Annotated in this window: 160 protein-coding genes, 4 tRNA genes and 1 pseudogene (1 of these 165 cut by a window edge); 95 read left to right on the top strand and 70 right to left on the bottom strand. The window is 47.0% G+C overall.

What is annotated here, in order from left to right:
- The 5 genes from K384_RS03835 to K384_RS03855 all read left to right on the top strand — a co-directional run.
- Positions 1–429: the 3' end of a transketolase family protein gene (locus tag K384_RS03835; RefSeq protein ID WP_038029615.1), read on the top strand. 528 nt of this gene lie to the left of the window's left edge; only the last 429 of its 957 coding nucleotides appear in the window; its start codon lies beyond the left edge, outside the window; its stop codon occupies positions 427–429.
- Between the two features lie 107 nt (positions 430–536).
- Positions 537–1076, top strand: coding sequence for an RNA polymerase sigma factor (locus K384_RS03840; protein ID WP_038029617.1), 540 nt, complete (start codon positions 537–539; stop codon positions 1074–1076).
- 65 nt (positions 1077–1141) lie between these two features.
- A complete protein-coding gene (locus K384_RS03845) occupies positions 1142–1591 on the top strand; it encodes a hypothetical protein (protein WP_038029619.1) in 450 nt (149 codons plus the stop codon).
- A 24-nt stretch (positions 1592–1615) separates the two neighbouring features.
- Complete coding sequence (locus K384_RS03850; protein WP_038029622.1) at positions 1616–2077, top strand: hypothetical protein; 462 nt, start codon at positions 1616–1618, stop codon at positions 2075–2077.
- 48 nt (positions 2078–2125) lie between these two features.
- Positions 2126–2335, top strand: a complete 210-nt coding sequence (locus tag K384_RS03855) for a hypothetical protein (protein ID WP_038029624.1) — start codon at positions 2126–2128, stop codon at positions 2333–2335.
- Between the two features lie 116 nt (positions 2336–2451).
- Here the strand turns inward: K384_RS03855 and K384_RS03860 are convergent, their stop codons facing one another.
- Positions 2452–3162, bottom strand: a complete 711-nt coding sequence (locus tag K384_RS03860; protein ID WP_038029626.1) for a YceI family protein — start codon at positions 3160–3162, stop codon at positions 2452–2454.
- Between the two features lie 245 nt (positions 3163–3407).
- Between K384_RS03860 and K384_RS03870 the strand changes: the two genes are divergently transcribed.
- The 7 genes from K384_RS03870 to K384_RS03900 are packed head-to-tail and all read left to right on the top strand — an operon-like array spanning position 3408 to position 11989.
- Entirely contained in the window at positions 3408–4544 is a 1137-nt protein-coding gene (locus K384_RS03870) for a sensor histidine kinase (RefSeq protein ID WP_051633098.1), read from the top strand.
- Between the two features lie 22 nt (positions 4545–4566).
- Positions 4567–5757 (top strand): hybrid sensor histidine kinase/response regulator, encoded by a 1191-nt coding sequence (locus tag K384_RS03875; RefSeq protein ID WP_038029630.1) that lies wholly within the window; start codon positions 4567–4569, stop codon positions 5755–5757.
- Entirely contained in the window at positions 5754–6791 is a 1038-nt protein-coding gene (locus K384_RS03880) for a response regulator (protein ID WP_038029632.1), read from the top strand. The genes K384_RS03875 and K384_RS03880 overlap by 4 nt, the downstream gene beginning before the upstream one ends.
- A 23-nt stretch (positions 6792–6814) precedes the next feature.
- A complete protein-coding gene (locus K384_RS03885; protein WP_038029635.1) occupies positions 6815–7501 on the top strand; it encodes a nitroreductase family protein in 687 nt (228 codons plus the stop codon).
- A gap of 44 nt (positions 7502–7545) precedes the next feature.
- The gene (scpA, locus tag K384_RS03890) at positions 7546–9702 is read left to right on the top strand and encodes a methylmalonyl-CoA mutase (protein ID WP_038029637.1); all 2157 of its coding nucleotides are present in this window, start codon (positions 7546–7548) and stop codon (positions 9700–9702) included.
- A complete protein-coding gene (locus tag K384_RS03895; protein WP_157630043.1) occupies positions 9683–10630 on the top strand; it encodes a hypothetical protein in 948 nt (315 codons plus the stop codon). The genes scpA and K384_RS03895 overlap by 20 nt, the downstream gene beginning before the upstream one ends.
- 54 nt (positions 10631–10684) lie before the next feature.
- Positions 10685–11989 (top strand): NupC/NupG family nucleoside CNT transporter, encoded by a 1305-nt coding sequence (locus tag K384_RS03900; RefSeq protein ID WP_038029641.1) that lies wholly within the window; start codon positions 10685–10687, stop codon positions 11987–11989.
- A 495-nt stretch (positions 11990–12484) separates the two neighbouring features.
- On the opposite strand, the gene K384_RS03905 is transcribed toward K384_RS03900, so the two are convergent.
- The gene (locus K384_RS03905; RefSeq protein WP_038029642.1) at positions 12485–13120 is read right to left on the bottom strand and encodes an LbetaH domain-containing protein; all 636 of its coding nucleotides are present in this window, start codon (positions 13118–13120) and stop codon (positions 12485–12487) included.
- Positions 13121–13145: 25 nt separating this feature from the next.
- Positions 13146–14786, bottom strand: a complete 1641-nt coding sequence (locus K384_RS03910; protein ID WP_157630044.1) for a hypothetical protein — start codon at positions 14784–14786, stop codon at positions 13146–13148.
- Positions 14787–15210: 424 nt separating this feature from the next.
- Here K384_RS03910 and K384_RS03915 point away from each other — a divergent pair, with 424 nt between their 5' ends.
- The 6 genes from K384_RS03915 to K384_RS03940 all read left to right on the top strand — a co-directional run bounded on the left by K384_RS03915 (position 15211) and on the right by K384_RS03940 (position 20550).
- Positions 15211–16182 carry a hypothetical protein gene (locus K384_RS03915; RefSeq protein ID WP_038029644.1) on the top strand — a complete coding sequence of 324 codons (972 nt, stop codon included), beginning with the start codon at positions 15211–15213 and terminating at the stop codon, positions 16180–16182.
- A 152-nt stretch (positions 16183–16334) separates the two neighbouring features.
- On the top strand, positions 16335–16739 hold the full coding sequence (locus tag K384_RS03920) for a hypothetical protein (protein ID WP_157630045.1): 405 nt from the start codon (positions 16335–16337) through the stop codon (positions 16737–16739).
- Entirely contained in the window at positions 16736–17845 is a 1110-nt protein-coding gene (locus K384_RS03925; RefSeq protein ID WP_157630046.1) for a hypothetical protein, read from the top strand. The genes K384_RS03920 and K384_RS03925 overlap by 4 nt, the downstream gene beginning before the upstream one ends.
- Before the next feature lie 65 nt (positions 17846–17910).
- Positions 17911–18801: a sterol desaturase family protein gene (locus tag K384_RS03930; RefSeq protein WP_051633100.1), complete on the top strand. Its 891-nt coding sequence runs from the start codon at positions 17911–17913 to the stop codon at positions 18799–18801.
- A 166-nt stretch (positions 18802–18967) separates the two neighbouring features.
- Positions 18968–19801, top strand: a complete 834-nt coding sequence (locus K384_RS03935; RefSeq protein ID WP_038029649.1) for an ion transporter — start codon at positions 18968–18970, stop codon at positions 19799–19801.
- A gap of 47 nt (positions 19802–19848) precedes the next feature.
- Positions 19849–20550, top strand: coding sequence for a DUF2490 domain-containing protein (locus tag K384_RS03940; RefSeq protein WP_038029652.1), 702 nt, complete (start codon positions 19849–19851; stop codon positions 20548–20550).
- 233 nt (positions 20551–20783) lie between these two features.
- Here K384_RS03940 and K384_RS13970 read toward each other — a convergent pair whose 3' ends face one another.
- The 5 genes from K384_RS13970 to argS all read right to left on the bottom strand — a co-directional run bounded on the left by K384_RS13970 (position 20784) and on the right by argS (position 24788).
- Entirely contained in the window at positions 20784–20918 is a 135-nt protein-coding gene (locus K384_RS13970) for a hypothetical protein (RefSeq protein WP_262509236.1), read from the bottom strand.
- A gap of 112 nt (positions 20919–21030) precedes the next feature.
- The gene (locus K384_RS03945; protein WP_038029655.1) at positions 21031–21366 is read right to left on the bottom strand and encodes a YbjQ family protein; all 336 of its coding nucleotides are present in this window, start codon (positions 21364–21366) and stop codon (positions 21031–21033) included.
- A gap of 20 nt (positions 21367–21386) precedes the next feature.
- Positions 21387–22301 carry a 1,4-dihydroxy-2-naphthoate octaprenyltransferase gene (gene menA, locus K384_RS03950; protein ID WP_038029657.1) on the bottom strand — a complete coding sequence of 305 codons (915 nt, stop codon included), beginning with the start codon at positions 22299–22301 and terminating at the stop codon, positions 21387–21389.
- A 102-nt stretch (positions 22302–22403) separates the two neighbouring features.
- On the bottom strand, positions 22404–22979 hold the full coding sequence (locus K384_RS03955) for a glutathione peroxidase (protein WP_038029658.1): 576 nt from the start codon (positions 22977–22979) through the stop codon (positions 22404–22406).
- A gap of 12 nt (positions 22980–22991) precedes the next feature.
- On the bottom strand, positions 22992–24788 hold the full coding sequence (gene argS, locus K384_RS03960; protein WP_038029661.1) for an arginine--tRNA ligase: 1797 nt from the start codon (positions 24786–24788) through the stop codon (positions 22992–22994).
- Between the two features lie 162 nt (positions 24789–24950).
- Between argS and K384_RS03965 the strand changes: the two genes are divergently transcribed.
- A complete protein-coding gene (locus tag K384_RS03965; protein WP_169737611.1) occupies positions 24951–25520 on the top strand; it encodes a GNAT family N-acetyltransferase in 570 nt (189 codons plus the stop codon).
- Here K384_RS03965 and K384_RS03970 read toward each other — a convergent pair.
- Positions 25509–25739, bottom strand: coding sequence for a hypothetical protein (locus tag K384_RS03970; protein ID WP_157630048.1), 231 nt, complete (start codon positions 25737–25739; stop codon positions 25509–25511). The two genes, K384_RS03965 and K384_RS03970, sit on opposite strands and share 12 nt — an antisense overlap.
- 173 nt (positions 25740–25912) lie before the next feature.
- Here K384_RS03970 and K384_RS03975 point away from each other — a divergent pair, with 173 nt between their 5' ends.
- The 3 genes from K384_RS03975 (at position 25913) to K384_RS03980 (ending at position 28898) form a co-directional block, all read left to right on the top strand.
- Positions 25913–27886 carry a sodium-dependent transporter gene (locus K384_RS03975; protein WP_084147112.1) on the top strand — a complete coding sequence of 658 codons (1974 nt, stop codon included), beginning with the start codon at positions 25913–25915 and terminating at the stop codon, positions 27884–27886.
- A gap of 12 nt (positions 27887–27898) precedes the next feature.
- Positions 27899–28042, top strand: coding sequence for a hypothetical protein (locus tag K384_RS13810; protein WP_169737612.1), 144 nt, complete (start codon positions 27899–27901; stop codon positions 28040–28042).
- A gap of 79 nt (positions 28043–28121) precedes the next feature.
- Positions 28122–28898, top strand: a complete 777-nt coding sequence (locus K384_RS03980; RefSeq protein ID WP_038029666.1) for a patatin-like phospholipase family protein — start codon at positions 28122–28124, stop codon at positions 28896–28898.
- On the opposite strand, the gene K384_RS03985 is transcribed toward K384_RS03980, so the two are convergent.
- The gene (locus K384_RS03985; protein ID WP_084147129.1) at positions 28887–30935 is read right to left on the bottom strand and encodes a M3 family metallopeptidase; all 2049 of its coding nucleotides are present in this window, start codon (positions 30933–30935) and stop codon (positions 28887–28889) included. The two genes, K384_RS03980 and K384_RS03985, sit on opposite strands and share 12 nt — an antisense overlap.
- Positions 30936–31086: 151 nt before the next feature.
- Between K384_RS03985 and K384_RS03990 the strand changes: the two genes are divergently transcribed.
- Positions 31087–32007, top strand: a complete 921-nt coding sequence (locus K384_RS03990) for a DUF5655 domain-containing protein (protein WP_038029668.1) — start codon at positions 31087–31089, stop codon at positions 32005–32007.
- A gap of 115 nt (positions 32008–32122) precedes the next feature.
- On the opposite strand, the gene sdaAA is transcribed toward K384_RS03990, so the two are convergent.
- From sdaAA to K384_RS04005, 3 genes are all read right to left on the bottom strand, one after another.
- Positions 32123–33037 carry an L-serine ammonia-lyase, iron-sulfur-dependent, subunit alpha gene (sdaAA, locus tag K384_RS03995; RefSeq protein WP_038029670.1) on the bottom strand — a complete coding sequence of 305 codons (915 nt, stop codon included), beginning with the start codon at positions 33035–33037 and terminating at the stop codon, positions 32123–32125.
- A 63-nt stretch (positions 33038–33100) separates the two neighbouring features.
- Positions 33101–34762: a M1 family metallopeptidase gene (locus K384_RS04000; RefSeq protein WP_051633101.1), complete on the bottom strand. Its 1662-nt coding sequence runs from the start codon at positions 34760–34762 to the stop codon at positions 33101–33103.
- Between the two features lie 34 nt (positions 34763–34796).
- On the bottom strand, positions 34797–35564 hold the full coding sequence (locus K384_RS04005) for a class I SAM-dependent methyltransferase (protein ID WP_038029672.1): 768 nt from the start codon (positions 35562–35564) through the stop codon (positions 34797–34799).
- Between K384_RS04005 and prmC the strand changes: the two genes are divergently transcribed.
- The 12 genes from prmC (at position 35530) to arsB (ending at position 48442) form a co-directional block, all read left to right on the top strand.
- Positions 35530–36501, top strand: a complete 972-nt coding sequence (gene prmC / locus K384_RS04010; protein ID WP_084147113.1) for a peptide chain release factor N(5)-glutamine methyltransferase — start codon at positions 35530–35532, stop codon at positions 36499–36501. The two genes, K384_RS04005 and prmC, sit on opposite strands and share 35 nt — an antisense overlap.
- Before the next feature lie 68 nt (positions 36502–36569).
- Complete coding sequence (locus K384_RS04015; protein WP_038029674.1) at positions 36570–37826, top strand: U32 family peptidase; 1257 nt, start codon at positions 36570–36572, stop codon at positions 37824–37826.
- Between the two features lie 6 nt (positions 37827–37832).
- Positions 37833–38069 (top strand): ferredoxin, encoded by a 237-nt coding sequence (locus K384_RS04020; protein ID WP_038029676.1) that lies wholly within the window; start codon positions 37833–37835, stop codon positions 38067–38069.
- Positions 38070–38293: 224 nt separating this feature from the next.
- Positions 38294–38671, top strand: a complete 378-nt coding sequence (locus K384_RS13925; RefSeq protein ID WP_245605276.1) for a hypothetical protein — start codon at positions 38294–38296, stop codon at positions 38669–38671.
- Positions 38568–41114 (top strand): zinc-dependent metalloprotease, encoded by a 2547-nt coding sequence (locus K384_RS04025; RefSeq protein ID WP_394330438.1) that lies wholly within the window; start codon positions 38568–38570, stop codon positions 41112–41114. Before K384_RS13925 ends, K384_RS04025 begins: the two co-directional genes overlap by 104 nt.
- Before the next feature lie 157 nt (positions 41115–41271).
- Positions 41272–42147 carry a hypothetical protein gene (locus tag K384_RS04030; protein WP_157630049.1) on the top strand — a complete coding sequence of 292 codons (876 nt, stop codon included), beginning with the start codon at positions 41272–41274 and terminating at the stop codon, positions 42145–42147.
- Between the two features lie 4 nt (positions 42148–42151).
- Entirely contained in the window at positions 42152–43576 is a 1425-nt protein-coding gene (locus K384_RS04035) for a B12-binding domain-containing radical SAM protein (protein ID WP_051633102.1), read from the top strand.
- A 28-nt stretch (positions 43577–43604) separates the two neighbouring features.
- Positions 43605–44405, top strand: a complete 801-nt coding sequence (locus K384_RS04040) for a class I SAM-dependent methyltransferase (RefSeq protein ID WP_038029682.1) — start codon at positions 43605–43607, stop codon at positions 44403–44405.
- On the top strand, positions 44297–45523 hold the full coding sequence (locus K384_RS04045) for a glycosyltransferase family 4 protein (RefSeq protein WP_084147114.1): 1227 nt from the start codon (positions 44297–44299) through the stop codon (positions 45521–45523). The genes K384_RS04040 and K384_RS04045 overlap by 109 nt, the downstream gene beginning before the upstream one ends.
- Before the next feature lie 12 nt (positions 45524–45535).
- Complete coding sequence (locus tag K384_RS04050) at positions 45536–46567, top strand: glycosyltransferase family 9 protein (protein WP_169737613.1); 1032 nt, start codon at positions 45536–45538, stop codon at positions 46565–46567.
- Positions 46548–47315 carry a class I SAM-dependent methyltransferase gene (locus K384_RS04055; protein ID WP_051633103.1) on the top strand — a complete coding sequence of 256 codons (768 nt, stop codon included), beginning with the start codon at positions 46548–46550 and terminating at the stop codon, positions 47313–47315. The genes K384_RS04050 and K384_RS04055 overlap by 20 nt, the downstream gene beginning before the upstream one ends.
- Before the next feature lie 74 nt (positions 47316–47389).
- On the top strand, positions 47390–48442 hold the full coding sequence (gene arsB / locus K384_RS04060; protein WP_038029688.1) for an ACR3 family arsenite efflux transporter: 1053 nt from the start codon (positions 47390–47392) through the stop codon (positions 48440–48442).
- A gap of 51 nt (positions 48443–48493) precedes the next feature.
- On the opposite strand, the gene K384_RS04065 is transcribed toward arsB, so the two are convergent.
- A complete protein-coding gene (locus tag K384_RS04065; protein WP_245605277.1) occupies positions 48494–49582 on the bottom strand; it encodes an iron-containing alcohol dehydrogenase family protein in 1089 nt (362 codons plus the stop codon).
- A gap of 113 nt (positions 49583–49695) precedes the next feature.
- Between K384_RS04065 and bcp the strand changes: the two genes are divergently transcribed.
- The 4 genes from bcp to K384_RS04080 all read left to right on the top strand — a co-directional run bounded on the left by bcp (position 49696) and on the right by K384_RS04080 (position 53865).
- The gene (bcp, locus tag K384_RS04070; RefSeq protein ID WP_038029691.1) at positions 49696–50157 is read left to right on the top strand and encodes a thioredoxin-dependent thiol peroxidase; all 462 of its coding nucleotides are present in this window, start codon (positions 49696–49698) and stop codon (positions 50155–50157) included.
- Positions 50158–50540: 383 nt separating this feature from the next.
- Positions 50541–52790 (top strand): T9SS type A sorting domain-containing protein, encoded by a 2250-nt coding sequence (locus K384_RS04075; protein ID WP_169737614.1) that lies wholly within the window; start codon positions 50541–50543, stop codon positions 52788–52790.
- Between the two features lie 6 nt (positions 52791–52796).
- Positions 52797–52991 carry a hypothetical protein gene (locus tag K384_RS13815; RefSeq protein WP_169737608.1) on the top strand — a complete coding sequence of 65 codons (195 nt, stop codon included), beginning with the start codon at positions 52797–52799 and terminating at the stop codon, positions 52989–52991.
- A complete protein-coding gene (locus K384_RS04080) occupies positions 52981–53865 on the top strand; it encodes a 1-aminocyclopropane-1-carboxylate deaminase/D-cysteine desulfhydrase (RefSeq protein ID WP_245605278.1) in 885 nt (294 codons plus the stop codon). The genes K384_RS13815 and K384_RS04080 overlap by 11 nt, the downstream gene beginning before the upstream one ends.
- 6 nt (positions 53866–53871) lie before the next feature.
- Here the strand turns inward: K384_RS04080 and K384_RS04085 are convergent, their stop codons facing one another.
- On the bottom strand, positions 53872–54282 hold the full coding sequence (locus K384_RS04085; protein ID WP_038029695.1) for an OsmC family protein: 411 nt from the start codon (positions 54280–54282) through the stop codon (positions 53872–53874).
- Between the two features lie 251 nt (positions 54283–54533).
- Here K384_RS04085 and K384_RS04090 point away from each other — a divergent pair, with 251 nt between their 5' ends.
- The 5 genes from K384_RS04090 (at position 54534) to K384_RS13930 (ending at position 59383) form a co-directional block, all read left to right on the top strand.
- On the top strand, positions 54534–55346 hold the full coding sequence (locus K384_RS04090; protein WP_038029697.1) for a sulfite exporter TauE/SafE family protein: 813 nt from the start codon (positions 54534–54536) through the stop codon (positions 55344–55346).
- Between the two features lie 93 nt (positions 55347–55439).
- Positions 55440–56864, top strand: coding sequence for an MBL fold metallo-hydrolase (locus tag K384_RS04095; protein WP_038029700.1), 1425 nt, complete (start codon positions 55440–55442; stop codon positions 56862–56864).
- Between the two features lie 90 nt (positions 56865–56954).
- Positions 56955–58364, top strand: coding sequence for an MBL fold metallo-hydrolase (locus K384_RS04100; protein ID WP_038029703.1), 1410 nt, complete (start codon positions 56955–56957; stop codon positions 58362–58364).
- A 55-nt stretch (positions 58365–58419) separates the two neighbouring features.
- Positions 58420–58752 (top strand): rhodanese-like domain-containing protein, encoded by a 333-nt coding sequence (locus tag K384_RS04105; RefSeq protein ID WP_038029705.1) that lies wholly within the window; start codon positions 58420–58422, stop codon positions 58750–58752.
- A 211-nt stretch (positions 58753–58963) separates the two neighbouring features.
- Positions 58964–59383 carry a rhodanese-like domain-containing protein gene (locus K384_RS13930; RefSeq protein WP_245605279.1) on the top strand — a complete coding sequence of 140 codons (420 nt, stop codon included), beginning with the start codon at positions 58964–58966 and terminating at the stop codon, positions 59381–59383.
- Here the strand turns inward: K384_RS13930 and folE are convergent.
- The 3 genes from folE to K384_RS04125 all read right to left on the bottom strand — a co-directional run bounded on the left by folE (position 59370) and on the right by K384_RS04125 (position 61095).
- Positions 59370–60068: a GTP cyclohydrolase I FolE gene (folE, locus tag K384_RS04115; protein WP_038029707.1), complete on the bottom strand. Its 699-nt coding sequence runs from the start codon at positions 60066–60068 to the stop codon at positions 59370–59372. The genes K384_RS13930 and folE overlap by 14 nt on opposite strands.
- Positions 60031–60438: a 6-pyruvoyl trahydropterin synthase family protein gene (locus K384_RS04120; RefSeq protein ID WP_038029885.1), complete on the bottom strand. Its 408-nt coding sequence runs from the start codon at positions 60436–60438 to the stop codon at positions 60031–60033. Before K384_RS04120 ends, folE begins: the two co-directional genes overlap by 38 nt.
- 144 nt (positions 60439–60582) lie before the next feature.
- Complete coding sequence (locus K384_RS04125) at positions 60583–61095, bottom strand: metallophosphoesterase family protein (RefSeq protein WP_038029887.1); 513 nt, start codon at positions 61093–61095, stop codon at positions 60583–60585.
- 64 nt (positions 61096–61159) lie between these two features.
- Between K384_RS04125 and K384_RS04130 the strand changes: the two genes are divergently transcribed.
- From K384_RS04130 to K384_RS04140, 3 genes are all read left to right on the top strand, one after another.
- A complete protein-coding gene (locus K384_RS04130) occupies positions 61160–61468 on the top strand; it encodes a hypothetical protein (protein WP_157630051.1) in 309 nt (102 codons plus the stop codon).
- Positions 61469–61544: 76 nt separating this feature from the next.
- The gene (gene lpdA, locus K384_RS04135) at positions 61545–62945 is read left to right on the top strand and encodes a dihydrolipoyl dehydrogenase (RefSeq protein WP_038029711.1); all 1401 of its coding nucleotides are present in this window, start codon (positions 61545–61547) and stop codon (positions 62943–62945) included.
- A 15-nt stretch (positions 62946–62960) separates the two neighbouring features.
- A complete protein-coding gene (locus K384_RS04140; RefSeq protein ID WP_038029712.1) occupies positions 62961–63617 on the top strand; it encodes a 4'-phosphopantetheinyl transferase family protein in 657 nt (218 codons plus the stop codon).
- Here K384_RS04140 and K384_RS04145 read toward each other — a convergent pair.
- Positions 63596–64396, bottom strand: a complete 801-nt coding sequence (locus tag K384_RS04145; RefSeq protein ID WP_038029713.1) for a TrmH family RNA methyltransferase — start codon at positions 64394–64396, stop codon at positions 63596–63598. The two genes, K384_RS04140 and K384_RS04145, sit on opposite strands and share 22 nt — an antisense overlap.
- Positions 64397–64491: 95 nt before the next feature.
- On the opposite strand from K384_RS04145, the gene K384_RS13275 reads away from it, so the two are divergent.
- Together K384_RS13275 and K384_RS04155 are read left to right on the top strand one after the other, a co-directional pair.
- Positions 64492–66495 (top strand): GAF domain-containing protein, encoded by a 2004-nt coding sequence (locus K384_RS13275; protein WP_051633104.1) that lies wholly within the window; start codon positions 64492–64494, stop codon positions 66493–66495.
- Positions 66496–66507: 12 nt separating this feature from the next.
- Positions 66508–67275, top strand: a complete 768-nt coding sequence (locus K384_RS04155; RefSeq protein ID WP_038029715.1) for a DUF4197 domain-containing protein — start codon at positions 66508–66510, stop codon at positions 67273–67275.
- Between the two features lie 79 nt (positions 67276–67354).
- Here K384_RS04155 and K384_RS13280 read toward each other — a convergent pair whose 3' ends face one another.
- Together K384_RS13280 and K384_RS04165 are read right to left on the bottom strand one after the other, a co-directional pair.
- Positions 67355–68284: a head GIN domain-containing protein gene (locus K384_RS13280; protein ID WP_051633105.1), complete on the bottom strand. Its 930-nt coding sequence runs from the start codon at positions 68282–68284 to the stop codon at positions 67355–67357.
- 192 nt (positions 68285–68476) lie between these two features.
- Positions 68477–69169, bottom strand: coding sequence for a head GIN domain-containing protein (locus tag K384_RS04165; RefSeq protein WP_038029716.1), 693 nt, complete (start codon positions 69167–69169; stop codon positions 68477–68479).
- Between the two features lie 160 nt (positions 69170–69329).
- Here K384_RS04165 and K384_RS04170 point away from each other — a divergent pair, with 160 nt between their 5' ends.
- From K384_RS04170 to K384_RS04180, 3 genes are all read left to right on the top strand, one after another.
- Entirely contained in the window at positions 69330–70382 is a 1053-nt protein-coding gene (locus K384_RS04170) for a DNA/RNA non-specific endonuclease (RefSeq protein ID WP_051633106.1), read from the top strand.
- 82 nt (positions 70383–70464) lie between these two features.
- A complete protein-coding gene (locus tag K384_RS04175; RefSeq protein WP_038029717.1) occupies positions 70465–70908 on the top strand; it encodes a hypothetical protein in 444 nt (147 codons plus the stop codon).
- A 125-nt stretch (positions 70909–71033) separates the two neighbouring features.
- Positions 71034–71366, top strand: a complete 333-nt coding sequence (locus K384_RS04180; protein WP_038029718.1) for a winged helix-turn-helix domain-containing protein — start codon at positions 71034–71036, stop codon at positions 71364–71366.
- On the opposite strand, the gene K384_RS04185 is transcribed toward K384_RS04180, so the two are convergent.
- Positions 71329–71886, bottom strand: coding sequence for a YqgE/AlgH family protein (locus K384_RS04185; RefSeq protein WP_038029896.1), 558 nt, complete (start codon positions 71884–71886; stop codon positions 71329–71331). The two genes, K384_RS04180 and K384_RS04185, sit on opposite strands and share 38 nt — an antisense overlap.
- Before the next feature lie 108 nt (positions 71887–71994).
- On the opposite strand from K384_RS04185, the gene K384_RS04190 reads away from it, so the two are divergent.
- Entirely contained in the window at positions 71995–75276 is a 3282-nt protein-coding gene (locus K384_RS04190) for a DUF7948 domain-containing protein (RefSeq protein WP_051633107.1), read from the top strand.
- Positions 75277–75330: 54 nt separating this feature from the next.
- Here K384_RS04190 and K384_RS04195 read toward each other — a convergent pair whose 3' ends face one another.
- From K384_RS04195 to K384_RS13285, 6 genes are all read right to left on the bottom strand, one after another.
- Complete coding sequence (locus tag K384_RS04195; RefSeq protein ID WP_038029719.1) at positions 75331–75999, bottom strand: hypothetical protein; 669 nt, start codon at positions 75997–75999, stop codon at positions 75331–75333.
- 25 nt (positions 76000–76024) lie between these two features.
- Positions 76025–78250 (bottom strand): polyphosphate kinase 1, encoded by a 2226-nt coding sequence (ppk1, locus tag K384_RS04200; protein WP_084147119.1) that lies wholly within the window; start codon positions 78248–78250, stop codon positions 76025–76027.
- Positions 78244–78843, bottom strand: coding sequence for a ClpP family protease (locus K384_RS04205; RefSeq protein ID WP_038029722.1), 600 nt, complete (start codon positions 78841–78843; stop codon positions 78244–78246). Before K384_RS04205 ends, ppk1 begins: the two co-directional genes overlap by 7 nt.
- 203 nt (positions 78844–79046) lie before the next feature.
- Positions 79047–80306, bottom strand: a complete 1260-nt coding sequence (locus K384_RS04210; RefSeq protein WP_038029724.1) for a Glu/Leu/Phe/Val dehydrogenase dimerization domain-containing protein — start codon at positions 80304–80306, stop codon at positions 79047–79049.
- A gap of 151 nt (positions 80307–80457) precedes the next feature.
- A complete protein-coding gene (locus tag K384_RS04215; protein ID WP_157630052.1) occupies positions 80458–80775 on the bottom strand; it encodes a hypothetical protein in 318 nt (105 codons plus the stop codon).
- Positions 80776–80780: 5 nt separating this feature from the next.
- The gene (locus K384_RS13285; RefSeq protein WP_051633108.1) at positions 80781–81470 is read right to left on the bottom strand and encodes an NUDIX hydrolase; all 690 of its coding nucleotides are present in this window, start codon (positions 81468–81470) and stop codon (positions 80781–80783) included.
- 127 nt (positions 81471–81597) lie between these two features.
- Here K384_RS13285 and K384_RS04225 point away from each other — a divergent pair, with 127 nt between their 5' ends.
- Positions 81598–82437, top strand: a complete 840-nt coding sequence (locus K384_RS04225) for an SDR family oxidoreductase (protein ID WP_038029729.1) — start codon at positions 81598–81600, stop codon at positions 82435–82437.
- Here K384_RS04225 and thrC read toward each other — a convergent pair.
- Positions 82427–83554 (bottom strand): threonine synthase, encoded by a 1128-nt coding sequence (gene thrC / locus K384_RS04230; protein WP_038029730.1) that lies wholly within the window; start codon positions 83552–83554, stop codon positions 82427–82429. The two genes, K384_RS04225 and thrC, sit on opposite strands and share 11 nt — an antisense overlap.
- 170 nt (positions 83555–83724) lie before the next feature.
- Here thrC and K384_RS04235 point away from each other — a divergent pair, with 170 nt between their 5' ends.
- Positions 83725–84480, top strand: a complete 756-nt coding sequence (locus K384_RS04235) for a hypothetical protein (protein ID WP_051633109.1) — start codon at positions 83725–83727, stop codon at positions 84478–84480.
- Between the two features lie 71 nt (positions 84481–84551).
- The gene (gene lipA / locus K384_RS04240) at positions 84552–85424 is read left to right on the top strand and encodes a lipoyl synthase (RefSeq protein ID WP_038029732.1); all 873 of its coding nucleotides are present in this window, start codon (positions 84552–84554) and stop codon (positions 85422–85424) included.
- 206 nt (positions 85425–85630) lie between these two features.
- On the opposite strand, the gene K384_RS04245 is transcribed toward lipA, so the two are convergent.
- Positions 85631–86062 (bottom strand): hypothetical protein, encoded by a 432-nt coding sequence (locus K384_RS04245; protein ID WP_038029733.1) that lies wholly within the window; start codon positions 86060–86062, stop codon positions 85631–85633.
- A 2-nt stretch (positions 86063–86064) separates the two neighbouring features.
- Positions 86065–88770 (bottom strand): two-component regulator propeller domain-containing protein, encoded by a 2706-nt coding sequence (locus K384_RS04250; protein ID WP_157630053.1) that lies wholly within the window; start codon positions 88768–88770, stop codon positions 86065–86067.
- A 133-nt stretch (positions 88771–88903) separates the two neighbouring features.
- Between K384_RS04250 and K384_RS04255 the strand changes: the two genes are divergently transcribed.
- On the top strand, positions 88904–91339 hold the full coding sequence (locus K384_RS04255) for a TonB-dependent receptor (protein WP_038029736.1): 2436 nt from the start codon (positions 88904–88906) through the stop codon (positions 91337–91339).
- 534 nt (positions 91340–91873) lie between these two features.
- A complete protein-coding gene (locus tag K384_RS04260) occupies positions 91874–93319 on the top strand; it encodes an RtcB family protein (protein ID WP_051633110.1) in 1446 nt (481 codons plus the stop codon).
- Between the two features lie 60 nt (positions 93320–93379).
- Here the strand turns inward: K384_RS04260 and K384_RS04265 are convergent, their stop codons facing one another.
- Positions 93380–94282, bottom strand: a complete 903-nt coding sequence (locus tag K384_RS04265; protein WP_038029738.1) for a histone deacetylase family protein — start codon at positions 94280–94282, stop codon at positions 93380–93382.
- Positions 94283–94449: 167 nt separating this feature from the next.
- Between K384_RS04265 and K384_RS04270 the strand changes: the two genes are divergently transcribed.
- From K384_RS04270 to K384_RS04295, 7 genes are all read left to right on the top strand, one after another.
- On the top strand, positions 94450–94950 hold the full coding sequence (locus tag K384_RS04270) for a hypothetical protein (protein ID WP_038029740.1): 501 nt from the start codon (positions 94450–94452) through the stop codon (positions 94948–94950).
- A 165-nt stretch (positions 94951–95115) separates the two neighbouring features.
- Complete coding sequence (ccoN, locus tag K384_RS04275; protein ID WP_038029743.1) at positions 95116–97257, top strand: cytochrome-c oxidase, cbb3-type subunit I; 2142 nt, start codon at positions 95116–95118, stop codon at positions 97255–97257.
- 42 nt (positions 97258–97299) lie between these two features.
- Positions 97300–97470: a cytochrome C oxidase Cbb3 gene (locus K384_RS13560; RefSeq protein ID WP_071837441.1), complete on the top strand. Its 171-nt coding sequence runs from the start codon at positions 97300–97302 to the stop codon at positions 97468–97470.
- Between the two features lie 37 nt (positions 97471–97507).
- The gene (locus K384_RS04280) at positions 97508–98278 is read left to right on the top strand and encodes a cbb3-type cytochrome c oxidase N-terminal domain-containing protein (RefSeq protein ID WP_038029746.1); all 771 of its coding nucleotides are present in this window, start codon (positions 97508–97510) and stop codon (positions 98276–98278) included.
- A 70-nt stretch (positions 98279–98348) separates the two neighbouring features.
- Positions 98349–99773 (top strand): cytochrome c oxidase accessory protein CcoG, encoded by a 1425-nt coding sequence (gene ccoG / locus K384_RS04285; protein ID WP_038029748.1) that lies wholly within the window; start codon positions 98349–98351, stop codon positions 99771–99773.
- Positions 99774–99798: 25 nt separating this feature from the next.
- Positions 99799–100236, top strand: coding sequence for a FixH family protein (locus K384_RS04290; RefSeq protein WP_051633111.1), 438 nt, complete (start codon positions 99799–99801; stop codon positions 100234–100236).
- A gap of 4 nt (positions 100237–100240) precedes the next feature.
- The gene (locus K384_RS04295) at positions 100241–100912 is read left to right on the top strand and encodes a sulfite exporter TauE/SafE family protein (protein WP_038029750.1); all 672 of its coding nucleotides are present in this window, start codon (positions 100241–100243) and stop codon (positions 100910–100912) included.
- Between the two features lie 83 nt (positions 100913–100995).
- Here K384_RS04295 and K384_RS04300 read toward each other — a convergent pair.
- The 4 genes from K384_RS04300 to pdxH form a co-directional block, all read right to left on the bottom strand.
- Positions 100996–101067: transfer RNA gene (locus K384_RS04300), tRNA-Arg, on the bottom strand.
- A 54-nt stretch (positions 101068–101121) separates the two neighbouring features.
- Positions 101122–102213, bottom strand: a complete 1092-nt coding sequence (locus K384_RS04305; protein ID WP_038029753.1) for a calcium/sodium antiporter — start codon at positions 102211–102213, stop codon at positions 101122–101124.
- Positions 102214–102287: 74 nt separating this feature from the next.
- Positions 102288–103487, bottom strand: a complete 1200-nt coding sequence (locus K384_RS04310) for an aspartate aminotransferase family protein (protein WP_038029755.1) — start codon at positions 103485–103487, stop codon at positions 102288–102290.
- A 91-nt stretch (positions 103488–103578) separates the two neighbouring features.
- Positions 103579–104223 carry a pyridoxamine 5'-phosphate oxidase gene (gene pdxH, locus K384_RS04315; protein ID WP_038029758.1) on the bottom strand — a complete coding sequence of 215 codons (645 nt, stop codon included), beginning with the start codon at positions 104221–104223 and terminating at the stop codon, positions 103579–103581.
- 77 nt (positions 104224–104300) lie between these two features.
- On the opposite strand from pdxH, the gene K384_RS04320 reads away from it, so the two are divergent.
- Positions 104301–106187: a DUF349 domain-containing protein gene (locus tag K384_RS04320; RefSeq protein WP_051633113.1), complete on the top strand. Its 1887-nt coding sequence runs from the start codon at positions 104301–104303 to the stop codon at positions 106185–106187.
- Between the two features lie 72 nt (positions 106188–106259).
- Here the strand turns inward: K384_RS04320 and K384_RS04325 are convergent, their stop codons facing one another.
- Positions 106260–106964 carry a hypothetical protein gene (locus K384_RS04325; protein WP_038029760.1) on the bottom strand — a complete coding sequence of 235 codons (705 nt, stop codon included), beginning with the start codon at positions 106962–106964 and terminating at the stop codon, positions 106260–106262.
- An 89-nt stretch (positions 106965–107053) separates the two neighbouring features.
- On the opposite strand from K384_RS04325, the gene K384_RS04330 reads away from it, so the two are divergent.
- From K384_RS04330 to K384_RS04345, 4 genes are all read left to right on the top strand, one after another.
- Positions 107054–107878, top strand: a complete 825-nt coding sequence (locus K384_RS04330) for a mechanosensitive ion channel family protein (protein WP_051633114.1) — start codon at positions 107054–107056, stop codon at positions 107876–107878.
- A 52-nt stretch (positions 107879–107930) separates the two neighbouring features.
- On the top strand, positions 107931–108287 hold the full coding sequence (locus K384_RS04335; RefSeq protein ID WP_157630054.1) for a hypothetical protein: 357 nt from the start codon (positions 107931–107933) through the stop codon (positions 108285–108287).
- Between the two features lie 108 nt (positions 108288–108395).
- Positions 108396–110900 carry a DNA gyrase subunit A gene (gene gyrA, locus K384_RS04340; RefSeq protein WP_038029763.1) on the top strand — a complete coding sequence of 835 codons (2505 nt, stop codon included), beginning with the start codon at positions 108396–108398 and terminating at the stop codon, positions 110898–110900.
- A 24-nt stretch (positions 110901–110924) separates the two neighbouring features.
- Positions 110925–111980, top strand: a complete 1056-nt coding sequence (locus K384_RS04345; RefSeq protein WP_038029765.1) for a tetratricopeptide repeat protein — start codon at positions 110925–110927, stop codon at positions 111978–111980.
- 77 nt (positions 111981–112057) lie between these two features.
- On the opposite strand, the gene K384_RS04350 is transcribed toward K384_RS04345, so the two are convergent.
- The 3 genes from K384_RS04350 to K384_RS04360 are packed head-to-tail and all read right to left on the bottom strand — an operon-like array spanning position 112058 to position 114804.
- Positions 112058–113236 carry a thiolase family protein gene (locus tag K384_RS04350; RefSeq protein WP_038029767.1) on the bottom strand — a complete coding sequence of 393 codons (1179 nt, stop codon included), beginning with the start codon at positions 113234–113236 and terminating at the stop codon, positions 112058–112060.
- A 33-nt stretch (positions 113237–113269) separates the two neighbouring features.
- Entirely contained in the window at positions 113270–113836 is a 567-nt protein-coding gene (locus tag K384_RS04355; RefSeq protein ID WP_038029769.1) for a hypothetical protein, read from the bottom strand.
- Positions 113833–114804 (bottom strand): VWA domain-containing protein, encoded by a 972-nt coding sequence (locus K384_RS04360; protein ID WP_038029771.1) that lies wholly within the window; start codon positions 114802–114804, stop codon positions 113833–113835. Before K384_RS04360 ends, K384_RS04355 begins: the two co-directional genes overlap by 4 nt.
- A gap of 178 nt (positions 114805–114982) precedes the next feature.
- Here K384_RS04360 and K384_RS04365 point away from each other — a divergent pair.
- The 3 genes from K384_RS04365 to K384_RS04375 all read left to right on the top strand — a co-directional run bounded on the left by K384_RS04365 (position 114983) and on the right by K384_RS04375 (position 115259).
- Positions 114983–115072: transfer RNA gene (locus K384_RS04365), tRNA-Ser, on the top strand.
- Between the two features lie 9 nt (positions 115073–115081).
- Positions 115082–115156 (top strand) — tRNA-Pro (locus K384_RS04370).
- A 29-nt stretch (positions 115157–115185) separates the two neighbouring features.
- Positions 115186–115259: transfer RNA gene (locus K384_RS04375), tRNA-Arg, on the top strand.
- Positions 115260–115377: 118 nt separating this feature from the next.
- Here K384_RS04375 and K384_RS04380 read toward each other — a convergent pair.
- From K384_RS04380 to K384_RS13725, 10 genes are all read right to left on the bottom strand, one after another.
- Positions 115378–116670, bottom strand: a complete 1293-nt coding sequence (locus K384_RS04380) for a citrate synthase (RefSeq protein ID WP_038029773.1) — start codon at positions 116668–116670, stop codon at positions 115378–115380.
- Positions 116671–116816: 146 nt separating this feature from the next.
- The gene (locus tag K384_RS04385; protein ID WP_038029775.1) at positions 116817–117518 is read right to left on the bottom strand and encodes a DUF3307 domain-containing protein; all 702 of its coding nucleotides are present in this window, start codon (positions 117516–117518) and stop codon (positions 116817–116819) included.
- Entirely contained in the window at positions 117500–118117 is a 618-nt protein-coding gene (locus tag K384_RS04390; protein WP_051633115.1) for a MarR family transcriptional regulator, read from the bottom strand. Before K384_RS04390 ends, K384_RS04385 begins: the two co-directional genes overlap by 19 nt.
- Positions 118118–118189: 72 nt before the next feature.
- Positions 118190–119584: a tRNA uridine-5-carboxymethylaminomethyl(34) synthesis GTPase MnmE gene (gene mnmE, locus K384_RS04395; RefSeq protein WP_038029778.1), complete on the bottom strand. Its 1395-nt coding sequence runs from the start codon at positions 119582–119584 to the stop codon at positions 118190–118192.
- A complete protein-coding gene (locus K384_RS04400; RefSeq protein WP_084147123.1) occupies positions 119568–120440 on the bottom strand; it encodes a metal ABC transporter permease in 873 nt (290 codons plus the stop codon). Before K384_RS04400 ends, mnmE begins: the two co-directional genes overlap by 17 nt.
- Entirely contained in the window at positions 120437–121693 is a 1257-nt protein-coding gene (locus K384_RS04405; protein WP_084147124.1) for a metal ABC transporter permease, read from the bottom strand. Before K384_RS04405 ends, K384_RS04400 begins: the two co-directional genes overlap by 4 nt.
- The gene (locus K384_RS04410; RefSeq protein ID WP_038029782.1) at positions 121690–122460 is read right to left on the bottom strand and encodes a metal ABC transporter ATP-binding protein; all 771 of its coding nucleotides are present in this window, start codon (positions 122458–122460) and stop codon (positions 121690–121692) included. Before K384_RS04410 ends, K384_RS04405 begins: the two co-directional genes overlap by 4 nt.
- Before the next feature lie 3 nt (positions 122461–122463).
- Positions 122464–123399 carry a metal ABC transporter solute-binding protein, Zn/Mn family gene (locus tag K384_RS04415; protein ID WP_038029784.1) on the bottom strand — a complete coding sequence of 312 codons (936 nt, stop codon included), beginning with the start codon at positions 123397–123399 and terminating at the stop codon, positions 122464–122466.
- Positions 123383–124051 carry a metal-dependent transcriptional regulator gene (locus tag K384_RS04420; RefSeq protein WP_038029787.1) on the bottom strand — a complete coding sequence of 223 codons (669 nt, stop codon included), beginning with the start codon at positions 124049–124051 and terminating at the stop codon, positions 123383–123385. Before K384_RS04420 ends, K384_RS04415 begins: the two co-directional genes overlap by 17 nt.
- Positions 124052–124165: 114 nt before the next feature.
- Positions 124166–124408 carry a hypothetical protein gene (locus K384_RS13725; RefSeq protein WP_157630055.1) on the bottom strand — a complete coding sequence of 81 codons (243 nt, stop codon included), beginning with the start codon at positions 124406–124408 and terminating at the stop codon, positions 124166–124168.
- A 113-nt stretch (positions 124409–124521) separates the two neighbouring features.
- Between K384_RS13725 and K384_RS04425 the strand changes: the two genes are divergently transcribed.
- Together K384_RS04425 and K384_RS04430 are read left to right on the top strand one after the other, a co-directional pair.
- Positions 124522–125340: a 2,3,4,5-tetrahydropyridine-2,6-dicarboxylate N-succinyltransferase gene (locus K384_RS04425; protein ID WP_038029791.1), complete on the top strand. Its 819-nt coding sequence runs from the start codon at positions 124522–124524 to the stop codon at positions 125338–125340.
- Positions 125341–125526: 186 nt separating this feature from the next.
- The gene (locus K384_RS04430; protein WP_038029793.1) at positions 125527–126618 is read left to right on the top strand and encodes an OmpA/MotB family protein; all 1092 of its coding nucleotides are present in this window, start codon (positions 125527–125529) and stop codon (positions 126616–126618) included.
- A 98-nt stretch (positions 126619–126716) separates the two neighbouring features.
- On the opposite strand, the gene K384_RS04435 is transcribed toward K384_RS04430, so the two are convergent.
- The gene (locus K384_RS04435; protein WP_038029927.1) at positions 126717–127604 is read right to left on the bottom strand and encodes a 3-hydroxybutyryl-CoA dehydrogenase; all 888 of its coding nucleotides are present in this window, start codon (positions 127602–127604) and stop codon (positions 126717–126719) included.
- Between the two features lie 204 nt (positions 127605–127808).
- Here K384_RS04435 and K384_RS04440 point away from each other — a divergent pair, with 204 nt between their 5' ends.
- The 6 genes from K384_RS04440 to K384_RS04465 all read left to right on the top strand — a co-directional run bounded on the left by K384_RS04440 (position 127809) and on the right by K384_RS04465 (position 132763).
- Positions 127809–128204, top strand: a complete 396-nt coding sequence (locus tag K384_RS04440) for a helix-turn-helix domain-containing protein (protein ID WP_038029795.1) — start codon at positions 127809–127811, stop codon at positions 128202–128204.
- A 172-nt stretch (positions 128205–128376) separates the two neighbouring features.
- The gene (locus K384_RS04445; RefSeq protein ID WP_169737615.1) at positions 128377–129600 is read left to right on the top strand and encodes a toxin-antitoxin system YwqK family antitoxin; all 1224 of its coding nucleotides are present in this window, start codon (positions 128377–128379) and stop codon (positions 129598–129600) included.
- 68 nt (positions 129601–129668) lie between these two features.
- A complete protein-coding gene (locus K384_RS04450) occupies positions 129669–130634 on the top strand; it encodes a phosphoribosylaminoimidazolesuccinocarboxamide synthase (protein WP_038029799.1) in 966 nt (321 codons plus the stop codon).
- A 14-nt stretch (positions 130635–130648) separates the two neighbouring features.
- Positions 130649–131041: an STAS domain-containing protein gene (locus K384_RS04455; RefSeq protein WP_038029801.1), complete on the top strand. Its 393-nt coding sequence runs from the start codon at positions 130649–130651 to the stop codon at positions 131039–131041.
- A complete protein-coding gene (locus K384_RS04460) occupies positions 131041–131982 on the top strand; it encodes a ribonuclease Z (protein WP_038029803.1) in 942 nt (313 codons plus the stop codon). Before K384_RS04455 ends, K384_RS04460 begins: the two co-directional genes overlap by 1 nt.
- The gene (locus tag K384_RS04465; protein ID WP_038029804.1) at positions 131975–132763 is read left to right on the top strand and encodes a queuosine precursor transporter; all 789 of its coding nucleotides are present in this window, start codon (positions 131975–131977) and stop codon (positions 132761–132763) included. Before K384_RS04460 ends, K384_RS04465 begins: the two co-directional genes overlap by 8 nt.
- Here the strand turns inward: K384_RS04465 and K384_RS04470 are convergent.
- Positions 132744–133514 carry a TrmH family RNA methyltransferase gene (locus K384_RS04470; protein ID WP_038029808.1) on the bottom strand — a complete coding sequence of 257 codons (771 nt, stop codon included), beginning with the start codon at positions 133512–133514 and terminating at the stop codon, positions 132744–132746. The genes K384_RS04465 and K384_RS04470 overlap by 20 nt on opposite strands.
- 30 nt (positions 133515–133544) lie before the next feature.
- Between K384_RS04470 and tamL the strand changes: the two genes are divergently transcribed.
- Positions 133545–136034: a translocation and assembly module lipoprotein TamL gene (tamL, locus tag K384_RS04475; RefSeq protein WP_038029810.1), complete on the top strand. Its 2490-nt coding sequence runs from the start codon at positions 133545–133547 to the stop codon at positions 136032–136034.
- 33 nt (positions 136035–136067) lie between these two features.
- Complete coding sequence (gene hemF, locus K384_RS04480) at positions 136068–136979, top strand: oxygen-dependent coproporphyrinogen oxidase (RefSeq protein ID WP_038029812.1); 912 nt, start codon at positions 136068–136070, stop codon at positions 136977–136979.
- A gap of 29 nt (positions 136980–137008) precedes the next feature.
- Here hemF and K384_RS04485 read toward each other — a convergent pair whose 3' ends face one another.
- Positions 137009–137596, bottom strand: coding sequence for a riboflavin synthase (locus K384_RS04485; RefSeq protein WP_038029814.1), 588 nt, complete (start codon positions 137594–137596; stop codon positions 137009–137011).
- A gap of 87 nt (positions 137597–137683) precedes the next feature.
- Between K384_RS04485 and K384_RS04490 the strand changes: the two genes are divergently transcribed.
- The 3 genes from K384_RS04490 to K384_RS04500 are packed head-to-tail and all read left to right on the top strand — an operon-like array spanning position 137684 to position 139353.
- Positions 137684–138343, top strand: a complete 660-nt coding sequence (locus K384_RS04490; protein ID WP_211245218.1) for a protein-L-isoaspartate(D-aspartate) O-methyltransferase — start codon at positions 137684–137686, stop codon at positions 138341–138343.
- A gap of 7 nt (positions 138344–138350) precedes the next feature.
- Positions 138351–138890, top strand: a complete 540-nt coding sequence (locus K384_RS04495) for an acyl-CoA thioesterase (protein WP_038029817.1) — start codon at positions 138351–138353, stop codon at positions 138888–138890.
- 1 nt (position 138891) lies between these two features.
- A complete protein-coding gene (locus K384_RS04500; protein ID WP_038029820.1) occupies positions 138892–139353 on the top strand; it encodes a hypothetical protein in 462 nt (153 codons plus the stop codon).
- A gap of 2 nt (positions 139354–139355) precedes the next feature.
- Here K384_RS04500 and K384_RS13935 read toward each other — a convergent pair whose 3' ends face one another.
- The 3 genes from K384_RS13935 to alaS are packed head-to-tail and all read right to left on the bottom strand — an operon-like array spanning position 139356 to position 144669.
- Positions 139356–140519 (bottom strand): peroxiredoxin family protein, encoded by a 1164-nt coding sequence (locus K384_RS13935; protein ID WP_051633116.1) that lies wholly within the window; start codon positions 140517–140519, stop codon positions 139356–139358.
- A gap of 28 nt (positions 140520–140547) precedes the next feature.
- A complete protein-coding gene (gene gatB / locus K384_RS04510; RefSeq protein ID WP_374758336.1) occupies positions 140548–142014 on the bottom strand; it encodes an Asp-tRNA(Asn)/Glu-tRNA(Gln) amidotransferase subunit GatB in 1467 nt (488 codons plus the stop codon).
- Positions 142015–142032: 18 nt separating this feature from the next.
- Positions 142033–144669, bottom strand: coding sequence for an alanine--tRNA ligase (alaS, locus tag K384_RS04515; protein WP_038029822.1), 2637 nt, complete (start codon positions 144667–144669; stop codon positions 142033–142035).
- Between the two features lie 202 nt (positions 144670–144871).
- Here alaS and K384_RS04520 point away from each other — a divergent pair, with 202 nt between their 5' ends.
- From K384_RS04520 to K384_RS14000, 7 genes are all read left to right on the top strand, one after another.
- Entirely contained in the window at positions 144872–145849 is a 978-nt protein-coding gene (locus K384_RS04520) for a peptidoglycan DD-metalloendopeptidase family protein (RefSeq protein WP_038029825.1), read from the top strand.
- An 11-nt stretch (positions 145850–145860) separates the two neighbouring features.
- Positions 145861–147201 carry an APC family permease gene (locus K384_RS04525; protein WP_038029827.1) on the top strand — a complete coding sequence of 447 codons (1341 nt, stop codon included), beginning with the start codon at positions 145861–145863 and terminating at the stop codon, positions 147199–147201.
- The gene (locus K384_RS04530; protein ID WP_038029830.1) at positions 147198–148367 is read left to right on the top strand and encodes a hypothetical protein; all 1170 of its coding nucleotides are present in this window, start codon (positions 147198–147200) and stop codon (positions 148365–148367) included. Before K384_RS04525 ends, K384_RS04530 begins: the two co-directional genes overlap by 4 nt.
- Positions 148368–148512: 145 nt before the next feature.
- Entirely contained in the window at positions 148513–148884 is a 372-nt protein-coding gene (locus K384_RS04535) for a MerR family transcriptional regulator (RefSeq protein ID WP_051633117.1), read from the top strand.
- On the top strand, positions 148871–150016 hold the full coding sequence (gene dprA, locus K384_RS04540) for a DNA-processing protein DprA (RefSeq protein ID WP_051633118.1): 1146 nt from the start codon (positions 148871–148873) through the stop codon (positions 150014–150016). Before K384_RS04535 ends, dprA begins: the two co-directional genes overlap by 14 nt.
- 43 nt (positions 150017–150059) lie before the next feature.
- Positions 150060–151121: an alkaline phosphatase gene (locus K384_RS04545; RefSeq protein WP_038029833.1), complete on the top strand. Its 1062-nt coding sequence runs from the start codon at positions 150060–150062 to the stop codon at positions 151119–151121.
- A 98-nt stretch (positions 151122–151219) separates the two neighbouring features.
- Entirely contained in the window at positions 151220–152017 is a 798-nt protein-coding gene (locus tag K384_RS14000) for a DnaJ domain-containing protein (RefSeq protein ID WP_038029836.1), read from the top strand.
- On the opposite strand, the gene K384_RS04555 is transcribed toward K384_RS14000, so the two are convergent.
- From K384_RS04555 to K384_RS04570, 4 genes are all read right to left on the bottom strand, one after another.
- Entirely contained in the window at positions 152014–152403 is a 390-nt protein-coding gene (locus K384_RS04555) for a DUF1987 domain-containing protein (RefSeq protein ID WP_038029838.1), read from the bottom strand. The genes K384_RS14000 and K384_RS04555 overlap by 4 nt on opposite strands.
- A gap of 14 nt (positions 152404–152417) precedes the next feature.
- Positions 152418–153002, bottom strand: coding sequence for a SiaB family protein kinase (locus K384_RS04560; protein WP_038029840.1), 585 nt, complete (start codon positions 153000–153002; stop codon positions 152418–152420).
- Positions 153003–153078: 76 nt separating this feature from the next.
- On the bottom strand, positions 153079–153822 hold the full coding sequence (locus tag K384_RS04565) for a (Fe-S)-binding protein (protein ID WP_038029842.1): 744 nt from the start codon (positions 153820–153822) through the stop codon (positions 153079–153081).
- 37 nt (positions 153823–153859) lie between these two features.
- The gene (locus K384_RS04570) at positions 153860–154705 is read right to left on the bottom strand and encodes a hydroxymethylglutaryl-CoA lyase (RefSeq protein ID WP_038029844.1); all 846 of its coding nucleotides are present in this window, start codon (positions 154703–154705) and stop codon (positions 153860–153862) included.
- A 168-nt stretch (positions 154706–154873) separates the two neighbouring features.
- Between K384_RS04570 and K384_RS13570 the strand changes: the two are divergent.
- Positions 154874–154954: pseudogene (locus K384_RS13570) on the top strand (30S ribosomal protein THX); the annotation flags it as partial.
- A gap of 45 nt (positions 154955–154999) precedes the next feature.
- Here the strand turns inward: K384_RS13570 and K384_RS04575 are convergent.
- On the bottom strand, positions 155000–155203 hold the full coding sequence (locus K384_RS04575; RefSeq protein WP_038029846.1) for a hypothetical protein: 204 nt from the start codon (positions 155201–155203) through the stop codon (positions 155000–155002).
- A gap of 62 nt (positions 155204–155265) precedes the next feature.
- Between K384_RS04575 and K384_RS04580 the strand changes: the two genes are divergently transcribed.
- Positions 155266–158595, top strand: coding sequence for a DEAD/DEAH box helicase (locus K384_RS04580; protein WP_038029847.1), 3330 nt, complete (start codon positions 155266–155268; stop codon positions 158593–158595).
- Between the two features lie 76 nt (positions 158596–158671).
- On the opposite strand, the gene K384_RS04585 is transcribed toward K384_RS04580, so the two are convergent.
- From K384_RS04585 to K384_RS13825, 9 genes are all read right to left on the bottom strand, one after another.
- Positions 158672–161485: a M43 family zinc metalloprotease gene (locus tag K384_RS04585; RefSeq protein ID WP_157630056.1), complete on the bottom strand. Its 2814-nt coding sequence runs from the start codon at positions 161483–161485 to the stop codon at positions 158672–158674.
- A gap of 585 nt (positions 161486–162070) precedes the next feature.
- Positions 162071–163363: a methylmalonyl-CoA mutase family protein gene (locus K384_RS04590; protein ID WP_038029849.1), complete on the bottom strand. Its 1293-nt coding sequence runs from the start codon at positions 163361–163363 to the stop codon at positions 162071–162073.
- A 12-nt stretch (positions 163364–163375) separates the two neighbouring features.
- Positions 163376–164335 (bottom strand): tryptophan 2,3-dioxygenase family protein, encoded by a 960-nt coding sequence (locus tag K384_RS04595; protein ID WP_038029851.1) that lies wholly within the window; start codon positions 164333–164335, stop codon positions 163376–163378.
- Between the two features lie 163 nt (positions 164336–164498).
- Entirely contained in the window at positions 164499–164930 is a 432-nt protein-coding gene (locus tag K384_RS04600) for a DUF2147 domain-containing protein (protein ID WP_038029853.1), read from the bottom strand.
- A gap of 93 nt (positions 164931–165023) precedes the next feature.
- On the bottom strand, positions 165024–167597 hold the full coding sequence (locus K384_RS04605; RefSeq protein ID WP_038029854.1) for a TonB-dependent receptor: 2574 nt from the start codon (positions 167595–167597) through the stop codon (positions 165024–165026).
- Between the two features lie 546 nt (positions 167598–168143).
- A complete protein-coding gene (locus tag K384_RS04610) occupies positions 168144–168554 on the bottom strand; it encodes a hypothetical protein (protein WP_038029855.1) in 411 nt (136 codons plus the stop codon).
- 90 nt (positions 168555–168644) lie between these two features.
- Complete coding sequence (locus K384_RS04615) at positions 168645–169073, bottom strand: hypothetical protein (RefSeq protein ID WP_038029856.1); 429 nt, start codon at positions 169071–169073, stop codon at positions 168645–168647.
- A gap of 17 nt (positions 169074–169090) precedes the next feature.
- Positions 169091–171406 (bottom strand): phospholipase D-like domain-containing protein, encoded by a 2316-nt coding sequence (locus K384_RS13295; protein WP_169737616.1) that lies wholly within the window; start codon positions 171404–171406, stop codon positions 169091–169093.
- A gap of 74 nt (positions 171407–171480) precedes the next feature.
- A partial coding sequence (locus tag K384_RS13825; RefSeq protein ID WP_211245219.1) for a choice-of-anchor J domain-containing protein occupies positions 171481–173907 on the bottom strand: 2427 nt, incomplete at its 5' end.

The raw sequence follows: 173907 nt of genomic DNA on the forward strand, positions 1-173907 counted from the left end.
ATCCCCGAAGACATGCCTTTTGTTATAGGAAAAGCGCTGCATTTGCTGCCCGGTACCGACCTGACCATTTTTGCTACTGGCCACATGGTCTGGAAATCAATAGAAGCCGCAGAGCAGCTGGCAAAAGAGGGCATATCCGCAGAAGTTATCAATATACACACCATTAAGCCCCTGGATGAAGAGGCGGTGCTGGATGCCGTCAGCAAGACACGGGCGGTGGTCACTGCCGAAGAGCACCAACGCAATGGCGGATTGGGTGACAGCATTGCGCAGCTGCTGGCACGCAGGCTGCCGGCACCTATGGAGATGGTAGCTGTCAACGACTCATTCGGTGAAAGCGGCAAGCCCGAAGAGCTCATGGAAAAATATGGTCTTTCGACCCGCCATGTGGTGGAAGCAGCCAAGCGCGTACTTGAAAGAAAAAAATAAATTTGTTCATGCCTCTTAAACCTTTGCCGCCCGGCAGGGTCTAATAAGCAAGATGAAAAAGACCTGTAGTCACAGGTCTTTTTTTGCCTTGAAGTAACCGTGCTTATATGGAAGATAAGGAGCTTTTAGCACTGATAAAAAAAGAAGAGAGCCGGCAATATGGGTTTCAGCTGTTGGTGCGCAAATATCAAAAGCAAGTATATCATCATATCAGGCGGATGGTCATCAGCCACGAAGATGCCGACGACCTGACGCAAGAAACCTTCGTGAAGGTATGGCAAAACATAGATAAGTTCAGGGAAGACGCCAAACTTTACACCTGGATTTACCGCATTGCCACCAATGAAACGCTGCGTTTTCTGGACAAAAAAAAGCGCCGTTGGGGCTTGCCCCTGGTCAATGTGGAAGAGCAGCTCGAGAAACTGGTGGACAACGGCCCTTACATCAGTGGCGATGAAATCAGTCGTAAACTCCAGAAAGCTATGCTTCGACTGCCTGAAAAGCAACGGCTTGTCTTTCAAATGAAGTATTTCGACGACATGAAATATGACGAAATAGCCGAAGTGCTGGGTACCACGGTGGGCAATTTGAAGGCGGCTTATCACTGGGCTGTCAAGAAAATAGAGGCATCTTTAAAGGAAGATTAAACCTTACATGTGCAAAAGGTGTCTAATAAACTGAAAAAGAGAAGTACTTTAAAAACAGAAAGAGGATGAGTTGGTATGAAGAAGGCAAAAAAAACCTCTTTGAAGTGCCGGAAGGTTACTTCGATGAGCTGCCGCAGCGCATACAACGCAGGATAGAGGCAAAAAAGAAAGGACGCCCATGGTATGCAAGGCTGCAAGGGGTATTGATGCAGCCACGTTGGGCAGTGTCGGTATCGGTGGCGGTGCTGGCCGCTTTGGTCTTTTGGTTCTCGCCCAACAGCACCAAGCATGAGCGCATGATTCAGAACATAGATGACCAAATATTGATAGAATATTTGTCTCATGAGGTGCCTTCGTCGCGCTTGATTGAAGAAGTGCCCGAAGATGAATGGGAGGAAATTATGGGTGAGCTGGAGATAGAACAAGAAACATGGAAATACGACGGGCAGCTACCGGCCGAAGAGCACAAACCAACGACCTATGATTCCATAGAGTCATCGACCCGGCAGTTGTAAAAAACTTACTAAAATCAGTAGGCTATGTATCGACTTTTGAATGCTTGTATCCTTATCATATCTGTCTTTTGCTGGCTGTTGGCAGGCATAAACACCCCCGCGCATGCCCAAGGACCCGGCGGAGGCCGTTGGCAGCAAATTGTGGAAGCACGCAAGGAGTTTATCAAATCACGCATACGCTTGCGCCCCGAACAAGAAGAGCGCTTTTGGAAAGACTATGAGGAATACATGCGGGCACGCCAACAGCTGCTCGTGGAGCGCCGGCGCCTGAAGCCGGAAAGTGTGAGCCGTACGGCATCCGATGCCGAGTTATATGCCTTCATAGAGCAGCATATGGCACTCAAGAAAAGGGAAATAGAGCTGGAAGAGCAATATTATCGCCGCTTCAAGTCTTATTTGACAGCCGAGCAGCTGTTTGAGCTGCACAAGACCGAGCAAGAGTTTGTCCGCTGGTTGTTGGAAGAGTTGCGCGAGCGCCGGCGGTGAGTCCAAAAATACCTCTCACCTTTTCTTTTGTAATGGAGCAGTTGTCATATGTGGCAGCTGCTTTTTTGTTGGGCTGCCACAGTAGTTGCCTTTGGCTTATTGTTGAGAAATTCGACTTATAAAGGCAGTCTGTACTATCAACAAGTGTACGAATGGGCGCTGTCCATGCCGGAAAGTTTTATGGAGAAAGATAAAAGAGAGCGGGAAGGCTTGGTAAAGGCAGCACGGGCGCTTTCAAAACAGCAGCAAATGCAGTAGGAAATAGCCGTGAGAACTTCCGTCCGAAAAAACAAACCTTCTGCAGAGACTTTTTAGCTTTCTGCAGAAGGTACTTTGTGTGCGTAGGGCAATGCCCAACGCCAAACAACTGACGCTTATTGCTTGTTGGCTTTAAGTGTAATACTTAAGTTGATTTCGGGATTGATGATTTTATCTTCTATGGTTTGGTCTTTGCCGTAGTTTATGTTCCAATCGTAGCGGTTGATGTTGAATTTAGCTACGGCTTCCACGCCATCGTCGGTAACGGTAATTTTGGCAGGGAAGCTCACGCCTTTGGTTACTCCTTTGATGGTCAAGTTGCCGCTTACTTCGTGGGTGGGGTCGGCAATGCTAAAGTTGGGATCTACCTCGCCACGCTCTTTGGTGTTGTCCCATGCTTTGATTTCGGTGATTTCAAAGGAGGCTTCCGGGTAGGTCTCTACCTCAAAAAAATCGGCACTTTTCAGATGGCCGGTCAGCTTTTGGTTTTCTTCGCTGCCTTCGGGCAGGTCGGTTACTGTCAGGCTGTTCATGTCTACCACGAACTTGCCGCCTACTACTTCGTTGCCTTTTACATGCAGCTCACCACTTTTGAGTTTGAGAAAACCTTCGTGGCGGCTTCCTATTTTTTTGCTGCCAATCCAATCGATCCGGCTGTTTTCCAAATCTACGGCATAGGTAACAGCCTGTGCCTCTTCTTGGGCTTGTTCTTCGGTCTTGGCTTGTGCTTCGCCGGTTTCGGCTTTGTCACTTTCAGGAGTGCTTTCGCAGCTGAACAATAAGCCGCTTATGGCTACAATGCTAAGTGCATAAAATAACTTTTTCATCGCTTATTTTATTTTTAGGTTTACAATGCAAATATATAGTGCTTAAATGAAAAAACAAAATCAATGTACCAACATTGAATTGTTGTTTGGCTTTGTGTTTATTTTGCTGTCTTTTTCTTCTCCGGCTTATGCCTGCTTTAATTTACCAAAAGAAAAACGTTATATTCCCTGCCTGCTTGTAAAAAGAATGCTACTTTTATGTAATTTTTTACTGCGACCCGGAAAATAAAAAAACACTTTTGCGCATGTCTTCTTACTACGACGACCAAAGCCAGGAAGAATTATTGACCCGCTTACAGATGATTATAGAAAGTGCGGTAGATGGTATTGTTACTATTGACGAGCATGGTATTATCGAAACGTTTAACCACTCGGCGAGTCGCATCTTTGGTTACGAACCCGGCGAAGTCATAGGCAAGAACATCAGCATTTTGATGCCGGAACCTTATCGTTCGGCACATGACGAGTATATTGCGCGTTATTTGCGCACGGGCGAAAAACGCATCATCGGTATTGGGCGCGAAGTGTTGGGGCAGCGCAAAGATGGCAGCATTTTCCCCTTTTTTCTGAGTGTGGGAGAAGGCATGGTGAATGGGCGCCGTATCTTTACCGGCATTGTACGTGACATGAGCGAACAGAAGGCAGCCGAGCAAAAGGTGCGGGAATATGCCAAAGCTTTGGAGCGAAGCAATCAGGAGTTGGAAAGCTTTGCCTACATCGTATCACATGATTTGCAAGAACCACTGCGCAAAATACAGGCTTTTGGTGAACGCATATTGAAGAAAGAAGCGGACAGGCTCTCAGAACAAGGGCGCAATTACCTGGAACGCATGTTGAATGCCGGTGAGCGCATGCAGCGTTTAATTGAAGACCTGCTGCTGTTTTCGAGAATTACCACACGCCGCCAGCCTTATGAAACACTCTCTCTTGACGAAGTGATGGCAGAAGTGCTTACAGACCTGGAATGGCAAATAGAACAGCGCCGGGCGGCAGTCGAAATAGAAGGTGGGCAGCTTTCTTTTGAGGCAAGCAGGCGCCAGATGCATCAGCTGTTTTTGAACTTATTGAGCAACGCATTGAAATTTCAAAAAGAAGGCGTGCCGCCACATGTACGTGTCCGGGCTGCTTACTGCGAGCAGGAAGGAAAAGAGTGGATAAAAATAGAAGTAAGCGACAATGGCATAGGCTTCGATGAACAGTTTGCCGATAAAATCTTTGTCATCTTTCGCCGCTTGCACCATGACCATGAGGGAACAGGCATTGGTTTGGCTATTTGTAAAAAAATTGTAGAGCAGCATGGGGGGCGCATCGAAGCACGTGCCCGGGAAGGCGAAGGGGCTACTTTTGTCATACACCTGCCACGGAAACAACCTTCTGCATAAGTCGAAAACAACCACATTTGATATGATAGAGCAACAAATAAGCATATTATTGATTGATGATGACGAAGAAGATTACTTGATTCTGCGGGATGTGGTGGAAGACATCCCTTTTCGCGGCACGCGCTACACCGTGGAATGGACGCCCGACATCAAGCAGGCATGGGAAGCCGTAAAAAGTGGCAGCTATGACGTGTATTTGGTCGATTACCTTTTGGGCGTACACGATGGCCTTACCTTCATTCGCAAAGCCGTGGAAGAAGGCTGTATTCAGCCCCTGATATTGCTTACCGGGCAGAATGACCCGTCCATAGACGAGCAAGCCATGTTGGCCGGTGCAGCTGACTACTTGGTGAAAGGGCGCTTCGATGCCGACCAACTCGAGCGCGCCGTGCGCTATTCAATGCAGCATGCCAAAAACCTGTATGAAATCAAGCTGCTGAACGAATACCTCGAAAAGCGGGTAGAAGAGCGCACCCGGCAGCTGCGGGAAGCTTACCAGCAGGTAAAACAGGCGTTGGAAAAAGAAAAAGAACTGAACGAGCTGAAATCCCGTTTTGTAGCCATGGCTTCGCACGAGTTCCGCACCCCTTTGAGTGCCATCTTGTCTTCGGCTTCATTGATTGCCCGCTACGACAAAACCGAGCAGCAGCCGCAGCGTCTTAAACATGTGCAACGTATCCAAAAGTCGGTGCAAAGTCTCAATGCCATTCTCAATGAGTTTCTCTCTTTAAGTAAAATAGAAGAAGGCAAAGAGAGCGTACAGCCCAAATCGATAGACATCGTGGCCTTGGTTGCTGACTTGCGTGAAGAGCTGACCCCTTTATGTAAAGAAAACCAGCATATCGTCTGCAAAATGCCCGGCGATACTTTAGCTTGGACACAAGACGAGCGCATATTGAAAAACATCTTAACCAACTTGCTAAGCAACGCCTTGAAGTATTCCGAAAAAGACGTTGAGCTGCAAGTGCAAGTGGACGCGGCAGGCGAAAAGCTGCGCATCGAAGTAAGGGATTACGGCATTGGCATTCCACAGGAAGAGCAGAAATATGTGTTTAGCCGCTTTTTCCGGGCAGGCAATGCATCCAACGTATCGGGCACCGGTTTAGGTTTACACATCGTAAAAAAATATGTAGATTTGATTGGCGGCGATATAGCCTTTCAAAGCCGCGAAAACGAAGGAACCGTATTTTATTTAACCATTCCACGTCTATGAGCAAAAAAATACTCGTAATAGAAGACCACGAAGATATTCGCGAGAATATCATAGAAATCCTTTCGCTCTCGGGCTATGAAGCCGAAGGCGCACGCAACGGAAAAGAAGGCTTGGAAAAAGCCCAAAGTCTGTTGCCCGACTTGATTATTTGCGACATCATGATGCCGGAGCTCGATGGTTACAGTGTCCTGAAAATACTGGCACAAAAACCGGAGACCGCTTCCATTCCTTTCATTTTTCTTACAGCCAAAACCGAGCGCAGCGACATACGCAAGGGCATGAGCCTGGGCGCAGACGACTACTTGACCAAACCTTTCGAAGAAAGTGAGCTGCTCGAAGCCGTGGAAGCCCGCTTCCGCAAGCAAGAAATCCTGCAGAAGCACTATGCCAATACGGCCGAAGGCATGAAAAATTTCGCGCAAGATGCCAAACAATGGATAGACCTGCTGCGTCCCGAAGAATATAAAACCAAAACCTATAAGAAAAAGGAGACCATTTATTGGGAAGGTGAAGTCGCTCATTTTGTGTATTTGGTAGAAGAAGGGGAGGTGAAGACCTTCCGCGTTAATCCGGAAGGCAAAGAATTGATTACGGCCGTTTACAAGCCCGGCGATTTCTTCGGATACCTGGACGTGATGGCCGGCGACAAACACAACGACACAGCCGAAGCCCTGCAAGATACGGAACTGCTGCTCATCCCCAAAGAAGATTTTGTGCACCTCATATCCGGCAACCCGGCCGTGGCAGTGCGCATGGTAAAAATGTTGGCCGGCGCAGTGAAAGAAAAGGAAGAAAACCTGCTTCAGATGGCATACGATTCGGTGCGCCGGCGTGTAGCCAAAGCCTTGGTGAAGCTGGCAGAAGACGACTTCAATGCCGAAGTGCATCTTTCCCGCGAAGAGCTTGCCAATATTGTAGGCATTGCCAAAGAAACCCTGATACGCACACTCTCCGACCTGAAGTCAGAAGGAATGATTGAAGTGAACGGCAACACAATCCGTGTGGTAGAGCCGGAACAACTGCTGCGCATATAACCCATGCTTAACCAAATATAATCATGACCGAACGAAAGCAAATAGGAGGGCACTGGTTTGTTCGCTATGAAAAAGAGACTTACCCGCAAGAGGAGATGCTCCGGCGGGCAAAAGAGTTTTTCGAGTGGGCAAACCGCCGCCGCACCGTGCGCGACTTCTCCGATAAACCGGTGCCACGTGAAGTAATTGAATACGCCATACGCACGGCATCCACAGCCCCGTCGGGCGCCAACAAGCAGCCGTGGACCTTCTGCGTGGTAGAGAACCCCGCCCTGAAAAAAGCCATCCGTGAGGCAGCAGAGCGCGAAGAGTATGAAAACTACCATGGACGCATGAGTGAAACCTGGCTTAGGGATTTGGCACACCTCGGAACCGACTGGCACAAGCCTTTTTTAGAAACTGCTCCCTATTTAATAGTGGTGTTTAAACGTGTGTATGAACTGGATGACGAGGGCGTAAAGCGCCAAAATTACTACGTGGCCGAGTCGGCAGGATTGGCCTGTGGCATGCTGCTCATGGCATTGCATCATGCCGGTTTGGTGGCACTGACCCACACACCAAGCCCCATGAACTTTCTGAGCAAGCTATTGGAGCGCCCCGACAATGAGCGCCCTTTCTTGCTGATTCCCGTGGGCTACCCTGCCGATGAAACCTATGTGCCCGACATCAAGCGCAAATCCTTAGACCAAATTTGTGTTTGGTACTCTTAGAAGGATAAATTGTATCTTTGTCCGAAAACGAATAGCCGACCGTTATGGAGCGTATTTTATCTGATGAAGCCTGGAACTGGGATTTCTTGAATGAAGAAACTGTTTCTTCACCTTCAGCCGAAGCATGGAAAACAGCCGAAGGCATCCATATAAAATCGGTTTATGCACTTGCCGACATAGAAGGGCTGCCCACGCGGCACTTCATTGCAGGGGCGCCGCCCTATTTGCGCGGTCCTTATCCAAGCATGTATGTGCAACGTCCATGGACCATCCGTCAATATGCGGGCTTCTCTACTGCCGAGGAGTCGAATGCTTTTTACCGGCGCAACCTGGCTGCCGGGCAAAAAGGATTATCGGTGGCTTTTGACCTGGCCACCCACCGGGGCTATGACTCAGACCACCCCCGTGTGGTAGGCGATGTGGGCAAAGCCGGCGTGGCCATAGATACCGTCGAAGACATGAAAATACTTTTCGACGGCATCCCCCTGGACCAAATGTCGGTATCGATGACCATGAATGGGGCGGTGTTGCCCGTGATGGCATTCTACATTGTGGCGGCTGAGGAACAGGGCGTAAGCCAAGACAAGTTGTCGGGCACCATACAAAACGACATCTTGAAAGAATTCATGGTGCGCAATACCTACATCTACCCGCCGGCTGAAAGCATGCGCATCATAGGCGACATTTTTGCCTATACGGCAAAGTATATGCCCAAATTCAACTCCATCAGTATCAGTGGCTATCATATGCAAGAAGCCGGTGCCACTGCCGACCTCGAGCTGGCTTATACCCTGGCCGACGGCTTGGAATATATACGCACCGGTTTGAAAGCAGGCTTGGACATCGACGACTTCGCGCCGCGTCTGTCTTTCTTCTGGGCCATTGGCATGAACCATTTCATGGAGATAGCCAAAATGCGCGCGGCGCGTTTGCTGTGGGCAACCATCGTCAAGCAGTTCAATCCCAAGAATCCCAAATCAATGGCTTTGCGCACACACTGCCAAACGTCGGGGTGGAGCCTGACCGCCCAAGACCCTTTCAACAACGTGGCGCGCACCTGCATCGAAGCATTGGCGGCTGCCTTGGGGCATACGCAGTCGTTGCATACCAACTCGCTCGACGAAGCCATTGCCCTGCCTACCGACTTTTCGGCACGCATCGCCCGCAATACGCAATTGTTGCTTCAATTGGAAACGGACATCACCCGCACCGTGGACCCCTTGGGCGGCAGCTACTACATAGAAGCCCTGACCATGGAACTATGCCGCCGGGCATGGGAGCATATCCGCGAAATAGAAGAGCTGGGCGGTATGACCAAAGCCATGGAAACCGGCTTGCCCAAAATGCGTATCGAAGAAGCCGCTGCCAAAAAGCAGGCACGCATCGACGCAGGCAAAGACATTATTTTGGGCGTCAATAAGTTTAGAGTAGAAGACGAGCCCGATATCGATATTCTGGAAGTGGACAATACTGCCGTGCGTCAAAAACAAATCGAGCGCATCCGCCGCGTGAAAGCGAGCCGTGACGAAAAAGCCGTGCAACAAGCCCTCGAAGCGCTCACACGCTGTGCACAAACAGGCGAAGGCAACCTGCTGGAGTTGGCAGTAGAAGCCGCCCGCCGCCGTGCTACCTTAGGCGAAATATCCTATGCCCTGGAAAAAGTATTTGGGCGCTACAAAGCCATGATACGCTCTATTTCGGGTGTCTATGCCGCCGAAGTGTCTGACGATGAGCACTTCCGGGCAGCGCAAGAAATGGCCGACCGTTTTGCCGAGCTGGAAGGGCGACGCCCCCGCATCATGATTGCCAAAATGGGACAGGACGGGCACGACCGCGGCGCCAAAGTCATCGCTACGAGCTTTGCCGACTTAGGCTTCGACGTGGACGTGGGACCGCTCTTCCAAACTCCGGAAGAAGTGGCACGGCAAGCCGCCGAAAACGATGTGCATGTGGTGGGCGTGTCGAGTCTTGCCGGTGGACACAAAACCCTCGTCCCTCAGTTGATTGAAGAACTCAAGAAAATAGGACGCGAAGACATATTGGTGGTAGTGGGCGGTGTGATACCACCCCAAGATTTCGACTTTTTGTACAAAGCCGGTGCTACTGCCGTCTTCGGACCGGGCACCATCATTGCCGTGGCAGCACAACGCATCTTACAGGCGCTACTGGCAAACATAGAACGTGAGCAAGCCGATGCATGATTTGCTTACGATGCTTAAAGAGTATAAGTCCCACATCTTGTGGCTTAGCGGCGGCATGGTAGGGCTTATGCTCTTTATTATGGCAATGGTTTATGGGGAGCATATCTTTTCGCCGCCCCCGCGTGTGATTGACAGGCCGCGTGCACAGCAGCTGGCACTCGTAAAACAATGGATACGCTGCCGTTGTACCACCGTGGCCATGTATGAGCAACGCAACGACACCTTGCAGGAGGACTATCTCTTGGGCTATGATGCACAAGGGCGTTTGCGTGCCCACAATCGTCATATTTTTTTTGACTACGACTCTTTAAACCGCTTCTCTGCTTTTTACATCTACCATGACGACGAAGGCTACATCGGCCGCCGCGTAACCTTTCGTTATTTGCCGGCAACGGCTGTTGTGCCCTTTACACAAATTGAGGCAAGCATTTACAAAATAGTCAATGAGCAAATAAGCAAGGTGGGCTATACCGTAGTGTGGCCCTTTCCGATAGAGCAGGCTGCCTGGTACGAACTGCTGCCTCCCGCAGAGCCCCTTACACAACTGCCCAAAAAGCAGGCAGAGAACATATGGCTTATGATGAAAGAAAAAAAGTCTGTGTATTGGGTTTTTGATGCACAAAACCGCCTGATGGAGGAAATAGAAGTAGATCCTTATTTGCCCACCACTTACTCTTTGAGCCGCCGCCGCTTCCGGTATGATACCAAAGGTTTGCTGATTGAAAAAATACAGATCGACTCAATCATTAATCAATACAAAAACCTACGCAAATTGACAGGAAAGCAGTTGTTTCGCTACACTTACGATGCGGAAGGGCGCCCGCTGCGTTATGAAGAATTGCTCTGGAACGGTGTGGAGTGGGTGCCGCAGATGCGCAGGGAATGTACATACCACCCGCCGGACATACACGCCCCTTTGTCTGAATAATTAGCAATTTTCAAAGGCAAATTGTAGTTTTGTGCGCTGCGAAATAACGAACTCATGGAATATATTAGAGGACTTATTGGTATTACCGTACTTTTGGCATTGGCCGTTCCTTTTTCTAAAGACCGTAAAGCCATCAATTGGCGCCTGGTAATCATAGGTGTTTTGCTGCAAGTATTTTTTGCTTTCATGATTTTGAGGGTTGAATGGGTGGCTTTGATATTTAAATCCGTTAGTGAAGCCTTTGTTACCTTCCTGAATTTTTCTTTAAAAGGTGCCGAATTTATTTTTGGTGACTTGGCAAAAAATAGCGACAGCGTGCCCGGCACCCGGCATTCATTAGGTTTTATCTTCGCTTTTCAAGTGCTGCCTACCATCATCTTCTTTTCTACGGTTTCGGCAGCACTTTATTATTTAGGGATCTTGCAAAAAATAGTCTATGCCATTGCCTGGGTGATGAAGCGTACCATGGGGCTTTCCGGTCCTGAAAGCTTGGCCGCTGCCGGTAATATTTTTTTAGGACAAACCGAAGCGCCTTTGCTGGTCAAGCCTTTTGTGGAAAAAATGACCATGTCGGAGCTTATGTGTTTGATGACCGGTGGCATGGCTACCATCGCCGGGGGCGTGCTGGGCGCTTATGTCTCTTTTCTGGGGGGCGAAAATCCCGCCGAGCAGGCGCGCTTTGCTGCTCATTTGCTCAGTGCTTCCATCATGAGTGCGCCGGCTGCCATTGTCATGGCAAAGATATTGTACCCGGAGCTGGAGCCTGAAAAAGTTAATCAAAAGCTGGAAGTATCTAAAGAAAGCATAGGGGTGAACCTTATCGATGCCATGTCGAACGGTGCTGCCGACGGGCTCAAATTGGCGCTGAATGTGGGCGGCATGCTCCTTGCCTTCATTGCCGTGATTGCCCTGCTCAATGCCGGTTTGGGTAAAATTGGGGTTTGGTTGGGCGTAAACGAAGCCATTGCACAATCTACCGGGCAGTTGTTTCAGGGGCTTTCATTAGAGTATATTTTGGGACAAATAGGGCGCCCCCTTGCTTTCATTATGGGGGTTGACTGGAACGAGTCCTTGCTGGTGGGCAGTCTTATAGGTCAGAAAACGGCTATCAATGAGTTTGTAGCCTATGCCGAACTGGCAGCCGTAAAAGACAAACTGAGCGAGCACGCCTTGCTTATTGCCACCTATGCCCTGTGCGGTTTTTCGAATTTCAGTTCTATTGCCATTCAAATTGGTGGCATAGGAGGAATGGCCCCTGCGCGTCAGAGCGACCTGTCCCGCTTGGGCATGCGTGCCCTTTTGGGTGCCAGCTTGGCTTGTTTTATGACCGCTACCATTGCCGGTGCCGTTGCCGGTTAGGGGTGGGGAAGGCTTGCAACGAAGGGCTTCCGCTGCCCGCGGACCATGCCATGCCTCACAAAGAGAAAGGCTTCACCGAGTCAAACTTCTCTCTTGTCCTTTCGAACGGAGCGCACTTGATTTGAGAAATCTTTTCTCAAATCAAGTGCGTTTTTTGTCATGCCGAGCGAAACGAAGTGCAGCGAGACATCTCTTCAAGCCAAACAGCAAGACACAGAAGAGATTTCTCGCTTGCGCTCGAAATGACAAGGGGAGGATGCACGAAAGAGCCAAGGAAGGCTTGAAGGGGGAGAATAAGGAGTGCTCAAAAAGTAAATAAAACTTCAAAGGGCTAAAAACTTTACAACTGTCCTTTTGAATGGATCGCAAGCGGAGTGAGAATCCTTTTAAGGGGCATCCTTTCATACCACACTTTGGCATGAGACGAATGCCCCGCTTTATTTGAAACCACCGGAAATCAAACGTTCAGGCGTGCGACCTGCTGCCAAGCCGCCTCTACTTCACTTCTTGTGCCGGGTTGCCAAACACCATGCTTCCTTCTTTTACATCGCGCAACACCACACTGCCCGGTGCTATTTGTGCGCCTTGTCCTATTTTTACTTTTGGGGCAATGACGGCCCCCGCTCCTATGTAAGCCTCGGAGGCAACCTCTGCATGATGCCCTATCACCGCACCGGCGCCTACTTCCACGTGGTCGTGCAGCTGCGCATGATGGTCAATAATTGCCCCCGAATGAATGACGTTGTAGCTGCCCATTTTGGCAAAGGTATTGAGTATGGCACCGGCAGCCACCAAATTGCCATAGCCCAGTTCCAAGGGGCTGCTCAGCACCGCCAAACGGTGAATGGCGTTGACAGGCACCACTTTGCGCCGTTCGCGCAGCATCTCGATGCGCACCTTGCGTTTAGCCAAATCGTCTTCTGCCACAAAAGCTTCGCATTTGGGTCCGATGAGCTTCAGAAAACCATGGTCATCGGGATGCCCCATTACGGCTACATAGTTGATTTCGGTGTTGTGCAGGCTTTTGTCTTCATCCAAAAAGCAATACACCACAATATCGTTGCTGTTGAAGACATCGAGTGCCAGGCTGCCCAAGTTGCCGGCACCAAATATAATTACGGGATTGTCCATAGCGTCTTTTTTGCAGGCAAAGGTCTTAATTTTTCTCATAGACTGCAAAGAATGCATTGACATACACCAAACGACCGGCGGCGGCCATTGGGGCATTTGACCGGGGTAGAATAAGATAAGAAGCGCGAGTAGGGCAGGGAGGCTTTTGAGGAGGGTAGCCGGCTTGCCAATCCTTTTGCCCTGTATATTTCTTGTAAAGCAGTGTGGTATATATCCAGTCGTCGTGGGTCTCAACGCAGCCGGCTTGCCGGGGAATTGCTTCAATGGCTTTATTCAAAGCGAAATAGCTCTGCCATCTGTCACTAAATGAAAGCGCATAATCTGATTGAAGCCACAGGGCTGCTGCCGCGCAGACAACCACGAGACCGGTACCATGTCTGTGCGTACCACTTGCTGTCCGTCCAAGCATCCACCAGAAAGGCAAGGCAAGAAACAGCCATATGCGGGCGGGTGGCTGTAGTCCTTGTACGGCAGTCACTATCCAGGGTATGATGAGGAGGCAAAAAATTGCTTTGTCTTCTTTTGTAAAAGAAATAACTTTGAATTTCAATGAAAGTGTGTATGTAATCAATACCCCCCCAAAAAGCATCAGCATGAAGGGATTGCCAAAAAGAAAAAGCATCACAGACCATAGATAAGCAGGAAACCACCGGAACCATTCCGCCCTTGTCATGGAGGCAATAAATGGCGACTGCCAAAAAAGCCAGCCTTGTGTCAACACGAAGGGGGCATACAGCAAGGTTGTGAAGAAAATCACTTGCAGGTGCATCCAAATGAGCCACCTCCGGCGGAATCCATAGCCCCATGCGCAAGCAGCTGCCAGAGCCAGCCATGCATACAAGTGGGTCGGCAAGGTATAAAAAGCCAAGCAGTTGACACAGACAAAAAAACGGCGGGCAAGTATCGAATGCCCGAGTGCAGGCAGCAGGCGCAAGGCAAACGCCACCCAAAAACCATGTAAAATATAAGCGCGCCCCAAGCCGGCATATACCATCACGCCCTCTATCCCATGAAAAGCTACCAGCAGCAAAGCAGCAATGGGAGGCGATAGTTTCCACCGGCGCAGCGCCGTGTCTGTCAATAACATGCCCAGGGCAACAACAGCCAGCAGGGAGGGAAGCTTAACAGCCCAGAAAGCAGGCAGGAATTTGTCGAGCAAAGCCGCGCATAAATTATAGAACACATGATGGTTGGGACCGGGATAATAGGTAAGACACACAAGCACTCCCCGCCGGATAAGGTGTACATACCCAAAAGCTTCGTCTATATGAGGCAGAGGAAAACGCGCGATTTCGAAAGCATACCATATGCCCGTAAATAGAGGCAAAAGCAGTACTATTGCGCGGGCTTGAAGTGAATTCTTGTAAAAATCCAATATACTTTGAGATTCAATGTGTAAGCTGCGTGCCAATTCCTTGCTTTTCCGGCAGACATAGGGCAGTATGCCAAACAGAAGGGAAGTGCCCACAGCTATGATGACTCGTGCAGTATGCCACCGCCAAGGCGGAAATAGCTCTTGCAGCTTTTGGCTCTGTGTATGCGACAGGGCATAATGTTCAGAAAGCCATGCTATCAGCTGTTCATAAGAACAGCTTTGAAGCAGCACCCAAGTGAAGATAAAAAGGAGTCCCGCGCCGTACAGGCTTTTGATGGATAGCTTCTGCATAGGCATTTATTTACGATGCAAGATAGGAAATTGAAGGAAGCGATTGCGCCCGAAAATATACGCTGCTTCTTGCTGTATTTATTAAATAAAGCATGTCATTCGAACGAGCGAAGCGAGTGAGTTCAAATCCAACCATATCACAATAAAAGCAAAAGAAGAGGTTGCCCGCTTGCGCTCAGAGGAGACAAGGGGGCGTTTTAAAGAGAACAAGAGGCAGAAACAAGCAAGAAGGCAAGATGAAATAGGTGATTTTTTAAAAAAAAATCACTTGCGTGATAGTATTATTATTGTTATTATTTTATTACTAAACCATCAAGCTGCGAACGCAGGGCATGCGATGTCGGCTAAGTATGCTTTCCGGAGTTCGAAGCTTGCGCCATTGACGTCGTCTAAACCACATTTCACTCCAAAAAAAGATAAAATCATGAAACAGCTACATGTTCAAATTAAGTTGTGGTGCTTGCTGCTGTGCTTGTTGCCGGTAGCATGTCACAATCCGGAGGTGAATGCCCCGGAGGAGCAATTTCAACAGCTGGATGAGACCGCAGATGTGCCCTTTAGTGGCGATGTTCTTTTCGTGCCGGAGGGAAGCCGCCTGGAGCAACGCGCTGCCGAAGACTTCGTGCGTTTTGAGTTGCCGGAAGGCTACGCTTTTGTAGGAAAAGATGAAAGAGGGGAGCCTTTTTTGATAGTAGAGCCTGTGGGTGTAATATGCACCTGTTTGGATGGTGGAGGTGGTTGTAGCCCCGTTAGGAGAGGGAGTAACTTTGACTGCTTAATGACTACTTGTGGGAACTGTAGGAAAGAGGCATATAGACTTTCGGGTGAAGGGAAGCAAAAATTTGAACTCTTGGGAGTCGTTTACAAAGGGAAGGCGGAAGAAGCGCTTTCATTATTTGGAGACAAAGAGCCGCCTGTCCTGCGAATTGTTTCTGTGGGCGCGGATGAGCAAGCTGCCCGGCAGCTTTCGTTCATGGAAGGCTTTGCTTTGGTTTCTGCCGGTCTTTTGGAGCAGGACAAGCTTATTCCCGCGCCTTTCCACAAAGAATATCTCGATTTGCCGGGCGTGCGGGCTGCTGTGAACGAATGGGCAGAGAATCTGAAAACTGCCGGATGGAATGAAGAGATGCAAAAACACTTTGCCGCTACAGGAGAGCTGCCCAAAGGATTTGTTTTGGTAAAAGCTGCCATTTATGGCATACCGGTTGCTTTGGTAACCCCACAAGGCAATGACCTTAACCGCTGGGCACTACTGAAGAGGGCCGCGGGAGTAGTGGAAATAGAAGGAGGGGTGAAGTGCTCGTGTTTGAAAGGAGGAAGTGTATGCCCGAAGAACAGTATGCTTGGAGTGGTTTACTGTGACGCGAGCAATTGCAAAAGCTGCAAGATGGAATAAGAAGCAAGTCTTTTAGCGGGGTAGCATTTGCCGGAAGAAGCCACCGTGCTTTCTTCCGGCTTTTTTTATGACGCGCTTGCCGCTATTCATACGCCTTTCTTTCCCTTTACACGATTTTCACTAATTTGCCTTTATCCCAATGTTTTTGCGATATGCGTGCTTTGCTACCCAAGAAACGATGGTTTTTCTGGATGCTTTACTTCCTGCCTTTTGTATTGATGCGGGATGTATATCCCTTTTTTCGTTTTTCGATGTTTGCCACGCCCGTGTCGCGGGCGGCTTATACCGAGCGCTACGAATGGTATGTTCGGCAAAGCCGGGCGGAAAAGTGGCAGCTGCTTGCCCCCGAAGTCATCGGCTTGGATGAAGCCCTTTTTTATTACCGTGCAAGGAGGGCCAACATCACAAAGCAGGGTAGTGCCTTCTTGGCAATACTTATGGAAGTGTATCGTCAAAAGAGAGAAGCGCTGCCGGCAGCAAGCTTGCTGGTAGAAAAGCGCTTTAAACAGGGGCAATATCTCGATTCGCTGGTGGTGGCTCAATGGACAAGACCATGAAAAGCAGATACCTGAAGAGTACCTTATGGGGTTTGGCGGCTTTGCTTGCTTTGTGGGCTATGTACGGATGGTGGCTGCGCCCGCAGGTGAAGGCATTTTTATGGACAGGCGAAGAAAACATGGTGTCCCGCTTGGTGGCTGTTTTCTATCCTCGCTTTGCCATAGAGCGCCACCGTTTCGATGCCTCGTATTTTCTTTTCCTGGCAGACCAAATGGTGTTGCGTGCAACTGTGATGCTGCTGAGCCTGGGCGCGTGGTTGCTGTGGCAAAGCAGCAGGCGGGTGCGTGCCGTGGCGGTCCTTCCTGTGGCTACTCATGAGTATTTTTTGCGTTATTTCGCTTTGGTCTTGCTGATATATACCTATGATTGGTGCTATTCTTTCTACAAGCTGTCATTTTTTACGGACTTTTTCGAGCCTTTGTGGCTTATTCGTCCGCTGCCCGGCTTTTCTTTGCCTTGGCTGTGGACGCTGTGGACAGTGATGGTGCTGGCTGCCTTGCGTTGCTTGTGGCTGGGCAGGGGGGCATTGCTGCCTGCGTTGCTGTTTGTGGTGTTGCAAGCCTATTTGTACAGTTTTGGCAAAATGGATCATACTTTTGCCCCCTTTACCTATGTGTGTTTGCTGATGCCTTGGTGGGAAAGGCAGGGGCGTATATGGCGCAAGGAAGGGCGCTCGTTTGGCAGTGCGGAAGTGCTGCAGTGGGTACGTGTGGCCATTGCGCTTTGCTATGTGCAGGCGGGTATGGAGAAGCTACTGCTGGGGGGGAGTGCCTGGTGGAATGCCGGCCACTTGCGTACTTTTTTGCTGGTGCACGGGCAAGCCGCAGGACGTGCTTTGGCAGCTTCGCCTGATTCGCTTCTCGAGGCTGCTTCCTTGCTTGTGTTGCTGTGGCAGCTGGCGTTTGTGGGCATATTGCACCGCAAGGGACGCTACTTTTTTGCCATCACAGGTTTTTTATTTCATCTTGCCAATTATTTGTTTTTGGGAGTTGGCTGGTGGCTGCATACGTATGTGTGGTGTTATCCTTTCTTTTTTGACAGCTTGTCAGTTGTGGAACGGCTTGCACGATTTTTGAAAGCAAAGACTTATAGACAAAAACAATGACCTGCATCAATAGCAGATGATTTTTTTCTCTTAGATTTGCTACGAATCAAAAAACAGGGGAGCTCATGGAAAGTCTTTTTTGGCATATTTTGGACGGCGGCATGGCAAAGACCATAGCGGCTATTTCGTACATCGTACTGATAACCATAGAGATTGTTATTGCAGTTCGCAAGAACCTGAAACTATATAGCACCCGGGATACTTTCAACAACCTGATGCTGGGGGCTATTACCTCTGTCGTAAAAATTTTTATTAAAGGGGTTACGCTCGCTTTCTTTGGTTACTTGCATCAACAATATGCGCTGTTCGATATCCCCGCCAATGCATGGTGGAGTATTTTACTTTTATTTTTACTCAACGATTTGACTTTTTACTGGTACCACCGTTTAGGGCACGAAAGCCGTTTCTTCTGGGCTACGCATGTGGCGCACCATTCATCACAGCTGTTCAATTTTTCTACTGCCATCCGTGGCAACTTCATTCATTTCTTCTACCGCTTTTTCTTCTGGGCGCCTTTGGCTATTCTGGGCTTCGACCCGCTGATGATTGTGCTGATTGATGAAATTGGCTTTTATTACCAAATGTTCATACATACCAAAACCATTGGCAAGCTGCATCCCGTGATTGAGTTCATTTTCAACACGCCTTCGCATCACCGGGTGCACCATGGCAGCAACCCGGCGTACATAGACAAGAACTATGGCGCAGTGCTTATTATCTGGGACCGTCTGTTTGGCACCTTCGCCGAAGAAAAAGAGGAAGTGCGCTACGGCTTGACCAAAAATCTGACTAAACAAAATGTGCCTACCATCTTATTGCATGAATTCCAAGCTATTGCACAAGACGTGGCTCATGCGCCCGACTGGAAAAGCAAGTGGCGTTATGTATTTGGGCACCCGGGCTGGCGCCATGATCAGGAAAATACACAAAAGGCAGAATATGCCAATTCCAATTAGGGGTAGCCGTTGTTTTTGAGCACATAAGGATAAAAGGCGGCGAGGACATGACGTTCGTCGCTTTTTTTATTATTTGCGCTTTGTAGTGAGCCTATTTTTTTTGCTTCTTGCGGTGACCTTTCCATGTTTTGTTGTCCATAAGTTCGACTGAAAAGGAGCATCTCATATGGTTGCAAAGTACTACTCTCAAAAAGAAGGCTTACAGGGCTGGCGCAAGCGTTGGCATGAAATCATTTTCGAAGCCGAAACACCGGAGGGGCGCCTGTTTGATGTGTGGTTGCTGGTAGCCATCTTGTTGAGTATTGTGCTTGTGATGCTGGAGAGCGTGCGCGAAATCAACGAGCAGTACGGCGAGTGGCTGCGCTATGGCGAGTGGTTCTTTACCTTGTTGTTTACGCTTGAATACATCGCCCGGCTGCTGACCGTGCGTAGTCCGTGGCGCTATGCCGTCAGTCCCCTGGGCATCATTGACCTTCTGTCTATACTGCCTACTTACATGAGTTTGTTGTTTGCGGGCACACAGTATTTTATGGTGATACGTGTACTGCGTCTGTTGCGTGTTTTTCGCATTCTTAAGTTGGCTCATTATGTGCACGAAGCGCGGGTGTTGGGCACTGCCTTGCAGGCAAGCCGTGAAAAAATAATTGTTTTCTTGATGGCCGTGCTTAGCTTGGTTATTATTCTGGGTACCATCATGTATTGGGTGGAAGGACCTGAAAATGGCTTTACCAGCATACCGCGCAGCATTTACTGGGCTATAGTGACACTCACCACCGTGGGTTATGGCGACATAGCGCCCGCAACACCTTTGGGGCAATTCATCTCTTCTTTGGTCATGATTCTTGGCTATGGAATTTTGGCGGTGCCCACAGGCATTGTTACTTCGGAACTGACGCATGTTAAAGTAAAAGACATTTCGACCCGGGCATGCGATAACTGCGGCGCCGAAGGGCACGACAACGATGCCGTTTTTTGCAAATACTGTGGTGGCAAATTGTGATTTGTGATAAAGCAAACCTCACTTCCAATCAAAAAATATCAATAATTATGAAACAAAATGTATTGAAAAACACTTTTTTACTCTTTTTTGCCTGTCTGACTGTGACACAAGCACAGGTAAAAGAGCGGCAAAACGGCTGGCTTATGGCTTTCGGGCGCTATGCGCTGAATGAACACTGGGACCTGCACGCCGAAACACAGTTGCGCTATTATGAAATAGTCGGCTATCCTTTTCAGCACTTGTTTCGTGGTGAGTTGTTGCGTAAGGTGAATGACAATTTGACCATAGACGCGGGATATACTTATATCGAAGAATTTCCCTACGACGAAGTGGGAGCGCCGGAAAAGAGCTTCGAGCATAACATGTTTGAAGACATTTTCTTTGCCCACCCTCTGGGAGCGCTGAAAGCCATACACCGCTACCGTATAGAGCAACGTTGGACGCACAGAATATCCGATATAAACGCTTCTTTTTCCAACCGCTTTCGCTATGCTTTGACGTTGCAATATCCTTTGCCGAAAAGCAAGTGGTTTTTCAGCGTTATGGATGAAATTTTCATCCACACCTTTAAGGGCGGGGACTTGTTCAACCAAAACTGGACTTGGGCAGGTATTGGGCGCAAAATGAGTGAGCACTTAACCGTAGAGGCGGGCTACCTCAATCAGTATATATCCATGCCTTGGCGCAACGACTTTACGGCTGCCAGCAACCACACAATACGCATGGTGCTCGCCTATCGTATCAAATAATCAATTAATACAATGTGACCGGTGCAGGTATTTCATAAAAAGACGCTTGCGCCGGTTTTTTGCTTGTCGAAACAATGAAGGGAGTGGCTTTGAAACCGGGAGAAAAGTGTTGTCTGAAAGGCGGTTTTTGCTTGTTTTTCTATTGAAACAGCCGGAAGCGAGAAGGAAAGAGGGACTCTTTATTTAATAAAAAAGCTCTCTTGCAAAAGCAGAGAGCTGTAATACGACATCCATTAACTTAACCATGCTGCCAGCAAAAGCATCAACAGCAGGATGGCCATCAGCAAAGGACGGTCTTTTTTCTTGGCTTTGCCCCAAACAACCGGATCCAAGCTGTATTTGTAACGTTTTTCATATAGTGTCTTCATAGCCACCTCCTCTTTTTTGTTATCCCTCTGTTAATTTTGTGTTAAATTAATGTTAAGTGTAATTACGAATGTAAGCAATAATACGTAAAAATGCAACAAAGGATACAAAAAATTAGTTTACCATTTTTACGGCATAGCCACTGACTTTGTATCCATAGTACTGCGTATTGACAAAGAGCGTATAATCTACGTCTATGACTGCATCGGCGCCCAGTTTGCGGGCTTTTTCTGCCAGCTGATAAATCAGTATTTCCTTTTCGGTCATATTATAGCCTTTGGGCATTTGCCCGTATTTTTCCAGCAGGTCTTCCCTTAGCCCCCTGTTACCGGTATTGGGGCGGGTGTCGCTTAGCTCAACAAGCTCAATAATACGGTAAGGTTCGGTGAGTGTTTCGCCCTTGTAATGCACAGGGATAGGATAGGGGGCTTGTTGTCGTATGGGCAGCATACAGCCGGGAAGCCAAAGTATTAGCCCCAGAATGCACCAACGGTAAACAACAAGGCGCAAAGAAAGGTGCTGAGGGCGAGTTGCTTGAGAAAGGGATCCAAGTGGGAAGGTTCCGGTGTGTTCCATACTTTTTTTAAATGAATGATGAATAAAGGATAAGTCAGCAAAAATATAAACTGTTGTGGAGATTCCGGCAGCATGACTGCCGAAAGCAACATACCCAGCATGCCGCCCACAATGAGAAAAGCGTGGTAACGGCGCGCTGCCGCGTAGCCCATGCGCACGGGCAGCGAATATTTGCCGGCCAGGCGGTCGCTTTCCATATCGCGCATGTTGTTAAGATTCAGTACGCCCACCGACCAAAAGCCGATGGCCGCCGCTGCCCCCCATATGACGCCATGCAGGCGGCCGGTAAACAAAAAATAAGTGCCGCCTACGGCAATGAGTCCGAAAAAAAGCCATACGCTCAAATCGCCCAGCCCTAAGTAACCATAAGGGCGTTTGCCCATGGTGTAGTTGATGGCCGCTATTATGGCAAGCAGTCCTATGCCCAGAAGGGTAAAGAAAGCGCGGTAATTGGGATTTGTGCCGCTAAAAAAAGCCAGATAGAGCAAATAGATGCCACTGCCGAAGGCTGCCAAGCCGGTAAGTATGACTGCCCGCCACATGGCCCGCCGGCTGATGGCACCACTTTGCACGGCTCTTTGGGGCCCCCGGCGGTGCGAAGAGTCGGCACCGTGTTGGCTGTCGCCCAAGTCATTGGCAAAATTGGAAAGCACCTGCAGGAGCAGGGCGGTAAGTAATGCCCAAATGAAGATATCGGAGCGAAAAGCGCCCATCCGGGCAGCCAGTGCACTGCCCGTAAGAATGCCGGCAGAAGCAAGAGGAAGGGTGCGCAGACGGGCAGCATATAACCAAGAACGCCACTGTTTCATGAAGGGAAGTGTTTTTTGTTTACGACAATAAAAAAAACAACAGAGGCACAAAGATAAGCCTGTGCCTCTGTTGTATGCAAGGTGAGGAAAAACAGAGTTTTTTTATTCACCTATAGCTGCCAGCACTTCTTCATCCATAGGATTGACCGCCGAACCGAAGAACTTTACCAGCTCGCCATTTTCGTTGATGAGGTATTTGCAGAAGTTCCAGGTAGGCTCTTGGTCATTCCAGCCGTTTTCCTCTTTGTGCGTCAGCCAGTAATAGACGGGGTGTTGCCCTTCGCCTTTCTTTACATTTACTTTCGAAAACATCTGAAAAGTAACGCCATAGTTTTTTTGGCAGAAGGCAGCGATTTCTTCTTCACTGCCCGGCTCTTGCCCGCCGAATTGGTTGCAGGGAAAGCCCAACACCACCACCTTATCGCCATATTTTTCGTGGAAAGCCTGCAGGTCTTCATACTGCGACGTATAGCCACATTTCGAGGCGGTATTTACGATAAGCACCTTTTTGCCTTTCAGCTGCGAAAACTTAAAAGGCTTGCCGTCGATGGTAGTGGCTTCTAAATCATAAAAAGAGCTTTTGGCTTGTGTCATAGCTTCTTGTGGTTTGGATTTGATGGTGGTGGCGCCCCAGCAGGCTGCCAAGAACACCAATAAAAGACTGAGTATTTTTCCCATAGTTGTGTTGTTTTACATGCGTTCGGGCACTTCTATACCTAATAACTGCATTCCCTTGCGAATGGTTTGGGCTGTGGCTTGAGAAATTGCCAAACGGAAGCTTGCCGCCTCGCTTGTTTCTGCTTTAAGAATAGAATGGTGTGCATAGAAAGAATTATAAAGGCGGGTGAGCTCGTAAATATATTGTGCCAATACCGAAGGCGCATAAGTGCGTGCCGCTTCATCCAGCTTTTCGGGAAACTGTGTCAAGGTAAACACCAGCTGCTCTTCCTGTTCGCTTAAAGCATGATTTTCAGGGAAGGCAGCTTTGATTTGGCTTTCCCCGGCTTTGCGAAGCACCGAACAGATGCGGGCGTGGGTGTACTGTATGAAAGGCGCTGCATCGCCTTCAAAGTCAATAGATTCTTGCGGGTTGAAGAGCATGCGTTTTTTGGGGTCCACACGCACAAGGAAATACTTCAAAGCGCCCAGACCAATGATTTCGTAGAGTTTGTTCAGCTCATCGGGCGTGAAGCTGTCGAGCATATCGCTGTTTTTGAGCTTCTCTTCGGTGATTTGGCGGGCAATGTCAATCACTTCTGCCACCAGGTCGTCGGCATCTACAACCGTGCCTTCGCGCGATTTCATCTTGCCGGAGGGCAAATCAACCATGCCATAAGACAAATGGAAGAGGCCGTCGGCATAGGGCCGCCCCAAGCGCTTCAAAATGGCAAAGAGCACTTTGAAATGGTAATCCTGCTCGTTGCCTACCACATAAATCATGCGTTGCATGTGGTGCTCTTGGTAGCGTTTTTCGGCAGTGCCCAGGTCTTGAGTAATATAGACGGAGGTGCCGTCGCCACGAAGCAATAATTTCTGGTCCAATCCTTCATCGGAGAGGTCAACCCATACCGAGCCGTCTTCTTTTTTGAAGAAGATACCTTTTTGCAGCCCTTCTTCTACAATGTCTTTGCCCAGCAGGTAGGTGTCTGACTCATAATAAACCGAATCGAAGCTGACACCTATTTTGCGGTAGGTTTCGTCGAAGCCATCGAGCACCCACCGGTTCATCTTTTCCCAGAGGGCGCGCACTTCGGGGTTGCCGGCTTCCCATTGGCGCAGCATCTCTTGTGCTTCCTTCATCAAAGGCGCTTCTTTTTCGGCTTCTTCCTTGCTCATGCCTTGTTCCATGAGCGCTTTGACCTGCTCGCGGTAGTGTCTTTCAAACACCACATAATAATGCCCTACCAGGTGGTCGCCTTTGATGCCGCTGCTTTCGGGCGTTTCGCCCTTGCCAAAGCGTTGGTAGGCAAGCATGGACTTGCATATATGAATGCCGCGGTCGTTGATGATTTGTGTTTTGTGCACGTCGTAGCCGTTGGCTTCGAGTATGGTAGCCATGGAGTAGCCCAAGAAGTTGTTGCGCAAGTGCCCCAGGTGCAAAGGCTTGTTGGTGTTGGGCGAAGAGTATTCTACCACCACCTTCTCTTGTTTGCTGTGGCGGGTATTGTTGGGGAAGGCTTCCAGCCAGCGGCTGTAATCGGCCAAGGCATGGACAAACACCTCGTTGCTCAGCTCTATGTTCAAAAAGCCCTTGACTACATTGAATGCACGCACGAGCGGGCTATTGCTTTGCAGCCATTCGCCAATGGCTTGGGCTATTTCTTCGGGTTTGCGTCGAAGGGTTTTGGTAAGGGGAAAGGTAACAAAGGTATAAGTACCTTTGAACTCTTTACGCGTAGGTTGCAGACTCACAGCCGCCGTTTCGGTGTCGAACAGCTCGCGAATAGCCGTGCTGATTGCGTTCTCTAATTGTGCTTGTACGTTCATTCTCTTAATTTGCTTTGAGTCTTGTGATACACTTTATTCCGGACAAAATTAGAAAATATGCGTTTGGAATGGATAAAAAACTTGTATTTTTCTACCTTGAAGCCTGCCATATATGGTCAGAATAAAGCAATGAAAAGTATAAAGTATAGAAAGCCCGGAAAAATGAATGAATGGGATATCCTTCCTTTAGAGGCTTGTTTGCACGAACACCAACGGCTAACAAGCTGGCAGCGTCTTTGTGAAGACACCTATCGCGCTACCTACCTGCCGGCATTTCCCGAAGCAGATATTGAAGCATACATTGCCCGCCATTTTCAGGAAGAGGCGCTTTTGCAATGGGCACGTTCAGACAAGCATAAAGGCTGGCTGGCTTGCCATGAAGGCGAGGTGGTGGGCTATGTGTTGCTGCACTTGGGTGTAGCGCCCGGCGGGCAAGACGACCGGCAGCAGGTATGCCTGGATAAATTCTATGTGTCGGTGGCGTACCAGGGGCGTGGCGTGGCCGCCGCTTTATGGCAGCAGGTGCTGGACTATGTAAGGCAGGAGGGCTACAAGCGCTTGTGGTTGATTACATGGCGTGAGAATGGGCGTGCCATCCGTTTTTATGAGAAAGCAGGCTTTCGCATAGCCGGCAGTTATCCTTTCCGTTTGGGTGAGCGCACCTACTGCGATCATTTGATAGTCTTTGAGGTGGAGGAAGCTCGGCAAAATAAACACAGGCTAAGTGGCTGATTTCAAACAACAATATTCTACTTCTTCTACCAAACGCAGCAAGCTTTCCATCTGTTTGCGCAAATATTCGTTGTGCATACGCTGCGCTTTCTGTGCATAGCTTTTTTGCTGTTCTCTTGAAAAAAGGAGCTGGCGAAGCATGAGCGTATCGCAGCGTTCCAACTGCTCTTGATGGAGATAAAGTTGAGCCAAAAGGCGAAAAGCATTCGTCTTTTTCATTTGAAAGAAATTAAGTCTCTTGTTTTCAGTAAAATAAACCATTAAAAACAACTACAAATAAAACATTTTATTTTTCACAAACTAAGAATAAGTAATAAAAATCTTGTTTTCGTTGCCTATCATACTTATCTTTCGACGCTAAAAGTGAAAATGGGTTTAAATCATCAGTGTATATGAGTGATACAACTACTTTGAATAAGCAAGAATCTTGGGGCTCGCGTGTCGGCTTAATTTTGGCGATGGCCGGCAATGCCGTTGGTTTGGGTAACTTTCTGCGCTTTCCGGTGCAGGCAGTGCAAAATGGTGGCGGCGCCTTTATTATCCCCTATATCGTTTGTTTCCTTTTGATGGGCATTCCCATGTTGTGGATTGAATGGGCAACCGGCCGTTTTGGCGGCCGCTATGGCAACCACTCTACGCCCTTCATCCTGGACAAAATGACCAAAAGCAACTTCTGGAAATACTTCGGGGTGTTCGGCATCTTTACCAACATAGGGGTGGCTGCTTATTACTGCTACATTGAGTCGTGGACCATGGCTTATGTGTACCATTCCATCATGCAGACTTTTTCGGCCAAAACACAAGCCGAAGTAGCCGCCTTCTTCAATAGTTATGTCGATGTGGCTTATTCGACCACCGGCATTCCTTTTGAAGCGGTTATTTTTTACATCGTATGTTTGGCGCTGAATACTTACATTCTTTCGCGTGGTTTGAGCGGCGGGGTAGAAAAGGTGGCCAAGATAGGCATGCCCTTGCTGATTCTGTTTGGTGTTTTTCTGGCAGTGCGTGGCCTGACCTTGGGTGATTCGGGTGCCCCTGCCGGCTGTGCAGACTGCAATGCCTATTTGGGGCTGAATTTCTTATGGGAACCTAAGTTTGAATCGATTCTTGACCCGAAGGTGTGGCTGGCAGCCGCCGGGCAAATATTTTTCACCCTCTCGGTAGGAATGGGTACCATTCAGTGCTATGCTTCTTATGTGAAGTCGCGCGATGACATTGCCTTGAATGCCATGTCGGCCGGTTTTATGAACGGCTTCGTGGAGATTGTCTTGGGGGCTTCTATCGTTATCCCCATTGCCGTGGGCTACTTGGGCTTGGACTGGGTGTTGGATAATGCCGGCTTTTCAATGGCATTCCAAACGATGCCCTATTTGTTTGCCCAATGGGGGCCGTTCCTGGCAACCATGGCCGGCGTCATGTGGTTTGGCTTGCTTTTCTTTGCGGGCATCACTTCTTCTTTGGCCATGGGCACCCCTTGGATGGGCTTCATGCGCGACGAATTTAATTGGAGCCGCGAAAAAGCAGCTTGGTCTTTTGGCCTGGTGACCCTTGTCATGGGCTTGCCTACGGTGTTCTTCTATCAGCAAGGAGTATTCGATGAGTATGATTATTGGGCAGGCACCGTGTCTTTGGTGATATTTGCCTTGGCTGAATCGCTTATTTTTGCTTGGTTGTTTGGCATACGTCGTGGCTGGCGTGAAATCAATTTAGGTGCCGATATACAGGTGCCTACTTTCTACAAGCCGGTGTTGAAGTATGTAACCCCTTCACTTTTGCTGGTGGTATTCCTGAGTGCTTTGGTAACGCCGAAGGGAAATGACTGGGAAGCTGCCTTTTCGGGCAAGTGGGAGTTGGACGCAAGCAGCATCATCGGTAAGATTCAGCACAAGGGCATTGTTGCCAATCGCGCTTATTTTTCTGATGTGCTGGAGTCGGAAGTAGAGGGTGTAGTTTTCAATATTGGACGTACGGCACGCCGCAACCGTCATTTGGTAGAAATCGCTCAGCAAAAAACTTTCTATCGCTCACCTGCCGGTGTACGTCTTTATGAAGGGGAAGAAGCAGTAGATAAATCCTTGCTATTCGATTCTTTGGTGGTGGTAAAGGCTTATCGCATTGCCCCGGATAAAGAGCTGCTTGTAAAGGTAGGTGACAAGGTGGAAGTAGGCACGCCCATAGCCAAAGGCGGCTTTGTGAACGATATCTTTTATATAGATATGGCGCGCCTGCTGCTGATGGGGCTGTTTATCGGCATCTGCGTGCTGGTATATGTGGCGACCAAAAAGCGCGAGCGTGAAGGAAAAACCGGGGATGAGATAGTGGACGAGACTTACCCGGGCGATGATTATGATGTTACAAACTCTTAAAAGACACGAGCCATGACAACAAGTGCACTGATTACGATGATTACCGTTCAGGGAACCGTCACCCTGGTGACGGCATACCTCTTCTGGCGGGTATTGACCACCCCGCCGAAGCCGGAGCCGGACTCTTTTGCCGACAACGACGATGTACCGCGTTAAAGCATACATTGGGCTGCCTGCAAGGCAGCCTTTTTTGTATTATTCTTAGTTGTTTTTCTACTTATTTCCGAAAAGGAACATGGCAAAAAAGAAAAAAACACGCATAGGCATTTGCTTGAGTGGTGGCGGAGCACGTGGCATTGCCCATGTGGGAGTGTTGCAGGCTTTGTTTGAGCGAGGCATGGCACCGGAAAGCGTGTCCGGTGCAAGTATGGGGGCTATAGTGGGCGCTTTCTATGCCGCAGGCTACGACCCGGACGACATCAAACGGCTGGTAGATGACACCAGCCTGTTGAATCTTTTTTCTTTTTCGTTGCCGGGCAGTGGCTTGTCAGAGCTGAGCTATCTGCGTAAACTGATGAAGCGCTTTTTGCCCGGGCGTTTTGAGGAGCTGGAGCGTCCTTTCGTCGTGTCGGTCTCGAATTTGAACACAGGACGTGCCGAATTCATATCGGAGGGGAGCTTGCACGAAGCCGTAGAGGCTTCTGCTTCTATCCCTATTTTGTTTAAGCCTGTGAAAATAGGGGATTACTTCTATGTGGATGGCGGTATGCTGAACAACCTGCCTGTGGAGCCCCTGCTCGACGATTGCTTCCCGGTCATAGGGGTGAATGTGAATCCTTTGCAGGTATTGCCCGATGAGTCTTGGACGATGCTTTCGGTAGAGGAGCGCTGCTTCGATTTGATTGTGTGGCAAAACGTACAGGAGAATCTGAGAAAATGCGATGTGGTAATAGAGCCGCCGGGGCTGTCGGAATACAATATCTTTGCCTTTCAAAAAGCCGGCTTCTTTTACGAAGCCGGCTATGAAGCTGCTTTGCGGGTGATGCCCCATTTGCGGGGGTTACTCCAGTAAGCCGGCGCGGCGCAGCAGCGGCTCTACCGATGGTTCATGCCCCCGGAACTCTTTGTACAATTCCATGGGATGACGCGAGCCGCCGGCTGCCAACAGGCGGCGGAAAGCAAGCCCGGTTTGCCTGTCGAAGATGCCTTTTTCCTGGAAGAGGGCAAAAGCATCGGCATCGAGCACCTCTGCCCATTTGTAACTGTAATAGCCGGCAGAATAACCGCCTGAAAATATGTGAGAGAAGGCAGTGCTGATGGCGGTGCCTTCTACCGGTGGCAACAAATCGACCGGGGTGAGCACTTCTCTTTCAAAGTCTTCCAGCTTATCGAACACGGGCGGCTGCTCTACGGCATGCCATGCCATGTCGAGGTAGCCGAAGCCCAGTTGGCGCAGCGTCTGATAACCTTCCATAAACTTGCCCAGCGCTTTGATTTTTTCGACATATTCCATGGGAAGCAGTTCGCCGCTTTCATAATGTTTGGCGAAAAGTGCCAGGCATTCGGCTTCGTAACACCAGTTTTCCATGATTTGCGAAGGCAATTCCACGAAATCCCAGTACACATTGGTGCCGGACAAACTTTCGTAGGTCACGTCGGAAAGCAGGGCATGCAGGGCGTGCCCGAACTCATGGAACAAGGTAGTTACTTCATTAAAGGTAAGCAGCGAGGGTTTGTATTGAGTAGGGCGTGTAAAATTGCACACAATAGACACCAAAGGCGAAATACGCTTGCCGTCTTCTTTGTACTGTTCACGGAAAGTAGTCATCCAGGCACCGCTGCGCTTGCCTTCGCGCGGATGGAAGTCAGTATATAGCAGCCCCAGGTGGGTGCCATCGGCATCCACTACTTCATATACTTCCACTTCTTCATGATACACGGGGATATCGTTTCGTTTTTGAAAGCGGATACCATAGAGACGCCCGGCTACTTCAAAAGCGCCACTAAGCACTTGCGGCAGGGGGAAGTAGGGCTTCAGTAAGTCGTCGTCTATTTCGAAGCGGTATTTTTTCAGTTTTTCGGCATAAAATGAAATATCCCAGCGTTGCAGCTGCCCTTCAAAGCCCAGCGATTCGGCATATTTTTCCAGCTCGCTCATTTGCCGTATGGCTACGGGCTTGGCTTTTTGTGCCAGCTCGTCGAGGAAAGCCTGCACACGGGCGGGATTTTGTGCCATACGCTCTTCCAGCACAAAGTGGGCATGGGTAGGGTAGCCCAGCAATTGGGCGCGCTGCGCACGCAATTCGGCGATGCGGCGTGCTATTTCCACATTGTTGTGTTCGTTGTTACGATAGGCACGCGACGCATAGGCACGGTATAGCTTTTCACGCAGGTCGCGCCGTTCGGCATATTGCATGAAAGGCATAAAGCTGGGTGCCTGCAAGGTGATGACCCATTTGCCGGGCATGTTGCGTTTCTCTGCTTCTTGGCGTGCAGCCTCTACTGCCCATTCGGGCAAGCCTGCCAGTTCTTCTTCCGATTCCAGCACCAAAATAAAATCGTTGGTTTCTTTCAGCACGTTCTCACCGAACTGCACCGATAGGCGGGCTTTTTCTTCGTCTATTTGGCGCAGGGTGGCTTTGTCCGCTTCGGAGAGCAGCGCCCCGTTGCGTACAAACTGGCGATAGGTTTGCGTAAGCAACATTTGCTGCTCGGCAGTAAGTTGGCTTTTGTCGCAGTGTTCCCACACATGGCGTATGCGCGCAAAGAGTTGCTCGTGCAGCATGATGTCGTTGGAATAAGCGGCCAGCAAAGGGCTTGCTTCACGGGCTACGGCCTGCAGAGCATCGTTGGTTTCCGCACTGTTCAGATTAAACAAAATGGAGGCAATGCGGTTCACCTGCTTGCCGGCACGCTCCAGGGCTTCTATGGTGTTGGCAAAATCGGGCGTTGCCGGGTTCTGCGCAATGGCGTCAATTTCTGCTTTGGCTTGCTCTATTGCCTCTTGCAAGGCAGGCAAGTAATGTTCTGTTTGTATGGCAGGAAAATCGGGGGCTGCAAAAGGATGCTCACTTTCAACAAGTAAAGGGTTGTGGATGTCTGTTTTCATAGGGTTTGTTTTTTGCAATCTTTGTAAAGTTGTAATTTTAAAAAGAACCTTTGCTGAAAAGATAACAAAATAAGGTGTAAAAAAGACCACACGCTTTTTAAAAAGCAAACAGTGCTGTTTTTAACCGGCAATTAAATCACGAAAAGTAAGTATGCACATCTATCAAGAACAAAGCGGGCAGTTGGTTGCTATCAAAGAAGTGCCCTTTCAGCTGGAAAAGGAAATTCAGACGCTGACAGAAGCCAACCTAAAGCAGGTTTTTAAGCTCGAACTCGTTAAGTCTGAGTTCAGTATTCAAAATTTCCGTATCGATACTTTGGCTTTCGACAGAGAGACGAGGGCTTTTGTGATTATAGAATACAAACGCGACAAAAATTTCAGTGTCATAGACCAAGGGTATGCTTATTTGGCATTGATGCTAAACAACAAAGCCGACTTTATTCTTGAATACAATGAACAGATGAGTGATGCACTGAAACGCAAGGATGTAGACTGGTCTCAGTCCCGTGTGATTTTTGTGGCACCATCATTTACTGCTTATCAAAAGGAAGCCATTAACTTTAAAGACTTGCCCATAGAACTATGGGAAATCAGGCGGTTTACCAATAACATGGTTCTATATAACCGGGTGCAGGCTTATGGGGCACACGAAAGTATCCAAACCATAAGTAAGCAGAATAAAGAGATGGAGGTGGTAAGCAAGCAGGTAAAAGTGTTTACAGAAGAAGCACTCTTGCTCAAAGCCAATCCAAGTGATGAAATCCGGGAGCTCTACGAAAAGATGAAGAATGCGATTCTAAATCTTGGTGATATTGAAGTAAAGCCCCGTAAGCATTACATTGCCTTTGTGGGGGCAAGCAATATTGTGGATGTGGCTGTGCAACAGAAATCCATAAAAATGTGGTTGAATCTGTCGAAAGGAGAGTTGGACGACCCCAAAGGAATTAGCCGCGATGTGTCTGCCACCGGCCATTGGGGCAATGGGGACTACGAGATTAAAATAACCACCGACGAGGATTTAGAATATATTTTGAGCCTCGTTAAGCAATCCTTAAAAAAGAACGGGAAATAAGTGCTTCCGCATAAGCAAGCTTGACACACGCCATGATGCCAAGCCATTAAGTTATAAAAGCAGAGGAGGGGCAGCCGTTTTTTGCCGCTACCACACCTCTGCTTTTTGCAATGTACTATTGGTTTTCTTGCTGCTCTTCATCATCCAGTATTTCTATATCCTGCACAAGCACCTTTTGAGCGATGGCAAGCCCGGTGGGGGTGGTTGCCAAGCCCCCTTGGGCAGTTTCTTTATAGCGGCTTTCCATGCTTTGCCCTACTTCGCCCATGGCCATCACGCACTCGTCCACGGGCACCACACCACTCATGCCTGCAATAGACAGCTGCGCCGAAGAGTACGCAATGGCAGCCGCACTTGCATTACGTACTACGCAGGGCATCTCTACCAGCCCGGCAATGGGGTCGCATACCAAGCCCAGCATGCACTGTATGGTGATGCCCACGGCATTGAATATCTGTTCGGTGCTACCCCCCAGGGCATACACGATGGCGCCCGCGCCCATGGCGGCGGCCGTGCCTGTTTCGGCCTGGCAGCCGCCCACGGCACCTGCAATGCCCGCTTTCTTTTCGATGATGAGGGCAATGCCTGCCGCCACCAGCATGCTTTCGAGAATCACTTGTTCGGGCAGACGGTGTATCTCTTGCAGGGTATGGAGCACCGCAGGCATGATGCCCGAAGCACCGGCCGTAGGGGCTGCCACAATACGCCCCATACAAGAGTTTACCTCTTTGGCGGCCACGGCACGTGCCACCAGCTTTTGAAACTCGGGCGAAAGTACCGTAATAGGGCTGTTGTACACTTTTTTGCCCCCGTTGTCAATCATGCCCGAGCGGGAGCGCATGTCTTCGGTCAAGCCTGTTTCTATGGCTTCGCACATGACTTGGTAGGCTTTGCGCATGTGCGCCCATATCTCTTCTTCGGTGCGGTTGCGTAGCTCTATTTCGTAGCGCAACACAGGCTCGTATAATTTGCATGCTTGCTTTTGGCAGAATTGAGCCCACTCTTGAAACGAATCGAACTGTATGGTCATAAGGTCATGGCTTAAAGATGAAAGATGCTTCTTTTAACTTAACAACAAAGGGCACGACATAGGTCAATTATCGTAGGTTTCTTTTACGTCCACCAGGAAATGATGGGTGTCGAAAATCAAGTCTTCTTTCTTGACTTGGTGGGGCAAGGGCAGGCTTTGCCATTGGGTGGTTACACGGAGGCGGCGGGTCTCACCGGGCCACGATACCACAAAGGGCATCTCGAAGCCGGGTGCGTCGGCTTTCCAGCGGTAATGGAGCTGCCCGCGCAGTACGCGGTATTCAAACACCGGAATATCGGGATATTCAAGGTATTGTTTAAAAAAGAGCGTATAATCCCCGTTCAGCTGTTGCGAGAAGAAGCGGATAAAGGTGGGGGTGTCAACGGTCTTATAACCGAACTCTTGCAGCACAGCCCGTATGGCGCGGAACCACAGTTTGTCGTTGGCCACCACATGGCGCAGCGTTTGCAGCATCAAAGCGCCCTTGAAATAAATGTCGCCGGGCGGGTCGGCATGCACGCCCCGTGGCGCCAGCATGGGCGCTTGGTTTTGTATAAGCGGGCGGTAACCTGCCAAATAAGCATCGCCGGCATCTTTGCCCCACATGCGTTCCACATACAGGGCTTCGCTGTAGGTGCACCAGCTTTCGTGCAGCCACATGTCGGCGTGGTCGTCGCAGCTCAACAGGTTGCCCCAGTACTCATGCCCCGATTCGTGGATGATGATAAAATCGAAGCGCTCGCCTATATGGGTGGCGGTGCTGAGGCTGTGCCCACGGTAGCCGTTCCGGTAACCGTTGCCATAGGCAATGGCACTCTGGTGCTCCATGCCCAAATAGGGCGACTCTACCAGCTTGTAGCCGTCGCGCCAGAAGGGGTATTTGCCGAAGTATTCTTCATAGCAGCGAAGCATGGGCTTTACTTGTGCGAATTGTTTTTTAGCTTTCTCTTCATTGCCGGGCAATACAAAATAATCCAGCCGGAGGCTTTGCCCGTCGTCGCTGGTGTATTCGTCCTGCCAATGCACATAAGGCGCCACATACAGCGTGACGTTGTAATTGTTGATGGGGTAGGTCACGCGCCAATGAAAACGCACGAAGCCGTCTTGAAGGGTGTCGCTGCCCGCGAACTGCCCGTTGCCCACTGCCCATACACCTTGAGGCACTTCGTAGTGCAGGCGCACGCTGTCCGGCTCGTCCGACAGGTGGTCTTTGTTGGGGTACCATATATGCGCCCCCACACCTTCGCAGGCAACCCCTATCCATGGCTTACCCTGATGGCTTTTCCACACAAAGCCCCCATCCCAAGGGGCATTGCGGGCTTCTTGTGGTTTGCCTTCGTAGTACACCGTAATACTGCTTTGGGTGCCCGCTTTGATACGCTTGGGAAAGCGGATGTACACCGCTTGCGCTTCTCTCTCGAAAGAAAGCGCCTTGCCTTGCCACTCGATGCGCTGGATGGCGAGGTTGGCAGCCAGGTCTATTTGCATTTCTTTGAAAGTGCGGGTAGCGGTGAAATAAATGGTATTGCTGCCGCTGATGCTTTTGCTTTCGGGCATAATACGCAAAGACAAGTCATAATGGTGCACGTCGTAGCAATTGCGCAGGGGCGTGAGGGTGCCCAAAAGGGAGTCGGCACGGCTGTAGCTTTCTTTCTGCGCAAAGCCGGGCAGCGTCGCAAAAAAACAAGTTATGGCAATAAGCATTCGAAAAGGATGCATCTTCATAATCGCACTGGTTTTGACTTTTTCGTGTAAAGAGCTATGGTTTTATGGCAATATACAGAATTTCGTTGGCGGGAAGCGCAAAGCGGCGCACTTCACCGGGCGGCAGTGTTTTTACAAACTCATCTGCCTTTACCCGGAAGCCTGCATTTTCCAAACGTTGAGGGTAGTCGCGCCCATACTGCCGCACATGGTCGCTTTGCCCGTAGTACTTTTCGCGCTCTTCGGGGCTTTGTATAGAGGGGTCCTCGAAGGTGTGTTCCAGTTCGTAGTTGATAGGCACCTGAAGCAGTGCCCAGCCTCCCGGGCGCAAGATACGGTACAACTCGCGCAATGCCTGCTGCTCGTCGTCGATGTGCTCCAGCACGTGATTACAGAACACGATATCGAAGCTGTTGTCTTCAAGGGGCATCTGCCGGATGTCCATCTTGATGTCTGCCCATGGCGATTCAAGGTCGGCGGTGTAATACTCCAGCTGTGGCAGCTGCTTGAAACGCTCTACAAAGCAAGCTTCGGGGGCTATGTGCAATACTTTGTGGGGGGCGGTGAAAAAGTCCGTTTCTCTTTGCAGGTACAGCCACATGAGGCGGTGCCGTTCCAGCGATTGACACTTTGGACAGAGGGCATTTTCACGCATTTGTATTCTGCCATAAGGGAGCATCTTGCGCCATCTGCTTTCGCAAATAGGGCATTCATAGCGCTTGCCCCGGTACCAAAGGCTTACCAAAGGAAAAACAAGAGGAACGGCTTTTTGAAGCCATGGGCGAGGAATGAAGCGTAAACTCCAGCGTATGAGTGCTTTCATGAAAAGAATGATGTTTGAAAAATACAAAGGGTACTTGCAAAGCTACAAAATTGATACCTTTGCCGGAAAAATGCCTGTTAAACCTTATAAAGAATGGGAAGCGCTTTTGCTTGACCGCCTGCGGGCAGTATATGCCCTTCCCGAAGCGCAGGTGGTTGCGCGCTGGTTGCTTGAGAAACGCGCGGGTGCCGCTAATCATCAACGCTTGTTGAATGCCCCCTTGGCGCTGAGCGAAGAGGTGCTTCGGCAGCTGCGGCAAGACGTGGAGCGCCTTTTGCAACATGAGCCGGTGCAGTATGTGTTGGGCGAAGCTTACTTTTACGGCATGCGTTTCGAAGTAAGTCCCGCTGTTTTGATTCCCCGCCGCGAAACCGAAGAGTTGGTGGAATGGGTGCTGCAGTCGGTCGCTTCACAGCAGTCTTTACGGCTGCTTGATATCGGCACCGGCAGCGGGTGCATTGCCATTGCTTTGAAAAAGCACCTGCCCGCTGCCGAGGTGCACGCTTGGGATGTGTCGCCGGAAGCTCTTGCACAAGCCGCACGCAATGCTGTCCTTCACCATGTGGAAATCCGGTTTTCGCACAAGGATATTCTTGTAGAAGCTGCAGCTTCTGCTCATGAGGACCAATGGGGGGTAATTGTGAGCAACCCACCGTATATCCCTCAAAAAGAAAAAGCAGATATGCAGCGCAATGTGACGGACTACGAGCCTGCTACGGCGCTTTTTGTTGACGATAACCGTCCTTTGTTGTTTTATGAGGCTATTGCGCAATATGCCCTGCAGACGCTGGCGCCCGGGGGGCTTTTGTTTCTCGAAATACACGAAGACTACGGCGAAGCCTGCAAACATATGCTTGAGCTGCATGGCTTTGCGGAGGTCGTATTGCGCCACGATATGCAAGGCAAAAACCGCATGATTCGCGCTTACAAACCATAGTGCCCTTGTTGTGCTTTCCTTTATGAATGCGTAAATTTGCATGCTAAAACAAAAACGGATAAGCAATCATGGCTCAAATGGAACTGATGGCGCCGGCGGGAAGCTTCGAGGCTATTGCCTCGGCAGTGAAGGCAGGAGCAAACTCTATTTACTTTGGTATTGAGCAGCTCAACATGCGGGCGCGCTCCAGCATTAATTTCACTTTGGAAGATTTGCCCAAAATCGTAGATATGACCGCCTCGAAAGGCGTGAAATCATATATTACGCTGAATACCATTATTTATGACCACGACCTGCGCCTCATGCGCGAAATCGTAGATGCCTCGAAAGCCGCAGGTGTAAGTGCCATCATCGCATCCGACCATGCGGTGATGAACTACTGCCGCCGCATAGGTATGCCCGTGCATATCTCTACACAAGCCAACATCACCAACATCGAGACCGTAGAGTTTTACTCTGCCTACGCAGACGTGATGGTAATGGCGCGTGAGTTGAGCTTGAAGCAGGTAGCCGACATCGTGCGGGAAATAGAGCGCCGTCAGATAACGGGTCCTTCGGGTGAGCTGGTGCGTGTGGAAATCTTCGGGCATGGTGCTTTGTGTATGGCCGTTTCAGGCAAATGTTATCTCAGTTTGCACTCTCACAATGCTTCGGCCAACCGCGGGGCTTGCATTCAGAACTGCCGCCGCAGCTACATCGTTATCGACAAAGAAGAAGGGCATGAGCTGGAGATAGACAATGAGTATATTATGTCTGCCAAGGACTTGTGCACCATCGATTTCTTGGATAAAATCATTGAAGCGGGGGTGAGCGTGCTTAAAATAGAAGGACGTGGACGCTCTGCCGATTATGTGTATGTAACCACCCGTTGCTACCGCGAGGCCATCGACAGCATTGCCGAGGGAAACTATACGCCCGAAAAAATTGCGGCTTGGAAAGAGCGTTTGGCAACAGTGTATAACCGTGGATTCTGGGACGGCTATTACTTGGGGCGCAAGCTGGGCGAATGGAGTAAAGAATATGGCTCGGCAGCTACCAAGCGCAAAATCTATTTGGGGCGCGGACGCAAATACTTCGACCGCATCGGTGTGGCTGAGTTTGAAATGGAAACGCACAGCCTGCGCGTAGGCGATGAAATCATGATTACGGGACCTACTACCGGTTTTATACAAACCAAAGTGGAGGAGCTTCGTGTAGATGACCGCCCCGTTGAAGAAGTGAAGAAAGGGGATATTTTTTCTGTGAAGGTGCCCGAAAAAGTGCGCCCTTCCGACAAGCTGTATAAGGTGGTAGAGGTGCCGCAAAATGCACAAGCAGAAGCCTAAGATTTGATGAAGAAGAAATATAGAGTCATACAATACCGCCAAAAATGCATCGGCTGCAATGCCTGTGTGGAAGTAGCACCGGAGCGCTGGCGTATGTCCAAAAAAGACGGCAAGTCGGTGTTGCTGGGGGCGCAAGAAAAGAAAGGCATTTTTTCGGTGCTTATCCATGAAGAAGAACTGGAAGCCAACCGTTTGGCTGCCGAATATTGCCCGGTAAATATCATCCGTATTTTGGATACATAGCTGCTGAAATCGCAAGCAAAAAGCTTAACAGCCAAGCTGCTCTTGAATAAAGGGGCTTGGCTTTTTTCGTTATGCCAACCACGCAAGACGTGACAGCCGGACGGATTCCTTTGCTTTTGAAAAGAAGCTGCCGCACTTGCTCGAAGTAGCAAAAAGGAGAGGGGGAAAGAATAAGGAACAATAAGGGGTGCAAGCACTATGCTTATCAAAATAGTCTTTTCACCATGCCGGATGAAACCATTCCTTTTTGTCATGTCGAACGTAGTGAGACATCTCAGCAAGCCAATGTTTTTTTGAAGGGCCGCCTTCGTTTATTCAACAATAAGTCTCAAGCACTACCCTTTGTGCTTTTACTATCTTTTCAATATAAACAGCATCAAGGCCTGATCTTTATAAAATTTTACCACTATCTTGTCGTTACATTTGAAAAGTTTGTTTTAAAAATCAATTTAGGTTATGAAACACATTTGGATACCCTTGGTAGCATGCCTGTTTTTGATGGGGCAGCCCCACACAAGCCATGCACAGCTCTTTGGCAAGAAAAAGAAAGCCAAAACACAACAGCAAAGCACCCCCCAAGAAAAAAAGAAAAAGAGCATTGAAGACATCACGGCCAAATGTACAGCCTACGACGGCCTGTTTAAGCTCTATCAAAACAAAGAAGACGGCACGGTGTATATGCTCATCGAAGCACCTCAGCTGGACAAAGAGTATATTTATTTCAGCCATGTGGTGGACGGTGCCGTGCCCGCCGGCAGCTTCCGCGGCGCTTTTCGTGGCAATGCTATCTTTTCAGTGCGTCGCCACTTCGACCGCATCGAGTTTATCAATAAAAACACTTCTTTCTACTTTGACCCCGCCAATCCTTTGAGCCGCGCCGCACATGCCAACATCAGCGATGCCGTGCTGGTGAGTGTAAAGATAGAAGCCGCCGATGAAAAGCAAGGGCGCTATTTGATAAAGGCAGATGAAGTGTTTTTGGCAGAGCACTTCAATCCTGTCAAACCCAATTATCCGCCCGGATATAAGGGCTTTAAGTTGGGCAACCTGAGCAAAGACAAAACTAAATTCGTAGCTCTGAAGAATTATCCTGCCAATACTGATGTGGTGGTGGAGTATGTGTTCGATAATGCCAACCCTGAAGGGGGGGCAGAAGAACTGGCAGACAGCCGCTTTGTGAGCATTTTCTTTCAGCACACCCTCATAGAGATGCCACAAAACGATTTCGTACCCGTATTGGACGACCCGCGTGTGGGCTATTTCACCACCCAAGTAAACGACATGACCACCACTGAGGCAGTGAACTACCGTGACTTGGTGCACAAATGGCATTTGAAAAAGAAAGACCCCAATGCCGAACTCTCCGAGCCGGTAGAGCCTATTGTCTTTTGGATTGAAAATACCACGCCGTATGAGTTTCGCGACATCATACGCCAAGCCGGCTTGCGCTGGAACGAAGCCTTCGAAAAAGCAGGCTTTAAAAATGCCGTTGAAATACGCGTGCAGCCCGACACCGCCGATTGGGATGCCGGCGACATCCGCTACAACGTCTTGCGCTGGACCTCTTCGCCCACCCCGCCTTTCGGCGGCTATGGCCCCAGCTTCGTAAACCCGCGAACGGGGCAAATATTAGGTGCCGACATCATGCTGGAATTTGTATTCTTTACCAACCGCTTGCGCCAGCAAGAAGCCTTCGACGTGGCCGGCATTAGCCAGTGGTTGCAAAGCAAGGAAGCATGGCTGGAGAAACACCCGCACGCCTGCGAAGCTTCTTATTATATGCATCAGGCAGCCCTGTTTGGCGTAACCACGCTAAGTCTTACCGGCGCCTCGGAGACCGAAATCAAAGAATACGTCGAAAATGCGCTGTATTATCTGGTATTGCATGAAATGGGGCACACCTTGGGCTTGAACCACAACATGAAAGCAAGCCAATTGCATATGCCCGACAAAATACATGATAAGCAACTCACCGAGCAAATAGGCTTGACGGCATCGGTGATGGATTACCCCACTGCCAACCTGGCACTGGACAAAGAAAGACAGGGGCAGTTCTTTACCACCAAGCCCGGTCCTTATGATTTGTGGGCTATTGAGTTTGCCTATGGCAACCTGGAAGAGCCCGAAGCAGAGGCGCAACGCCGTCAGAAGCTGCTGGCCCGCTCTACCGAGCATGAGCTTATGTTTGGCAATGATGCCGACGACATGCGTGCGCCGGGCAGAGGCATAGACCCCCGCGTGATGATTTATGACTTATCGGGCGATGTGGTGACTTATTCCATGCAGCGCTTGGAGCTTTGCCGCCGTTTGTTGAACAACCTGCTGGACCGCTATCGTCAAGCACATGAAAACGAATCTTATCAGCTGTTGCGCAATCAATACTTGATTATCACCACTGAAATGGCGCATGCAGCCAACAACTTGTCGCGCTATGTAGGGGGCGTGTATGTAGAACGTGCTTTCGTGGGGCAGAAGGGGGCTACTCAGCCCTTCAAGCCGGTAGAGCGGGAAAAGCAAAAGCAGGCTATGCGTAATCTGGAGCGTTATGTGTTTGCGCCCGATGCCTTCAATGCCCCTTCTACCTTGTATGCCCACTTGCAAATGCAGCGCCGTGGCTTCAACTTCTTCGGCAACAATGAAGACCCCGAAATCCACACCCGTGTATTGAATATTCAACAAACCGTATTGGCTCACTTGCTGCATAGCAATACCTTGACCCGTATTGTGGACAGTGAGCTTTACGGTAACGACTATTCTTTGGGCGAAATGATGACCGACCTGACCAATGCCATCTTCATGGCAGACCTGAACGGAAAAGTAAACACCTTCCGCCGCAACCTTCAGGTAGAATACGTGAACCGTTTGCTGCAGGTAGCCGGCTTGCACAAAGGACAGCAATACCCGCATGTGGTGCGCGAAATGGCTTTCTATGAGCTACAACGCATCAAAGACTTGATGAAACGCAATGCAGGCACCGATGTGGCAACCAAAGCACACCGCAGCTATTTGGTGTTTTTGATAGAAAAAGCAGAACAAGAAGACTAAAGCAACTGTCCACATTGTATTGCCATTAAGCTACCCGCCTTCTCGGAGGCGGGTTTTTTGTTGCTATGAATCTTTTTTTAGGTTTATCTAAAAAATAATGTTTCAACACTGTTTTAATTGTAAAATTATTTCTATATTCATAAAAAAGCTTTTGCTTATGGCTGCTTCTACGCTATATCAGTGGGTTTTATACTTTCATCATTTTAGGCATCCGCTTTCACTGCGGGAAATACAAACGCTTGCCCGTTCGCTTAATTTGCCGGCAGACAGCTATAAAACCCTTTTGGCAAATGGACTTTGTGAGTTGCGTCACGGTCATATAGCGCTTACAGGAGAAACAGCCATTATAAAAGAACGTCTGCGCACCTATCGTCGAACCCGTCTGTACCGCTGCATTGCTATATGCTGGAGCTTTGTGCTTAAGCAATTACCTTTTGTAAAAGCTGTTTTTGTATCGGGGTCGCTTTCGAAAAATCATGTGAAAGCCGGCGGCGACATCGATTTTTTTGTGATTACCAAGCGAAAACGTCTGTGGGTGGTGTACTTTCTGTTCCGGGTATTGAAGACCATCTGTTGGGGAGGCAGGTCGCGTTTCTTCTGCTATAACTATTTGCTTGATGAAGACCACCTGCAACTACCCGCATGCAACGAATATATAGCGATGGAAGTATGGTCGCTCGTGCCCATGTATGACCCATTCGGTATGTATGGGCGGCTGTGGGAGGCAAACCCGGCTTTAAAAGCATACTTGCTGCCACCGCCTGTTAACAAGCCCTTTTTTAAGAGCAGAAGCCGTTTGCAGCAGCTGTTCGAGTGGCTTCTGCCGGCAAAAGCCATGCAGACATTCAATGATTACTGGTTTCGTCTGATATACAAACGCTGGCAAAAGAAGTATGGACAATGCTTTCATCCTGTCGAAGGCATCGACATCCGGGAGGGGGTTTTTAAAGGACATATGAAGCCTCATTACCGTGATATACATCAGGGGGTACAGGCCGTTTTATGTAAATACAAGGCTTTAAAAACATCTTGATACAATGCGTATTCTTCTCACCAACAGCTACCGTTACCGGGCAGACAAAAAACAATGGAAAGCCAAGCAGTGCTATCCACCCTATGGCACCGCCTGGGCGGCAGCCTTGCTCCGGCAAGAGGGCTATCAGGTGGACTTTCTGGACCACCACTTGCGTAAAGATGCCCGCGACTATACCGATGCGCTTTTTGCTTTGCGTCCCGATGTGGTAATTATTTACGATGATCAATTCAACTACTTGACCAAGATGTGCCTGCAGCACCAACGGACTTTTGCCCTGGAGCTTATACAAACAGCGGCTTCTTTGAATATACCTGCAATTGTTTATAACTCTGATGCACAGGATTTCCCTCTTGAATACCTGCAGGCGGGCGCACACTTCGTATTGAAAGGAGAGGCAGAAGAAACTATAAAAGAACTGTTGAAGGAGTATGCTGCCCATAAGCAGTGGAGCTATGAGGTGCCCGGCTGTGCTTTTTTGAAAGATGGACAGCTACAACTGACCGCCCCACGTCCTCTGATGCGAGATCTGGGAGCACTGCCGCCACCCGATTGGCAGCTGTTGCCCCTGGACGATTACCGTGCGCTTTGGCATAAATATCACGGGTATTTTTCTGTGGGTATTGCCACCACGCGTGGTTGTCCCTATAAATGCAATTGGTGCGCGAAGCCTATTTATGGTAACCGTTACTTTATGCGTCCGCCGGAGCAGGTCGCCGCCGAAATAGCTATGCTCAAACATCAATTGGGGGTGGGGCATTTGTGGATGATGGATGATATTTTTGGGTTGCGTTCCGACTGGCTTGCTGCTTTCCGGAAAGAAATTGAGCGCCTCGACGCGCGCTTGCCCCTGAAAATACAAACCCGGGCAGATTTGCTGTGTGGAAAACAAGCGATGGAAGACCTGCTTGCCGTGGGGCTTCAAGAAGCATGGATAGGTGTAGAAAGTGGCTCACAACGCATTTTAGATGCCATGGACAAAGGCATCACCGTGGAGCAGGTGCAGCAGGCAACACGTAAGCTGAAATCAGCGGGAGTAAAAGTAGGCTGGTTTTTGCAGTTTGGTTATTTGGGAGAAGATGAGGCAGACATTGCCGCCACCTTGCACCTTATTGAAATTTGCATGCCCGACCATATAGGTATTTCGGTGGCTTATCCGTTGCCCGGCACCCTCTTTTATGAAAAAGTGCGCAGCTTACTGAAAGACAAAGACCATTGGCAGGATTCCGACGACTTGGACACAATGTATCAGGCACATTTCCCAAGACCTTTCTATAAGCTCTTGCACCGTTACGTGCATTGTAAGTATCAGTATCTAAAAAGCAAAGATTTTTTGAAGTACAAAGTAAAAAAACCACTGCTTTCTTGGCGCATGCGTTACTACAAAAGGCGAATGGAAGAGCTTGCCTCGCAGGCACTTCCTTTTTAGTCAGATTCCAAGAAATAAATATGTGCTTATGAGTGCTACTGAGGCATTTAGCCGGCAGTCGGTATATTTTGATACACTGGAAGAAAAGCACCGGGTACTGACGTATTTGCGTGCACAGGTGCGTGCGCATGTGCGCCGTTTTATTGAGCCCGGTGATTTTATGTTGGAGCTAAATGCCGGCACCGGGTTGGATGCTCTTTATTGGGTAAAACGGGGCGTAAGGGTGCATGCCACCGATGCCGCCGAAGGTATGCTCAAGCAATTGCATCAAAAAAAAGAGTATAGCTCCGCCGGAAGAATGACGGTTGAATATCTTGACTTTACCCGTATTGAACACCTGCAATACAAGGGATTCAGTTATGTGTTTTCAAACTTTGGCGGTTTGAACTGCACCGCAAACCTGGAGGCCGTCATGGATGGGCTTATGCCTTTTTTGGCAGCAGAGGCCACCATTACTTGGGTTTTGATGCCGCCTTTTTGTTTGCGGGAAGCCTTAAAGCTGTTGCGTGGGCGTTGGCGCTATGCGAGCCGGCGTTGGCGGGGACACACAACGGCACATTTAGAGGGAGTGCATTTTCCTGTGTACTACCATGCCCCGGGCAAAGTGAAGCGTTTGTTTCAATCTTATGGTTTCGAAACAGTGGCGCTTGAAGCCATGAGTCTGCTTTACCCGCTGCCTGAAGAAGAGGAGTGGGCAAAAAAACACCCTCTTTTGACCAGATGGTGCAGCTACTTGGATTCGAAGCTGCGTCATCGGATGCCTTGGGCAGCTTGGGGCGACCACTACATCATTACGGCACGAAGAAAAAAGCAGTACGCATGCGTATAGCGCTCATGCTTTACGGAGGAATAGGCGGAGGATTCATGGCCGAAGGAGTGCCGGTGGTGCAACAGTATGCCCATCGTTTAGGTAAGCACTGTGCTTTGACCGTCTTTTCCATGTTGCGGCCGGCGCAGGCATTTGCCCCTTCAACTTACAGCTTCTTGCATGCCGGAGGGCATGTAGGAGGTTCGGTGAAATGGAGTGCCTTGCGCTTGGCTTACCGTTTTGCACAAGAACACCGCCGGCAACCGTTTGATTTACTGCATGTATTGTGGGGATATCCTGCCGGATTTTGGGGAGCATGGATAGCACGCCTTTTTTCACTGCCTTTCGTTCTTACCTTGCAAGGGGGCGAGGTGGTTTATTTGCCCGAGTACCGGTATGGTGCCTTGGGTAAAAAGCGTGTGGCTACCCGTTTGCAGTATGCATACAAGCAAGCCAAGCGCATCATTTGTTTAAGCTGTTATCAAAAAAACAAATTGCCCGCGCAATGGCATCACAAAGTGCAGGTCTTGCCTTGGGGAGTAGATATCCGCCATTTTGCGTTCAAAGAAAAAAACATAGAGTATCCGCTGCGATTCCTGCATGTAGCCAACCTTCAACCTTTGAAGCGAAGTATAGAAGCGTTACAGTTTTTTGAGTACTTCATCCGTCAGACGCAAATACCGGCCCGTTTGGATATCGTAGGCGATGGAAGTGCTGTACCCTCACTTTGGAAATATGTACAAAATGAGCCGCTACTGTCCCGGTCAGTACACTTTTGGGGACACCTGTCACATAAGAAGTTGCCTGCTTTTTATCAAGAAGCTCATTTCTTTCTTCACCCCTCTGCTTATGAAGCACAGGGTGTGGTACTTGCCGAAGCCATGGCATCGGGCGCGGTGGTGGTAAGTTCTGTCGTAGGAATGGCAGCTGATTTGTTGAATGAACATGCTACCTTTATTCCGTGGGTAACGCATGAAGCGCTTACTCAAACTATTTTGCACATGCTTAATAAACCGCGACTTTACGTAGCTATGCAGCAGGAAGCCCGCAGGCAGATAGAACTGCACTTTGATCAAGGCAAGCACATGGAAAGTATGTTGAAAATATATGAGCAGGTATTGAAGAACACATCGCAGTAAACAATGACTCATGTGCAGGGAAACATAAATAGACATCGCCCTTTAAATGTGTTGGCGATTCGTATGCAAGCCAATGGCGATGTTTGGCTTACCTTGCCGTATTTGAACGCTTTGCGCAAACAACTGCCACAGGGTAGCCGCTTGCATTTTCTTACACGTGCTGAAACAGCCCCCGTGCCTGTGGCAAGTGGTATTTTCGATAAGATATACATACTGAAAGGGGGAAGAAGCACTAAGCGCCAGCGATGGCATGCCTTGTGGCTGAAAAAAAGACTGAAAGGCACAAAGTATGATGTGGTGATAGATTTGCAAAACCATGCCTTGAGCAGGCAAATTGTCCGCTCATTGAAGCCTGCAGTACAGGTGGCTTTTGACAAATACAGCCCTCGCCCCGCAGGCGTACGCACTCAAGCAGCTTTAATAGCTGCCGGTTGGCAGGTGTCGCCTGATTATGATTTCCCCGGCCGGGCATGTTGGCGGCAGGAAGGAGCCGCTTTGCTGCGCGACCATGGTTGGCAGGGCGAGCCTTTGATAGTATTGAATCCTGCGGCTTGCTTTGCCTCCAGGCAGTGGCCTGTGGAGCGCTTCGCAGCTTGGGCAAAGCGCTGGGTGGATGAAATATGCAGTAATGTATGCTTCGTATTGTTGGGTACCAAGCAGGGAGTTGCCCGCCTTCGGCAACTAAAACAACGATTGGGTGATTGTCGCTGCATCGACTTGCTTGGCAAAACAACGGCGGCACAGGCATGGGGTATTTTGTTGAATGTGTCTTTGGTGTTATCGGAAGATTCTGGCTTGATGCACCTGGCTTGGAGTAGTGGGGTGCCTACGGTCGCTTTGCTGGGGGGCACCCGCAGCGATTGGGCGCGTCCTTTGGGGCAGCATACTTTCTGTTTCGACAGTGGAGCGTTCGCATGCCACGATTGTATGTGGACACATTGTGTGTGGCAGCCACCGCCTTTGTGTATGTCAAGTTTCACAGTAGATAAAGTATTGGCACAATGTTATGTCTTATGGGAAAAATATGAACAAAGAACATTTTGATGTATTTCATCGCAAGCCTTTGTTTCAAGATGCAGGCGTGTATCACTGGGACGAACCTACACCGGCGGTTGAGCGCTTTGAGCAGCTGTATGTTGCCCTGCGACGCCAAGAAGGGTGGCTCATGGATGACGAAGCCGTGAGGCAACTGCCGTACTGTGAACAACCGCAGACAAAGGATTTTTGGCGGTGGCGCCGCCGGAGCATGCTTGCATGGCATCGTTATGTGAAGAAAAAAAATCGTGACAAACAGCTTTTTATACTGGATATAGGATGTGGCAACGGTTGGTTATCTTACAGAACTGCTTCCTTGGGGAATGTGGTGGTGCATGCGCAAGATGTAAACCGCAGGGAGCTTACACAGGCGGCGCGGGTTTTTGCACTGCCCAACTTGTATTGGCATTTTGCAACAGGCACCGGACACATACGCCCGGAGAGTTTTGACCTGATACTGTTGGCGGCTTCGGCGCAATATTTTGCCGACCTTCCGGCTTTGATAGAAGAGCTGTTGCCCTTACTAAGAAAAGGCGGAGAGGTGCATTTGCTCGATACTCGTTTCTATAAGGACAGGCAGGCGTGTGCATCGGCATGCCTGCGGACCGCCGGTTACTACCGGGAGATGGGCATGGAGGATATGCAGACTTATTATCACCACCATTGCCTGGAGGATTTGCGCCCCTTTCGTTTTAAAAAGAGGCGCAACCGCCGATGGCGTTCTCATCCCTTAGACTGGCTCTGTATATACAAATGACCACTGTGGTTGCCTATGTTGCGAGAATTTATTAACTATGCAGGCAATCAGTAAATAATAAAAAAACGACAGATATGAGCCGTCCGGCCAAAAAATTAAGCTTTCTCGATCGCTATTTGACCTTATGGATTTTCTTGGCAATGGGAGTGGGTGTGGCTATAGGTTATTTCTTTCCGGCTGTCGCCGGCCACATCGAATCCATGAGCAGCGGAACCACCAATATTCCCCTTGCCATAGGTTTGATATTGATGATGTATCCCCCTTTGGCAAAGGTTGATTATTCTCTGTTGCCACAAGTGTTTCGAAACACACGTTTGTTGGCAATATCCCTGTTGCTCAACTGGGTGGTAGGTCCTTTATTGATGTTTTTCTTGGCGATAGCTTTTCTTCCGGAATATCCCGGATACATGGTGGGATTGATACTTATAGGTTTGGCGCGCTGCATTGCCATGGTGCTGGTCTGGAACGACCTGGCAGACGGCAGCCGTGAATACGGTGCCGGCTTGGTGGCGCTCAACAGCTTGTTTCAGGTGTTTGCTTACAGTTTTTATGCTTGGATTTTTATTACGGTTCTTCCGCCTTTTTTTGGCTTTGAAGGAGCAATTGTCGATATATCCGTAGCGACTATTGCAGAAAGTGTGGCTATCTACTTGGGCATCCCTTTCGTTTTGGGGTGGGCAACGCGCTTCATATTGGTGCGCCGCAAGGGAGAAGAGTGGTACATGAAGCGATTTATACCGGCTATTTCCCCGCTCACGCTCATTGCCTTGCTGTTTACCATCGTATTGATGTTTTCACTGAAAGGGGAGTTGATTGTAGAAATCCCCAAGGACGTTTTGCTTATCGCACTTCCGCTGTTGATTTATTTTGCTCTGATGTTTATTATCGGCTTTGCAATCACTTACCGTTTGGGGGCTTCTTACGACAAAGCCGCATCGGTGGCTTTCACGGCAGCGGGTAATAACTTTGAATTGGCCATAGCTGTGGCTATTGCGGTGTTTGGTTTGAACTCGGAACAGGCTTTTGCCGGCGTGATTGGCCCTCTGGTAGAGGTGCCTGCGCTTATCCTTTTGGTGCGCCTGGCTCATTGGATACGCCGTCGCTATTACCGGCATCAGAATGCTTGAAGAAACAATCCCTCTATAACGAAACAGCCCCTCGAACAAGGGGCTGCTTTTTTACATTCTGCGGTAAATGTCCTTTATTTTTTCAGGCTCTACTTTGTTTTCCCAATCAGGACCTAAGGCGTGCTTCCACATATGCGAAAGGCCAAGGGCTATCTCTGTCATTTTATCTATTTGTGCTTCGGTCCAGTCTTTGGCAAGCCCCTGCGGTATGTCAATACCGTGTTGCTCTACCATCTTTTTGAAGGCTTTCACGCCCTCGGGGTAGTATTCTTCCAACTGGTTGAAACAAATGCAGTTGGCAATGCCATGACGGGTGCCAAACACAAATGACAAGCCGTAAGACAGCGCATGGCAAATGCCTACTTCGGAGTAAGTAAGGCTCAGACCGCCCATTAAAGAAGCCACCATCAGTTTTTCGTCATTGAGCGGGGTTTGTCCGGCATTTTCGCCCAAATATACCTCTTCGCAAAGTTCCATGGCTTTGTAACCGTACGCTTCGCTGAAGGTATTTTTCATATAGCCGGTCATGGCTTCCACACAGTGGATGTAGCAATCCATGCCTGTGTAGAACCACTGATTCTTAGGAACGGTGGCAATCAGGTCGGGGTCCAACACGATTTGATCAAAAACGGTGTAGTCACATTTGATGCCCAGCTTTTTGGTAGGACCGGTCAAGACGGCGGTCATTGACACTTCGGCACCTGTGCCGGAAATGGTCGGCACGCCCACATGGTAAACACCCGGGTTTTTAATCAAATTCAAGCCTTGGTATTGCACCGAAGAGCCTTCGTTGGTCAGCATCAGCGAAAGCGCTTTGGCGATATCCATGGCACTGCCGCCGCCGATACCGACAACGCCGGCGGGCAAGCCGCCTTCTGCCAAGATGCTGTCACGCAGAGCATCTATTTGAGAAGTTTTAGGCTCATCACCGCCGCAATAAATGAATTCTACGCGGTCATTACTCTCTACGGGCAGTTGCTGTGCCAGTGGCTTATCTTTAAAATAGTCATCGACGATAAAGACAAAATAACCGTTATTTTCTTTACGTTTGGGAGCTATGATTTCTCCCAAGCGGGCGAAGCTTCCTCGTCCATAGGCGCATTTGCCTACATTTTTGAAGTTGCGAAACATGTCACTCATGTTGTTCGTTGGGTTAATGAAAGGTTAAATAGAATTTGCTACGTATAGGCAAACTTACAAACTTTCTCTTATATCTTTGCGTCTAAAGTGTAAAATCTAAACCACAAAAAGCGATGTTGAAAGTAGGAGATAAAGCCCCCTTGTTCGAAGCTAAAGACCAAAATGGCAATACGATACGCCTGGAAGACCTTTTGAAGGAAGGCAAAAAAATAGTATTGTATTTTTATCCCAAAGACGATACCCCCGGCTGTACCAAGCAGGCTTGCAACTTGCGCGATCATTATCAAGAATTGCTTGATGCAGGCTATTTAGTGGTGGGCGTAAGTGTAGATGACGAAGCCTCGCATCAAAAGTTTATAGAAAAGTATCAACTGCCTTTCCCCTTGATTGCTGATACCGACCATCAACTGGTAGAAGCCTACGGGGTGTGGAAAGAGAAAAACATGTATGGACGTAAATATTGGGGGACGGCACGCACCACATTCGTGATAAATCCTGACGGTACCATTGAGCGTATCATCAAGCGCCCCAAAACACAAGAGCATGCCGAAGAAATTCTAAAAGGCAGTAAATGATACCCTCCTTTTGGCAGATATGAAAGCCTCCGGTAACATACGTGCCGGGGGCTTTTTCTTTTGGAATAAGAAACCGGCGCGTGCCATGACTTGCCCGGCGCTTGGTTGCACTGCTGTGTAGAAATATGGAGCCCTATTTTGTGCGAAGTATTACATGGTAGTAGGAGGTGTACAAAAAATATTTAAAAAATGAAAATAATAAAGTATTTTGTTGCCGCTTTTTTTGGAATAGGAATGTTATTTGCTTTATTTTGAGTGTATAAACTCGTTTGCTCATGGGACCCTTAATAAAATATCTATCGTGTAATCTTAGTAGAAATAATCTTTTGATTATTCTGATTTTTGCACAAACAACCTTCTGTGTTTGGGCGCAAAACAGAGAGGTGAATACGGATCTGCAGCTGACGTTCATGTGCTACGACGCCGGGGCTGACCGCTTCCTTTGGCGGGTGCGCAACGAAAATACTCAAGATGTGCCTTATACTTGGGTTATCGAAGGCAGCGATTTAAGCGGGAGTGGGGTGGCGGTTCCGGGCGATAACTTCTTCTATACTACTCGAACGGGGGTGGGGTGTGATTTGTTGATTTTGTACGTAAAGGGGAAAGAGCAGGACAAAGGGCGAAAATGTGCCAATACAACACAATTGTGCGAGTCTTCGCCACAAGAATGTCTGGAATGTGGTGAAACGCTGGGTGGCGACGGATTTCCTGAAAGCTGGGTAAAAGCCGAAATTACAGCCAAAGCCTTGGAAGCAAGTGCCTTCACGGAAGACGCTGTTTTCTTTACCGGCAACTCCGTGCGTGGACCGGGTGTAGGGGTAGCCGGGCCGGAGGGCACCGCTCAACGTCTGCAACAAATCAATTACATCCCCGGCTATGGCACCGAAGTACTGCGCTTCCGTTTCTGCCGTGACGAGGGCTTTCGCCACATGAAGGTGACGCTTTCCCATATTTACCGGGAGTACGGCAAAGTAGAGCAAGGTTATTGGATTGCACGTGATGCACAAGGGCAAGAAGTAGGACGTGGATATTTTGCTGCAGAACAGTATCTGGGCAATGGCAATCCCGGCTTTTTAGAGATAGAAGTGCATACTGACGAGCCTTTCTATTACCTTGACTTCCATGCCGGTCCTTACGGTGAGGAGAACATGCGCCAATATGAAGACGCAAGCGACTATTACGTGCGGGAAATAACGCCTTTGTGTCAACCGGAGCCGGAGTGCCTCGATACGCTTGGGGGGACTACACAAGACTGGCGGGCAGCTTCTATAGAGGTGCGTGGCTTGTATGACAGCACTTACCAAAGCATGCCGCCGGAAGCCATCCGCCCGGACTGGCAAAATGTGCCTTTGAGTGGAGGCGTGGGTGTGCCCGGCCCCGTGCAAGGGCAGCAAGCCGAGCGCAGCCGCTTCCATGAAATCAACTATATCGCTGCCGAAGGGCGCTCAGAGTACCTGCGTGTGGATTTCCGGAAGGATTTTCCTTCGGCACAGGTGACACTTTCGCGCTTCTATGGCCATGAGTCGCAAAACAAAGCGGAACGCGCTACCTGGGTGGCTTACCGTCGCGAGGGAAACGCCTTGATAGAAGTGGGGCGGGGCATGGTGCGTGGCGTGGAGCCTTGGTGCTATAATTGTGCAGGCTTGTACACCTTCTACATACAAACCACAGAGCCTTTTTCGGTGTTGGAGTTCTCGGCAGAACCCTACGTGGCAGCATCGAAAGGGGTGCCCGCAGACGATAGTGACTTTTTGGTGCATGAAATCATTCCTTGTGCTACCCCGCCGGACCTATGCCAAGATGAGTGTGTAACAGCTATGCGTGTAGTTGCCTTTGAGCAAGGCAAGCGCAAAAACGGTAGTGCCGTATTGGCAAACAGAAGCCACCCGGAACGCGCCTTGGGTGAACCCGAGCGTTCCGATGCCATGACCAATGCCAATGAGCACAACTTCGTATCACTGGGCTTTGGCGGCAGCCTGACACTGGAGCTTAGCTGCCGTGTGTGCGACAAGGAAGGTTATGATTTAGAACTGTTTGAAACGTCTTTTGGTAATCCGAAACATGAACGTTATCCCGAAAAAGCAGAGTTGTTTGTATCGGCTGATGGTGTTTACTGGGTGAGCTTAGGCGAAACCCAACCCGGTAAAGAAAGACCTGAAAACAGCGACGGAAGCCCGGATGCCAATGGAGCGCGCTTCGATTTGGCAGGAAGCGGACTCAGCTGTGTGAAATATGTGAAAATAGTGGACAGGACTGACCCCAACATCAGCCGCTTCCCACGTAGCGCCGACGGCTTTGACGTGGATGGTATTCGTTGTGCAGCTGAGCGTGGGGACGAGCCCCCGCCGCCTCCGCCCACTTACTACCGCAGTGCAGCTGCTTTTGAAGAAAATGTATTGCAAAGACAAGGAAACCGCTGGGTAGTCAATCTTTACGAAGCTTCTGAACTTCCACTTTCTGAACATACACAGGTGCGAATATATAACAGCGTAGGCCGGCTGGTGTGGCAGGCAGCTTTCGAAGGCGAACAAGCCATGTACTTTGAAATAGACATGCAGCGCATGCAGCCGGGTATTTATATACTGCGCATAGAAACACCCGATATGCAAAAGGCTGTAAAAATTTTGAGATAATATCGAATGGCAAACCAAGCCGGCAAGCCTCATCGCAGAAACTATAGCGGTGAGGCTTGTTTTATTGCCGGAAACATGGCATCTTCAGCAAATCAACCTTTTGAACGCATATCTTATGCCACCTTTGCAAAAAGTCAATTTAGGATTTTTTCCTACGCCTTTGCATCCTTTGAAGCGAATCGTCAAAAATTTGCCTTATGAGCTCTGGATAAAAAGAGACGACCAAACCGGTTTGGCTACAGGCGGCAACAAATGCCGCAAGCTGGAGTACTTGCTGGCAGAAGCATTAGCCCAAGGGGCAGACACCGTGCTTACTGCCGGGGCACAACAGTCGAACCACTGCCGGCAGACGGCGGCCGCTTGTGCTGCCTTAGGATTAGAGTGCCATCTGATGCTGGGGGGCGTGCCCCCCGCCGTAGAAACAGGCAATTTGAAGCTGTCCCGCTTGTTGGGGGCTCACATCCATTTTACCGGGCAGAACCGCAAGGGCGAAGCTTTGCCCGCTTTGTACCGCCGGTTGCAAGATGCCGGCAAGCGTTGTTATGTCATTCCTTACGGTGGCTCCAATGCCCTCGGTGCCTGTGGCTTTGTGGAAGCCATGGCCGAGTTGAAAGAGCAAACGGCGCAACTTGCCTTGTCCTTCGATTACATCTTTTTTGCGAGCAGTTCCGGTGGCACACAAGCCGGCATGATGGTAGGCAGTGCTTTGTACCGTTTGCCGGCGCGCTTGATGCCCGTTCGTATCGACAAAGAGCCCGTAGAAGGTGCCGCCTTACAAAAAAAGGTGAACGATTTGGTGGCGGCTCTTGCCCCTTTGTGGGGCATACAGGCAGATAATATCCCCCCGTGCCCTTTGCTTACCGACTACGATGCTGCCGGTTATGCCGTCTTGACACCACAGGAGCAGAGGCTTATGGAGGAGGTTGCCCGTACCGAAGGAATTTTGCTTGACCCGGTATATACAGCCCGTGCTTTTTATGCCATGTATGACCACATGAAAAAGAAACAGCTGCCGGAAGGCAGCCGTGTGCTTTTTTGGCATACAGGTGGCATTCCTGCCCTGTGGGCTTATTGAATGCGCTTATTCTACATCGTAGAAGAACTGAATATCTTGCTGCAATTCGGCAGACAAGCTCAAAGCTACCGGACAATTACGGGCGGCTTGTTCCAGTTTGGGACGTTCACCGGCAGCTATACTTTTGGGTAGATGCAGGCGTATGCGTATTTCCGCTATACGGCGCGGATTGCTCGCCATCACTTTTTCGGTTTCCCAGTAAGTGCCCGACAAATCAATGCCGTGCCCTTCGGCATAAATACCCATAATGGTAACCATACAGCTGCCCAAAGCCGTTGCCACCAGGTCAGTAGGTGAGAAGGTTTCGCCCTTGCCGTGATTGTCGGTGGGGGCGTCGGTGAGCAGTTCACTGCCCGAAGGTAAATGAACGGAAGCCGTGCGCAGCTGTCCTAAGTACTTGCCTTGTATCTTTGTCATGGTTTTGAACGTTGAGTGAAACTTTGCATGCAAGTATAAGCATTGTCTGGAAATTGTTTTTATGAAAACCCGATGCAAAAAAAGCGAAAGGCTTGAAGTGTCTTACCTCTTTGTGAAACAGCCATATGCAATGAGCAACTGCAAAAATAATGAATAAAATGCCCGGTAGGATTTTTATATATGAAAAAATGTTTATATGTTTGTGTTCGTAAACAATCATTTACCTCATCTTTTAAAAACGAAAAAGTTCTATGCATGAGATTTTAGGCTATCTGTTATCTGTAGTTATGGGCTTCACCTTGGGCTTATTAGGAGGTGGAGGTTCCATCCTGACGGTTCCTATTTTGGTATATGTAATGGGCATTGACCCGGTCATGTCCACGGCTTATTCTCTGTTTGTGGTAGGGCTGACCGCCCTCATTGGGGCATACGGTTATTGGCGCAAGGGGCAGCTTAGTTTGAAAACGGCTGTTGTGTTTGCCATACCGGCCTTTGCTTCGGTGTATGCCACTCGTAAATTTTTGATGCCTGCCATTCCCGATACCATCGCACAAATCGGTACTTTCATTCTGACCAAAGACATTTTGGTGATGGTGGTGTTTGCCGCCATGATGATTTTGGCTGCCGTTTCCATGATTCGTAAGAAAAAAGGCGGAGAGGCAATCGCAGATGAAGAAGCCAATCCGAAATTTAACTACCCCTTAATTTTGACAGAAGGCATAGTAGTAGGTGTATTGACCGGCTTTGTGGGGGCAGGAGGGGGCTTCTTGATTATCCCCGCTTTGGTGGTCTTCGCCCGCTTGCCCATGAAATTGGCGGTGGGTACCTCGCTTCTTATTATAGCCGTAAAATCACTGATTGGTTTTATCGGAGATGTACAAAATTACGGTGATGCCATTGATTGGACCTTCTTGGGGCTCTTCTCTTTGATGGCTATTGCCGGCATCTTGCTTGGAACCTGGGTCAGCAAGTACATCAGCAGTGCCAAATTGAAGCCTGCTTTCGGCTGGTTCGTCTTAGTGATGGGCATAATGATTCTTCTGAAAGAAATGATGAATGCTTAAAGCCGCCCGGAAATGACGAAAGTCATTTTTCATATGAACGAATCTACATATATTTGTGTTGTATCAATGAAACCTTAAAAACGGAGGAAAGCTATGGCAACTATCAAAAAAGAAGGGGTGTATTTTGTAGAACAAATGTACACCAACTGTTTGGCAGAAGCAGCCTACTATATTCAATCAGGCGATGAAGCAGTGGTCATAGATCCACTGCGTGAGCCCGACCCCTACATACAAATGGCACAGAAACACGGGGCTAAAATTAAATATGTGTTTGAAACCCACTTCCATGCCGACTTTGTGTCCGGGCATCTTGACCTTGCCAAAAAAACCGGCGCTACCATCGTGTACGGACCTACCGCTCAACCCAACTTTGAGGCATATATTGCCAAAGATGGAGAGGAGTTTAAGGTAGGAAAGGTTACCATCAAAGCTCTGCACACCCCCGGGCATACCATGGAATCCACGACTTATTTGCTCATCGACGACGAAGGCAAAGAAGTAGCCATCTTCACCGGCGACACCCTCTTTATTGGCGATGTGGGCCGTCCCGATTTGGCAGTAAAAACAGACCTGACAAAAGAAGACCTTGCCGGACATCTGTATGACTCTTTGCGTAACAAAATCATGCCTTTGCCTGATGAGATGATTGTATTTCCGGGGCATGGTGCCGGCTCGGCTTGTGGCAAGCACCTGGCAAAAGAAACCTACGACACTTTGGGCAATCAGAAGCAAACCAACTATGCCCTGCAGCCCATGTCTAAGGAAGAGTTTATCAAGGTGGTAACCGAAGGGCTGTTGCCTCCACCTCAATACTTCCCCAAAAATGCAGTTCTGAACAAAATGGGCTACGAAAGCTACGATGCCGTAGTAGAAAAAGCCTTCACCCCCATGACGGTGGAAGACGTGGAAAAAGCCATCGCCCAAGGTGCCGTGGTGTTGGATGTGCGCACCCCCGATGAGTTCCGCAAAGGGCATATCCCCAGTGCTTTGAACATTGGCTTGGACGGCGGCATGTTTGCCGTGTGGGTAGGTACCATCGTAGAAGACCTCAACACGCCCATTGTACTGATTACACCCGAAAACCGTGAGCGTGAAACCATCACCCGCTTGGCGCGTGTGGGCTACGACCATGTACTGGGCTTCCTGAACGACGGCATGCAGGAGTGGGCACAGGCCGGCAAAGAAATAGCTACTGTCGAGTCGGTAAGTGCCGAAGAATTTGCCCGCCTTTATGAAGAGGGCAAGACCGCTGTGCTGGATGTGCGCCGTCCGGGCGAGTATGCTGCCGGGCATGTAAAAGGCGCCCTGAACTACCCCGTGGACTACCTGCAACAACACCTCGCTGAGCTGGACAAGTCCAAAAAGTACTACATCCACTGTGCCGGGGGCTATCGTTCCATGATTGCCTGCTCTATCCTGAAACGCCACGGCTTTGAACAGGTAGTAGATGTGATGGGCGGCTATAATGCCATTAAGCAAACCAACATTCCCAAGGAGGAAGCAGTAGCAACTGTATAAAAGCACCAAGGGGGCGGGAATCTGCCCGCCCTGTTCCTTATGTATTTTCAGTAAATTTGTTGAACTATAAAATTAAAAACGAGTATCCTCATGATAGTAGAACAGCTTTATACGAAGTGTTTGGCACAAGGTGCCTACTTCATTGAATCCGATGGCGAAGCCGCAGTGATTGACCCACTGCGTGAGCCCATGCCCTATATTGAATTGGCAGAAAAGAGTGGGGCCAAGATTAAATACATCTTTGAAACCCACTTCCATGCCGATTTCGTTTCGGGACATCTCGACCTGGCAAAGCTAACAGGTGCCACTATTGTTTATGGACCGGGTGCTGAAACCAACTATCCTGTGTATGTGGCCAAAGACGGCGAAGAGTTTCAAGTAGGCAAGCTGAAAATCAAGGTGATTCATACGCCCGGACACACCCCTGAATCGACCACTTACCTGCTCTATAACGAAAACGGCGAGCCGCATGCTATCTTTACCGGTGATACCCTCTTCATTGGCGATGTGGGCCGCCCCGACTTGGCCATCCGGAATGGTTTGACCAAAGAAGACCTGGCAGGCATGCTGTATGATTCTCTGCGCAATAAAATCATGCCCTTGCCCGACCACCTGATAGTGTATCCGGCGCATGGTGCCGGCTCGGCTTGTGGCAAGAGTATGTCGAAAGAAACCTACGACACCTTAGGCAATCAGAAAAAAACCAACTGGGCACTGCAGCCTGAATTGACCAAAGAGCAATTCATTAAAGAAGCTACCAACATTCTGCCGCCGCCACAGTATTTTGCCAAGAATGCCATGCTGAATAAAGAAGGCTACAACAGCGTGCTGGAGGTGGTAAAGAAGGCAGAAAATGCTTTAGACCTCGCTGCTTTTGAAAAGCATTTGCAAGAAGGCGCCTTGGTACTCGATGTACGCAGCCCGCAGGAATTTGCCAAAGGACACATCCCCAACTCTTTGAATATAGGGCTGGATGGCATGTTTGCCATTTGGGTGGGCACTATCGTAGAAGACCTGAACACCCCTATTATTCTCATTACGCCCGAAGGACGTGAAGAAGAAACCGTCATTCGCTTGGCACGTGTAGGTTACGACAATGTGATTGGCTATTTGAGCGGGGGCATAGAGCGTTGGAAAGAAGCCGGTAAAGAGCTGGCTCAAGTCGAGTCTATTCCGGCAGAAGATTTCGCCCGCCGTTATGAGGCCGGTAAGCTTGATATTCTTGATGTGCGCAAACCGGGCGAATACACAGCTCAGCATATTCCTGATGCTCAAAATGTGCCTTTAGACTACATTTATCAACATTTGCGCGAATTAGATAAAAACAAGCACTATTATGTGCATTGTGCCGGTGGCTATCGTTCTATGATTGCCTGCTCTATTTTGAAACGTGAGGGTTTTGAGCATATTACCGACATTGCGGGGGGCTTCAATGCCATCAAGAACACTTCGCTGCCTTTGACTCAGGAAATTTGCCCCACAACCGGACAACCTAAGTAACAGACAGAAAAGATTGAATCATATGTTAAACACTTTAAAAACTATTTGGAAAGTCATGACAGGACAAGCTTTTAAAAATATGGCGCCCAAAGAATTCTGGGCAGCCTATGAGCAAGACCCCAATGCTGTGCTAATCGATGTGCGTACCCCTATGGAATACCGTGAAGCACATTTAAAAGGAGCCAAGCTCATCGATATCAACGGAGGTAATTTTGCCGCCGAAATCGAAAAGCTCGACAAAAACAAAGCTTATTATGTGTATTGTCGTAGCGGCGGACGCAGCAGCGCTGCCTGCGGTCTGATGGCAAGCAAGGGCTTCTCTAATCTGGTCAACATGACCGGAGGCATCACCCGTTGGATGGCAGAGGGTATGCCCGTAGAAAAATAAGTCGAAACACATTTTATGAATGAAAGCAGCTCTGCGGAAGCGGGGCTGCTTTTTTTGCTTTGCCAAGACAATGCACATGCACCGGATGCAACTTTTTATCAACCGGGCAAAATGTGACTTTTTGCCCCAAAAAGTAGTTGAGTTTCTTTTTGAAAAGAGCGATATTTAAAAGGTATTATTTCTTATCCACTAAATTGAAAAACTATAGACTATGTTTGCCAACTACTTCAAAGATTTGGGATCCGGGGCTTTTTACGAAGCCTTGCAGCAAGACCCCGAGGCTGTTCTGCTGGATGTACGTACCGAGCATGAGTTCGAGGAAGTGCATTTGGAAGGGGCTTTACTGATGAACATCAACAGCGGGGTTTTTTTGAGCGAAATCGAGACACTCGACCGCAGCAAGCACTACTTATGTGTATTGTGCGGTAGGGGGGCGCAGCAAAGTAGCTTGTGGCATGATGCTGTCGCGTGGTTTCGAACATGTGTACAATTTGTCGGGCGGTTTGGCTGCCTGGATTCAAAAAGGCCTGCCGGTGGTCAAAGCAGAAAAACAAAAGGCATCGGCCGGGTGAACCGGATGCCTTTCGCTGCTTCGCAAGGGGAGCCCTATCTGCGGTTTATTCGCCGGTAGGGCTTAAGTATCTTAAGAACTCTTGTTTGGTTGCCTCATTTTTGAAACGGCCGCCGTAATACGCCGTAACGGTGCTGCTGGCTGTATCTTGCACACCCCGGGCTGCCACACACATATGTTTGGCATCGATAAGCACCGCTACATCTTCGGTATCCAACACAGCCTTCAACTCATTGGCTATTTGCACGGTCATGCGCTCTTGCACTTGTGGGCGGCGGGCATAATATTGTACAATGCGGTTCAATTTCGACAAGCCTATGACTTTGCCCGAAGAAATGTAGGCAACATGGGCTTTGCCCCATATGGGTACAAAATGATGCTCGCAGAAAGAGTAAAAGGTAATGTCTTTTTCTACCAGCATCTCATTGTAGCGGTACTTGTTTTCAAAAAGAGTGATTTCCGGCTTGTTTTTGGGGTTGAGCCCGCTGAATATCTCTTTGACAAACATTTTTGCCACGCGGCGGGGGGTGCCTTTAAGGCTATCGTCGCTCAAATCAAGCCCTAAAACGTGCATAATCTCGCGAAAATGCTTTTCTATCAGCTCCATCTTGAGTTCATCGTCCATTTCAAAAGCATCTTCGCGCAGTGGCGTTTCAAAAGAGCCCGGAATGTGTTCGTCGCCCATATCTTCCATATGCTGGTGTCCGTTAAGCGGGGAATTCAACGAAGTTTCTCTCTGTTTCATACAATTTAACTTTTAATTCATACTCTTGCGGCAGCAAGGCGCGCAATTTTTCCCATATGACTACCGCTATATTTTCGGCAGTAGGATTGAGGTTTCTAAACTCTTCGGTATCTAAATTCAGGTTTTTGTGGTCGAACTTCTTGATAACATGCTCTTGGATTAGTTCGCTTAGCTGCTTCATGTCGTACACGTAGCCGGTAGCCGGGTCTATTTCGCCGGTCACCTCTACAATAAGCTCGTAGTTGTGCCCATGATAATTGGGGTTGTTGCATTTGCCAAAAACCTTTTGGTTGGTGGCCTCGTCCCATGCGGGGTTGTGCAAGCGGTGGGCAGCGTTGAAGCGCTCTTTTCTACATACTTTTACCTTCATGCTCTTGTATTCAATAACGACGATTGTTTTTTGGTGAGTCTGTTTTTCAAAAACAAAAATAATAACACACAAATAAAAAAAAGGTTTTAAGCCCGGAGGCTTGGGTGCCATCCATGACAAAACACCAAAAAAAAGCCGGATGGTTCAAACTGCCGTTGGACGGCCTCGCTTCCCCAACTCAATGACTTCCATTTTTTGGGCTTTTCCTTCTGCAATATAAAGATGTAGCATGGTGCGCATGCTGTGGAATCCATGATGACCGGCAGCCCCCGGGTTCAGGTAAAGCAGCCCCCGGGCGGGGTCGGGAATGACGCGCAAAATATGGCTGTGCCCGCAGACAAACAAATGGGGGCGGTGTGTGTCCAATAAGTTTTTTACCTTTTTGGAGTAGCGCGGAGGAAGGGCACCTATGTGGGTCATGAATACACGCAGCCCCTCTGTTTCGAAATCCAGGTGTTCGGGTAGTACGCGCCGCAGACTTTGGTCATCAATATTGCCATAAACTGCCCGGAGAGGGGCTATCTCTTGTAGCGCCTCGATCACCTGCAGGCTGCCGATGTCGCCGGCATGCCATATTTCATCGCATCCGCGACAATATTCCAAAATGGAGGCGTCGATATGACCGTGTGTATCGGATAAAATTGCTATCTTTTTCATAGAAACTGCAAACGATATAACTGTAAGTGCAACTAAAAACAAGAAACAATAAAATACGGAAACTATGGGAATGTTAGAAAAACACAATCGTGCACGTCGCATGCTTTCGATGAATACCGCTTTGTTTGCTGTTTCATCTCTTGCTTTGGGGGTTGATCTGATTTGGGGCAGTGTGCAAAGTTTGTTTGGGGCAGGTGCCCCCGGCTGGTTGGGCGTAGTCTTGGGCATAGGCTTGTGGGGTGCCTTCGGGCTTACCAACATACGGGGCGCATGGACCGCTTTTGCCCGCAGTGAATACGAAAAATCGCAGCGGAAAGGCATGATTAGCTGGCTGGTACCTCTGGCAATGATTATTATCGATATGTTGTTTTAATGCCGGAAGGTCTTGTTTTTACTTTTGAATTGCTACCTTTGCATTCAAACATCTGACCAATTAAACAACGTTCATTATGCAATACGACGTAACCATTATCGGCTCCGGACCGGGCGGCTATGTGGCTGCCATTCGTTGTGCTCAGCTGGGCATGAAAGTAGCACTGATTGAAAAATACAACACTTTGGGCGGTACTTGCCTGAATGTGGGATGCATACCCTCAAAAGCCCTTTTAGACTCTACCGAGCACTATTACAATGCCACGCATCATTTCGATGCACACGGCATCAAAATAGAAGGCATCAAACTGGACTTGCCCCGCATGATAGAGCGCAAAAACGAGGTGGTGAAGCAGACTTGCGACGGGGTCGTTTATTTGATGAAGAAAAACAAAATCGATGTATATCACGGTTTTGGCAGCTTTGTAGATAAAAACACCGTGGAGGTGGCCAAAGAAGATGGCAGCAAGCAGCAGTTGAAAACTCAAAAAGTGATTATTGCCACCGGCTCGAAACCGGCTTCCATCCCCAGCGTTCCTATTGATAAAAAACGCATCATCACTTCTACCGAAGCATTGAATATTACCGAGCTGCCCAAAAAGATGGTAGTCATCGGTGCCGGTGTGATTGGTTTGGAATTGGGCTCTGTGTTTGCCCGTTTGGGCACCGAAGTGCATATTGTAGAGTACATGGACAGAGCTATTCCCACGATGGACTCTACCATGTCGAAAGAGATAGAGAAAGTTTTAAAAAAGCTGGGTATTCAGTTTTACTTCAAACATAAGGTGTTGGAAGCCAAAGCCACGGCCAAGCAGGTGACCGTGAAAGCCGAAACACCCAAGGGTGATACCATTGAGCTAAAAGCTGATTATTGTTTGGTAGCTATTGGGCGTCGCCCTTATACCGACGGCTTGGGCTTGGAGAAAGTAGGTGTAAAGACCGATGAGCGCGGGCGTGTGGTGGTAAACGAAAAGCTGCAAACCAATGTCGAGAATATCTATGCCATCGGCGATGTGGTACGTGGTCCTATGTTGGCACACAAAGCTTCGGAAGAGGGCGTTTTTGTTGCCGAAGTCATAGCCGGACAAAAGCCTCATTTGAATTATCGCCTCATTCCGGGCGTGGTTTACACCTGGCCCGAAGTGGCTTCGGTAGGCTACACCGAAGAGGAGCTCAAAGAGCAAAACATACCGTACAAGAAAGGACAGTTCCCCTTCCGTGCTTTGGGGCGCGCGCGCGCAAGCATGGACCTCGACGGGCTTGTGAAAGTATTGGCACACAAAGAAACAGATGAAATCTTGGGCGTGCACATCATCGGTGCACGGGCAGCCGATATGATTGCCGAGGCAGTCGTGGCTATGGAATTCCGCGCTTCGGCCGAAGACATTGCCCGCATCTCTCATGCACACCCCACTTACATGGAAGCAGTGAAAGAGGCTTGCTTGGCAGCCACCGAGAACCGCCCTCTGCATATTTAACCAATACGTGAGGTTTTGGAAATTCTTTGGGTACATAAGCCCGCCGAACATATTCAAAGCACATTAATTGGGCTTGCCCGCCTGACTGATGACCTCAGCACGGCGGGCTTGCCTGCTTCAGACCTGCAGTATATCGAAAGCATAGAGCACCCCGTGCGGCGCAGCGAGGCAATTGGCGTGCGCGCCTTGCTGCGCTACTTGCTCGAGGAGCATTGGCACATGCCTTATCCGGGCACTCTGCGCCAAGGGCGCCAGCCCGTCTTGAACGGTTATCCCAATATCGGACTCTCATTCAGCCATGCTTACCCTTATGTGGCGGTGGTGGTATCGTCGCATTTTCAGGAGGTGGGCATCGATGTTGAACGCCTGCGCCCACAGTTGTTGCGCGTAGCCCCCCGCATCTTTGCCGAGCAGGAGCTGTTGTGGGCAGGCAATGACCTCGAAAAGCTAAGTATTTTATGGGCAGCCAAAGAAGCGCTTTTCAAAGCTTATGCCCGCGGCGGCTTGATATACCGCACCGACTTGCTTGTTGAGCCTACGCCAAAAAATAATTTTTTAATTGGTTCTGTACTGAAAGAAGGTGCCCCCCTCTTCATGTTTGAGCTGGGGGTACACCGCTTTTCCGGAAGTCTTTTATGTGTTTGGACCAATCACCGGCTGAATCCCCGTTGACGCTTGGCCTCGAAAGTCATGATGGCACATGCATTGGACACATTCAGCGAATCAATGTAACCACTCATAGGGATAATGATGTTTTGGTCGGCGGCTTGCAGCCACGTTTCGCTGAGTCCGGTGGCTTCGGTTCCAAACACCAGTGCCGAAGGTTGGGTGAAGTCGGCAGTATGGTAGGGAATAGAAGCATTCAAAGCGGCGGTATAAATACGGATACCTTGCTTTTTGAGCCATGCAATCACCTCTTCGCTATGAGCGCATACGGTAGGCACCGTGAATATACACCCTAAGCTGGAACGAATCACATTCGGATTAAACAGGTCTGTTTGCGGGTCACACACAATCACCGCATCCACAGCGGCGGCGTCGGCAGTGCGTAAAATAGCGCCTAAGTTGCCCGGCTTTTCTACTGCTTCAACCACCAACACCAAAGGATTTTCCGGCAATTGCAGGTCGGACAAAGAGCGTTGGGGAGGGGGAGCCGTGGCTACTACCCCCGATTCCGGGCGATAGGCAATCTTTTGCAGGGCTTCTTCGCTGACTTCAAAAATACGCACCTTCTGTTTGTTTAGCGGCAGCGACTCTATCCAACTTTCGGGAGCATAGCGGGGATAAAAAAACAAGCTGTCCGGTTCAATCCCCGCCTGCAGTGCCAAGCTGATTTCTTTTTTTCCTTCTATCAAAATCAAATGGTGCTGCTTGCGGGCGCGGCTTTTGTGTAGCTGGTAAAGCAGCTTGATTTTCGGGTTTTGAGCAGATTGAATCAAAGGGTAGGGCATAGCATTTTTACAATTTTGACAGGCAAGGGTGTAAATTTCGCTTTTTTATTTCGAATTTTGTTCATTATATTAGATTCATGAACCGTTTTGCGTCTATGCAAGAAAAAAATACCATACACACGGCGGGCAGTGATGCTCAACAGAAAAAGCCCAAAAAAAAGCCGGTTTCGTATTACTTTCGTGTTGATTTTGAGACCATTCAGGGGCGCCTTACCGGCGGCTTCCTGTCCATGGCGCTCATCTCTTTTATTTTGATTCAGGGAGCCAACTACCAATGGCGCCGGCAGATAGAAAACCGCAATACACTCTTGTACAAACTCTACCCCTTGGAAACACAGGCTTTGCGTTTGCTCGATGAAGTACGGGAAGCAGAAAACTTATTTGAAAAAGCTTTGCTTTTTGATAATAAGGACTATCTGGAAGAGTTTGAAAAGCGCTGGCAAGAGCGGGTGTTGCCCAATGCCGAAGCCTTGAAAAGCACTGCGGAAGGCATACAAGATGGTGAAATCAAAACGGTGGCCAATAGCATTGCCGATGTGCTGCTTAAGCATATGAAGCAAGAGTATGACCGGGTGCGTGAGATTTATGAGCGTAAGGAGGACCTACAGGGAATTACGAGCATACGCAGCTATTTGCAAGAGGAAGTACAAAACAAAGTAGTGCCTTTAAGCCTTCGCCTTCAAGAGTCGGTGGAGCGTTTGTTGCGAGAAAAGCAAGCATTGGTGGCTGAATACGAATCGGCCTACCGTGCACTTGACCGCTGGCGTCCGTGGATTATTGTTTTTGAGTTTGCCGTTGCCGTTGCCGTTGCCGCTACCATCGGCTCTCTTTTGATTATCAGTATATTGAAACGAATCAGGCTTTTGAAAAGCCAAATATTGACTTTGGCAGAAGGCAATTTGCCCCCACCTTTGCCCGAGAGTAAAGACGAGCTGAATACCCTTATCCGCGCATTGAACCAAGTGGTGGATGGTCTTTCTAAAATCCAAACTTTTGCCCACGAGGTAGGAGGCGGCCGCTTCGATACAGACATATCGGTATTTGAGCGGGAAGGCGACTTGGGACGCTCGCTTGAGGAAATGAAACAGCAGCTGAAGCAGGTATATGAGGAAGAGCAGAGACGTGCATGGGCAAGCGAAGGGTTGGCGCAGTTCTCGCGTATTTTGCGCGAAAACCAAGATAATCTTGAGACTCTTTCGCGCCGTTTTGTTTCCAATTTGTCGCGCTATGCCGAGGTAGAGCAAGTAGGAATTTTCTTGCTTGAAGAAAAAGACCAAGAACGTGTGTTGCAGCTAAAAGCGGCTTTTGCTTACAGCAAGCACAAAGCACTGCGAAAAGAAATTGCCATAGGTGAAGGTTTGGTGGGGCAGGTGTTTCTTGAGGCTAAGCCGCTTCACGTAACCGAACTGCCGGAAGACTACCTGAAGGTGGTGACAGGCATGGGGGCAGCGCCGCCCCGGGAGCTGCTTTTGGTGCCTCTGGTCTATAACGAAGAATGCTTTGGCGTAATAGAAGTGACCTCTTTGCATCACATACCCGGCTATAAAGTGAAATTCATAGAGGAGGTAGCCACTGTGTTGGCTTCTACCGTCTCTTCGGTGCGTGCCGGCGAACGCACCCGCCTGCTGCTTGAAGAGTCACGCCGGAAAACCGAAGAAATCCTCGAGCAGGAGGCTCTTTTGCGCCAAAATGCCGAAGAGTTGCGCGCTGCCCAAGAAGAGCTGGAAAGCCGCTTGAACCGCACCCGCCGTGAGCTGCGTCAGATGCAACTCATTATAGACAGCATTACCGATGTGGTGGTGGTCTATGATGAACGGGGCGGTATTCGTATGGCCAACCGGGCAGTTGAAGACACCTTCGGTTATTTGCAGGGCGACCTTATCAGCAGCAGCATACGCACGCTCATCAATGCCCCCTTGGATGAACTGAAAGAGGTGGAGTATATCACCGGGCGCGATGGTGAGCGCCTGATGCTTTCTAAGTATAAAATATTCAAAGCGACACGCCGCGATGGCATTGAAGTAGAGGTGCAAATGGCCTATCAAGCCATTGATATGGAGCGCGAGCGCTTGTATGTGGCTACGATTCGTCCACTCTAAAAACGCTTCAATATGCAACGAACAGTAATCCATGTTTTCTTAGCCGCTGTATTTTTGGGAGTGAGTGCTTGTGCTACTTTGCAGGGTATCAGTACCCAAATAGACGGCTGGGAGGGAATAGGACAACAGCCGCTTACCGAACGAGAGATAGCCGCCGGCTTGAAAGAAGCCCTCGAAGTGGGTATCTCAAAAGGCGTGGAGCAGCTGATGAAAGAAAATGGTTATTATGGCAACCCTTCCATCAGGATATTGTTGCCCCCCGAAGCCCAAGAGGTGGAGTCGGTGATTGTGCGCCACGTACCACAAGGGCAGGCACTTATCGATAAGGTGGTGTTGAAGATGAACCGTGCGGCTGAAGAAGCAGCCAAGCAAGCCAAGCCCATTTTTGTAGATGCCATCAAGCAAATGACCATCGTAGATGCACGCAATATTTTATTTGGCAAAGCAGATGCAGCTACACAATATTTGCGGGCAAAAACCTATGACCGTTTATTCGAAGCTTATTACCCGCAAATCAGGGAAGCCATGGAAAAAGTGGGGGCACAACAAGCATGGCAGGCACTGGCACAGCCTTACAATCAATTGGCAGCATCGCCCTTGGGTAGTACCGTGGGAGCTTCGAAGACTGTCCCCGAGGACGTATCCCGTTATGTAACGGAGCGGGCACTCTATGGTTTGTTTGTGAAAGTGGCAGAAGAAGAGCTTAAAATACGCGAACAAGCTACTGCCCGTATTACCCCGCTTTTACAAAAAGTGTTTGGCGAATTGGATAAGCGCTGAGGCTACAGGTCCGTTGCAAAACACAAGCCCCGCCCATCTGGGCGGGGCTTGCAGCTTGTTGCCTTCTAAGTAAGGCGTTTTACTCTTTTACTGCCTTGGCAGTACCCGAGCCCAAGCTTTGTATGTTCACATGTTCGGGCTGCCCTTTATAATGAATAGTTCCTGAGCCGGCAATCCGGGCTTCTATGCTGTTGGTGACCATCACTTCGACATCACCGCTGCCCAGTATGTTTATGTCGGCAGAAGCTGCTTGTAAATCGTAGGCTTCGACAATGCCGGAACCTTGCAGGTCTATTTCCAGTACATCGGCACGGCCGTGCAACGTGATTTTACCGCTTCCCATTTGTTCTACACTGATTTTTTCGCAGAGGAGGTTAGCTTCTATTTCGCCGCTTCCTTGGTTTTCGATAAAATAGTTCTTGCCTTTTAACTTGTTTTTAATCAATACACTACCACTGCCCATGACGCTTATGCTGGCAGTAGGGGCTTGTAAATCATAAGCTTCGACAATGCCGGAGCTTTGCAGGTCTATTTTCAGTGCGTTGGTGCGGCCGTGCAACGTGATTTTACCGCTTCCCATTTGTTCTACACTGATTTTTTCGCAGAGGATGTCAGCTTCTATTGCGCCGCTTCCGCGGTTTTCAATAAAACAGTTTTTGCCTTCCAATTTGCTTTCCATCAATACCGCGGCGCTTCCGTTATTGATTACTGCCGTAAGATTGGTAAAAGTGACGGTAATGGTTGTATTGGCATTGTCGCGCCATCGTTGGATGTTACTTTCCCTTTTGATGTACAGTCGATTCCCTTTGACGTAAGTTTTGATTTCTTCCAAAGGAAGCCGGGATTCTATGCGTGCTTCTGTTTTGCTGCCGGCACGCAGTATTACGAGAAAGCTACCATCTACTTCCACTTGTGAAAAAGCAGGTAAGGAGCGGGTAGCAACTTTTTGTGCCCAAACGCCTGCACTCCACAGCATGAGGGCGAACATGAAGCAAAAGTTTCTTTTCATAGGGCAAAGTGGTTTTAATGACTCTGTGAAGCTATTTACAAAATTTAAATATTTTATGAAACGGAAAAAAGAAATAGCCGGGTGGTCACTCTTGAGGGCTTTGTTACGTGTGCCTCACTGCAAAACACAAGCCCCGCCCATCTTTGCCGGGGCGGGGCTTGCGGCTTGTTGCCTTCTAATAAGTAAGGCGTTTTACTCTTTTACTGCCTTGGCAGTACCTGAACCCAAGCTTTGTACTTGTACACGCTCGGGGCGCCCTTTGTAATAAATATCGCCTGAGCCGGTAATTTTGGCGTCTATATTGTCGGTGACTGTTACTTTGGCATCGCCGCTGCCCAGTATGCTTATGTCAGCAGAAGCTGCTTGTAAATCGTAGGCTTCGACGTTGCCGGAGCCGCGCAATTCTATTTCCAGCTTGTCGGTGCCGCCGTGCAATACAATTTCACCGCTTCCTACTTGCTTGATACTAAGCTTTTCGCAAAGGAAGCTGGCTTCTACTTTACCACTTCCTTTATTTTCGATAAAATAGCTTTTGCCTTCTAATTTACTTTCAATCAATACGTCGGAGCTGCCGCTATTGACTACGTCCGTAAGCTTGGTAAAGGTAACGGTAATGGTTGTCTTGGAGTCGTCGCTCAGGCGTTTGAGGCTGGTTTTTCTTTTGATGTACAGGCGGTTGCCTTTAATGTAAATTTTGATGTCGTCCAAAGGAATGCCCCGGGACTCTATGCGCGCTTCTTCTTTGTTACCGGCGCGCAGTATGACAGTGAAATCACCATCTACTTCCACTTGTGAAAAGGTGGTCAAAGTGCGGGTAGCAATTTCTTGTGCCCAAGCACCTGCACTCCACAGCATAAGAACAAGTATTAAGATGTTTTTCTTCATAGGACAAATTGGTTTTAATGTTTTTGCAAAATTATGCACAAATTTCATGCATAAACAAAACGAGCTATTTTTTCATTTCTTGTGTCTAAATTGTAGTTTTACGTATGTCTGCGCCTGTCGCATTTTTTTAGTGAAAAATATAGTTTAAAATCAATACTTTATGAGAAGGAAAAGAAGAAACACCAATGTGCTTCATCAACTGTTGGGGCGTTTGTTGCGTGCGCCCCGTTTTTGGGGGTTCGTTATTATACTGGCAGTCATTCTTTATGTGTTTTTGCCGCATGAAAAAGTAGGTTTATTTTTGCGACCTTTTGCCGGCAGCTCATGGGCAAAAACACTCTACACTGCTAAATACGAATATTTCCCCAATTCGGATACGCCCCCCTTGGCAGATTTGCTGAAGCACACCAAGGCGGTGAGGCAGTCTTCCGACGACGGGCAGGAGCCGGTACCATCTGAACAAGAAACCGAGGTGCCGTCCGCTACCGGCAAAGAGCAAGCGGAAATATGGGTTTTGGATGAAGACTTCGCATTTCCGGCGCCCGTGTCTAACTGTACCGTCGTGCGCCATAAAGCCTTTACGCTTTGCTATGACGAAGCGCATGAGTTGCCCCGTTGGGTGGCTTACCGCTTGGATTATAAAGAGTTGGAGGGTAACCTGGAACGCTTGAATAACTTTTCGCCCGACCCTGCGGTATCTACCGGTACCGCGCACTCTTCCGATTATACACGCAGCGGTTATGACAGGGGGCATTTGGCAGCGGCAGCCGATTTCGAATTTGACAAACAAGCCTATGAGGAAACTTTTCTCATGAGTAACATAGCACCGCAAACGCCGGAGCTCAACCGGGGCATATGGCGGGAATTGGAAGAGCAGTGCCGGCGTTGGGTGCGTCGCGACAAATCGCTCTATATCGTCACAGGACCTATTCTTAGCAAGCGGCCGCGTAAGATAGGAAAACGTACTAAGGTATCGGTGCCCAAAGCCTATTATAAGGTTATTCTGGATATGCGTGAGCCGGAAATAAAAGCCATTGCTTTCATTATGCCCAACAGCAAAAACTTGAAGGATGATTTTATGGACTATGTGGTAAGCATCGACGAGGTGGAAGCGCAAACCGGCTTGGATTTCTTCCCTGAATTGAGTAAGGACCCGGCGCTTGAGCGGGTGTTGGAAGGGGAGGTGCACCCTGAATACTGGCTGAAAAATTAAAAATACTGCATGGAAAAGCAGCTTCAGCCCGTTTATATGCATTTTATTTTTATATTTCAAAAACAATTAAACGCACTCAACTATGTTGGATTTCAATAATGCCATAAGAGAGGTAGCCAAGCGCTTCAATGCCCAAATAAAAGAAATCTCGCCCGGTGTGTATGCGCTCGATATCCCTTTTGTTACCAAAGGTGGAGTGAACCGCTATCAGTTTGTTTATGCATGGATGGTGAAGGGGCGTTCCAAAGGACGTGACTGCTTTTATTTCAACAGCAAGGTGGGCACCTATCATTCGCAGGTGAATTTGAAAAAAATAGTGAGGGAGGCCGGCTTTGCCAATAGTGCCACCATTACCATTATAGACGACAAACAAACGGATGGCTCGCCTTGTGAAACGCTCATTGTGCAGGCTGCTCCCCTGGCAGAGCATGTGACTTCGGTCGATGAAATGGCTGATATTGTTTGGGAAGTGGCTGAAATGGCTGACGTGCTTGAAGAAAAGTATTTCGGAGGTGATAAGTACTGATAAACACCCGGTTTTATCTTGCTGTGCAGCTCCTGTGGCGGGAGCTGTATTTTTTTTGAAAAAAGTTTGCTATTGTATGTTCTTTTTGATTAACTTTACTTTGTATCTCAAAGGTAAAGTGAAAAATGAAGGAAATACTGCCTTATATTGATAAGCTGCTGGAAAACAAATACCGTCTGGCCATCATGGCGGCGCTCATGAAAAAACCGGGGCTCACTTTCAATGAAATGAAAGAAGCCCTGGGACTGACAGATGGCAACTTGTCAAGCAATACCATTTTGTTGGAAGAGCGGGGGTATATCGAAACAGACAAGCGCTTTGTTGGGCGCCGCCCGCTGACCACTTACCGGCTCACCAAGAAAGGCTACAATGCCTTTGCTCGTCATTGCGAATATTTGGCAAAGGTCATCAGCGGTGAGTTTAGTTTAGACGAGGATCAATCGGATAATTCGCAATAATGCGGTATTCGCCCCCCATATTGCGCAGGATGGTACGCCATAGTTCGCCCGGGGGCGTATCAAAAAGCAATGGGGTGGCACACTCGGTTACAATCCATGTGTCTTGCTCTATTTCGGCATCGAGTTGACCCGGTGACCAGCCCGAGTACCCCAAAAAGAAACGAATGTCCTGTGCCGGCAGTTGTCCGGTATTTAGTAAGCTTTTGACCACTTCAAAATCGCCGCCCCAGTACAAATCCTCTTGCAATTGCACCGATTCGGGGATGATAGCGCCTGCGCGATGCACAAAATGCAGGGTGTTTTGTTCTACCGGGCCGCCAATAAAAAGTGGAATGTCGCCGGCATAGATGTCGTCCAGCACATCACTTAAATGCAGGTTGGTCGTTTGGTTGAGTACCAAACCAAAAGTGCCGTGTTCTTGGTATTCACAAATCAGCACTACCGTGCGCTCAAAGTTAGGGTCCCCCAGAAAGGGCTTGGCTATCAGTATGCTACCGTTTTTTGGTTTCGATTCAGACATTCTGCTGTTTTCTTTTTTAGAAAATAAAAAGCTTTTGCCCAAAAAATAAAATATTCAAACTTTTTTGAGTAAATTTTTAATGCATTTGTTTTTGGAAACCCCACGCCTATGAATGTTATTTTACGCATCTGCCTTTTGCTGCTGTATATTCTTTCCATATCGGGCGTCCGGGCGCAGCCGTCGCAGCGCCCGGCTTTTGTGCGCAATGCCGGACAATGGGCAGCTGAAGTGCTTTATAGAGCAGACTTGCCCGGCGGCTTCCTCTTCGTGTATGCCGATAGCCTGCAGTTTTCTTGGTATGATGCTGAACGGGTGGCATCGCTCAAGCACGGCGAGCGACTGGCCCAATGGACAGCACCGCAGCAGGCTTTGCAGGTGCATAGTTATGTAATTCGTTTTAAAGGTGCAAACAAGGTGCTGCCTTCTTGTGATGAAAGCAGCCGGCAACTTCCTGTAAAATACTTTCTGCCGGGCGAAGAGCAAGGGGCGGCGTCTCAGGTGCGGCGCATAGAAAGCAGCGCTTGTTCCGGGCTTCGTTTTGCTAATGTGTATGACCGTATAGACCTGCGCCTGCTGACCACCCCCGAAGGGCATATAAAATACGAGTTTTGGCTTCATCCAGGGGCAAAACCGGCTGATATTCGTTTAGAATATGCTTATACACAGGGCTTGCGCATTACAAAAGAAGGGCATCTGGCTATTAAAACCATCTTTGGAGAGGCTTTGGAGCTGGCACCCGTGGTGTATCAACTCAAAGACGGGCAAAAGAAGCCTCTAAAGGCGCGTTATGCCTTGAAGAAAAATACGCTTAAGTTCATCCTCGAAGACTACGACCCCTCTGCAACGGTAGTGATAGACCCTGAATTGGTGTTTTCTACCTATTCGGGGGCTGCTTCTGACAACTGGGGGAACACGGCTACCTACGATGAAGAAGGGGTCTTATACTCGGGCGGCACTGCCTACGGCAGCAACTTTCCCAATCCCCCGGGTATCTTTACCATAGGACCGGGCGGCACTTCCGCCAATTTTCCTCTGGTGACCGACGTGGTGATTTTCAAGTACAATCCTACCGGCACACAGCTCGAATACATTGCGCTCATAGGTGGCAGCAGCTCGGAGGTGCCCCACAGCTTGGTGGTCGATCATAACCGCGATTTGGTAATTTTGGGCACTACCAGCTCTACCAACTTTCCCACGACCGACGGTTCTACTTTTCATGGCGGGGTACCTGTCAGTAGCGTTTTGGGCAACAGTTACGCCAACGGCAGTGATATTTTTGTAATAAAACTGGGCTTTGACGGGAACTTGAAGGCATCTACTTTGATAGGCGGAAGCAACAATGATGGCATCAAACTTTACAGCGCAGGCACTTATATTCATAATTACGGCGACGAGTTCCGTGGCGATATTTACGCAGATGCCAACAACAACTTGTATATTGCTTCAACCACACGCTCGGCGACCATTGCCGGAGTCACCGGCAGCCTGAACGGTGCCCAGGATGGTTTGTTCTTGAAGTTGGACAGTAACCTTCAGTTGATTTGGGGGCATTACGTAGGAGGCAGTGGGGTAGATATGGCGCTTTCGGTGCGGGAAGCCCCCAACGGCGATTTGTATGTTGGCGGAGGAACTACCAGCGCCGACCTGCCGAATACCGCCAATGCCTATCTTTCTGCTGCGCAAGGCAGCGATGACGGTTTTGTGGCGCGCTTCTTGCCCGATGGCACTTGGCTGCAGACTACTTATTTGGGCACCGCTGCCGCCGACATGGTTTTCTTTGTAGATACCGACGCACAAGGGCAGGTATATGCTTTCGGACAAACTTATGGTAACTATCCTGTATCGGCAGGGGTGTATGCGGTGCCCGGCAGCGGGCAGTTTGTGCATAAGCTGGCTACCGACCTGCGCTCTTCTGTTTGGAGCACGACCGTGGGTTCGGGCGATGGCGCGCCCGATATTTCGCCAACGGCTTTTTCGGTGGTAACGGAAAATGACTGTGGAAATATTTACTTCGCCGGCTGGGGCGGTGCCATCAACCGGGCTGTCAATGGAGGCATCAACAATAATGCATCGAGCAGTACCGAAAATTTGCCCACTACTTTCGATGCCTACCGTCGAACCACGGTCAATGGCAATGATTTTTATATTGCAGTACTGGAAAAAGATGCCAAAAGCTTGTTATACGCTACCTTCTTTGGCGAAGACAGCCCCAACGAGCGCGGCGATCATGTAGATGGCGGCACCAGTCGATTTAGCAAAAGCGGTACCATTTACCATGCCGTTTGTGCTTCTTGTGGCGGCACCAATGGCTTCCCGGTGACCGAGGGGGCATGGTCTGCCAACAATAATTCTTACAACTGCAACAATGCCGTGTTTAAATTCACATTGGACCTCGAAGCTACTTTCGAAATACAAAACCCGGCTTTAGGTTTTAGCGTGGTGAACAGTGGCGATAAGGTATGCGCGCGCCGCCTGTTCTTCGATTACCAAGCCATAGGGGCAGAAACCTTTGTCTGGGATATTTACGACGCACTTGGAAACAAAATATACACACAAAGCGGCGAAGCCGACTTCTTTTATGAATTTACCGAAGAAGGGGTGTACACCGTCAATCTGACGGTGATTAACTTTTCGTCCTGTGCCAAGGTGGCACGTGCTTCGCAGACCGTCGAAATAGTTTTCCCCCCTTTTACTGTCAGTGATGATGTTAGCATTTGCTATGGCGATACGGTGCAACTGCTGGCTGCCGGTGCCGACACCTATGAATGGTCACCCGCCGAGGGACTTTCAGACCCTACGATAGCCAACCCTTTGGCTTTTCCCTTGCAGTCAACTACTTATTACGTGCTGATGCGTGACAAAGCAGGTTGTGAATACCGCGACAGCGTCCGGGTGGAAATATTGCCTTTTGAGCCGGTAAGCATAGAAGTTGAAAGGGTTCCTTCATGTGCCATGACTGACGGCGTTCGCTTGAGAGCGGTGGGCGGCTTGGATTCCTATACTTACCGCTGGCAAATGGGCGATGGCAGCATACTCGAAGGGGCTGCCCCTGATGTGTATTTCTACACTCAAGGTGGCACTTATGACATTCTTCTGCTGGTCGATACCGGTGATTGTGTCGCAAAGCTAAAACAGTCTATTCAGTTGGAAGAAAAGCCGGTGCCGCCCAATGTCATTACGCCCAATGGTGATGGTATCAATGATGTGTTTGTATTGCCCGAAGCGGGGGCGAGGCTACAGGTGGTGAATCGTTGGGGAAAAGTGGTGTATGAAAGTGCCAATTACCAAAACGACTGGGGCGGCAGCGACCTGCCGGCAGGCGTGTACTTCTTTTATACCGTAGCACCCAATGGCAAAGAGTGCCGGGGATGGTTGCACCTGTTGCGCTAAATAGAAGAGGCATCCGCGCGGATGCCTCTTCTAAATGTGAAAATCGCAGGGCTATTATAGACCCCTTGTTAAGAGCTCAGCCATAAGCACATAGCGTTCATCAAAAGGAATTTGTTGAACGCCCAGAATGGCATAGCCCATGGAATTTTGTTTGGCAGGAATACGCAATACCTCTTTGTCACCGGCTTTGACAACCACCTGCTCGCCTTTTTGAACCGCTTCGCAAATTTCCTTACCTTGATGATATACCTTTATTTTACCGCTTTCTTTTCGTTTGATTTCGTAAGGGTTTTCGTTTTCTTCATTGTCACTTATTTTTACTTTATCGTCATAAAGTTTTACTTTCCATAGGAGTTGACCATTGGTGGTTTTTAGCTTGAATTTGCCGTCTTCATAGGCTTTTACCTCAATGAAATCATACCCGTCGGTGCTGTAGATGCGCTTTTCCCGGCTTTTGGCACGGGCTTCAATCGTACGGTTGTTGTCCACTTTTAGCGTAAAGCCGCCGTTTTGGTCGAATTTGATTTCAAAGACCGTATTCCCCTCTGCATCTTGAACCGCCACTTGTTCTACCGGGCTTTGTTTGGGAATGGCGGTGCCCTGTGTGCTTACTTCTTTTTGCTTTAAGCCGTTACCGGCCTCTTCGGACGACTCCTTTTGGTCGCAGGCAACCAGCCCTATGCTGAGAAGCAAGGAAAATAAAACTGCATGATGATAGCGCATGGTTTATGGCATTTAGGGTGAAACATCAGTCGAACAAACGGGCTTGCGCAACAGCTTTTTCGCTAACACGGTAAAACTCTTTGTGTACATTGAACAGGCGCTCGCCTTGCTTCGGCATTATCTTGGTGTAGGTGCCGTCTTCCTGCATTTCGTAAGCATTGACGTTGTCGCGCCAACAAGAAGCCAATATATGAATGGCTTGCTGCTTGGCCAGAGGGTCCACAATTAAAAAGAGCGACTCTATGCGCCGTTCAAAGCTGCGTACCATGACGTCGGCACTGCCGCCGTAAATGAGCGGATCGCCTGCATTATGGAAATAGTAGAGGCGGGAGTGCTCCAGGTAATCGCCCACGATGGAGCGTACCTCTATGTTGTCGCTCAAACCGGCGCGTTGGGGACGTAAGCAGCAAATGCCCCGCACAATCAACTTAATGGGTACGCCTGCCTGTGAAGCAGCATACAATTCATCGATAACGATTCGGTCTTCCAGCGAGTTAATTTTAATGCAAATACCACTCGGCTTGCCTTGCTTGGCGTTGTCTGCTTCTTGTCTGATGAGCTGAATGAGCGCCTGGCGCATATCGCGCGGCGATGTGATCAGATATTGGTAGGCATCCGGAATGGAGTGCCCCGTAATAGCATTGAAAAACTCCGATACGTCTTGTGCATAGGTTTCGTTGGCACTCAGCAGGCCTATGTCGGTATAAAGGCGTGCCGTGTCTTCATTGTAATTCCCACTTGCTACATGTACATAGCGCCGCACCTCATTACCTTCTTTGCGTACAATCTGCAGCAACTTGGTGTGTGTTTTATACCCCCCGATGCCATACACAATATAACAGCCGGCCTTTTGCAAGCGCTGCGCTTCGCGTATGTTGTTTTCCTCGTCAAAGCGCGCCTTCAGCTCGAACAATGCTGAAACGTGTTTTCCATTTTCAGCAGCCTTCAATAAAGCTTCTGTGACCCGCGAGTGCCGCGAGAGCCGGTAAATGGTCATTTTAATGGAGAGCACGTTCGGGTCTTCGGCTGCATCTTCAAGCAAGCGCAACACCCATTCAAAGGAGTTATAGGGGTGGTGCAGCAAGATGTCTTTTTGGCGAATAAGTTCAAAAATATCAGCCTCGCGTTCGTTTTGATGAATGCCCAGCGGCAATACCGGCGCAGGGAAAGCCGGTAATTTGGTTTTGAAATCGGGGTGTTTGATGATTTCCCAAAGTGCCGTAAGGTCGATGAGCTCACTGATTTCAAAAATATTGTAATGGTCTATGTCCCAACGGTTGGTGAGTATGTTTAACAACCACTCGGAAAATCCGGGTTGTATTTCCAGGCGTACCACGCGCCCGGTACGGCGGGTTTTGAGCTTTTGCCTTACCTCCTCGATGAAATCGGCTTCCATGTCATCGCTTTCATCGAGTGTGAAGTCACCATTGCGGGTAATGCGAAAAGTGTTGGCCGACAGAATCTCTACATTCCGGTAAAGTACATGAATATGTTTGCGAATGATTTCCTCTATGGGTATAAAAAGAAGCTCGTTGCCTCTTTCTATGGTATAGAAGCGGGGCAAGTTTTGGGGCACCTGAATGAAAGAAGCTTTTTTGGCGCGCTTTTCCGATTGAGGGTTGATGGTGACCACGCCAAAAATAAGCGACTGCGGACGAAGAATAGGGAAGGCGTGGAAGCTGTCGAAGACCATGGGGGTGAGCATGGGATAGAGCGTCCGCTCGAAATAGTTGCGTATTTCTTCCTGCTCTTCTGCTTTCAGGCTGTCAAGGTTGTTGACAATACAAAAACCATTGCGCTTAAATTGTTGCTTGAGGTCTGTAAATACCTTGTATTGCTCTTTGACAAACTCTTGCGCCTTGCTAAGCAAAGTGGCACGGAAGGGGCGTTCCCGCAAGCCTGAATAATCCAGGCGCTCTTTGTCGTAATCCAGGTAGTTATAAAGGCTTCCGACGCGTATGGTGAAGAACTCGTCTAAGTTGGAAGCCGTGATGGCTAAAAACTTGAGTTTTTCGAACAGATTGCGGCGGCTGCTGCGGCACTGGTCCAACACCCGCTCATTGAATTTGAGCCAGCTCAAATCCCGGCTGATATACCGGCTTTGGTCAATGATGGTGCTCAGGCGCTTGTCCGGATACGACGCTTGGTGGGTATTGGCACTAAAAACGCCCCGTTCCGGGCTTGCTTTAGGGTCAAGCCCGGACTCCCGGCGTCTTTCTTTTTCGGGTGTGCTTTCTTTCACTTTTACCATTCAAACTTATCTATGATTTTGTCCACAATACCATAAGCTACCGATTCCTCGGCATTCATCCAATAGTCGCGATCAAAATCCTTCATGATTTTTTCCACGCTGTGCCCACAGTTTTCAGCCAATATTTTGGCACCTAATTCTTTGGTTTTTAAGATTTCCTTAGCCGTAATGGCAATGTCGCTGGCTTGTCCTTGCACCACGCCGCCTATGCTGGGCTGGTGTATCATCACGCGCCCGTGAGGGAAAATGAAGCGTCGCCCTTTGGTGCCCCCCGATAGCAGAATGGAACCCATGGATGCAGCCAAGCCCATACAAACGGTGGCTACCGGCGATTGTATCATTTGCATAGTGTCGTAGATAATCATGCCGGAGGTAACAACCCCGCCGGGGCTGTTGATAAGCAGGGTGATTTCTTTGCCCGGCTCCATGCTGTCGAGGTACAACAGGCGCTCCACCACATACTTGGCCGATTGGTCGGTAACAGGACCCCACAAAAAGACTTTGCGCTCTTCTAAGAATTTATTTTCAAATTTATTACCTGCTGCTAACTCTTCGAATAATTCCCGAAGCTCTTTGTTGTTTGATGTTGTCATAGTTATTGTTGTTTTTAAACTATTCAATTGATGATTTTATACCGAAAATAAAGCTTTTTTACATAAAGAAAAAGCAAAAGCAGTGCCTATAGTTCTTTATTCTCGGAGGTGATTTTGCAACTGGTTTGCTCATAGGTAGTTAACAAAAAAAGATGGCTGACAAATTGCCAGCCATGCTGTCAAAGTTTCTGATACGAAAAAAGTTATACCAGTTTTTGCAATGCTATTTCAAAAGCTTTTGCCGAAAGCTCTGTGGGTTTGTCCTGCTGTTCCCGGATGCGTTCAAGTGCTTGGCGTATGGTTTGTGAGGTGTCTGCAAAAATAGCTTCATCGGTGAGCACTTCATCTTCATAGGTCATCAAATAAGCAAACACACGCGCCATGCCGCAGTTGGCGATGAAGTCAGGAATCACCGACACACGCTCATCGGCATATTGGGCAATAGGACCGTAAAATATTTCTTCATCAGCAAAAGGCACGTTTGCGCCACAAGAAATAACCTCCAGCCCGGCGGCAATCATGCGATCGAGGTGCTCTTTTTGTACCAAGCGCGAAGCCGCAGCCGGTACAAAAACTTCTGCGCCTATGTCCCAAATGCGTGCATTGGCTTCGGCAAAGGGTATCATGTCGGCAGCAACCAAAGCATTGCCCTTGCGCTGAACAAACAGTTCTTTGACTCTTTCAGGGCTCAAACCGTCGGGCGCCAGCAAGCCGTTGTCTTTGTCTATGATACCCACGATACGAACCCCCATTTCGGCAAGATACAAGGCAGCGGCAGCACCTACATTGCCCCAGCCCTGAATAATGGCACGTTTGCCTTGTATTTCGCCGCCCCAAAGGTCGTAGAAGTGGCGGACGGCTTCGGCAACACCATAGCCGGTAATCATATCGGCTACTGTGTACTTCTTCCCGGTAGAAGGCGTGAAGCGCGGATCTTCAATCACTTTGGAAACGCCTTGGCGAAGATTGCCTATCTTTTTGATTTTTACCGGCTTGGTAGGCTGAAAATGCCCGTTGACTATCCCTTCTTGCGGGTGCCACAAGCCATAGGATTCGGTGATGGGAATTACCTCATGAATTTCGTCCACGTTCAAGTCGCCCCCTGTGCCGTAGTAGTTTTTTAACAAAGGAAACACGGCTTTATACCAGCGTCGCAGCACTTCTTCCTTGCGGGGGTCAGCGGGGTCAAAGTTGATGCCTGACTTGGCGCCCCCGATAGGTGGTCCGGAAACAGTAAATTTTACTTCCATGGTCTTGGCCAGTGACTCCACTTCCCTTTTATTTAGCCCTTTGCGCATGCGGGTGCCACCGCCGGCAGCGCCTCCTCGCAATGAATTGATAACCACCCATCCTTCAGCTCCGGTTTCTGCATCGTGCCATTCGAAAACGATTTCCGGTGCTTTTTCTTCAAATTTTTTCAATAAGTCTTTTACTACCTCTTTCGACACGGTTTTGGTTGTCATAGGATTGATATTTTTCTTTGAATTATTCAATGCTGTCTTTATAAAGTGCATTTTGGTGTTCAAAGATACCACATTTTTATGAAGCTAAGAAAAAAGCAAGCGGTCCATGGGGAAAGTACCGCTTGCTTGCTTTTGGGAGTAAGGGTTTATATCAGACAGCAACTTGCATTCGATTGGGCAAGTCGGTGTGGTCGGAAAGCAAAATAACACCTATAGCCGAGCGCACACCACGCATAAAAGATTCAAAGCTTGTGTGGCGGTGTTGGCGCAATACCTCGGCACACGCTTCAATGGCCTGCTGGCGCAGGTAGGGGTTTACCGGTCCGGCATTGAGCATTGCCAAGGTGTCTTCGATAATAAGTGCGGCAAGTTCTTCATAACGCCCGGCGGCATGATACGCTTGAAACTCTTCTTCTGACAAGCTTCTTTCTTTTACCGGCATAAGCGTGGGGGAGTATAACTCTTCCATAAGCATTATAATTTGATATGATTGAATTTTTGCTTTATTACACACTCCCATACGAAACGTATGGAAGTATAAGTAGGTTGAAAAAAATTGGAAATTTCTTCATAAGGCACCCACAGGGCTTCTTCTATGCTCTCTTCCGTTTGTGGCTTAGGTGGTGAACATTCGCCGGCTTTCAAAAGATACCAGTAAGTTCGTTTGAGTACGATTTGACTGCCCATTTTATAGGTATGGTAAGTATCGCATATGAATGCCTCTATTTCTGCCTGTATGCCGGACTCTTCTTCTACCTCGCGGCGGGCTGCCTCTTCGGGCTTTTCGCCCTCTTCCATTTTTCCTTTGGGAATATCCCACTTGCCCAAGCGCTTGATGACCAAAAAAGAGGCACAAGAGGGGGCATAGACTACACCTCCGGCAGCTTCCAAATAAAGGAAATACTTTTTTAAAGTTTTAAGTACTTTTTCAGCCTTCGACGTGCGTATTTCTAAAAAATAAATGAAGGGGTTGTATTCCTTTGCAAGCTGTTCTATGATTTGTAAAATAGTTTCCACAGACGGCTCTATGAGACATATACGCCCCCTGTGGGCAAGGGTCTCTTCTGCTGAAGCATTGCGCAAGGTTAGGTCGAAAGCGGAGGTGTCAGGGTCGGTATTGTGGTCTCGAATAAATACCGGAATGTCATTGAGAAATAAATTCATGCACATTGCATCTTATCAATTTGCAATTTTAATTAAAAAATTACATTGTTAAAAGTCTTTTTTAACTTTTTTCCAAAAAAGTCGTACCCTAAAACTAAGGTATTCGTTCACTAACGAGTGTAAAGTTATGATAAAAAATATACTTTTGACCGGTGCCACTTCCGGTATTGGCAAAGCTGCTGCCAAAAAGTTACTACAAGAAGGACATTTTTTGATTTTGCCCTATCGCAATGAAGAGAAAGCCACTGCTTTAAAAAAAGAATTGGAGGCTATTGCACCGGAACGCTTCGATTTACAGTTTTGTGATCTTGCTTCCTTTGAGTCTATCCGGGCATTTGCCGCTTATGTGAAAAATACTTACCCGCACATAGATGTGTTGATCAATAATGCAGGCGTGTGGAATCAACGTTTTCGTGAAAGCAAAGATGGAATTGAGCTGACTTTTGCAGTCAATCATTTGGCGCCTTTCTTGCTGACCAACTTGCTTTTGGATTTGCTTCGTAAGGCAGAGCGGGCGCGAGTGGTGAATGTTAGCTCTGACCTGCACCAGGGAACCATCGATTTCGATGATATAGAGTTCCGGAAAAAGGAATATAATGGAATAGCAGCTTACCGCCAGTCTAAATTGGCAAATATTCTTTTCACCAAAGAGCTGGCACGCCGTCTGCAGGACGAAGGCATCACAGCCAATGCTTTAATGCCCGGCTTTATAGCTACCAACATATTCCAGGATTTAAACTTTTTTGCCCGCTTGATGATAAAAATCATGGCCAAGTCGCCGGAAAAAGGGGCAGAGACCATCGTTTACTTGGCGTTGAGCCCCGAAGTGGAAGGCATTACCGGCAAGTATTTTAAAGACAAAAAGGAGGCCATATCATCACGCCAATCACAAAACATAGAGCTTGCCAAGCGCTTGTGGGCAGTCAGTGAGCAGATGACAGGCTTGCATGTATCTGTTAGTGAATAATCTTTTGAATGGTATCAACAGCTTTTAAGCCGGTAGAAGTAAGTACACTGACTATCGTTTCGCCTTCTTCTGCCTCTTGCAGCAGATAGCGCCGGGCGCCGGCAATTACCGCTGCGCAGGTGGGCTCCACAAAATAGCCTTTCCGGGCAAGTATCTTCACCATCTCTACTATTTCCGTTTCTTCAACGGCAATAAATTTGCCTTTGCTTAGTTCTACATACTGCAGCATCTGGGTGCCACGCAGCGGGTTGTTTACGGCCATGCCTTCGGCAAGGGTCTTCTTTGCGGGGCGGGGCTGTATGAAGGCTTCGCCGCGAACAAAGGCTTCGTAAAGAGGGGCGCAATTTTTAGCTTGCACGCCAATGAGCTTAGGCATCTTGCTGATAATGCCTGCTTGTTTAAGCTCTCTGAATCCCAAATAACAACCGATAAGCAGAGAGCCGTTGCCTGCCGGCACAACCACTGTGTCAGGGGCTTGCCAGTGCAGCTGTTCGCATACTTCGTAAGCAAAAGTTTTTGTGCCTTGAAAAAAGAAAGGGTGCCATACGTGACTGGCATAATGGTACTGTTGAGCAAAGGAGTAGGCGACTTGTGCTACCTCGTCGCGTGTGCCTTTCACCAAATGCACTTTGGCACCATACAGTTTGATTTGTGTGATTTTAGCCGGCGAGGTATCGGCCGGCACGAATATGTCGCAGGCAATACCGGCTTTGGCGCAGTAGGCAGCCAGCGAAGCCCCCGCATTGCCTGATGAGTCTTCTACCACACGACGCACGCCCCACTCTTTTAGTTTGCTTACCAATACGGCTGTGCCCCGGTCTTTGAATGAGCCGGTGGGGTTCATGTATTCTATTTTTACTTTCAGCGCTTTGCCTTCCAGCTCTATGTCGTGCATGGGAGTGGCACCTTCCGAAAGGCTTACCACCGATGAAGGATGTTCAATAGGCAGCGCTTCCCAATAGCGCCAGAGCGTTTTGGGCCGCTTGCCGATGCGCTCCAATGGGAAGCGGGGCGAAAAATGCAGGTCAAGAACGCTGCCCTCTTCGCTGCACCATAGAGGCATGTCGGCGGGGTATTCTTTCCCGCTTTGCAAGCAAATAAGTTTGGCTTCTTTCATTGCTCGGCTATGAAAACACAAACCCAAGCTATTTAAAAAAAAGTATAATACCTAATACTTGGAAAAGCAGTAAAGTATTCAGTGTTTTGAATTGTTTTCGCGCTATTTTTTGTTAGATTTGTACAGTACACCGGGTGTTTGTTTACCACACTGTAAAACAATATTTTGCGATGCGCTTCGTCTTTTTTCCTTTTCTTTGTTTTGCCTTTTGTGTTGCTTTGCAAACAACACAAGCACAAAGCGTTTTTGAAGATGCTTACACGCGTGAATATGCCTTTGGATTGAATATAGCCTCAAACGGCGGCTTCCCTTCCGGCGTTTATTTCCGTTACGGCAAGGTGAAAACAGCGCGTGTAAACAATATATGGGGGCTGGAAATAGCCGGTATTAAGCACCCCAAAGAGCGCAAAGTGCAAAACCCCTTTGGTCAGGGCAATGCTTTCGTATATGGCAAGGTAAATTACCTCTTTAGCATACGCCCGGAGTATGGCAAAGACTTGATTCTCTTTCGTAAGGCACCTAACGAAGGCGTGCAGGTAGATGTAGTGCTGGCTGCCGGTCCTTCCATTGCCGTCATTAAGCCCTACATGATACTATACGATTATTCGCCGGATGGCATCATACCGCAAATCAGAGAAGAGCGCTACGACCCGAATATACATACCAATCCCAATCGCATTGCCGGAAGAGGAAGTTTCTTTAGTGGTTTTGGGCAAAGCGATATAGCTTTGGGGCTGCATTTACGCTTGGCCATGAGTTTTGAAGTGGGCGCTTTTCAGTCGAACCTTACAGGCATCGAAGCAGGCTTTTTGCTCGAAGCCTTCGACCGCACCATTACCATCTTGCAAGACAGCAATGGCAGTGTGGAAAATAGCTCGGTATATAACGCTGCTTATCTGAGTTTTTTCTTTGGCGGGCGTAAATAAAGCCTAAACCATTCTTGGCTTCTGCTTGTTTATTTGTAAACTTGCACTTCCAAACGATAAGATTTAAGGCTATGATAGAATTACCTGTTGTACCTTCCGAGCGAAGAAAAAAGCCCTCTTGGTTGCGTGTTAAATTACCTACGGGGAAGAACTACCTGCATGTTCGTCAGTTGGTTGATAAATACAAGTTGCATACTATCTGCGAAAGCGGCAATTGCCCCAATATGGGCGAGTGCTGGGGAGCAGGCACGGCTACCTTCATGATTTTGGGTAATGTATGTACACGCAGCTGCACTTTTTGTGCTGTGGCAACCGGGCGTCCAAATGAATATGATGAAGACGAGCCGCGCCGGGTGGCAGAAGCCGTCAAGCTTATGGGCGTGAAGCATGCTGTCATTACTTCGGTCAATCGTGACGAGCTCAAAGACCGCGGGGCCGAAATATGGTACCGCACCGTGCGTGCTATCAAGGAAGTATCGCCCGAGACAACCATAGAAACGCTTATCCCCGATGTAAGAGGCTCATGGGATGCCCTGTACCGCATGATAGAAGCAGGGCAGGAAGTGGTGTCTCACAATATGGAAACGGTCAAGCGCCTTTATCGCAGAGTGCGCCCGCAGGCCAAGTATGAGCGCAGCTTGGAGCAGCTGCGCCGCATCAAAGAATACGGCAAGCGCACCAAAACCGGCATCATGGTAGGCTTGGGTGAAACCGATGAAGAAGTATTTGAAATTATGGATGACCTCTTGGAATGCGGGGTAGATATTCTTACCATCGGGCAGTATTTGCAGCCTACCAAAATGCACCTTGAAGTAGTAGAATATGTGCACCCCGAGAAATTTAAAATGTACGAGGAAGTAGGACTGAAGAAAGGTTTTAAATACGTGGAGTCAGGTCCATTGGTGCGTTCTTCTTACCATGCCGAACGGCACGTAAATGTGTGATTTTGAAAAAAATCCGGAAAAAATTTGGATGTTATCTTTTGAATTTGTATATTCATGTTAATGACATACATACATTATCATCCTTCAATTAGACGTGTGCTACGCAAGTAGCGCGAGTCTATCAACCAAACGCTGATAGGAGCCTACCAAGCGGGCTCAGCCAAACGTCGCTTCTCTTACATAAGTAGGAGAAGCGACGACGTTTTTTAGGGTGCTTGTTTTTCAAAGTGAAGTTGCAGGCTTCCTTTTTCAAGAATGAGTTTTTCTTTTTTGAGCTTCTTTACATGAAAAGTGTCTTGCCTGTTGCCATAAGTAAAGATGAGTAGTTCTTCTTTTGGGAGAAGGGTGTAAAACCCTTGGGTTTTCAGCAAATTACGTTGAAATTGAAAATATTTCCCGCCGTCGAAAGAAAGGCGATAGCTGCCCAACTTTTCTTTTATGTCATGGGGTTGGGGCGTGCTTTTGTTGCTTTGCAGCTCTGTGGTTAATGAATCGACAGAAAGCTCGTCTTGCCATTGGCTTTGGTTAAAATCCAGCAGCCACTCACCCCGTAGCTGCTCATGAGGCGAAGCGCTGCAAGCACTAAGAAACACAAGGCATAACAAGAGCCATCGGGCGGTTTTGTATTTACTCTTCATGCTTAATGCTTATTATCGTTGTTGGGTGGTGTTTCTTTTATTTCCCTTTTTTTGTCGCCGGCTTGAAAGCCGGTACCATCAGAAGTGACTTCCATGGGTTCTGTCCGGCGCAACTCTACACTGATGACGCCCTCCGGCTTTTCTATGATTTTTCGTACCCGCCGTTCAAGCGGCAACAAGTAGTAAGCCAGTATTACGTTCATCACCAGCTTAAATACCGGAACGCCACCGCTGAAATTATCGACATAAGGCTCCACCATGATGATTATAAACTCAACCGTAGTGATAATGCTGACGATAGTAAGTATGCTGGTGGCGCGGGCATCTTTCTTGCGTCTGTTCAGATAAATGGAAAGCAGCAGCAAAGAAAGCAAAAACAGGATTTCTAAAATGTAAAACCACCAGGTCTCGTAGAAGGGAGGGCGCACATATAGCTTAATGCTTTGGGTTTGTGAGATGAGTCCTTCCGGAGTGCGTGCACGCACAAGCAAGCGATGCATACCGGTGGGCAAGTAAGCAAACTCAATATAGGGCGTGCTTCGCCATGCCGACCATTCCGACTCACCCTCACCTTCTATTTTATATTGAAATTGAGTGCGCTCACCGGCAAGGTAATAGGGGTAGGCTATGTGAAACACCAAGTGGCTGCTTTGGGGTGGCACTTCCACGCCTTTGATTTCCCGCCCGTCTTCGCTAAGAAAGGGTAGGTAAGTGTCTTCATCTGTTTCAATGAAGCGTATGATGGGGTGCGAGGGTATGGCGGGGGAGGAAGTTGTTTCTTTCGGAATAAAAAATATGTTATTGGAGGCTACTATCCAGTAGTTGCCTTGGTAATCTACAGCAAGCACCTGCAGCTCGTCGAAATAATTCACCAGCCGGTTGGTAAGAGGCTTTAAAGATTTATTTTGCAGGAGTAGCCACTGCCTGTTTTTGAGCAAGAAGAAAGCCTCTTGTTGGCTGTCGTAGAGGAAGGACAAAGGGTAATAACGGTTCAGCGCCTGATAGGGCAATAGCATGCCACCTAAAATTTCTTTGTGGAGTAGCGCCCCCTCTTTTGATAAGAAAAAGACATTTTCGCCTTGTTTTCCCACCCAGAGTGGCTGTATTGCTTGTGTGTGCAGCTCCATGCGGTAGTGACGGGCGAAGGTGCCATCGGTGCGTAAATGCACGATGAGGCAGCCATTAAAAAGTCCCAGGTAAAGCTTGTTGCCGGCCAACATCAGGTTGGTGACATCATCAGGAATAGCAGCTATGCGATCTACCACTTTCCAATATCCACGGTACTCCCTGATGGCTATAAGTCCTTTTTCTGTGGCAGCATATAACATATTGCGCTTAGGTGCCCCATAAATGGCATACACATGCAGGTTGCGCATAATGGGGTAGCCGGTATGCCGGGTGACTTCATAAAGCCCCGTGCTGGAAGCTACCAATAATTTGCCTTTATAGTTGAGCAGCTGCTTACACTTGGCGTCTATGTTTTTGATTTTCTTAAAATAATAGGGCACAGACTGCATGATGTAAGCTTTGAGAGCGTCTTCATAGGGGTTGCGCTCTTTTTCTACAACAACGGTTTGTTGCTGCCGGGCAAACAGACGTTTGCGCTCATTGGCATATACTTTCCGGCTTACGACCTGCTCGCCCCGGATCTTGTCGAGCACAAACAGACCGGCCGTAGTGCCTACGTACAGCTCCGGGCCCAAGCGTATAAGGCTACTGATAGAGCCTTCCAAGCCGGGATAGGTAGAAAAAACACGTAAGGGAGACTGCAAGGCTACCCGGCTGCATCCTTGCGCGTGGCTAATCCACAAACCACCTTGCTTGTCTTCATAAATAGCCGTGGTTTCATCGTCTTTCAAGCCCGTTTCGTAATTGAGAATGTCAGTGACAATGCCACTGCTTTTATCCACTACAATGCAACCACCGGATAAAGTGGAAAACACAAAGCGCTGCCCATCACTTAGCGGGAGCATTTCATTTAGTAAAAACGTTTCGACATAGCGCGTGGCGGGGCTTCGATAGGGCATAAAATGAAGTCCGTCGAACAACCACAGGCGATTGTCGGGGCTGCTGCACAAGCCTCTTTGCTTGTCGAAAGGAATGTATTGGATTATGCCTGTTGTTTTTAAATTGTTGCCCGGGCGGCCGCTAAGGTGCATTTGCTTGCCATCCAAATGATAAATTCCCTTCCCGGGAGCAGAGGCATAAGCTTCGCCCCGGTGCAAAAAAAAGCCATTGAAGGAACTGTTTCGTGGAGCATGATAACGATAAAGCAGGCGACGCCGGGTAATAGAATAAGCATAAGTGATGTTGGGGGTTTGTGCCCATAATGTGTCGCCTTGAAGCATGATTTTGCGCACGTTGCCTTCGGTAGTAAAGACAGAAGAAAAAACAACCTTGCCTTTGCTGTCAAATTGCAGATATCCTACCTGCCCTTTGCCACCTGCCCAAATACAACGCCTTTGAGAGTCGTAGGACAAGCTGTAAAGTGTGACGGGTATTTTGTGTACATGCTGCTGCTGACCATCATAAGTCACAATCCCCTCCGGCGTGGAAAAACACAGTATATCATTGTCAAAAGACTCAATGTCATAGGCATGGGCGCCAAAGTCATAGTTTTGAATAAAAAGGTTGCCACGCTGCGCATAAATCAAGCTGCTTATGCAACATAAAAGAAATGAGGCAGCAAAAAAAACGACTTTCTTCATAAGAATAGTGCTAATGCTACAACAAGCAAATCTAAGACGCACAGATTGATAAAAAAAATCATCTAAATTTTTTGTTTAGATTAAATCTAAATAAATTTGCATCGTTTGCTTATGCACAAAACCGCAGCGATTTATGAAACCTCGAGCCGTCCTTTACTTTCTTTTGTGCTTTGTCTGTATTTTGCCGGCATCTGCCCAGCAGTTGTTGCAAGGAGTGGTGACCGATGAGCAAGGCAACCCTTTGCCGGGCGCAACCATAGAAGTAAGCCCCGTTGAACGCTTCGCAGTGGCCGACGGGCAAGGACACTTCGTCTTGGAAGTGCCTTATCAAGAAGGGCTGGTGCTGAAAGTTGAGTTTGTTGGCATGGAGTTGCTTACAGTGCCCCTTCGTCCCGGGCATTGGCAAGCCCCCCTGCAGCTGCGTATGAAAGCCAAAGAAGAAATGCTTGCAGAGGTGGAAGTGACAGCTGCCCGTGAACAGACTTTCGGAGTACGCAGCTTGTATAGTGTGGAAGGAGTGGCCATTTATGAAGGGAAGAAGACCGAGGTGGTAGAGCTGCAAGATATTGTTGCCAATTTAGCCACTAATAACTCGCGGCAAATATTTGGCCGCATCCAGGGCATTAATATATGGGAAAGCGATATGGCCGGCTTGCAATTGGGCATTGGCACGCGTGGATTGAGTCCCAAGCGTACGGCCAATTTCAACACCCGCCAAAATGGCTATGATATGAGTGCCGATGCGTTGGGCTACCCCGAAAGTTATTATGTGCCGCCTGCCGAAGCGCTTGAGCGCATTGAGTTGGTTAAGGGGGCCGCTTCGCTGCAGTACGGCACACAGTTTGGCGGCATGCTCAATTTTGTAATGAAGAGCCCGCGCACTGATAAGCCCTTTCACATAGACACCCGCCAAACCATTGGTTCGTGGGGCTTTTGGAATAGCTACACCGGAGTAGATGGTGCTTTGGGAACCAAAGTTAAATATTTTACTTTTTATCAATACAAGCAGGGCAATGGTTGGCGCCCCAATTCACAGTTTCATAGTCACACTGCCCACACTCAGTGGCATTTTGACCTGAGCAAGCGCTTACACTTGCGTGCAGAATATACCCACATGCAGTACTTGGCCAAACAGCCCGGCGGCTTGATGGATGCCACCTTTGAGCAGGACCCTTCCGTTTCGTTTCGCAATCGCAATTGGTTTGCCGTCCGTTGGAACTTACCGGCCTTGATGCTTGATTACCGGGCATCAGACCACACCACTTTGAACTTGCGGGCATTTGCCAATCTGTCGTCCCGGCAGGCTTTGGGCGTATTGTTGCCGGCTTACAAAGCAGACGACCCCACGCAAAATCGCACCTTGATTCGCGATCTTTACCGCAACTGGGGCGTAGAGGGGCGTTTGCTGCACGATTACAAACTAAAAGGGCGCAGCCATCACTTTTTGGCAGGAGTGCGTTATTATCATGGGCTTACCTACAAGCAACAAGGCGAGGCAGATGCCAGTGACCAACCACGCTTTGAGTACTTAAACCCCCATGATTTGGAAAAGTCGGACTATCAATTCCCCGGGCGCAACGTGGCGGTTTTTGCTGAAAACATATTTTTCTTAAACAAGCGATGGAGCATCACTCCGGGCATACGTTATGAATATATCAACACTTTGGCAGATGGTTATTACAAGTTGCGCGCTTATGACGCGGCGGGCAACCTGATTGCCGAAGAGCGGGTCGATGAGTCTTTTGACCTGAAGCGGGCTTTCTGGTTAGGAGGTATCGGCATTACTTTCCGTCCTGCAGATAACCGGGAGTTATATGCCAACGCCAGCCAAAACTACCGGGCAGTTACTTTTAGCGACTTGCGCATAGATAATCCCAACTTCCGCCTGGACCCCAATATACGCGATGAGCGGGGCTACAGCACCGAGATAGGCTTCCGGGGACAGTTGCCCGGCCGTTTTCAGTGGGATGTTAGCTTGTTTTATATGCGCTACAATAACCGCATTGGCTTTGTGACACTCTTAGATGAGCGAATTTATAATGAGTACCGTTTCAAAACAAATGTAGGTGATTCGCAACATTATGGTTTGGAGCTGTATGGCGAATACAACCTGGCTTCTTTGTGGAAGCAAAATGCCACTTGGCAATGGCGCCTGTTTAGTAGCTTTACTTATGCCGAAGCCTATTATCTGAGCGCCAACAGCGATACTTGGAGCAGGATAGAAGGCAACCGGGTAGAGTTTGCACCGCGTATTATCTGGCGTGCCGGCCTGTTTGCCGAGCGTGGTCCCTGGCGATTGAGCTTACAACACAACTACGTGTCAGAACAGTTTAGCGATGCCGACAACACTTCGGGGCGTGTGGCGTCGGCGGTGGTGGGTATCATTCCGGCATATCATGTAACCGACCTGAGTATTTCTTATAAACGCGAGCGCTGGACGGTGGAAGGTAGTGTAAATAACCTATTGAACCAAAAGTATTTTACCAACCGGGCAGTAAGCTATCCCGGGCCGGGTATCATCCCCGCCGATCCGCGTAGCTTTTTCCTTACCTTGGGTATCTCTTTGTAGCTTTAAAACAACTTTGGTTTTCAAAGTCTATACTTGCTTGCCTGTCTTTATTCAATCACGGAGGCAAGGCAGTGCTGCCTTATGAACGGTCATTTTTTCTTTTGTCATTTCGAACGGAGCGTGGTGGAGTGAGAAATCTCGCTTGCTCGAAGCGTGTTTATTTGCCATTCTTGAGCCATCTTGTCAAGCCGACGGAAAGAGGTAAAAGAAGAGTGCTTGCTTTTGCTCGAAGCGCTAAGGAGAGAGTACTAAAACTCAGCCACTTTTGGAAAAGTAAATGGCTATTCAATAAAAACAAAATACTTTGAACTACAAAGCGACAAGGTTTTTCTACTCTTTGCCATATACAGACAGGCAGTTTGATTGGACTTAGGTTGCAGGTGTTTTATGGCAGTCACAATTTTGTTTGAGGATGAGCTGTCTGTTCTTGGAACAGGCGCATCGCGTCTTTGGTTTTGCCCAAATAAAGACAAAAGGCTTGACTTTTTTAAAGAGCAATTTGTTAAATAGTAAGCCACGTAAAAAAAAGACGATATGAAGCCGGATGTAAATACACTTACCGTTTTGCTGGGTGACAAAAACATAGCCAAGCAGGCATATAGAATAATCAAGCGGTTGCGAAAAAAGGGTGTAACTGAGGAAGAGATACAGCAAATGCTGCAGGAGATACAAGCACATCCCCATCTGTATGTAAACCATGAAGATTGGGGGCGTGTGGCTGCCTTCCTTTTGGATGCTCCGGAGGTGGGCAATGGCGAGCGTGAACAAACGGAGTCCGAGCCCCTGCGTGCGCAACCTTTGCCTTATTCCGTTTTTGGTGCGGACTACATCGATGCAGAGTCGATACAGCAGATGAATAATGCCATGCGCTTACCGGTGGCTGAAGCCGGGGCGCTCATGCCTGATGCACATGTGGGATATGGAATCCCTATTGGTGGAGTGCTGGCTACTCGTCAAAATGCGGTTATTCCTTATGCCGTAGGGGTAGATATTGCCTGCCGTATGTGTCTTTCTGTGTGGGATATAGAGGCAGCTTACATAGAAAAGAAAAAAGACACACTGAAAAAGTTTTTGGGCGAGCATACTTTCTTTGGTATTGACGTGTCGAATCCTTCCCCGCTGCCCGATGATATATGGGATAAACCTGAATGGAGAGCCACGAAAGTCATCCGTTCGTTGCGCAAGAAGGCAGAGCGGCAAATTGGAACGAGTGGTACGGGCAATCATTTTGTAGAGTGGGGTGTTTTGGAAGTCATGGAAGAAGATAAGGACTTGGGGCTGCCCAAAGGGCAATATTTGGCTTTATTGAGCCATTCGGGCTCGCGCGGCTTTGGGGCTGCCATTGCCAATTATTATTCCAAGTTGGCAAGAGAGCGTTCGCACCTGCCCAAAGAACTGGCCCACTTGGCGTGGCTTTCGCTCGATACAGAAGAAGGGCAGGAGTATTGGATAGCCATGCATTTGGCCGGCGATTATGCTTCGGCCAACCATCACCAAATACATCGCCGGATAGCGAAAGCATTGGGTTTGCAGCCGGTGAAGATGGTAGAAAACCATCACAATTTTGCGTGGAAAGAGCAGCTGCCCGACGGGCGCACGGCTATTGTGCACCGCAAAGGTGCCACACCGGCGCACGCCGGCGCATTGGGGGTTATTCCCGGCTCCATGACCCAAGCCGGTTATGTGGTAAAGGGATTGGGAAATGCCGCTTCGTTGAATTCCGCTTCGCATGGTGCCGGGCGACTGATGTCGCGGAGGGCTGCTTTCCGGCAAATATCGCAAGAGCAGGTGCGCCGGATACTGCAGGAGCATGGCATTGAGTTGATAGGAGGCGACTTGGACGAAGCGCCCATGGTGTACAAAGACCTGAAGGAGGTGATGAAGGTACAAACGAACATTGTAAAGCCTTTGGCAGCTTTTTATCCTAAGATAGTGCGCATGGCAGAGCCCGATAGACGTCCATGGGCACGGGAAGATTGATTTTTTGTATTTTTTTGAAAAATAAAATACATGCGATATTGAATTTTGAAAAAAGCATTTTTAAAAGAATAAAAATTGGGCAGTACGGTAGGTATTGGCATGAGCTTCGATAATATCGGCAAGGCGGGGCGAATAACCGCCCCCCATACTTACCACCACAGGTACTTGCCCTTGGCGGCAGTATTGAAAGACCAGCTCATCGCGACGGCGGCACCCGTCGATGCTGAGTGACAAGCGCCCCAGCTTGTCGGTAGCCAGCACGTCCACACCTGCTTGGAAGAAAACAAAGTCCGGTTGAAAGCGGCTGAACAAGCTATCTAAGTTTTTTTCGAGCTCATAAAGGTAAAAACGATCGCCGGTGCCGTCGGGAAGGTGCACGTCACAGTCCGAGGTCTCTTTCAAACGCGGGTAGTTGTTGGCGCCATGCATACTGAAGGTGAATACGGCGGACTCATGACGGAATATTTCGGCGGTCCCATTGCCTTGGTGCACATCCAAATCAATAATAAGGATGCGTCGTGCCTTCTGCCGGTCAAGCAAGTAGCGGGCAGCCAAGGCAATGTCGTTTAACAGGCAAAAACCTTCGCCCCGGTTGGTAAAGGCATGGTGAGTGCCCCCGGCAATATTCATGGCAATGCCATACTGCAAGGCATACTCGGCGCATTGAATGGTGCCTTGTGCAATGACGCGCTCTCTTTCAATGAGCTGCCGGGATAGTGGGAATCCTGTTGCTCGAATTTCTTTGGGAGTCAAAGTGAGATTTTGCAGCTTGTTCCAATATTCAGCTGTATGCACACGCAAAATGTGCTCTTCATTGAGAAGAGTAGGGGTGAAGAAACTTTCATTTGTAAGAGTTCCTTCATAAAGGAGCTGTTCGGGCAATAAGTTGTATTTTTCCATAGGAAATCTATGCCCGTCAGGCAAGGGGTGGCAATACAAAGGTGACCAAGCTACTTTTAACATGTTGTATCTTGTGAGAATAAAAAGGGCGTAATCTTTGCGCTAAGATAAAAAAACAGCTTAGGGAATTAAAGGTTTTCATATTTTCAATAACTTAACTTGCCGGTTTTATGAAATCAAATTCGTATCTTTTAACTAGCGAAAACGCTTTGTTGTCAAAAAAGGGAATTATGAACTTTATTGGAACAGTTCGAGAAGCTTATCTGTACAGCCTTGTACTTTTTTTGCTTTCCATGTTTGCTTTGGCTGTAGTAAAGGTGATGCTTTTTTTAGAAAACAATGAGGTGTTCACCTTTTTGTTGTTGAATACCGAGTGGGTGATTGTGGGCGGATGGTTTTTGTTGTGTATCGTGTGTGCCTGGATGGTGGCGGTCATACGTGCCAAGTATCATACGCGCTGGCGTTTGTTTCTTCGCTCTTTTGTAGTGGGGGTGCTCGTGGAGCTTGTAGCGGTTGGCTTGTTTGCCTTTTTTGCGTACGGTATCCGGGTCCTTGTGAGCATGAACGATGTGTTGGGGTTGATTACCAGTTTGTTGGCGAGTTATGGTGGAGCGGCAACCATTCCTTATCTGTTTGTTTTGTTTTTTATTGGACATCCGTTTCTCTATGCAGGAATCAGTATGCTTCTGCATAAGTTCATGCCCCACAAAATGTCGGCAATGACTGCGTAACTTTTTCAAAACATGAAGCGCTTTCAAGCAGGCACTGAAACCAACGGTGTCTGCTTTTTTTGTGTCAATGACAAGAATCATCGGCGCCGGCAACTTTAGTCATTCCGGGTGGAAGCCTAATCCCCTACTTTTATGCATAGAAAAAGGCTAAAACCAAACGGAATTATGACTGAAAAGTTTTATTACGACAACAAGATTGTGCGAGCGTTCCTTATCGCTACCGTTGTTTTTGGGGCGATAGGTATGCTGGTGGGTTTGATTGTAGCCATTCAGCTTTATTATCCGGCGCTGAATTTGGGGCTGCCTTACACCACCTTCGGGCGTATCCGTCCGCTACACACAAATGCAGTGATTTTTGCATTTGTGGGAAATGCCATCTTTGCGGGGGTGTATTACTCCATGCCCCGCCTGCTGAAAACCCCTATGTTTAGCAAAACACTTAGCTGGATTCATTTCTGGGGCTGGCAGTTGATTATCTTGTCAGCAGCTATTACGCTGCCATTGGGGTACACTACCTCTAAAGAGTATGCCGAGCTGGAGTGGCCCATCGACATCGCCATTACCATCATCTGGGTGGTGTTTGGCTGGAATATGCTGGGCACCATTTTGCGCCGGCGCGAACGCCACATGTACGTGGCCATCTGGTTCTATATCGCCACTTTCATTACGGTGGCTGTCTTGCATGTGGTTAACTCTTTCGAGCTGCCCGTAAGCTTCCTTAAAAGCTACTCTTGGTATGCCGGTGTGCAAGATGCATTGGTGCAGTGGTGGTATGGGCACAATGCCGTGGCATTCTTCCTGACAACGCCCTTCCTTGGTTTGATGTATTACTACCTGCCCAAGGCAGCGAACCGTCCGGTTTATTCTTACCGTCTGTCTATCGTACACTTCTGGTCGCTGATATTTATTTATATCTGGGCCGGTCCGCACCACTTGCTATACAGCACCTTGCCCGACTGGGCGCAAAGCTTGGGCACCGTGTTTTCTGTCATGCTGATTGCGCCTTCGTGGGGTGGGATGCTCAATGGTTTGTTGACCTTGCGTGGCGCTTGGGACCGTGTGCGCGAAAACCCCATTTTGAAATTCATGGTGGTGGCTGTAACCGCCTATGGTATGGCTACCTTCGAAGGCCCCATGCTTTCGCTTAAAAACGTCAATGCCATCTCTCACTTTACCGACTGGACCATAGCGCACGTGCACATTGGTGGTTTGGGATGGAATGGTTTTATGACCTTTGGTATGCTCTACTGGCTGGTGCCCAAGATGTGGAATACGGAGCTTTACTCGAAGCGTTTAGCTAACACACACTTTTGGTTGGGTACTTTGGGTATTATCTTCTATGCACTGCCTATGTATTGGGCAGGCATCACACAAAGCCTGATGTGGAAGGAGTTTACTCCGGACGGTATGTTGCAATATCCTAACTTCCTGACTACGGTTACCCAAATTGTTCCCATGTATGTACTGCGTTCTATTGGTGGGGCACTGTACTTGACAGGTTTCTTTGTGATGGTGTATAACCTCTGGAAGACGGCTGCACAAGGAAGCTTTGTAGCGGAGGAAGCAGCCGAAGCACTTGCCCTGAAGCCTGTACATGCCAAGAATGAATATTGGCATGCTATCTTGGAACGTAAGCCCGTGCTCTTTACCGTGTTGAGCTTGGTTGCCATTCTGATAGGTGGTATTGCGCAAATGATACCTACCTTCCTGGTGGAATCGAACATTCCTACCATTGCGGCAGTGAAGCCCTATACGCCCTTGGAGTTGATTGGACGTGATATTTACATTCGCGAAGGCTGCAATAACTGCCACTCTCAGTTGGTGCGTCCCTTCCGTTCGGAGGTGGTGCGCTATGGCGAGTATTCCAAAGCCGGCGAATATGTTTACGAGCATCCTTTCTTGTGGGGCTCCAAACGCACCGGACCGGACTTGATGCGCTTAGGTGGGAAGTATCCCGACAGCTGGCACTACAACCACATGTATGACCCCACCAGCATGTCGCCCGGTTCTATCATGCCACCTTACCCTTGGTTGTTCGAACAGAAGTATGACAAGGAGGAAGTAAAAGGTAAAATAGCCGCCATGCGCACTTTGGGCGTGCCCTATCCGGAGGGATACGAGCAAGAAATGGCACTGAAAGATATAGACAAGCAAGCCCAACGTATTGTTGCCAGCCTCAACAAAGACGGCATCCAGAATGTGGCACCCGATGACGAAATAGTTGCTTTGATAGCTTACTTGCAGCGTCTGGGTACAGATATCCAAAAGGTAGATGCTGAGGCACAAACGCAAGCAGATACCAAGTAATTCACAGGGGGGCTCGCCCCCCACTCTAAAACCGGTAAAACTATGTTTAAGCATTATTTCGAACTGATTGATGGCGTAGCTACTTATCCCATCTTCTCTTTGATTGTCTTCTTTGTCTTCTTCATTGCCTTGGGCATACGGGTATTTAGCATGAAGAAGGAAGTGGTAGAAGAAATACGCCGCATCCCTTTGGAAGATTCCAAGGATGTTTAGTAGAAGTGTAAAAACCAACTATAAAAAACAATAAAGTATGGACTTTGCTAATATGACCCAAACCGATTGGATGCTGCTTGCCATCCTGGTATTGATAGGCATCATAGCCATCCTGGTGTTGCTGACCGGTATTTATGTAGCTTCTGTGCTGCGTATCATTCTCAAGCAGCAAAGCGGCGAGGAAGAGTATGAATCGTTATGGAGCCGCTGGCTTAAGAAAATAGGAGGCACCGAACAACCGGTAGAAGTGCAAGAGCAAGAATTGATGCTGGAGCACAATTACGATGGCATTCGCGAGTTGGACAACCACATGCCCCCATGGCTGAAATTCCTTTACTTCGCTACGGTTGTCTTTTCGGTCGGATACCTGCTGGTGTACCATGTGTTTGAGTGGGCACCCTTGCAAGAAGAAGAGTTTCAAATAGAAATGCAGCAGGCGGCTATTGCCATTGAAGAGTACCGGAAAACACAGGCCAATTTGATAGATGAAAGCAATGTAGAAGCGCTAACCGATGCCGCTGCTCTGGAAGCCGGAAAGGCCATTTTTGTACAGAATTGTGCGGCTTGTCATGGTAATGAAGGGCAAGGGGGCGTTGGTCCCAACCTTACGGATGACAGCTGGTTGCACGGCTGCGACATCAAAGATGTGTTCAAAGTGGTAAAATATGGTGTGCCGCAAAAGGGGATGGTGCCCTGGCAAAACAAGTTGAAGCCACAAGAAATTCAGCAAGTAGCTTCTTATGTACTGAGCCTGCGTGGAACCAATCCGCCCAATCCCAAAGAGCCACAAGGCGAGCCTTGTAAGTAACAATCATAAGGTGGAGGGGAGAAGAGCCCTTCCGCCTTTTTCCCGGTGAATGAGCCAAAAAAGAATAGCCATGAGTAATAAAATCCTCACCGATATAGAATATGAAGAGCTGTACAGAGACCACGTTTCTTTTGTTGATAAAGAAGGGAAGCGGGTCTGGATACATCCCAAAAAGCCTAAAGGACGCTTTTATAAGTACCGCACATGGGTAAGCTGGTTTTTGCTGGCTGTGTTTTTTTCCATGCCCTTTATTTATGTCGATGGGCATCCTTTCATGATGTTCAATGTGTTTGAACGCACTTTTATCATTTTCGGGCAGGTGTTCTTCCCGCAAGACTTTATCATTTTCGGTTTGACAATGCTTGCCTTCTTTGTGTTTGTTATTCTCTTTACGGTGATTTACGGGCGTATCTGGTGCGGATGGGTGTGCCCGCAGACCGTTTTTATGGAGATGGTTTTCCGTAAAATAGAATACTGGATAGAAGGCGATCGCAATCAGCAATTGAAGCTTGAAAAACAGCCGTGGAATAAAGAAAAGATATTGAAGAAAGTAGCCAAGCATGGCATATTTATGCTGATAGCCCTGCTGATTGGGCATACTTTTATGGCTTATCTCATTGGTTTAAAAGAAACTATAAAAATAGTAACGCAGCCGCCTACTGAACACTGGGCCGGCTTCTTGGGGGTAGTGGGGTTTAGCGGACTCTTTTACTTTGTGTTCAGCTATATACGTGAGCAAGCTTGTATTTTGATTTGCCCTTATGGCAGGCTGCAGGGCGTGCTGGTCGATAACGACACCATGACAGTGGCGTATGATTACAAGCGGGGCGAACCGCGTGGAAAACTTAAAAAAGGCAAACAGAATGGGGCGCAAGGCGACTGTGTGGATTGTACGCTCTGTGTACAGGTGTGCCCTACCGGTATTGATATTCGCAATGGCACGCAAATGGAGTGTGTGGGGTGTACGGCTTGTATCGACGCTTGCGATGCCGTGATGGAAAAGGTAGGCAAGCCAAAGGGGTTGATACGCTATGCTTCAATCCGGAGTATAGAAGAAGGCGTTCCCTTTCATTTGACTAAAAGAGCGTGGGCCTATTCGGCTGTGTTGCTGGTGTTGCTTGGTATCATTGGGGCGCTGGTATTTGGCAGAAGCACTACCGAAACCATAGTGCTGCGCACGCCGGGGCAGCTGGCTCAGCTGCATGAAGATGGCACCGTCAGCAACTTGTTCAATGCATCGATTGTCAATAAGTCCTTCGACACCTTGCGGGTGCAACTGGAAGTAGTGGAGCCGCGCGGACGTGTTGAGCTCGTTGGTGAAAAAAGCACAACGATGGTACTTAAACCTGCCGAAAAAAGAGAAATGGTCTTTTTCGTTTACCTGGATAAAAATAGTATTAAAGGAAGAAAAACTTCTTTGAAGTTCAAAGTTAGGGATGCAGATTCCGGTGAAACGCTTGAGACCGTTAAAGCAAGTTTCTTTTCAAACTATTGACAAAACTTTAAAAAACACTGGAGCTATGAAAATTAGTTGGGGGTATAAGGTCGTGATACTGCTTGGAGGCTTCGTTGCCTTCATGAGCTACCTGGTGTCTATTTGTGTGGCACAGGATGATATACATTTGGTAGATAAAAACTACTACAAAGAGGAGTTGGCATATCAAGAGCGTATAGATGCCATAGCACGCACGCATGCTTTGGCACAGCAGCCCCTTGTTGAGTATCAGAAGGAAGAGAAAAAAATAAAGGTGCTCTTGCCTTATGCTGCTATCGAGCAGGGGGAGGTGCTGTTTTACCGTCCGTCGGATGCACGACTTGATAAGCGCATAGCCATTCAACGAGGACAAACGGAGTACCTGCTGGATGTTTCTACCTTGCTGCCCGGTTATTGGGAGGTGAAAATTCACTGGATGATGGATGGGCAACGCTATTACATGGAGAAAAAGTTGTACTTGTAATTTTATGATAAAGACAGGAGTTGTATTGTTGGCGCTGAGTGGCGCTTTTCATTGTGTGGGCATGTGTTCCCCACTGATTGCGGCTTTGCATGCCGGGCGTCCGTTGACATGGCAGGTGCAGTATCATGCCGGGCGTATTTTTTCGTACTTGTTGCTGGGAAGCTTCGCGGGTATGCTCAGTGCCGGCATGGCATTTTTTCTTACGCAACAACAGCTGTCTGTATTGTCCGGTCTGCTGCTGCTTTTTTATGTACTGATGGAATGGTTGGGAAAAAACAAGGCAGCTTACCGTCTATCGAACAGATTGAGGGAGCTGGCACAACACTATGGTAAACAAGGGGGCGGGTTCTTCCTGGGGATGGCCAATGGTTTGTTACCTTGTGGTTTGGTTTACGGTGCAGCTTTTCTATCGGCGGCAGAAGGAAATATGTTGCGCGTGTGGAGCAATATGCTTCTGTTTGGGATAATAACCACCGTGCTGTTGGTAGGTGTCCGGTGGATGTGGCGCCGGTTGTTGTCGTATTTGAAGCCGATATTCAGTGGTGTGGCGCTCCAGCGCCTGGTGATGGTTCTTTTGGCCGCTTTTCTGATAATAAGAGGACTTGGACAAGGCGCCTGGTGGAGCCCGGCTGTAAAAATGACAGCAGGTGAGCGCCCGGTTGTAGAGTGTAGGTAAGTTGGTTTTAGCCGGTTTATATAAAGAAAGGGACAGCGGCTTTTGTTAAAATGAGCTGCTGTCCCTTTGGTTCTATCAAGGAGTGGCTGCGTCAGGAATCGAACCTGAATCTTGGGTTCCGGAGACCCACGTACTATCCATTGTACTACGCAGCCATTCGCTGGCAAAAATAAAGCTTTTTGCCTATATGCACAACTTTTGTAAGCTTTTTATATTTCCAACCAACCGGCATAAGCCCCCCATACGTAGGCTATGTAGATGGCTATGAGCGAGTAGCCGAGCAAGCGGGTGGCATAAAAACGCGAGAAAACAAAAGCCAAAACAACCAAAAGCAAGGAAGCAAAAAGCAAGACCACCGAAGAAATGATGTTGGCGCTGCCAATGTTACTGATATCGCCGTGCAGCGAGGTATAAATAAGCACAGGGAGCCCCAAACTCATAAGTATATCAAAGATGTTGCTACCAATGGCATTGGCAATGGCCATATCGCCGCGTCCCTGCTTGGAAACAATGTAGGAAGAGATGATTTCAGGCATGGATGTTCCACCTGCAAGGATAGTAAGGGCTATAATCTCGGTGGGAATGCCTATTAGTAATGCCAGGCGCTCGGCTGCCATCACCATCCAATAGGAAGCCAGTGCAATGACGCCAAGACACAGAATAAAGACAGGATAAGTCCAGGCGGGGCGTTTTTCCGGATTGGGAACGAGGCGTATCAGCAAGCGAATCGGGGTGGTGATGATATCCAGCACTTTGCGTAAGGTGCTTTTTTGAGGGAGCACATCTTCTATGGCATACTCTTCTTTTATCTCTTCCGCTTGTTTGGCTTCATTGTCAATATATTTCATCCACAGGTTTAAGAATAGCAGATAAAAGACGTAACATCCTACCAATATGCCGCCTTCCAAGAGGGTTAGTTTGTTGTCTTGCACAAAAAGAAGCAAAAGAACAACAGAGAAAGCGTAGAAGCTGCTATCGCGCAAAATAGGCTTCCAATTAAGCTTACTTCTGTTGGCAATGCAAGCAAAGCCTATCACTACAAGTATTTGGAAGATGGCAGAACCTACAATGGTGCCTACGCCGGTGGCCGGATGGGCACCGGTCAGGAATAAGGCAAAAAGTGCGGTGGCTATTTCCGGTGCACTGGTACCAAAAGCCAGAAGAGTAGCCCCCGATACGCTTTCCGATAGCTTCAGTTGAGCTGCAATGTTGTCCAAGCTTTTGATAAAAAGCGCATCTACTATCTCGGACATGAGATAAAAAGAAAAAAGAATAATAGCTACATCTATCACGATTTCCATAAGCGTGCGTTTTAGGCAATGAACAGAATATGCATGAATGAATATATAAAAAATTTATGTTGCTACATCATATGCTAATCATTAAACGCACGATTAATTGATTCGTTAAGAATTTGAGCGGCCATTTCTATTTCTGCTTCGGTGATGGTGAGTGGGGGAGCAATGCGTATGGAATGGTTGTTGAATAAAAACCAATCGACAATAACACCGTTATGCAAGGCATGCCGGATGACTTCTTGCAGTATCTCCCATGAGCCTACGTCAACAGCCATCATGAGTCCTTTACGCCGGATCTCTTTAATGTGTGGATTGTGGCCCAATAGTTTTTCCAGCAGTTGCCCTTTTTGCTCTACTTCCGGCAATGCGTCTTTAATAATGTGAAGAGCAGCCAAACCTGCCGCACAGCTCAGAGGATGCCCGCCGAAGGTGGTGATATGCCCTAAGATAGGGTCGTGAGAAAGGGTGCGCATGATTTCTTGGGGTGCTATAAAAGCACCGAGGGGAAGACCGCCACCTAAGCTTTTGGCTGAGAGCAATATATCGGGGGTGGTGTGGTAGTGCTCCAGCGCCCACCAGGTGCCGGTGCGTCCCATGCCGGTTTGTATTTCATCGAAGATAAGTAGTGCGCCGGTTTCTGTGCAACGCTTACGTAATTGTTTCATCCATTCTTGCCCGGGTATTTGAACGCCACACTCAGCGCGAATGGGCTCAATGATAACAGCAGCGGTTTGGGAAGTAATTTTTTCTAAATCACTTTGACTTTCAATGTTGATATAATTCACAAAAGGCAATAACGGACGAAACGCACGTTTATAAGTTTCCTGACTTTGCAAAGACAAAGCGCCCTGGGTGGAGCCATGATAGGCATTTCTTGCTGCTATTATCTCAAAGCGGCCGGTATAACGCTTGGCTAACTTCATGGCGCCTTCTACCGCTTCGGCACCGGAATTGGTAAAATAAACGGTATTTAAAGAAGGGGGGAGGGTGTTTACGAGTGCTTGCGCAAAGGCAACCTGGGGGGCTTGCACATATTCACCATATACCATTGTGTGCAAGTGCTTCCGGGCTTGTTCGCAAATGGCTTGCACTATGGCAGGGTGACTGTGCCCTACATTACTCACTGCAATGCCCGAAATGAGGTCTATATATCGTTTGCCTTGTGTATCATAGAGATAGACGCCTTCTGCACGTTCTATCTCAAGCAGGAGAGGGGCCGGGCTGGTTTGTGCAAGATGTTGTAAAAATAAAGCGCGGTAATTGGGTAAGTGTTTCATTGCTATAGTTTTTAACTACTCTTTACTTGCAAAGTAAAGAAAAAGCCCTCATCTGAGAGGGCTAAGCGATTGCCTTTATAAAAGAAGACCATCAAGGCGACAGGCGCGCTATGCGCCATAAACCATTGTCTTCAAGGCGATAACATATGCGGTCATGCAAACGATTGGGGCGCCCCTGCCAAAATTCAAAGTAGCCGGGCTCTACCATGTAACCGCCCCAATGAGGAGGACGTGGGATGATCTCGACCCCTTCATATTGTTTTTCTACTTCTGCTAAGCGTTTTTCAAGGAAATCACGTCCCGGAATCTCTTCGCTCTGCATAGACACCCAAGCCCCTATTTGAGAGCCACGCGGACGGCTATGGAAATACTCATCGGAAGCTGCCCCGGGCAGTTTCGACACCTTGCCTTCGATACGCACTTGCCGCTCCAGTTCTGCCCAAAAGAAAGTAAGCGACACCCAAGGTGTTTTTTCTATTTCTTTTCCTTTATGGCTCAGATAGTTTGTGAAGAAAACAAAACACCCTTCTTCTACACCTTTCAGCAGCACAATACGCCCCTTGGGGCGCTCGTCCAATCCAATAGTGCTGAGGTGCATGGCATTGGGCTCAAGTACTTCGGCATGCAAGGCTTCCTCAAACCACTGCATGAACTGCTTGACAGGATCTTTGTTTACTTCATGCTCAGACAAGGAGCGACTGCTGTATTCTCTTCTGATAGAAGCTATTTTATCCATAATTATTAATTTTGTGTTAAAATTGCTAAATTTAGCAAGCATATAAAAGAGATTTCGTCATTTAAAAAACGAAGCGTATGAATTACGAAGAGAAAAGCCCGAAAATGGAGCAAACGGCTCATGAAGCCCCTCAGAGTCAAGAGGATGTGTTGACTAATGCAACTGAAAACCAAGAGGTGGAAGAAGAAATGGAAGAAGATGTGGAACATGAAGAAGAGTTGCCGGAAGAAGATTATTCCACCTACTCTAAGGATGAGCTCTACGAAACATTGCGTGCAGCTCACCCGGTCAATAAATTATCAAAAGAAGAAGTAGAGCAGTACTATCGTCTGCTCACTAAAATAGAGCCTTTTTTCAAAGCCATCATTCAGGACGAGCGCGAGCAGGCCCTCGAGAAATACCTTGCCGATGGGGGCGAAGCCGATGGTTTTGAATATCGCTTGGATGAAAAAGCCAAGCACTTTTTCGAAATAGCCAAGGCACTCCGTCAGCGCCGCCAGGCCATCCGCCAGGAACTGCAGGAGGCTTTGCGCAATAACCTGAAACGCAAACAAGAGATATTGGACGAGTTGCGTCATGCGGTGGAAAGCATAGAGACGGAAGAGACCATCCGGCAGGTAAAGCACCTGCAGGCAGAATGGCGCAAAACGGGACCCGTTCCCAAACGCTTCGCCCGCGACCTGTGGGCACGCTACAATGCACTCATCGATATGTTCTACAACAACCTGTCTTTGTTCCATGAGTTGAAAGAACTGGACAGGAAGAAAAACCTGGAAGCTAAAGAGGAAATATGTGCTAAAATAGAGGCGCTGGTTGAATTGCCGGCCCGGGAGGCTTTCCGCCAATTGAAGGTGTTGCAGCAGGAGTACCGCCACATAGGACCGGTGCCACAAGAAGAAAAAGATAACATATGGGAGCGCTACAAGAAAGCTGTCAATGCTATTTATGAAAAGCGCCGCCGTGAGGATGAGCTGTTTAAACAACAACTTCAGGAAAATCTTGCCAAGAAAAAAGCACTGGTAGAAAAGCTGACACCTTTTGCCGAGTTCGACTCGGACCGGATTAAAGAATGGAATGCCAAAACCGAGGAGATTAAAGCCATACAAAAAGAATGGGAGGAAATAGGTCCGGTGCCGCGCGAAGAGGGCAAGGAGGTGTCGAAGTCATTCTGGAGCAAGTTCAAGCAGTTCTTTAAGCGCAAAGGCGAGTTCTTCCACAAACTCGACGAAGAGCGCCAGCAACACTTGTTGAAGAAGCAAGAGCTTTTTGAAAAAGCAAAAGCCATCATAGAAGAAAGTACGGAAGAAACTATAGAAGAAGCAGCCAAGCAACTCAAAAAGCTGCAAGACGAGTGGCGAAAGATAGGCAGTGTGCCCGAAAAAGCCCGTAAGAAAATAGAAGAGGGCTTCCGTAAGCTGATGAATGACTTTTTCGATAAGCGCAGAGCCATTCATAGCAAAAAAGAAGAGGCTTTTGTTGAAAACTTGAAAAAGAAAGAAGCGCTCATAGAGCAAATCAATGCACGCACTGAAGAGGTGCTGGCAAATGTGGAACCTGAAGATGAAGTAGAGCAGTGGATAGAAGCGTGGGTAGCCATTGGACATGTGCCCCGGAAAGACATATCGCGTATCCAGAATGCCTTTATTAAGGCTATGCATGAGCTGGTACAGCGCTTCCCCGGCTTAGATGAAGAAAGTCGCGAAGAGCTCGACTTGTCTATTACCATCCGTCTTGCCAAGCACAAGGCAGGCGGAGAACGCAAGCTGCGTCAAAAACGTAATCAAATCATGCATAAAATACGCAGCATACGCGAGGAAATTGATACTTTGCGCAACAATATCGAATTTTTTGGTGAATCTTCAGAGGCTGCCAAGATGCGCGAAGCTTATGAAGAACGCATAGCCAAAGCTCAAGAGCAGCTGCATGTGCTTGAAAAGAAACTGGAGCTAATAGACAGTATATAAGCACCGACTTTCAGGCAGGCTTTTTAAAAAGAGAGACCGGCATTCGCCCGGCCTCTCTTTTTTTTGTGTGTTTTACATGTCAAAATAAGGAAAGACCTTTGCCGTTTTTATACTACCATCTGCCAAGTTGTATAATTTGGCTTTAAACCGGTACATATCTCCGGGATGAAGGCTTTTAATTATCCTATATCTATCGTCCATATATGAAAAAGAGATATTTTTTACTCTGACTACCTGTCCGGAATCGTTGTATCCGACGATGACCACTGCCGGATACTGACAGGCTACTGTGCCGGTGGCTTTATATGTCCCCGTAATTTGAAAATCATTGCCGGTGCGCTCAATATGCAGGTCCTCTATTTTGGCTGCCATGGGCGGTTGTTTGTCATACAAACGACCGGTAGCTTTAAGTTTGCAATAACCAAAAGTACCACTTAGTTTTTTCTTGTCTCTTGTTCTTTCGAACGGCGCCGTTTCATTGGGTGCAATCACATCCAAAGCCGCATAAGTTTCGTCTGTCGCCAAGGTGCCCGCATCACGCGCTGTGAACCTGTCCACCCCCAGAGGCTTGCCATTCTTATCGAAATACTCTATCGTGATTTTTACCTCGCCCAAGTAAGAGGTGAAGGTGTTTTTCACTTCCCCCAATATTTTGATATATTCGCCTTCATCTATCACTGACCATTGCAAGATATTTACCTCTTGCCTGTTCTGTGCTTTTGCCACGCTACAAGACAAAAACACACAAAGAATAATTAAAAAGCCGTTTTTTTGCATGTTTTTACTTTTTTTGTTATCAATACAGTACATGTACGATGTAGTGAAAAGAATAGTTTAATTATTCAAAACTAAAAACGAGAATTTGTATGAATTTGAACATTGAAGAAATTTTACGCACCCTTACTACGGCTGCCAAAGAGTTTGCCCCTCGTTTCTTGGGCGCACTTGTCGTATTAATTATCGGTTGGCAGCTTATCAGAATCGGACGACGTTATATAAAAAAGTACCTCGAATCGAGCAAGATAGACCCCACCGTTAAACCTTTCCTGGAGACAGTCATCATCATTACACTGAAAGTGTTGCTTTTGGTAAGTGTGGTTTCTATGCTGGGGATTGCCACCACTTCTATACTTACCATGCTGGGGGCGGCAGGCGTGGCGGTAGGCCTGGCACTGCAAGGAAGCCTTTCCAATTTGGCAGGTGGTATATTGATACTTATTATCCGTCCTTTCAAAGTGGGGGACACCATCGAGGCGCAAGGGGTTTTAGGTGTTGTACAAGAAATTCAAATATTCAACACCTACATAAAGACCTTTGACAACAAGGTGGTTATTTTGCCCAATGCCAACTTGTCGAACGGTAATATCATTAATTATTCCCGTGAACCCATTCGCCGGGTAGATATGACCTTTACCTGCGGTTATGATGATGACTTTAAAAAAGCCAAACAATTGCTTCAAGAAATTGTAGAGAATCACCCTTTGGTTTTAAAGGACCCGGCACCAAACGTGTTTCTACAGCAACTGGGCGACAGCGCACTGCATTTTGCGGTACGCCCGTGGTGTAAAACAGAAGACTATTGGACCGTGTATTCGCAGATTCATGAGGCAGTGAAAGAACGCTTCGACCGGGAAGGTATCAGTATCCCTTACCCTCAAAGAGACGTGCATTTGTATCAAGTAAGCAAATAAGGTATAACTTTTGCTTTCTTTTATACGTTTACAAAGGCAGAAGTCCAAAAATATGAGAGGATATATAAAGTCAATCGCCGGGATACTGTTTGTTTGTGTTTTGTTATTGAATGGGGCTTGTGCCAAGCGGTGTCAAGTCAGCGGATGTATGATTGTTGATGACCACACGCATTTCTTCGGTGCAGAAAATGCCCAAGACGGCAGCCTGATTGACCGTTCCAATGTTGAAAGCAAGGACTTAAAGGTGTATAGTGGCACCGTTTGGTGGCGCAGGTTGTTCAAAAAAACTCACCGTACCGATGAAGGCAAGCGTTATAAAGTCTTTGATAAAGAAAAACATACCGGCTTAGACAAAAAACGTATCAATAAAATATCCTTAAAAAAACAAAAAGGCGGCTTTGACAAATAAGCCCCGCCTTACAGAATAGAAGGGCTGTTTTGATAGGAAAAACAGCCCTTTTTTCGTATCTTGCCCCAGTTTTGACCGTTTTAAGCAGAGTTTTAAAAGAATGTTTCTATGAATGAGCAACCCAATATTATTCCAATTAATATAGAAGACGAAATGCGCACCGCTTACATCGACTACTCTATGTCGGTGATTGTGTCGCGCGCCTTGCCGGATGTACGTGATGGGCTTAAACCGGTGCATCGTCGTGTGTTGTACGGTATGGCAGAGCTGGGCTTGTATCATAATAAGCCCTATAAAAAATCGGCGCGTATCGTTGGTGAGGTGTTGGGGAAATATCACCCTCATGGTGACGCCTCCGTTTATGATACTATGGTGCGTATGGCGCAAGATTGGTCTTTGCGTTACCCGCTGGTTGACGGACAAGGCAACTTCGGTTCAATAGACGGGGATTCGCCCGCCGCCATGCGTTATACCGAAGCCCGTCTCAAGCGAATTGCGGAAGAGTTATTGGCAGACATCAACAAAGATACCGTTGATTTTCAGCCTAACTTTGACGATTCCTTGCAAGAACCCACCGTATTGCCTGCTAAAATACCCAACCTGTTGATGAACGGCGCTTCCGGTATTGCCGTGGGCATGGCTACCAATATGGCCCCTCATAACTTGACTGAGCTGGTAAATGGTATTTTGGCTTATATAGACAACCCGGATATTACCATTGATGAGCTAATCAAATACATACCTGCGCCGGACTTTCCTACCGGAGGCGTTATTTACGGTTACAAAGGTGTGAAATCTGCTTACAAGACCGGCAAAGGACGTGTAGTCATCCGTGCACGTGCCGAAATAGAAGAAACTAAATCCGGAAAACAACAGATTGTGGTTACCGAAATCCCCTATATGGTAAACAAAGCGTCGATGATTGAAAAAACGGCGCAGCTTATTAATGATAAAGTGATTGATGGGATTTCGGATCTGCGTGACGAGTCGGACCGTCAAGGATTGCGCATTGTATATGAACTCAAGCAAGGGGCTATTCCGCAAGTAGTGCTGAACAACCTGTTTAAGCACACCCAACTGCAGTCTTCATTTAGCATTAACAATGTGGCTTTGGTGAAGGGACGTCCGGTTGTGCTTAATCTGAAGGACTTGATTTATCACTTCGTAGAGCACCGCCATGAGGTGGTTGTGCGCCGTACACGTTACGACTTGAATGAAGCGGAAAAGCGCATTCATATTTTAAAAGGCTATTTAATAGCACTTGACCACCTGGATGAAGTCATTCAGCTGATTCGAGAGGCTATAGACCCTGAAACAGCCAAGCAGCAGCTAATGGAGCGTTTTGGCTTGTCGGATGTTCAAGCAAAAGCCATATTGGATATGCGTTTGCAGCGCCTGACCGGACTGGAACGTAACAAAATTGTAGAGGAGCATAACAAAGTAGCCGCACAAATAGAAGAGCTGAAAGCCATCCTGGAGGATAAAAGCAAGCGCATGGCCATCATCAAAGAAGAGTTGCTTGAAATTCAGCAAAAGTATGGTGATGAGCGTCGTACCGGCATCGTGCACGCTGCAGGCGACATATCTATAGAGGACATGATCCCCGATGAAGCAATGGTGATTACCGTTTCGCATCAGGGATATATTAAACGAACCCCCCTTACCGAGTACAGAACGCAAAGCCGTGGCGGCGTGGGCGCAAAAGGTGTATCCACCAAAGACGATGACTTTACAGAACATCTTTTTGTAGCCTCCAACCATAACTACCTGCTTATCTTTACTGAATTTGGTAAGGTCTATTGGTTAAAAGTGTATCAAATACCGGAAGGAAGTAAAACATCGAAAGGACGTGCCATCCAGAATCTGATTCAAATTGAACCGGAAGATAAAATCCGGGCTATTTTGAATGTGCCCAGTCTTGAAGACGAAGATTACATAAATAATCATTACGTGGTGATGTGTACAGAGCAGGGCACTATAAAGAAAACTGTGCTGGAGGCTTATTCCCGTCCACGCCAAACCGGTATTAATGCGATTAACATCATAGAAGGCGACCGCCTCTTGGATGTGGAAATTACCGATGGGGATGCCCACATCATTATTGCTACGCGCGAGGGGCAAGCCATCCATTTCCATGAATCGGAAGTGCGCCCCATGGGACGCACCGCCACCGGTGTTCGAGGTATCTCGCTTGCAGATGGAGATACGGTGATAGGTATGGTCTGTGTGGCAAGCGAAGACGAAGACCTGCTGGTGGTTTCGGAAAAAGGATATGGCAAACGCTCAAAAGTAAGTGACTACCGGATTACCCGGCGCGGCGGTAAAGGCGTACGTACTATGAATATTACCGAAAAAACCGGAAAACTGGTAGGAATAAAAGCCGTAGAAGATGATGATGAAATTATGATTATCAATAAATCAGGCATTACCATACGAATGCGTGTGAGCGATATTCGTGTAATGGGGCGCGCCACTCAGGGCGTTCGACTCATCAAGTTGACCAAAAAAGATGCAATATCATCTATTGCAAAAGTTGATAAAGATAACGAAGATGAGGAAAATGCATCTGAAGTGGCAAATAATGACGTTAATACAGAGGATTCAGTAGAATAAATTTCAAATAAAAGTCAAACAACCATGAAAAGAACCGTTTTATCTATCTTTTTCCTTATTGCAGGGATTTTGGCTGCATATGCACAAGGCGGCCTGGGCAATGCCATCATGGCATATGAAGCCGGCAAGTTAGACCAAGCCAAGGCGGCTATAGATGAGGCTATCAAGCATCCCAAGGCAAGTACCAAGTCTAAAACTTGGTACTACTATGGTAAAATATATGCGGGCATAGCTTCTGACCCTACCGGCTTGTTCGTGAACTTAGACAAAGATGCTACTTTCAAAGCCTATGAAGGCTTTAAAAAAGCCATGGAGCTGGAGCCGGAGAAAAAAGGTTATTATGATGATGCCAAGGCAGAGATGGAGCAATTATATGCCATCGCTTTGAATCGCGCTGTCTCTTTCTATCAAGAACAAGACATTGATAATGCGCTGAAAAACCTTGAGCTTTCATTAAGCATTCAACCTAAAGATACCACGGCGCTTATTTACTCTGCCGCCATGGCATATGAGGCTGATCAAAAAGATAAATATGTTACTTACACCAAGCGCTTTTTGGAATTGGACGATGTTCCTTATGAAAAAAAAGCGGAGCATTACTATAACTTGATTTTGGTGCTCTACGGTGAAATGAAGAAGCCCGAAGAAGCTATTGCCATAGCTGAAATGGGCTTGAAAGAAAATCCGAAAGATGCACGTCTTTACGAGCTGATAGCAGCCATCTATGATGAACAAGGGGAAACAGACAAAGCGCTGGAATATTACACGAAAGGGGCAGAGTTATTCCCTGATAATTTTGTGTTGAATGCCAATACCGGCTTTGCTTATTATAACAAGGCAGTGGAAGTAGCAGAAGAGGTAGAGAGCATGGACAGCAGCTTGAAAAAGTCAGAAGTAGAAGCCAAGCTAAAACAGATGGATGAGCTTTTGAAAACTGCTTTGCCTTATTTAGAGCGTGCCCACCAAGCCAAGCCGGACAATAAAGACGTGATTTCCCTTTTGGCTAAGATTTACTACCGTTTAAAAATGGAAGACAAGGGGAAAGCAATGGATGCCAAATTAAAGGCATTAGGCAACTAAAAGGAATCAAGGTAAAAGTTATAAATACAGAAGGGGGCTCAATGAGCCCCCTTTTTATTGTGCCATTGTCTGTGGTTTTATACTCGCTCTACGATGATAGAAGTAGCGCCACCACCACCATTACAGATGGCTATTTGACCACGTTTTGCATTCTTTTGTTGCAATACGTTCAGAAGGGTTGTCATGATGCGGGCGCCGGAACAACCTAAGGGGTGTCCTATTGAAACGGCGCCGCCAAACACATTCATTTTATCTACGGGAACTTCCATTAACTTGCTGAAAGCAAGTGCCACGACGGCAAAGGCTTCATTCACTTCAAAATAGTCAATGTCATCTTTTGACAAACCGGCTCTTTGCAATGCTTTATTGGCAGCTGCTACCGGTGCAGTAGTAAACCATTGAGGCTCTTGTGCCGCGTCGGCGTAAGCGACAATTTTGGCAATCGGCTTTACGCCCAACTCCTCTGCTTTTTCTTTGCTCATCAATACCAAAGCAGCGGCACCATCATTGATGGTAGAGGCATTGGCAGCGGTTACCGTGCCGTCGGGTGTGAATGCAGGGCGTAAAGCAGGTATCTTCTCAAAAATTACTTTTTTGTATTCTTCATCTTCATCTACAATGACACTTCCTTTACGTCCTTTTACTTCTACGGGCACAATTTCATTTTTAAACCATCCCTTTTCTGTTGCCTCGGCAGCTAATTTGTAAGAGCGAATGGCATATTCATCTTGCTCTTCCCGGCTGATATTGTATTTCTTGGCAGTGGCATCGCCATAGCACCCCATGGCGCCTTTGTCGTAGGCATCCTCCAAGCCGTCTTTTGCCAAACCGTCTATCAGTTCGGCATGTCCATATTTATAGCCAAAACGAGCCTTTGGTACGTAATAGGGGACGTTACTCATGCTCTCCATGCCGCCGGCAACAACGATGTCGGCATTGCCGGTTAAGATGCTCTGAGCAGCAAAAACGATGGCTTTTGCACCGGAAGCACATACTTTATTTACGGTAGTGCAAGGGGTTGATTTGGAAAGACCGGCATAAATGGCGGCTTGACGTGCCGGGGCTTGTCCTAAGTTAGCGCTTACTACGTTCCCCATAAATACTTCCTCAACGGCATCAAAGGCAATTCCGGCTTTTTCTACCGCACCTTTGATAGCCACAGCACCTAATTCAGTGGCTGACAGAGTGGATAAAGCGCCCCCAAAGCTTCCCAAGGGAGTGCGTACGGCTGAAACGATATAAACTTCTTTATTCATAACAATATTTTTTTTGATTAGTACAAATATACATTACCATTCTATATTTTCTCTACTTTGTTGACGCCCTTTTTTTCGCTGAAGATGGTGTCTTTCGTTATTTTGAATAGATTGCAGTATCTGTTGTATGTTGCTTATCTTTGGAGTAGGCTTGTTTTGATTTTCCGACGGGCTTGGTATAGGAGCGCGTTCTTTTTGCCTGTGTAATAGTAATTCCAAGTTATATGCGGCATCGGGGAGGGGGTAGGCTATCAACGAGTTTTTGAAATGCCGGATAGCTTGGGCGGAATGCCCTGCCTCAAAGGAAGCTACACCTTTTATAAGATGAATGTAAGCCCGCTGTTTGGGGCTGCACTGATTCATAGCAGGAAGTGGGAGTTGTATGATGGTTTCCCACGCCTTTGCTTGATAATGGCAAAGTAAAGTAAAAATGTAGGTGTCCGGGTTATTTACCAATGAGTATGCCTCCCATGAAGCCCCGGCAGCTTGTTTATACTGTTTTTCTGCATAAGCTATTTTTGCTTCTTCTATATGATAATTATACAAGGGGGCCACAAAGTAAATGTATAATAACTGCAGCCATGTGAGACCTAATATCATCGTTTGAAGTGGATTAAGGGTAGGGGAAAAGACAAATCTAAAATTAAAAACAAGATAGCAAGCAGCAAAGGCATGTGATAAATATTGTCAGTGGCTATATGTTGCCTATTGGTGATCGTCGTGCTGTTTTCGTTAATGTTTCTAATCAATGTGGCTGTATCATCCACTTCCGGCGCAATTTGATACACTCTGCAATCGGTAAGTTTGTTGCATAGTTTATTCGCATTTTCAGGTATGGCTTTACTAATTACAGCCCGTCCATCTTTTTTGAGTACGCCACCTTGCCATGGAATATACTCACCGGTGACACTTCCTACCACCACTTGATAAAAGGAAAGATTGTATAAGGTTGCCTCCCGGAACAAAGAAGCAGCGGGTAGTTCACTACTCTCCCAATCGCTGAAACATATAATAGAGTTTTTTACGCCTTCTTTATGATTTTTTTTGACATTTTCCATAGCAAGCGCATAAGCTTGGCTGATATTAGAGCCACCACCTGAAGTAAGCCCAAAGGTCATAGGAGGAATATATAAATCTAAAATAGCCTCTTTATCATGAGTAAGTGGGCAGTAAATGAGTGCTTCATTGGTGAATAATATGATGCAATAGCTACCGTTTGTTTGCTGTATGATTTGAGATAAGGTATATTTTGTGCGTTCGAAACGCCCGGGTGGAGTGTCTTGAACACGCATGCTGTTTGATAAATCTACAAGTAAGTACATGTGGTGGTTGTCTGCACTCACTTCTTCTTGCACTATTTTTTTAAACGGCGCCAACAGCGCCACAATCACGCAGCTAATGGTCAGTAAGCGAAGTACACTCTTGAATAGGAATGCTCTTCTGTTGTAATGGAGAAAAGGATAGCGTTTTTCTATGATATATACCTTTCGCCAGTTAAGCAATAAAAACAGCGCAAATACGCTGAATATACCAAACTCAAACAAGGAGGGGGGGAGTAAAAAGTGCATACCAAACCGCTTAATGTCCTGTGCAAAGTTACATAAGACAATGGTATTTTAATTGAAAAAAATACAACTTTAATGGCTTAATCTTCAATATTTTAAATTTTCTTTTTAAAAAAAGTAGTTAATTTGTTTGGACAATATGGAATAGTGCTCTATATTTGCATTGCAATTCAACGGAAAAGGAGAGGTGGCCGAGTGGTCGAAGGCAGCAGTTTGCTAAACTGCCGTACCGCCCAAAGCGGTACCGCGGGTTCGAATCCCGTCCTCTCCTCTAACAGTTCGGGGCGTGGCGCAGCCCGGTTAGCGCACCTGCTTTGGGAGCAGGGGGTCGCAGGTTCGAATCCTGCCGCCCCGACTTTTCTTTCTCAATACATGAACACACAAGGTCCCGTAGCTCAACCGGATAGAGCAACTGCCTTCTAAGCAGTCGGTTGCAGGTTCGAGTCCTGCCGGGATCGCTTAGGTACTAAATGGCTTATTCTTATCTCAAAGAATAAGCCATTATTTTTTATCTAAAAAAATAGGGAAGGTGTAAACAACATACCTTCCCCAATTGCTTATAAAAGGGCTCGTCTTTTATCTCTTGTCCATGGGCACGTAGTCTCTTTCATTAGCGCCCACATAGAGCTGACGAGGACGGCCAATAGGATCGCCGTTTTCGCGCATCTCTTTCCATTGAGCAATCCAGCCCGGCAAGCGTCCTAAGGTGAACATAACGGTAAACATGTTGACCGGTATGCCCATGGCTTTGTAAATAATGCCGGAATAGAAGTCAACATTCGGATACAGCTTTCTTTCTTTAAAGTAATCGTCATTCAAAGCGGCGTGCTCCAGCTCTTTTGCAATATCCAACAAGGGGTCTTTGATTCCCAGCTTATTCAATACGTTATCTGCTTGTTGTTTGATGATACGTGCCCGCGGATCGAAGTTTTTATATACACGGTGCCCAAAGCCCATCAAACGGAAATCAGAGTTTTTGTCTTTTGCCATTTCAACGTATTTCTTCACATTGCCGCCGTCTGCTTTGATCATCTCAAGCATTTCTATCACTTTCTGGTTGGCGCCACCGTGCAGCGGTCCCCACAAAGCGCTAATACCTGCTGAAATAGCGGCATAGAGGCTTGCATGCGAAGAACCTACAATACGTACAGTAGATGTCGAGCAGTTTTGTTCATGGTCGGCATGCAAAATCAAAAGGACATCCAGGGCACGGGCTACCACAGGGTCAACCTCGTAGTCCTCCACCGGAAGAGCGAACATCATGTGCAAAAAGTTCTCGCAGTAGTTCAAGCTGTTCTTGGGGTAGTTGACCGGGTGCCCCTGCGAGTTCTTATAAGACCATGCTGCCAAAGTAGGTACTTTAGCAAGCAAGCGGATGATGTTTAAATCGGTTTGCTCTTCAAAACTTAGTGCAGCTTCTTCGGGACGCGGATAGAAAGCAGAAAGAGAAGACACCAATGCCGAAAGCACGCCCATGGGGTGTGCATTGGCAGGGAAGCCGTCAAATATTTTCCGTATATTTTCATTTACCATTGTGTGGCGAGTAACCTTGTTTACAAAGGTTTCGTATTCGCTCTTCGAAGGCAACTCGCCATAAATAAGCAAGTAAGCTACCTCTAAAAAGGTAGATTTTTCTGCCAGCTGCTCAATGGGGTATCCACGGTAACGTAATATCCCTTTTTCGCCATCCAGAAAGGTGATGGCGCTTTTGGTTGAGCCTGTGTTTTTGAAGCCCAAATCTAAAGTGATCAATCCGCCGGTCTCTGAGCGAAGCTTGCTGATATCCAAGGCTTTTTCGCCTTCTGTACCGGTAAGAACCGGAAGCTGGTACACCTGACCGTTGTAATGAAGTTCAGCGTATTCTGACATAGGAACTATTTGTTTATGTTTTTACCTCTCAAAAAACCTCAGCTAAATTAGAAAATTTTAAGTAAAAGGGAAAGAATGGCGGTTTATTTAATGTATAAAATCAAGATTCGAATGCTTACTTCACCACCTGCTTAACATAATATTTTTTATAAACATTTCAGCAAAAGTGCCGACAAAATTCCCCACACAAAACTCACCAACGTACCAACTAAAATGTATTCCGTCAGCTTTCTATCTTTAGACTTTGACAGGTCACCAAAACGAAAGACTGACTTTGCTGCCAATAAAAAACCTATGGCTGCATAAAAGTTCAAATTGATAAACAAAAAAATTAATAGTCGTTCCAAAATGCCTATATATGCGCCGGCTTGTGGGAGAGAGCTGTGATTCAGGGCGCCCAAACGCCATCGTTGCATAAATATCCCAATGGCAATAGATGCCACATAGGTGTTTAAAGACAGGGAGACGAACAGACTTAATAGTGTATGAGTATCTAAACTCTCTTTCAAATGTATGGCTTCCTTTGGAAACAGAAGCAGGGTCAAACCGGCAATGACACTCACATGCAGGGATTGGTCTATAAGGAAGCCCCTAAATCCGGATAGATAGTAAATCTTTACAATGTCTATCAGCAGATGTGAAGTAAATAACAAAATATATATGTAAATATACATTCCGGATATTTCTTGTAGAAGTAAAGCCGTGAGTATAGCATGCAACAAGGCGTGCGCATACAACCATATGGACTGTATCCGCTGTCGAGCCTTGTGTGCTACGATGTACTTGTTTTGGAGCAAGAAATCGGCAGCAATATGAGCAGCCAATAATTTTAAAAAGAACAGCTGCATTTATATTCAATTTGGTCTTTGAAAATATTTATCATTTCCTTTAGTTCTACGTAATGAGCTCTTTTTAGTGCTTCACTGATGGTGCTTTGTGCTTTCCCTAACTGTTCTGCCAATTGTATTTGCGTGAGGTTAGGATTTTGCAGCAGGGCATACAACGCACGGGACTCTGCCACTGTCCATTTGTCGGCAAAAGTAAGCGCCAGGTGCAAGACCAAGTTCCAATATTCATCATATTTTTGTCCAAAACAAGACTCGAGCGCCATGTTGTATTGCGATAAGCTATCGAAAGCTTGGCCGGAAAGGATATACGCTTCCCCGTTAGATTCCGCCAGGCTGCGTCCGCTGTAAGTCTCTTTGCCTATGCCAATACCTATACGCACGTCCAGTCGTACGCTACGCAAGGCACTTTTCAATAAAAAGCAAGCAAGGAGTGCCTGTGGTGCCTGCACCTTTAACTGAAAGCTGTCCCCCCGGTAAAGTATCCAATCTGATGGTGTGCTTCCCCAGTAAGCAAGCGCCTCTTGTAAAATGGGAAGCCATTGAGCAGTGGGTGATGAACGGGAGGCTATTATATCACCTGTTAGGACTGCAAGAATCAATATATTATCGGTTTTTAAGGCTATATGTTATGTATATTGTCTTTTTAAACGATATATGATTCATCAAGGTTACTATTTCCCAATGCAAAACTTTGAGAAAATATTGCCCAGCAGATCTTCTGTAGTGATCTCTCCGGTGATTTCACCTAAAAAGTGTAGTGCTGCCCGTACATCCATGGCCACCAAGTCACTTGGTAATTGCGAAAGCAAACCATGTTCTGCCTGCGATAGTGCCTGCTCTGCTTTTTCCAGAAACTCGTAATGACGGGCGTTGGTAACAATGATGTCTGTTTGAAGAGATGCTTCCCATTGCTGCACTCTGCGAAGAAGTTCTTTCTTAAGGCTTTCTACATCTTTCTCATTTTTGGCTGATATGAATATAAGCGGGTAGTTTTCGAGTGTTTTCTGTAGCATAGATATCTTATGTGACTCGCCGGTAAGCATATCTATTTTGTTGCCCAATAAAATATAGGAAAGCTTGTAGGTTTCCAATTCCCGGATGGCAGCTTCTATCTCTTCGGTGGTAGCAGTATTTACATCAAACAAATAAAGGACAATAGACGCCTCTTTCATTTTTTGCCGGGCACGCTCTACACCTATTGCCTCGATTGCATCGCTTGTTTCTCTTATGCCAGCTGTATCTATAAAACGGAAGGTGATGCCTTCAATAGTAATTTCATCCTCTATCACATCACGGGTGGTGCCCGCTATGTCCGACACAATAGCCCTTTCTTCCTGAAGAAGCGCATTTAAAAGCGTGGACTTCCCTGCGTTGGGTTTCCCCACAATGGCTACCGGTACACCTCGCTTGAGGACATTGCCATAGCGGTACGATTCTTTTAAATGATGTACGACCTGCTGTATTTCTCTAAGCAGGTTGAGTAGTTGTGTCCGGTCGGCAAACTCCACATCTTCTTCCGAGAAGTCCAACTCCAGCTCCAGTAAGGAGGCAAAATGAATCAACTGTTCTCTTAGTTTTTTTATCTTAGAAGAAAAATGTCCACGCATTTGTTGCATGGCAACTTTATGCGCTGCCGATGATTGCGAGGCTATCAGGTCAGCCACGGCTTCTGCTTGCACCAGGTCAAAGCGCCCGTTTAAGTAGGCTCGCTTGGTAAATTCACCCGGTTCGGCCATGCGGGCTCCTGCTTCCAGCAACAAGCTCAATACTCTTTGTACAATATAAGGAGAACCGTGTGTCGAAATTTCTATGCTGTCCTCCATAGTAAAGGAGCGCGGCGCTCTAAAGGCTGCCAAAAGGACTTCATCTACTACTTCGTTGTTAAAGTCAACTATTTTGCCAAGGTGTAAAGTGTGTGTTTCAATTTGGTCTATATCTTTTCCCTTCCATATTTTTTTCACTATCCGGAAGGCCTCCTTCCCCGAAATTCTGATTACCGCCACGGCTGACTGCCCGGGAGGGGTTGCAGGAGCTACGATCGTATCCCAATTATTTTGATTTTGCATATAACCAAGGTTTTAAAAGTCCCTTTTTGGGAGATACAAAGATAGCCACTAATAAACATATGCCCATGCTGAGGACAGTTGCGCCACTTACAGAGACGCCCCACCACAGGGCAATGAAATAACCGGATACAGCACACAAAATGCCCGTAAGAATGCAAAGTCGGAGCATAGCAGACAAACTATAACTAAACAGATAGGCAATAGCAGGTAATGCCGTGAAGTAAGCTATAACCAAGATAGAGCCAACCATTTCGAAGGAAGCCACGGTAGTAAACGAGACCAATCCCATTAAGGTATAATGTAAAATGCTTGTGGAAATGCCTATAGTGGAAGCAAAAACACCGTCGAAGCTCATCACTTTGAGCTGCTTATAGTTTAGCAATACAAAAGCCAGGTTTATAATGAAAATACCTAAAAGCAAATAAAACGCTTTAGGTCCTGCCACTTTTCCGTTTATAACCAAAACATCGAAGAGCGTATGCGACACTTCGCCATAAAGTACACACTCTTGGTCTAAGTCCACACGAAAGGCAAGAGAAGATATGAGTATGATACCTAAGGCAAACATAGAAGTGTAAATGCTACCTATAGAAGCATCCTCATGAAGGTTGTAACGCTTGGCAATAGACTCTATCAACCATACCGTAGCAAAGCCGGACAGCCCGGCACCTATAAGTAGCCATATAGACTGGAGAGACTCCGTGAATAAATAGGCGATAACTATTCCGGGTAATACCGCATGAGATATGGCATCTACCAGCATGCTCATTCGTCGCAGTATAATGAAGCTACCTAATATGCCACAGCAAGCGGCTGTTAAAGCAGAGTTTACTATAATCCACCAATCGCTAATCATGGTATATCTTTTTGATGAGGATCCTTTTTGGGAAAATTCATTATTGTAAGCAGGTGCGCTTCTACTTCCGGTGTGATGTAGTGCTCTATATCTTCGGCACTTTCATGCAAATGATCTTCCGGAAGTTGCAAGTATTCACTCAGGTATAACTCCCACAAGCGGTGAAGGCGGACAATGCGTTTGGATGCCGCTTTTCCCGCGGGAGTGAGCTGTATTTTGTTGTTAGAAAACTTTATCAACTTTCTTTTTTCGAGTTTTTTACAAATCTTTTCTATTCTGCTAAAAGACATTCTGGTTGCCTTGTGTAAAGCAAAGATATCTACTGTTTCTGTTTTAATTGACTCCATCAACTTGTAAAGAGATTTTAGTACATGCTCCTCATCTATCTTGTCTTGATGTCTTTTTTTAGCTTTTAGTTTACTATACAAACTATTGTATTTACCGAGTAGCAAACTGACTATTAACACGCCAAAAAGGCTTACAACTATTGCCGGACCTGTGGGGATGTGGGGGACCAGTAATGAAAGCATAATACCAAAAGCACTTGCTACAAAAGAGACCAAGCCGGCAACAATGATTCCGCCTGTAAAGGAGCGTTTCCAGAAATGTGCTATTGAGGGAGGAAGTACAAACATTGCAGACATAAGAACGATACCGACACTTTGGAGCCCGGTCATTACCAGCAGGCATAAAAAGACAATAAATAAAGCTTCCACTATTTTAAATGGAAAGTTCAGTGTGCCGGCAAACTGAATATCAAATACCCAGATCTTAACAGCACGAAACCCCAAAATAAAAAGGGTAAGAATTGCCACGCTGATGATAGCAATAACCTGTGCATCAAGGAGCGATAGGGTAGAGGCTTGACCAAATATGAACCTGTCTATACCGCTTTGGTTTCCCCATGGTAATTGCTGTATGTAAGACAAAAACAAAACACCTATGCCAAAAAAGATAGACAAGGTACTCGCCAATAAGATATCTTCCGATAATACTTTTTTTCTGTGCAAATACTGCACAATATAGGTTGCAAGCATAGCTGTACTGCTCCCACCCACCAAAAACCAAAATATATTTTTTTCGCGAAACACTAAAAAAGCTATACACACGCCCGGCAAGACGGCATGTGTAATTACGTCGCCTATGAGTGCCTGTTTTTTATGGAACAGTATGCTTCCCAAAACGGAAGATGAAACGCTTAAAAACAAGGCACTAATGAGTATATACCAGGTAGAAGGCAATAGCTCCATCATAAACTTTGTTTTATAATATGAGCGATTTTTGTTAAAGTTGTCAACTTTCCTCCATAAGTTTTTTGTAATAAATCCGGAGTAAAAGCCTGTTCAGTAGGGGCAGAGGCAACCAAATATCCGTTAAGCAGAACAACCCAGTCAAAGTATTCGTAGGCAGAGTACAAATCATGGTGAACAACTATAATGGTTTTCCCTTGTTCTTTCATTTCCTTCAGTAAGGCAACAATAGCATGCTCAGTAGCGATGTCGATGCCGGTAAATGGCTCATCCATGAAATAAATGTCGGCATCCTGCGCGATAGCTCTTGCCAAAAAAACCCGTTGTTGTTGTCCACCTGATAATTCAGAGACCTGTCGCTTTGCCAAAGGGGCAATTCCTACGCGCTCCATCGCGCTGCTTACGATTGCTTTATCCTGTGGCGTAAGTTTCTTTAGTAACCCTAAATAGGGGAAGCGTCCCATCTCTACCACTTCTTGCACGGTTATAGGAAAATCCCAATTCACCTCTTCTTTTTGTGGCACATAAGCTACTCGCTGTTTTACTTTACTCAATGACTCACCGAATAACTTTACATATCCACTATGAACAGGTACTAAGCCCATGATAGCCTTAATCAATGTGGACTTTCCTGCACCATTAGGCCCAATTACACCGGCCAATACGCCGGATGGAAGAGTGAAGTCTATATTCCAAAGTGCTGTTTTGTTATTGTAGCGCACACTCAGGTCGTGTACTTCCAGTATCGCCTTTTCAACTTGTTGTATCATGGTTTACTTAATATTATCAACTATTAATCGTGTGTTGAATAAAATCATCTTTAAATAAGTATTTGCAGGAGAGTTATCATCGCCCAGAGAATCTGAATACAAACCGGGTACAAGCTTCACTATATGCCCTTTAGACTTACAACCTTCCACTACACTTTGCAAGGCTTTGGGCGAAACAGTTGTCTCCGCAAATATGGCCTTTACATCGTTTTCTATTATGTAATTCACTAACTCCGTAACATCATATAAACCCGCTTCTGACATAGTGGAAATTCCCTGCAAACCTTTTACTCGTAATTTGTACCGGCGACCATAATACTCAAAGGCATCGTGGGCAGTAATTAATATCCTGCGTTGCTCCGGTACCGCTTCAAACATGGCTACTATATTTGTGTGGACACTGTCTATTGCCTGCTTGTACAAGCTTGCATTCTTGTTAAGATATGATTTCATGGAAGGGTAGTGGGTCACCAATTTATTAAGGGCTTCATCGGTAACTAATTTCATAAGGAAAGGGTCGAACCAAATATGCGGATCATAGGTAGAAGCACCCACCTGTATTAGTTGCTCTTTGGGTAATGCATCCCCCAAAGCATAACAGGGTTTTTGGCGTGCCAAGCTATTAAGCGCTTCGCTTAGCTTCCCTTCTAAGTGTAAGCCATTGTAGAAAATAATGTCAGCTTTTTTGAAAAGAACAAAATCCCTTTGCGTTGCTTTGTACAGATGGGGATCGACACCCGCGCTCATTATGCTGATGACCTCCATCGAATCGCCCGCAATGTGTCGAATAACATCGGCCATTATGTTTGTGGTGACCACTATGAGCGGCCGCTGTTGTGTGGCATTCTCATGCTTACCGGAAGAGCAGGCGCACAAATAAATGGCACATGCAGTAATAAATATTATGTTAAACAACAGTGATTTAATGGTTGCTTTCATGGTTTACAATGATTTGGGAGGCTACTAAGTGAGATAAATTTATTATTCGGTTGTTTATATCAACTTCTATGCTTAAATCAAAAGGTATTTTGTCGATAATAACAATACTCGAACCTATTGATAGGTTTATTTTATTCAAATAGCTTAAAAAGTCTTTTTCGTCATTTTTTACTGCAACGACCACTAATTCTACACCAATGGGAGCGTGAGAAAGCGGAAAACCTTCTATTGGCTGAAGTTTCCCGTCAGGGGAGGGGATAGGATCCCCATGAGGATCATACTTGGGATATCCCAAGTATTCATCCAACCGGCTAATAAGCAATTCACTTTCTATATGTTCCAGTTGCTCAGCGACAGGATGAATCTCTTCCCAGGTAAAGCCCAGACACTTTACCAAAAAAGTTTCCCACAAACGGTGTTTCCTTACTATGCTTAATGCCAGTTGTCTTCCTTTCGATGTCAGGCGTATTGGCTTGTAAGGTTCATAATGAATAAGCCCTTTTTTTGTTAATTTTTTTAACATATCGCTTACCGAGGCAGGTGTGTTTCGGAGCGTCTGTGCAATGGTTTGATTGTGCGCAGGCTCGCCTTTCTCCTCCAAAGCATAAATGGTTTTCAAATAATTCTCTTCCGAGAGCGAAAGCTTAAGCATGTCTGATAGCTGTTATTAAGTTGTTATATAGCGAATATATATCTAAGTTTTATAAAAAACAAAATTTAGACAAAACTAAATTTATTGTTAATGAATTTAACAATACGCTGTTAATTAACAAGTTACATTTGATATATTGATGGGTTTTCCGGGGTGCAGCCAGTGAAAATCTAAAAGCTCATAGGGTATCTGATTGGCGCGCAATACGCTTTGTGTGCTATACTCTGGCAAGGCGGTTATTTGGTTATGGAGTGCTATACTTCCTGAGAGGGTAGCTGTATTAAAACAGGGTAATCCTGTATCGATTAAATCTATTGCACCGGGCTTGTCATTGCAGGTATATTGTTCTATCTTCATGCCCAGACAGGTGTTTAATGCATGATTTCATGCAGAATAAAATTTTGATAACATTTATAACTCATTGTTAATCAGAAAAAAATAATTAGTTGTTTAAAGTAAAACTTAAAACTATGGAATTGGAAAACTTAATACTCAAGGCTTGGGCCGATCGCACTCTCCTGCAAGATGCAGCCACACAGAATGCCATTCGACAAACCATCGACTTATTGGACAAGGGGCAAATACGAGTAGCCTACCCTACCGGGGAAGGGGAATGGATGGTTAATGAATGGATAAAAAAGGCTGTTATCATGTATTTTCAGATTCAACCCATGGAAACCATCAAGATTGGACCTTTTGAATTCTATGACAAAATACCGCTGAAGTCGAAGTATGAAGAAAAGAAGGTGCGCGTAGTGCCGCATGCTATAGCCCGCTACGGCGCTTTCGTCAATGAAGGAGTCATCTTGATGCCTTCTTATGTCAATATAGGCGCCTATGTTGACAGTGGTACCATGATAGACACATGGGCAACTGTGGGTAGCTGCGCCCAAATAGGGAAAAATGTGCACATTAGTGGGGGTGTGGGAATTGGTGGTGTGTTAGAGCCGCCTCAGGCCGCGCCTGTTATTGTAGAAGATGGTGCTTTTATTGGTTCCCGTTGCATTATAGTGGAAGGGGTGCGTATAGGAAAGGAAGCTGTGTTGGGTGCCAATGTAACGCTCACAATGAGTACAAAGATTTTTGACGTATCGAATCCCGATGACGTGAAGGAGTTAAAAGGATACGTTCCGCCTCGTTCCGTGGTAATTCCGGGCTCTTATCCGAAAAAATTTGGCAATCAGGAGTTTCACGTGCCGTGTGCCCTGATTATCGGAAAAAGAAAAGAGAGTACAGACCTTAAAACTTCGCTGAACCAGGCACTCAGAGAGTTTGAAGTAACGGTGTAAGATGTAACATTTTTTAGTTACTTTTCGTATATTGCTGATATTTAACAAAGGTAGTGACCGCAATAACTTTAAAATACGAAAAGTACTAATACTATGTGCAGGCTATGGACATCTTCGCGTTACTGGGCAATGAGACTTATTCTGCTCTCATTGCCTTTTGCTGCATGCTCTCCTTACAAGCAAGCAATGAGAGGGGGCAAAAAGGGAGCAATAGCCCGGCAAGAACAACTGTTGAAAGAGTATCAAACCAAGTTGCTGCAGCTTAAAGAAGATTCAATGGAGCTTGCCCGTCAGGCAGATGAGTTGGTGCGTATGCTGGGGGAGTCGCAGCTCAAAGAGCGGCGCAATGCACAGAAACTGTACCAATACGCTCAATTGCTTGACAAAGCATCCGTTTATCAAGAGCAGCTGGAATACATACGCAGACAGATAGTTCATACATTACTTACTCATGAAATAGACAATATTCAGGTAGTGAAGGAAAAGAGAGGCGTGCGTATCACCATTTTGGATGAGCTTCTCTTCCCGCCCGGTAGCGCTCGTATTAACAGTGAAGGCCAGAATGCCATTAAATACCTAAGTGAAACCCTTGGCGAAATTGCCGGTATCACCATCATTATAGAAGGGCACACAGACAATGTTCCTCTCCGGAATCATCCTGTTTATAAAAACAATTGGGAGCTGAGCTTAGCGCGTGCTTCCGAGGTTGGGCGTTACATGGTTCGCTTTAATTTCCCCCAAGACAAGGTATCAATTTCCGGGAAAGGTGATTTGTATCCACTTGCCGACAACTCCACTCCCGAAGGGCGGCGCCTCAATAGGCGAACGGATATTATCGTTATGCCGGAACAAACCGAAATATTGAACATGGTTTTTGATGGCCTGGAAGAAGGAAACACCCAAAACACCATCGTTATGCCTGTCCGGCAGTTTATAAACGAAGGTGAAGAAAAAAAAAACTCAGCTTCGCTGAATGAAAAAACAGGGGAGAAAAACAACATAGAAGAAAACAGTGAAGTCATATATGGCACACCTGTTGGCAAGCTACGCAAGAATGAAAGCAATGCACAACAAGAAAAACACCTTACTAATCATCAAATAAGTTCAAAAACAAACAATGGCAATACATTTTCATTCAATCAAGTATGGAAAAATATGCAGCCATATTTAAGCGGGATAGAGAGCTATCTCGCTTTTTCGCCTTTATGGAAGGCTGCCGTTGTTTGTTACGTACTCTTTCAGCCGGAAGCAAATTGTAATACTCTTTTGATTATTTAAGCCTTAAAAAAGGAACGGAAGATAGAATCATATTGATGAATAGCACAAAAGGCAGCTTTAAAGCTGCCTTTTGTGCTTGAGGGGCTTTTGGACAATCATTACTTTTGGAAACGAGGTGATGGTTTTAGCTCCTTAGGATTACTCCAGTCATAAAAACCACGTCCGCTTTTGGCTCCCAGCTCGCCGGCTTCCACCATATTGACCAGTAGGGGACAAGGTGCGTATTTGTCCTTTCCAAAGCCTTCATAAAGCACTTTCAATATAAATAAGCATACGTCCAAGCCAATAAAGTCAGCCAATTGCAAAGGCCCCATAGGGTGTGCCATTCCTAACTTCATTACCTGATCGATTTCTTCCACACCGGCAACCCCTTGAAATAAGGTTTCAATGGCTTCGTTTATCATGGGCATTAAAATACGGTTGGATACGAATCCCGGGTAATCATTTACTTCTACCGGCACCTTGTTTAAAGCAACGGATAAATCCATTACGGTTTTAGTAGTCTCATTATCAGTAAGGTAGCCCCTTATTACTTCAACCAACTTCATAACCGGCACCGGGTTCATGAAGTGCATGCCGATAACTTTTTCCGGACGTTGAGTAACAGCGCCTAAGGTTGTGATAGAAATAGAGGAGGTGTTGCTTGCCAAGATAGCATGCGCCGGTGCGTGTGCATCTATCTGACGGAACAAATCCTTTTTGATGTCTATACGCTCAGTAGCCGCTTCTATTACAATGTCGGCCTGCTTAACAGCGGACGTTAACTCGGTAGAAGTAGCGATGCGGGCAAGGGCTGCTTCTTTGTCTGCCTCGGTCAATATCCCTTTCTTTATCTGCCTGTCCATATTGGCCGAAATGGTGGACAGAGCCTTGTCGAGGGCTTCCCGGCGAATGTCTACCATCGTTACTTGATAGCCGTGTTGTGCAAATACATGACAGATGCCATTTCCCATTGTACCGGCACCTATAACTACTGCATTTTTAATTTCCATAGTTGTTTATGTTTTTGTGAGTATTGAAGATTGAAAGACCTTCCAAAGGTATAGAAAAGTAGAAGTAAAATCAATGTTACATTTTTTATCACATGTTAATAACATATGTAAATTACAGTAGTAAAACCATTGCTTAACAAAAGTTAATTGTTAATTTTATACGCAAAATCAAGTCAAAACCTATAAACATTTGTAAATATGAGTACAAAAGTTAATTTAGTTAACGAACGTTTTAAACAATTGTTAAAAATTTTAAACACAACACCTTCTCAATTTGCAGATACTATGGGCGTACCCAGGGCTACCATTTCGCATTTATTGGCCGGAAGAAATAAGCCAAGTCTCGATTTCATAAGTAAGCTCCATGAGACATATCCGCACATCAATGTAAATTGGTTGTTGTTTGGAGAGCTGCCCATTTTCGAAAACACCAACGCAAACCAACGTTCTGAAACCAATCAGTTGCTGCCATCGTTTCCTGTTAGTGATTATGAAAAGATTACAGGCAAGCGCATCGATAAAATCATTATCTTTTATTCAGATCAAACCTTTGAGCTCTTTCATGCATCACTTGATGACGCTTCTTCAAAGTAGAAACAGGTACTGTATTAAATGTAAAATAAGTTACATTATGTTAAGTAGGAAAAAAGAAATCCTTCTCGCCGCCTTTATGGTTGTTGTATTTAACTTTTATTTGGCGGCTCAAATGCAAGATATTTTTGTGATTAATTATTCGGACACAAATGCAGTAAAAGCAAAGTTTGGAGTGCTTTTATTTCCTGACGATACACTTCTGCACGGAAAGTACTACACTTATTTCAAGAGTGGCAGAAAAGCTGTAGAAGGTGTATATGAAAAAGGATTACGGGTCGGGGTGTTTTATCAATACTACGATAGTACCGGCTCCCCTATCGAAGCCATTGCCCACTACAATCAAGCCGGCAAGCTGGATGGTGACTATATTGTTTTTTACCCAAATGGCGACACACTTCAATACACCCTATACCGGAACGATATCATGTTACTTTCCAAGTCTTTTTATCAAGGCAATATATTGCGCAATGTCAGCCGCTTCAAAAATGGAAAGCTACATGGCGAAGTGCTTGAATATTATCCTACAGGTATATTGAAGAGCAAGATTTACTATGAAGAAGGCAAGCAACATGGAAAAGCCTACCTTTACTACCCGTCAGGGGCACTAAAAGCCGAAGAAGACTATGTCAATAGTTTTCAAGACGGATGGATTCGCACCTATTTTGACACAAACGGCACCACTAAAGGCGCACCGGCAATAGAAATGCAAGTAAAAAGAGGGGTGCGAGATGGAATCTTTAAAAGATATGATCCGCAAGGGCACCTTTTAGAAGAAGGTTTTTTCAGACAAAACCTCCCTCATGGCGAATACAAAGAGTATTATCCAAGCGGGCAAATACGTCGCAAAATAGTTTATGATTTAGGAACACGCATAGGGCAAGCACTTCATTACCACGAAAACGGGCAAGTTGCCAAAGTGATCGATTATAAAGACCGGGAAATACAACAATCCATTGTGGAGTTCGACACATCCGGAAATAAACTTCGCGAGTATCAACTCTACAAACACAAACCACATGGAAAATGGATAGAGTATTATCCCGGCGGTGCGATAAAAGAGAAAAGACAGTATAAGGACGGGCTATTGGACGGCTGGGTGAAAACCTATGATGAACAAGGTCATTTGCAAAAAGAAGAGCCTTACAAGGCAGGGCGAATGGAAGGTGAAGCTATTTACTACTACCCCAACGGTAAGGTTCATAAAAAGGTGACATACAAATATGGACGCAAACACGGTACGTACGTAGAGTACACAGCCGAAAGCACGGAAAAACAAAGAGGGCAATTTGCCAACGACCTGCCCCATGGCGAATGGATAATAACATCGGAAAACGGGAAAAAAAGAGTACTTTACCAACATGGTGTAATTATGAAAGAAGAGCCTCTGCAACCTTGATAAAATCCATTGTATGACAACTAAAATTCGTAACTTGCTTGCCCAAATCAAACCCGGTTTCTACGTTTATGTTAGCAGCTATTCAATACACTGATTTTGACTTTCCCGGATTAAAAAACAAGCAACGCGGCAAAGTAAGGGATCTGTACTTTCTTAAAGATCGCCTCATTATGGTCGCCACTGACCGCATCTCAGCCTTTGATGTTATTTTGCCACGTGCTATCCCCTACAAAGGGCAAATATTGAATCAAATTGCACTGCATTTTTTAGAACACACCACCGATATTGTACCAAACTGGGTAATGGCATCGCCGGACCCCAACGTGACTATAGGGAAGATATGCAAGCCCATTCCGGTGGAAATAGTAGTACGGGCTTACCTTGCAGGGCATGCATGGCGCCAATACAAAGCCGGGCACCGTACATTGTGCGGCGTAGCTCTGCCGGATGGACTTAAAGAAAACGATCGCCTCCCTACCCCTATCATCACCCCAACTACCAAAGCACAGAGCGGGCACGATGAAGATATTAGCAAAGAGGAAATCATTCAGCGGGGCATAGTTTCTGCCGAACTCTACGAACAAATAGAGCAGACAGCCCTTCGGTTGTTTGAACGGGGCACTCAAATGGCCAAAGAGCGAAATTTGATTTTGGTAGATACGAAATATGAGTTTGGCTTGTATGAGAACGAGCTCCATCTTATAGATGAGGTTCATACGCCGGACTCTTCGCGTTATTTCTATTTAGACACCTACGAGGAACTCCAAAAAGCAGGCAAACCCCAAAAACAACTATCCAAGGAGTTTGTACGTCAATGGCTGATAGAAAATGGTTTTCAGGGCAAGGAAGGGCAAGAAGTGCCGCCGATGACAGATGAAGTAGTAGAGCGCATTATGCAGCGTTATATGGAGCTATATTCTACCATGACGGGAAAAACCATCCATATCGACGCATCTCTCACCACAGAAGAGGTGCTCAAACGTATCGAGCATAACATTAAAGCTTATTTAGAAAAAGAACGCTTATTGGCCTAAAACAAGTATCAACTATGAGTTTTCAAATAGAAAAAGAAGAAAAAGCAGCCATCATTATCCCACAAACACATAAGCTGGATGCTGTCAATACTGCTGAATTGAAAAGCATATTTCATGATTTAGCAGAAAAAGAAGAGTATAAAAATTTTGTTTTAGACCTGTCGAATGTAAAATATATTGACTCATCCGGCTTGAGCGCCATATTGGTAGGTAATAAACTAAGCAATGAGCGCAATGGCTCTTTTGTGGTCTGTGCAGTGAGCGAGCATGTAGCCAAAGTCCTTGCTATTTCCCAACTCGACCGCATCATTAATATTTTACCTACCCGGCACGAAGCCGTGGAAGCTATTTTTATGGATGAAATAGAACGTGAACTAAACGACTCCGACGAAGAAGAGCAAGACTGATGAATCCCGTATGGCTAACCGTATTGGGCACGGCTGCCGCTGTGCCCTCTTTTGAGCATTATACTTCCGGTTTACTATTGAGCTATTTGAATGATGAGCAGTGGTTGATAGACTGCGGCGAGGGCATACAAGTGCCTTTTTTTCGCTATGGTGGCAACTACAATAAGCTCCGCCGCATATTTATCTCCCACCTGCATGCAGACCATTATATAGGTTTGGTGGGGCTTATCATGAGCATGCACATGCATGGGCGTACCACGCCGCTTACCATCTATGCCCCTCACGGATTGGCAGACATATTGACCGCTGTTCTACGTGCTTCCGATACACAGCTGAAATACAATATTGACTACCAAAGCATTCCAACCAATGCTGCCCGGGTGATATATCAAGATAAAAAATGGGAAGTATTGGCCTTTCCGCTAAAACACCGTATCCCTACCGTAGGATTTCGCATCAGCCAAGTACAAGCAGAACGGCGGTTTCTTACAGAAAAAGGGGCCAGCATCCCCTATGAATACATCCGCCGGATGAAAGAAGGCGAAGATATACTTGCCGAAGATGGGACGCTCTTGTATAAAAGCGAAGATTACACCGAGCCGCTGCCTGCTTTGTCTTTTGCCTACTGCAGCGACACTGCCTATGATGAAAGCATTATTGAATACTGCCGTGAAGTCACACTACTCTATCACGAATCTACGTTCCTGCATTCGGAAAAAGAACTTGCAGAAAAAACATTGCATGCTACGGCAAAAGAAGCAGCTCTCATTGCCCATCAATGTCAAGCCAAGCATTTATTGCTTGGGCATTTCTCTTACCGGTATCCTGACCGGCGCGTTTTCGAAGAAGAAGCACGCAGTATTTTTCCTTCCATTTACACAGCAAAAGAAGGGATGAAGCTTAATCTCACCCAGTTAAATTACAGTAAGACACATGCATAAAGAGCAAGAATATTACCGTAAAAGGACCCACCTGCTGCTTGTTCTTAGTGGTATTTTCATAAGCAATGCTCTACTGGCCGAAATGATTGGTGTAAAGATCTTTTCTTTGGAAAAGATGCTGGGAATTCCACCGGCGCAAATCCCCATCATGGGATACCGCTTGGATTTCAACCTGTCTGCCGGTGTAGTGATATGGCCCGTGGTATTTATTATATCGGACATTGTGAATGAATATTTTGGAAAAGGCGGTGTGCGTTATCTATCTATCCTTACGGCAGCCCTTATAGCTTATGCCTTTTTAGGAATTAGTGTTACCACCCACCTGCCGGCTGCTGATTTTTGGGTTACGATATACAAAGAAAAAGTAACCCCTCCTATCGATATCAATTATGCCTACAATACGGTATATCGTCAAGGTTTGGGTATTATTATAGGGTCAATAACCGCCTTCCTTCTTGGACAGTTGATTGATGCCACTGTTTTTTCATTGTTCAAAAAAAGAACAGGCGAAAAATACATATGGCTCCGGGCTACCGGTTCAACCATCGTGTCTCAGTTTATAGATAGCTTTGTGGTTATTTACATAGCCTTTTACATTTTTGGACCTTGGTCTTTGTCTGAAATTATCTCGGTTGGCATAATCAACTATTCTTACAAGTTCATTATAGCCGTCATCACCACGCCCGTGCTTTATCTGATTCATTACCTCGTAGAGTGGTATTTAGGCGATGATATTGCACAAAGGCTTAAAAAAGAAGCGCTTAATAGCCCACTCTTTTAAGATTATCCACAAGAATGGCCGTGGCCATGGCCACATTGAGTGACTCGGCTGCACCGTAGCGGGGAATCGTTACATATTCATCAATAAATTTACGGGTGGTATCGCGTATGCCGTTGGCTTCGTTGCCCATTATCAATATCAAGGGGGCTGTGTTGTTGTGCTCTCTTGGTTTTATGGTATGAATGTCCTTGCCTTGAAGTTCAGCCCCCCAAATGACGGTTTTTGAGGGCATTGTCTCTAACAACCTTTCCATTGAGCAGTAATACACTTTGACACGCAAAAAACTCCCCTTACTTGCCTGTATCGTTTTAGTATTCCAAACATCCACCGTATCTTCTGATACCAAAAGAGACGGCAGCCCATACCAGTCACAAATACGCATGATGGTGCCCATATTTCCCGGGTCCTGTATGTGATCTAAATACACGAACAAAGACTGGGACCACTGCTGTGGCAAATCATTGCCGGATGAGTCGATACGAAGCACTGCCAAGGCTTCTTGATTGTTTTGCAAAGCACTGCACGCTTGTATGTCGCTTCCGGAAGCCGCTTCTATATGCACCTCCGGAAAAGCCTGCTGCCATGCCGAACATAAGTGTTCTGTTGCAAAAACCTGCTCTATCCGTTCAGCCGCAAAGCGCAAACATTCTTCTACCATTTTACGTCCTTCTACTACAAAAAGCCCCAATTGTTTTCTGTACTTCTTTTGTTGCAGTTGCCGCAAGGTCTTTTTCCATTTATTCGTTATCATTGCACATAGTTTTTTCAACCAACAAGACGGATGCACTCAAAGGCAAAAGTAGCATTTTTCAGCCTCCTCTCGATAGTTTTACTATCGGGGTGTTTCAGCATTCTTTCCCTCAAAGAAAATGAGTACATACTGTATGCCCAAGAAATAAAAACGGATTCTTTAGATAGTGACTTGTTGGAGCCATACTTGATGCAACGTCCCAACCGGAAAGTCTTTGGCTTCATGCCCTATGTGGAAATCTACTATTTAGGAAAGCAGTTTTTCAAGCCCGGACGCATCGAAAAACAAATAGATGAAACCAAACAGAAGTATCAGCAAAAAATAGAAAAATACGTAGGCAACAATGACAAGGTGAACAAGCTGATTTACAAGAGAGATAAAAAAATAAAGAAGCTGGAAACCAAACTCAAAGAAGGTAATTTCCTTATGCGTGTGGTGGGTGAGCCACCGGTGATTTTAAACCAAAGCAAGAGTTATGAGTCGATACGCAACCTGCGGGAGTTTTTGCATACCAAGGGCTTTTTTGATGCGGAAGTAGCGCTTAAAATAGATACTATTTCCAAACAAGGACGATTAGCCAAGGCTACCTACATTATCCATGAACACATTCCCTACCGGATAGACAGTGTTGCCGTTATCACCGCACAAACTGACCTTGATAGTCTCCTGCCGCCTTTTATTAGGCGTCAGTCGAGGCAAATGGTCCACTACGATCGCGACTATTTGGATAAAATACGGGCAGACATAGAAACCTATATGCGTGAGAATGGCTATTTCCGTTTTACGCGCGAATATGTAACTATTGAAGTGGATACTTCTCAAATGCAAAAGAAGGCAGATATCCGTTTTGTGGTAAATGCCCCCAGCAGAATTGATACCAATAAAGTGAATGTTCAAAGTTTGGGTAAAGAAATAGACCAAATTGCGCCTGATAATTTACAAGGGAAGCATTTGCGCTATCAGCTAACAGCCCCCTATTTTTTGGTTATTCCATCGAATGGAGGCACAAACCGCATTGACACATCACAAGCCCGGCAATTTCAAACATATGATGGCAAACACATTCGTGTTTACTTGGCAGACAGGAATTTCAATCCTGATATTTTAGCACAGCAAATTCATTTCCATGAGGGGGACTGGTTTCAGGAGTCAAGCATAAGAAAAACGCAGCAGTCACTTTCAACGCTTGACATGTTTAAATTCATCAATATTAACTTAAAGGACAACCGTTCTACCAAGCTGACGCCCGTTATCAGTGCTGCCCCTATGGAGAAGTTTTCCTTCACCAGTGAAACAGGTTTAAACGTGGTACAAGGGCTGCCGGGACCTTTCGTGAATTTTAGCCTAAAAAACAGGAATCCGTTTGGGGGAATGGAAATATTTGAGAACAGTTTCCGTTTTGCTATCGACGGCCAAACCAGCCTTACCGACCAGTCACAAATATATTCTACTACCGAGGTAAACTACAGTAGCTCACTCACCATTCCCCACTTTATCTTACCCAAGAAGTGGCAATATAAATTCCTGCACAAGCAACCAAAGACAATACTTGGCTTGTCTTTTAACTTTACCAACCGGCCGGAGTATACCCGGCGTAATTCCAACTTCTATATCAAATACCAATGGCGAAAGCTTCCCCATTACCGCTATGAATTTTCGCCTCTCGATATAAACATTGTAAATACAGACCGCACCGCTGCACTTGACGCCTTCTTGGAGCAGTTGTCATCGCCAACAATACAGCAGAGCTTCCAAAATGCTTTCATTACCAGCTCTTATGGCAGCTGGACGTACAACGATATATCAACTAATAATGTCATTTCACGCTTTGTGCGCTTTTATGGCGAATCGGGCGGCGCTGTTTTAAACTTTTTTAATGAAAAAATACTGAATGCAGACAACACGCTTTTCGGTTTAAACTATTTTAAATATTTGAAGTTTTACACGGACCTTCGTTATCATTATCCACTATCCAAAGAATCAACACTTGCTATGAGGTTTTTGGGCGGTGCTGCATGGCCCTATGGCAACTCCTCAACTATTCCTTATGAGAAGTTCTTTTTTGCAGGTGGCAGCAATAGTATCCGGGCATGGCCACCCCGGCGTTTAGGTCCCGGAAGTTACGACCATATAGATGATAGTGGCAACGTATCATATAGATTCGAACAACCCGGCAATATCATATTGGAAGGAAGTGTTGAATATAGGTTCAAAATCTGGTGGATTATCAACGGCGCCTTGTTTGTTGATATGGGCAATGTATGGACACTAAGCGAAGATACAGACCGGCCGGGAGGGCAATTTACCAACGAATTCTGGCGGGAAGTAGCCGTTGGTACCGGCTTTGGGTTGCGTTTCGATTTTACTTTTCTGTTACTTCGCTTGGATTTGGGAATCAAGGCGGTGGATCCTGCGCAGCCACAGGGTAACAGGTGGGTACTCAATAACATATCAATCAACAAACCTTTTAGCGGTAGTAATGCAGCCTTGCTAAATATAGGTATTGGATATCCATTTTAAATTTTTATAAAGAGGTAAAAAATATCAACTTTTATGATTGAGCTAACCAAAGAGTCAATTGCTGAATGGTTCAAAGAGTTGCAAGACCACATATGTCAGGAGCTGGAAGCCCTGGATGGAAAAGAAAAATTTATGGAAGAGCTTTGGAAGCGTCCCGGCGGGGGTGGAGGTAGAACAAGAGTGATACAGAACGGCAAGCTGATAGAAAAAGGCGGTGTTAATTTCTCGGCGGTATATGGTGCTACGCCCGCTCCTCTCGTGCAGAAAGGCGTCTTACCCGAAGGCGAATTCTTTGCCACAGGCGTATCGATTGTATTGCACCCATTCAACCCATGGGTCCCTATTATTCACATGAATGTGCGCTATTTTGAGGCAAGCAATGGACAATATTGGTTTGGTGGAGGTATAGATGCTACCCCCCATTACATTGACAAAACCGACGCAGCTGCTTTTCATAAACTTCTTAAAGATTGCTGCGATAAACACAATAAGAATTATTATGTTAAATTTAAAGAGTGGGCAGATAACTATTTTTTTATTCCTCACAGGCAAGAAACACGCGGAATTGGGGGTATATTTTTCGACCGCTTGACTGAAGATAACAGTATGCAAAAAGATGATATATTCAACTTTGTAAAAGACGTAGGGTTTAGTTTTATTCCTGCCTACAAGTTGCTTATATCAAGTAAAAAAGACAAACCCTTTAATGAAAAACAAAAAGAATGGCAGCTTGTTCGCAGAAGCCGGTATGCTGAATTCAATCTTGTATATGATGCAGGTACAAAATTTGGGCTTGAAACTCAGGGGCGCATAGAATCCATTCTTATGAGCATGCCTCCGCTGGCTGCGTGGAAATACAATTACCAACCGGCGCCCGGTTCCCAGGAAGCAGAAACATTGTCGCTCTTGAAGAAAGGGATAGACTGGATATCGTTTGCATCTTAAAACCAAAGCATGGGGACTTCCCCCATGCTTTATTGGTATCCTTTTACAAGGCGCTGCACATATTTTCCTATAATATCAAACTCTATATTGACCTGGTCACCTTCGGAAAGGAAACAAAAGTTCGTGTGCTCGTATGTATATGGAATAATAGCTACGGAAAATATACCATCTTCTGAATCTACAACTGTCAAGCTGACACCATTTACGGTAATCGATCCCTTAGGTACTGTAATTCCTTTTTCTGGCGGATATTTAAAGAAAAAGCGCCAACTCCCCTGCTCTTCTATTTTTTCTATGCAGGTAGCTGTAGTATCTACATGCCCTTGAACTATATGACCATCGAAGCGTCCATGAACAGGCAAACAACGTTCCAAATTGACATTATACCCCACCTTCCAGCGGCTCAATGTGGTTTTATCAAGTGTTTCTTTAATTGCCTCTACCTTATAGGTGTTGTTATCAACTTCTATAACGGTTAAACAAACCCCATCATGTGCAACGCTTTGGTCTATTTTCAACTCTTTTGCAAAAGGGGCTTCTATTGTAAATATGCGGTTATTTTCTCTTGTATCTACTGATGTGACTTTGCCGATTGCTTCTACAATGCCTGTAAACATACTCAAAGATGTATTTTGGTGATTTAACGCCACAAAGTAGTATTTTTGTTCTATAAAAAAAAGCGAGGCATCACCTTATATTTGCTTATGTATAAAGACGAATATAGACATAAAGGCATGCGCCGGCAGCTGGTAAATAAGCTACGGCAAAAAGGTATCAAGGATGAACGCGTCCTGCAAGCTATTGAGCTCATCCCCCGGCATTGGTTTTTAGATTCAGCTTTTCTTGAGCATGCCTATCAAGACAAAGCGTTTCCCATAGATGAAGGGCAAACCATTTCACAGCCTTATACCGTGGCTTATCAAACCGAGCTGCTACAAGTAACACCGGGCATGCGAGTACTGGAAATAGGAACCGGTTCCGGCTATCAGGCTTGTATCTTGGCAGCCATGGGCGCTAAAGTGTTCACCATAGAGTATCATGACAAACTATTCAAAAAAGCCAAGCAAATGTTTACGCTCATGGGGCTTGAAAAACATATTCAAGCGTTTTGCGGAGATGGAAGCAAAGGCTTGCCCCAATATGCACCTTTCGACAGAATACTTATCACTGCCGCAGCTCCCGGTATTCCAAAGGAGCTAAAGAATCAATTGGCCATTGGGGGACGCTTGGTGGCACCTGTAGGCGACCAACATACACAACGCATGCACTGTATTGTACGCAAAAGTGAGGATACATTCGAGGAAATCGTAGGGGATTTCTTTAAATTTGTACCTCTGTTAGGAAAATATGGATGGAAAAAATAAACACTCAATGGCAAGAAAAGCAAAACCGGCAAAAGAGTCCCTTACTACCATGACAGAAATGGTACTGCCCAACGATACCAACACTTTGGGCAACCTTATGGGAGGGCGTTTAATGTATTTCATGGATATCGCTGCTGCTATAGCTGCGCAAAAGCATTCAAACCGCATAGTAGTAACTGCCTCTGTTGATAATGTCTCTTTTAGACACCCCATTAAACTTGGAAACGTTGTTACTATCAAGGCACAAGTAACGCGCGCATTCAACTCATCCATGGAAGTTCATTTAGAGGTATGGGCAGAAGACATACCTGCTCAAACAAAACACAAGACCAATGAGGCCTTCTATACATTTGTTGCAGTGGACCAAACGGGGCGCCCGATAGATGTTCCCGAGGTGATTCCTGAAACAGAGGAAGAAAAGCGCTTGTATGAAAGTGCCATACACCGCCGTGAACTTCGTCTGATACTCAGTGGCAGAATGCAAATACAAGATGCTACCGAGCTAAAGGAGCTGCTTTCGAAAAACCTGTATCCTACCACAGAGTAAAATGGCAGAAGAAAAAGCCTGGCTGCAATTCATATTCGACGATGCCCCACTCTACTTAATTAAAAATAGAGTGCAGTTAAGCAGCATTGTCTCTTTTGAAAAACCTTTGATATTGATAGGCAAGCGCGAGGACCTGTCAATCACTGACAAAGGCAGCCTTTTTATTACAAAAATCATACAAGCCATGGGGCAACTGCTTCCCCATGGCTTAGGGCAAAATGAAGTGACTTTTTTATATACGGAAGACCTTCCGGAAGAAAGCATCTACGACCTGCACAACCGCTGGAGTATATTTTTTGGAATTGCCCCCCAACAGCTTTTTTCTAATTTATCTGCACCTTCAAAGTATAAAATACAAAAAGACTCTGTTGCCTTTTTATGGGCAGATACGCTGACCGACATACGAGACGATGAAACAAAAAAGCGCCTTTTTTGGAAGGCGCTTAAGGAATTGCTGAAATAAATTTACTTACCAAGCAATTCTTGGAGTTTAGCTTCGAGAGCCGGTCCCCGTAGTCCTTTGGCAATAATGACGCCATCCGGGTCTATAAGATAAGTCATCGGTATGGCGTTCACATTGTAAAGGCGTGCCGCTTCATTTTGCCATCCTTTAAGGTCCGAAACATGAATCCATGTAAGCCGGTCCTTTTCTATAGCCTTCAACCATGCTTCTTTGTCCTCATCAAGAGATACACCCAATATCTCAAATCCCTTATCTTTGTACTTATTGTACAAAGCAACCACCTGAGGATTTTCCTTCCTGCATGGTCCGCACCAGCTTGCCCAAAAGTCAACGAGTACATATTTGCCGCGTAGTTTCGACAAACTAAAAGGGGTGCCGTCGGCTTTAGGTAAAGAGAAATCAGGAGCCATGCTTCCTTCCTCCGGTCCTGCACTCTGCACATCTTCAGACAGGCTCACTTGGGACATGTAGTCTATAAAACGCTTCACTGCCGAAGGCATGGGCTTGCCCTGATATGCTTTCTGCATTTTTTCTGCCAACTCCTTTAAAAAATCGCCATCATCCACCATATTAAGCAAGCTGGCAGCATAAATTACTGACACAGATGGTATAAGGGTATTGATAAGCGCTTTGGTTTTTTCAACCGATGTATAATAGGACTTCCGGAAAACTTCTTCCAAAGCTGCTTTTCGTTCTTCATCTCCCGCTTGTTCTGCTTGAATGTATTCTCTTTGCAAAGAGTCGTTTACCATATTAAAATCCCGCAGGATAGCAAGAAACTGAGCAATCTCCCGGTTGACCTTCGAGCCCTCTACCAAATCATATTTGGCAATGGGCGAATAGGCATCTATTTTTTGCAGGTGCAAAGAGCTGTCAACATAAATAGGAATACTGTTGTTGTTCTCGAAGCGAATTCTTCCAAATTCATTGACCGGTTCCACCTCGAACGAGAACTGCCCTTTTTCATTGATTTGTGCAGTATCTATCGTCTTGTATTCATTTTCCTTAACCACATCCAGAAATACCTGGTGTAGTGTGTCTTGTGATAAGCCTGTGAATACCTCACCTTTTATTTGAATTTGGTTTTGCTTTCCTTCTTGGGAAGAACAAGCCACAAGCCCACCCAATAAGGCATAAATGGCTATATTTTTTATTTTACTTAACATAATATTTTTTATTTAGGATTCTATAAATCTATAAACGTTCCAACTCTTCTTGCAATAAACGTGTGGCCAACTTGGGGTCTGCCTTACCTTGGGTAGCACGCATCACCTGTCCCATAAACATGCCCAAGAGTCCCTTTTTGCCATTTTTATACTCCTCCACCTTATCGGGGAAGCGGGCAATCACCTCTTTTACAATCCCCAGCAGTTCGTCTGTATTGGTATTTACAATTAACTGATGTTGTTGCGCCAAAGCTTCGGGCTCAATGTCCGGATTTTCAAGCATCAGCGGATACAACTGCTTGGATGCAATGTTGTGTGTAATTTTCCCTTCGGCAATCAGGTTGACCAAATCGGCAATGGCCTTTGGCTTCAAAGGAAATTCATCAATGGTATAAGCCAGCTCGTTGAGATATGCCTTGACCTGTACACTTATCCAGTTGGCCACTGCCTTGTACTCTTTGGTGTATTGACAAGCTTCGTCATAATAGAGTGCAATGTCCCGCTCTGAAGTCAACACTTCGGCATCGTACTCCGACAAGCCGTATTCCTTGGTAAACTTATCGAACAGCTCCCAAGGCAGTGGGGGCATCTCTGCCTGTATGCGTTCTATCCACTCCTGCGTGACATATACGGGGGTCAGGTCGGGCTCGGGGAAGTAGCGGTAATCATTCAGCGATTCTTTTGTACGCAGGCTGTACGTTTGTCCTGTCTCGGCATTGAACATGCGTGTTTCCTGCACAAAGGACTCGCCACGCTCTATAAGTTCTGCCTGTCTTACAATCTCAAACTCTATGGCTCTTTTTACGTTGCCAAAAGAGTTCAGGTTTTTCACTTCTACACGTGTACCGAAGCGCTCACTTCCCCGGGGGCGGATAGATACGTTTACATCGCAGCGAAGTGAACCTTCCTCCATATTGCCATCGCATATGTCCAGATAGCGAACCAATTTTCTTATTTCCACCAAGTAGGCGTAGGCTTCATCGGCACTACGTATATCAGGCTCACTCACGATTTCAATCAGAGGAACACCGGCACGGTTGAAATCCACAAAGCTCTCCTCCTCCCCTTCTATGTGCATCGATTTTCCGGCGTCTTCTTCTATATGAATACGCGTAATGCCAATAGCTTTGGTTGTTCCGTCTGGCAGCTTGATATGAATGGCGCCTCCCCGGCAGATAGGGGTTTTGTCTTGTGATATTTGATAGCCCTTAGGCAAATCGGGGTAGAAATAGTTTTTTCTATCGAAGAAGTTATATTCAGTGATTTGGCTACCACAAGCCAGCCCCATTTTGATTGCGAAATCGAAAGTGCGTTTGTTTACTTTTGGAAGCACGCCCGGATGCGCCAATGTAACTACACTAACACTTGTGTTGGGCAATGCGCCGTAAACAGCTTCTTCCGGTGCAAAGGCTTTGCTGCGTGTTTTGAGCTGGGCGTGCACCTCAAGCCCTATGACCGGTTCATATTTTTTTAATACTTCCTCTAATTTCATCATTTCAAACAATATTTTTATCTACTTCAATAAATCTTTAGCTTTTTGAATGGCGCGGTCCAAGCCTTCTTTTTTCGAACCGCCGGCGGTAGCAAAGAAAGGTTGCCCACCACCACCGCCATTAATCTCTTTGGCTGCTTCTTTTACTACATTTCCGGCATGCCATCCTTTTTCTTTCACCAAAGAGTCGGAAAGCATGATGGCCAATTGAGCTTTCTCGCCTACTTCTGCTCCCAATATCAGTACCAAGTTTTGCACTTGGTTGCGCAGCTCAAATGCCAGTTGTTTCAAAGCGTTTCCATCGGGAAGTGCTACTTTATCCACTATATAATTGACACCATCAACCTCTTGTTTTTTCTCTAAAAGCGTTTTCTTGATAGCGCTTACTTTCTCTGCCTTGAGTCGCTCAATTTCCTTGCTCAAGCTTTGCTTTTCTGAAATCAATTGCTCGATAGATTTTTTCAGGTCTTTAGCTTTGAGCATGTGCTTGCTTTCTTGCACCAGGTCAATATGCCGGCGTGCATACTCCACAGCTTTTGCGCCGGTATAAGCCTCGATGCGTCGTACACCGGCAGCCACCGAGCTTTCCGAAGCTATGACGAAATAACCAATTTCGCCGGTGGCACGCACATGAGTTCCGCCACACAGTTCCCTTGAGTAGTTTTCATCGAAAGTAATCACGCGTACATACTCTCCGTATTTTTCCCCAAACAGAGCCGTGGCGCCCATTTCCAGCGCTTCTTGGATAGGCACGCTTCTGCGTTCATCAAGTGCAATGTTTTCTCTTATTTTTTCATTTACTATTTTTTCAATAGTTATAATTTCTTCTTGCGTAAGTGCCGAGAAATGGGAAAAGTCGAAACGCAAGACCTCGTCCGAAACCAAAGAGCCCCGTTGAGCCACATGGTCGCCCAGCACCTTTTTAAGCGCCGCATGCAACAAGTGGGTGGCTGAGTGGTTGCGTTGTGCAGCCAGGCGTTTTTCTTTATTCACCTCTAACAAAAATATTTTATCGGCAAGCCCATCTACCGAGAGCCAACGCTCATCGGTGGTAAAATGCACAATGAGGTCATTCTCCTTCTTAGTATCTACGATGGGAATTTGCACATCGCTTCCCAGTATGCGTACTACACCACGGTCACCGATCTGTCCTCCTCCTTCAGGGTAAAAGGGCGTTCTATTAAATACAAGCTGATAAAATGTTTTTTTACCTTCTTTTACCTTTCTGTATTTTAGCAATTTGGCTTCGCAAGAAAGCGTGTCATATCCCACAAACTCCACTTCATTATCTGAATGAAGCACAACCCAGTCGCCGGTTTCCAGCGCGGTAGCACTTCTTGAACGTTCTTTTTGCTTCTGCATTTCACTTTCAAACCCTTCCATATCTACCCGGAAGCCGCGTTCGCGAGCAATCAGGGCGGTAAGGTCAATGGGGAAGCCAAAGGTATCGTATAATTCAAAAGCTGTTTTTCCGTCTATTACTTGTTTTTCGGCATGTGCTTCAAAGTATTGCTCCAGTCGTTTAAGCCCTGTATCCAAAGTGCGAAGGAAAGAGCGCTCCTCCTCCCTGATGACATTACTTACAAAGTCTTTTTGCTGTTTCACTTCGGGAAACACATCTTCAAACATGTTGGCAAGGATATCAACCAGCTCGAAGAGGAACGGCTCTTGGAAACCAAGGAAGGTATAGCCGTAGCGTACGGCGCGCCGCAAGATGCGACGTATCACATAACCGGCGCCTGTGCTGCCAGGCAGCTGCCCATCGGCAATGGTGAATGTAATGGCGCGCACATGGTCAGCAATCACACGCAGTGCTACATCTGTTTTGCTGTTATCGCCATAATGCACCCCGGCTTTTTGTGCTACAGCTTTGATGATAGGTTGAAACAGGTCTGTGTCGTAATTCGACTTTTTGCCTTGCACCACCATACACAGGCGTTCGAAACCCATGCCCGTATCGATATGTTTGGCCGGCAAGGGGCGCAGGCTGCCATCGCTCATGCGCTCGTATTGCATGAATACCAGGTTCCATATCTCTATCACTAACGGATGGTCTTTATTGACTAACTCCCGGCCCGGCAATTGTGCAATTTCGGCTTCATCGCGCAAGTCTATATGTATTTCGGAACAAGGACCACAAGGACCGGTATCACCCATTTCCCAAAAGTTATCTTTTTTAGAGCCGTACAAAATGCGGTCTTCAGGCACAATGCGAAGCCACAAAGCCTTGGCTTCTTCGTCTGCTTCCAGCCCTTCCTCTGCATCACCTCCAAAAACAGTTACGTATAAGCGTTCTTTAGGCAAGCCGTAAACCTCGGTAAGCAGCTCCCATGCCCACTCAATGGCTTCTTTCTTGAAATAATCGCCAAAAGACCAGTTGCCGAGCATTTCAAAAAAAGTGTGGTGGTAAGTGTCATGCCCCACATCTTCAAGGTCATTATGCTTACCCGTAACACGTAAGCATTTTTGAGTGTCGGCAATACGGGGTGCCGGCGGTTTCTTATTACCTAAAAAGTAGTCTTTAAATTGTGCCATGCCCGAGTTCATAAACATCAAGGTGGGGTCATCTTTCATGACAATGGGCGCAGAGGGCACAATCAAATGACCTTTCGACTCAAAAAATTTCAAAAACTTATCTCTGATTTCGTTGGCATTCATCATTGTTTCACTCAATTAAAAGTTGAATATGCAAATTTAGCAGCTTTCAACGAAAGCACAATTTTTATGTAAAATTAGCGAATAAAGCACCCATCCCCAACCGTCTGCTTGCGGTTGCGTATTTAATAATGGCTGCTATCCTTGGGCTCAGTGTAATATTTTGTTACATTTGCGATAGTGTAGATTAACAGAAAATGGCTTTATGGCAAAGATTAAATATTATTATGACACCCGCACCTGCAAGTATGAACGTGTAAGAACAAGACCAATTGACTATATTCTGAATGCTTTGGGATTTTTAGCCCTTGCTTTTGTGTTTGGTATTGTAATATCCATTTTCTATAGCAAGTACTACAAAACCAGTCGGGAAGCCCGTCTGGAGCAAGAAAACGAAGAACTGCGTGTGCAGTTCGAAGTGTTGCAGAAGGAAGTGGAACAATTGCACAAAGTACTGGCGAGCCTCGAAGAGCGGGATAATAAAATATATCGCGTAATTTTTGCGGCGGACCCGATCCCCTCTACCGTGCGGCAAGCAGGCTTTGGAGGTACTGATCGCTATAAAGCACTTTTTAGCCGCCAGTCCTCCACCACCGAAGCAGTGGTAGAACTGCGCAAGAAGGTAGATCGGCTTAAAAGGATGGTGTACATACAAAGCAAATCTTATGATGAGCTGGTGAAGCTGGCCAAAGAGAAAGACAAAATGTTGGCTCATATACCGGCCATACAACCCTTATCGAACAAACAGCTGACGCGCCTGAGCTCCGGCTTTGGTTATCGTTACCATCCTATTTATAGAGTTCGCCAGTTCCATGGCGGCATTGACTTTGCTGCACCTACCGGTACGCCTATTTATGCTACAGCTGACGGCGTTGTATCCGTGGTAAGAAGCTCATACGGGGGGTATGGCAAAGAGGTGCGTATAGATCATGGTTATGGTTATGTCACTCTTTACGCACACATGTCGCGCTTCAATGTAAAGCCGGGACAAAAAGTAAAACGAGGACAGTGTATCGGATATGTAGGAAGCACGGGCCTGTCCACGGCGCCCCATCTGCACTATGAGGTACACTATAAAGGGGAGCGTGTAAACCCGGTTTACTATTTCTTTAGCGAGCTAAGTGACGAAGAATACAATAAAATTTTAGAACTTGCATCCATAGAAAATCAATCTTTGGAATAAGCAAGTTCTATATGCAAAACACAACATCTTCTGCCCGCAACCGGAAAGTTAGCTTACAGGCGGCCACAGCAGTAGTGGTTGCCAACATGATTGGTACAGGTGTTTTCACCAGCTTAGGATACCAGGCCCAACAGACACCATCGGTATTCCCTATTTTAATGCTATGGTTAACAGGAGGTGTCATTGCTTTGTGTGGTGCGCTTTCTTACGGCGAATTGGCAAGCCGCTTTCCGCGTTCCGGTGGTGAGTATCATTATCTTTCCCGTATTTATCATCCCGTAGTGGGTTTTTTATCCGGCTGGGTCTCCATGACTGTAGGCTTTGCCGCACCGGTTGCCTTGAGTGCCATGGCTTTTGGCAGTTACTTTTTCAGTGTTTTCCCTTGGGCAAGCATTCAATCCTATGCGGTAACGATACTTGTACTTGTTACGCTTGTGCATTTACAAAGCGTGCGAATGAGCGGCATCTTTCAAAAATACTCTACTGCCATCAAAGTGGCATTTCTGTTGTTTTTCATAATAGCCGGTCTGTGGCTGGCTCCTGCACCGGTCACGCATACGCTAAAGGTAAAAGCAGGCGACTGGGATTTGATTTTTAGTGGTGGATTCGCCATATCCCTTGCTTTCGTTTCTTTTGCCTATTCAGGCTGGAATGCCAGTGCTTATATAGCCAATGAAATAGACAAGCCGCAAATCAACGTATCACGCTCTTTATTCATAGGCGCCGGCCTGGTGGCCACTCTGTATCTATTGCTGCATATCGTTTTCTTGACAACACTTGACTTAGAAGAATTGGCAAGCATACAAGCGGCCAGTGCGCAGCCTGTAGATGTAGGCTATCTGTCGGCAAAAGCTTTTTTGGGTGAAACAGCAAGTAAAGTCATGGCTTTTATGATAGCCGTTCTTTTAATTTCATCTATTAGCGCCATGACATGGGCAGGTCCAAGAGTTTCACAAGTCATTGGCGAGGATTTAAAGCTGTTCCGCTTCTTTGCGAAAAAGAACAAGGGAGGCGTACCTGTTTATGCTATTCTTTTTCAATCTACTATCGCTTTGATATTGATTCTTTCTACTTCCTTCGAATCCATCCTCTATGCTATAGCCTTTATTTTAGATACCTTTACTTTCCTGACAGTGCTGGGCTTATTTGTTGCCAGAAGGAAAAATATTTATGAACAACCGCCGACATACAAAACATGGGGCTATCCGCTCGTTCCTGTCGTATTTCTTGCCGGAACGGCATGGACAATGTATTTTTTACTTATGAGCCGCACTTATGAGTCTATGGCTTCATTATTGTGGCTATTGATTGGTTATGTTGTTTATTGGTTTAGTAAAAACAAAAAATTATGATTAAAAAATATATCTATCTTTTATTTTTGTTAGTGGGAACACTGCTTTCATGCAGTGAGCCGCAAGAGAATGAAGAAAAGAAAAAAGGCAGCCGTACGGACTCTTTGAAAAAAGAGTTGCAAGAAGCAGAAACGGTAAAAAACACTTATTACGACGATTTGGCTTCTATCATGGCCGGTACGCCCCCCGCCACCGATACGTTTTCAACGCTTATCCAATCAAAAGCATGGCAGAGCTACAGCCAAAATATTCAAAAAACATGGCAAAATAAAAGCAGCAAATTTGATATTTTAAAAGAATGGGCATTGCAGGAGCTTGCAGAGCCCAACAAGATAGATGGTGGGTGTTTTTATCCTTTTGCCGGTGCTGATATTCTTCATACGGCACTCTTTTTCCCTGATTTTAAAAGCTATTATCTGATAGGTCTTGAACCGGTGGGCTCCTTACCTCCCCTTTTGCAAATGTCCGAAGAGGAACTCAATGAGTATTTTGCATCCTTAGAAAAATCAATGTATCACATTTTAAACCTCAGCTTCTTCCGGACGCTTAGCATGAAAGTGGATTTAACGGGCAAGCGAGCCGAAGAACTCAACGGCACCATTCACCTGCTGTTGGTCTTTCTTAAACAACTCGACTATAAAATCATAGACATACAACCGATGGCTTTTGATGTCAGCGGTAAGTTTGTGCCTGTTGACACATTGAGCAAACAGGCCGTGCGCATTGTGTTTTCACCTCACGAAAACCCAGAGTCTGCGAAAGAACTCTATTATTTCTCAGCCGATCTTTCAGACGCCCACTTCGATGAACAGAATCATCTTTATCAATGGTTGCAGAAGCAACCTATTTCGACTACTTTTATTAAGTCGGCTTCATACCTGATGCATAAAAACTACTTTTCACACATACGCAGCTTCATTTTAAATAAGTCGCGCTTTGTGCTTCAAGATGATTCAGGCATACCGCTCCGCTTCTTCAATGATGGCAACTGGCATATTCAACTCTACGGAAATTACACCCGTCCCATTGCATTGTTTAAAGATTGGTATCAAAAAGATCTTTACGATTTATACCGGCATGAAGATATAAAACCTTTGCCTTTTGGTATTGGATACAAATACCGAAAGGGCGAATCGACACTCATGCTCATGAAGAAGAAAAAATAACAAAACTTGTATTGCAAAGCTCACGTACAATAGGGGGAGGTGATTCCTTCCCCTTAAAATTTTATCGCTCAAAAACTTGTTATTACATCAAGTTTTTATTAGATTTGTTTAAGACTTTATTAAAAAGTTTTCAAAAAACTCCGTCATGTCTTCCCCCCTATATACTGACGAACACTTGTTCAAGAGCACTTCTTCTTTGCCGAAGAAACATTATTACTCTATCGGCGAGGTGGCTGCCTTCTTAGGTGTGGAGCCATCTGTGATCCGTTACTGGGAATCGGAGTTTCCCTCATTGCAAATCAAACGAAACAGCAACGGTGACCGGCGTTTTACAGAGTCGGACATTAAAGACTTACAGCTCATCTACTACCTGCTCAAACATAAAGGGTTCACCATTGAGGGCGCCAATAAATATTTGAGCGAGCACAAGAACGAGCTAAAGAAAAAAGCAGAAGCCATCGAGTCGTTGAAGAAAGTAAAATCTTTCCTTCAAATGCTTCGCAATGAACTCCCCTAAACTATACGAGGTAGCCCTTACCCTTATTCCGAAAATAGGCAGCATCTTAGGGCGGCAACTGATACAAGCCTTCGGAAGCGCGGAAAAGGTATTTTCTACCCCACCGGGAAAATTAAGAAGTGTCCCGGGAATAGGGAAACGCATATCAGATGAGCTGCACCATAAAGAACAATGGCTACGTAAAGCACACAATATCATTGAGCAATGCCGGAAATTAGGCATTCAAATAACCACCATCACAAGCTCCGACTACCCTTATCGCCTAAAGGAAATACCGGATGCTCCTTTGGTATTGTATTACACAGGCAATCTTGAAATACTAAACCGGCCGGCCGTGGCAATAGTCGGCACCCGTAAACCATCCGGTTATGGATATTATTTTTTAGATAGTTTTTTTAACGATTTAAAACAATATTCTTTAATAACACTGAGTGGTCTTGCTTACGGAATAGACGTTTACGCACACCAAAAGTCCATAGATAGCGGAATTCCGACAGCAGCCGTTTTGGCAGGCGGTTTAAATCAAATATACCCTCCCGATCATATCAAAATAGCCAAAATAATTTTAAAAAATAGTGGCTTATTACTTACCGAGTCGCCACCTTATACACAAACACATCCGGCCTTATTCCCTGCCCGCAACCGGATCATCGCCGGGCTGTCGGATGTGGTAGTGGTAGTAGAAGCGCGAAAAAAAGGTGGTGCGCTCATTACTGCACGCTTAGCCAATGATTATAACCGGGAGGTCATGGCAGTACCCGGTTCTGTTTTTCACGACACCTCGGAAGGTTGCCATCTTTTGATAAAAACACAGCAGGCGCACTTGCTTGAACAAGCCGAAGACTTGGTACGTCTTATGGGATGGGATTTGTCGCCTGCCTCTCATGAAGAAAAAAAATTACCCGCACTATCGCCCACCGAACGGCAAATCATCAAGCTGCTTTTGAAAGCGCCCGACTACCGTATGAGCACAGAAGCCCTAAGCTTGCATAGTGAACAGCTCTTTCCCGAACTCTATGCATCCCTTTTACAATTGGAAGTCAAAGGTGTTTTGCAGGCACAAGCCGGCAATTCTTATCAAATCATACCTCAATGGTTACCTATTCTTAAACGGCATTTTACAGATTCTTAGCTTTATTTATTAAAATTGCACCTTCAATCAAAAGCTAAACCTTATGAAACGATTACTGGTATCCTTGCTCCTTTTCGCGACATTCAATGCTTATACGCAACACAAACCCCGCAAAGTAATTCTTATGATTGGTGATGGCATGGGACTCGCTCAAATATATGCGGGGATGACGACCAAAGGTGGGCACCTTGCTCTGGAGCGCTGTAAAGTAATTGGCTTGTCCCGTACAAACTCATCCGACAACTATGTAACTGACTCAGCAGCCGGCGCCACGGCTTTGTCTATAGGGCAAAAGACATATAATGGCGCCATTGGTGTGGACAGTACCGGCAAGCCGGTAACGACCATTCTCGAAGAAGCCGAAGCCAAGGGACTGGCAACCGGCTTGGTAGCCACCTCCAGCATCACCCACGCCACACCTGCCTCCTTTATTGCGCATCAGAAATCGCGCAAAATGGAAGAAGAAATTGCGCTTGATTTTTTAAATACGCCTATCGATGTTTTCATAGGTGGCGGACAAAAATTTTTCATGAAGCGCAAAGACGGGCGCAACCTTATCGATTCGCTGAAAGCAAAAGGTTACTTTGTTGCTTTGTCTGTACAGGATTTGGACAAACACCGTGCTCCACAACCCCTGGCCGCTCTGTTAGCCGATAATGGATTGCCTCGATACAGCCAAGGACGTGGCGATCTGCTAAAAAAAGCGGCTTTAAAAGCTATTGAAATACTCAACAATAATCCGGATGGCTTCTTTTTGATGATAGAAGGCTCACAAATAGATTGGGGCGGCCACAACAATGATGCGCAGTATATCATCGAAGAAATGGTTGATTTTGACAACACAATTGAAGCCGTTCTCGATTTTGCCGAAAAAGACGGCAATACTTTGGTAATTATTACCGCAGACCATGAAACCGGTGGCTTTGCCTTGGTCGGCGGCTCATTGAAAGAAAGAAGTGTCGATGGGAAATTTATCACAACCCATCATACGGCAGTTCCCGTACCGGTTTTTGCCTTTGGTCCCGGCGCCGAGGAGTTTCAAGGTATTTATCACAATACCGAAATCTATCATAAGATAAAAAAACTGTTGCTTCAGCAGCGCTAAGCACCTTTTGCTTTGTGTGGTAACATGAAGGAGATAGCCTTGGGCTTATCTCCTTTTTTGTTTCTTATTTGTTGCTTATCTTTTATAAAAAAGACATCATGGATGACTACTATAAAATACTGGGCGTATCACGCGCTGCCACGCAAGAAGAAATCAAATGGGCATACCGGAAATTGGCAAAGCAGTATCATCCGGATGTGAATCCCCATGGTACCGAGCATTTTAAAAAAATCAACGAAGCATATAGAGTTTTATCAAACCAAGAACTACGTTACCAATACGACCACTACCAGACATTCCTCTATACGCAGTGGACACACTTAATGGAACAGGAGCGCAAGCGAAAAGAAGCTGTATGGCGCGTCTTCTTTGATGAAATACAAAAAGAAGAAGAAAAAAAATACAACCGGGGTTTCGAAATGGGGTCATTGGCCGCTTTTATAATCATCTTAAATCTCATCATCGCAGCCCCCTTTATTTATCTTATTGATAAACAAAGCAAACAAGAAAGATGGCAAGAGCTTCAAAACAGCTTTGCGGATGGCCGTTTATTTTTTATAAGTACATCCAATACTGTTCGTGTCCTCACACCTGATTTTCCTGATGGCTACCCTGTCAGCATCGATAGTTTTGACATTGCTGATATAGAGACTCTGTATAAAAACGATACCACATCCATAAAAAACAGCTTACCCAAAAAGTATAAGCTTATCATAAAGAACCCTCATAAATATCTCTATTTAGCTATTATTGCCTATGAAAAAGGGCACTATACTTTGGCACAAGAAATCATGAACACTTACTTAAAGCAACAAAACTCCCCCCACGCTTGGCGCTATTACCCCAATCCGTGGTCACCTTTTGCTCGCGGGATGGACAGGCTTTACAAGTACTAAGCCTCTTCTTGGTCTATTTCCAATATTTCAATGGGGAGCTTTACAATTTGCTTTAAGTCTTCCCCCGTTTGCATCATATCTTCATCCTCTACGTCATAATACCATTTCACCTGTACTGCATGCCCTTTTTCATGTAAAAATTCGAGCTTCTTTAAAATTCCGAGGATGTACATAGAAGAGCTGGTATTAAAATAGTCCAGCTTAAAAGTAAGTTCTGTTTTCTCGGCCGGCGAATCGATATATTCATCCAACCACTGAAGCACCGGCTCATAGAACTTATAAGAGTTTTCCGGGATAGAACGCCCTATAATTTCAAGCTTTCCGTCGGCAGCGCGGAAACTCACTTTAGGAGTCTTATTTGTAGCTTCAAAGTATAAGTCTTCCATAAAACTATTGTTTTTTATACCTGTCCGTTAAATACAAATTGTATGGTAAAATACTTAAAATTATCGTTAAAATCATAAAAGTTATAATCAAAATTTCCATAACATCTTCGGGCCATATCTATCAAACCGATGCCTGCCCCATGGTGCTGGTTTTCATCTGCCTTTACACTTTTGTGCTCAAGTATTTTTAATTGTTCCTCATGCAACCTGTCCACCGCTTGCTTTTTAATGGTTTCCAATCGTGCTTTAAGGTTTTGTATGTGTGCTTCTTTTACCGGATTGGATACCAACAACCGGTAAACCGGCGCTTCTTGGCCCGTACTACTATGGTAAAATATGAAATAAGTATGTTGCTCCACTTCGTTTGCTTCCTCTTGAAGCCGTGCATTATAGTGAATTACATTTTGCAGACTTTCAATCATGACCGATATGATGCGCCTTCTTTGGACTTTACGCACCTCACACTGTATCAAGTTCAAATCCATGATTTTAATGAAATATTGAATCATTTCATTATTCAACTTGCCATGAAAACAGAGAATGATTTGCTCCATTTTCATGTCTGCCAAAAAAGGAAGTGTGGGTGTCTTAGGCATCATATACGAGTATTAAAGTCACGGACTGTCTTTGTCTTCTTTGAAGATACATAATTTTATCCTTATTACACAAGCTTTTCTACCATCCTGATGCCAAAATATCGGCAATGTGAGCCGTATCCACTGCTTTTTGATGCTTTTTGATGTAACCATCCAAGTGAAGCAAGCAAGAGAAGTCAGAAGAAATGATCAGTTCAGCCCCTTGCGCAAGGGCATCTTCTACCTTTTGCATAGCCATGCCGGCTGCGATGGCAGGAAACTTCGCAGAAAAAGTACCGCCAAATCCGCAACATTCATTCGGATGTGCCGGCTCATGCAACTCCAAGCCCTCTACGCCTGCAAGCAACTTACGGGGTGCATCGTAAATCATACACTCCCGCAAGGCGCTGCAGCTATCATGATAAACCGCCTTTGCTTTATAATAGGCGCCGGGAATCTTATCTACTTCCAAAACATCTACGATAAACTCACACAACTCAAATACTTTGTGCTCAATTGCAAACAAATGCTCTTTACTTAATGCATTACCTAACAAGCGCTCATATTGATTGCGTACCATTCCCACACAAGAAGCAGATGGTGCTACAATATAATGCTGCTCACTTTCCAGAGCCTGCCGGAAGTCGCTTACGAACTTTTCAGCTACCTTGCAGGCCTCATCAAAAAAGCCGGCATTAAAAGCCGGTTGCCCGCAGCAAGTCTGATTGGGATTATAAGAGACGGAACACCCCAGCTTTTCCAGTATCTTAATCATACTGAAACCAATTTCCGGGGCTATCTGATCCACAAAACAAGGAATAAATAAGTCTACACTTACCCGCATAATATTTAATGTTCAAAAGATATTAGAATAAAAAGAGTTAAAAAATTTCTAATGAATAACGTTTGGCTTCTTCCAAAGCTTCCTCATTTAAAGGGGGAACGGGCGCTTTTATCTCGCGCAACGCAGCCAGCAATAACTCTGTATCCAAGTTACCTACCAGTTCATCTTTTGCCATAGGGCAACCTCCGAAGCCGCGAAGCGCACCATCAAAACGGCGGCAGCCCGCTGCATAAGCAGCTTGTACTTTTTCTTTCACCTCCTCCCGCCGGGCATGCAAATGAACTCCCAAGGTCATACCGGGAAATAAGCGCGAAGCCAATGAGTAAAGCGCTTCTATATCGTGTACAGAAGCACTCCCTATCGTATCTGCCAGCGACACGATACCTATCTGCATCCCTTGTAGCTTTTCAATCAGCCGGCATACAAGCTCAGGACTATAAGGATCGCTATAAGGGTTACCAAAGCCCATGGATATGTAAACGACCAGCTCCTTCCCTTTCTCTATGCATAGCTGCTGAATACGCTCTACAACCAACAAAGCATCTTCTATAGATTTGTTAGTATTGCGCTGTTGAAAGGTTTCAGATACCGACAAAGGGAAGCCCAGGTACCGGATTTGCTTGTATTGACAAGCCTCGACCGCCCCCCTCTCATTTGCCACGATAGCCAGCAGCTTGGTTGCCGTACTGCTGTGTAGCTGCTTGACAACCTCATGCGTATCCCGCATTTGGGGAATGGCTTTTGGCGACACAAAACTGCCAAAATCCAGCGTATGAAACCCCACTTTCAATAGCAGATTTAAATAGTGGACTTTTTTTTCTGTAGGGATAAAAGTTTGTATCCCCTGCATGGCATCGCGTGGGCATTCTACAATCTGCAGCATATGCTTTTGTTTTTATGCAATATTAAGAAATCTGTGTGGCTTGTTTGTTTGTTTTTGTTGTTTTTTGACATTGAAAGTCAAAGTTATTTAAAATAAAAAAATTGACAAGACAACAAAAAAAGCGTATAATTGCACAAGCTTTCACTTCTAAAACCAAATTTCACAACTATGGGAAAAGGCGATAGAAGAACCAAAAGAGGTAAACTCTGGCGTGGAACTTATGGCGTAAGCCGTCCCCGCAAAAACAAACAGAAGAAAAACGCCTCTGAAAAGAAAGCTGAATAAGCCGGAAGTTTATTCTTCCGGCTTTGTTTTTTCTTCTGCCTCCTCTTCGCTTGTCACCACCTTTACAGCCTCCTCCTGCTTGTTTTCTTGTTGCGCAAGACAGTTTTCACACAAACGCTCTTCATCAAAATAGGTATCTTCCCCTATTAAAAGCTTACCACAACGCTCACAGCGATTTTCAAAACGGTCAACTCTAAAGTGAATACCACACATAATCAAAGTTTTTTTATTTTATTTCCTTTGTTAAAAAACGCCATTCAAGCACAAATCATTCTATGATTAGCCCTATAGACGCTCAATATTTTTACAACAGCTGCCACGAAGGCATACAGAGCACCCATTCTGCTTTGCAAAAACTATGGCATTGCAAAACCATCAATGAAGAGCTGGCAGTAACCATTTGCCGGAACATCGAGAAACAACGCTTCTTTTATCACTTCTACGACCGCCTCAATTTTATTCTCGAAGCCTGTCAATTGCCTGCCCACTGGCATGAGTACTTCAATCGCCTGAAATATCTTTTTCTTAAAGCCGAAAGCGGACAAAACATCCACGAAAACGACTGGAAGGATGCACTGCTTATCGTCACGCAACTCATAGAGCATTGTTCCAACACGCCCCCGCCTCCTGTGCTTCAAGACCTACTGGCGGGACATACACTTTCTGCCCGCCTTCCCGGTGCACAAGTCCAGCGTTTAAACAAACTACGTTTGTTGCTTAACAAGCGCCCCGAAATTCACAACAACACCTTTTGTAAGCTGGAAGGTCTTAGCCCTGAAGCCGGCGAAATCAGCATTTTGGTAAAAGATATCCCCTACTCTTCGCCCGACGGAAGCCGGCACTATACATTCAAGCTCACCGAAACGGTCAAGTACCTGCAAGCCAACCAAGTGGTACACTTAACGAACCTCATACACACACCCACGGGCTGGCAAACCACCGACGAAACTTTATTGATAGTAGATCCCGACTACCTCATCGATGTTTCTTCCATTGTGCAGTGCTACTACCGCCATCGCCCGCTGCCATTACTTGCGCTTATAAGCCGTTTTCTCACACAAGAAGCTTCTTTTCCCGCATTCTTGGGCAACCTGACCAACGAGCTCTTCGACCTGATGATAAGCAAACCGGAAATCGACGAAAAAACCGCCATACGTCAGGTCGTTGACAGCAAGCAAACCGAACGTATCCTTTTGCAAATGCAAACAGAGGAAACAATAACGGAAGAAAGGATAAGCTTTGAACTTCAAAGATATTTTAAAAATATAAAATCAATATTACCCCACTACACCTCCGGGCAGTGGCACACGCTCACGGAACCGCACTTTTATGCCCCTTTCTATGGCCTGCAGGGACGCATAGACCTCCTGCTTATTGACCGGACGCACACACACCACCAAAACATCGTAGAGCTGAAAAGCGGCAAGCCCCCTGCCTATCATATCTGGGACAACCACCTGCTGCAGGTATCGGCCTATAATTTGTTGCTCGAAGATGCCACCCCCCAACGAAGAGGGAACAGCGCCGTCTTTTATGCACGAATGGCACAAGATGGCCTCCGCGACTGTGGCAACCTGCTTTACGAGAAGCAACTGTTGCTGCAAATACGCAATCACATTGTTTTCTATGAGCGTCTTTTGTGCAGGATGACTGCCGCCACCATGACCCGCATCTTGAAACAGCTCAACGAAAACACTCTGCCGCCCTTCTTACAAAGCCCGGTGCGCGCCTTTGCGCATGCGTGGCAAGAAGCTTCCGAACTGGACCGGGCCTATGTGGCAGCTCATAGTGCTTTCCTCGGACGAGAACTGCGTACCGCAAAAATGGGCAGCTATGCGTCCAATCGCACACACAAAGGCTTTGCTGCTTTATGGCGCGAGCCTGCCGAATCCAAGGCAGAAGACTTTGGTCTTGCCACGCACCTTACCGTAAGCCAATGGGATTTGGCCTCCTCACGTCTGTACCTGAAACGCCCTGCCGGCAACCATACCACCGTCGCTTTTCGTGAAGGCGATATCGTTTTGCTTTACCCGGAACAATACAAAAACAACCCCACCGGACACCCTATTCTGCGGGGAATGCTCGACCAAGTCGACAGTGAGCGCTTTGTTGTCAAATTGCGCAACCGCTTTGTTGACCCGGCTATTTTCAAACAACACCGCTCGTGGTGCATGGAAAACGACTGGATAGAAACCACTTTTACTCCTCTTTTTCAATCTCTTGGCACTTTTTTAAAAGCCGATGCCCGCAAAAAAGCCCTGATTTATGGGCAGGAACGCCCCCGTTTTGGTCCCCTGCCGCATTTAAATGAGCGCTTCGACGGACTCACGCCCACACAGAAGAAAGAACTGCAACGGGCACTGTCTGCGCAAGACTATTACCTGTTACAAGGACCGCCGGGCACGGGAAAGACTTCGGCCCTGCTGCGCAAGATGGCCGAGTATCTCTATCATCATACACAAGAAAACATAGCCCTCATAGCCTTTACCAACCGGGCTACCGATGAAATCGCACTAAAACTACACCAAGCCCACATTCCTTTTGTGCGTTTGGGCATGGGCTCCGGCGAAGAAGAGCTGCTCCCCTACCGCTTGCAACAAAAAGAAGAAGACGCCCGGGCTTTGCAATCACGCCTGCGCCAATGCCGTGTATGGGTTTCTACTGTCAGCTCTTTTTCGCGCTACCTGCCCCTTTGCGGCAATATAGACACTTTAATTGTAGATGAAGCCTCTCAACTCTTGGAAACTCATTTATGTGGACTGCTGGCGCAATGCAAGCGATTCATTCTCATAGGTGATGAACGGCAATTGCCGGCTGTTGTTATGCAGGATGTAGAAGGCAATCAAAACTTTGAGAACCAAAGTAGTTTATATGAAGATGTAAATTTACTAAAAACGCACGGACTCTATCCTTTACATTTGTCGCTTTTTGAACGCCTGCTTTATCATGCTCAAAATAAAGGCTGGACGGAAGCCTACGGCATGCTGAAAGAGCACTTTCGTTGTCATGAAGACATCATGCAGGCATTCAATGCGTTGTTTTATAAAGAGCTGCGTGCAGCCACTGAGCACCAAAAAGCCCCTTTGCCTGCCACCGGACATCCTGTCTTCGATGGCGGGCGTCTCGTGTTTATTGCCACCCGCCCCGAAGAGCAGTTGAAAGTCCATGAGCAGGAAGCAGACTTGGTCGTCCGGCTTATTGAAGACTACCTGCGCCTTCATCCGGATTGTCCGGCAGAAGCGATTGGTGTCATTGCACCCTTCCGTGCACAAATAGCGCATATCAAGAGCAAGCTGCCCCGGGAACTGGCTGCCCGCATAACCATTGACACCGTAGAGCGCTTCCAAGGAAGCGAGCGACGTTTAATTATCATGAGTGCAGCCGTAAACCACCCGCGCCATCTACAGGCCATCGAAGCCCCGGATATTCACGGCACCGTGGACAGGAAACTCAACGTGGCTATCAGCAGGGCACAAGAGCAGTTTGTTTTGCTGGGCGTGGCAGAAGTCCTTGGTCAATCCGTCTTTTACAAACAACTTATTGAAAACTTTTGTCAACGCATTCCTGCTGAAACACTGTCGCTGTCAAATACAAAAAAGGCGTAACCGCCCTCCTTCCATTCATACAAAAAAGACGGGCACCGGGCACCCGTCTTTTTCACTTCGATTTCACAATGCAAGGCTATTCTACAACCAAACGCATGGTTTCAAGACGCTCATTCGTTTGTATTTGTAAAAAGTAAACGCCCCGTGGCAGTGTCAGTGCAAGTACTTGATGCTTGCCTTGCATACTGCCTCGCCACACTTCTTGCCCCAATTGGTTCAACATACGCAAGCGCGCTTGCTGCGCTTGTGGCAAAGTTACCGTAAAGATCCCCTTGCCGGGGTTAGGATACACCTGCACCGCTTCCTGCTGTTGAGGGGCAGTTCCCGTTACAAACTCAGATACGCTTACCTCCTGCACGGCTGTATAATCCGACTGTATCTGCTTCGTGTCGTTGTAAGCATACACACGGTAGTAGTAGGTCTTACCCAACAGGACCGTTTCGTCGGTATATGACAGTTCATCTAAAGCCGTAGCGCCGACCATCGTAAATGTTTGTCCATCCTCGGAACGTTCCACACGGAAACCTTCTGCACCATTGTCGTTGGGGTAGGTCCAACTGACAACCACCCGGGGTACTCCCCCGCTTGATACCGATAAATCTTGTGGTGCATTCAATGGCACTTCTATGGTTATAGGAACCGTCTTGCTGTCACTATAATTACCATTGCTCACCGTCAGCTTCACCTGCACGGTGTGCAAACCGGCCGTGGTACTCTGCACTTCATAAGTAATCGTATGAGGACCTGCCGTATTGGCTGTGACGTAAGGGGTTATCCCCACATTTTGTTCTGACGTAGCATTGAAATCCCAACTCCAACTATTGATGGCAGGCTGGCCGGCTTCTACTCTCGAAGCATCGGAAATGGTCACTGTAAAAGGACTCTTCCCACGCGAAGCACTCAAGCTAATGTCAGCATTCACTTGTGCATCATAGAGTTTCACGGCATCCAAATAAAGTGCATTTCCATACCCCCCCTTGTTACGAATGGCAAGACGCAAGTCGCTCTGCCCCACATAAGCCGACAGATCAACGATTTCTTCACGCCACTGACCGGCGGTAGGTGTAAACAGCAAGGTGGTAGCCGGCGCAGTAGCCAAGCTTGTTCCTTCCTTAGTATAAAGGACCGTTTCAGTAGCCCCACAATCGCTCAACAGTACCACTTCTAAGCCATCATAAAAATTAGAGCTATAAGGCGCATAGGCCACATAAAAACGCAACTGGGGCTTGCTTGCACCCGACAAACTAAAATAAGGTGAAACCAGCTCTACTTTTTTCCCACTAAAGTCAGCATCAAAATTGTTCACCCACAACGCCTGACTCCCTTCATAAGCCGTAGAAGTAAACGCCCAGCCACCATCAGGCGAGTTGCTCGACACCTGCCATACTTCGGTAGTGCCATTGCCGGCTGTAAGTGTGCCGCTTTCGAAATTGTCAACGATGGGTAAAGCCTGAGGCGCCGACGGTACCACAACCGTAATATTTCTTTTAAATGAAGCGGTTTTGCTGCCATTGTCAACCACCAACTCCACTTCATAGGTATAAGAGCCGGGGCCCAAAGCAGTAGGGTCAAAAGTGATGGTGTGCGGTCCGGCGCCGGTTGCGCTACTTGCAGGCGAAAGTGTGCCACCAACATCGGTGAGGTCGAAATTCCAAGTCCAAGAAGAAATAGGCGGTTCACCACTATCCACCCCGGACTGATCGGTAAGAACAACGGTCAAAGGCGCACAGCCACTTTGTTTATCTACTTGAAAGCTGGCATAAATAGGCAGCGGGTCGGCAGCCGGCGAACTCAGCAGCTCTTTTCGGCGTGGTGAGTTTTGCAATACCGTCTCCATACGGCTCATCTGCCCCTGAGTGAAGAGGTTCATACATACGTCATTGGAATAGTCCATGTAGTTTTGAAACATATCGGGCAAATCATTAGTCCCTTCGTTGCAGGAGTTACGCCCCGGATAAGTACAAGGCGATGAAGTTGCGTTATCGCCGTCTGCAAGCGGCGTATCACTTACAAAGTCATCTTTCGAACAATCACCATCGCCCCAAATGTGGCGCAAGCCCAAGAAATGCCCCACCTCATGCGTGGTGGTACGTCCCCGGTCGTAGGCACTCAACAAATCATAAGCGGGATTTACGGGGTTTCCCGCAGCATCGTAATTCGAGCCGAAGGCTTTATGCCAAATCACCACGCCATCGGTGCTTGCCGATTCGCCACTCGAGGGCAGACCGTCGAGTGTGCTTTCAGGAAACTGTGCATACCCCAACAAGCCACCGGCGAGGTCGAGTACCCAAATATTCAAATACAAATTAGGATCCCAAATGGTAGCCGGCTTAATGACAGACTCTACATAAGAGTCGCTAAAAGGTGGAGTGCTCCACCCCATCGCGTTACGATCCACACGATGCACGCCCGGCTCGGCAAGGGGCAAGCCGTCGGGGTCACGGGTAGCCAACTTAAACTCTATACTAATACTGCCCGCTACCGGCTGAAAGTCGGCAGGTGTATTTACTGCATCGGCATTGGTGCGGTTAAAGTCTTCGTTAAGCACCCGTATTTGAGACTCTATTTGGGCATAAGGCAGGTTGGTGCCACTTCCTATATTTTCGCCATTATGAATAACATGCACTACTACCGGAATGGTATAAGTTGCTTTTTTGTAAACGCCCTTTTTCTTGGCTTCCTCCAAGCTGCGCAGGCGGGGCGCCAGCCACTGTTCAAATGCCTCATCGGAAGGAAACGAAGGATAACGCGCACGCAGCTGTTGCATGTACTCTACGGTAGCACAGCGCTTCAAAGCAGCTTCTCTTGACTTCGGTGTCTTTTGCGCGTAGCTGCCATGCCACAAAAGCCCTAACAACACAAGGAAAATCCAAGTTTTTTGAAACTTCATGGTATTTTGTATTTGAAACACAACAAAATCTTTCAAAGATACGCATTTTTTCAAAAAAATACGCTTTAAAAAGCATCAAATACCTTAATCAATACTACCAATATGGCTCTCATGATTATTTGATGCATCGCGCAGCATATCATGGCAAAAAACATGCTTTTGAGCCCTTTTCCATCCTCTGTCACCGCAAAGCTTCTATCCTGTCATCTCTCCTTTCCCTGCCACTTCGAGCGTAAACGGGAAATCGCTCTTGCGCTGCTTGCTTTGATGAAATGACTTGTGCCCGCTCGACGTAGCAAAAAATACAAAAGCAAGCACGAGGCAATGAGAACGAGATGCTGCGCTCCGTTCGAAATGACAAAAGGAAACAGACAAACACACCACAAGCCCTATTAGTAAAGCATGGATCAAAGTCCGGATAAGCAAACTTTGAAAATCAAAGTATTTTAATTTTTAAAAAATAGAAAAATGCTTTTACTTGTCGTGGCTACTTTGCTTGGGAAGCCGGAGAAAGCAAAAAAGCAAAAGACACGCTGCCATGAGCATGTCTTTTGCTTTTTCGAATCTTTAAAAAGCTTTACAAAATCATGCCTCCGGCATTGCCAAGGTTTCGTATCGAATAAAAGGCAACGCCTTTCCTTTAAACAAAGCAGCTTCTACCGGCAGTGGTTGGTCATTGGGGTTGGGGTATTTGTTCACGCCCAGCAGTACCTGCTTCCCTGAACGCAAACGCCCGGTAAGTTGTGCAACTGCTTTTTCTGCATCGCGCATGAGTTGTTCTACGGCTGCCGGCTCGCGCAACCAGCCCATGCTTTCCAACTGCTGCAATTGCTGCCATACTTGTTGACAAAAAGCTTCGGTAGCAGCTTCCACAAAATAACTGCCCGATGCCGGCAATTGTACCTTGTCCAGGTAGCTCTCATCCTTCAACATGATGGGAATATTGCGGCTAATGCGCCTTGAAAAAGCGCTATGCTGCCCACTGATATAATCGTAAGGATCGGCTGTAAGCACATCGGCGCCCCCCACCACTGCTGCGGCCATTTCCACTGTAGCACGCAACAAATTATTGTAAGCATCGGCAGCAGTTTTGTTGTAGAGCGCCGTGCGTGCATGCAGCGGCAACCGCCCGGGTGCCTCGATAAGCTGCGCCAGGCGGAACCACAACAAACGCGCACTGCGCAGCTTGGCTATCTCCATAAAATAGCGGCTTCCTATCGAGAAGCTCAACTCCATACGTTCGTAAGGGTCTATGCCACGTTGCCGCAGCTCTATGCCATAAGTAATGGCTGCCGCCAATGTATAGCTTAAAGTATGGGTTAAAGGCAAGCCGGCTTCTTGAAAGTTACGCCCCTGTACCGCCAAGCCTGCCTGTGGGTGTTGTTTCAGGAAATCGGCCAAGCGGTCCCACTCTTCCCGCTTTAAGGGTGCCCCTTCTGAAATGATTTTCTCGGTCAGCGGGTCTATGAGGCAAGCTGTTGCCGGTCGCTCTATTTGCTGCCAATCAATCACATAAGCGGGGGCAGCCGGCAAGACAGCACCGGGCAGTTGTTCCCAATAGAATTCATCTGCCCCCCAATTCGCTGCTTCTTCATGCAGGGGCTCTTGAGGCGCTTGCTTCGACGGATAGATCACAACCCGGTTTTTCCAGCCTTTCGGTGCCAGGCGCTGCAATAAAGCATGACGCTTTTGCACCGTGGCATCATTCAGATCTTCCTGTGTATAAACCGGTTCTATAGCTATGCCTTCTTCCGTAAGACTTACCAAATCCTCGTAGCTTCCCCCTTTTAGCGTTTTTTCAATCAGCTGAACCCAGTCCTTCTTGCTATAGGCGGGAAACTCACTCAACAACGATTGAATATCTTTTTCCATGTTCATAAGCAGGCTTTTTTAATCTATAAGTTGTGTGCCCCATTTGGCAACTTCCTCCTCTGTCCAAAGCGAGGGGAAAAATATGATTTTCTGAAAGCGGGGCGGCAGGTATTTCGTCCAGTTGGTGCCACCGGTTGCCGCTACGGCTTCGCCTTTCTTCTTCATCAAGTACTTGGCTGCTGCCCGCAAATGAGCCAGGCGCCAACCTACGTTGAAACGATTATCGAAGCGACGGTACTCTTCACGAATTGCTTGTTGTTCTTCATTACCCATATGCACGAGGCGACGTTCCAGTAAAGCATACAGGTTCTTTTGTGCATGCTGCCGCGCCAGCTGCTGCAGATGTGCATCGTACTTCTCCTCAAAGTGCTGCAAGGTAATGGTTTTTTTGCCGGTTTCTTCTTCAATAGCCCCGCGCTTCCAGTAAATAAACGGATATAGCTCTTCCGGTGACCCGGTTGCTTGCCGGTCTTGCCGTTGGGCTTTGTCAAGCAACTCCCATAAATGCGTTGATTTGATTTCTATTTCCCGGAATTGTACTGACTGAAAGCCGCTTGCCGGCAATAGCGCCATACGGAATTTACGAAACTGCTCATACTCCATCCCCTCGCTCATGATATCCGAAGAGCGCACCAAAATATCCATGTATCTGTTGATACGCTGCATCTTGTCATGCCATACTGCAAATGAAAGACGCTCATCCGCATTGAGCATTTGGTCTATCTCCCACTGTATGAGCTTAAAGAAAAGCTCCGTTATTTGGTGGTACACAACAAATATCATCTCATCGGGGAAAGTGGTGCGCGGATGCTGCAAGGTCATCAATGTATCCAGGGCAATGTAATCCCAATATTTCAGATAGTCGGTGTAGAGCAGCCCCTCCAGGTTGGAAGCCAAGTCTTGTCCTGTTTGAGCATATCGCTGTGATAACTGCCGGAGTTGTTCCAATACTTTTTCGTCTAAATCTTGGTAGGTCATAACGAATGATGGTTTTTCATACAGGCAATTTTAGTGCAAAAATAAGTATTGTACAAAAGCGACTTGAATAAAGTAAAGCTAAAAATACCGGGGCATGGGTATGTATGGGCAAAAAACAAAAGGCACCTCAGCAGAGGTGCCTTCTTTGTGGTATGCCGTTTGGCTATTCTACCCTGTACCAGGTTTGTGTGCGGTAGAACGGTCCCAAATAGCCGCGTACTTTCAGCGTATTTTCATCTTCCAGCCACATTTTGCAGCGATACACCTTCCCTTTTTTAGGGTCGAGGATTTCGCCGCCGGTGTACTCATCGCCATCTTTTTCCATATTCAACACGATGACCATGCCCATCACGGGCTTGTCTTTGCGCCAGTCGCTACATTTGTCGCAAACGGCATCTTGACGGCTGGGGTCAAGGATTTTTACCACTTTGCCGGCATACTTGCCACTTTTCGTTTTGTAAATCTGTACATGAGACTTGGGCTTGCCGGTTTCATCATCGATGGTTTTCCAAACCCCGGTGATGTCTTTCTGGGCAAACAGCAAGCCGCTGGTCAACAGCACGGCAAACAGTGAGAGGAGTGTTTTTTTCAGCATAGTTTTACTTTTTTGTTTTTGTACTTAGCACATAAATGCTTGTACAAAATAGAACATTCTACTGAAAAATGCAATGCATGCATAATATTTTTTTCAGAATCGAACAATGAGTTTAGAAAAGTAGAAGGCGCCATCGGTGCCATGTTGCACGGCATCCCACAAGCCACCGGTCTCTGTTTCAGTGTCTTGTTGTGTAGGATACACATTAAACAGGTTGCTGGCACCTATCTTTAAGGATATGTTTTTATACAAATCATATCCCAAGGTTACATCGGTCACTACCACAGGGTTGTAAATGTCTTCGGTGCCCAACCAATCGATAAGCACCACTTTATCGAAGCGTACCGCTCTTATGTTGGCATTGAAGCGGTTGCGCTGATAATCTATGCTGGCGGTGATTTTGCTGGGCGGTGCCGAAGCTAAAAGAAAATGTTTTTCACGTTCCCCAAAATAAATATCCTCTTTACCGCGCAACTTAGCGCTGGTTTTTACAGCACCTAATTCCATCGTATTGAAGTTGCCGGCCAAGCTGAAGGTAAAGCTATGCTCTTCACTCATACGCAACACATAAGCCAGGATAACATCTAAGCCAAAGGTACGGGTGTCCAAGGCATTGGTAAAGAACTGAGCAGCGCCTACCCCCAAAGCTTGCAAGTCGGCACCAATATCGGGATCGGTGTCTTCAAAAGCACCGGTCAGCACTATGCGATCGCGCACATCGACCATGTATCCGTCTATTGTCGCGGAGAAGACATCATTAGAGAAGGTGAAGCCCAAGCTGGCATTCAGCGATTCTTCTTGTTTCAGCTGTGGAATACCGAGCGTGCGGGTAATAGGACTGTTGTTTTTGGCAATGATTTTATCTACCGGCTGCCCCGATACAAAATCGGTAAAGGTGGTGTTATAGTATATTTGCGCCAAAGAAGGGGCACGGAAACCGGTGCTCACGGACCCACGTACAGCCAATTGTTTACTCAAAGCATAGCGCGAAGCCAATTTGGCTGTGAAGGTGCTGCCGAAGTCGCTATAGTTTTCGAAGCGGGCAGCGGCAGCCACCAGCCACTTTTGTGTAATATCCAATTCGCCGTCTATGTAAAACGCCAGGTTATAGCGACTTTCATCCACTTCGTTTTCGGGGCGGAAGCCGGGAAATCCTTGTGAGCCGCCGGGTTTGGAGTTGGGGTCGTCCGGGTCGTCGTAATCTTTCCAAGAGGCTTCTTCCCCGGCAAATATTTGGTAACGGTCGATGCGGTATTCGGTACCAAATGCCAAGTTAAAGCCTTGCATGATATTTTTATAATAACGGGTAAAATGCAGGCCCGTAATATTCTGACTGAAAGCGTGCCCGCCGGCATCGAAACGGGTGGGTGACTTCACGCCCAAGGAGGCGTTCAGTGTGCCATCGATAATGTAGTGGAAATAATTACGTCCATAGGTATTATTGAAATCCACATCCCAGCCCTTAAATTTGCTGCGCACCCCGGCCGAGAACGATATGTCGCGAATGTCGGAAGTAATACGAGGGTCAAAGCCATTGGGATAAATCTGTGGCACATTACGTTCGCTGTTGGCCTCACGAGTCCAGGCATAAGCATCCGTATAGCGCTGGCTATACCCGCCGAAGGCATACACAGCTGCCGTATTGTTCAAAGGCAGCTCGGCATTAACAAAAGTACGGAAGTTGTCCACCGCCGCACTACCGAACTGGCGACGGTAAATATCAAACTTGGCAGGGTCAGCCGGCCGGTTGGTGTGATTTTGTTTCAAGAAATCTATGGTAGTGTTGATAAAACCCTTCTTTCCTAAAGCCACGCCATAGTTGGCTGCTACTTGCACCGTTTCACCATCAAACTGTTTATCAGCTTTCACGTCATATTGTGAAGGCGGCTGCGCATTATACATGCCGGTCGTGACATTCAACGACCCTTTATCTACATCCGATTTCAAAACGATATTAATCACACCGGCGATGGCATCGGAACCATACTGGGCGCTGGCACCATCGCGCAAAATTTCGATACGCTCAATGGCAGCCGCCGGAATAGCATTCAGGTCGGTGCCGGTATTGCCCCGGCCGCGCGAGCCAAAAATATTGATTAAAGAAGACTGATGACGACGCTTGCCGTTAATAAGCACCAACGTTTGGTCGGGTCCCAAGCCACGCAGCGTAGCCGGCATGATATGATCGGCGCCGTCAGCACCCGATTGGCGGTTGGCATTAAACGAAGGCGCCACATAGTGAAGCAGCTGATTGATTTCCACTTGTCCGTAGTCGTTGGTAAATTTCTGCACATCGAGCACATCCACGGCTACGGGGGTTTCGGTAACCGAACGGTTCAGGCTGCGGCTACCCACAATGGCTACTTCCTGCAGGCTCAGAGCCGAAGGCTTCAAGCGCACCTCGATGCTCGTACGTCCGTTTAAAGGGTAACGCAAAGGCTCATAACCTACAAACTCGAACAAGAGCACTGCTTGGGGACTGCTTACATTCATAGTAAATTGCCCGTCAGCATCGGTGGCGGTTCCATTGGAAGTACCTTCTTCCAAGACTGTGGTTCCGGGCAGGGGCTTGCCTTCGTCGTCAAGCACCCGCCCTTTGACTTCTACTTGTGCATGAGCTTGCCATGACAGAAGCAGTAGCATGCAATAGATAAAAAAGTGCTTCATAGGTTTGTTTTTTTTAGAGGTTAACAAAAATTCTTTTGTCCCAATAAATTTAAACTTTAAAAACAAACCACAATAATAAATACCAGGCAAAAACAATATGAAGAAATGTAATACTGTGTATTAAAAAGAAGCAAAATAGACTTTGGAGACAAAAAAAGTAAACAAATAAAATAACAAGGCAATAAAATAAAGGCTAATAATCAAGCATATAAGAAGATGTATCATTATGAACACGCTCACTTACATGTGACACATCAGTTATAAAAAACAAAAACAATACATAATCAACAGCCTGCCAAGGCATTACAAGCAAAACTACTCCCCTGTCGGCAATTTCAAACACACCAACGGACTTTGGGCGGACATACCGAAGTTTATCCGGTCCAGCTATGCTGTTTTTTGCGATTCTTTCGGCATGCAAAAAAAGAACAAGCGCCGCGGCACCTCACCGGGCTGCTCTATTCAATCAGGCAGAAAAAATGCAACAAAACAAACAAAAAAGGCACTCCGGTCGGGAGCGCCCTTTTTGTTTTTATGCAAATACAATCACTGGGTGGTGAAGGTAATAGTTACTTTGTTAGTAATCTCTTTGCTGGGATCAGCAATGTTCTTCTTCCATACCATGGTGTTGTTGGTGAAGGTAACTTTGTAGCTGCTGTCACCACCGCTGTAGATATCAGGGCTCAAAGTAACCGTACCGGGGTCGTTGTTTTGCCCGGGTGTGTAGGTGTAGGTCCCCGATACATTGCCTATGGTAAACTGGGTATCGGTAAAGGTAGCCGATTTCCCTTTGATAGCCTCGTATTCGGCAGGCAAGCTACCTTGCTGCACAGTCACATCCGATACCTTTACATAAGCCTTAAACGAAGGACCACTGTCGCCACTGTCTTTTTTACAAGAAACAGCAACGAAAAGAATCAGGGTCAAAGCCAAGAGATTGAGAAGGTTCTTTTTCATAACTTATTGAATTTAGTACTTTAAATTTGTCCTACAATTAAACTTATTTTACTCTTTTTTCCAAGCAAAAGATGTTTGCCTTTTTGTTAATTACTTCTTCAACGTAAAGGTAAACACCCGGGTTGGCACAATATTGTTTCTTGCCGCACTGCTACCTTTGCGCTCAAAGGTAAAACTAAAGGTATCAGCATTCAAAGTAGTTATATCAATAATTGTACCATCATCGAGGCGAATTTGCTTGTAAGTTTCATCTAAAAATCCCCACTCTCCTTCGGACTGCGGGAACGCCTCATTGCCGTTGCTCACATAATACTTGAAGCCTTCTATTTTCAAGACAAAGCCGTTGTAGGCACTCACATCTTCTACGGGCAAACCGTTCTCGGTGATGTTCACCGAGCCCAGCAGCCAAGCCCCCTGTATCAGGTCTTGGGGTGTAGGCGAAGGCAAAGGATTGGGTTTGTCGCAGGCAGTCAGCGAAAGCGCCGCCAACAGGAATATATACAATACCTTTTTCATCATAGCTTTTCGTTTTTTGCTTAGCGTTGAATCATTATTTTTTGAATAAGCTGCTTGCCATTTTGCTCTATCAGAAGCAAGTACAAGCCTTCTTGCAGGGCGGCTTCCACTTCCATGGAGCGTGAGGCAGCCGTAGCATTCCACAATACGCGCCCTTTCATATCATAGAGCATCAGACGGGCACCCGACTGCAAATGCTGAATCATGAAACGTCCCTTTGCCGGGTTGGGATATACCTCCACGGTTTCTGCCTGGAGGTCTTCTATGGGCGTCAGGTAGGCATCACGGATGCCGGCCACTTCGAAGTAACGCTCGCCAAATTCCTGAAGGAAATAATTGGCCACCGTTGCATCATGAATGATGAGTGTATTTTCATCGTTGATGGTGTTGGCAGAAGTGCTCCAGTTGTAAGAGCCTGCCACCACCAGGGGGTCAGAAGAAGGACGCGCCGCATCTACAATCAGGTACTTATGGTGCAGCTGGTCGCCATTGAGCAAACTGTAGCGCTGAACGTTTACATTTTGGGCGATCAGCCAATTCACTTCGCTGCCCGTTACCGGCTGTCCGGTATCTTCATCACGGTCGTCCACCACACCTTTTACATCCCATCCTACATTTTGCATAGAGTCGATGGCGGCTGCCAAGTCACTGTCCGTAATCAACAAAAGTGCAAAGCGCAAATCATTGTCGCAAGAATAAATGGCGTTTTGAATTGCCGACTTGGTGTTGTCGGTAGGAGCAAAATAAACCTCTATTTTCTTGCCGCCCACCATCACTTGCGAAGGCGTATTTTTAATTTTTTGAGAGCCGAAACGTGCTTTCGCAGCATCGGGGGTGGCAGTAGTGCTGCCCCACATCTCCTCGAACTCGGCACGATACACACGCGCCAAGGTTTGGTCTTGAATAAAGAGGAAGTGGTTGGGATCGTCGAAGAGGTTGTTGTCTGTCCAGTTGCCCGAACCGGTGATAACGTAGCTGTTGGTGCGGCTGTCGGCATCAATCACAACAAACTTGTTGTGCATGATGCCGTCGGTGCGGTTGTCGTCGCCCAAACGGGGAATGCCGGCATCCAGGTTGCTCAAAGCGGAGTTGGTACGGCTGTGGTCATAGATATAACGCACCTGCACACCCCGCTGGTATGCCCGGTTCAAAGCGTCAATAATTTTGGAAGCACCGGCCGTGTTGGCGTTGTACATAGCCACATCTACCGACACCTGCGCCATATCGATATAAGAGGCAATCAGGTTATCTATCTTGGTGTTCACTTCTGCCTCGCTGCCCTGGCTGAGTTGGGTATCTACAGCATTGTTGAATACCACGCGGATGGTGCCGGCAGACTCGGAAGCCGTGGCAAAGAAATCATATACAGTTACCTTTTTGCCTTCCTCTGTTTCGTTGAGTATGCTGAAGAAATAGAACGATGCCGGTGACAAGCCGGTTACCTCCACGCTGTGCTGTTTTACGAAATCGTTCCCTTCTATGGTACCGATGAAGGTAGTGTCGTAAATAGCTTCACCCCCTACTACAGAATTGAGCGTCAGGTGTCCCCACTTTACTGTATGCTTGGCGGAAATGTTGGTTTCCCAGGTAAGTGTGAAGCGGGTGGTAAACACATCTGTCTGCTGCAAATTGGTTACTGCCAGTCCCACTTCGTAATCTTTGATACCACGCGGTACGATTTGATAGACGCCGTCGAAAGAACCCAAGGGACCGGAAAGGGTCACCAAGCCGCTGGCTATTTCCACCCCTACCAAGCTATTGCCCGGATTGATGCGATAAACGGGACCACAATCGGAAGAGATAGGAAAACAATTGCCGGCTACGGGGTTGTTGGGGTCATCGATATCGTAGCTGCGCCCCGAAGAGCCGGAACCAAACACATCGTCACCGGTATCAATAATGACGTCTTCTACTTTCACCAGCATGCCTTCGTACTGCTCAGCCACGGCGGCATTGTTCAGATCATCGACGGTAAGCACCACCGGGGCTGGCACAGGCTCACCCGATGAGAGGACTTCAATAGAAGAGGGATTTACAATTTGCAACAGTGTACGGAACTCGCCGAGTTCACCGGTAATCCGTATTTTGTCCCCTTCTTTTAGTCCTTGTAGGGTCGCATCGCCGGGGGCATAAATCCAAATGCCACCGGTAGCATCTTGTATGGCACGGTTGCGGTTGCGATTGTCGTAGGTGTCATCGTTGGTAACGATGCCTTCCACCGTCACGACCGTACCCAGTGACTGCTGGCGTGCATCGGCTATGCTCATTACAGTTTGAGCGTAACTGAGGCAGGTCCACAACAGCAGTGCAACAGAAAGCGTTAGTCTTTGTTTCATAGTTGTTTTTATTCGTTTTAGGTAAAAAACCCGGCGGCGTGCGTTGGCGCAGCCGCCGGTAAGCAAAAATAAGACTATTCTACCAATAATTTCTTCACTGCCACACGCTCGCCTTGCAGGTTGTAGAGCGTCCACTCCCATGCCCCACGCAGGTTGTCCACGGTCCAGTTGCCGGCTGCCGGGTTCGGATACACACGCACCTGCGCACTGAAAGCGGCATCTACGCCTGTGGTAGCGTCGGCTTCGAGGTCGGCAGCTGTGCGCGGCATGATTTGATAGCCTTCATCATAAGGCGCGGTGGCGTCGTCTTGCATCACCAAGCCGGTCAGAGAGAAAGTATATGCCGGCGCTTCGGTACCGAACAGGTCACTGTCGTTATCGATGCGCATGATGTAGTCGCGGTTGCCGTCGGTTACTACCACTGCCCAGTAGTCTTTGCCGTTGGCTACTTCACCCCAACCCGATACTACCTGCAGCTTGTTCAAGCGTACCAGCTGCGACTCATATTTTTCTTCAAGCAAAGTGCCGGCCGCCAACTCAATGGGGTTCATAGTGGCACCGGTACCTATCTTTTGAATGGAAGAAGGCACCACGACGGTCATTCCGTCGATATTATCAACCACTCCTTGCACGTGTACCGAATCACCTTCGGCTACGGCATACCCCAAATCGGCAGTGCCGTTGTACAACACTTGCAAACCGGCCAAGGGGTCGGTATCGATCAAGGCAAACTGCAAAGAAGTGCCCGACACTTGGTTGATGTTGATGCCATGCACCACACCACGCACTTCCACGGTGGCGCCGTCAAAGATAGATACCCCCATGTTGTCGAGGGTTTGCACCTCGGCTATTTCGCGCACTTGCAGTTCGTCGTCGGCAATGGTGAGGGTATAAACAACCGCTTGGTCGGGGTCGAGCTTCAAGCCGCCACTTGCCGCGGTGATGGTAAAGGTGGCACTGCGGTCGCCATCGTTGTTGGCATTATCGAGGGCATCCACGGTCAATTCGGCATAGCTGTCGCCGGCATTGACCGAAAGCGTGACAACGCCCGAAGCTGCTGCCGGCGTAGTGCTGTAGTCGGCACCTTCTGCTGCCGGACCACCCAAAGTGATTTCGATAGTGGAAGCACTCGCTGCGGGCTCCGAAAAGTCGATACGCACGACCTTCGACTTGCCTTCCACGACCGTGCCGGCAGTACTTGCATAATATACATAAGGTGCCACAATTTCGAAATCGGCACTGTTGCGCGCAGTAATGAATTTGCCGTTGCTGCGCTCATTCAAAATACCCGTAATGATAACAGGTGTGGAAGGCACCGGCTGACCGATATAATCCATGTCGTAGAAAGTAGTGCGGAACTGACCGGTCAGTGTGCCGTTGGTAAAGTCATACACTTGACCGTTGGCAAAAGTACCCGAAGTGGTAAAGGTTACCTCTTCATTGATGCGCACCACGCGCGCCTCATATTGTTCAAAATTGTTGATAAAATCATCCATGGTAATATCTACCGGCACGATGGCATTGCCCGTGGAAGTAGCCGCCCCGGGATCGGCGGTGGGCACAAACTGAAGCATATTACCAAATACACTCAATGTACCCGTCAAGCCGGTGATGCCGTCGCCTACATTGTAAGTGGTGGTAATTTTGCCCGGTGAGCCCGGATCATCTATCAAAATACCGGCGGTATTGTCTTGCACATATTTTTGGTTGCGGAAGCCCTGCTGATAAGTCAGCACCACCTCACCGGTGACTTGGTAAACCGTAGTGCCATCGGCAGGCTTGCTGCGCAGCTCCGCCAGGTTGGCTACCTGCACCACCGAAGGACCGTTGCCCGTCTCTTCGCCGCTCACTGCCACATTCACCGTGACAGCACCCGGACTGCTGTGCGTGATGTTGCCGGTCTTTACCCCGTCGGTACCCGATGAAGGCGCAAAGCGCACGTAGATGGTGGTGGCATTCAAGGTGGGAAGAGTAAAATCGGTACCGGCAGCCAAAGTAATGCTGCTGCTGAAGTTCGTGTTGTCCAAAGACACCTCGAAGTTGGCAGGTGCCGTAATGGTTACATCTCCTGTCAGGTCACTGCCCGATACCGTATAGCTCTGCGATGCAGATACCTGCCCGTTCTGCACCTGCCCGAAGTCAGGCAAGCTGCTCACCGAAGTGGTCAGGGTTGCTGTGGGGGGAGTCACAGAAGCGTTGGTTACCACAAAGTCATCGATAGTCCAGCGAGCTGAGCCTCCCGAAGTAGAAGAGGTATATACAAAGGCAATAACTGTGTTGCTGCCGGCGTAGGCGCTTATGTCAATGGGTGTTTGGGTTTTCCAAGTATCAGATTCGTCAGATGTAAGCGTTACCAAGTCTGTCCAGGTCGCCAACGAAGGATCCCCTCCACTATAATTTGTAGATACCTTCACTACTAAATCGGGTCCGGGAAACTTCGTTCTGTAAGCAAATGAAAGTGTAGATGTATTAGCGGTAGTCAAAGCAGGTGAAATCAGCCA

The organism is Thermonema rossianum DSM 10300 (genome assembly GCF_000426825.1).
Taxonomy (GTDB): Bacteria; Bacteroidota; Bacteroidia; order Cytophagales; family Thermonemataceae; genus Thermonema; species Thermonema rossianum.

Bases quoted from the DNA above. Each gene is read 5' to 3' on its own strand.
- K384_RS04380 (WP_038029773.1), bottom strand. From the start codon at position 116,670: ATGTCAGAATACGCTGAACTTCATTACAACGGTCAGGTGTACCAGCTT.
- K384_RS04100 (WP_038029703.1), top strand. From the start codon at position 56,955: ATGATAGTAGAACAGCTTTATACGAAGTGTTTGGCACAAGGTGCCTAC.
- K384_RS03880 (WP_038029632.1), top strand. From the start codon at position 5,754: ATGAGCAAAAAAATACTCGTAATAGAAGACCACGAAGATATTCGCGAG.
- K384_RS04525 (WP_038029827.1), top strand. From the start codon at position 145,861: ATGCAAAACACAACATCTTCTGCCCGCAACCGGAAAGTTAGCTTACAG.
- K384_RS04400 (WP_084147123.1), bottom strand. From the start codon at position 120,440: ATGATTAGCGATTGGTGGATTATAGTAAACTCTGCTTTAACAGCCGCT.
- arsB (WP_038029688.1), top strand. From the start codon at position 47,390: ATGAGCCGTCCGGCCAAAAAATTAAGCTTTCTCGATCGCTATTTGACC.
- K384_RS04615 (WP_038029856.1), bottom strand. From the start codon at position 169,073: ATGATGAAAAAGGTATTGTATATATTCCTGTTGGCGGCGCTTTCGCTG.
- K384_RS04610 (WP_038029855.1), bottom strand. From the start codon at position 168,554: ATGAAAAAGAACCTTCTCAATCTCTTGGCTTTGACCCTGATTCTTTTC.
- mnmE (WP_038029778.1), bottom strand. From the start codon at position 119,584: ATGCAAAATCAAAATAATTGGGATACGATCGTAGCTCCTGCAACCCCT.
- K384_RS04420 (WP_038029787.1), bottom strand. From the start codon at position 124,051: ATGCTTAAGCTTTCGCTCTCGGAAGAGAATTATTTGAAAACCATTTAT.
- menA (WP_038029657.1), bottom strand. From the start codon at position 22,301: ATGAAACAGTGGCGTTCTTGGTTATATGCTGCCCGTCTGCGCACCCTT.
- K384_RS04425 (WP_038029791.1), top strand. From the start codon at position 124,522: ATGGAATTGGAAAACTTAATACTCAAGGCTTGGGCCGATCGCACTCTC.
- K384_RS03970 (WP_157630048.1), bottom strand. From the start codon at position 25,739: ATGAAAAAGACGAATGCTTTTCGCCTTTTGGCTCAACTTTATCTCCAT.
- pdxH (WP_038029758.1), bottom strand. From the start codon at position 104,223: ATGGATAAAATAGCTTCTATCAGAAGAGAATACAGCAGTCGCTCCTTG.
- K384_RS03900 (WP_038029641.1), top strand. From the start codon at position 10,685: ATGGAATATATTAGAGGACTTATTGGTATTACCGTACTTTTGGCATTG.
- K384_RS04535 (WP_051633117.1), top strand. From the start codon at position 148,513: ATGTCTTCCCCCCTATATACTGACGAACACTTGTTCAAGAGCACTTCT.
- K384_RS03885 (WP_038029635.1), top strand. From the start codon at position 6,815: ATGACCGAACGAAAGCAAATAGGAGGGCACTGGTTTGTTCGCTATGAA.
- K384_RS03920 (WP_157630045.1), top strand. From the start codon at position 16,335: ATGCGTGCTTTGCTACCCAAGAAACGATGGTTTTTCTGGATGCTTTAC.
- K384_RS03910 (WP_157630044.1), bottom strand. From the start codon at position 14,786: ATGCAGAAGCTATCCATCAAAAGCCTGTACGGCGCGGGACTCCTTTTT.
- K384_RS03915 (WP_038029644.1), top strand. From the start codon at position 15,211: ATGAAACAGCTACATGTTCAAATTAAGTTGTGGTGCTTGCTGCTGTGC.
- K384_RS03850 (WP_038029622.1), top strand. From the start codon at position 1,616: ATGTATCGACTTTTGAATGCTTGTATCCTTATCATATCTGTCTTTTGC.
- K384_RS04430 (WP_038029793.1), top strand. From the start codon at position 125,527: ATGAGAGGGGGCAAAAAGGGAGCAATAGCCCGGCAAGAACAACTGTTG.
- K384_RS04595 (WP_038029851.1), bottom strand. From the start codon at position 164,335: ATGACCTACCAAGATTTAGACGAAAAAGTATTGGAACAACTCCGGCAG.
- K384_RS04250 (WP_157630053.1), bottom strand. From the start codon at position 88,770: ATGAAGAAAGTCGTTTTTTTTGCTGCCTCATTTCTTTTATGTTGCATA.
- K384_RS04090 (WP_038029697.1), top strand. From the start codon at position 54,534: ATGCATGAGATTTTAGGCTATCTGTTATCTGTAGTTATGGGCTTCACC.
- K384_RS03985 (WP_084147129.1), bottom strand. From the start codon at position 30,935: ATGAAAACAGACATCCACAACCCTTTACTTGTTGAAAGTGAGCATCCT.
- gyrA (WP_038029763.1), top strand. From the start codon at position 108,396: ATGAATGAGCAACCCAATATTATTCCAATTAATATAGAAGACGAAATG.
- K384_RS04485 (WP_038029814.1), bottom strand. From the start codon at position 137,596: ATGTTTACAGGCATTGTAGAAGCAATCGGCAAAGTCACATCAGTAGAT.
- K384_RS04565 (WP_038029842.1), bottom strand. From the start codon at position 153,822: ATGCGGGTAAGTGTAGACTTATTTATTCCTTGTTTTGTGGATCAGATA.
- K384_RS04170 (WP_051633106.1), top strand. From the start codon at position 69,330: ATGAGAAGGAAAAGAAGAAACACCAATGTGCTTCATCAACTGTTGGGG.
- K384_RS04155 (WP_038029715.1), top strand. From the start codon at position 66,508: ATGCAACGAACAGTAATCCATGTTTTCTTAGCCGCTGTATTTTTGGGA.
- K384_RS04555 (WP_038029838.1), bottom strand. From the start codon at position 152,403: ATGGAAGACTTATACTTTGAAGCTACAAATAAGACTCCTAAAGTGAGT.
- K384_RS04030 (WP_157630049.1), top strand. From the start codon at position 41,272: ATGGCTGCTTCTACGCTATATCAGTGGGTTTTATACTTTCATCATTTT.
- K384_RS04570 (WP_038029844.1), bottom strand. From the start codon at position 154,705: ATGCTGCAGATTGTAGAATGCCCACGCGATGCCATGCAGGGGATACAA.
- K384_RS04530 (WP_038029830.1), top strand. From the start codon at position 147,198: ATGATTAAAAAATATATCTATCTTTTATTTTTGTTAGTGGGAACACTG.
- dprA (WP_051633118.1), top strand. From the start codon at position 148,871: ATGAACTCCCCTAAACTATACGAGGTAGCCCTTACCCTTATTCCGAAA.
- thrC (WP_038029730.1), bottom strand. From the start codon at position 83,554: ATGAAAGAAGCCAAACTTATTTGCTTGCAAAGCGGGAAAGAATACCCC.
- K384_RS04015 (WP_038029674.1), top strand. From the start codon at position 36,570: ATGGCTCAAATGGAACTGATGGCGCCGGCGGGAAGCTTCGAGGCTATT.
- lpdA (WP_038029711.1), top strand. From the start codon at position 61,545: ATGCAATACGACGTAACCATTATCGGCTCCGGACCGGGCGGCTATGTG.
- K384_RS13925 (WP_245605276.1), top strand. From the start codon at position 38,294: ATGCCGGATGAAACCATTCCTTTTTGTCATGTCGAACGTAGTGAGACA.
- K384_RS04005 (WP_038029672.1), bottom strand. From the start codon at position 35,564: ATGAAAGCACTCATACGCTGGAGTTTACGCTTCATTCCTCGCCCATGG.
- K384_RS04575 (WP_038029846.1), bottom strand. From the start codon at position 155,203: ATGTGTGGTATTCACTTTAGAGTTGACCGTTTTGAAAATCGCTGTGAG.
- K384_RS04605 (WP_038029854.1), bottom strand. From the start codon at position 167,597: ATGAAGCACTTTTTTATCTATTGCATGCTACTGCTTCTGTCATGGCAA.
- ppk1 (WP_084147119.1), bottom strand. From the start codon at position 78,250: ATGGTAAAAGTGAAAGAAAGCACACCCGAAAAAGAAAGACGCCGGGAG.
- K384_RS04085 (WP_038029695.1), bottom strand. From the start codon at position 54,282: ATGACAAAGATACAAGGCAAGTACTTAGGACAGCTGCGCACGGCTTCC.
- K384_RS04035 (WP_051633102.1), top strand. From the start codon at position 42,152: ATGCGTATTCTTCTCACCAACAGCTACCGTTACCGGGCAGACAAAAAA.
- K384_RS04165 (WP_038029716.1), bottom strand. From the start codon at position 69,169: ATGAAGAAAAACATCTTAATACTTGTTCTTATGCTGTGGAGTGCAGGT.
- K384_RS04355 (WP_038029769.1), bottom strand. From the start codon at position 113,836: ATGATATTAGGTCTCACATGGCTGCAGTTATTATACATTTACTTTGTG.
- K384_RS04385 (WP_038029775.1), bottom strand. From the start codon at position 117,518: ATGCAGCTGTTCTTTTTAAAATTATTGGCTGCTCATATTGCTGCCGAT.
- K384_RS04180 (WP_038029718.1), top strand. From the start codon at position 71,034: ATGAAGGAAATACTGCCTTATATTGATAAGCTGCTGGAAAACAAATAC.
- K384_RS13285 (WP_051633108.1), bottom strand. From the start codon at position 81,470: ATGAATTTATTTCTCAATGACATTCCGGTATTTATTCGAGACCACAAT.
- K384_RS04410 (WP_038029782.1), bottom strand. From the start codon at position 122,460: ATGATACAACAAGTTGAAAAGGCGATACTGGAAGTACACGACCTGAGT.
- hemF (WP_038029812.1), top strand. From the start codon at position 136,068: ATGATTGAGCTAACCAAAGAGTCAATTGCTGAATGGTTCAAAGAGTTG.
- folE (WP_038029707.1), bottom strand. From the start codon at position 60,068: ATGAAACAGAGAGAAACTTCGTTGAATTCCCCGCTTAACGGACACCAG.
- K384_RS04065 (WP_245605277.1), bottom strand. From the start codon at position 49,582: ATGAGTGACATGTTTCGCAACTTCAAAAATGTAGGCAAATGCGCCTAT.
- sdaAA (WP_038029670.1), bottom strand. From the start codon at position 33,037: ATGACCATACAGTTCGATTCGTTTCAAGAGTGGGCTCAATTCTGCCAA.
- K384_RS04470 (WP_038029808.1), bottom strand. From the start codon at position 133,514: ATGATAACGAATAAATGGAAAAAGACCTTGCGGCAACTGCAACAAAAG.
- K384_RS04465 (WP_038029804.1), top strand. From the start codon at position 131,975: ATGCATAAAGAGCAAGAATATTACCGTAAAAGGACCCACCTGCTGCTT.
- K384_RS04000 (WP_051633101.1), bottom strand. From the start codon at position 34,762: ATGAAGATGCATCCTTTTCGAATGCTTATTGCCATAACTTGTTTTTTT.
- ccoG (WP_038029748.1), top strand. From the start codon at position 98,349: ATGAGTAATAAAATCCTCACCGATATAGAATATGAAGAGCTGTACAGA.
- K384_RS04210 (WP_038029724.1), bottom strand. From the start codon at position 80,306: ATGACAACCAAAACCGTGTCGAAAGAGGTAGTAAAAGACTTATTGAAA.
- K384_RS04405 (WP_084147124.1), bottom strand. From the start codon at position 121,693: ATGATGGAGCTATTGCCTTCTACCTGGTATATACTCATTAGTGCCTTG.
- K384_RS13725 (WP_157630055.1), bottom strand. From the start codon at position 124,408: ATGAAGATAGAACAATATACCTGCAATGACAAGCCCGGTGCAATAGAT.
- K384_RS03855 (WP_038029624.1), top strand. From the start codon at position 2,126: ATGTGGCAGCTGCTTTTTTGTTGGGCTGCCACAGTAGTTGCCTTTGGC.
- K384_RS13935 (WP_051633116.1), bottom strand. From the start codon at position 140,519: ATGTTAAGTAAAATAAAAAATATAGCCATTTATGCCTTATTGGGTGGG.
- K384_RS04245 (WP_038029733.1), bottom strand. From the start codon at position 86,062: ATGAAGAGTAAATACAAAACCGCCCGATGGCTCTTGTTATGCCTTGTG.
- K384_RS04130 (WP_157630051.1), top strand. From the start codon at position 61,160: ATGGGAATGTTAGAAAAACACAATCGTGCACGTCGCATGCTTTCGATG.
- K384_RS04360 (WP_038029771.1), bottom strand. From the start codon at position 114,804: ATGCACTTTTTACTCCCCCCCTCCTTGTTTGAGTTTGGTATATTCAGC.
- K384_RS04545 (WP_038029833.1), top strand. From the start codon at position 150,060: ATGAAACGATTACTGGTATCCTTGCTCCTTTTCGCGACATTCAATGCT.
- K384_RS13810 (WP_169737612.1), top strand. From the start codon at position 27,899: ATGACAACAAGTGCACTGATTACGATGATTACCGTTCAGGGAACCGTC.
- alaS (WP_038029822.1), bottom strand. From the start codon at position 144,669: ATGAATGCCAACGAAATCAGAGATAAGTTTTTGAAATTTTTTGAGTCG.
- K384_RS13275 (WP_051633104.1), top strand. From the start codon at position 64,492: ATGCAAGAAAAAAATACCATACACACGGCGGGCAGTGATGCTCAACAG.
- K384_RS04580 (WP_038029847.1), top strand. From the start codon at position 155,266: ATGATTAGCCCTATAGACGCTCAATATTTTTACAACAGCTGCCACGAA.
- K384_RS04225 (WP_038029729.1), top strand. From the start codon at position 81,598: ATGATAAAAAATATACTTTTGACCGGTGCCACTTCCGGTATTGGCAAA.
- K384_RS04055 (WP_051633103.1), top strand. From the start codon at position 46,548: ATGAACAAAGAACATTTTGATGTATTTCATCGCAAGCCTTTGTTTCAA.
- K384_RS03845 (WP_038029619.1), top strand. From the start codon at position 1,142: ATGAGTTGGTATGAAGAAGGCAAAAAAAACCTCTTTGAAGTGCCGGAA.
- K384_RS04025 (WP_394330438.1), top strand. From the start codon at position 38,568: ATGGGGCAGCCCCACACAAGCCATGCACAGCTCTTTGGCAAGAAAAAG.
- K384_RS04185 (WP_038029896.1), bottom strand. From the start codon at position 71,886: ATGTCTGAATCGAAACCAAAAAACGGTAGCATACTGATAGCCAAGCCC.
- K384_RS04335 (WP_157630054.1), top strand. From the start codon at position 107,931: ATGAGAGGATATATAAAGTCAATCGCCGGGATACTGTTTGTTTGTGTT.
- K384_RS04120 (WP_038029885.1), bottom strand. From the start codon at position 60,438: ATGAAGGTAAAAGTATGTAGAAAAGAGCGCTTCAACGCTGCCCACCGC.
- K384_RS04310 (WP_038029755.1), bottom strand. From the start codon at position 103,487: ATGAAACACTTACCCAATTACCGCGCTTTATTTTTACAACATCTTGCA.
- K384_RS03975 (WP_084147112.1), top strand. From the start codon at position 25,913: ATGAGTGATACAACTACTTTGAATAAGCAAGAATCTTGGGGCTCGCGT.
- K384_RS04095 (WP_038029700.1), top strand. From the start codon at position 55,440: ATGGCAACTATCAAAAAAGAAGGGGTGTATTTTGTAGAACAAATGTAC.
- K384_RS13930 (WP_245605279.1), top strand. From the start codon at position 58,964: ATGTTTGCCAACTACTTCAAAGATTTGGGATCCGGGGCTTTTTACGAA.
- prmC (WP_084147113.1), top strand. From the start codon at position 35,530: ATGAAGCGTAAACTCCAGCGTATGAGTGCTTTCATGAAAAGAATGATG.
- K384_RS03940 (WP_038029652.1), top strand. From the start codon at position 19,849: ATGAAACAAAATGTATTGAAAAACACTTTTTTACTCTTTTTTGCCTGT.
- K384_RS04490 (WP_211245218.1), top strand. From the start codon at position 137,684: ATGTATAAAGACGAATATAGACATAAAGGCATGCGCCGGCAGCTGGTA.
- K384_RS04325 (WP_038029760.1), bottom strand. From the start codon at position 106,964: ATGCAAAAAAACGGCTTTTTAATTATTCTTTGTGTGTTTTTGTCTTGT.
- K384_RS03980 (WP_038029666.1), top strand. From the start codon at position 28,122: ATGGCAAAAAAGAAAAAAACACGCATAGGCATTTGCTTGAGTGGTGGC.
- K384_RS04020 (WP_038029676.1), top strand. From the start codon at position 37,833: ATGAAGAAGAAATATAGAGTCATACAATACCGCCAAAAATGCATCGGC.
- K384_RS04235 (WP_051633109.1), top strand. From the start codon at position 83,725: ATGCGCTTCGTCTTTTTTCCTTTTCTTTGTTTTGCCTTTTGTGTTGCT.
- lipA (WP_038029732.1), top strand. From the start codon at position 84,552: ATGATAGAATTACCTGTTGTACCTTCCGAGCGAAGAAAAAAGCCCTCT.
- K384_RS04195 (WP_038029719.1), bottom strand. From the start codon at position 75,999: ATGCGCTATCATCATGCAGTTTTATTTTCCTTGCTTCTCAGCATAGGG.
- K384_RS04125 (WP_038029887.1), bottom strand. From the start codon at position 61,095: ATGAAAAAGATAGCAATTTTATCCGATACACACGGTCATATCGACGCC.
- K384_RS04215 (WP_157630052.1), bottom strand. From the start codon at position 80,775: ATGGAAGAGTTATACTCCCCCACGCTTATGCCGGTAAAAGAAAGAAGC.
- K384_RS03860 (WP_038029626.1), bottom strand. From the start codon at position 3,162: ATGAAAAAGTTATTTTATGCACTTAGCATTGTAGCCATAAGCGGCTTA.
- K384_RS04415 (WP_038029784.1), bottom strand. From the start codon at position 123,399: ATGAAAGCAACCATTAAATCACTGTTGTTTAACATAATATTTATTACT.
- K384_RS04350 (WP_038029767.1), bottom strand. From the start codon at position 113,236: ATGAATAAAGAAGTTTATATCGTTTCAGCCGTACGCACTCCCTTGGGA.
- K384_RS03905 (WP_038029642.1), bottom strand. From the start codon at position 13,120: ATGGACAATCCCGTAATTATATTTGGTGCCGGCAACTTGGGCAGCCTG.
- K384_RS03870 (WP_051633098.1), top strand. From the start codon at position 3,408: ATGTCTTCTTACTACGACGACCAAAGCCAGGAAGAATTATTGACCCGC.
- K384_RS04205 (WP_038029722.1), bottom strand. From the start codon at position 78,843: ATGACAACATCAAACAACAAAGAGCTTCGGGAATTATTCGAAGAGTTA.
- K384_RS04270 (WP_038029740.1), top strand. From the start codon at position 94,450: ATGAACTTTATTGGAACAGTTCGAGAAGCTTATCTGTACAGCCTTGTA.
- gatB (WP_374758336.1), bottom strand. From the start codon at position 142,014: ATGATGAAATTAGAGGAAGTATTAAAAAAATATGAACCGGTCATAGGG.
- bcp (WP_038029691.1), top strand. From the start codon at position 49,696: ATGTTGAAAGTAGGAGATAAAGCCCCCTTGTTCGAAGCTAAAGACCAA.
- K384_RS03965 (WP_169737611.1), top strand. From the start codon at position 24,951: ATGAATGAATGGGATATCCTTCCTTTAGAGGCTTGTTTGCACGAACAC.
- K384_RS03945 (WP_038029655.1), bottom strand. From the start codon at position 21,366: ATGCTGCCCATACGACAACAAGCCCCCTATCCTATCCCTGTGCATTAC.
- K384_RS04290 (WP_051633111.1), top strand. From the start codon at position 99,799: ATGAAAATTAGTTGGGGGTATAAGGTCGTGATACTGCTTGGAGGCTTC.
- K384_RS03930 (WP_051633100.1), top strand. From the start codon at position 17,911: ATGGAAAGTCTTTTTTGGCATATTTTGGACGGCGGCATGGCAAAGACC.
- K384_RS13280 (WP_051633105.1), bottom strand. From the start codon at position 68,284: ATGAAAAGAAACTTTTGCTTCATGTTCGCCCTCATGCTGTGGAGTGCA.
- K384_RS04460 (WP_038029803.1), top strand. From the start codon at position 131,041: ATGAATCCCGTATGGCTAACCGTATTGGGCACGGCTGCCGCTGTGCCC.
- scpA (WP_038029637.1), top strand. From the start codon at position 7,546: ATGGAGCGTATTTTATCTGATGAAGCCTGGAACTGGGATTTCTTGAAT.
- K384_RS04040 (WP_038029682.1), top strand. From the start codon at position 43,605: ATGAGTGCTACTGAGGCATTTAGCCGGCAGTCGGTATATTTTGATACA.
- K384_RS03925 (WP_157630046.1), top strand. From the start codon at position 16,736: ATGAAAAGCAGATACCTGAAGAGTACCTTATGGGGTTTGGCGGCTTTG.
- K384_RS04045 (WP_084147114.1), top strand. From the start codon at position 44,297: ATGGTGCAGCTACTTGGATTCGAAGCTGCGTCATCGGATGCCTTGGGC.
- K384_RS14000 (WP_038029836.1), top strand. From the start codon at position 151,220: ATGGATGACTACTATAAAATACTGGGCGTATCACGCGCTGCCACGCAA.
- K384_RS03875 (WP_038029630.1), top strand. From the start codon at position 4,567: ATGATAGAGCAACAAATAAGCATATTATTGATTGATGATGACGAAGAA.
- K384_RS13815 (WP_169737608.1), top strand. From the start codon at position 52,797: ATGGCAAACCAAGCCGGCAAGCCTCATCGCAGAAACTATAGCGGTGAG.
- K384_RS04175 (WP_038029717.1), top strand. From the start codon at position 70,465: ATGTTGGATTTCAATAATGCCATAAGAGAGGTAGCCAAGCGCTTCAAT.
- K384_RS03935 (WP_038029649.1), top strand. From the start codon at position 18,968: ATGGTTGCAAAGTACTACTCTCAAAAAGAAGGCTTACAGGGCTGGCGC.
- argS (WP_038029661.1), bottom strand. From the start codon at position 24,788: ATGAACGTACAAGCACAATTAGAGAACGCAATCAGCACGGCTATTCGC.
- K384_RS04455 (WP_038029801.1), top strand. From the start codon at position 130,649: ATGAGTTTTCAAATAGAAAAAGAAGAAAAAGCAGCCATCATTATCCCA.
- K384_RS04600 (WP_038029853.1), bottom strand. From the start codon at position 164,930: ATGCTGAAAAAAACACTCCTCTCACTGTTTGCCGTGCTGTTGACCAGC.
- K384_RS04330 (WP_051633114.1), top strand. From the start codon at position 107,054: ATGAATTTGAACATTGAAGAAATTTTACGCACCCTTACTACGGCTGCC.
- ccoN (WP_038029743.1), top strand. From the start codon at position 95,116: ATGACTGAAAAGTTTTATTACGACAACAAGATTGTGCGAGCGTTCCTT.
- K384_RS04590 (WP_038029849.1), bottom strand. From the start codon at position 163,363: ATGAACATGGAAAAAGATATTCAATCGTTGTTGAGTGAGTTTCCCGCC.
- K384_RS13560 (WP_071837441.1), top strand. From the start codon at position 97,300: ATGTTTAAGCATTATTTCGAACTGATTGATGGCGTAGCTACTTATCCC.
- K384_RS04450 (WP_038029799.1), top strand. From the start codon at position 129,669: ATGTTAGCAGCTATTCAATACACTGATTTTGACTTTCCCGGATTAAAA.
- K384_RS04305 (WP_038029753.1), bottom strand. From the start codon at position 102,213: ATGGAAATCGTGATAGATGTAGCTATTATTCTTTTTTCTTTTTATCTC.
- K384_RS04105 (WP_038029705.1), top strand. From the start codon at position 58,420: ATGACAGGACAAGCTTTTAAAAATATGGCGCCCAAAGAATTCTGGGCA.
- K384_RS04265 (WP_038029738.1), bottom strand. From the start codon at position 94,282: ATGTTAAAAGTAGCTTGGTCACCTTTGTATTGCCACCCCTTGCCTGAC.
- K384_RS03955 (WP_038029658.1), bottom strand. From the start codon at position 22,979: ATGGGAAAAATACTCAGTCTTTTATTGGTGTTCTTGGCAGCCTGCTGG.
- K384_RS04345 (WP_038029765.1), top strand. From the start codon at position 110,925: ATGAAAAGAACCGTTTTATCTATCTTTTTCCTTATTGCAGGGATTTTG.
- K384_RS04560 (WP_038029840.1), bottom strand. From the start codon at position 153,002: ATGATGCCTAAGACACCCACACTTCCTTTTTTGGCAGACATGAAAATG.
- tamL (WP_038029810.1), top strand. From the start codon at position 133,545: ATGCACTCAAAGGCAAAAGTAGCATTTTTCAGCCTCCTCTCGATAGTT.
- K384_RS04495 (WP_038029817.1), top strand. From the start codon at position 138,351: ATGGCAAGAAAAGCAAAACCGGCAAAAGAGTCCCTTACTACCATGACA.
- K384_RS13970 (WP_262509236.1), bottom strand. From the start codon at position 20,918: ATGAAGACACTATATGAAAAACGTTACAAATACAGCTTGGATCCGGTT.
- K384_RS03990 (WP_038029668.1), top strand. From the start codon at position 31,087: ATGCACATCTATCAAGAACAAAGCGGGCAGTTGGTTGCTATCAAAGAA.
- K384_RS04585 (WP_157630056.1), bottom strand. From the start codon at position 161,485: ATGAAGTTTCAAAAAACTTGGATTTTCCTTGTGTTGTTAGGGCTTTTG.
- K384_RS04280 (WP_038029746.1), top strand. From the start codon at position 97,508: ATGGACTTTGCTAATATGACCCAAACCGATTGGATGCTGCTTGCCATC.
- K384_RS04255 (WP_038029736.1), top strand. From the start codon at position 88,904: ATGAAACCTCGAGCCGTCCTTTACTTTCTTTTGTGCTTTGTCTGTATT.
- K384_RS04295 (WP_038029750.1), top strand. From the start codon at position 100,241: ATGATAAAGACAGGAGTTGTATTGTTGGCGCTGAGTGGCGCTTTTCAT.
- K384_RS04190 (WP_051633107.1), top strand. From the start codon at position 71,995: ATGAATGTTATTTTACGCATCTGCCTTTTGCTGCTGTATATTCTTTCC.
- K384_RS04260 (WP_051633110.1), top strand. From the start codon at position 91,874: ATGAAGCCGGATGTAAATACACTTACCGTTTTGCTGGGTGACAAAAAC.
- K384_RS04520 (WP_038029825.1), top strand. From the start codon at position 144,872: ATGGCAAAGATTAAATATTATTATGACACCCGCACCTGCAAGTATGAA.
- K384_RS04440 (WP_038029795.1), top strand. From the start codon at position 127,809: ATGAGTACAAAAGTTAATTTAGTTAACGAACGTTTTAAACAATTGTTA.
- K384_RS04320 (WP_051633113.1), top strand. From the start codon at position 104,301: ATGAATTACGAAGAGAAAAGCCCGAAAATGGAGCAAACGGCTCATGAA.
- K384_RS04500 (WP_038029820.1), top strand. From the start codon at position 138,892: ATGGCAGAAGAAAAAGCCTGGCTGCAATTCATATTCGACGATGCCCCA.
- K384_RS03840 (WP_038029617.1), top strand. From the start codon at position 537: ATGGAAGATAAGGAGCTTTTAGCACTGATAAAAAAAGAAGAGAGCCGG.
- K384_RS04145 (WP_038029713.1), bottom strand. From the start codon at position 64,396: ATGCCCTACCCTTTGATTCAATCTGCTCAAAACCCGAAAATCAAGCTG.
- K384_RS13295 (WP_169737616.1), bottom strand. From the start codon at position 171,406: ATGAAACAAAGACTAACGCTTTCTGTTGCACTGCTGTTGTGGACCTGC.